The sequence below is a fragment of the Paraclostridium bifermentans genome, assembly GCF_019916025.1.
Classification (GTDB): Bacteria; Bacillota; Clostridia; order Peptostreptococcales; family Peptostreptococcaceae; genus Paraclostridium; species Paraclostridium bifermentans.
Genome location: NZ_CP079737.1, coordinates 749727 through 980412 on the forward strand (window position 1 = coordinate 749727; position 230686 = coordinate 980412).

Consider the following 230686-nt stretch of genomic DNA (forward strand, 5'->3'; position numbering starts at 1 on the left):
GTTTTAATAGCAGTAGTAGTAGTGAAATCATTAACATCTACAGGAACTCCTCTACAAGGAGGAATGCCAAGTGGTCACTCGGCGCTTGCTTTTGCGCTTGCTACACTTGTAACATTTATGACAGAAAGAGTGGTAGCATCGACACTTGCTTATTTAATGGCAGTTTTAGTTGCACAAAGTAGAATAGAAGGTAAAATACATACTTTTTGGGAAACTGTAGCGGGGGCATTACTTGGAGTTTTGGTAGCTATGTTAGTTTTACAAATAGCTCAATATTAAAAGGTGGGAAAAATATTCCCGCTTTTTTTGCTTAAGAAAATATAAATATACTTTTTTCTTTTTTTCTATTTTGGTATAATGTAATGTACTACTTAAAATAAAAAGTATAGGTGGTCTTTGATGGAGGTTAATATAATGGATAATAGAGAATTATTAGAAATAGCAGAAAAAGCAAGAGAGCACTCTTATTCACCATATTCAAATTTTAAAGTTGGTGCAGCACTTTTGACTAAGAGTGGTAAAGTTTTTACAGGTTGTAATGTAGAATGTGCATCTTTTGGAGGGACAAATTGCGCGGAAAGAACTGCGCTATTTAAAGCTATCTCTGAAGGGTATAAAGATATAGAGGCAATAGCTGTAGCTAGTACTAATTCAGAAAAAAATGAACCTACATATCCGTGTGCTATATGTAGACAGGTAATCATTGAGTTTGGGCCACATATAAGAATAATAACTGGATACTCAAAAGGAGATATACAGGAACAAACTATCGCAGAATTAGTTCCACATTATTTCTCAGGTAGTGACTTCAAATAAATTAAAACAACAAAAGACAAATTGAAAAGAGGAATTAATATGTTTAAATCAGGATTTGTTAGTATAGTAGGAAGACCAAATGTTGGAAAATCTACTCTTATGAATAGCGTAGTTGGAGAAAAAATAGCTATAATGAGTGATAAACCACAAACAACAAGAAATACTATACAAGCAGTTTACACAGACAAAGAATGTCAAATGGTATTTTTAGATACACCAGGTATTCATAAGCCTAAAAATAAATTAGGAGAATTTATGGTGAAATCAGCTACAGATGCATTCAAAAATGTCGATGTAGTATTATATGTAGTTGATGAGTCAAAAAAAATTGGACCAGGAGACAGAATGATAATTGAAAATTTAAGAGGAATAAAAACTCCTAAAATTTTGGTTCTAAACAAAATTGACATGTTAAGTGAAGAAGAATTATTTGACTTAATGAAAATGTACGATGCGGAAAATATGTTTGATGAGATTGTTCCAATATCAGCATTAAAAGGTAAGAACACTGATAGATTACTAAAAGTAATAGAAAGATACTTAGAGGAAGGTCCTCAATATTTCCCAGAGTATATGATAACAGATCAACCTGAAAGAGTTTTAGTATCTGAACTTATAAGAGAAAAAGTTCTACACTATGTACATGATGAGATACCTCATGGGGTTGCTGTAGAAATAGAAAGAATGAAAAAAAGACCAGATAAAGATATAATAGATATATCTGCTGTTATATACTGTGAAAGAAGTTCACATAAAGGTATAATAATAGGTAAAAATGGTAGAAAGTTAAAAGGGATAGGAAAATCAGCAAGAGAAGAGATTGAATTATTACTAGGATCTCAAATTAACCTTCAAGTTTGGGTTAAAGTTAAAGAAAATTGGAGAAACCTACAAAGTTTTATAAATAACTTTGGGTATACTGATAAATAATAAAGGTGGGTTTTATGGATAGGAAAGATGAACATTCCAAGCTGTTGTTAAATCAAGTTGAGGATTTAATAGACAACAATAAAATTTTAGAATTAAGAGAATTAATGGAAGAATATCATAACAGGGATATTTTTGACATACTAGAAAACTTAGACGAAGACAAACAAATAAAGCTTTTTGAAATATTACCTATAGATATGGCAGCTTCCATACTTGATGAAACTGATTCAGAATTTTTTAGGCATATACTTTCTAAGTTAAACATAGAGCATAAAGCTAATATTTTAGAAATGATGTCTTTAGATGATATGGCAGATATCTTAGGCGAGTTAGAAGAAAATGAGAGAGAAGAAATTATAAACCTTCTAAATCAAGAAGATGCCCAAGATGTAAAAGAACTTCTTATATATGAAGAAGAATCTGCTGGAGGTATAATGACAACTGGCTACATATCTATAAATAAAGATATGACAGCAAAAGATGCCATAGAATATATGAGAGAAAATGCTATAGATGCAGAAACCATCTATTATATGTATGTGGTTGATAATTTTGATAAGTTAGTTGGAGTATTATCATTAAGAGAGCTTATAATATCAAGAGATGATAGCATAATAGAAGATTTAATGAGTGAAAATATAATTTCTGTATATGTAGATGAAGATCGAGAAGAAGCTGTTAAGCTTGTATCTAAATACGATTTAATAGCTATCCCTGTAATAGATAGAAATCGCATTTTAAAAGGGATTATAACAGTAGATGATGTAATAGATGTAATTGAAGAAGAAGCTAGTGAAGATATGTATAAATTCGCTGGTACATCAGAACAAGAAAGAGATACTATCGAACAAACTAATGTAGATCCAAAAGATAAGGTATTGTCGTCTTTTAAAGCTAGAATACCTTGGCTTATAGTAACTTTAGTTGGTGGTTTTATAGCTACATTGATATTATCGAGTTTTGATTATGTAATTGATTCAAAGTATTTTCCTTTGATATACTTTGTTCCGGTTGTTACAGGTATGGCTGGGAATATAGGAACTCAAGCATCAGCACTTACTGTAATGGCACTGTCTAATAAAAAGTTAGATTTTAAAAATGTATTATTAGAAGGAATGGTAGGTGTATTTACAGGAATTATATGTAGTTTCATTATAGGAATAGCTACGTATATTTTTGTAAAGGACATAAATATAGTTTTAATAGTATCTGTATCATTGCTTATAAATATGATAATAGGGGCAATGATTGGATCATTTATACCTATGATGTTTAAAAAAATGGATGTAGATCCGTCAATTGTTTCTGCTCCATTAATAGCTACATCCCTTGATATAATTGGGATGGTTATCTATTTTTTAATAACAACAATTACATTGTCAAAAATTGTCTAACAACTTAATGCATTTTTTTCCCCTTTCTTACTAAAAATATAGTATAAGCGTAAGAAGGGGGTTTTTAAAAATGAACAATCTGTGTTGGGAAGTTTTTAAAAAAACAGGAAGTATAGAAGCCTATCTATACTTAAAAAATAGCATAAATACAAACAATGGCGAAGTTAATATGAATAGGGAGATAGAAAACGACCATGATAATTGTGAACACCCAGGGGATAGTACTAAGATCAGCAAGATATAAAGAAAATGATTTGATTTTAACAATATTTACACGAAAACTTGGGAAGATATCAGCTATAGCAAAAGGAGCAAAACGAAATAAAAGCTCATTACTATCCTCTTCTCAGGTTTTCTCCTACTCTAACTTTACTTTAAAAAAACAAGGTAACATGTATAGAGTGAGTCAAAGTGAGACCATTAAAAACTTTTATGATATTGCATATGATATAGAAGCCTTTTCCTATGCGACATATATAACAAGTTTAGTAGATGGATCTATATATGAAAATCAAACTAATAACAGGCTTTTTGTTTTATTAGCACAAACTCTTTATCTATATACTCAAAATGAGGTTGATAAAGAATACATAACTAGAGCATTTGAGCTAAAGTTTTTAGACTATACAGGCTTTAAACCAATAGTAAATAGATGTGTCAACTGTAATACTACAAATCTTAAAAGTAGTGTATTTAATGTTGATGAAGGTGGAATACTATGTGAAAAGTGTAAAGTAAACCATGTGTATAATTTTAAAATTGATAGTACTACTATAAAATTAATGGATTATATTTTTAGAAATGATATATTAACTTGTAGTAAAGCTAAGGTATCAAAGTACTTAGTAAATGAACTAACAAAAATTTTAAAAGTATACGTTCAGGTTTACGTTGACAATGCAAACACAAAATCATTACACTTATTACAAGGAATAGAAAATAATAAAGGAGCTGATATTGATGACTGATATAACATTAGAAAAGATAGATCAAGTATTAGAGAGAGTTCCAAGTGCAAGTTATGCAGAAGCTAAAGAAGCATTAGTGATTAGCGATGGAAATGTATTAGATGCAATAATATATTTAGAGCAAAACAAAAAAACTGCAAAAGTAAAAAATAAGGCAAAAGAAAAAATGGAAACTGCTTTAGGAAAAGATGCAGAAGAAATAAAAAATCAATTAAAAGAAATGCTAAAAAGAAGCAACGTTATAAGAGTAATAGTTGAAAAAGACAATAAAATTATAATGAATATTCCTTTAACAGTTGGAGTTGTTGGGTTAGCACTAGGACCTTTAGTTACATTAGTGGGACTTTCAGCAGCTGTAATAGGCAAATTTAATATAAAAGTTCAAAATGAAGAAGACAAAACAGTTGTTGATTTAGGAGAACTAAATGAAGATACATTAAATATGCTAAAAAATATGTTAACAAACACTGCAAAAGAAGTTACTGATGTAGTTAAACATAATAAAAAAGATGATAAAGATATAACTGAAGAATTAATAAAAGAGGATGACAATATAACTAAATACTAAAAAAGTGTTGACAAAACTAATATTTAAGCATATTGACAAATACTCTATACTTTGATATTCTAAAAGTTAGAAAATAACCATTTAATGGCCTTTCGTGTAGACGAAAGGCTTTGTTTTTAATACAGGAGGTATTCGTATGAATTTTCAAAATATGATACTAACATTACAAGATTATTGGGCTAAGCAAGGATGTATAATGATGCAACCTTATGACGTAGAAAAAGGTGCAGGAACAATGAACCCAAATACATTCTTAAGATCTTTAGGACCAGAACCTTGGAAAGTATGTTATGTAGAACCATCTAGAAGACCGGCAGATGGAAGATACGGTGAGAACCCAAATAGATTATATCAACATCACCAATTCCAAGTTATCTTAAAACCATCTCCAGATAATATACAAGAGTTATACTTAGGAAGTTTAGAGGCTATAGGAATAGATACAAAAGCACATGATATAAGATTTGTTGAAGATAACTGGGAAGCAACTGCTGTTGGAGCATGGGGTCTTGGTTGGGAAGTTTGGTTAGACGGTATGGAAATAACACAGTTTACTTACTTCCAACAAGTTGGTGGAATCGAGTGTGAGCTTGAAACAGGAGAAATTACATATGGTTTAGAAAGACTAGCTATGTACCTTCAAGAAGTTGAAAGTGTATACGATTTAAAATGGAATGATGAAATAACATATGGAGAAGTATTCAATAGAGCTGAATATGAAAACTCTGTATACGCATTTGAAGAGTGTGATGCAGATATGTTATTTAACTTATTTGATGTATATGAAAAAGAAGCATTAAGACTTATGGAAAAAGGATTAATAACTCCAGCATATGATTATGTGTTAAAATGTTCGCACACATTTAATACTCTAGATGCAAGAGGAGCTATAGGTGTAAGTCAAAGAGCTTCATTTATAAGTAGAGTTAGAAATATGGCTAGAACAGTAGCTAAGGCTTATGTAGAGTTAAGAAAAGAAATGGGATATCCACTTTTAAAGGAAGGTGACAAATAATGAAAAATTACCTTTTATTTGAAATAGGTGTTGAGGAATTACCTGCAAGATATGTAAATTCAGCAATGGACCAATTAAAAACTAACATAGTTAAATCCTTTAATGAAAATAGAATAACTTTTGATGAAGTTAATGTATATTCTACACCAAGAAGATTAACTGTTATAGTTAATAGTATATGTGAAAAACAATCAGATTTAGAAGAAGAAGTAAAAGGACCAGCTAAGAGAATAGCAGTTGACGCTGAAGGCAACTATACTAAACCTCTTTTAGGATTTATGAAGAGCAAAGGTATAAAAGAAGAAGACTTATACTTTAAACAAGTTGGAAAAGAAGAATATGCTTTCGGTAAAATAAAGCAAGATGGACAATTAACTAGTGAAGTTTTAAAAAGCATACTTCCAGAAGCTATAAAATCTATGACGTTCCCTAAGGCTATGCGTTGGGGTGGAAAGAACATGAGATTTATAAGACCGATAAGATGGATGGTTTGTATATTAAATGATTCTGTACTTGATATAGAGTTAGAAGGAATAGTATCATCTAATACTACTAAAGGACATAGATTCTTAGGAGAAAGTGAATTTGAAGTAAATACTTTAAATGAATACTTAACTAAATTAGAAGAGAACTTTGTAATATTAAATCAAGACAAAAGAAAAGAATTAATAAAGAAACAATGTGACGATGTTGCTAAATCTTTAGGTGGAGAAATAGAATTTGATGAAGAATTACTTGAAGAAGTAACTCATTTAGTAGAGTATCCAACTGCATTCTATGGAGAATTTGATGAAGATTATGCTAAACTTCCAAAAGAAGTTGTAATAACACCAATGAAACAACATCAAAGATATTTCCCTGTTTTAAAGGATGGAAAATTACTTCCAAACTTTATAGCTGTTAGAAATGGAGATAGTCATAGAATTGATAACGTTAAAAAAGGTAATGAAAAAGTATTAGAAGCTAGACTTGCAGATGCATTATTCTTCTATAAAGAAGATACTAAGAAGTCTTTAGAAAGCTACATAGAAAAATTAAAAACTGTTGTGTTCCAAGCTAAACTTGGTACAGTTTATGATAAATCTTTAAGAATAGAAAAATTAGCTAATGATATATTAGAAAAATTAAATGAAACAGATATAAAAGAAGATACACTTCGTGCAGCTAAATTATGCAAGGCAGACTTAGTTACAGGTATGGTATTTGAATTTACTGAACTTCAAGGTGTAATGGGAAGAGAATATGCAAAAGTAAGTGGTGAAAATGAAAATGTAGCAGAAGCTATATTTGAACATTATTTACCTAGATTTGCAGGAGATATACTTCCAGCTACTAAATCTGGAATAGTTTTATCTATAGCAGATAAATTAGATTCTATAGCAGGATTCTTTGCTATAGGAATACAACCAACAGGATCACAAGATCCATATGCTTTAAGAAGACAAGCATTAGGTATAATAAATATATTAATGGATAACAACTTAGATATAAGTTTAAGAGAACTTGTATCATTAACTCTTGATAATTATTCATTTATAGAGTTTGACAAAGATGAAGTTTTAAATCAAATAATGGAATTCTTCAAAGATAGAATAAAGAATTTATTTAGAGATTTAGGCATCAGATATGATGTTATAGATGCTATATTAAGTTCTAATATAGATGATATAGCTGATATGTATGCTAGAGCTAAGGCTTTAAACTCTTGGATAGATAAAGGTGAGTTAGTTGAAATGTTAACAGCATTCAACAGAGTTTCTACTTTAGCAGAAAAAGCTGAAACTAATGAAGTTAATATAAACTTAATGAGAGAAGAAGCAGAATTTAATTTATATCAACAATTCCAAGAAATAAGTTCAAATGTTGAGCACTTATTAGCTAATAAAGAATATACAAAAGCTCTTGATGCATTCGCATCGTTAAGACCAGCAATAGATAATATGTTTGACTCAGTAATGATAATGGACAAGGACGAGGCTATAAAGAACAACAGATTAGCCATATTAAAACAAATATATGACATAATGTTAAATATTTGTGACCTATCAAAGATAGTGTACAAATAGTCTGTTAAAATAACCGAGGGAATTTTTCCTCGGTTATTTAAATCTTTAATAAAAGTAGATTATAGGGTAAATTTTACCTAAAGTGGGATAAAAAAGGACCCTATGGTTAAAACTGTAATTAAATAAATAAGAAATTAAATATATAAATTTAATTTCTGTATTTACAACACAATATAAAATATATATAATATACTATATAAGATAAAAACGGATAAACAGTGTATCACAATAAAGAGGAGTGTGATTATTATTCAACTTAATAATAGACAACTAAAGATAATCGATATCGTTAAAGAAAGTGAACCTATAACAAGTGAATGCATAGCAGCCAAACTTAATGTGACTAGAGCTACATTAAGGTCTGATTTAGCTATACTTACTATGACTGGAGTATTAGATGCTAGACCTAAGGTTGGGTATTTTTATTCAGGAATAGATAAAGTTAACTTACTAGGAGATAAAATAAAAAACAAAACTGTAGCGGACATAATGAGTATGCCTATAATGGTAACACAAGATACAAATGTTTATGATACTATAGTAAATATATTCTTATCAGATGTTGGAAGTGTATTTATAATAGATGATGAAAAAGAATTATGTGGAATAGTATCAAGAAAAGATTTATTAAAAGCAACTATAGGTGGGGGAGACATAAACAAGATACCTGTAGGTATGATAATGACAAGAACACCTAATGTTGTAACTGTTACAAGTGAAGATACTGTTGTACTAGCAGCAAAGAGAATAATAGAACACGAAGTAGATTCAATACCTGTTGTAGAAGAAATAAAAAGGGATAATACAATAATAAATAAGGTTGTTGGTAGAATTTCTAAAACTAACATAACAAAACTATTTTTAGAGATAGCGGATAATTAAAGGAGGAGTATATGGATAATTTAGTCATATATGTAATATCAGACTCAGTAGGGGAAACAGCTCAGCAAGTTACTAAAGCTGCAATATCTCAATTTCAATTAAAGGATGACTATGAAATAAGAAGATTTCCATATGTTGTAGAAGTTAATTTTTTAGAAGAAATATTAAAAAGTGCTAAAGAAGAAAATGCAATAGTTATATATACATTAGTTGAAAATGAACTTTTAACATTTACTGAAAATTACTGTAGCAAGGAAAATTTAAGTTGTGTAGACTTAATGACTCCAATATTAAAGCAAATTGCTAATAAAATAGGAGTTAAGCCAAGAAGAGAACCAGGAATTATAAGAAAATTAGATGAAAGCTACTTTAAAAGAGTAGAAGCTATAGAATTTGCTGTTAAATATGATGATGGAAAAGATCCTAGAGGCATATTACAAGCTGATATAATATTACTTGGAATATCAAGAACATCTAAGACACCATTAAGCATGTATTTAGCGAATAAAAATATAAAGGTGGCTAATGTTCCTTTAGTTCCAGAAATACCAATACCTAAGGAAGTATTCGAAATAAATCAAAAGAAAATAATAGGTCTTACTAATACGCCTGAAAAGTTAAATCAAATAAGACAAGAAAGATTAAAAGCTTTAGGATTATCAAGTAATGCTAATTACGCTAAATTTGATAGAATACTTCAAGAGTTAGATTACTCAGATAAAATAATGAAAAAAGTTGGATGTCCAGTTATAGATGTGTCTAGCAAAGCAATAGAAGAAACAGCTGGAATCATAATGGATGTAATGAAAGAAAATGGATTGAAAGTATTTAGAGATAACGATAAATAGGATTTTAGTGCACATCGGAATCACTTTCGGTGTGTAGTATAAATCTTATTTATTAAGATTTATAAGGAATGGGTTAGGTGACAAAAAAACGTTTAACCGAGTACTTTGAAAATAATAACTAAGAAATTTAGTTATTACTTTAATAATAAATTTTAGGATAACAAATTAATCATGCTTGAATACAATGTACAGTATATCTGTATAAAAAACATACTAGGAGGAGTTTTAGATGAGTAAGTTTGTTTATAGTTTTGCTGAGGGGTCAAAGGAAATGAAGAGTCTTTTAGGTGGTAAGGGTGCTAACTTAGCCGAGATGACTAAGATAGGCTTACCAGTGCCTCCAGGTTTTACAATATCAACAGAGGCTTGTAATGACTATTACGTAAATGATGAAAGTATAAGAGAAGATATAGTTTTACAGATAGAAGAAAAATTAGTAGAGCTAGAGAAATCTTTAAATAAAAAATTAGGATGTAATGAAAATCCATTATTATTATCTGTTCGTTCTGGTGCAGTTTTCTCAATGCCAGGTATGATGGATACTATATTAAACTTAGGTCTTAATGATACTTCAGTTAAGGCAATAGCTAAGAATACTAACAATGAAAGATTTGCATATGACAGTTATAGAAGATTTATACAAATGTTCTCAGATGTTGCAATGGGAGTTCCAAAGTATAAATTTGAAAATGCTTTAGATAAAATAAAAGAAGAAAAAGGATACAAATTTGATACAGATCTTACAAGTGAAGATTTAAAAGTATTAGTTGAAGAATATAAGAAGATATACAAAAAAGAATTAAGACAAATATTCCCAGAAGATCCAAAAGAGCAATTAATGTTAGCTATAAAAGCAGTATTTAAATCATGGAACAATCCAAGAGCAAATATTTACCGTAAGTTAAATGATATTCCTCATAACTTAGGAACTGCAGTTAATATACAATCAATGGTATTTGGAAACATGGGAGAGACTAGTGGAACAGGAGTTGCATTTACAAGAAACCCATCTACTGGAGAAAATAAATTATTTGGAGAATACTTAATAAATGCACAAGGTGAAGATGTTGTTGCAGGAATTAGAACTCCAAAAGATATAGATACATTAAAAGAAGCTATGCCAGCTATATATGATGAATTTGTAAAAATAACTAATATACTTGAAAATCACTATAAAGATATGCAAGATATAGAGTTTACTATAGAAAATGAAAAATTATATATACTTCAAACTAGAAATGGAAAAAGAACTGCAAAAGCAGCTATAAATATTGCAGTTGAATTAGTTGAAGAAAAAATAATAGATGAAAAAGAAGCTATAATGAGAATTGAACCTAATCAATTAGATCAATTACTACATCCAAACTTTGAAGAGAAATCTTTAAAAAATGCTAAGCTTATAGCTAAAGGATTACCAGCTTCTCCAGGAGCTAGTTGCGGTAAAGTATACTTTAATGCAAATGATGTTGTAAAGGCAGCTGAAAAAGGAGAAGAAGTTATACTTGTAAGATTAGAGACATCACCAGAAGATATAGAAGGTATGGTTGTAGCACAAGGAATACTTACAGCTAGAGGTGGTATGACATCACATGCTGCAGTTGTAGCTAGAGGTATGGGTAAATGTTGTGTTGCAGGATGTGGAGAAATAAAAGTAGATGAGTACTATAAAGAAATAACTGTAGATGGATTAGTTATAAAAGAAGGAGATTATATATCTCTAGATGGATCAACAGGATGTGTTTATTTAGGAGAAATAGAAAAGACAGATGTTGCTCTTACAGGAAACTTTGAGGTACTTATGAACTGGGTTGATGAGTACAAAACATTACAAGTAAGAACTAATGCAGATACTCCAAGAGATGCAAGTGTTGCTATAAGTTTTGGAGCAGAAGGAATAGGATTATGTAGAACTGAGCATATGTTCTTTGATGAAGATAGAATACCAGCTGTTAGAGAAATGATTTTATCAAGAACATTAGAGCAAAGACTAGTTGCTCTTGAAAAATTACTACCTATGCAAAGAGAAGACTTTACTGAAATATTCAAAGTTATGGATGGAAGACATGTTAATATAAGATTACTAGATCCACCACTACATGAGTTCTTACCTCATGATGATGAAGCTATAGAAGCTTTAGCAAAAACTATGGGACTTGAAGTTAAAGAAATAAGAAAGAGAATAGTAGATTTACAAGAACTAAATCCAATGCTTGGACACAGAGGTTGTAGATTAGCAATAACTTATCCTGAGATAGCTATGATGCAAGCAAAAGCTATAATACAAGGAGCTATAGAAGCTAAAAATAGTGGAGTAGAAGTTAATCCAGAAATAATGATACCTCTAGTAGGAGAAGTTAAGGAATTAAAAACTATAAAAGAAAATGTAATATCTGTAATAAATGAAGAACTTGATAAGTCAGGAGTTAAAGTAGACTATACAGTTGGAACTATGATAGAGGTTCCAAGAGCATGTTTAACTGCAGATGAAGTAGCAACTGAAGCTGATTTCTTTAGCTTTGGAACAAATGACTTAACTCAAATGACATTTGGATACTCAAGAGACGATGCAAATAAATTCTTAGGTGACTATATAAATAGTGAAATACTTGAAAAAGATCCATTCCAAGTACTAGACCAAAATGGAGTTGGTAAACTAGTTCAAATGGCAGCTAAATTAGGTAGAGGGGTTAAGCCAAACCTTAAATTAGGTATATGTGGAGAGCATGGAGGAGAACCATCTTCTATAGAGTTCTGCTACAAAACAGGATTAAATTATGTATCTTGTTCACCATATAGAGTACCTATTGCTAGACTTGCAGCAGCTCAAGCAGCTATAAAAAATAATAAGTAGTAAATTAAAGGAATTGGGATATCCCAATTCCTTTTTTATTTTACATAAATTATGTTAACCTAAATATTTTTTATTTAAGTAATACTCATTTTTACATTCTCTTAATGTTGTTTACCAATAGTTAACATGTCTCTAATTTGGATTTAACATAGTTACTTTATTATAAAAATGTAAAGAAAATTCAAATAAAGGAATAAACGACAATAAAGTCGGAAAAATAATAAAGTAATTATAAAAATTATAACTTTGTGGAGGTTACCTATGTTTAAAAAGAAAATTGGAGTTTTACTAATGAGTACTATAATGATAGGAACATTAGCTGTAGGATGTGGATCGAAGGATTCTGGTGGTGGAAGTAAAGTATCTGTATCAGGATCAACTTCAGTAGGACCACTTATGGAAAAAGAAGCAGAAGCTTATAAATCAGTAGACTCTAAAGTATCTATAGAAATAAATCAATTAGGATCATCAGCAGGGATAAAAGATGCAATAAATGGGGTAGCAGAAATAGGGATGTCATCTAGAGATTTAAAAGGTGAAGAAAAACAAGCAGGTCTTAAAGAAGACAAGATAGCAGTAGATGGAATTGGTATAATAACTCACAAAAACAATGGAGTTAAGTCAATTACGATGGATCAATTAAAAGGAATATATACTGGAAAAATAACTAACTGGAAAGAACTTGGAGGAAAAGATGCTCCTATAGTTGTTGTTTCAAGAGAAGATGGATCAGGAACTAGAGATGCATTCCAAGAAATAGTTGGATTTGAATCTACTCATTTAACAAAAGAAGCTCAAATAAGTGATGGAAACGGAAATATAAAATCAACAGTAGCTGGAAATGAAAATGCCATAGGATACACTTCATTTAGTTATTTAGATGACAGCATACATACACTTCAATTAGATGGAGTAGATGCTACAGCAGAAAATGCTAAGAGTGGAAAATATAAATTATCAAGACCATTCTTACTAGTATACAAAGAAGATAAACTAAGCGAAAATGGTAAGAAATTTATGGACTATATAACTAGTGAAGATGGACAAAAAGTAGTAGAAGAAGAAGGTTTAATAACACTTAAATAATATAAAAAAACTCTTTCTAAAAAATTTAGAAAGAGTTTTTTATTTGAATCTATAACATAAACAAGCTTATTACCATACTATATATTATTAACTTTTTATTTTTATAGGAGGGATAATAATGATCAAGTGTCCAAGATGTGGTAAGGAAGTATCAAATAGACCAGGTACAGTTTGCCCAAGATGTGGTCTTGATGTAGGTAAAGTAACTGAGAAAGTAAGATGTCCTGAGGCTAGTTGTAGAGCTTTAGTTTCTAAAAAATTAGAATATTGTCCAAAGTGTGGATGTAAGTTGAAAGGGTATAATTTAAATGAAATATTAAAAATAGCAAAAATGAGATTTAGTAATAATTTTCCAGATGAGGAATAAGAGCTTTTTAAAAGCTCTTTTTTTGTTTAAAATAGTATATAGTAAATAATATTTATGGAGGCAGTATATTGCAAATAAACCAACTAAGATATTTTATAGAAGTAGCTAGAACGGGATCTATGAATCAAGCTGCAAGCAACTTATTCATATCTCAACCTAATTTAAGCAAAGCAATAGTAAATTTAGAAGAAGAGTTTAAAATAAAAGTATTTGATAGAACTAATAGAGGTGTAAAACTAACAAAAGAAGGTAAAGATTTTTTGACTTATGCAACTTATATAATAAATCAAATTGACAATTTAGAAAAAATATACTCAGACTTGTCTCAAGAAAATGGATTTAAATTAGAAGTTTCGAGTATGAAGTTGTATACTTTAGGAATTGTATTGAGCGAGGTTTATAAAAAAGTTAATAATAAAAAAGTTAAAATTTCACTAAAAGAAACTCATAAAGAAAAGATAATAGAAGATGTATCAACAATGAAGTCTGAAATAGGTATAATAGCACTTTCTAATATGCAAGAGAGGGTATTTAAAGGAGTTTTAGAAAATAGAGACTTGGAATTCAATCCAATATGTAAAGACAAAATATATATTTACATAGGTAAGAACAATCCTTTATATAATAATGATGTTATAAAACCAGAGGAGCTAAATGAATTTATATGTGTACATTTAGTAGAAGAACCTATAAACGCACTTACATATAGTGTGGAGCTAGATTTATTAGGATTTTCTCATAAGGATAGAGCAATATATTTAAATGACAAAGAAACTATAACACAGTTTGTTTTAGAAACGAATGCCTATGTAATAGCATCAGGGTTTAATAAAATAGAAAACGTTAGAGGAATAAGGGCTATACCACTTGAAGATGATAGTGTTCACTTTACAGTTGGATGGATTAAGAGAAGAAAAGAAGAACTCTCAGATGAAGCAAAGTTATTTTTAGAAATACTTTTAGAAAATATGCGAAATACGTAACTGTTATAAATTTTAGTTATAGCTAGTAATAGTATATATATATTAACGATAAATCTCTAGATTTGATAGTATATTAATATAGCTTTATCAAAGGAGGAGATTTATAAAATGGATACAGTTATAGATAAATCGAATATAATGGAAGATGATAATATAGGTAGAGTCATATGGAAATTTGCTATACCAGGAATTATAGCAAGTTTAATAAGTGCCATATATAATATAGTAGATACAGCATTTATAGGTATGTTAAATGATACACTAGCAATGGCTGCAGTATCAGTAATATTTCCTTTATTTATACTAATTAATGCAGTGGGTCAATTAATAGGCGTAGGAGCTTCATCGTATATAGCAAGACTTCTAGGGGCTAAAAATAAAGATGCGGCAGATGATGTAGCTTCAACTGCGATAATATCATCAGTAATAGTAGGAATTCTATTTACTATTTTAATACTAGTATTTCTAGAACCAATTTTAAGATTATTAGGAGCAACAGACAGTGTAATGCCGTATGCAATGGATTATGCAAAACCTATTGCAATAGGGGCTAGTTTACCAATAATGATGCCAACACTTGCAAACATTATAAGGTCAGAGGGAAATACAAAACTTAGTGCAGTAGCGGTGGCACTAGGTGCTATAATAAATATAATTTTAGACCCAATACTAATGTTTACATTTAATATGGGAGTAGTAGGAGCGTCTTTAGCTACAGTAATAGGGCAACTTGCATCAGTAGTTTTGTTATTATCATATTATATAACAAATAAAAGTTATCTAAAATTAAGTATAAAAAACTTTAAATTATCAAAGAGCATATATGGAGAAATTATTTCTGTTGGAACTGCAACTTTTTTAATTCAAGCTTTAATAAGTATATCTATGGGACTTTTAAACATAGCATCAAAACCATATGGAAATGAGTTAATTGCATCGTTTGGTATAGCTTTAAAACTATCTTCATTAGTTATGTTTGTTGTTATAGGATACAATCAAGGATTTCAACCTATTGCAAGTTATAATTATGGAGCAGGAAATTATGAAAAATTAAGGGAAGCAATAAAGATATCTATTAAGAGAACAACTATATTTTCTACATTAGCAACTATAGTCTTAATGATATTTGCACCAACTGCTATTAATTTATTTAGTAATGACCCAGCAGTTATCGAGGTAGGGGCTAAAACATTAAGATATACTCTTTTACTATATCCTCTATTAGGGTTTACACAATTATATGCAGTGTTATATCAATCATTAGGTATGCCAAAAGAAGCTTTAATCGTAGGTACAGCTAGACAAGGTATATTTTTCTTACCATTAATTATAATATTACCAAAATTAATTGGTGTTGATGGGGTATTACTTACTCAAGCAGTAGCAGATTTGTTTACGGTAATATTAACTGCATTTTATGCTCACAAGACAAACAAAGACTTAAAAAACATGGTAGCAGGGAAAACAAGTAAAAATACATGTTTATCTAATTAAACTTTAAATAAATAAGAAACAAATGACGTAATTTTATATTACCTCATTTGTTTTTTTGCGCTTAAATAGATTACATTTACGAAAAATTTATGAATAACCTTTGAGACTTAGTTATATCAATATTGAATGTTTTGAGCGCAAAAAAAGTTTTTGAGCAACGGACGAAGTCGTTTGAGTAACGGGACACGAGTTTACCGAGTGGACGTTGACGACATGAAATTTGGACGACATGAGCGAAGCGAATTTTTGCGCTTAAGTAAATTATCTTGAATATAAGTTATGTAAAAATATGGTAATATATATATGGGTTAATTGAAAAGATATATAAGATAGGGGAGATTTTATTGTATAGAATAGTTATTTGTGAAGATGATGAGTCACAAAGAAGTAATTTATATAATTCGATATTTAATATATTCGATGAAATTTCGAATAAGGTTGAGATATTTGAATTTAAATCAGGAGAAGCACTTTTAAGCTCTGAAATTGAAGATATAGATATATTTTTTCTAGATATACAAATGGATGAAATAACAGGTATGGATGTTGCAAAAAAAATTAGAGAAAAAAATAGTGTTTCAGAAATAATTTTTATAACTTCACTAATTGAGTATGTACAAGAGGGGTATAAGGTAAGAGCATACAGATACTTATTAAAGCCGATAGAACATGAAGATCTAAAAGAAAATATTTTAAGCTGCATATCAGATATTATAGGCAAAAGAGATAACTTTATGATTGTAGAGGAAAATGGAAGCAAGCATAAAGTATCTATTAAAAATATTACATATATAGAAATTATAAAAAAAGATATAACAATTCATACCTTAGATAGAGACTACAATATTAAAAATAGGATTAAGAATTTAGAAAAAGAGTTATTAGTACATAATTTTTTTAGATGTCATAAGAGTTATTTAATAAATATGGAGCATGTTGATTTTATAGGAAAAGATAATGTGATGATAAAAAATGAAGAGATACCTGTTAGTAAACATAGAATGAGCAATTTAAAAACTAAATTAACAAACATGTTGGGGTCAATAATATGTTAAAGGAAAATTGTGTTTACTTATTAATTATATTAATATCTTCTTCTATAGAATTAACAACTTTAAATGTAGTATTAAATGAATTTGCAGAATTAAAAAATAATAGAAAAAAAATAGTTACTAATTTAATTATTTTCATTTTATTATTTTCTATGTGCAAAATTATTGCAGTTAGTATAATAGCAGAAGCTAATTGGACGATTAAAGAAGCAGAATTATGGACACCGATAATTAAATCTACAAAAGTATTAATATCTATAATTTTAATTATGGTATTTGTAAAAATTAACTATGAAATGAAATCTATTAAAAGTTTAATTATAAGTATAGGTTATATTTTGTTTTTAGGTTTGCTTAATGAGGGCACATATGCTTTTTTAATATTAATATGTAATCGATTAGAAGGTATGGACTATCTAAATTTAAGTGATTATTGGTATTATACATTCAGATATGCAAAACTAGTTTTTTTAGAAGTAAATATACTAACAAATTTATTGTTGATATATATTGTATCAATAACTAAAGCCTTAAAGTTAAAATTTAGCCTAAATAACACGCAATATAAATATATATTTTTTTCAATAATATTAAATTTATTAAGTGCTATATTAATATTTGCAACAATATATAAAACAACACAATCAATAACAAATTTTGCTTTAGATTTTGTAATTGTATTAATTTCAAGTAGTATACTTGTTTTAAATATATTCTTTATGTGGTTAATAATAAGAGTTATAAAAGATAGCAACTTAAGGGCAGAAAATAAATGCATAAAAGAAAATATACAATTACAGCATCAGTATTATTTGAATATGCAAGAATCTCAAATGAAAGTTAAAAAATTATATCATGATATGAAAAATCATATGATATGTATAGAAAATCTATATGGTAAAAATGAATATGTAGAAAGTATAAATAACCAACTTAAAGAGTGTAATTCTATATTTAATACAAATAATATGATTTTAGATATTATATTAAATGATAAAAAACGTATTTGTGAAAGCAAAGGAATAGATTTGATAGCTAATATAAACTTTAAAGAATGTAATTTTATAGACTCGGCAGATGTATGTAGTATATTTTCAAATATGATAGATAATGCCATAGAAGCTTGTGAAAATATAGAAGATAACAGTATTTCGAAGAAAATTAACATAAAAGGAACTATAGTTAAAGATTTATATATTATAAAATGTGAAAATCCAAAAAATAATATAATTAAATTAAAAAGTGGTAAGATTTTAACCAATAAAAAAGATAAGTTTTTACATGGTATAGGTATAAGTAGTATGAAAAATTCTATAGAAAAATACAATGGAAATTTAGAAGTAAATGATTTAAATACCAGATTTTTAATAAATATTTGTATACCCTTAAAACTTAATGAAAATAATTTATACATAAAAAATGCATAGTGATAAAAGTAATGAAAAAAGAACATCTAAACAATTAGATGTTCTTTTTTTGCCCAGTTATATCTAAAAAATACCCAGTTGTGTCTTTTATATTGTTAAAAGATTAAATAAAATATATATTTTTTATGAAAATACTTATGGGGATTTTAGGAGGTAAATATGTCAATTTTAAAAATAAAAAATTTGAGTAAGGTGTATGGAGAAAATGAAACAGAGGTAAAGGCGTTAAGCCATATAAACTTAGAAATAAACAAAGGGGAGTTTGTTGTAATAGTAGGAAAAAGTGGAAGTGGGAAAAGTACACTTCTTCATATAATGGCAGGACTTGAAACTCCTACACATGGAGATGTAATTATAGAAAATACAAACCTTTCTTCTTTAAATGAAAAAGAAAGATCATTGCTTCGTAAAGAAAAAATAGGATTAATATTTCAATCATACAACTTGATACCAGTTTTAACAGTGGAAGAAAATATAAAATTACCAACTATAAATACAATTAATCAAGATGATGGATACGTAAATGAATTGATGGAGTTACTTAATATAAAAGAAAGAAAAAATCATTTGCAAAATCAATTGTCAGGGGGGCAACAACAAAGGGTTGCAATAGGAAGAGCACTTGTAAATAAGCCTGCTATTATATTTGCAGATGAACCTACGGGAAATTTAGATACAAAAACAGAAAATGAGGTTTTAAATCTTTTAAAAGAATCTCAGAAAAAATATAATCAAACGATAATAATGATAACTCACAATATGGATATTGCAAAGTATGCGGATAAAGTTATAAAAATAGAAGATGGAATTATAAGAGAGTAGGTGAAATTATGAGACTTATAGATATAGTTAAAAGTTATATTATGAAAAATAAGAAAAATTCATTATTAATAATTGTAAGTATTATAATTTCAACTGCGCTTTTTTTAGTAATGAATATAATAAGTGAAGATGCAAGAAATATAATGATAAATCAAGCAAAACAAGAACTAGGGTTAAAAAATGTTTCATATTGGAATCCAACTAACAAGCAGGTAAAAGATATAGAAAATAACTCTAGAGTAGATAAAGTAGGCAAATCTATGCTTTTAGGACTTCATGATATTGGGCATGCTCAGACATTACAAATATTATGGGATGATAAGGTAGCACAAGAAATAAACAAATGTTATGAATTAAAAGAAGGAAAGTTGCCAACAAAGGAAAATGAAATTGCAGTAGATTCATGGTATATAGACCAAAAGAAAATTAAAAATCCAATAGGACAAACAATAAAATTAAATTATATGAAACCTAAAGCAAATGGAAGTACTTTATATACAGGTAAAAAAGATTTCAAGATAGTAGGTATTTTAAAATCAGACTCTATTTTAAAAGAACAAGGCATGTCTATAGGAGCTATAAGTGAAGAGTGTGCTATTAAAAACATACCAGTTAAAGATAAATACGACCAAGTTATGTTAACTTTTAAAAAAGAAAAAAATATACCTAAGCAAGTGGAAAAACTTGTAAAAGAAGAAAACTTAAATAAAGATTATATGAATTTAAACAATAAGTTGATAATAGCAATGTCAGATAGTATGAGCTTAAAAATACCATACATAATAATTAATATGGTTCTAGCATTTACTACAATATTGCTTATATATAACATATTTTATATATTAGTATCAAATAGAACAAAGGATTTTGGCATATTAAGGGCCGTAGGGTTTATACCAAAAGATGTATCAAAAATTATGATATTAGAAATATTTATATACTCTATTATAAGTATCCCAATAGGGTTGTTATTAGGAGAAGTTATATCAAATTTATTTAGAGATTATGTAATAGGAGTAATATATAACATTGATTATGCAAATTCAATAAAAAGTTCAAATTATATGAGTACATATATAATATCAGCATTACTTAGCATATTTACTGTAATAATATCTGTATATAAACCACTTAGACTATGTTCTAAAATAGACCCTATGATTTGTATAAGAAGAAATGATGAAAAAATTAAAATAAATCAAAAATCAATAATAAGTAAATTTATGAACAAATTTTACAAAGATTATGGAAATATAGCATCTAAAAATATACAAAGAAACAAAAAGCGTACGAATGTAGCTATAACATCAATGGTAATAATATTCTTTTTAATGTTTACAGTATATACTAAATCAACTAGCAATTTTTTAGATTCTGGTGGAATGAGACTATGGATACCAGGAGAGTATTCGATACAAAATATTGATCCATCATCTACCATACAAAATGAAAAAAGTTATGATTCAAAAGTATTAAAAGAGATAGAAAATATAGATGGAGTTAAAAAAGTAAATGCATTGAGAGACAAACATTTTAATATAAAAACGGATGATAATAATATAAATAAAAAATCAGAATATTGGAAAATGGAGAAACCTAGGCTTGAAAAAAATGCTGAAATAAAAAGTGGTGCAAAAGTATATAAAAATAATTTTGAGGTTTTAGGCATTGAAGATACAGAATTATTAAATGATGTATTAATAGAAGGAAAAGAGAATTTAAGTAAATTAAATAAAGAGTCATATATATATATAGATAATACAACATGTCAGTCAATTAATATAAAAATGGGAGATAAAGTTAATGTAAATTTTGATGTTGTAGATTCTAAAACAGGAAATTATAAAGAAACAATTTCTAAAGAGTTTATTATAGGAGGTATTATAAAATATTTACCAATATTTTCTCAAGGTGGAGGCACAAGCTTTGGAGCTGTCATGTCAATAAATCAAATGAATAAATTTACAGGGGTTGAATCATATGAAAGATTTGATGTGTGGACTAGTAAGCTTGCAAATGAGAAACACGTTGAGAGTGAATTAAATAAAATAATAGAAAAATCAGGAAAGGGCATTTTGATACCATACAAAAGTGAATCAGCTGGCCTTGAAAAAAGTGATAATCAAAAAGCTATGATTATGACTTTAGTTGTTGGAGTTATAGTTTTACTATCATTATTCAACTGTTGTAATACTATAGTTACTAGCATAAATAGTAGAAGTAGAGAATTTGCATTATTTAGAGGTATAGGAATATCTAAAGATGAAGTGAAAAAAATTGTTGTACTAGAAAGTTGTATATACATTGTAGTAGGTTTTATTATTTCTATAATACCTACCTTGATAGTAAGGTACATAATAATAAAATCTTTTGAAACTATTCAATTAATCAACTTGAAGTTTATAATAGCTGTAATTTTAATATTGATAGTTATAAGTGCGATAATTATAATAACTACATTGAAAACATTAAAAAATGTTCAAGGTGAAGATTTTATAGAACAGATAAAAACTTTAGAATAAATAAAAAATAAGGGGTAGCATTATGCTACCCTTACTTATATATTGCTACATTCTTCAAGTTGAACGCCATCATTTAGTAATTCAAACTTTAAAGTAACTTTAAACAAATCACCATCAATATCTAGATCAAGAGATCCATCTTGCATTTCAACTAAATTTCTAGCAATTGAAAGCCCAAGTCCACTTCCATTTGTGTTTCTTGAAACATCTCCACGAACAAATCTTTCAAGTAGCTCATTAGGTGATATGTTTAATTTATGATTAGATATATTTTTCATAGATATAAAAACATATCCGTAATTCGTATAAACATCAATATATACTCTTGTATTTGGCAAAGAGTATTTTGTTATATTAGTAATCAAGTTATCAAATACCCTAAACATTCTTTTTCCATCTATATTACTAAATACAGGGAAGTCAGGGGTATCAATTATAAAATCAAGATTAGAAGCTTCAATCTTATCGTCAAGCTCAACAATACTTTGTATTAAAAGTTCTTTTATATCTGTTTTTTCAAAATGAAGTTCTATATCACCACTACTTATTTTAGACGCTTCGAATATATCTTCGACAAGGGTTTTAAGTTTAGCAGCTTTTTTATCTAGTATATCTATATAAGTTTTAGTTGTTTGTTCATCTAGTTCATTATTTTTCAAAATATCTATATAGCTGATAATTGAAGTTAATGGAGTTTTTAAGTCATGACTAACATTTGTTATAAGTTCTGTTTTTGTTCTTTCTCCTTTTAATTGACTTTCAAGAGCCTTGTTTAACCCATCGCTTATATTATTTACACTTTGTGCAATAGAGGCTAACTCATCATTACCTATTACATCAAGTTCATGTTCTAAATCACCTTTTTCTATATCTTTAATATTTCTATCTATATATTCTATATAATCGACTTTTTCTTCAAATTTTTTATAAATATAAGCATAGCATATTAAGCAAGGCAAAGTTAGATGAGCAGCTTTAATCAAGGCATCTAGTGAACGAAAGCTAAATAAAATTATAGATATATAATTGAATGTAAATTGAATCAATACAGTTGCAATAAATATAAATGAAATTTTTTTATTTAATGTGTTTTTATTACTCTTAGAAAGAAAGCTGACTAATATTTTAATAGTTATAAATCTAGATTTTATATCATTTTTACTATAATAAATACTAAGTAATGTAATGTAAACGCTCCATAAAATTATCACGTCATTTATAACTGCATCAAATGGAAAAGCCCTAAATGAATAAAGTATAATATAACTTCTAGTAGAATTAAAAAAGCATATAACAATTATTAAGGCTTCAACGGGAGCCCACATGTTTATAAGCCTAACTAATGAATATAGAAATTTAATATTAGAGTTTCTATTAGTTAAATAAACTATTAAAGAAATTAAGGTCGCTCCCAACATAAAAGCAACTAAACTTTTTTGACTCAATGCAAATTCCCTCATACGATGAGTATATAAGTATGATTCAAATAATGTTGATAAAGATATAGAAAGTATAAACAACGATAAAAACTTCAAAAGTGGATTATTAATAAGTAATTTTTTCGATTTTGTAACCAATTCCCCACACCACCTTTAAATATTTAGGATCTTTTGAGTTAATTTCTATCTTTTCTCTAATCCTTCTAATATGAACAGCTACAGTTTTTTCACAATTATAAGCTATTTCAGCCCACACATGTTCATAAATATCTTTAGAAGAAAAAACAATTCCTTTATTTTTAAGCAAAAATTCTAAAATTTTAAATTCAATAGGAGTAACCTTAATATTTTCCCCATCTAAAGTAACTACTTTTGTATCTTTATTAAGGTAAAGCCCACCACTACTTAAAATTGCATTAGCACAACTAGAAATATGTGTATTTTCACCCATTGTATTTAAGTTTATAAATCTTCTGAGTTGAGACTTAACACGAGCTATAAGTTCTAATGGATTAAATGGTTTAGTTATATAATCGTCAGCACCCATGTTTAATCCTAAGATTTTATCCATATCTTGATCTTTTGCAGATAAAAGTATTATAGGAATATTGTTATTTTCTCTGATTTTAAGAGTAGCCTTAAGTCCGTCCATATTTGGCATCATAACATCCATAATAACTAAATCTATATTACTATCTATTAAATTCTCAATAGCTTCCAATCCATCATATGCTTTTAAAATATTAAACCCCTCTGGTTTTAGATAAAATTCAATAGCATCAACTATTTCTCTATCATCATCAACTATTAATATATTTTCACCCATAAAATCACTCCTTCAGAAGTTATTATAACATAGAGTTTTATGCATTAAATCTATAAACACAAGATTAAATTATTAAGAATTTATTACGAAAAGTTGTAATTATTACAATTGAATAAAGAAGTTTATACAATGAAACTAAATTGTCCTTTTTATAAAAAATTTAATGTAGAATTCTCTTGTAGCGATAAAGTAGTTTAATAGAAAGGGGAAGAATTATGAAAAAAAATTTAAACTTAGGAGTTCGATATATGAAAGCCTATAAGGCTAGGTCATTTGCAATTATACTAAGTATCATTTTATCAGTAGGTATGATAGTTGGAGTATTAACTTTAACAAAAACAGAAAAAATGAATGAACTACAAACAATGAAATACAATACGGGAATATATCATACAACATTCAAGGACTTAGATTACAATCAGTTAGAAAAAATTGAAAAATCTAATGATGTAGAAAATGTAGGTGCTTTTAATTTTCATGGAATTACAACAGATAAAGAAAAACAATCTGTAATAATGTTAAATTGTAATGATGATTATATAATATCAAATTCAAAGCTTGAAAAAGGAAGGCTCCCAAAAGAAAAAAATGAAATAGTAGCTGAAGAATGGGTTTTAAAAAACTTAGGAATACAGCCTACATTAAATCAAAATATAAAGCTTAATATTGAAGATATAAACAAAAATGTAAAAGATGAGAAATTTAAGTTAGTAGGAATTATAAAAGATAGACCTACTGAAAAGCAAGTAGCTAAAATGCAAATGTACTTACCTCTTCAGAAGGGAAGTGAACATTTAGAAGTTGGAGTAGCTTTTAATGAGAAAATAGATATACAAAATTACTCTTTAGAACTTGCAAAAAAAGCTAATATAAATAAAGACAATATAGGGATTCAAGAAGATTTTATATCAATTTCAAATGATGCAAACAATATTAGTTTAGATAATATATTGAGTGTATTAGTTATAAGTTTAATATGCGGAATAGTTATATACAGTATTTTTAATATATCTATATATAAAAGATTTAGAGAATATGGAGTATTAAGGGCAATAGGAGCTAGAAATTCAAAGGTATTTAAATTGATATTAAATGAATTAATGACTTTAGGTATTATAGGGATGCCTATAGGGCTTTTAGGAGGATTAGGAGCATCTTTGATAGCCTATAAAAAATCAAGTGAATTAAAAACAAGTATAGCTTTAGATGGAAAAATTATAAATTCACATATGGTGTACCCCGTATTTGAAATAATACTAGCTATATTGTTTATGGTTTTAATATTACTTTTAATATCACTTTTTACATATCGAAAGATAAATAAGTTATCTATTATAGACTCTATAAAAGGTAACAGAAAAGAAAATAGCATAAAAAGAAATAGGGTAAGTGTTAAAGATTTAAGTAAATATATGAAAACATATAAAGCTATATCTTTTAAAAACATATTAAGAAATAAAAAACGATTTATAATGATAGTTTTATCTATGAGTATATGCGGAATTTTATTTATAAACTCAAACTATCGTTTACATTTGTCTCAAGAAGATGATTTCACATCAAATAGAGACAATTACAGCAATTCAGATATGAGAGTAGATGTCTATGGAAGTGAAAATCAAAAAGATGGTTTAAGTAAAAAAGATATAAAACAAATTGAAAAGGTAGAAGGTGTGAAAGAAGTAGTAAAATCTCAAATAATGAATGGAAGAATGGTTATAAAAAAAGGGGATATAGCTAATGAAGGTTATTTTGACTCTATAAATAAATCTATCAGAGGAAATAACCTTTTTAAAGGATATCTTGTAAAAGACAAAATAAATGATGAGTTGATATTAAAACAAAATCTTAGAGGATATGATGAACAAGCTTTGAAAGAATTAAATAATTATTTAGTAGAAGGAAACATAGATATTGACAAAATGAAAAAAGAAGATTTGGCAGTAGTTTATGTTCCTATGGTTACTGAAGAAAAATTTGATGGGGGTGTAAGTTATAATAAGGTTGATAACGGTAAGCCTGTTGCAAATTTAAAGGTAGGTGATACTGTTAAAGTTAAATTTAGAGAAGATGGAGAAAAGTCTGTAGAGGCATGTAGATTAGAAGATACTGATGGTAAGTACATAGAAAAAGAATTTAAAGTAGGAGCAGTAGTTAGCTATCCATTTATGGCAGAAGATACATACACAAGTGATGAGTGTATAGATGTAATAGTAAGTGAAGGTGCATTTTCTAAAGCAACAAATAGTAAAGCTTACCAAGCTATAAATGTAAATTTAAAAGAAGGTGCAAATGACAAAAAGGTTTATGATGAAATACTAAAAACTACTATAAAAGTTAAAGGGGCTATGGCTAGAAATATAATTGAAGAAAAGAGAAATTCTGATGCAATGTATGAAAAATCTAGAGTTTTTAATGCCGCTATAGTAGTAGTGCTATTTGTAATTGCGGTTGTGAATGTAGTAAATAATATAAGCCAAAGCATAGTAGATAGAACTAATGAATTTGGAATGTTAAGAGCAGTAGGACTTAATAATAAAGACTTTAGAAAAATGATAATATTTGAAGGGATTATATATACAGCAATATCTAGTTTAATAATTATATTTGTATCTTTAATTTTAAATAAAACAACATATGACTCGTTTGGAGTGTCAAAGTTTGGGATTGAATTTAGTATAAGATATATAGATTATATATCGATAATAGTAATAAATGCATTAATTGGAGTACTTGCAACTTACTTACCTGCTAAAAAATTAGAAAAAGTAAGTGTAGTTGAAATGATAAATATAAATGAATAAGGATATTGGGAGGATTTAATATGTCAATTTTAGAAACTATAAATTTATCAAAAACTTATGGGAATAAAGAAAGTAAAGTAAACGCATTAAATAATGTTAACATAAATATAGAAAAGGGAGAATTTGTTGCAATAATAGGGCCTAGTGGAAGTGGTAAAAGTACACTTCTTCACTTGCTAGGAGGGCTTGAGAAGATAAGTAGTGGAAGCATAAAAGTAAATGGAAAAGATATTAGTAAGCTAAAAGATATTGAACTAGCAGAATATAGAAGAAAAGAAGTTGGGTTTGTATTTCAACAATACAATTTAATTCCAGTACTAAATGTAGAAGAAAATATAGAACTTCCACTAATGTTAGGTAACGATGATATAGATGAAATATATATAAGTGAACTAATAGATGTTTTAGGGCTTAAAGATAGAAAAAATCATCTGCCTAGTCAATTATCAGGAGGACAACAACAAAGGGTTGCAATAGGAAGGGCATTATCAACAAAGCCAAGTATAATTCTTGCAGATGAGCCTACAGGAAACTTAGACAGTAAAACAACAGATGAAGTAATGGATTTATTAAAGAAATCTATAAGAAAGTTTAAACAAACATTAATAGTTATAACTCATGATATAAATATAGCTAAGAAAGCAGATAGAATAATTAATATAGTAGATGGAACTATAAAAATATAAATAAAAAGCTGTCTCAAAATAAATAGTAAATGAAAATATTACTTTATCATAAGCTATATACTTGAGACAGCTTTTTTAATATGTAATTAATATATAAATATTTATGTTCTTACGTAATATTTAAAAATGTACACATTTCCCACCACAATTGGTTTAAATTATAACAAGAAATTTACTCATTTTTAAATTTAATTAATCTTCGTACATATAAGCTCTAGTCATTTTAATATCGTTGTTAACACCTTTGCTTATTAAAATTTGATGTAAGTCTATTACTCCATTATTGAAGCAAGCAGCACAAGAAGTAAGGTATAAATCCCACATTCTCACAAACTCTTCTCCAAACATTCCTTTTACAGTATCTCTTTCTTTATCAAAGTTTTTATACCACTCAATTAGAGTTCTTGTATAATGTCTTCTTAAACTTTCTACATCTAAAGTATAGAAATCGTATTTAGGGAATATGTCTATAATTTCGCGTAAAGAAGGAATAACTCCACCAGGGAATATATATTTTTTTATCCATGCATCACCAGGAGATTCTGTAAGACCGCTTATATAATGTAATAAGAAAAGACCTTTTGGTTTTAAAACGCTATTAACATTTTTTAAGTATAAATCATAATGTTCACGCCCTACATGTTCAAGCATTCCAACACTAACTATTTTATCAAAAGACATTCCAGAATGTTCAAGATCTCTATAGTCCATTAATTTAACTTCTAAATAATCCTCAAGACCTTCTTCTTTTATTCTTTCTTGGAATTTTTTGTATTGTTCTTCGCTTAAAGTAATACCAGTACCTTTTATTTTATATTTTTTTGCGGCTTCTATAAGAAGATAACCCCATCCACATCCTATATCAAGTAGAGTTTCGCCCTCAGATAACTGTAGTTTCTTTAATATATGATGTATTTTATTCATTTGAGCTTCATAAAGTGTATCAGTTTCGTTTTTGAAATAAGCGCAAGAGTAGCTAAGTGTTTTGTCTAACCAAAGACTGTAAAAGTTATTACCTAGATTGTAATGATAGCAAACTTCAGATTTTTGTTTCTTTTCATTACCAGCTTTTGAAAATATTTTACCAAGCTTAGCAAAGTTAGTGTGGAAATGATCTTTTTGACAACCAAATAAAGTATCGAGAGTAAGTAATAGGTCTCCATCAATGGTAATGTCACCACGCATATAAGCTTCACCTAGAGTTAATGATGTGCTAGTAAGTAAATCTTTTTTACTTAGTGGATTATTGAAACAAACTTTAAAAGAAGGGTTTCCTTCTCCGACTAAAAATTCTTCTCCATCCCAAAGCTTAACCTCAAATGGATTAGTATCAAGCTTTGAAAGAAATTCTTTAATAAATATTTTATCTAGATTATTCATATTAATGTCACCTCTTTAATTTCAATACCCCTAAAATTTGAGAATAAACAAAAAATTTCAAATAAAATTTTAAAATACGACTTGACTGTGGAGTAGCTACATACTTTATATTATTATGAGAGAAAGTTTTTAGGAGGTTAATATGGAAAATTCATTAGCAAGAAGTTTTAAATTTTCATCACTTATAAAGTTCACTATACCATCTATTGTTATGTTGGTGTTTATATCTTTATATACGATTGTAGATGGGGTGTTTGTATCTAGATTTGTAAATACAGATGCATTGTCAGCAGTTAACATAGTATATCCGTTTTTAAATATTGTAATAGCTGTTGCGGTAATGTTAGCTACAGGTGGAAGTGCAGTGATAGCTAAAAAATTAGGAGAAAATAAAAGTAGAGAAGCTAAAGAAAACTTTACTTTAATTGTATTGATAGGATTTATTTTAGGAATTTTAATATCTTTAATAGGATTTATATTTTCTAATAAAATTTTGAATTTATTAGGGTCTACAGATGAGTTGTATAAGTATTGTATAGACTATTTTTCTGCGCTTCTTATATTTGCGCCAGCATTTATAGTCAACTTATTATTTCAATATCTAACAATAACAGCAGGAAAGCCAAAAGTAGGGCTTACTTTGACTATAATTGGTGGTCTTACTAATATGATTTTAGATTATATATTTATAGTTCCAATGAATATGGGAATATCTGGAGCAGCTATTGCAACTGGTATGGGAAATTTAATACCAGCAGTACTTGGAACTATATATTTTATGAAAAAGAAATCTATTATTCATTTTGTAAAACCAAGATTTGATTTAAAGGTAATATTAAAAGCGTGTTCTAATGGTTCTTCAGAGATGGTTACAAATCTTTCAACTGGAGTAACTACTATGTTATTTAATTTAGCAATGATGAAATTATTAGGAGCAGATGGAGTAGCAGCTATAACTATAGTTTTATATGGAGAATTTTTAATAAATTCTGCATATATAGGATTTTCTTCTGGAGTTGCGCCAATTATAAGTTATAATTATGGTAATGATAATAAATCAGAACTTAAAAAAATAATTAAGTACAGTATAAGATTTATATTAATGAGTTCAGTTACTTTATTTATAATTGCAATATTATTTGCTCCAAATATAGTAGGAATATTCTCGCCTAAAGGAACTAGTGTGTTTGATATAGGATATAAAGGTTTTTCACTTTTCTCACTAAGTTTTTTATTTACGGGAATAAATATTTTCTCATCAGCTATGTTTACAGCATTTTCAAATGGGAAAATATCAGCAGCTGTATCATTCTTAAGAACATTTGTATTTATAATATCAGGAATATTAATTTTACCTAGATTTTTAGGTGTAAATGGAGTATGGCTTGCAGTACCAATAGCAGAAGTTTTATCTATGATAATTTCTGTGACTTTTATATATAGATATAGAAATGTTTATGGATATGGAAAAGAAACTGAAACTCATAAAGAAAATAAAGAAAAGTCATATAAAGATATAAAGGAGTTTTAGATATGAAAAATAAAATACAAGAGCCAAAAATAAGCAATAATTTGGGGATACCAACGAATGTAATTGATGAAATTTTTGAAGAGGAATACTTAGAAAATAAAATAATTGAAAATACTACAATATCAGGTATTTATGAAGTTAGGCTTAGTTTGAATTCTTGTATATTTAAAAATGTGGAATTTGAAAGTTGCGATTTTAGAAAAATTGATATAACTGATGTGATATTTGAAAATTGTAATTTATCGAATATTAATTTTGATGATAGTGGTATTTATCGAACTAAATTTGTAAATTGCAAGTTGACCGGAACGTTGTTTGAAGATGCGATTTTAAAAGATGTTGAATTTAAAGATTGTTTAGGTAGATATTCTAATTTTTCATTTTCAAAATTTAAGGGAGTTTTAATTACAGATTCAGATTTTCAAAATGCAGTTTTCCAAGAAGTACAAAATAATAAACTAATATTAAATTCTTCAGATTTAAATAGTTCTATATTTAGTGGAACTCAATTGAATGGGGTTGACTTTACGACTTCTAGTATAGACGGTTGTGAAGTTAAACTAAATGATCTAAGTGGAGCTACATTTTCGGTTGCACAAACTTTAGAGTTAGCTAAACTAATGGGGATAATAATAAAATAGAAAAAATAGGCTGGTTATAAATATTTAGTAAACTTAATCAGTCTATTTTTTGTTAATTTGGTAAAGATAGGATTATAAGTAAAAATGAAAGGATATTAAAATGAAGCACGAAATTATATTGATAAATTGGGCATGTATATTCCTTATGTTAGTAGGAATGCTTATGATAATATTTATGAGAAAAAAGATAGATTATGTTCCTAAGAAATTTTATAATTTAAGTTTTTATGCGTTATTAATCTCAGTATCTTTATATATCATTAAAGCTATTTTTATGAACATACATCCAAGTAGGAGTTTTTACATGATAATTATATATTTAGATTGGTTGATTATAACTCCTATGCTAATTAATATATTAGGATCAATTGGAATGTATTATGATCATAAAAACAAGAAGCTTGTATTAGGTATAATTTTTGTATATTTGATTATGGCAATTAGCTTTATAACTTCAAACAATACAACTGGCTTTACAAATGGTATTACACTTTTGATTAGTTGTGTGTTTTTTATTATAAACTTCTGGCTAATTTGGGGACCTTTAGAAAATATAGCTAGTCTTCAAGGGTGTTACGAATATAAATTATATAAACTATTAGCTTTGTTTACTACAATAATTTGGATAGGATATCCTGCATTATGGGGAATAGGGCCTAGGGTTTTAGATATAATAAATCATAAATTATATATATATTTTAGAATAATAATTCCTACTATATATAAGTTAGGATTTATATTTATAGCATTACATGGAGTGAAAAAGGTAAATAAAATTAAACAGCATTAAAAAATTATAATTTAAGTTTAACGTTTCATTTTAATTTGTCATAAAATAAAATTTTTATAAAAAATATTTTTTTTAATATGGAATTTGGTAAAAATCTGTAGTACTATGTATACATAGACAACAAGATTAGACAAAAAACAACTAGAAAACAATAGGAATTGACATAAATATTAAAGCGGGTGTTCATTCTCCCAATGACACCCTTATAACCTTTAGATGAAATACTATCCCCCCATAAATAGTATTTTAAACCTAATACCCACCCATTTAAAAGACTGTATCGGAAACAGTCTTTTTTTTTTCGATTATTTTAGTTTATAATTAAGTGAAGTCAAATGATTAGGAGAATGATATGAAAATTTTAATAGATGCAGATGGATGCCCTGTTGTTGATATAACTATAGAAGTTGCGAAAAAACTTGGAATAGAAGTAATACTAATGTGTGATACTTCTCATATATTTAATAAGCAAGGTATAGAAACTATAATTTTATCTAAAGGGGCAGACTCTGTAGATTTTGCATTAGTAAACAAGGTTAAGAAAGGTGATATAGTAGTAACTCAAGATTATGGACTTGCGGCTATGGTTTTAGCTAAATCAGGTAATCCAATAAATCAAAATGGTAAGCTTTATACAAGTGAAAATATTGATCAATTATTATTTACAAGACACATATCTAAAAAAGCTAGAAATGCAGGTTCCAGAATGAAAGGACCTAAAAAAAGACAAAAAGAAGATGATATAAACTTTAAAGATAACTTAATTAAATTAATCAACAATCTTAACAATTCATCCATGTAAAAGAAAAAGAGAAGTAAATTATTTCTGAATAAGCGAAGTATACAACATATGTATTGACGAAACACTTCCGTACAAAGTACGTCGTGTAAAGGAAATACATATGTTGTATACTAAGCCAATAAACAGAGTTAATTTACTTCTCTTTTTCTTTTTCTTTATCGTTCTCAAATTCCATATCCCAAGAGAAATACCCATTATCTTTTTTAGTATATTTTAAAATAGCATCAAATTTATTTCCACTTTTGCTAGTCAAACCTTTAACTTTAGCAGAGCCACTTTTTAAAATACTTTTTACCATAGTTTTATTAGGTTTTTTCTTTAAAGCTAATAAGAATTTATCACTATTCCAAATTCCAAATTTACATTCTTTATAATTGGTGCAAATATAACCTTTAGAACATTCAACCACGTCATTTTGACAGACTGGACATTTTCCAAAGCTTTCTTGTTTTGCTCCATCATTAGAGAAAGTTCCCTTAGAATATCTTTTGGTTTTAGGATTATAGCTATAAACTTCAGTACTAATATTTTTATTACTATCATTTTTTATAGCCTCAACTCCATTTACTATGAAGTTCATTATATTTGTAAGGTACTCACTTCTAGTGAACTCTCCTCTTTGAATATCACTTAAGCTTTTTTCAAGTTTACCAGTGTAATCAACATCTAGTAAATCCTTTAAAGGGAATATTTCAACTAAGTTTTTACCTAAATCAGTAATATAATAAGATTTACCTTTTTTATTTACATAGCCCACTTCTGAAATTTTCTTTAAAACTTCAGCACGAGTAGCAGAAGTACCTATTGAGTAACCTGATAAAACTGCTGTATCCTCATCAGATACATTTTTACCGCAGTTTTTCATAGCTTTAAGCAGCGTATCTTCTGTATAAGATTTAGGAGGTGTAGTTTGTTTTGTTAATATATCCATTTTAACAACATCTACAACTTCATCTTTGTTAACAAACGGCAGTAAATCATCTTTTTCTTCTTTATTATATACTTCTAAGTATCCTTTAACTTTAAGAACTTTACCTTTTGTTAAAAATTTATGGTCATCCACGAAAGTATGAATTTCAGTGTTTTCATATTCAGCAGGAGGCATGAAGTTAGCTACAAATCTATCTTTTATAGCATTATATACAATTTCTTCATCAGGAGTTAGCTTATTAGGAATTATGTAAGTTGGCATAATGGCACTATGGCTATCAACTTTTGAAGAATCAAAAACTCTTTTACTTTTAGTAAATTTAATTTTATCTGCATAAGGAAGTCCAACTTTAAGTTTTTCTAAAGTTTGAGATGCCTTACCAGCTAAGCTTTCTTCTAAGTATATAGAATCAGTTCTTGGATATGTTATATATCCACCTTTTCCCTTACCTTCATATAAAGACTGACACACTTTCAATACTTTATCAGAAGTAAAGCTAGAGTATTTAGAAGTTATGTAACCTTGAAGAGATGTTAAACTAAATAACTTAGGAGCATACTCTTTAGATGTTGTAACTTTCTTATCTTTAACAATACCAGTAGGGGATGTTATACTATCGATTACTTTGTTAGCATCATCCATACTATCGAATTTTGATTCTTTTCCTTTTATATACTTACCTTTATATTTACCATTAGTACAACTGAAGTTTCCTTCTATTTCATAATATGTTTTAGGAATAAAATTAGCTATTTCCATATCTCTATCGTAAACTAACTTTACAGTTGGAAGTATAACTCTACCAATATTTAATAGCTTTCCATTTCCGTATTTTAAAGTAGTCATTGATGTAAAATTAATTCCAATTAGCCAATCAGTTACTAGTCTTGTATAGCCTGCAGCTTGTAGATTTCTCATCTGTTCATCTGTTTTTAAAGTTGAAAGGCCTCTTTTAATATCTTCAGGAGTCCATTCATTTACTAGTATTCTTTTTATAGGCTTTTTATTTTTAGCTGTTAGAAAAATCAAAAAAGCTATCAGTTCACCTTCACGGTCATTATCTGTAGCATTTATAATTTCTTCAACATCGTCTCTATGAATTAACGATTTTACTATATTAAATTGCTTAGATTTAGACCCGTCAACTTTGAATCTAAATTTATCAGGTATAAAAGGAAAGTTTTCACTTTTCCAAGATCCTGCATAAGACTTATCGTAATCTTTAACATCATACAAAGATACTAAATGACCTACAGCATAAGTAACTATATAGCCATTTCCTTCAAAATATCCATCACGTTTAGTTTTAGCACCTAAAAATGAGGCTATTGTTTTAGCAACAGAGGGTTTTTCTGCTAATATTAGTTTCATATTTAAAACCTCCTTAATAAAACCTATTAAATATATTAGCACATAAAAAGAAGTAACTTCAAGAAAACTATAAAAATTATATGTATAAAGAAAAAAGTAAAAAATCCGTATATAATGAATTGACATATAACTAGGTAATAATTGGGAAGTCGTTACAAATGTAGACAAAATGTTACAATTTTGTAATAATAACTATAGTATAAAAATATATTATTGAAATTATCGAATATTTATAGGGAGAGGAGCAAAGTAAATATATGAATTTGAAGAAAAAAAGCATGATAGCTGGATTAATTTCAGCGGCGATAATAATTCCAGCTTCTACGGGGGTATCGTTTGCTAATACGAATGAACAAACTAAAAGTGTTGATTATAGAACTATAAAAGGGAATTCTGTAAACTTTAGACAAGGGCCAGGGACTAATTACTCATCTATTGGAAAGTTAAACACAGGAGATAAAGTTGAATATATAGAAACTGTAGGTTCTTGGACAAAAATTAAGTACAATGGAACAGAAGGATTTGTACATAGTGATTATGTATCAGGATCTACAGGAAATGAAGAGGATAATACTGTAAAAGGGAATAAGCAAGTTACAGGAAACAGCGTAAACTTTAGACAAGGGCCGGGAACAAGTTATTCAGTTATAAAAAGTTTAAATAAAGGAACACAAGTAGGCTTAATATCAGAAAGCAATGGATGGGCTAAAATAAACTGTAATGGAACAGTTGGATATATATCATCTCAATACCTAGGAGATATAAATTCAGGCGGCGGACAAGAAGATAATACAGTAAAAGAAAATAAACAAGTAACAGGAAGTAGTGTTAACTTTAGAAAAGGACCAGGAACTAATTACTCAGTAATAACAGCTTTAAGCAAAGGAACGAAAGTAGGATTAATATCAGAAAGTAATGGATGGGCAAAAATAAGCTATAATGGAACAATAGGATATATATCATCTCAATATTTAGGGGATATAAATTCAGGTGGCGGACAAGAAGATAATACAGTAAAAGAAAATAAACAAGTTACTGCTAGCAGTGTAAACTTTAGACAAGGTCCAGGAACTAATTATTCAGTTATAAGATCATTAAGTAGAGGAACGCAAGTAGGAGTAATATCAGAAAGTAATGGATGGGCAAAAATAAATCATAATGGAACAGTAGGATATGTATCATCTCAATATTTAGGCGCTATAAACTCAGGTGGTGGAGAAAATCCAGGACAATCGTCTAGTGCAGATAAAGTTATAAATATTGCTAAACAACAATTAGGAAAGACATATGTATGGGGAGCTGAAGGTCCAAATACTTTTGATTGTTCAGGATTTACTATGTATTCATTTAAAAATGGAGCAGGAGTAAATCTTCCTAGAGTTTCTAAAGAACAAAGTAAGTATGGAACATCTGTTAGCAAAAGCAATCTTCAAAAAGGAGATCTAGTTTTCTTTGATACAGATGGAGACGGTGTAGTAAACCATGTTGGTATATATATTGGAAATAATGAATTTATACATGCTTCATCAGGAGCTGGAAAAGTTGTAATATCACAGTTCAATAGTTACTATAATTCTAAATTTACAAATGCAAGAAGAGTTTTATAAAAATAAAAAGCGTAAGCTTTTTATTTTTTTTTACTTTATGTGTATAAATATGATTGTAAATTGAAAATACTAATAAAGTCATCATAATTATAGTATTAAGTGAAGGAGTGTAGTCATGTGCTTAATAACTGATTTTTACCAATTTAAATACAGTAAGAATAATTGCTATATAGAATTTTATATGGATAGAGATGCTGTTTTAAACATAGAGAACGCTCTAGATGAAAGATTAAGTAACTGTGTAACTAATAGAGATTCAGAATGTGCATATATGAGGTTAAAAGAGCTATTTGAAAATGCAAGGTTATCAAGTAACTCACAATATGTAGAAATCAGAATGAATAAGTGTTATATGATTTATATATCTAATTTACAGTTATATTTTAGAAACCAAGGTCAATATGCAGTTTTAGATGTGTTATATAAGTATTTACAGACATCTATGGTTGAAGAATATGAAAGTTTGAAAGTATTTAATATATTAGATGAAGAGACGAAGATAAGAGTTTTATCTAATGTTTAATAAAAATAAAGCAGGTTCTATTAAATAATAGAACCTGCTTTATTTTTATTAAAATGTTTTTTTACTTTCTTGATAATCATATACATCCATTAAAGCCTCTCCAAATCTTTGATAATGAATAATTTCTCTTTCACCTAAGAAACGAAGAACATTTTTAATATCTACATCATCAGTTAAATTAGTAAGTTGATAATAAGTTGCTAAAGCTTTTTGTTCTGCTGCCATATCTTCATGCAAATCTGTTACGGGATTACCCATAACAGCTATTGTAGATGCTGAAAAAGGAACTCCATGAGCATCTGAAGGGAATATTCCAAATCCATTTTGTGCGTAGTTTTCACCAAGACCAGCTTTTCTAAGTTCTTCTGGAGTTGCATCTTGAGTAAGTTGATAAACCATACTAGCAATCATTTCAACATGAGCTAGTTCTTCTGTACCAATATCAGTTAAAAGTCCCTTAGACTTACTTGTAGGCATAGTAAATCTTTGAGATAAATATCTTAAAGCAGCACCTAATTCACCATTAGGTCCTCCAAATTGAGTTATTAAGTATTTAGCCATTTGTAAATCCTTAGATTTAAGATTTACAGGATGTTGTAAAGTTTTTTGATATATCCACATAAAAATTATCCCCCTATTTACATTTCATAAAATTTATTTTCCCAAGGCCATGGACCTTCTACCCATTGAAAGGGACTTTTACTTGGAGAGTATCCAAAGTTATTTAATGGTCCATATTTTTTTTCATAGTTAATTCTAGCTTTAGCAAGCTCTGAACATAGTTTGTTGTAAGTTGCTAATGCTCTTTCGTCTTCATTATGATTGTCTAGGTATAAGTTCATATCTAAACATGCAAAACAAAGTTCTTCTATATCTGTTAACATATCAGCACGTGTAGCCATTATCTTTTACCTCCATTGATTTTTTTCATATATCTATATAAATCTTTATTGTACATAGTAGATTCCCATAAATTTAATTCAGGAAATATAGTCCCATATTGAAGTGCTTTTGACAAATTATACATTTTGCCAAATACTTGGTCATTTACATATGGTCTAGCTAATGCATCGCCACAATTTTTATTAACATTTCTAGTATTCACCAAAATTCCTCCAGTTCAAATGATGTATTTTGAAAATTATATCTAAATAACAGTTAAATTAACTGTATCTAATAGCATAATATTCATATGTAGCTAAAAAGTTACACAAAATTTATAAATCAAAAAAAATATATAATAAGTAGAAATTTGAAGATAATAATAAAAGCAAATGATTTTCTGGGAAATAATTAGATATAAGGTAGGAATATCTTGAACTAATATTGGCCTTTATGATAAAATAAGTTGCATGTTCACAAAAAGATGAGGTGATTGAATGAGCGAATTAGCAGGAAAAGGCTGTGAAATTATAGTTCCTTTTGATGAAAGACAGCCACTTAAAGATATCGAAAGAAGTATTGTAAAAAGATATAGAAAAAACTTATGGTCTAAGTTTATAAAGGCTATAAGAGCATATAATTTAGTTGAAGAAGGCGACAAGATTGCAGTAGCTATATCTGGAGGAAAAGATAGTTTGCTTATGGCAAAGATGTTCCAAGAGTTAAAAAGACATAGTCAAGTGAACTTTGACGTTGAATTTATAGCTATGGATCCTGGATATCATAAAGATATAAGACAATTATTAGTAGATAACTGTGAATACTTAGATATACCGATACATTTATTTGATTCGAAAATATTTGAAATTGCAGATGAAATAGCAAAAGATTATCCTTGTTATATGTGTGCAAGAATGAGAAGAGGAGCATTATATTCTAAAGCAGAAGAGTTAGGATGTAATAAATTAGCTTTAGGACATCACTATGATGATGTAATAGAAACGACAATGCTTAATTTATTATGCGCAGGTAACTTTAAAACAATGCTTCCAAAGTTAAAATCTACAAACTTTGATGGAATTGAAATAATAAGACCTCTATACTATATAAGAGAAGAACATATAGTTAGATTTATACAAAATAGTGGTATATGGCCTTTAAATTGTGCTTGTATGGTAGCGGCTAAAAAGACAGGTAATAAGAGATATGAAATAAAAGATCTTATTAAGAACTTAGGCGATAACTTCAAAGATGTAGAAAAATCTATTTTTAAAGCTGCAGAAAATGTAAATATTGATTCAGTTTTAGGATGGCAACAGGATGGAGAAAAACATTCTTTCCTAGAAAGATTTGAGTAGGGTGTACTTAGTACATCCTTTTTCTTTTAGATTGATATTAATAAAAATGTATTATAAAATTATATTATGATAAATTTAATTAAGTGGTAAAATGTATAGGTTTTATGCTTTAGAGAGGATGAAGGGGATGAAAAAAATATATATAGATTTTGAGATGAATATGTCAAATTCTAAATATGGAAGAGATATAAATAATGCTGATATTATTGCTATTGGAGCTGTAAAATACGATATCGCTACAAAGGATATTTCAAATTTTAAATCGTTGATAAAACCAGTAAGCGAGATTGATATATATCCTCACATAGAAGAACTTACTAAAATAACCAATGAAGAAATTGCTGATGCGCCTACTTATGAAGAGGTAATGAGAGATTTTAAAAGATGGCTAGGTGAGTTTTCGGAAATAGAAGGTATTTATACTTTTGGAAATCTAGATTTAACATGTTTTGCAAATACAGATCGAAGAAGTTCTAAAAAAAATAACCATCCAAGGTTTGTTAATAATATAAAAGATTTATTTATTGACATAAAAAAAGAATACTTAAATAAAGGAATTAGGTGTATAAATTATATATCTTTAAAGAATTTACTTGAATATTCAAATGTTGAGTTTGACGGAGAAGCACACGATCCTTTAGCAGATGCATACAATTTGCTTATATTAGACATGACATTAACTAATAAAAAATGTATAAGAGAATTATTGATTATAAAAGATTTAATAAAAAACCCTTTTGTCGAAATTAATACAAATTTGGAATTTGTTTTTGAAGAATATAAACAGAGAGTGCATGTTGATGAAGAAAATGTAAAATTAGATGATATTTCTATAGAGATTTTAAAAACTTTAAGATTATATCTAAAGTCTATAATTGATTTAGATATATACAATATAGAATATATAAAAGATGTTAGTAAAAAATTACTTACATTTAAGAATCTTATTGATATAAGCGAGGGATACTTTTATCTATTAGAAAATGTATACCTAGATATGATGGAATTAATGGAAGATTTATCGTATTATAAGTTAGGTCAAGACCAATATAAACAAGAATTGACTCAAATATTAGAACTATTTGAACAAGATTTAGAAGAAGAAAAATTAAATTTAGAAGAAGTTTTACAAGCCAGCTACTAAGCGCATTTTAGCAGTAGTTGGTTTGTTTTTATGTGTATAAAAAATATTATATATAATGGAAATATTTTGAAAATTATTGCAAGATGATTAGGTTTTAGATTATAATATAGGAAAAGGTTAACATTTTTTGGACAAAAGAGGGGGCTTTAAAAATGGAAGTTATAAAAGGAACAGTATTATTATTAGCAGTACTGACCGCGTTCTCAGTATTTAGTTACAAGGCGCCGCATGGTATGAAGGCTATGGGTGCACTAGCTAGTGCAGCGTGTGCTACATTTTTAGTGGAAGCTATACAGTTTTCATTACTAGGAAATACTCTTGGAATTCCATTTCTTAGTGAACTAGGATCAATAAATGGAGGACTTGGAGGTTTAGTTGCAGCATCATTAGTTATGTTAGCATTAGGAGTTTCTCCGGTATATTCAATGTTACTAGGAATAACTTGTTCAGGATTAGGAATACTACCAGGATTTATAGCTGGATATTTAATGTCATTTGCAGTTAAGTATTTAGAAGAAAAAGTTCCTCCAGGACTTGATTTATTAGTCATGGTAATTGTAATGGCACCAATAACTAGATTAATAGGTGTGTCATTAGAACCTGTAGTAAATAGTACATTATTAACAATAGGAGAAGTAATAGCAGGATCTACAAATTCAAGTCCAATAGTAATGGGATTAATAATAGGAGGATTCTTCACATTAATATCAACATCTCCATTAAGTTCTATGGCACTTACAGCTATGCTAGGTTTAACAGGAGTACCTATGGCTATAGCATCACTACCTATATCAGCAACATCTTTTGCAAACTTTATATTATTTAAGAAATTAAAATTTGGAGATACAAGAGACACTATATCTGTTGTAATTGAACCATTAACACAAGCAGATATAATATCAGCAAATCCAATACCTATATATGTAACAAACTTTATAAGTGGGGCGCTTGGAGGAGTAGTAGTTTCAGCTATGGGGCTTGTAAATAATGCACCAGGTACAGCTGCACCATCTGCTGGACTTCCAGTTATGTTTGCATTTAACCCAGCTAAAGAAGTTATAATATGTATGGCTATATGTGCTGTAATAAGTTCTATTATAGGATTTGCAGGAAGTTATGTATTTAGAAATCATAAGATAGTTACAGCTGCAGAAATAAGAGGATAATATTTTTTACATAAACTAAATAAGAATATATAGACTGTCTTACAGTAAATTTGTATAAGTTTAATACTTAGTTGCAGATTTTACTTTGGGGCAGTCTTTTTTACGATTCATAAAATTATATTAGACAAGACCTAATGGATTAATATATATACATTAAATTGCATGCCACTTAGAGTAAAAAAGCTTTTTAAGCAACGGACGTAGTCGTTAGCGATATGAACGAAGTGAATTTTTGTTAAAAAATTCATTATCTTCTGTCGTATAAATAAAATCATTTTTTTGGACTTGTATATATAAACTTATATTATAAGAATATAAGGAGGACTATGTATGGAAGGTATAAAAAGTTATTTTGAAATGGTATTTGTTATATTTATTACTTTATCAATGGCATTTATGGGAATTAAGTTATTATTGTTTATTTTAGAATTTAGAAAAAATAAACAAAGAAAAAGTATCAACGGATATAGTGAAAAAACAAATAATTTGAGAGGTGGATATAGAGGTATTAAAAGAAATCAAACTGACGAGATTAATAACTCAGCTAAAAGTACCAAAATAAGTAATAAAGATGATAAATATGAAATTTTAAAATATGATAATGGAGATACATATAAAGGGGAGTTAGTGGACGGAAAAAGAAGCGGATTTGGAATTTGCATTTTTGCAAATAAGGATAGATATGAAGGTTTATGGAAAGAAGATTTGATGCATAGCATAGGAAAGTATATTTATAGTGATGGTTCTATTTATAGTGGGGATTTTAAATTTGGAACTATAGAGGGCATAGGAATGTATACTTTTGTAAATAAGGATATTTACAAAGGTGAGTTTAGAAATGGAAAAAGAGAAGGAAAAGGACTTGTTATATATAATAATGGAGATAAGTTTTCGGGCACTTTTAACGATGGATTAAGAGAAGGAAAAGGCAAGTATGTATGTAATAACGGAGGAGTATTTGAAGGTGAATATAAAGAAGACAAATTAAATGGAAAAGGAAGTTACTCATATGCTGATGGAAGTAAATATGTAGGTGAATTTAAAAATAATGTATATCATGGAAAAGGTGTACATACTAATGAATCTGGAGATATATATGAAGGTGAATTTAAATATGGATATAAAAAAGGTTATGGTATATTAAAGTATAGAAATGGAGAAAGTTATAAAGGTTATTTTAAGGATGATAAATTTGATGAAAAAGGGCTATATGTATATAAAGATAATTCAGTTTACGAAGGAGAATATAAAGATGGAAAAAAATCCGGAGTTGGAACTTATACATGTGAAAGTTATAGATATATAGGGGAATGGAAAGATGATAAAAAGAGTGGAATAGGCACATATTATTTATTAAATGGAACAAAGATTGAGGTTTGTATAAAAGATGAAATAATAACTAAAGGGGAGCTTATCAGAGAAGGAAAAGAAAACAAAGAGATAAAAAATATAGATATAAGCAAAAATGAAAAAGAGGTAATAAAAAACATTTAAGTAGTTACAATAAGGCTACAAAGCATATACTATAATTACAAAGGTAATTAAAATAGGGTATAGTATACTTAAGGAGGGAGATTTAATGTTTTTAATATGGATTATAATAGGGATAGTATTACTTATAATTGAAGCTGTTACAGTAAGTTTTCTATCTATATTTTTCGCCATAGGCTGCCTTATAGCAGGGTTAGCATCATTTATAATACCTTCTTGGGGTGCACAAATCGTAATAATGTGTATTGTTTCAGGGATAGGAATTATATTTGGTAGAAGTGTACTTCAGAGATACTTTGAGGTAAATAAAGAAATAAAACCATCTACCATAGATGCTTTAATAGGAAAAACTGGTGTAGTAGTAAAAAATATTAGCTCAGACGAACCTGGATTAGTAAAATTAAATGGAGAAGTTTGGACTGCAACATCAGTTAATTCAATAGAAATACCTAAAGATGCCAATGTAGTTGTTGAAAAAATAGATGGGGTAAAATTAATTGTAAAAATTGCATAAGGGAGGGTTTTAAATGTTTGCATCAATATTCTTTACAGTTTTAATAGTATTAGTTATAGTTTTAGCTTTTTCTACTATTAAAATAGTAAAACAATCAGAAGTTATTATAGTAGAAAGATTAGGTAAGTATTGGAAAACTTGTGAATCTGGATTAAATATAGTTATTCCTATATTAGATAGAGTTGTTAAAAAAATAGATCTTAGAACTCAAGTTATAGATTCTCCACCACAACCTGTTATAACTAAAGACAACGTTACAATGTCAATTGATACAGTTGTGTATTATCAAATTACAGATTCTTTTAAGGCAACTTATGAAATAGCTAATTTAGTTCAAGCTATAAGATATTTAACAACTACTACATTAAGGGATGTAATAGGAACTATGGAACTAGACAGAACGCTATCTTCGAGAGATGATGTAAATAATAAACTTAGAATAATACTTGATGAAGCTACTGATAAATGGGGAGTAAGAGTAGAAAGAGTTGAAATTAAAAACATAGATCTTCCAGCGGATATAAAAGAAGCAATGGAAAAACAAATGAGAGCAGAGAGAGAGAAACGTGCAGTTATACTTCAAGCAGAAGGTACAAAACAATCAGCTATAACTCAGGCACAAGGACATAAAGAATCTCAAATATTAAAGGCAGAAGGAGAAAAGCAAACTGCTATACTTCATGCAGAAGCTAAGAGGGAATCTCAAATTAGAATTGCAGAAGGGGAAGCAGAAGCAATCAATAAAATTGCAGAAGCAGAAGCAAATAGAGTTAGAATGGTATATGAAGCTCTTAAAAATGCTAATGTTGATGAAGCAATGTTATCTGTTAAATATGTAGAAGCATTAAGCGAAATGGCTAAAGGTGAAAATAAAGTATTCATTCCGTATGAATCACAAGGATTACTTGGAAGCATAGGAGCTATAAAAGAACTAATAGCTGATAAAAAATAAATTTAAAGAATAAAAATGTCTTAAGGATTAAACCTTAGGACATTTTTTGCGTTTTTGCCTTATCACAATATAACTTTAAATTGTATATAATTCAGTATGAATGTTATCAAAGGAGTTGTATTAGATGAGCAAAATGAAATTGCTTCCATATAAAGTAAATGAAGTTAGTAGAGAGACTAAAATAGTTTCCTATGGGGTCAAAATGATTAGAGCTGATAAATTTTGGGCTAAATCAAACCGCGGAAAAGGAATTACGGTAGCTATTATAGACACTGGTTGTGATGTTGATCATAAAGCACTAAAAAATAATATAGCGCACACAAGAAACTTTACAAAAGATGATAACTCAAATAAAGATATAGCTAATGATTATATAGGCCATGGAACTCATGTCGCTGGAATTGTTCTTAGTGTTGCGCCTGAATGTAGTCTTATGATTTTAAAGGCTTTAAATGGAGATGGAGAAGGTGAGTATAAGTGGATAATAAATGCTATTAATTATGCTACAAGTAAGAAGGTAGATGTTATAAGCATGTCATTAGGTGGATATATTGATGATGAAAATCTTCATAAAGCTATAAGAAAAGCTGCAAGCAATAATATATTAGTGGTCTGTGCAGCAGGAAATGATGGAGATAATAACTCATCTACAAATGAATACTCTTATCCAGCTGCATATAGTGAAGTTATTTCAGTTGGAGCTGTAGATGAGAATGCTAAGCCTGCATATTTTTCAAATAGTAATAATTATCTAGACGTAATGGCACCAGGGGTAGGAATTTTGTCTACTTATAAAAATAACTCGTATGCAATTTTAGATGGAACAAGTATGGCGGCCCCTCATGTTAGTGGAGCACTAGCGCTTATAAAGAACTACTCAGATGGAGCGTTTGAAAGAGAACTAAGCGAGTCAGAAATATATGCACAACTTATTAAGTTTACTTTAGACTTAAGTTATGATAAAAAGGTTCAAGGAAATGGATTAGTATTTTTAGAAAGTCCTAAAATTCCTAAAAAAGGATTTAAATAAATTGTAAAATCAGTTTTTGATATTAAAAATATGAAAAAGGACAAGAATTAATTTATAAATATGAAAAGAAAAAGCATTAACATAATTTGTTATTGCTTTTTCTTTTTTAATATATGCTAAAATTTGATATAATTATACATATAACTATATGAAGGTGAGAGGTTTTATATGAAAAAAGAATTTATTGTAGTAGATTTAGAAACTACTGGTTTAGATCCATACAAAGGTTGCGAGATTATAGAGATTGGTGTAACTGAAATTATAGATAATAAAATAGGTAGAAATTATTCAAGATTAATAAAACCTAATGGAATAATTCCTACATTTATAAGTGATATAACTAACATAAGTAATGAAATGGTAGAAAATGAAAAAAGTTTAGAAGAAGTTTTACCTAAGTTTAGAGAATATGTAGGTGAAAAAACAATAATTGCACATAATGCTAAATTTGATTTAAAGTTCTTGAATTTTTATTTAGACAAAATGGGTCTAGAGCCTATTAATAATCATATATGTACTTTAGAGCTTTTAAAGCAGAACAAAGAATATAAAGGGAAAAATAAAAAATTAGAAACTGCGTGTGAGTACTATAATATAGAAAATAAAAATGCACATAGAGCAGATAGTGATACACTAGCTACTGCAAAATTATTTCTTGAACTAAATAAGTAACAAAAAACCCTTATACTTACTAAAATAAGTATAAGGGTTTTTTAAGTATACAAAATTGAATTTGCTTTTTTAGTGTTTATTTATACTTAAAAATCATAGTATATATAAGTCATAAAAATGCAGAGTTAGGAGTGACAGTAATGGGGGTTATGATAGGAGCGTTTTTAGGTGGTGATACTATATTATGGATATAATTACTAATATAGACTTAAAAATAATAAAACCTTTAAAATCTGAAGGGGTTAATTCAAAATTATATTTAGTTGAAGATAGTCAGATGGGGAGACAATTCATATTGAAAAAAATAAAAAAATCATCTTTTAAAAATCCAGAAAAATGTTTTGAAGAGCCAAAAAAAATATGTAAAGCAAATCATCCGAATATAATAAAAATAAATCATGTATCATATGATGATGAAAATATATATATAACGATGCCTTATTATAAAAATGGGTCACTATACCATTTGTTAGAAACAAGAAATTTAACGATAAGAGAAATAAAAAATTATGCACTAGATTTTTTATATGCTGTTGAATATATACACAATATAGGAATTGCACACTGTGATATAAAACCAAATAATATACTTATAAGCAATGAAAATAAAGCTGTACTAACTGATTTTGGGTCAGCTGTATATTTAAATAGAAATGGAGTTGGAAAGTTAAGAAATGTTTATTATAAACATATAGCTCCAGAACAATGCAAGAGTACTGTTATAGATAGAAGAGTTGATATATATCAAATAGGTACAACTTTGTATAGAATGTGTAATGGAAACTTAGAATATAATAATCAATTAAAAAAATATAAGGATATAAACATGGTTAAAGTAGCGTCAGCATGTGGAAAATTCCCTAAACGAAATAAATATTTACCTCATGTACCTAAGGACATGATAAACATAATTGAAAAGTGCATAAATGTAAGTCCAGAAGACCGATATGAAAATGTATCAGATATAATCAATGATATTAAGTGTATAAATGAAAACTTAGATTGGAAATACGAAGGTAGTGATGAAAATCATTATTTTACAAGAAGGAACAATGACAATACTACTATACAAATTATAGTTAGTGAGGATTCAGGTTATTGGAATATAAAAACTATAAGAGTTAATAAGGAAAGTAGAAAATATAATATATATAAAGGTTATTGTTATGAATATATAGAGAAAAAATCTGAGGCTTTTAAGGAAGTAAATAAAATAATAGCCTTACTTTCATACCGATCAAAGTAAGGCTTTTAAAGGGGTAAAATATATTATAAAAAGGGGTTTATTAGGGAATATATTTTATTTGGGGAGTAAAAATTTTAAGGTTATCAGGGGAATAACCTTCTGAAATAATAATAACAAGATTCGACAAATATGTCAACAATTTTCGACAAAAAAGTATAAAATAAATCAAATTGAATTTTGCATTTGAAAATAGACAAAAAAAAGAAAAGCTAAGAGCTTTTCTTTTTTTTGTCTATTTTATTTATGTATTATTCTGGTTGAGGAGCGTCAACAGGACATACGCTGTTACAAGTTCCACACTCTATACATACATCAGGATCTATAACGTATTTGTCATCTCCTGCAGATATACAACTAACTGGACATTCTGGTTCACATGCTCCACAACTTATGCAAGCATCATTTATTTTGTAAGCCATAATAAATACCTCCTAAAATTTTGTTCAGATTTATTATACCCTAAAAAATCAAGTTTACACAAAAATTTCAAAATTTATATAAAATAATTTTAAATAATAAGCACAAAAAAACACAAAACTATATACAATTAAAGTTTTGATTTATTTGGCATAAAAAGGTATAATTACTCATATATTTAAAAAGGAGAGAAAAAAATGAGTTATTATGATGATGGAAATAATAAAATAAGGCGTAAAAAAATTAGCTCTCATAATGGAAACTCAAAAACTCAAGTTATTAAAAAAAATAACATAAATAGAGCTGAGAATAGTATTAATTATGATAATAGAAAAGAATATACAAGTAGTGGTAAAAGAGTTGAAAAAGTAAGAGCTAAAAAGAAATTAAGAAATAAAAAGTTTTTAGGCGTACTAAAAAAATCCTTAATATTTTTACTTATAATATCATTTGTAGGAGCTATAGCTGGAAATGCATTAATGAATGTAATGTTTAAAAATACTCCTGAACTTACATACTCATATATGAAGGATAAATCAATAAGTAGTGAATATGTGAGTATAAGTAAAATTCCTGTGAATTTGCAAAATGCAATAGTTTCTATAGAAGATGAACGATTTTATGATAATAAAGGTGTAGATTATATGGCTTTAGCGAGGTCGATTGTACACAATGCTATAAGTAAATCTACACAAGGTGGAAGTACAATTGAAATGCAACTTTCAAAGAATCTTTTAACTACTACAGACCAAACTATAAAAAGAAAACTTAAAGACATGTATAATGCTAAGCAAATGAATAAACATATGAACAAACGAGAAATATTAGAACTTTATTTAAATAATATATATTTAGGAAAAAGTTCATATGGAGTTGCAAAAGGAGCCAAAATCTATTTTGATAAAAATGTAAGTGAACTTAATTTAGGTGAATGCGCTTTATTGGCTGGGATAACAAATAATCCAGGACTATACTCCACAGATTATGAAGCGGCTAAAAAAAGACGAGATATAATTTTATATAAAATGCAAGAATTAGGATATATAACTAAAGATGAATATGAAACAACTAAAAAGCAAGAAACTCCAATGAATATAAAGTAAAAGAGGTGTATTATGAGTAATTTTAAATTTAAATTTAGAGAAAAAGAGTATGAACTAAATGAAAGCAACTGTAGTGGGCTAATAAATGATGAGGAAAAGCCAGTATCTAATATAGGTTTAGATGAGGTTTTAAGATTATTAAATCAAGATGAAAATATTGATTTTGATTTAGAATACTACCAAGAAGCTTGTCCAGAGTGTTTAGCTGGAGTTAAAGAAAAACAAAAATTCTTTGGATTTTTAGAATATCATTTTTATGTATTTTCAAAAGATGGTAAATATGTAATTAGTGATATAGATAAGGAATATGAGGGCCTATCATTTAATAAGTTAAGCAGAACTGGAACAGTAGATGATAGTTATATAGTAAGCCTAATAATATGTGAGCATTGTGGTGATCATATAGTTCAAATAGAAAATTGTATAGTATAAAAAGCTGCTTTTAGAGCAGCTTTTTTTATGTCTAGATATAAGTATTAAAAACAACTGTTACTTGAGCTGTAACTATTAAATCCCCTGATGAAAGATAAGGAGAGCTTGCATATCCAACGTCTCTTTTACTTACAGAATAAATTGAAGTACTATTTTCAAAAATACTTTCAGGTAAGGGTTTTAATTTTATACCAAGGTTTTTAGCTAATAATGCGCCTTTATCCAATGCATCTTGGGTTGCAGCTAAAAGAGCATCTTTATAGTGAGGAGATGTATCAGATACAGTAAATGAAATATTAATATTACTATTAGCACCATTTTCTATAGCTAAAGAGTAAATATCTCCTAATTTATTTAGATTAGTAATTTCGATTCTTAAAGTAGTGGTAATTTCATAAGCAACAAGTTCATTTGTTACATTGTCATATTTTTTGTTTATAGAAACATCATAAGCATTTATATTTTCTTTTGGAATACCATAGTCAGTTAAACTAATTATAATAGCATTTACAGTATTTGAATTTTCAACCTGAGCTACTTGAACATCAGGATTAGATGTGGTTACACCGACTGTCAATAAAGCTAAGTCAGCTTTAACCCTAACAGTTCCAACTCCATTTATAGAGAGTTGCCCTTTCTCTCTAATTGCATTCATATTCATATATTGCATAAAATATCCCCTTTCAACAATCACATATACTATAAATATACTAATTTAAAATAAAATTTATTCCTAAGATAAGGCTTGATTAGAAAAAATGATATTATAGTAAAAGTACTATAGATGAAATAAAATTTGAAAGGTAGTATAATAATGTAAGTAAAAAAGAACTAGATTTTTATTTATATACAATTTTACATATAAAGTTAGGAGGTAAAAATGCAACCATTAGCTGATAGATTAAGACCTCAACAAATAGATGACATGATAGGACAAACACACATAATAGGAAAAGGAAAAATTATAAATAAACTTATTGAGAATAAAACTATTCCAAATATGATTTTATATGGTCCTCCTGGTACGGGAAAAACGACATTAGCCAATATAATAGCTAATGTAACGGGTAAAAAATATATAAAGTTGAACGCAGTTAACTGTGGAACTAAAGAAATTAAAGATGCTATAGATAGTAGTAAGAGAGATTTATTTTCGTATAACGGAATAATTTTAATGCTAGATGAGATACAAGCTTTAAATAGAAAGCAACAACAATCACTTCTTGAAGTTATAGAGGATGGATCAGTTACATTAATAGCAAGTACAGCTGACAATCCATATTTTGTAGTATATAAAGCTATATTAAGTAGAAGTACTATATTCGAATTTAAACCAATAAATAAAAATGATATATTTGTAGGCTTAAAAAAATCTGTAGAAAAAATTAAAAAACTTAATACATATGAGATTGTAAATGTTGACGAAAATGCATTAGAGTATATTGCTCAAACTTGCAATGGCGATATGAGAAGTGCATTGAATAAGCTAGAGTTAGTTATAAATTTAGGAACAGATATAACAAATAATAGTGTAAATATAACACTAGAAAATGTTATGGATTGTTCAACTGTAAAAATGATGAATTTTGATAGAGGTGGCGATGATGGATACTCTATACTATCTGCATTTCATAAATCGCTTAGAGGTTCAGATGCAGATGCAGCTATACATTACTTAGCAAGGCTTGTAAAAGCAGGAGATATACAAGGAATAACAAGAAGATTATTGTGCGTTGCAAGTGAGGATGTAGGTCTTGCTGTTCCTCAAGCTATAACCATAACTGAAGCTTGTGTTTCAGCAGCTCTTCAACTAGGGTTTCCAGAAGCGAGAATTCCTCTTGCACAAGCTACAATATACTTAGCTCAGTGTCCAAAATCAAATTCAGTAATAAGTGCTATAGATTTAGCATTAGCGGACTTAGATACTGTAGAAACGGGAGATATACCTATGCACTTAAAAGATGCTCATTATTCAGGGGCAGCTAAGCTAGGTAGAGGACTCGAATATAAATATCCTCATGATTATGAAAATAATTACGTAGATCAACAGTATTTGCCTGAGCCTATAAAGGATAGAAAATATTATACTCATGGATTAAATAAAAATGAAAAATCATTTGAACAGTATTGGAAATCTTTAAAGAATAAAAATAGTTAGTTAAAATGAAAAAAGGTATAGTACGGAAACTATACCTTTTTATTATATTCTTTTATATATTATTGGATCAACAAATCCAAAAGTTATCTTATCATTTTTATAAAAAACTTCACTTACATATAATGTAGAGTCTTCTATTCTTTCTTTTAGTTCAAACTTAGTTATAGGTGAAAAATGACTAATACTTTCTCCAGTAAATACTCCATCAGACTCATCATAGACCATAGGTGTAAACTTTTCAGATACAATTAAATCATTATAATCCATTGTTAAGGATTCATTATCATTTCTAAAATCTTCTTTTTTAACACCTTCAGGTAATTCGTATGATGTTAATACAACCTTATTATCTTCATTTAGTGTAAATAAAAATAAATGAGGTAATATGTTGCTGAAATTACCTTGTTTATAATAACTTTCTTCTATAACAAAGTAATTTTTAAAATCTTTCGGTAAATTTTTAATTTTATCATTACATATACCATTTATATGTTTTGCATAAGGATGTTTTACCTCACCTTTTTTTAATTCAGATTCTATTTGCTCATCGTTATTAAATGTTCCACATAAATTTTTAACAAAGACATCTAATACAGTCATAATTAACCCTTCTTTCTGAAATTATTAAAACTAATATATCACTATGAAAATATATTTTCAAGTAATTTGGATATAAAAATAAAATTTTGTTTTAATTTGATATAATTATAAAATAATAACTAATTTAATGAAGGAAAAAAGCCTTATAAAAAAGAATAAATAAATAACTAATAACATATTATTTAGCATTAAACTTATATGTCGGAGGATAAAATGATTCTAAAGTTAGATGAATGTTACCATGATCAAATTATTGAATACTTAATAAGAGAAGAAGATTTTAATTTATTTGTAATAGGAGATATTGAAAGATATGGATATGACAATCAATTCTTTAATATATGGGGAGATTTTAATACAGTGGGGGATATAAATGGACTACTTATACAATATTTTGATTTATTAACGCTGTATTCTTATGATAATAGAGATTTAACTTGCTTTATTGAGCATATAAATAGCTTACCGTTTAGCAACATAAATGGGAAAATAGAAACTTTAAAATACATAGAGCCGTATATTAATTATAATAGAAAAAGAATTGTTAACTTTTGTGTGTTGAAAAATATAAGCTATCTAAAAGAACATAAATTAGATAGTGATGTGAAAAAAATAAGATTTGGGAAAATAGGAAAGATACTTAGTTTATATGAAGATATAAATGAATTTCAAAAGCCTACAATACAAAGTATAAGAGAAAACTTAAGAACTGGAAGAGGTTATTACATTGAAAAAGATAAAAAAATTGTATCTATGGCAAAATCTACATCAGAAAGTACTACACATGCAATGATAGTTGGAGTAGGGACACACCCTATGTATAGGAATAAGGGGTATGCGACAAAATGTATAGTCAAGTTATGTAATAATTTAATAAACGAAAAAAAGAAGCCATGCCTATTTTATGATAATGAAGATGCCGGAAAAATTTATAAAAAATTAGGGTTTAAAGAAGTTGGTCAGTGGGTAATTTATTATATGTAAAGAATAAAAAGAGTTGAAAACACAAGGTTTTAACTCTTTTTTTAATTCCTACGAAAATAGTATGAATTTAATGTTGACAAGATCACTAGGATATAATAAAATAATCTTGAAGATAAAACCTAGTAAGTTAGTCGGGAATACCTATTTGAAAAGAAGGTGTATAAAATGAAGTTATCAACTAAAGGTAGATACGGACTAAAAGCAATGTTTGAGCTTTCGTTGACACAGAAAAATGGACCAGTTCCATTAAGACAAATAGCTCAAAAGCAAAATATATCAGAGCAATATTTAGAGCAAATATTTTCAGCACTTAAAAAAGCTGGATTGATTAAAAGTGTAAGGGGTGCTCAAGGAGGCTATTTATTAGTTAAAGAACCTAAAGATATAACTGTAGGAGATATATTAATAGTACTTGAAGGTCCTGTTTCAATATCAGATTGTGTAGTAGATGAAGATATATGCGAAAACTCAGATATATGCGTTACCAAAATTGTTTGGGAAAGACTTAAAAAAGGCATTGAAGATGTTATAAATTCAATAACACTTCAAAACATGATAGATGATTACAATAAAAATAAAAACATAAATGATATAACAGATTTAATTATAAAATAGATTTAGGAGATGAATGAAATGGAAAAAAGAAAAATATATATGGATTATTCGGCTACAACTCCTGTAAAACAAGAAGTATTAGATGCTATGATGCCTTACTTCACTGAAACTTTCGGAAATGCATCAAGTTTTCATTCTTTCGGGAGAGATGCAAAGAATGTTTTAGATAAATCAAGAGAAACTGTAGCTAATCTTATAAATGCAAAACCAAATGAAATATACTTTACAGCTGGTGGAACAGAAAGTGACAACTGGGCAATAGAAGGGGTTGCTTTTGCAAACAAGGCTAAAGGAAATCATATAATAACTTCTAAAATAGAACATCATGGTATATTACATGTTTGTGAATATTTAGAAAAGCATCACGGATTTGAAGTAACATACTTAGATGTAGATGCTGATGGTAGAGTAAATGCTGAAGATGTTGAAAAAGCAATAACAGATAAAACTATATTAATAAGTATAATGTTTGCTAACAACGAAGTAGGTACTATACAACCTATAAAAGAAATAGGGGAAATAGCTAAAAAACATAATGTTATATTCCACACAGATGCTGTTCAGGCTGCTGGAAATATACCAATAGATGTTAAAGAGTTAAATATAGATTTAATGAGTATGTCATCTCATAAGATTTATGGACCAAAAGGTATAGGTGCTTTATACATAAGAACTGGTGTTAAATTACACACATTCGTTCATGGTGGAGCACAAGAGAGAAGAAGAAGAGCAGGTACAGAAAATATACCAGGTATAGTTGGATATGCAAAAGCATGTGAACTTGCAAAAGCTAACATGGAAGAGCATATAGAAAGACTAACAGCATTAAGAGCTAAACTTATAGATGGTATACTAAAAAGAATACCTCATACAAAAGTTAATGGAAGCTTAGAGTACAGACTTCCAGGAAATGTAAACTTCTCGTTTGAGTTTATAGAAGGAGAAGGAATACTATTAATGCTAGATATGTTAGGTATAGGAGCATCAAGTGGATCAGCTTGTACTTCTGGATCATTAGATCCATCTCACGTTCTTATGGCAATGGGTCTACCTCATGAGATAGCTCATGGGTCATTAAGACTTAGTATAGGAGATTTTACAACAGAAGAAGATATAGATTATATAATAGATAACTTACCAAAAATAATAGAGAGACTAAGAAGTATGTCACCATTATACAACAAGTTAGAAAAGGGAGGTAATTAATATGCAATACAGTGAAAAAGTTATGGATCATTTCATGAACCCAAGAAATGTTGGAGAAATAGAGGATGCTAGTGGAATAGGAGAAGTTGGAAACGTTAAATGTGGAGATATAATGAGAATATATCTTGATATAGATAATGACACTAAAATAATAAACGATGTTAAGTTTATGACTTTCGGATGTGGATCAGCTATAGCAAGTTCTTCTATGGCTACAGAATTAATAAAAGGTAAAACTATAGAAGAAGCTTTAGAAATAACAAATAAAGCTGTTGCAGAAGCATTAGATGGATTACCACCAGTAAAAATGCACTGTTCAGTATTAGCAGAACAAGCTATAAAAGCTGCTTTAATAGATTACTCTAAAAAGAATAATATACACATAGCTGCTTTAGATGGTGTTGTTATAGAAGATGATCACGATCATCACCATGATTTAGAAGAAGATTTAGTTTAAATTTAAAATATAAATAGGAGAGTAATATGTATTTCCTTCACACGACGTACTGCGTACGTAAGTGTTGCGTCAATACATATTACTCTCTATTTGTTATTAAGAAATTTAAATTATGTGGGAATAAGGAAAAGAGGGCATTTATAACGATAAGTTATAAATGCCCTCTTTTTTACGCAATGGACGAAGTAAATTTTTGTTATTTTTGTAAAAAATGAAACTTTTTTGAATAATTTTTCGTCTAATATATGAAGATATTTTTAGAAAGAAATAAAATTGTAAGAAAATCTTAAGATTTATGTTAAGAAATTCTTAAGATTTATAGTTTATTATATAAATATAGAAAAAATAAAGATAGAAAGGTCGGGATATTGTATAATCAAAACTGATGATTAAATGAAGTGAGGTAAGTATATGAGCAATATTTTAGTTGTTGATGATGATAAAGAAATAGTAGACTCGATTGAGATTTACTTAAGAAATGAAGGATTTAATATATTTAAAGCTTATGACGGTATCGAAGCATTAGAAATTTTAGTATCAGAAAATATTCATCTCATAATTATGGATATAATGATGCCTAAATTAGATGGAATAAAAGCTACCATAAAAATTAGAGAAGAAAAAAATATACCAATAATATTAGTATCTGCAAAAAGTGAAGATAGTGATAAAATTATTGGATTAAATATTGGAGCAGATGATTATATAACAAAACCATTCAATCCATTAGAGCTTATAGCAAGAACTAAATCGCAACTCAGAAGATACATAAATTTAGGAAATTACGAATCTGTAGAAAATAAAGACATTTTACAAAGTGGAGATCTTAAATTAAATATTAATAGTAAAGAAGTATTTGTTGATGAAGAATTAGTTAAACTTACGCCTATAGAATTTAAGATTTTAAATCTTTTAATATCCAATAAAGGTAGAGTTTTTTCAATAGATGAAATTTATGAAAGAGTTTGGGAAGAAGAGAGTTTTAACTCAGAAAATACAGTCAGTGTTCATATTAGGAGAATTAGAGAAAAAATCGAAATTAATCCTAAAGAACCAAGATACTTAAAGGTGGTGTGGGGCGTTGGATACAAAATCGAGAAGTTATAATATTTTAAAAATTAAAAGATGGAATATACAGTTAGTAATGCATTTTGCACTTTTACTTATATTTTTCTTCATGACACAAGTTGGAGCTGTTTTAATAGGATTTACATATTTAGAAGGACAGTTAGGTCTACAATTCTTAATTTTAGCAATTTCAAATTTTATTTTTTACAAAATTATGAGAGCTATGAATTTATTATAGGCAAGCGAAGAAATGGGTGAATAAATGAAAAAGACAAATAAAAAAATATTAAAGTTTATAACTTTAATCATATTATTAATTTCAACAGCAATATTTGGAGCATCATTACAAGAATTAAGATTTGGAGATGCTTATCAATATACAAGACCCAGTAATTTAGTTAGCAAATCTAATTCAATTTATGCAAAAAACTTTTTTGAAAGTGATATGTTTGATAATTCTACACTTCAAAATATTTTACATAATTTGACCATGTTTACATCTAATACTCAAATGCGTTCAGAAGAAGAGATTGTGAGTGCTAAAAATGCAATATCTGAATTTAAAGATATAAAGTTTTTTGTTATGAATGATTCAACTGGAGTAAGTTACAGTAATACCAAGTATAGAAATAATGAAGAATTTAGAAAAAACCAAAAAGGATATGTTAATTTAGAAATTGATTTTAGTAACGATATGAGTAGATATACTAAAATTATAGATAGCAAACGAAGTTCGTATAGAGTAAATAGAGATTTATTTTGGGGAGTACCAAAAGATAATTTAACAATAAGCATGTCATTTCCTAAAGAAAGTAGTAATGACGGTTATAATAGTATATTATTTGATGGTAATTATTCTAGTTTTGAATATTATAAAAATCTATCAAATAAATTAAATAAAGTTTTAATAGCATCAGCTATTAGTTCGATAATTTCATTAATTTTACTTATAAAAAATAAAGAAAAACTTATAAATAAAGAAGGATTAATATTAAAATTATATGCAAAAATACCTTTAGAAATATATACTTTTATATTTATAGTATTAGGTATATTTTCAATTTTAGACGTAAGTTCTAGGTGGTCTGTAATTTTAAAGTTTATATTTTTAAGTTTCGTATTTATTTGGATAATCTGCTTTATAAATTTAGATAAAAAGACTGGCATTTTAAAAAATAGTATAACGTACAGGTTTGGGAGATTTTTCACAAATGTAATAACAAATACAATTAATTATAGTAAAAAAGTACCTTTAATAAAAAGATTAATTTTATTAGATTTATTAATACTAATGTGTACAACCTTTATACTTATGTTTTTTAAAATACAATTTTATTCAATTTCATTTAGAATAGTTATGTTTATTTTAACTATACTATCGTTAGTTTTATTTATTGTAACTGGATACACAATAAACAGATTAGCTTATATTGATGAAATAATAGAAGGTACAGAAAAAATAAAAAATGGAGATATAAATCATAAAATAAGATTAAGAGATAACAATAGCTTAACAATTCTTGCAGAAAATATAAATAACTTAAGTGATGGACTTGAAAATGCAATAGAAGAAACATTAAAAAGTGAAAGAATGAAAACAGAGCTTATAACAAATGTAAGTCATGATTTAAAAACGCCTTTAACATCAATAATAAACTATGTTGATTTAATAAAAAAAGAAGAAAATATACAGCCGGAGTACGTAAATGATTATATAAACATATTAGACAATAAGTCAAAACGTTTAAAAAATCTTATAGAAGATTTGTTTGAGGCTAGTAAAGCAAGTAGTGGAAACATTGATCTTAATATTGAGAGGTTGGATTTAAATCAACTATTAAGACAAAGTATAGGCGAAAATGAAGAAAAATTAATAGAATCTAATTTGAGTTTAAAATTAAATATTCCAAAAGAACCTGTTTATATAAATTGTGATGGGAGACGAATGTATAGAGTGTTTGAAAATTTATTAGTAAATATATCTAAATACTCTCATGAAAATACAAGAGTTTATGTAGATATGGTAGTGGAGGGAAATCAAGTGTTCGTTTCCATGAAAAATATATCGGCATACGAATTAAACTTTGAAGCAAGCGAAATACTTGAAAGATTCAAAAGGGGAGACTTAGCTAGAAATACAGAGGGAAGTGGACTTGGATTAGCTATTGCTAGAGACTTAGTACAACTTCAAGGTGGTAAATTAGGAGTTCAAATAGATGGAGACTTATTTAAGGTAGAACTCTCCTTCAACACAATATAAAATAAAAAAGCTATATCAAATAAATCAGCAGAGTATAAATATATAAGTTTTAGCGACCTTTCAAATCATGTTTTTGATTTGGGGAGTAAAACTTATATATTTATACGGGATTGCAGTCTATTTGATATAGCTTTTTATTTTTTATTTCATATCTATTAGTAATTGTTTATCTTTTATCATTTCATCTTGACTTACATAAATAGATTTAACACATCCACTTGTTTTAGCTACTATAACAGTTTCCATTTTCATAGCTTCAATAACAATAAGTGGCTGATTTTCTTTAACTTCTTGATTTTCTTCAACTAATATATTTACAACCTTTCCAGGAATGCTAGCACCTATTTGTAAAGGGTTGTTCATATCAGCTTTTAAGATATCTTTAATATTTGAACTATAGTGAGTATCACTAACTTCTATATCTCTCATCATTCCATTTAGTTCAAATGATAAAGTTCTATTTCCGTCCTCTTTTATGTCCCCGATTTCTATTAACTTTATAGTTAATACTTTTCCTTCTTCAATCTCTACTTCACATTCTTCCCCTATTGATAAACCATAAAAATATACGTGACTTTCAAGTTTTGAAATATCATTATATAACTGTAGATGTTTTAAATAATCTTCATAGACATTAGGATAAAGTGTGTAACTTAATATATTTCTTACATTAGAATCCATACTAAACTTTTCATCCAAATATTTTTTTACAGATTCAAAATCTTCGCTTGGAATTAATTCTCCAGGTCTTACTATTATAGGAGTTTCTCCTTTTAGTACTACCTTTTGAATATCCTTAGGTATTCCTCCTTCAGGTTGACCTATCATACCCCTACAATAGTCAACAACTGAGTCTGGGAATGAAAGATTTTTCCCTTCTGAAACTATATTATTTTTATCTAATTTATTTTTTACCATAAATATTGCTAAATCTCCTACAACTTTAGATGATGGAGTAACTTTAATGATATCACCTAATATTTCATTAGATTCTTTATATTTTTCTTTTACTTGATCAAACTTATCAGATAAACCTAAACTGTCAGCTTGAGGTTTTAAGTTTGTATATTGACCACCTGGAATTTCATATTTATAAATTTCAGCAGATGGATTCTTTAAATCACTTTCAAATTTTGAGTATACATTACGTAAATCTTTATAGTAATTGCCTAATTCTTCAAATCCATATAAATCTATTTTAGTATCTCTTTCTGTATTTTTAAGAGCTTCTACAATTGAATTTAATGAAGGCTGACTAGTAAGTCCTGCCATTGTTTCAAGTGCACCATCAACAATATCAACACCAGCTTCAGAAGCCATTAAGCATGTAGCAACTCCATTACCACTTGTGTCATGAGTGTGTAGGTGAATAGGAGTATTAACATTTTCTTTTAATGCTTTTATAAGAGTATAGGCAGCGTATGGTTTTAAAAGGCCTGCCATATCTTTTATGCATATAATGTCAGAACCTAATTCTTCTAACTGTCTAGCCATATTAATGTAATACTCTAAATTATACTTAGTTTTATTTGGATCTAGAATATCTCCTGTATAACAGATTGTAGATTCAACAATTTTACCAGTTTCAAGAGCTGTATATATAGATGGTTTCATGTTTTCAACCCAGTTAAGAGAGTCAAATATTCTAAAAACATCAATTCCTTTATTTGCTGATTCTTTTAAGAATTCCTTTATAACGTTATCGGGATAGTTTTTATAGCCAACTCCATTAGATGCTCTAAATAGCATTTGAAACATTATGTTAGGAATTTCTTTTCTTAATTTTTCAAGTCTTACCCATGGAGATTCTTTTAAGAATCTGTATGCTACGTCGTAAGTTGCTCCTCCCCACATTTCAAGAGAGAATAAATCTTTCATATGTTCACTTGTTGGCGTTGCAACTTTTAGTAAGTCATAACTTCTAAGTCTTGTTGCTAAAAGAGATTGATGTGCATCTCTCATAGTTGTATCTGTTAGAAGTAGTTTTTTCTCTTTTTTTACAGATTCTAAATAATCTTTTTTACCTAGTTTATCAAATAATATTTTACTTCCTTCGTTTGGAGAAAATGTATTGCTTGATTTAGGGGTATATATAGTTTGAAACTCGGGTTTTTCAGAACACTTATTTTCATTTACTATAGTATTTCCTATAAATTGAAGTAGCTTAGTTCCTCTATCCTTGCTTTCTTTTATTTCAAATAAATCTGGATTTTCATCAATGAATTTTGTACTACAGTTTCCTTGTGAGAAAATTGGGTTATTTAATACATTAACTAAGAAACCTATATTTGTCTTAACACCTCTAATTCTAAGTTCTTTAATTGAACGAACTGTTTTGTTTATAGCTCCTTTGAAAGTTCTATCCCAAGATATTGTCTTAACTAACAAGCTATCGTAGTAAGGGCTTATTGTAGAGCCTGTAAATCCGTTTCCTCCATCTAGCCTTATACCAAAACCTGAACCAGTTCTATAAACTTGTATTTTGCCAGTATCAGGCATAAAGTTGTTTTTAGGATCTTCTGTAGTTATTCTACATTGGATAGAGTATCCTCGTACTTGTATGTCTTCTTGTGATTTTATGTTTATAGGTTCATCTTCTAATTTATATCCTTGAGCTACTAATATTTGACTTTGAACTATGTCTATACCTGTAATCATTTCTGTTACAGTATGTTCAACTTGAACTCTTGGATTCATTTCAATAAAGTAGAAATTTTCATTTTCATCAACTAAAAATTCTAATGTACCGGCATTTACATAGCCAACATGTTTAGCTATTTTTACAGCATTAGTACATATTTGTTCTCTAAGTTTATCAGATAGAGAAAATGCTGGAGCATATTCTATTATTTTTTGATGTCTTCTTTGAACTGAACAATCTCTTTCATATAAATGAACTATATTTCCAAACTTATCTCCAAGTATTTGAACTTCTATATGTTTTGGATTAGGTATATATTTTTCTATAAATATAATATCTTCACCAAAAGCTTTTCTTGATTCACTACATGCAGTTTCGTATTCTATATTTAAGTTATCTTCGCTGTATACAATTCTCATACCTCGTCCGCCACCGCCATTAGAAGCTTTAAGCATTATAGGATAACCAATTTTATTAGCTATTTCTTTAGCTCTTTCTATGCTTTTAATTGACTCATCTATACCTGGAATAGTGGGAACATTAGCTTCTTTAGCTATTTGTTTTGAGTTGATTTTATCTCCCATCATATTCATTATTTCAGCCGATGGGCCTATAAAAATTATTCCGTTTTCTTCACATTTTTTTACAAACTCTGGATTTTCAGACAAGAATCCGTAACCAGGATGAATTGCATCTACATTTTTACTTTTGGCTAATTCAATTATGCCATCTATATCTAAATAAGCATCAATAGGACCTTTATCCTCTCCTATTAAATATGATTCATCAGCTTTAGTTCTAAATAAAGAATATTTATCTTCTTTGCTATATATCCCAACGCTTTTTATACCCAATTCAGAGCAAGCTCTAAATATTCTAATCGCAATTTCACCACGATTGGCTACTAAAATTTTATTAATTTTTTTAAGCATAAGTGAAAAAATCCCCCTTAATTCTTTTGATATTAAAGATTATAGACTAATTTACTTTAATTTTAAATATAGTTATAAAAACTCCTTAATAAATAAGAAATATTTATCGAATCATGCAACTTATATAATTTAAAAGTACATAACTATCTTATTAAACACGTGTAAAAAAGGTGAAATCACTTAAAAAGTATATTTTCCGAATAAATATAAAGTAAGCTTTTTAAAATACCTTATATTAAAAGGAAAAAATTAATTATGCAAACATATATTTAAGAAAAATTAACACAATTTCACACAACTCACATTAATTAATAATATGAATAAATTTAATTAATGTGGGTATATGAACATTATTGAGATAGTTGGGGGTTATAAAAAGAAAAAATTTGTGTTTGTTTTAGCATATAATATTAAATTTATTATATTTTAAAATGAGTATAAGTTAAAAATAGGAACCAAAACTCTTCAATTATCTTAAATTAATAAATAAACAGATTTATGAAGAGGAGTGTTTTTTATGAGTGAGAAATCAAATAAAAATACTACAGCTATTGCTATGATAGTATTTTTACTTGGAATTTTTATGGGAGCTATGGATTCAGGGATAGTATCTCCGGCAAGAAATGTAATAGCAAATGGTCTAGGGGTATCACAATCAGCAAGTGTATGGATGATAACTATATATACATTAGCTTATGCAGTGTCTATGCCGATAACAGGTAAAATGGCTGATATTTATGGGCGTAAGAAAGTATATATAATTTGTGTTTCATTATTTGCAACTGGATCTTTGCTTTGTGGAATATCTGATATAGTTGGAAGTTATGAATTTTTACTAGTATCAAGAGTTATTCAAGCTATAGGCGGTGGAGGTATAATGCCAATAGCTACTGCTTATATAGGAGCATCATTTCCAGAAGAAAAAAGAGGTTCAGCTCTTGGTATGGTAGGTGGAATATATGGGATAGCAACAGTTCTTGGACCTACTTTAGGAAGTTTTGTTCTTTCAATTGCAGGAGATAGCAGATGGGGATACTTATTTTTAATAAACGTGCCTATAAGTATAATAATTTTATTTACATCTTTAAAATTAGAAGAAAACAAACAATCTTCTAAAGTGAAAAAAATGGATGTATGGGGATGTGTAGCATTAAGTATAGTTGTAGCATCTTTAATGTATGGATTAACTAATTTAAAATTCTATGATTTTGCAAACTCAGTTAAATCAATAGAGGTATGGCCTTATTTATTAACAACTATAGTTTTTATACCTATAGTAATATATATAGAAAAAAGAGCAGAAGATCCTGTTTTAAACTTAGGATTTTTTACAAATAAACAGACTGCATTAACTTTATTTTTAAGTTTTATAGTTGGTTGCGGTCTTATGGGAACTGTATTTCTACCTCAATTCTCAGAGAACGTATTAAAATTAAAAAGAGGTAGTGGTGGATATATAGTAACTTTGTTTGCTGTGTTTACAGGAATAGCAGCACCTCTTGGTGGAAAATTTATTGATAAATATGGAGTTAAAAAGCTTTTATTATTGGGATTTAGCTCAAGTATAATAGGGGTTTTATACCAAGCATTTATTACAGCAAATCATCCTAATTTTACAAACTTAACAGTAGGTTTAGTATTTATGGGAATTGGTATGGGATTTACGATGGGAACTCCTATAAATTATTTAATGATGAGCTTAGTTAAGCCAGAAGAAATTTCTATGGGGCAATCTACTGTATCCTTACTTAGATCTATAGGGGTTGCGGTATCACCTAATTTGCTTATAAATTTTGTTTCTGATGCAGGTAGAAATGTACCAGCGGCTATTCAAAAAGTAATGCCTCCAATACCAGGAGCTTCCTTTGGTGGAGGAAATATGTCAGCTGATATGCTAAATAAGTTTCAAAATGCTGATGTAACAAATATATTTGAGGTAGTTAAGTCATTTGTAAACTCTATGTTTAATGGATTACAACATACTATGGCATCTAATCCTAATATGAATTTTGATATGTTAAAAAGTAACTATTTAATTAGTTTAGATAAAGCTAAACCTAGTATAGTTCATGCTTATCAATACACAATGAACCAAGGATATGCGCATTTATTTATAGGAACTGCAGTAATAGCTTTATGTGGATTAATAGCATCTTTATTTTTAAAAAGTCATAAAAAAGAAGCTTAATTAAAATAACTACAATCTAGGTTAAAACTAGATTGTAGTTATTTTAATGTATAAAGAATTTTATTAAGGTCTATGTTATAATGTATCAATATGTATATTTTAAATCACTTATAAACTTGATCAACATATATGGTTTGTAATGTCGTTGGCAAAATTATATAAGTGAATTTTGTATAGAAAGAAGGCTGTATATGGAAATAAAAAAGATGACTGAGGCAGCTATAATGTCTTCACTTTTCATAGTTTGTAGTATATTTGCAATATCTACAGGACTTTTATATGGACTTTACATAGACATAATAGTTCCGATTTTTATAGCAATTATATATTTAAGATGCGATTTTAAATTTACAATACTTGCAATGGTAACTTGTTTAATAATTGTGGGATTAGTAATGGGGAATATAGGATCGGCAATTTGTATGAGTCAAAGTATGATTATTGGAATTATGTGTGGTTATGTTATAACTAAAAAGACTAAAATCTTTGATGATTTATTTTATTTGAGTATAGTATCTTGCTTTATAATGGTTATGATAGATGTGTGGTTTTCTAAATTAATTGGATTTAGTTTTATAAAAGAGTATAAAACTATGTTAGCACCTTGGCCTGTAAGTGATGGGTTTAAAGAAGTTTTATTTTATATGTTTATAGCTACACTTCCTCTTGGAACTATTATAATGACTTATTTTGCAAGTTTATTTATTGGAGATAGAATTAAGTCTTTGAATGAAGAAGGTAAAAGAAAATTATACATTTTGAAAAATATTAGACAGTATGCAAATTACATATATTGTTCTAAATCTACTGTATATTTTGGATTAGCATATTTGTTTGTAATTCAGTTGAAAAATATATTAGGTGTTGATATAAAATTTGTATATTTACTTACTATAACTGAAACTATAAAGTATATTGTTTATTATTTTTTAATAAGAGATGCATATGCATATTTAAGACTTTATACTTATCAAAAAACAAAGTCTATAATGGCATTAAATATAATGGGAATGACATTTTTAGCTTCATTAGTTATAAAGTTTAATATTAGCTTTTGGATAATATCAGCTATTGCATTTTTCTATGCACCGATGAAACTAAAGATGACTTAGAACTATTTAAAATAAAACAAAAAGCACCCTGTAGCATTTGTTGCGGGGCGCTTTTTAAATTTAGTGATTAAGAGGTTTCCCTGACTTTAAGGCTTCTCTTTCTTCAATTAAGTTTTGTATTACAGTATTTAATTCCCAGTCAATGGAAGTTTCAGTAACTACAGCAATTAAAGGTCTTTGTATCCTAAATTTTTTAAGAGCTTCCATAAAAGAGTGAATTTTAACATGGTCTACATTATTAAATATAACAGTGTTATGCTTTAATCCATCTTCGCAACTTTCATCTATATTATTATTTAAAATATCTTTTACTAAAGTTGTAGCATTCTTAGGCACAAGGACTATTTGATCTTTTAAGCCTATTAGATTGCATATATTTTTCAACATACTTAAATCTTTTGTATTAAAGTTATAAAGTAAGACGCAAACTCTATCGTCGCTATAAGTAGGCAAAGTATTTATATTTTTAAAATCCATAGTAATTTAAGCACCTCCTTTTTAATAAGTTTACTATTATTGATACCAAATTTAGAAAATTTTAAACATAAACACGAACTTTATAAAAGTATTATTTAAAAATGTGACTACTATATAAGTGAATTAATATGGGTATATCATTTAAAGACATGTTAAGTATTTTATGTTATACTATTATGTAAAACATAGTAGTATATATTTTAAAAGGAGCAATGAAATGGATAAAACTCAATTTTTAAATTATACAAATAAAAAACTTAAAAATCAGGTTAATATAAGTAAAAACTGGGCATTAAGAAAAGTACTAGAGAAACCCTTGGAAATAATTTCAAAAGTACTTATAGTTCCGCCAATTGCTTTTACGGGTATAATGGTATTTGGGATGTTAATTTTAAGCTCAATGAGTTGGTTTAGTATAAGCTATTTTCCTGACTTTATTCAAATAATGGATACAAAAATAATAATAGGAATGATTGGGGTTATAATTAGCATTATATTTGCAGTGATAAGTATAGTGGCTTGGCCTATATATATAGTAGTTTTAATATTTGGAATTTGGTTTATAAAAACTTATAGAGGGTTTATAAAAAATCATAATTTATACAAAAAAGCAAATGATTTAATGGATAACCTATAAGTTAATACTTTAAAAAATATATCAAAGTATATATAATATAAAGAACGAGGTGATAATATGAAAAAAAGAGTAATGATCGGTATGAGTGGTGGAGTAGATAGTTCTGTTGCAGCGTATCTTTTAAAAGAGCAAGGATATGATGTAATAGGTGTTACTATGAAATTATGGCAAGACGATGATGATGAACTTATAGAAAATGAGGGTGGATGTTGTTCATTAGCAGCAGTTGAAGATGCGAGAAAAGTTGCTGATAGAATAGGGATACCTTTTTATGTATTAAACTTTAGCGAGGTATTTAAAGAGAAGGTAATCGAACCATTTATAGATGAATATTTAAACGGAAGAACTCCAAATCCTTGCATAGCTTGTAATAAGCATATAAAATTTGATGATTTCTTTAATAAAGCTCGTCAGATAGGATGTGATTATGTAGCTACGGGACATTACGCTAAAATAGAAAAAGATGAAGAGACAGGTAGATATTTACTTAAAAAGTCTGTTACGGATAAAAAAGACCAAACTTACGCATTATATAATTTAACTCAAGAGCAACTAGAGCATACTTTACTTCCTATAGGAGAGTATGAAAAAGATAAAGTTAGAGAGATTGCAAAAGAGATAGGTATAGAAGTTCACAATAAACCAGATAGTCAAGAAATATGTTTTGTAAAAGATAATGACTATGCAGGATATGTACAGAAACATTCTAAAAAGAGAATTGATCCAGGATTTTTCGTAGATACTAATGGTAATGTATTAGGAAAGCATAAGGGAATAATAAATTACACTATAGGTCAAAGAAAAGGGCTAGGAATTGCATTTGGAAAGCCTATGTTTGTTGTTGATATAGACCCAGTTAAAAATACAGTTGTATTAGGTGATAATGAAGATATATTCTCAAATGCATTAATAGCTAGGGATGTAAATTTAATCTCAATAGATGATATAAACGAACCTATAAGAGTACAAGCTAAAGTTAGATATTCAGCAAAAGCATCAGATGCTACAGTAACTAAAGTTGGAGAAAATACATTTAAAATAGTATTTGATCAACCACAAAGAGCTATAACTAAAGGTCAATCAGTTGTTATGTATGATGGAGAAAAAGTTGTAGGCGGAGGAGTAATAGAAAAAAGCCTATAATAAAAAACTATTGATTATTTTCATAAAATTTAGTAATATAACTATTAATCATATAGAAATAAAATAATTTTAAATACAGTGAAGAGAAATAGTAAATTAATTGATGCATTACAGAGAGAGGGAATAGGTGAAAGCCCTTATGATAGATTAGTTGAAGCAGTCTTGGAGTATCAACTTTGAAACTAAGTAGGAGTTGACGGTAGTTCCGTTATAACTTAAGGTTTTCCGAAGATACTGTAGATTTTTTACAGTAATTAGGGTGGTACCGCGAGATATATCCTCGCCCCTATAGTATTATAGAGGCGGGGATTTTTTAATTCACAGAAAAGTAGCAAATTTAAGGAGGAAATTTAAAATGCAAAAAATGGGATTAAACGAAATAAGAAGTAAATTTTTAAAATTCTTTGAATCAAAAGGACACTTAGTTCAACCAAGTTATTCATTAGTGCCACATAATGATAAAAGTTTATTATTAATAAATGCAGGTATGGCACCTCTTAAAAATTATTTTTCAGGAACAGAGATTCCACCAAGTAAGAGAATGACTACTTGTCAAAAGTGTGTAAGAACAGGAGATATAGAAAATGTAGGGGTTACAGCTAGACATGCTACATTATTCGAAATGCTTGGAAACTTCTCTTTTGGAGATTACTTTAAAGAAGAAACTTTAAAATGGGGATGGGAGTTTGTTACAGAACATTTAAACATACCTCAAGATAAAGTATGGGTAAGTGTATACTTTGAAGATGACGAAGCTTTTGAAATATGGGAAAAGGAAATAGGTATACCAAAAGAAAGAATAGTAAGACTTGGAAAAGAAGATAACTTCTGGGAAATAGGAACTGGTGCTTGTGGACCTTGTTCAGAAATTCACTTTGATAGAGGTGAAGAATATGGATGTGATAATCCAGATTGTAAACCAGGATGTGATTGTGATAGATACTTAGAATTCTGGAACCATGTTTTCTCTCAATTTAACAAAGATGAAGAAGGAAATTACAATCCATTAGAGAACAAAAACATAGATACTGGTATGGGTCTTGAAAGAATTGCATGTATAATGCAAGGAGTTGACACTATATTTGATGTAGATACTATAAAGCAAATATTAAATGCTGTTGAGAAAATGACAAATTCAACATATGGAAAAGATTACAAAACTGATAAATCTATAAGAATAATAACTGATCATATAAGAAGTGTAAGTTTCTTAGTTGCGGATGGAGTTTTACCATCAAATGAAGGTAGAGGATACGTATTAAGAAGATTATTAAGAAGAGCTGCTCGTAATGGTAAATTACTTGGAATGAAAGATCCATTCTTATACAACTTAGTTGATGAAGTTATATCTGTAAGTGGAGAAGCTTACCCAGAGTTAGTTGAAAAAGCTGACTACATTAAAAAAGTTATAAGAATAGAAGAAGAAAAGTTTAATGAAACTATAGATAAAGGTAATGAAATATTATCTTCATATATAGAAGAGTTAAAAGCTAAAAATGAGAAAACTTTAAGTGGAGAGAATGCATTTAGATTATATGATACTTATGGGTTCCCTGTTGACTTAACAAAAGAGATATTAGAAGAAGAACATTTAGAAATAGATGAAGAAGGCTTCAAAGCTGAAATGGAAAAACAAAGACAAACAGCTAGAGATGCAAGAGGAAATATGGATGCAGAAGCATGGAAAGAAGATGCTATAGCTAAATTAGATAAAGATATAGTTACAAATTTTGAAGGATATGATATTCTATCTATAGAATCAACTGTTAAGGGAATAGCTAAAAATAATGAATTAGTAGACTCAGCAAGTGTTGGTGATGAAGTTATAATAGTTCTTGATAAAACTGCATTTTATGCAGAAGGTGGAGGACAAGTTGGAGACAAAGGTCTTTTAGTTAATAAAAACGAAGATTTAGTAGTAGAAGTTTTAGATACTAAAAAAGGTCCAAATAACACTATAAAGCATGTATGTATAGTTAAATCAGGAATTATAAAACTTGAAGATGTAGTATATACTAAGGTTGATAAAGAAGTTAGATTAGCTTCAGCAAGAAACCACAGTGCTACACATGTTCTTCATAAAGTATTAAAAGAAGTTTTAGGAGATCACGTAAACCAAGCTGGATCGCTTGTTACTCCAGAACGATTAAGATTTGACGTAACTCACTTTGAATCTATATCAAAAGATGAGTTAAAGCTTATTGAAGAAAAAGTAAATAATATTATATTTGAAGCTTTAGATATAACTTGTGAAACTATGAGTATGACAGAAGCTGGTCAAAAAGGTGCAACAGCATTATTCGGAGAAAAATATGGTGATGAAGTAAGAGTTGTTTCAATGGGAGAATTCTCTATGGAATTATGTGGAGGTACTCACTTAACAAACACTTCTCAAATAGGTATGTTTAAGATACTTTCTGAAGGTGGAGTTGCAGCAGGAGTAAGAAGAATAGAAGCTATAACTGGTAAAGAAGTATATTATTTCTTAAACAACAAGCAAGATTTAATAAATGAAGTGTGTACATCTGTTAAAGCTAAAGAAGATAATTTAGTAGCAAGAGTAACTAACTTATTAGATGAAAACAAGACATTAGCTAAAGAATTAAATGAAGTAAAAGCAAAAATGAGCTTACAATCTGCAGATTCTATATTAGACTCTAAGACAGATATAAATGGAGTAAATATAGTAACAGCTAAGTTTGAAGATATGGATATGGATACACTTAGAAACACTGCAGATACTTTAAGAGATAAGTTAGCTTCTGGAGTAGTAGTATTAGGAAATGTAGCAGGAGGAAAAATAAACTTTGTTGCTACAGCTACTAAAGATGTACTTGAAAAAGGTGTTCATGCTGGAAATATAGTTAGAGAAGTAGCTCAAGTAGCAGGAGGAAAAGGTGGAGGAAGACCTAATATGGCACAAGCTGGAGCTCCAGATGTAGCTAAGGTTGACGAAGCTTTAAATCATGCAAAAGAGGTTTTAAAAACTCAAGTGAAATAATAATTTTAAATAAATATTAAAGATAGGGGTGTTGTAGTATGAATGAAAATATGGATTATACAATGAAATTCGAAGGTATAACATCTGAACAAATGAGTGTTAGTGAGGCTATCGATTTAGTTTATGATTCACTTCAAGAGAAAGGATATAACCCAATAAATCAAATTATAGGATATATACTTTCAGGAGATTCTAGTTATATAACAAGTCACAATAATGCTAGAGGGATAATGAAGAAATTTGAAAGAGATGAAATATTAGAAGAGGTTATCACTTATTATTTGAACAATAGAAAGTAGGTCAATCTTATGAAAAAAAAGATTGTATCCTTATTAACAATTTTAATGATACTTATAAGTTCTGTTCCTAGCATTTGTTTTGCTGATGATAAAGGCAAGGCAATAGTAATTGATTTAAATAGGACTGGCCTTGAAGATATGCTAAGTATAGATTCTCTATCTAAAAAGATGGAAAAAGAAGGCTATATAGGGCTTATGAATATCAGAGGTGACAGAGGAACAGATGACAGAAGGTCATATGCAGCTGTAGGTGCTGGAGGAAAAGTTACCTTGCCAAACCAGAACCTAATTAACTTTGAAGAAGTTAATAAAGGTAATGCAAAGGCGTATAAAGCTGAAACAGGACACAATCCCAAGAAAATAAATGATATGACAATAAACCATTCTCTAAGTGAGAACTTAGAGAATGGTTCTTATGGTTCTGTACTTGGATCGTTAGGACAGACTTTATCAAATCATAAATTAAGGGCATCTGTTATAGGTAACGCCGATAGAGTTAATAATGGAGAACTAATAAAAAATAGAAATATAGCATTAATGGCTATGGATAACATAGGTAGAGTTGATGATGGGAATGTAGATAATATAAATATCAAAGACAACACTATGCCCTATGGAATAAGAACAGATTATAACAAACTAAAAAGTGAAACTAAAAAGTTTTATGATAATAGTGATGTTTTATTTGTTGAACTTGGAGATACGTATAGATTAGATGATTACAAAAATTATTTAAATGAAAAAACTTACAATAATATGAAAAAAAATATTTATAAAAATATAGATGATTATTTACAAGAAGTTTTCAAAATGGTTGATGAAAATGATACTATTTATATAATGTCAGCTTTTCCAAGTAAATCAGATTATAAAAATCAAAAAAGGCTATCTCCTGTAATTAAATTTGAAGGTTCTCAAAAGGGAGTTTTAAAATCTGCTACAACAAGAAGAGAAGGTGTAGTTGGAAACTTAGATATAGGAGTAGATATACTTGCTAAGTTTGGCCTAAAAAATGAAAAAATGGTAGGAAGAGCATTTGAGGAAGTTAATAAAGAAGATAATATAAGTTTTATCAATCATGAATTTGATAAAATGGTATCTATGCTAGGAGTGAGAACTCCTATTGTAAACACTACTGTAGGAATAGTTGCAGCAGCATGGATTATATGTACGGTATTATTAATTTTCTTTAGAAAAAAACTACCTAAAAAAGAATTAGTTTTTAGCATATTAAAAGAATTTATAAAACTAGGGGTAGTGATACCTTTAGCATTTATAGTTTCGCCTATTTTTAATTTTGCAACTCCAACTAGTATAACCTTAGGAATATTTGGAACCTTATTGGTATTATATTTAATAGGGAAAATTTTCTTTAAGGACGATATTAAGTATATGGCATTTTTCTCTATAATTACTATTATAGTAATAGTAGTTGATTCTATATTTGGAACACACTTAATGCAAAATAACATAATGAGTTATGATGCTATAATAGGTGCTAGATACTATGGTGTTGGAAATGAATATGAAGGTATAACTATAGGATGTGCAATATTTGCGATGTCAGTATTAGTGAACTACAAAAAAATACCTAAATGGATTGCAGTTGTTGCATCTTTAATTATACTTATAACTAGTGCTTATCCATCGATGGGAGCAAATGTTGGAGGAGCAATATCAGAATCAGTGGCATATACATTATTTTTATTACTTGCATTTGATGTTAAGATGGATCTTAAAAAGAGCATATTACTATCACTTGTGCCAGTAATGATTGTTTGTATATTTGCTGCACTAGATGTAGTTTCTAAAAGCCAGTCTCATTTATCTGGATTTGTAAACCAGATATCTGTAAATGGGCCAATTGCTATAATTCAAACATTTACTAGAAAGATACAAATGAATGTAGATATTGCAACTAGCAATATATTAATTGTTGCAGCTTTAGTAGTTGCTGGATATATGACTAAGTTTATTTTTAAACCTGCTAATCATTTTAAAAAGTTGTCAGAAAAATATCCTTATATATTTAAGGGATTTGTAGCAACAACAGTAGGATGTATAGTTACTTTAATTTTTAATGATTCAGGAATAGTTGCGGCTGGAACAGCATCTATTTATATATTAATACCAATATTGGTTATGAGTGTAAATATGATGATTTTTGATAAAGAGTAGTATAATATTAACCTAGATATTAAAAAAATAATATCTAGGTTAATTTTTTCTGTACATAATGTGTTGAAATTAGAGTACAATAAGAATATAGTATATACATATAGTGAATAATTATTAAATTTGGTTGACCGAGGAGAATTAAATGATATTAGACGGAAGAATAATGGGTCTTGACGTAGGAGATAAAACTATAGGAGTTGCAGTTAGTGACCTTATGGGAATTACGGCACAAGGAGTTAAGACTGTAAGAAGAGTTGGAAAGAAAAAAGATATAGAGGAATTAAAAGCTATTATAAAAGAAAGACAAGTTAATAAGATAGTTTCAGGACTTCCTAAAAATATGAATGGAACATTAGGACCACAAGGTGAAAAAGTTATAAAGTTTTGTGAGTTATTAGAACAAGAAACGGGTATGAAAATAGAATACTGGGATGAGAGATTATCTACAGTTGCAGCAGAAAGATCTTTAATAGAAGCTGACGTTAGAAGAGAAAAAAGAAAAAAAGTAATTGATATGCTTGCGGCAGTAATAATTTTACAAGGTTATTTAGATAGTAAAAGAATTTTCTAAAATCTATGTAAAATAACAATGATATAAGTTATAATATATTTAAATAATTAAATTTGAGGTGATATACATGCAAGAAAACATAGTAAACTTAATAGACCAAGATGGAAATGAAATACAATTTGAAATAATATTAACTTTAGAAGCAGAAGGAAAAGAATATGCAATACTTATGCCTTTAGAAGATAATGATGCTGAAGAAGCTTTAATATTTAGAATTGATACAGATGAAGAGGGAGATATATTAACTCCACTTGAAAATGACGAAGAGTATGAGACAGTTGTAGCTGTATACAATACTTTAATGGAAGAAGAAGGATTAAACTTCGACGAAGAATAGTTAATATTAAAATTGTATAGTTTATAAATGGGAGTATCCTTTAAGGTGCTCCCTTTTTACGCTTTAAATGAAGTGAATTTTACATAGGAGGAGTTAGATGATTAAATATATAGATATATTAGTAGGGATATTAGGGGTATGTTACTTTAGTTATCTAGAATTATTTTATGGAGGAATGGCCTTTGGAAGTTTCTTTTTAGTTATAGGTATTTCGCTTATAATATATCATTTTGTAAAAAACAAAATACATATTAATAAAAAATTAAAGAATGCAATTAAAATATTTTTAACTATAATTCTATCAATATTTTTAATAGTAGAGTCTGTATTAATATTTTTTCCGAAAAATAATGAGAAGGAAAAATGTGATTATTTGATTGTACTAGGTGCATCAGTTAAAAATACTAAGCCAAGTTTAACATTAAGAGGGCGACTTGATAAAGCTATTAAGTATTTAGATGATAGTAAAGATGATTGTTATGTTGTTGTATCTGGAGGAAAAGGAAGTGATGAAAAACTTTCAGAGGCAAAAGCTATGGAAAATTATTTAGTAGAACATGGTGTAAATAAAAATAAAATAATACTAGAAGATAAGTCTACAAATACATATGAAAACTTTAAATACAGTAAAGAAAAAATAGAAAAAAATAGTAATAAAGATATAAAAAATCTTAATGTAAAGGTTGTAACTACTGATTTTCACAGCTTTAGGAGTTTTATATTAGCCAAAGTAAATGGATATGGAAATGTTAATTTCTACACTAGTAAATCTATAAGTAAGTTTGTGCCAGTTTATTACGCAAGAGAGTTTTTTGCAACTATAAAAACTATGATATTTGACGTATTACCTAATTTATAAGATACTCTAAAATTTTATAAATTAAGATTTAAATTTATTTATATGGATAAAATAAAGTTAATGAAAGTATAAGGGGCAATGAAATATGAATAAATTTAAAAAGTATTGTGTAGTATTGAGTGCTATTGTTGTGATTACATCTACTTTAAGTAATATATATGCGTTAAATAATTATAGTAAATCTGTAGAAACAGCTAAAATTAATAATAGTAAAAGTAGTGTGCAACAAGAAAATTTAGATAAAAATACTCAAGAAAAAAATAAAAACGTATCTAATATATTGCTAATAGGAAGTGACTCAAGTGGTTTTGATAAGGTAGGAAGATCAGATTCAATGATAATTCTTACTATAGATAAAGATAATAAAAATTTAAAACTAACTTCATTAGCAAGAGATACGCTAGTAAATATTCCTGGACATGGGTATGAAAAATTAACTCACGCATATGCATATGGAAAATCTAAGTTATTACTAGAGACTATAGAAAAAAATCTGAATATAGATTTAGATGGATATGTGGCTGTAAACTTTAATTCTTTTATAGATCTAGTTGATACTTTAGGTGGTGTTGAAGTAAATATTCATAAAAATGAAATAGAACATTTAAATGATATAATAGTAAACTCTTTTAAGGTAGCAAAAGATAAAGGGGAAGAACCCCAATTTATAAGATTTGAAGGTAACCAATTACTAAATGGATATCAAGCATTAGCTTATGCTAGAATAAGACAAATTGATAGTATATATGAAAGAGATAAAAGACAAAGAGATGTATTAAAAAGTATAGCTAATAAACTAGTAGAACTTCCTGTAACTAGTTATCCAAAGGTTATAAAAGAAATGATGCCTTATGTAGATGTAAATTTACCTATATCAAAGCTTATTACAATAGCTATGACATCTAAAGAATTGTATAATTATGAATTAGACCAAATGGAATTTCCAGTTGCAGAGTATAGAGAATCTGGAAGGCTTAAAAAAGACAATAGCTTTGTAGTTAAGTGGGATAAGACAGAAAATTTAAAAGTTTTAAATAATTTTATTTATAATAAATAAAATTTATTTAAAACTTATAAACTTTGGGTATTATTATAAAAGTAAAGGTTTAAAACCTTTACTTTTATTTAATTAATATAAGCGTAAATTTGCTGTTATATTGACAAAAGGAGAATAATGGAGTACAATAATTAATAAAGATTATCATTTGAAAATGAAGGCGGTAAATGTAAAATGAATCAAATGGATATATTAAAGGAAAAGTTAAAGGAAACGGGATTTAAAATAACTCCTCAAAGAAGAGCTATTGTAGAGACGTTACTAAAGCATAAGGATGAACATTTAAGTAGTGAAGAAATATATGACCTAGTAAGAGTTGATTGTCCAGAAATAGGACTTGCTACAGTTTATAGAACGATGCAATTACTAGATGAAGTTGGTGCAATTTCTAAATTAAACTTAGATGATGGATGCATAAGATATGAAATCGATTTAGATGACTCTGATGCACACAATCATCATCATTTAATATGTAAAAACTGTGGGAAGATAATAGAGGTAAAAGAAGATTTACTAGATTCTATAGAACTGGAAATACAAAAATTATATAATTTTAGCATAATAGACCACGATCTTAAATTTTATGGTTTATGCGAATCCTGTAAGTAAAGATGAGCCCCTTATTGGGGCTTAAAATTTTGATAGAGTTAACAAAATACATAATATTAGTATTAATATAAATAGAATTTCTAATATATTGCTTAAACGCCCTCCAACTCTTAAAAATCCAAGAGAAAATTTCTTTTCACTGATAGGATAAAAAAGTGGTATTCCTGATTTTGTAAATAAATCTCCTAAAAATAAATGAGATGCATATCCGATAGTTCCAAAAAAGCATAAATTTGATATATTAGTTAATAACTCAATTTGTTTAAGTAAAAAACTTATGATTAAGATTGCTAAAATACTATGTGATAATTTCCTGTGTTTTAACCAAGGAAAAGAAGCTAAAACAATGTTAAATAGAATAAAATAGAATTTACCATTAGCTAAATATATGCAAATTGCTAAAAGTAAAAATATTAGAGATAAAAATAGCTTTCTTAAAAAGCCATGATTAATTTTAGCTTCTAATATTATTATTGCTATAAATGTTATTACTGAACTTATGAAAAAATTTTCATTTATTTTTAAAGATATTAAAAAAATTAATATATCTAATGTATAAACAATAATCTTATAAATCTTTTTAGATGTATGATGATTTAAAAGTGTATTAGATATAACGGAGTTTGACGTGTCTAAATCGGGTAATATTGAAAATAATGAACAGATTCCAATATTCATTAGAGAAATTGGCTTATTAAATAGGATAGAAGCTTGCAGTGAAGCCAAAATACCTATAGTGAAATGAGTTTTACCACGCATTATAACCTCCCCAAAATATTATATTTTGAGAATAGCAAAATAATTATAGTTTGTCAAAACAATACGGTAAATGTATTTTAAATATATCTTAAAATATACTTCAACTTGTGATACAATTATAATAACTGGTAAAGAGTGCGTGATTTGATATTATTTGTATGTTCGTTAAGGAACGTTTAAAGAGTGAGATTTAAAAAGTGCGAAAAGTTAGGACAAAAGGAGATGATGCAATTGTTCAAAAAGAGTTTGAATAAAATTAAAGTTATGGCTCTGGGTGGGCTAAACGAAATCGGAAAAAACATGACTGTCATTGAATATAAAGATGAAATTATCGTTATAGATTCAGGGTTAAGTTTTCCAGAAGAAGAGATGCTAGGGGTAGATATAGTTATACCAGATGTAACTTACTTAGTGAAGAATAAGGACAGAGTTAAGGGAATATTTATAACTCATGGTCATGAGGACCATATCGGAGCATTACCATATGTATTAAAAAAGATAAATGTTCCAGTATATGCTTCTAAGTTAACGGTTGGGCTTATACAAGTAAAATTAAAAGAACACAAATTAAATAATGTAAATTTAAATGTTATAACTCCAGGTCAAGCTATAAATCTTAAAAACTTTGAAGTAGAGTTTTTAAAAGTAAATCATAGTATACCAGATGCTTGTGCAATAGCAGTTCATACTGACCAAGGGATAATATTCCATACAGGTGACTTTAAAATAGACCTAACTCCTATAGATGGAGAAGTAATGAATTTTCAAAGAATATGTGAATTAAGCAAAAAAGGTGTATTATTAATGCTTGCTGATAGTACAAACATTGAAAGACCAGGATATAACCCATCAGAAAGAACTGTAGGAACAGGACTTGATGGATTATTTGCAAAGGCTAACAACAGCAGAATAATAGTTGCAACATTTGCTTCTAATATACACAGATTACAACAAATTGTTAATGCTGCTCAAAAATTTGGAAGAAAAGTTGCTGTATCAGGAAGATCTATGGTTAATGTTATGGGTGTAGCAAGAGAATTAGGCTATATAGACATAGATGATGAAATGATAATAGATTTAAATGATATTCATAGATATGAAGATAATGAATTAGTTATAATAACAACTGGATCTCAAGGAGAGCCTATGTCAGCACTTGCTAGAATGGCATCAGCTGAACATAAAAAAGTAGAAATAAGACAAGGTGATTTAGTAATAATATCAGCACATCCAATACCAGGGAATGAAAAACTTATTTCTAAAGTTGTAAACTGTTTATTTGAAAAAGGTGCAGAAGTTGTTTATGATGATGCAGCGGATATACACGTTTCAGGTCATGCTAGACAAGAAGAATTAAAATTAATGCACAGATTAGTAGCTCCTAAGTTCTTTATGCCTGCTCATGGTGAGTTCAGAATGTTAAAGAAACATGCAGAGGTAGCAGAAGATTTAGGTATGCCAAGTCAAAATATATTTGTGATGAAAACAGGTGAAGTTTTAGAATTAGATAAAACTTCAGCAAAAGTTGCATCACATGTTCCAACTGGAAATGTATTAGTTGATGGACTTGGAGTTGGAGATGTAGGAAATATAGTTTTAAGAGATAGAAAGCATCTATCAGAAGATGGATTAATGATAGTTGTAGTTACAATATCTAAAGAAGATGGAAAAGTTTTAGCAGGGCCAGATATAATATCTAGAGGATTTGTATATGTAAGAGAATCTGAAGACTTAATGGATGGAGCTAAAACTGTTATAAAGAATGTTTTAATAGCTTGTGAGCAAAGTCATATAAAAGAATGGGCTTACTTAAAAAATAATATAAAGGATAACTTAAAAGAGTACTTATATCAAAGAACTAAGAGAAATCCTATGATACTTCCTATTATAATGGAGGTATAAAACAGAAAGATTGAATATAATATATTATATTCAATCTTTTTTTTAGGAGGAAAAGCATGGGGGTATATGAAAGTACTACAAAACTTGCAAGTGATATAAAGGACAGTAAAGAGTATAAAGAATTTAGAAAGTATATGAAAGTCGTAAGATCTAATCCAAACTATGAATTAATTTTAAATAATCATAAAAAAATTGAAATGGATATAAGATCGAAAAAATTAAGAGGGGTAAAATTAGATAGTAAAACATTAAAGATGTCACAAGATTTAAAGAAGCAAATATCTGCTAATAAAGATTTAAAAAGTTATTTAGAATGTGAACAAAAATTTACAACAATGATGGATAAAATAAATAAAATTTTAGCATCGGCAGTATATGAAGATTACAAATAAACAGGACTTCTTGTACAAATTGAATGAAATTATTTAGACAATATGACTATATGTGTGAAAACGTTTTTAATATATACTTAAACTATATTAAATATGGTTTGGGGGAGATTAAAAATGGCAGAGGTAATTTTAAAAAATATAGGGAAGTCGTATGATAATGGTTATGAAGCTGTAAAAGATGTAAATATAGATATAGACGATAAAGAATTTGTTGTTTTAGTAGGGCCATCTGGTTGTGGAAAGTCTACAACACTTAGAATGATAGCTGGTCTTGAGGAAATATCATCAGGAGAGTTATATATAGGAAATAAAATAGTAAACGATGTAGCACCAAAAGATAGAGATATAGCTATGGTTTTCCAAAATTATGCATTATATCCGCATCTAAGCGTATATGAGAATATGGCATTTGCGCTTAAACTAAGAAAGATGCCAAAAGCTGAAATAGATTCTAAAGTTAGAGAAGCTGCAAGAATACTAGATTTAGAAAAAGTCTTAGATAGAAAACCAAAAGCATTATCAGGTGGACAAAGACAAAGGGTTGCGCTAGGAAGAGCGATAGTAAGAAATCCTAAGGTATTCTTAATGGATGAACCACTATCAAACTTAGATGCTAAGCTTAGAACTGCAATGAGAACAGAAATTACAAAGTTACACAAAAAGCTTGGAACAACATTTATATATGTAACACATGACCAAGTAGAAGCTATGACTATGGCTGATAGAATAGTTATAATGAAAGACGGAGTTATTCAACAAATAGATACTCCACAACATGTATATGATAATCCAGATAATATGTTCGTTGCAGGATTTATAGGAGCTCCTCAAATGAACTTAATAGATTGTAATATATCTGAAGAAAATAATGTTGTTTTCGCAAATGCTAAAGACTTTAAAATAGCATTAGACAAAATAAAAGCAGATATATTAAAGAAAAATGGTTATATAGGTAAAGAAGTTGTATTAGGAATAAGACCAGAAGACATTCATATAGAAGATATATTTATAGATAACAGCCAAGATACAATATTTAATGCTACAGTAGAGATAAGTGAGCTTATGGGGGCAGAAGTATATGCATACTTAACTGTTGGAGGTAAGAGTATAACTTCAAGATTTGATTCAAGATACAATGTTAAATACGGTCAGAACTTAAAATTAGCTCTAGATAAAAATAAAGTTCATCTATTTGATAAAGAAACTACTGATGCAATAAGATAGTAAACTATTTAAAAGCTGAGAAACTAAGAGTATATTTTGGTTTCTCAGCTTTTGTTTTATAATAGATATAAGTAAACTAAAAAATAAGAGGTGGGATGGTGAAGGATTTAATAGAGTTTTTTGAAAGTCAATTGGGGAAAAAGATTAATTTATACAAATATAATAAAAATGATATTTTAAAAGAAAATCATCAAGTTGTAGTTTGGGACAATCAAAAGTATGTTATTGAACTTATAGAAGAGAATAATATTAATAATTTAAAAGGCAATTTTTATTTGATATATCAAAAGAATGTAAATAAGACTTTACTAAATGAGATTTTAACGACTCTATATGAAGATGTTAATATAGTAAACTATAAAGGAAATTTTATATTAAATACAAATAATATAGACTTAATAAATAAGGATACTCCTCAAATCATAGAGACTGAATCTTATGAAAAGACATACATAATAAATTTAGGGCAAATTAAAAGTAAAGATGAGTTTGATATTAAGCTAGATTTGACTGAAAAATTAAAAAAATACATAGCAATTGAAAATAGTGATAGGAAATATTTTGATATATTTGATTTAGCTTTATATAACATGATTGAGATATGTGGAACTGATATTATATATAAAAATTTATTTGATTATAATTTAATTTATAAGATAGATAATTTAGTTTTAGAAACTGGAATAGCTTTTATAGAAAATGGATTTAACATATCAAAGACATCTAACAATATATATTTGCATAGAAATACGTTAATATATAGACTAGAAAAAATTAAAGATATATTGGGAATGGATATAAAAAACTTTAATGAAGCTTGCATATACTATATAATTGTAAAGAATTATTTGGTAAACAAAACCATATAAAAACCATATAATTGATGTTTATTAAAATACTCGCATAAATTTAGGCAAAATGTGAAAAAATAGTATCAAATAAAACATCAAGAGGTGAAATTAATGAGACGATTTACTAGTGTAGTTTTAGCTATTATGATGGTTTTTATGTCTTTTAGCTTTACAGCTTTTGCAGATGATAAAAAAGCTAATACATCTATGGAATTATCATCTAAATCAGCTATACTAATGGATGTAGGAAGTGGACAAATATTATTTGAAAAAAATTCACATGAGAAACTTCCTCCAGCAAGTGTTACAAAAGTAATGACAATGTTACTTGCAGTTGAAGCTTTAGATAGTGGAAAGATAAAGTTAGATGACCAGGTTCAAATAAGTGAAAGAGCATCGGAAATGGGTGGAAGTCAGATTTTCTTAGAACCAGGAGAAACTCAAAAGGTTGATGATTTACTAAAAGGTATCGCAGTTGCTTCTGCAAACGATGCATGTGTAGCTATGGCTGAGTTCATAGGAGGAAGTGAAGAAGAGTTTGTTGGTATGATGAATGATAAAGCAAAAGAATTGGGAATGAAAGATACTCATTTTGCTAATACAAACGGATTACCTGTAGACAATCACTATACATCAGCACATGATATAGCTTTAATGTCTAAAGAATTATTAAAGCATGAGAAAATAACTAAATATCTAACAACATGGATGGACAAAATAGTAGTTGGTAAAAAGCAAGTATCAATAGGTCTTGCTAATACTAATAAAATGATAAAACACTATCAAGGAGCAACTGGTGTAAAAACAGGATTTACTCAAGAAGCAAAATATTGTCTATCAGCATCAGCGAAAAGAGGAGAGACTCATTTAGTTGCAGCTACTTTAGGTGCTCCTACAACACAAGAAAGATTTAAAGATGCATCATCTCTTTTAAGTTATGGATTTGCAAACTATGAAAGTGTTAAATTATGCTCTAAAGGAGATGCTATAGCTACACTAAAATTAGATAAAGCTGAAGAAAATAAAGTTAACTTAGTTGCAAAAGACGATTTGACAGCTCTTATCAAAAAAGGTGAAAGTAAAGATTTTACTAAGAAAATACAAGTTAGTGAAAATATAAAAATGCCAGTTAAAAAAGGTACTAAATTAGGAACTATAAACATTTATAAAGGAAATAATCAAGTAGGTAAAGTTGATCTTGTAAATGAAAAAGATATAAATAAAGCAAGTTACTTTAGAATGTTTGAAAGAGTAATAGACAACATGTTTTAAAAGGCCTAGATAAACTAGGTCTTTTTTACTTTATTAAATAATATAAGTATTGGATTTAGCTAAATGAATTTTATAAATGATGATTTGATTATAAACATAGATATTGTTATAATAATATTAAAACTTAAAAAATAGGAGAAAATTGAATGAATATGTTAAGTCAGTTTTTGGTAACTGCAGTAGGAATAGCAGTTGCTATATCTGTTCATGAATTTGGACATGCATATGTAGCTCATCTTCTAGGAGATGATACTGCAAAAATGAGCGGAAGAATGACGTTAGATCCATTAAAACATCTGGATCCATTAGGACTTATAATGCTTATAATTGCAAGATTTGGGTGGGCAAAGCCAGTTCCTGTAAATCCAAATAATTTTAAAAATTATAAGGTTGGGAATTTAATAGTTTCTTTAGCAGGACCAGCATTTAATCTGTTGACTGCTATAATATTTGCAAACCTTATGAGATTTGCGAATATTGAAGCAGTACTAATTATATTTAATGCTATAGTTTCGTATTGTATAGGATTTGCAGCATTTAACCTATTACCATTGCCACCACTTGATGGATGGGGAATAATATCTACATTTATACCACTTAAATATTATGATGTTGCGTATAAGTATGAAAGTATGAGTACATTTATATTTATACTTTTAATATTAACTAATTTCCATTTAATAATATTAAATCCTATAGTAAATGTATTATATAGTATAGTGGCTACATTTATAATTTAAATGGTAAATTTATACTAAAAACCGAGGTAATTTATGAAATATAGTGTACAACTTAAGGTGTATGAAGGGCCTCTAGATCTTTTATATGATCTTATAGCAAAGCATAAAATAGATATAAAGGATATATCTATAATAGAGATAACTAAACAATATCTAGCTTATTTAGATATGCTAGAAGAATTTGATTTAGAAATAGCAAGTGAATTTATAATAATGGCATCGAAGCTTTTACAAATAAAATCTAAATACTTACTATACAAGCAAAGAAATGATGAAGAAGAGGAAGACCCTAGACTTGAACTTATGGAAAAGCTTGTAGAGTATAAAAAGTTTAAAAATGCTACAGAAGATTTAAAAACCAATGTTACTTACATAGAAGATGTATTTTATAGAAAGAAAGAAGAGATAGTAGTTGAAGAAAATTTAGACTTAGAAACAATATCTCTAGACTCTATAGTAAAAATACTTCCTCATATATTAAAAGTAAAAAAAGATGAATTAGAAGAAGTAAAAGATGAAAAGTTAAACAAAATTGTTAGAACTCGTATTATATCTGTAGAAGAAAAGATGCACTATGTTAGAGATATCATGAAAGAAAAAGAAAATATAAGGTTTACAAATCTGATAGATACATATGAAAAAGATGAAATAATAGCAACTTTCTTATCGGTTTTAGAACTTATAAAAACAAATGAAATAATGGTTGTTCAAGACTTATTCTTTGAAGATATCTTAATAAAGAGGAATATGGAGAGTTAATATGAGACGTGATGAAATAAAAAATATTATAGAAGCTATAATGTTTGCATATAGTGAACCTATAAGTATAAAAGATTTAAATAATGCTATAAATGAGGAACTTTCTTCTAAAGAAATTGAGATAATGTTAAATAGTTTAATTGAAGAGTATAAAGAAAATAACAGAGGTATTCAAATTATTAAATTACAAGATAAATATCAAATGTGTACAAATAAAGAGTACTCAGAATTTGTAAAAAATATATTAGAGCCAAAAAGAAAGAAAACTTTAAGCCAAGCAACTCTAGAAACTTTAACAATTATTGCATATAAGCAGCCTGTAACAAAGGTTGAGATAGAAGAAATAAGAGGTGTTAAAAGTGATAAAGTTATACAAACGCTTCTTGAAAATGACCTTATATATGAAGCTGGAAGATTAGATAGAATTGGTAAACCTATAATTTATAAAACTACTAATGAGTTTTTAAAATTATTAAATATAGAAAAGCTAGAGGATTTACCGTCTATAGAAAAATATGAAAACGAATAGAATTAAAAATAGTAGATGATATAAAATATTTATTTATCATCTACTATTTTTTTGCATACTTTTGAAAAAATGGAAAATAATATAAATATGAACTATAAAGATTTAATGAGTATTGTATTTATTTCTATTGTAGTAGGAATACCAATTCTATTTTTCATTTTAAATAGTAGGATTCATGTAATTGTAACAGCTAATATAGATAATAAAAATACAGAGATAAGGGTATCACTTAGATACTTTTTTAATTTAATCAATATAACAAAAACAGTCTATCCTATAAGTAAGCCAAAAGAAGAAAAGAAAAATAAAAAAAATAAGGAGAGTAAAAGTAAAAAGGTAAAATTACAAATGATTCAATTAGAAAATTTACTAGCTTTATATCGAACTGTTAAAAAGGTTCAAGTAAGTGAAGTATATTCTAATTTATCATATGGAAGTGAAAATATAAATTTTACTTCTTTTATATATGTCTTAATAAATATTTTATATGGAAATATAAGCAATTACTTTGATTCAGAAAAAATGTATTTAAAAGTAACACCATGCTATACTCAAAACTTCATAAAGTATAAAGGTGTATTACATATAAGACCTACGATGAAGGATATAGTAGTTTTAATTAAGGGAATTTATAAGGTATATATTGATATAAAAGTATATAAAAAAGTAAAATATAATGAGGAGTGTGAAGTGAATGAGATCGGCAAGTTCAATAAAGAGTATAATGGATACAACTCTTGATTCAATTAGGACAACTATTGATGCAAATACTATTATTGGAGATCCAATTAGAACTGAAACAACTGTAGTGGTTCCTATATCCAAAGTAACAATAGGATTTGGTATAGGTGGAGGCGAGTACTCAAGAGGACAATGTGAAAGACAAAATGAAAAAAAAGAAGTACAAAACACAGATGATTCAAACTTTGCAGGAGGAAGTGCAGGTGCTATATCGCTTCAACCAGTAGCATTTGTAGTAGTTGAAAATGGAGAAACAAGACTTATGAGCTTGGACCATAATATAAATATGGTTGATAATATATTAAGCGTTACACCTAAAATACTAGAAAAAATTCAAAAACTAAAAAATAATGATTGTGAAAATAAGGATAATAAAGAGTGTTAAAATAAAGAATAAAAGCTATAGAAAAAGGTTAATTCATTTCTATAGCTTTTATTCTTTTAAAAATATTTTACAATTTAATCATTTGTTACTTAAAAAATTAGAAAAACAATAGTATAATACATATAAGGCAAGTTAATTTTTAGGGTTAAATTAAACTGGCAGGGTTTTAAACTATAGGAGAGGTGAGCATATGGAAAATAAAGAAATATCAAAATTATTGATACATAGTATGAATAATTATCAAAATTTGATTAAAGCAACAAATACTGATAGATACAAAAAAGGTAAAGTATTAACAAAGAAACAATTTTTCACTTTAGTTGAAATTCAAAAGCGTGAAAAAATAGAGTTAAAGAATTTAAGTAAAGAGTTATATGTTTCAACATCTAGCTTATGTATACTTTTAAACAAGCTAGTAGAGTTAGGATATGTTTATAGAGAAGAAGATTCTAAAGATAGAAGAAATACTTTCTATGGTATAACAGCAGAAGGTGAAGTTGTAGTTAATACAGAAATAGAAAAGTTTATGCAGATAGTAAATGATAAAATAGATAAGTTAGATTTACAAAAGAAAAAAGAACTTGAAGAAAGTTTACAAAAAACTATTAATATAATGAAAGAAATAATATAGCCTATGTAGAATAAATTTATAGTGTAGATATTTATAAAGTGGGTAAGTATCTATTATAAATTTATTTGGAGGTATATTATGAGTATAAAGATTGCAAATGAAAAAAAATTGATACAAGAAACTGAGTTAAGTATATTTTTTATAGACAGCAATAAAAAAGTTGAATTTAAAGAAAAGGCTTTAGAAGCTTTAAAAGAAGAGTTTGAGTCTACTTGTTGTAATATAGAATTAAATAAAGTATATACAGAAGATAAATTTTTAAACGTAATGTTTGTTGGATTAGGAAATGATGAAAACTTATCTATGGATGAAATAAGAAATATTGGTGGAGACATATCAAGAAAATTGAAAAAAATGAAATCTAAAAAGGTAAGTTTTTTAAATATAGAAGAGTACTTAAATAAAGATCATGTAAAAGCTTTAGTAGAAGGTCTTGAATTAGGGGCATATGATTTTACTAAGTATATTACAAGTAATGAAACTGATAAAGAAATAGTAATAAATTTAGGCTTAAATGAAAGCTTCAACGATAGTATAAATGAAGGTGAATTACTTGCACAAATGACATTAGTATCAAGAAGCCTAGTGAATGAACCAGCAAATGTTATATACCCAGCGACTCTAGGTTATGAAGTTGTAGAATTAGGTAAAACGTTTGGCTTTGAAACAGAGATATATGGTAAGCAAGAAATTGAAAATTTAGGAATGGATGCATTCTTAGCAGTAGCTAAAGGTTCTGATAAAGAGCCTAAACTTATAGTTATGAGATACTTTGGAGATAAAAATAGTGAAGATGTATTAGGTTTAGTTGGAAAAGGATTAACATACGATTCAGGTGGATACTCTATAAAACCTACAAACTCTATGGTTGATATGAAAACAGACATGGGTGGAGCAGGAGCTGTAATTGGAGCTATGTGTGGTATTGCAAAAGCTAAACTTAATAAAAATGTTATAGCTGTAGTAGCTGCTTGTGAGAATTTAATTTCTGGAAATTCGTACAAGCCAGGAGATATAATAAATTCAATGGGCAAAAAAACAATAGAAATTTTAAACACAGATGCAGAAGGCAGATTAACTTTAATAGATGCTGTTTATTATGCTATAAATAAAGAAAAAGTTAATAAAGTTGTAGATATAGCTACATTGACAGGAGCAGCTGTAGTAGCCCTTGGAGATGTTGCAACACCTGTATTAACTAATAATGAAGAGTTTTATACTTTATTAGATAAAGCAGCAAAAACATCAGGTGAAAAAATCTGGAGAATGCCAGTATTTGATGAATATAAAAAAGTTTTAAAAGGTAAGCAAGCTGATTTAAACAACAGCCCTGGTAGAGATGGTGGTTGTATAACTGCTGGATTATTTATAGGTGAATTTGTAGGAGATACTCCTTGGATTCATATGGATATAGCAGGAACTAGTGTTAGTTCTAAAGAAAGTGGATATAAATCTAAAGGAGCTACAGGAGAAGGAGCAAGAACTTTATATAATTTAACAAAATTAATTTAAAAGATTTCTTAAGTTAGTACAATCTAGGTAAATTGTGGTATAATTAAATTAACCTAAGATTTTAAATTTTCTTCTTACATACTAAAGTATATATTTACTCGCCTAGTGGCGAGTTTTTTTTTGGGGGGAAAATATAACAAGTAAGTTTTTTTGTTTATTAATCTGAAAATTAAGAAAAAAGATAGTTTATATGTGATATAATTAATATATATATAAATATTTTAAATTCAGTGGGGTGAATTTATGGGGGATAAAGAAAAGAGTTTCAAAGATGAAAATTTTATTATTTACACTGGTATGGTAAAGTATATAAGAAATTTAAAGATGCTTGAAATTCATAAAAGAGATATAAGTCAAAAGGTTTATAATTTGTATATAAACTTAAGTAATAAAAATACTAGCTTAGAAAAATATATAGTTAATCCTAGGGAGTTTTGTGATACTATATGCAAAGATTATATAATAAATACACCTGTTTATGCTGTGTACTTAGAGACTATCAAAAAGCTTTCATTAGTAATAGCAATAATGGCATTATTTTGCGACTTGATCTTAGACAAACCATTAGTTAGCAAATATTTTGTATATATATTGATTGGGGCTTTTTTTATTTCAATTATATTAACATATCTAAAGCTTTATAGATCAGAAAAGTATGGTTTAGAAGAAGAGCCACTTAAATATAAAGTTTTATATAATATTAGTGCATTGATTTTAATAATTCCAATTTTTATATGGAAAAACAAAATCTTAGAAAATGGGAAAATTAGTATGATTTTTATAGGATTAATTTTCATAGGAATGTTTTTTATAAGTTCTTATATAGTTAAAAAAAATAAAAATAATATAGATAAAAAAATAAGTTATAAGAGTACTATTTAATACTCTTATAACTTATTTTTTCGTTTAAATTTAAAATCAATACTATTGTTATCTTTAATTAATGTAGGTAAATAAATTAAAGATGTAATAAATGTGAACAATAATATGCTATAAAAATTAGCATTTGAAAAACTATAATCATAATGAGCATTAGTGAATTGATTTAATAAAAAAGTAAATAAGAAAAATAAAGAACATGCTTTTATATTATCTACTATACATCTAGAATTCACATAAAACTTTCTAACTCCAACTAAATAAACTAAAGAATATAAAAGTAATAATCTAGATGCTATATAAAAGAAATAAAGAATATGTGGAAACTCAAAATATAAATCTTTAAAAAATATTAAGTCGCCTATAGAACAAACTATACTCCATGAGAAAAATACATTAAATAGATGATATTTTTTAAAAAGTAAAATAGCGATACACAAATATATTGTTATGCTTGTTATGTTTATCGGAAGTGTGTACAAAACATTATAACTTCCTAAAGAAATTAAACATATTTGTTCTAATATAATTATGAATACAAATGATAGGCATATAATTTTTTCTACTAAATAGCTGTATGGAAGTAAGTTTTTGGTTAGCTTAGGCAATAAGAATAAGAATATAGCTACAAAAAGTAGAATTATTAAATGTTCATTAGAAAAAACAAAATTAGAATTCATAAACTCCCCCCTAACTATTTATAAGCAAGTTTAAATATGTAATCATGTCCTTTTATACATTATATTCCAAAGTAGTAGTTATGATATATAGTTTTTAAAAATTTATATAAATATTTAATTGTAACAAAATAAAAATTAGATAATAAATTAATATTATAGCAGTTAAAAATTAGACATTTAAAAAATCATCCAAAGGAAGTGGTCTTTTGAAAAGAATAAGCATACAACCATGTGCTGATTGCGGAAGCAAATATTGTCCGTGTCATTTAGCATATTCAGGAGATTGTATTCAATGTAGTTTAATACAAGGCAGTAAAACTTGTGATTGTATTTGGCAGGGGGTTTGTGTATACAATGAATTGCAACATAATCGAAATGTAGCTTGCAATGAAAAGCAAGATGTTTTGTGTGATGTTGTAACAAAAAAAGAATTAAAAGAGGATATATACTTACTAGAGATAAGAACGCCTAAAATTTTATTAGAAGAACTATTAAATCCTGGTTCTTATATATTATTAAGATGCAAAGACCAAATTGACTCAAGATACAATGTACCTATATCTGTTATGGATATAGATGTTGAAAATGAAATTTTAAAAGTAATAATTAAAGAGGTTGGACATAAGACTAAATCGTTATTAAGTTTTGATAAAGTATGGGTAAGAGGTCCATACTTAAATGGGGTATTGGGACTTAAGGAGTTTAAACTTACAACAAATAGTAATGTAGCGGTAATATTAAGTGGGTTATCTCAAGTAAATGCACCTAAAATAATTAAGTATATCTTAAAAAATAATAATCATGTAGAAGTATTTGTAGACACTAGAAGAACTATTTTAGATGAGGTTATAGATAAAATAAAAGAGTTAAATGTTAATATCCACTTCATAAATATAAAAGAAGATGAAGAGCTAATTAAAGACTATATAAGAAGAAATAATGTAGAACTTGTGTATAGCGGAGGATTTAATTCTTTTAATAAGGAAATCATGAAACTGGTTGATAGTGTTGACGAAAATATTAGATTCTCAATAGCAAATAATAATTTAATTGTATGTGGGGAAGGAATATGTGGAGGATGTACGGTTGTAATTAATGGTAAGAGAACGAAATCTTGTAAAGCTCAAATTAATGGAAGAGATTATCTAAAAAGTTTAAAATAAATTTGTTTTAGGTTTAAGGGGGAATTTAAAGTGGCAAAAGTAGTAGTTATAGGCGGCGGATGGGCTGGTTGTGCAGCTGCAATATCTGCAAGGAAAGCAGGAGCAGAGGTTACTATATTAGAAAGAACAGATCTTTTACTAGGGCTTGGGAATGTTGGAGGAATAATGAGAAACAATGGAAGATATACTGCAACAGAAGAAGCTATAGCTCTAGGAGCAAGTGAACTATTTGAATTAACAGATAAGTATAGTACACATAAAGACATGGATTTTCCAGGTCACAAACATTCAACTATATATAATGTAACAGAAATAGAAAAACCTGTAAGAGAAAAAATATTAAGTATGGGTATAGAAGTAAAATTTTTCTCTAGAGTCATAGATGTAAAATTAGATGGGAAGAAAATAAAAGCTGTTGTTTTAGAAGATGGGGAGATTATAAATGGAGACTCATTTGTAGAAACAACAGGATCTTCAGGACCTATGGGAAATTGCACTAAGTATGGTAATGGATGTGCTATGTGTGTTTTAAGATGTCCTTCATTTGGAGGAAGAGTTAGTATAACTAGCAAGTGTGGAATAGAAGATATGTATGGAAGAAGAAACACAGGGGAGTTAGGGGCTTTTAGTGGTTCTATGAAACTATTAAAAGAAAGTTTAAGTGAAGAAATTCAAAAAGATTTAAATGAAAAAGGTTGTGCTGTAATACCTTTACCAGAAGAACTTATAAATACAGAAAAACTTGATATAAAAGTTTGCCAACAATACTCATTACCTGAGTTTGCTAAGAATTTAATTCTTATAGATACAGGTCATGCAAAATTAATGGCACCATTTTACCCACTTGAAAAATTAAGAAAAATTCCAGGATTTGAGGGAGCTATAATAGTAGATCCATATTCAGGTGGAAAAGGAAACTCAGTAAGATATTTTTCAGTTGCACCAAGAGACAACTATATGAGAGTAACAGGACTTGAAAACTTATTTGTAGGTGGAGAAAAAAGTGGATTCTTTGTAGGTCATACAGAAGCTATATGCACAGGATCTCTATCTGGGCACAATGCAGCTAGAAATGCTATAGGTATGTATTTACTTCAATTACCAACTAATATTGCAATTGGAGACTTTATATCTTATGCTAATCAAGAATTAAAAGAAGAACATGCGGATAGATTAAAGTTTACTTTTGCAGGAAGTGTCTACTTTAATAGAATGAAGGATTTAGGTTTTTATACAATAGATAAAAAAGAAATAGAAACTAGAGTTAAAAAGGCAGGGTTAGAAGGGGTTTTCAATAAAAAAATAATAAAATAAATAAAAGGAGATAACTTTTGTTATCTCCTTTTATTTATTGTAGCGTTTTAAGCTTAAAGAATAGAAAAAATATCTAATGCAGCAATAGTAAAACTCATCACTGTATTAAATAAAGAAAAAAACTGTATTATACTATAAAGTTTATAGTTATGTATCGTATCATATAAGCTTATACATCCAATAGTCAATAAGCCTACAATACTTAATATAATAATATCAGCAAATATATCAATGCAAATTAAGATTAAAGCAATGATTGCTAACATAGAAGATAATGAAAAACGTTTAGATAAAGTATAAGTATTTGTTGCACTTTTCAATATAAATCACCTCTATATACTTATATGAAGTTATATAAGATTTAAAACTAAATAAAATATATTGAAAAATGGACAAGCATTATAATAATTAGAACATTAGTAGTAAAAAAGAGAAACTAATCCAGCAACTATAAATACTAGAGCAAAAGGAAAAGACTTAAAATCTAACTTTCCAGAATCTTTATAAGCAAAATAAGTTTCATAAGAAAATATAAAATCAAGTAAAAGAGTCACTATACTAGTTAAAGTAATAGAGTAATTGAAACAATTATAGATAATCATACAAGTACAGATAACTTTTAGAGCGTTAAACCTAGACATGCGACTCAATTAAACACCTCCTTAACGTACTCAACATAATTGTAGTTAATGAAATTTAAAATAGCAATATATTAAAAATGATAGAAATTAATTTTAAGAAACAAAAATAAGATGACATAAAAATTATTAGTTTACTAAAATTTATATCACCTTACTTTTAATTACAGACTTTCAAAATCTAAAGAAAGATTTATGAAAAGCAAATTAGCGAGAAACCTATAAGTAAGCCCATAATAGCAAAAACTATAGATAAGAAGTTTAAGGTATTAAAAGTTTTATAGTGGATATATGAATCATATGAATTTATCAATCCAGCAATGAAAATACCTATACCACCTGAAATGGCAGAACTATGTATTATAGAGAAATAAATAAATACAAAAAATAATACATGAAAGAAGCTTCTTAATGGACTTAACTTAGTAATAGTGTTCAAATAAATCACCTCCTTAGATCTTTCAAGTTAATACTAGCTAAGTTTACTTTAAATAGCAATGAAATAAGTATATACAAACAAAGTAATATTCAGATATAAAAAGGCATGGGGTGGTGAAACTTTTCTTACGATTTAGTGAAGTAGTAAATAAATACATAGATGTAATGTTAAGGATCAAGTTCTTTAGAGCTTTGCAGTGAAGAATCAAAAATAATAAATAAGTGGATTATAAACTAAAAAGATATCAGAAATTAGTAGTTATGACAACACATAATGCTTCACAAAAAAAATTCTGATATCAGATTAAATTTATACATTGGTATTTCTTATATTTAATCAATTCAATAGTGATAAAAACATAGTAATAAATAGATTGCATTGAGAGTAAATGGTACAATATAAATAAGGTGTCATTGTTATATTAGGGGATAAAAAAGATAGTGGAGAAAATAAAAATGAAGAATAAAATAGTAAAGATAATGTTTATAGTAATAATTGTAATTCTGAACTTGTGTCCAGCAGTTGAAGCAGAGTTACATAGAATAACTGGATGGAACTAACTTGCATCATTTTAAGAAAGTTCACGATTTTAATATAATATGAGCTAATGAAAGTAGGATCATTGATCCTACTTTTTTAATTAGTGTGACAACTTTACAGTATTGATACCTTATAAAATATAATGGATAGTGAAGCATAGGAAATTATTATTGTCATATACAAAAGGACAAAGACATTTTCAATAGATGATTTGCAACTATGAATAATAAAGATTTAATAGACAAATAATATTAAAAGATACTTTAGGAGGTAAAACAATTATGGAAATGAACACACAAGATTGTTTAAGAAAAGCATTACTAGATACTCAAGAAAAAGTAAGAGATTTTATGCAATACGCTGACAGTGTAGATGATAAAGAGTTAAGTAAATGTTTTAAAGAATTTGCTGAAGAAGAAGGATTACAAGCTCAAAAGCTACAAAAACAAATTGAAAGATTTCAATAATATTTATAAAAAAGACCATCGTTTAGATAGTCTTTTTATATTAAAAACTTATTGTTTTTTTATTACAGAAAATATTGTGAGTTTTTTAAATCGTAAAAATATTAATATACACTTTTATTAATTTTAAAACTTTAAACTTATTTTAGGGTTTATATATAGTGCATTTTAAACTTTTAAATTTTACACATGAGTAAATTTCAATCGAAAGGAAAATATATTTTTATAGAAACTTAAGTGGAGGTACATATCTAATGTTTAAACATGATAAGAAATTACTAAGGGAAGTAAAAGTGGAAAAGCCTAATCCACAATATGCAGTGCTAATGCAAGAACAATTAGGCGGTGGTAATGGGGAACTTAAAGCAGCAATGCAATATATGGCTCAAAGTTTTAGAATCAAAGATCCTGTTATTAAAGATTTATTTATGGATATAGCAGCAGAAGAGCTTAGTCATATGGAAATGGTAGCTCAAACTATAAACTTACTTAACGGTCATGATGTAAATTTTAATGCTGTTGAATCTGGAGAAATAGAAACTCATGTATTAACTGGATTATCACCTGTACTTATAAATTCATCAGGAGCTCCATGGACTGCAGATTATGTAACTGTAACAGGTGATTTAGTTGCAGATTTATTATCTAATATAGCTTCAGAGCAAAGAGCTAAAGTTGTTTATGAGTATCTATATAGACAAATTGAAGATAAATATGTTAGAGAAACTATAGACTTTTTACTTAATAGAGAAGAAGCACATAATGCTTTATTTAGAGATGCTTTAAATAAGGTTAAGGATACAGGTTCAAATAGAGATTTTGGAGTTACAGAAGATTCTAAACTATATTTTGATTTATCAACTCCTGGACCTAATCATGATACTAAAATAAATATTACTCCACCATCATTTGATACACCTATAAAAAATGATAGTGTTCCTGTTGGAAAAGATAATAAAAAATAAGTTAAGTAAAAGATTATATAATTATAAAACCTATATAAGTATTTTTATTAAAGTTAGTGTTTTTGAATCCTAAGTAAATGGATTTTAAGAGCATTAACTTTAATGGTTTTTTGTATTAAATTAAATATCAATGATTAACCTTTAAAATAAAAATTAGTTCCAAGAGTTATAGCAAGATAAATTTAATTTTGCGAATTGAATTGTATTATTTATGCCGAATTTTGTCACAAAATGAGACGGATTTTAATAATATATAAAGAACAGAGTTTTTTAAAAGTGGTTAAGATTTGAATACAAAACTTTAAACTAGCTAAAATTTATAGTCATTACAAAACTCTGTTTAATATATAGAAATATGTAAGGAGAGTGCTCATGGAAAGTTCAAGAGGTGTTAAACAAAATTGTGGTTGCGAATTAGCTAGACCATATGTAAATTTTCAAGTATTTACTAGAGCATATGATGTAAGTAAAGCTTTAAAAAGAGGTACTTTATTTCCTGAGTTATATTTAATAGAGTCAAATAATTATAATTCTTGGTTATACAAAAATCCTGAAAATAGAGTTAAATCAAAAAAGTGGTGGTAGATAGTGATGAGATCAACTAGAAGAGAACTTTTAGATGCAATCTTAGAATATAACTTTGCATGTATAGAATTAAACTTGTATTTAGATAACAATTCTTATGACGAAGATGCCCTAGAATTATATAACAAGTATAGTGAAAAATTTGAAGAAGCTAGAGAGGCTTATGAATCTAAATATGGAGTATTAACAAACTTTGGCTATGAATCTAGTCCATGTTATTGGAAATGGGTAGATGAACCTTGGCCATGGGATAATGAGTTTTATGAATAAAATAAATAATTTCATATTTTTAATGAGGAGGAATAAATTTAGATGTGGATTTATCAAAAAACATTAGAATATCCAGTTAACTTAAAAAATTCAGACCCAAGGATGGCTAAATTCATAATGACTCAATTAGGTGGTCCCAATGGAGAACTAGCTGCTGCACTTAGATACCTTCAACAAAGATATACTATGCCTACTGGAAAGTCTCGTGCGCTTTTGACAGATATAGGGACAGAAGAACTAGCACACGTTGAAATAATTTCTTCGATACTATATCAATTGATGAAAGATGCTAGCCCTAAGGAACTTAAGGCTGCTGGGTTGGGTCCTAATTATGCAACTTTTGGACAAGGTCTTCAACCTGTAGATGCTAACGGAGTAAACTTTACAACAAGTTATATAAATGTGTTCGGAGATTCAGCAACTAATTTACATGAAGATATGGCAGCTGAGCAAAAGGCGCTTGCAACTTATTATCAATTAATAAACTTAACTGATGACCCTGACTTAAAAGATATATTAAGATTTTTAGGAGAGAGGGAAATTGTCCATTATCAAAGATTCGGAGAAGCTTTAATGGATATTTATGAGTTTACAGAATCTAAAAAATGCTTCTAGGCTAAATTTAGTGTTTTATGTATAGTTCTATTTATAGGACAAGTATAAATTATTAATTATTTTAATAATTTATACTTACATATATTGCTATGGAATATAATAGAAGAGCCATTAACGGCTCTCCTATTTTTATGTTTAAAGATTATTTTTAAAATGTGTAATTAGACTACATCATATTAAAGAAATATTCAAATCCAACGTAAATGGCAGCCAATCCTACTAGACCATATATTATTCTACTAAAGCTACTTATATTTCCAAACTCTCCGCTACCTGCAAATAAAGCAGCAACTAAGTCAAATTTAAATAAGCTAACTAGCCCCCAATTTAGAGCTCCAACTAAAACTAAAATTATACAGATATTATAAATAATTTCCATGTAATAAAACCTCCTAAAAAATGTTAATTTATATATAGTTTTAGTCATAAGTTATAAATATATTCAATCAATTAGTATATTTTTACTTTTATTTAATTAATTACTAATTATAAAAATATAATATATGATAATAATATGTATAAACGACATGTATTTATATAGTATTGACATATCAGGTTTAAACTTTTGATTTACTTAGACATTTTCTAACTCTTCATGAATTAAATAAAAAAGTGTATCTAATAAATCTTAATGATTTAATATAGATACACTTTTTATTTATTATTATTAAGTTCATATATATTATTACTTAATGAACTTTTTAATTATAGTTTCAATTAAAAAATAAACTAGATACTAGTTATTGGAATAATTAATTATAAGTATTTAGGCAAAACTAACACAAACTTATAATATTAAAATAATAGGAGAATAAATATGAATAAAAAATCAATATTTTATATTACAGTACTTTTAGTTTGTGTGTTTACAAGTTTAGGATTTAGCAAAAAAAACAGTATTGTTTACAAAGATGATAACATTAAAAAGTACTTAAATGAACAAAAATCAGAAATGAGTACAATGATGGAAAATATGAAAAATATAAAACACACAGGAGATCCAGCAATAGATTTCTTGTATGGTATGATTCCACATCATAAAGCAGCAATTGAAATGTCTGAAAGTTTACTTAAGTATGGTGGGGAAAATGCAGAAATAAAAAAAATAGCTGAAAATATTATAACAAATCAAAGTAAAGAAATAGAAGAAATGGAAGATATCATTAAATGCATGGAATTAAATCCAAATGTAGATGAAAAAAAGGAACAAGATTATCTGAAAGAATACAAGAATTTGTTTAATAAGCATAACAATAATGATATTAATAATGTAAATATTGTAGATAAAGCTTTTGCTATGGAAATGATAAAACACCATGAAATGGCTGTTTCTATGTCTGAAATTGTTTTAAAGTATACAGATAATAAAGATGTAGTTGATTTAGCTCAAAATATCATTGAGTCACAAAAAACTGAAATAAAACAAATGAGAGAAATTATAAATAGTATGGAAAAATAAATCAAAATTACTATAAAAAGTAACTACAAATAAGTTAAATATTATAATTATAATGCTAAAATATTAATTATATATAAAACAAAAAAGTATATCTTACAAATCTTAATGATTTAATATAGATATACTTTTTTATTTCTTATTATTGAGTTCATATATATTATTGATTAATGAATTTATACTAGTACTTAGATTTTCAAGCTTACCTTCTATCCTAATTAATAAATACATAGTAACAATAGCAGGAAAACCTATATTAGATACTAAAGCCATTAAATCTAATTCCATATAAAACATGCCTCCAACCTTACAAATTATTAAAGATATAAGTTTTAGCAACCTTTAAAGCATTTTTAAGCTTCTAGTTTTAACTAGAGTTCTTCCATTTTCACCCAAGCAACAGTCATATTTGATTCTTAATGCTGACATTTGAGCAAGTTCTGAAGTATTTGGATCTAAATTCATATCTGCCATTTTGATTCCTCCTTTTAACATTTAATTTAACTTAAGTATAGTAGGAGGCTATTAAAGCAATCAAAGAAAGAGAATACTGAGATATTGTAAGGTAAATTAATTTGAAAATAATTGTAAATAATTTTATAATCAGTATAATGATGAGGTTAAACGTGTATAAAATTTTAGGTGGAAAAGATTATACGAACAACAAAAAGCACTCAATAATTATGAAATATTAAACAAATTACTTTATTTCAGCGAATATTAAAATTAAGAAATTTATTGTACAAAGTAACGTGGCATACTCTTACACTAATATAAAGTATTTCAAATTAAGAACGCCACAGTTTATGTAACTGATAATAAATGAGTAAAAAACATACTTGTAACAAAGACAAGTACGCAATTGTTATATAATGGGGAAATAGGTGAAGGGAAAGTTATAATTTTTATAGAGGGGTGATATAGTATGTTTGAATATAAATTTATAGAAGTACCATTAAAACAAGGATTTAAAGTGAAAAAAGGCGACCATTTTGAGAAATGCAAAAATATTATTAATGAAGAAGCAAAAAATGGATGGAGATTAAAACAAATAGTTGTTCCACCAGCAGATAATAATGGGATGTACTGTCCATATTGTTATCAAATAGTATTTGAGAAAGAAATAGATTAATACATAATATTGAGACATTGTATTTGCAAATAGAGAGTGTAGTATTGGGCAATTTATTAATTCTCAATCTTAATATAATATCAACAAAAAAGTAGGAGTATCTCAATTAATCGAGATGTTCCTACTTTTTTGTTATTAAAATTATTCCTAATATAAAAACAATAAAATATCTAGAAAACATAGTATATAAATCACGATAAGAGTTAATAATCCTTTGTAAAATAAGCTAAATGTAAGGATAAAGAGTTGTATGATTTATATAAGGTAGACAATGAATCAATACAAAAAAAATATGAATATAGTATTGTTACAGATTGGAATGGTATTGCAAAATGTGTTATAAGAACAAAAGATATTTTTATAGTACCATTTAAAAGTGTAGATGAAAGACTCGCTAACATAGAAGGAGAGAGATGGATATTTAAGTGTACTTTTTTTTAGCCATTACTATATCTAAGTTAACTATTATACCCATTACATTTCTCTTATACAGTTAAATCGTTTTCATTTTTTATTGTTGTTGCTTCATTAATAGTATCCCCTATAACAAAGCATAAAAGAGCTAATATAAAATATATAGCCATTTGTGGGGTAATAAAAATTCCTGGGAATAAATCTATTATTCTCATTCCTGTTACACCATTACATAACATACATACATAATTTAGTACTAAATTTATAAATAGTAAATATCCTAATTTTCTAAATCGTTTTGTATTTTCTGTTATAAAAATGTTTGTTCCAGAACTATCTACTATTTTCAATAATATAATAAACATAGTAAAATAAGATACTCCTACTAAAAATATACTTATTGAAGATACTAACTTATTTGTATTTCTGAAACTTTCTAAAATATATGGAATTCCCCCAAATATACTAAGTACAAGCATTATTCCCCATAGAAAAATTGATATTGTTAATGCATAATATAGCGTATTCTTTGTTTTTCTTGAATTATTTAACATAAAAAATGCCCCCTTTTACTTTATTATAACACTGTTATTATTCCTTAACAATAACATATTATTGTTTATCAATAAAAATATTGAGACGAAATTTTGGAACAAAATATATTATATTATCTATTATTAAAATATAATTTAAAATTGTTAAATCAACTCTATACATAGATATATACTATCTGCTTTAGAAGTAGTTGTTGGTGCAATAGTTGGAATAATAATTTTTAAAGAAACTATGACAGGTCTTCAAGTTTTAGGCGCAATTATAGTTGTATTAGCATCATTAGGCTCAACAGTCTTAGACTATATTCAAAATGCAACATCTGTGTTGGTTGGATATCTACCACCTAAATTAGCAAATCACATTCGTTTTAAGGAAAAAGCAACATCTGAAGAAAAATAATATATTTAAAAGCTTAGGATATTGAATAATAATTCAATATCTTTTTTTATCAATTTTTAGAACTATTTCATTGAAGTATCAATCAGAAAATATATATCTATTATTAAGTTTATTAGATAATAGATTATTTATTAAAAAGGCATAATTTTTATCTAAACCTTTTACTTAGGAGGTTTCTGGAATGAGTAGATATTAAGAGAAGAACTGTGAAGTGTAGATATCGGATTATAAATAGTAACTATGATATAATATGAAATATACTTATTAAGTAATTGTTACACAATAAAAAGTAAATATATTTTATAGATGCAAAATATAAGTCTGGGGGAGTAATTACATATGAACGCATCAACATTTCTAGAAATATTAAAAGTAGCAGAAAAATTAAAATGTACCACTAGGCATTCATGGACATCGAGTGGACGTCATGAGAGTGTAGCTGAACATAGCTGGCGTATCGCATTAATGGCATTATTGATGAGAGATGAATTTCCAAATATTGATATGGATAAGGTAATTCGTATGTGTTTGATTCATGATTTAGGGGAAGCTTTTACAGGAGATATACCTGCATTTGATAAGAGAGAAGAAGATAGTGAAAAAGAGGATGCTATTTTTTTACAATGGATTGAGACATTCCCTGCTCCTCATAGAGAGGAGTTTATAGAACTTTTAGTTGAAATGAATGAACGCAAAACAGGTGAAGCAAAGCTGTATAAAGCATTAGACAACTTAGAAGCAGTGATTCAACATAACGAGGCCGATATTAGCACTTGGATTCCATTAGAATACGATTTACAGTTTACATATGGTTCAGATAAGGTAGAATTTTCATCATATTTAAAAGAATTAAAGAAAGAAATAGATAAAAGAACGAAAGAAAAAATAGTTCAAAATAGTGAAGTTCATATAACTAATTAAAGGATCATTATTAAATAATGATCCTTTAATTAGTTATATGATTAAATTTACTAAAATTTATTAACTAGAGATGAGATAAACTTATTTTAAAAAGTTTACTATGAAATATAGATAGTTAAAATTATAAAATAAATTAAAAATAGGTTTTATGATAAATGTTTTCTAAAAACAGCTTAAAATGGATAAAAACCTAAGAATATAGTTAAAAAATGGTATAAAATGGGAGATGACACAAAAAATTAACTGGAATTTATATAAAAAAAAGAATATAATGACAAAGTGTGACATTTGATTACAATATTGTTATTGAATATATCTAGGCAAAGTACTAATATATTTATAGATTATGAACATTTTAGAGGAGAGTAAGTATGAAAAAATTAATTTATTTCATTATACCATTAGTAGTGGGCGGTATATTTTTATTCGGACTAAATAAATTCCTTGATTCTAAAATTGACTACATGCTTGAAGAAAAAGATTTAAAACCAATAATGAACAATTCTTTAAGTAATATAAAAGATAAAGGCGTTATTGCTAATAACCATTTTTTACAGAAAAAAGATATAATGATGCTAGGATCATCAGAGTTAGGGCATTCAACAAAGCAACACCCTACTTACTATTTTAATACAAACAGAAGTAAAAATGGAGTTATTACGATCGGGAGAGCATATACTCAGAACTTACAAGATACTACTATTTTAGGTAGTTTTGATCCAAGTATAAAGGATAAAAAGGTTGTTTTATTAGTTTCAATGCAGTGGTTTATGGATAAAGAAGGGGTTACTTCTCATCACTATCAGACGAGATTTTCTCCAACTCAATTTTATGCATTTTTAAACAACCCAGATATTTCTAAGGAAAATAAGATTAAATTTGCAAATAGAGCAAGTAAATTATTAATTGGATCAGAAGAATACAAGTCTGAGGCCGTATATGCTAAGTTATATAGTTCTGATACATTTGTATCAAAAGTTGAAAAAGTGCTATTAGCACCTTATTTCGAGTTTAGAGAAGATACAGTAAAACTTAAAGAAAAAGGTATGTTATATGAAAGGTTAGTGAATTTACCTGATAAAAAAGCTTTAGCACCTGGAAAGCCTATTAATTGGAACAAAGAAATGGACCAAGCTATAGTAGATGCTAAAAAGAGAGTAGGTAAAAATAATCTATGTATAGATAAAATATACTATAAAAAGAATTTTGGAAAGAACTTAGATAAAGTAAGAGGTAAATATAAGGATGTGAACCTTGTAGATTCAAAAGAGTTTGATGATTACCAACTTACTCTAGACGTGTGCAACGATTTAGGGATAAAACCTGTAATTGTACTTATACCTGGAATGGATAAGTTTTACAATGTAACGGGTATATCAAAAGATGAAAGATATGAATTCTATAATAAAGCAGGTAATCTTGCAAAACAACATGGTTTTGATGTTATTGATTTAAGATCAAAAGAAAATGAAAAGTATTATTTACGTGATGTAATGCATCTTGGAACGAAAGGTTGGGTAGATGTTTGTGAAAAGTTATTTAAAGAATTTAACCAGCAATAAGTACTTAATGATGAGTATTTGTTTTACGATAATAATAATTGCAGCAATATTAATATTAACATTTACTCCATTTAAAGAATTGCCATTCATATACAATGAGTTTTAATGAGGAGGATTAGACATGAAAATTATTGAAGGTATAAAAAAGTATTCAAATACAGATAGAATAGCATTAAAATGCAATGACGAAAATCTTTCATACAAAGATTTAGATAAGTACTCAGAAGCTATTGCTTTATACTTAAAAGACATTTATGGAGATGAGGATACTCCTATAGTTATATATGGAAATAAAGAAAATAAGATAATGGCATGTATGATAGGGGCTTTAAAATCAGGAAGAGCTTATGTACCGTTAGACATAAGCTTCCCAATAGATAGAGTATTTGAAGTAACAAAAGAAGTTAAACCGAAGGTAGTTTTCAATTTCAGTGAAGAAACTAACTTTGGAGATTTAAATATTGTAAATGAAGAAAAACTTAATGAAATAATAAAAACTTATGAAGGTAAGTCAATATCTAAAGAAAACTGGGTAAAAGATGATGAAAATGCATACATTTTATTTACATCAGGAAGTACAGGAAAGCCAAAAGGGGTACAAATAAGTTCTAATAACTTAGATAGCTTTGTTGATTGGATAAGTCCATACTTAAAAATTGATGGAAGTGAGAAAGTTATAATGAACCAAGCTGCATACTCATTTGATCTTTCAGTAACATCTATATATCCAGGATTAGTTCATGGTGCTACATTATTTTCTTTATCAAAGAAAGTTTTAGCAGATTATAAAGAATTATTTAATCAATTTGGTAAGTCAGATATGGCTGTTTGGGTTTCTACTCCATCATTTGCAGGTGTTTGTGTAACAGAAAATAGTTTTAATAGTGAAATGTTACCAAAATTAGAGTCTATGATATTCATAGGTGAAGCTCTTCCAAAACCTTTAACTAAAGAGTTATTAGAGCGATTCCCAAATACTAGAGTTATAAATGGATATGGACCAACAGAAGCAACAGTAGGTGTCAGTGTAAATGATATGTCAGAAGAACTTATAAATGATGAAAAAAGTTTACCAGTTGGGTATCCTATGGAAAACTGTAAAATAAAGATATTAGATGAAAATGGAAATGAAGTTAAAGAAGGCGAAAAAGGTGAAATTATAATAATTGGACCTTCTGTTTCAAAAGGTTATTTTAATAACAAGGAAAAAACTGATGAAGTATTCTTCTATGGTGAAATAGATGGAGTTAAGTATAGAGCTTACAGAACAGGGGATATGGGATATCTATTAGGTGGGAATATTTACTACTGTGGAAGAAGAGATTTCCAAATAAAATTAAATGGATTTAGAATAGAAATCGAAGATATAGAGAGCAATTTAAGAAAAGTTGAAAATGTTAAAAATGCAATAGTTTTACCAGTTTATAAAAATGAAAAAATTGCTTACTTAAAAGGAATTGTAGAATTAAAAGAAAGTAATTCATTAAGTGATATAAAAAATGGAGTGGTAATAAAAAAAGAATTAGGTAAGTATATCCCTTCATATATGATACCTAGAACTATAAAAATTATAGATGAGTTCCCTACAAATATTAATGGGAAAATAGATAGAAAGAAACTTATGGAGGAAAATTAATGACTTTTTCACAATATGGAGATTATTTTTATCTTTATATATTACTATTAACAGCAATACCAGCAGTGATTTTAGGTTTAAGAGAAAAAAATATAAAGTATTATGGTATGATAGCAACTGCATTCATGATACTTTTAATAGTTGGTGTAAATGTTAGACTTTCATTTTTAATAGCATTTATGGTGTTAGAAATAATAGTAGTAAAAGGATATGAATATGTAAGAAAAAAAACAGATAGCAAATTGGTTTATAGACTATTTTTGCTAGCTTCTATGTCTCCTATTATAATAAATAAAATTTCGCCGCTTACATCATTTGGAGCAATAGGGTTTATAGGTATATCATACCTAAACTTTAGAACTATACAAATGGTAATTGAAATTTATGATGGAGCAATTAAAGAAGTTAAAATTTCAACAATGCTTTATTTTGTATTGTTTTTCCCAACATTAAGTTCTGGGCCGATCGATAGATCAAGAAGATTTGAAAAAGACTTAGAAAAGAAGATACCTAAAGAGGAATATATAGATGATTATTTAATACCAGGTATTAAAAAGATATTCATGGGTGTTGGATATAAATTTGTAATAGCATTTTTAGTAAACACATATTGGATGTCAAAAATACCTTCAGAAATAAACTTTGCAAATGCTATGAGTTATATGTATGCATATAGCTTATATTTATTCTTTGACTTTGGAGGATATAGTTTATTTGCTGTGGGAACAAGTTATATATTTGGTATAAAAGCACCAGATAACTTCGATAAGCCATTCTTAAGTAAGGATATGAAAGAATTCTGGACAAGATGGCATATAAGTCTTTCAAGATGGTTTGGGGATTATATTTTCTCTAGATTTGTAATTGCATCTATGAGAAAGAAAAGATTTAAGAAAAGAGCTACAGCATCTCATGTTGCACAAATGATTACAATGATAACTATGGGATTTTGGCATGGTTTAACATGGTTTTACATTGTGTACGGGATATACCAAGGGGTAGTGCTTGTACTTACAGATATGTATCAAAAGAAATCAAAGTTTTACAAAAAACATAAAAAAGATAAGTGGTTTGAGATTGTACAAATTGTTATAACATTCCATATAGCATGCTTTGGATTGTTAATTTTCTCAGGTTACTTTGCTTAATTTAAGGAGGATATAAAATGCAAGAGACAGTTATAGGAATTTTTGAAGATGTTTTAGGTTGTGACGAAATAAGAGAGGATTTAAATTTAAATTTATTTGAAGCAGAACTTTTAGATTCATTAGCGATAATAGAAGTTTTACTTGAAATTGAAGAAAGACTAGGAATAACACTTCAACCAACAGATTTAGAAAGAAGTGACATGGCAACAGTAAATAACTTAGTTAAGTTCTTAGAAGGTAGAAAATAATAAAATTTAATAATAAATAAAATTAAGGAGGAAATTTTATTTCCTCCTTGGTTTATTTATAAAACATCGATATAATCCATATATTCAACTATATCATTATAAATTTCAAATACAGGACTTATATTTTTCATAGTATTATCAAAGTACAATTTTATAACATCGTCAGTTTTATAAAGAACTAAATCTTTATTATCTTGATTTGTAAAAGATATAGTTTTTTCACTGTTATACTCATCAACATCAATAGTTTTTACAACACAATTATGTTTGCTTATTTTTGTAGCAATGTTGAAAAGTAAATCATCAGTGCAGTTTTCTAGTCTTAAAACTAGACAATGATATGTAGTTTTAAAATTCATGGGAACCTCCTTGAATAAAGTCAAAATTTGGCATATTATAATGCCATATAAAAATTTTAACACATTTATATAAAAAAACAAATTTGCAAAATATAAAAATAAATATATAATATATAAAATAGACTAGTTAAGGAAATAATTAAATTAAACTTAAGATTCAGAGGAGACGAAGTTTTATGTCAAAAGTAGCAAAAGCAGCTGTCGGTTTAATGGCTGCAACATTAATAGCCAAGATACTAGGATTTGGGCGTGAGCTAGCACTAGCATCAGCGTATGGAGCATCAGGTACTAGTGATGCATTCTTAGTAGCTATGAATATACCAGCAGTTATATTCTCGGCAATAGGAACATCTTTAGGAACTGCATTTATACCTCTATATTGTGACCTAGAGGCTAAACAAGGAAAAAAAGCTTCCCTTAGATTTTCGAATAACGTACTTAATATAGTTGTTTTGTTATGTTTAATAACTTCTTTAGTAGGAGTTGTTTTTACAGAACCAATTGTTAAGTTGTTTGCGGTTGGATTTAAAGGAGAAACATTAACTCAAGCTATATATTTTACAAGAGTACTAATTCTTGGAATGGCATTTTTAGGAATGAGTTACATAATGATGGCATTTTTACAAGTTAAAGAAAATTTTGTAATACCAGGGCTTATGTCTGTACCGTATAATATGCTTATTATAATTTCTATATTTTTAAGTGTAACAATTAATCCAAACTTACTACCTTGGGGTACTTTAATTGGATTATCTTTACAATTTATATTCCAATATCCATTTGCTCGTAAAAAGGGATTTAAGTACAGACCATATATAAATTTAAAAGATGAATACTTAAAGAGAATGTTATGGCTAATAGGACCTGTTTTAATAGGTGTAGCGGTAACTCAAGTTAATAGTATAGTAGATAGAACAATAGCTTCTACATTGGTAGAAGGAAGTATTTCTGCGCTTAATTATGCAACAAAATTAAATCAGTTTGTAATGGGTATGTTTATAGTTTCTATATCTTCGGTTATATACCCAATGCTTTCTAAATTATCTACAGAGAATAATAAGAAGAAATTTAAAGAATCAATAGTAACAGCTATAAACGTAGTTACATTAATAATAATACCTATTTCTGTAGGCGCTATAATACTTGCTGAGCCTATAGTTAAATTATTATTCCAAAGAGGAGAGTTTGATGCTAGAGCTACGCAAATGACAGCTATAGCACTTATATTCTATTCAATTGGTATGTTAGGATTTGGACTAAGAGATATTTTAGGAAAAATATTCTATTCATTACAAGATACTAAAACACCAATGATAAATGGTATTATTGCAATGGTATTAAATATTGTATTAAACTTAGCTTTTGTAAAATATACTAATATGGGATTAGGTGGGCTTGCATTTGCTACAAGTATTTCTTCTTTAGTAACTATAGCTTTATTATCTGTAAGTTTAAGAAGAAAAATAGGTGCGTTCGGTGGTAAGAAAATTATCTCAGTTCTTATAAAGTCGATAATAGCTGCACTTTTAATGGCGCTTGTAACTAAATTTACGTATAATGTTATAGATGCATTTTTAAGTGCTGGATTTATACAAGATGCAATTAAATTAGCTATATCTGTAGGCTTAGGTGCTATAGTATATGCAGTTTCAATAATTGTATTAAGAGTAGATGAAGTTAAATTAATATTTAAAATGATAAATAAAAAAGTAAAACGTAAATAAATAAGTAAAATATAGAGAAAAAAAGCTACAGATTAATCTGTAGCTTTTTTGTTTTAAAATTATTAATATATATAATAGTTAGAAAATAAAGTTTATTTAACAATAAAAAGGAAATATATGTTAACTTGTAGAAATATAATATTAAAGTAAGAAAAAATAAAATAAATAGGTGATGTAATGAGTAATAAATTAAATGAAGGTAATTATGAGTTTGTTTTAAAACATACAATAAAAAGCTTTCAACAATCCAATATTGATCAAATATTACAAATGTCAAATTCTACATACAATCATGATGAAAATTACTTCGAAATTAAATTCCTAAACACATTTTTAAAAGTACAATATCCATCTGGAAAAATCTTAACAGAATCTAATGAAATTATAACTGACACAGCTACAAATATATTGATATTAAGGTTTTTAACTAATGCAAAGGGAATAAAAGAAACTAAAAAATACTTAACTTACAAAGAAATTGAAGGTGGATATGTTTATTATCCAAATTTTAAATCGAGAACTATTAAGAAATTAATTGATAGTTATGGTAAGGAAATAGAAAAATTTAAATTACATATGGAAAACATAGGGGCTGAAAAATTAGAAATAGGGGATATTTCATATAAGGTAAGATTTATAAATGATACTTATGTTGTGTTTGTTTTATGGGAAGGCGATGAGGAGTTAGAGCCATCTGGAAATATATTATTTGACGCTAATATAAGCTATTATTTTAATGCTGAGGACTTAGCAGTTGTTCCAGAGATAATATTACTAAATTTAAAATAAATATTGAATTAGAATGTCATAAATTGTTAATTATCATAATATATACTATTAATAGATTAGAGGGGGTACCTAATTATGAATATATCTGGAAGTATAAGAAATGTGAAGAAAAAACAAAGTAAATTATACACATTGCTTGCAATAGCTGATGTATTAGTACTAGCTGCTTCATTTGGAATTATAATGATAAATTATTAGAAGTAAAAGGCTGTTTCATTTGAGACAGCTTTTTTACGCTTAAATAAATTATGATTGCTAAAAATCTTCAAATAACCCATTAAACTTATGTATATCAAAATTATATGTTTTGAGCGTAAAAAAGCCTTTGAGAAACGGACGAAGTCGTTGGCGAAATGAGTGGAGCGAATTTTTTTCATTTATATTATAATGGTATATATAATAAAAACTTGGGAGGATACGATGGAATATATAGAGCAAATAAAAAACTATAAACCTATAAATGAGCAGGAAAAAAATGATAGAGAATTAATATTAGAGTGTATAGAAAAGTACGATAATATATTAACTAGAGATAATAAAATTTGTCATATAACAAGCTCAGGATTTATTGTTAATAAAAATAGAGATAAAGTACTTATGATACATCACAATATATACAACTCATGGGGATGGACAGGTGGTCATGCAGATGGAGATAGTGATTTATTAAATGTAGCTATAAAAGAAGCTAAAGAAGAAACTGGAATTAAAAGTGTTAAACCGATAACTGATGAAATTTGTTCGATAGAAATTTTAACAGTTAATTCTCATATAAAGAGAGGAAATTTTGTATCAGCACATTTGCATTTATCCGTAGCTTATATTTTAGAAGCTGATGAAAATGAAGAGCTTTTTATTAAGGAAGATGAAAATAGTGGAGTGAGATGGATACCAATAGATGAAATTGAGGAGAATGTAAATGAGGAGCATATGATAAGTATTTACAATAAACTTATACAAAAAGCTAAAAATATTTAAAAAATTAAGCTATGCTAGAACTTAGCTATTTGAATATAAGTTCTAGCATAGCTTTTTTATTTTAAGACTTAAGACGTTAGTCTATAGTTATTTTTACATGATTCTAACATTTTTTCTAATTTAATTTTTGGATCTTTATTATTATGACGAGGATTTGAAGCTTGCTTTAAATAATTTTTATATTCTTTAGATTCTCTTTTGAAAAATTTGTATATAGAAAGATTAAATAGATTTTCATTTTCTTTGAAATTAATATAGTTTAGATAAGAGTTTTTGATATCATGATTAGAGCTTAATAAATCATGTATTTTAGATTTTATTATATCTAAATTGTTTATTAGATTTTCTGTATTTATATCGAGTTCAGTGTTAACAAATGAACAGTTTTTAGAGCTATTAGTGAGAATAGATAATACGTCATACTGAGCTAATTTTATTTCTTTTACAAAATAATTATATAAGAAGAATAAATCTCCCAGTTCTTTTTCAGGTTTAAATTCTCCTTGCGAAATTAATTTAATTGACTTTAATTCTTTATCTGATGATACAGTAAGCTGCGTTCCATTATTAAAAACTATGGTGTTAGGAAATGAAATGTCTTTAAAATCAATGGGACCAACTAAAATTTTATCTTTAACTTTAAAAAAACTTTCTCCTTGGTATATTATAAAATCATCACCATAATTATAGTAAATAGTCTTGGTTGGAACTACATCACCAGATTTAAATTCATCTAACTTATCATAAGATTTTATTATATTACCACTATTGCCTAGTATTGGATAATAGAAACATTCAAATAACATATAAATCCTCCTATTTTTATATTATAATTTGTTAAAAAATTATTTATCTTATACTTTAAATATAGCTAAAGCTCCTATATATAGCAACTATAATATTAAAAGAAAATAAGATTAAAAACATCAATCATTGACATTTATATTTATTATAGATATTTAAAGGAACTAAACCTATAATATTAGTATATGAATAAAATAAAATTTGGGGGTATTTTAAGTGAAATTTATAGATTTACATTGTGATACGATAGATTTATTAATGTTAGGAAAAGGTGGAAGTAATTTAAGTCAAAATGAACACTGCATAGATATAAAAAAGCTTAAAGAAGGAAACTGTTTAGCGCAGACATTTGCATTATATGTTGATATTGATGAGCATAAAAATGCATATAAGCATTGTATGAATATGGCAAATAAATTCCATGAAGAGATAAAATTAAATAATGAATTTATAGGCTTAGCTACTAACTATACAGATATAATAAAAAATGAAAAAGAAGGTAAAATGAGTGCACTTTTAGCAATAGAGGAAGGTGCTGTTTTAGAAGGCAATTTAGAAAATTTGAGAAAATTCTATGATCTTGGAGTTAGAATGATTACATTAACATGGAATCATGAAAATGAAATTGGATATCCACATGTAAAGCCGGAGAATATAACTAAAGGACTAAAGCCTTTTGGGATTGAAGTTGTTGAAAATATGAATGATTTAGGCATGATTGTAGATGTATCACACTTATCTGATGCAGGTTTTTATGATGTAGCAAAAATATCTAAAAAACCATTTATTGCAACTCACTCAAATTCAAGAGAAATGACTAAACATAGTAGAAACTTAACTGATGAAATGATTAAGATATTAGCAAATGCAGGAGGAGTAACTGGAATAAACTTCTGTAGTGCATTTATAGGAGAAACTCCTATGACTATGATAAGTGATATGGTAAGACATATAAAACATATCAGAAATGTAGGAGGAATAGATGTAATAGCACTTGGTTCAGACTTTGATGGAATAGAGTCTCCTGTTGAAATTAAAAACTCAAGTGAGATGAATAAGCTTGCAATACAGTTGGAAAAAGAAGGTTTTAAAGTTGATGAAATAGAAAAGATTTTCTATAAAAATGCACTTAGAGTAATTAAAGATGTAATGTAAAAAACAGGCTCATTCTATTTAATAGAATGAGCCTGTTTTTGAGTGTCTATTTTATTAACTCTAAGTATCCACTTGGGTGGAAATAGTAAATATGACTAGTATCTTGATCAACGAAATATCCCATATCAGTTTCAACGTCTGGTAAGAATACGTATCCTTTTAAACCTTTGTCTTGTAAAGCTTTAAAATTATCTGAAGTTCCTTGGAATATGTAATTTACTTTGTCATTATTATTTATTAAAAGCTGTTGTGCATCAGCTTGAGTTAATGTATGTTGTTTTTGAACAGTTGCTTGATTATTATTTTCTTGAGCAAAAGTTATTTCATGAGTAGGATTTACTAAAAATAGTCCTCCAACTAATATTGATAAAACTAAGATTGATTTTTTCATATGTAAAACCCCTTTTCTTTATATAATATTTATTTAAGTATAATTGCTTATGTCTTTCTATATTTAAATATTACCATAGAAAAAATATAGATAACAGTTACACCGTTGTTACTTACGGTTACGAAATTGTAATTAAAAATGTGTTTAAAATACAAGTTAATAAATGTGAATATATACTCTTTTTAATTCCTATTATATAATTAATATGTATGAAATTTTATTGAGAGAGGTTTTTATGGCAGGAGAAGGAATCGTACTTAATTTACTAGAAAAAACTAGTTTTCTAATAGTGATTTTAATTTTAATGAGTAAAATTAAAATCTTAAAGAATATATTAAAAAGTGAGCAAAATAATAAAAGAAATTTAATTATAATTTCAGGTGTATTTAGTTTTCTTGCTATTGTAGGAACGTACCTTGGAATAGATGTGGATGGCTCTATGGCAAATGTACGAAATATTGCGATAGTTTCAGGCGGAATGTTGTTTGGACCTATAGTAGGGGCTACAGCAGGCATTATTGCAGGAGTTCATAGGTTTTTAATTGATATAAATGGAATAACAGCAATACCTTGCTTTTTAACTAGTGTGCTGGCAGGTGTTTTATCAGGATATTTATGCAATAGAGTAGATAGTGATAAAAAATGGGTGGTTGGAATAATATGTGGAATGTTTGTTGAAAGCATGAGCATGGAAATTATTTTAATATTATCAAGACCTTATGATATAGCTGTATCTATTGTAAGACACATATATATACCTATGATGATAGGTCAAGTTGGAATAGGTTTTTTAATATCTATTTTACAGAGTTTAAGAAGAGAAAAAGAAGAAATTGCAGCGCAACAAGCAAAGTTATCACTTGATATAGCAAACAAAACACTTCCATATTTTAGGAATATGAATAAAAACTCATTAAATAAAGTTTGTGAAATAATAAAAAATGATATAGATGCTGATGCTGTGTCGATTACAGATAGGAAGGTTGTATTGTCTTATGTTGGAATAGGAGAAGATTATTTTAAAAATAATAATAAGACTTTAAGCAATATAACTAAAGAATGTATTATTAAAGGTGAAATTATATATATAAAAGAAGAACAAGAAGAATATTTAGTTGATAAAAAAACTCCTTTAAAAACAGCTATGATAATTCCCTTGAAAGAAAATGATGAAACTGTAGGAACATTAAAAATATACTACTCAAAGCAACGTGAAATAACAGAATCTAGACAAGCATTAGCTATTGGATTATCTCAAATGATATCTACATTGATGGAAATATCTAAGGTTGAGCAAATGAAAGAGGCCGCAAATAAAGCTGAAATAAAGGCATTACAAACTCAAATAAACCCACATTTTTTATTTAATGCATTAAACACAATAACTTCATTTATACGAATAAATCCAGATATAGCTAGAAATTTAATTATAAATTTAGCTATTTTTCTAAGATATAATTTAGAGTTTAGTGACACGACTATAGATATAAAAAAAGAATTAGAACAAGTGAAAGCATATGTTGAAATCGAAAAAGCAAGATTTGGAGACAAGTTAAATGTAATTTATGATATAGATGAAGATGTTAATATAAAAATACCGAGTTTAATAATTCAACCATTAGTTGAAAATGCAATTATACATGGAATAAGAGCTAATGGAGGGCATGGAACTGTTAAAATTAGTGTTAAAAATAAAACTAATAAAATATATATAAGTGTAGAAAATGATGGAGTAACTATAGATAAAGATATAATAAAAAAAGTTAAAAATGGAAATATGCCAGAAAATAAAATTGGACTTTATAATGTGCATTTAAGAATGAAACTTATGTATGGTAAAGGCTTAAGTATAAAAAGACTAAATCCAGGTACAAAAATAGAATTTTCAATATAGGAGGATTTACTAATGAAGTGTATTATCGTAGAAGATGAATTTCCAGCAAGAGAAGAACTAAAATATTTTATTAAAAATCATAGTAATATTGAAATTGTAAGTGAATTTGATAATGGAATAGATGTTTTAAAGTTTATACAAGAAAATAGCATAGATGTTATATTTTTAGATATAAACATACCTATGTTAGATGGTATATTACTAGCTAAAACTATAAATAAATTTAAGTACAAGCCTAAAATTGTATTTATAACAGCTTATAAAGAGCATGCAGTGGAGGCATTTGAATTAGAAGCATTTGATTATGTCTTAAAGCCTTATTCGGATCAGAGAATAATAAATACATTAAATAAACTAAAAGACTGTGAAGAAAATGAAAAGGTTTTAAAAAGAGAACAAAATTTAGAAGAAAAAAGCGATATGCAAGATACAATAACGATGTGGAAAAATGATAAAATTATAGTTTTAAAATTTGATGATATATATTACTGCGAAGCAAACGAAAGAGAAACAATAGTTTATACAAAAGAAAATGAATATATAGTTAAAAGCTCTATTTCTGAGTTTTTCAAAAGTTTACCGAGTAATCAATTTTTTAAAACGCATAGATCTTATATTGTTAATATAAATAAAATAAAAGAAATTATACCGTGGTTTAATAGTACATATATACTGAAGTTAAATGATATAAAAAAAGAAATTCCAGTTAGTAGAAGCAATATAAAAGAATTTAGAAATACTATGCATATATAAGAGGTACTAAAGAAATTTAGTACCTTTTTTATGTATAAAATTATATCTGAAATTTATGGAAAATATTCCGAAAAAAGAAATGTACAATTAGAAAAAATTCCAGTAAAATAAGTTTGAAGAAAACGTTAACAAAATTCGACAGGAGGATATAACATGGAAAAAGTAACACAATTTATAGAAGAAAAAATGGTGCCAAAAGTAGCTAAATTTTCAAATTTACGTTATATAAAAGCATTACGTTCAGGATTCTTTGCTATAATGCCTCTTACAATAATAGGATCTATATTTTTATTAATAGCAGATTTTCCTGTAAGTGGATATGCAGAATTTATGGCTAATATATTTGGAGCAAACTGGGGAGCTTATTTAGAGCCAGGTTATAGAGCTACATTTGATTTGATGGGAGTAATGTTAGCTGGAACGTTATCATATAAACTGGCTGAAGATTATAAGTTAGATAGTTTATCTGTAATGATAATATCTTTAGTAGCTTATATGATAGTAACTCCTAAATCTATGACAACAGATGCCGGAGAATTTGTGAATAAAGTTATTCCTATGGTTTGGTTAGGTGCTAGAGGAGTTATAACTGCAATTATAATGAGTATATTATCTACAGAAATTTATAGATTTGCAATTGATAAAAAAATAGTGATTAAGCTTCCAAGTAATGTCCCAGAAATGGTAAGTAAGTCATTTACAGCTTTAGTACCAGGGACTATAGTAGTTTTAATTTCACTAATATTAAATGGAATATTCTTATTTATGGGAACTACAATGCATGACTTTATATACACTGTATTACAAGTTCCATTACAAGGGTTAACTTCATCAGTAGAGGCTATAACTGTAGTCGCAGGATTAAATGGATTATTATGGTGGTTTGGAATACATCCTACTGTAGTTAACTCAATAGTTAATCCTTTATTAAATGCTAATGCTATAGAGAATTTAGAACTATTTAAAGCTGGACATCTTACATTTGAAAATGCAAATGTAGGAACAATACAAATGATAGATCAATTTGCTACAATAGGCGGAGCAGGTATGACTATAGGACTAGTAGTTGCTATGCTTATAGTTGCAAGATCTCAAAGATTAAAGATGATGTCAAAATTAGGGGCAGTTCCATCTTTATTTAATATAAATGAGCCACTTATATTTGGTACTCCGATTATATTAAATCCATTAATGTTAGTACCGGTTACTTTAGCACCTATAGTATCAGTATTGATAGCTTACTTAGCTATGAAATTACAATTCATGCTACCGTTTAATGGAGTTATAGCACCTTGGACGACACCACCTATAATAAGTGGGTTATTAGTCAGTGGATGGCAAGGAGCATTGATTCAATTGATAGCTATAGTTGCATCTACTTTAATATACTTACCATTTGTAAAAGCATTAGATAATCAATATAGAAAAGAAGAACTAGAAGTTGAAGAAAATAATTCAGAATCAGATTCTGAAGATGATGAATGGGCGTTATAACATGAATTTAAATAAAAAGATTTCGCTAAATGCTAGAAATTTAAGTAAATTAGAAAAAGACTTATTACATGATTTATTAGAAAATAAAAGCAAATTTACTTATAAAAAGTTTACTATAGCGAACATTGCAAATGAGTTTTCAGTTAGTAATACAAGTGTCCATAGACTATCAGAAAAATTAGGATATGATAGTTTTATCCAATTTAAAGATGATTATTTTAAAAGAAATGAAAAAAGTTCAAATGAAAATACTGTTTTGAATAATGATTTTGTAAACCTTATGATAGATACATATAGTTTAGTATCAGAATCTATAAGTGATGAGATAATTGACAAAATGAATAGCTGCAAAAAAATTAATATTTACGGTATGGGAATGAGTAATTATCTAGGAAAGATCTTTCAAATAAAGTTACAACTTTTAGGTATTCCAGCTGAGCAGCACGATGACTCAAGATTTATGAGGCTATCAAGCCGTATATTAAAAAAAGAAGAAGATTTAGTTATAATACTTTCAAGAAGTGGAGAAACACCTGAGTTACTTGAAGTTTTGGTAGAAGCTAATTTGAAAGAAATAGATGTTGTATTGATAACGGAAACAAGAGGTTCTACTTTTGAAAGAATGTGTAAATATAAAATTTACACAGGGTGCACTCAAGATTCTGACACGGACATTGATACAAGACTTAACTTTCATATAGCTATGGATATGCTTATAAAAAGGTTTATAGAAAAATACAAGAAGAAGGTATAGCCATGTATGATTTTGAAGATATATTATGTAGAAAAGAAAATGGATCTAAAAAGTGGAATGAGGATTATATAAATAGAAGGTTTCCAGGATTTAAAACTCCATTTTATCCACTATTTATAGCTGATATGGACTATAAATTGCCAATTGAAATAACTAATAATTTTATGGAATTTATACAAAAATGTGATTTTGGATATTTTGATGTTTTAGAAAAATTTAATGAATCTATAGTTAATTGGTATAAAAAAATAAATGATATAGAGATTGATAAAAATATAATATTACCTGGAATAGGGACTTTGGCATCTATGAATTTAGTAGCTAAAACTTTACTAAATAAAAATGATAGTGTTTTGATTTTTACTCCAGTGTATGGACCGTTTCGAGATATAGTGGAAAATAATGAACTAAATCTTATTAAACAATCGTTAAAAAATATAAAAAACAGATACTATATTGATTTTGATGAGCTTGAATCCAATATAATTAAGAACGACATAAAGTGTGTATTGATGTGTAATCCACATAATCCATCTGGACGAGTATGGGATTATGATGAATTAAATAAATTAGTATATATATGCAAAAAATATAATGTTTTTTTATTATCAGATGAAGTTCATAGTGACTTGGTATTAAATGATAAAAAATTTATTTCTCTAATAAACTTTGAGAACGACTATGAAAATATAATAATTAGTTCATCTCCAAACAAGACTTTTAATTTAGCTGGAGTGTGTGGTTCATATTTATTAATAAAAAATAAAATACTTCATGATAAAATAAAAAATACATTTCTTAAAAATAAATTAGAAATAAACAGAGTGGGATATGAATTTTTAGTAGCTTGTTATGAAAATGGACATAATTGGGTAGATTCATTGAGAGAAAATATAAAAGAAAATTTAAAAATTGTAGAGCTTTTATTAGACAATGAAGGAATAGAAGTAATGACTCCAGAGTCTGGATATTTAGTTTGGGTTAGACTGAATAAAGTTAATGATAGTTTAGAGTTTGTTGAAAAGCTTGCTAGAGAAAGTGGAGTATTACTAGAAAGTGGAACAAGGTTTGTTGATAGTGAAAATGGATATATACGTATAAATATAGCCACTAGTAAAACTATAATTGAAAAATCAATGAGAGAACTTAATAAATTTTATGATGAGTTTATAAAAAAAGAAGCTGTAACTTAGTTATGGCTTCTTTTTTATGTGAAACTGCTAAATGAATTTTGAAAAAATTAAAAATTATGCATAAATTTTAAAAATAATATTGACAGTGATAACTATTATCAGTAAAATATAAAACAAGTAATGAAAACTATTATCAATAATTAACTAGTTTCAGAAAGAGAGAGTAAGCTAATGAAAAAAAGATACTTATTAATTGTATTAATATTATTGTCAATAACCTCTTTGTTTATAGGAGTTAACGATATAACTTTAATGGATATTGTAAGTTACAATAAAGAAAAAGTAGATATATTTTTTATAAGCAGAGTTCCTAGACTTGTGAGTATACTGTTGGCAGGATTAGGGATGAGTATATGCGGATTAATAATGCAACAGGTAAGTCGAAATAAATTTGTTTCACCTACAACGGGTGCAACAATTGATTCAGCTCAATTGGGATTGGTATTTGCAATGTTGATTATACCAAGCACAGGCTTAGCTGGAAAAATGATAGCATCATTTGCTTTTGCACTTGCAGGAACTTTTATTTTTATGAAAATTTTAAAAAGTTTAAAGTTTAAAAATGCTGTATTTGTTCCATTGATAGGTATAATGTTTGGAAACATTATAGGTTCTGCAACTACTTTCATAGCGTATAAATACAATCTTATGCAAGATATAACTGCTTGGATGCAAGGTAACTTTTCTATGATAATAAAAGGAAATTATGAGATGCTATACATAACAATACCATGCATAATAATGGCTTACATATATGCAAATAAATTTACAATAGCAGGAATGGGTGAAGACTTTGCTACTAATTTAGGTCTTAATTACAATAAAGTTGTTAACTTAGGGCTTATGATAGTTGCAATTGTAACAGTTTGTGTGGTTATAACAGCAGGAAGTATACCTTTTATAGGATTGATAGTACCAAATATAGTATCTATGTACAAAGGTGATAACTTAAAGGATAGTATATGGCATACTGGGTTATTTGGAGCGATATTTGTTTTAATATGTGATATATTTTCAAGGACTGTCATATATCCATATGAAATTCCGATAGGGCTTACGGTTGGAGCTATTGGAAGTATAATATTCCTTTTTATGATTTTAAGGAGGGGAAATCATGCAACAGCTTAGCACTTTAGAAAAAGAGATAAATATAAAGATAAACTTAAAAAGTAAACTATACATATTAGGGGCTCTAATCGTAATTTTTTCAGCATTATTTTTAACTGTAGGAGTTAATTTTGATCACATAGATTATGCTATGAGCCAAAGGATACCTAAACTTATAGCAATTGTTATAACTGGGGGGTGTATAGCTTTTTCATCAATCATATTTCAAACTATAACAAATAATAATATACTAACGCCAAGTGTACTAGGATTAGACTCATTATATGTTTTAATTCAAACGGTAATAGTATTTTTATTAGGAGTGGAAAGCTCGTTTATAACTAACAAAAGTTCTAACTTTTTACTATCATCATCACTAATGATTTTAGCATCTTTTGTTCTTTACAAAAAACTGTTTGAAAGATCTAACAATAATGTTTTTTTCTTACTACTTGTTGGTATGATATTTGGAACCTTATTTAAAAGTATGTCTACATTTATGCAAGTAGTTATAGATCCAAATGAATATGCTGCACTTCAAAATAGTTTATATGCTAGTTTTAGTAATGTAAATACAGAAATCTTGATGATGTCAGTGATAATGATTATAGCTATTATACCATTTATATATGATGAACTTAAAATGTTAGATGTAATATCTTTGGGAAAAGATCATGCAATAAATTTAGGTGTAAATTATGATAAAGCTGTAAAAAAATTAATAATAGTTGTGGCTATGTTAGTTTCAATATCAACTGCTTTAGTTGGACCTATAACATTTTTAGGACTTTTGGTTGTAAATGTAGCAAAGCAGTTATTTAAAACATACAAGCACACATACTTGATAAGTGCATCAATTTTAATAAGTATATTAACTTTAGTAGTAGGTCAGTTTTTAGTGGAAAGAGTATTCACATTTACAACTACTATAAGTGTAATTATAAACTTTATAGGTGGATTATACTTTATATACTTGTTATTAAAGGAGAGTAAAAATCAATGATACAAGTAGAGAACTTAATAAAAAAATATTCAAATAAAAATGTTGTTGATAAAGTATCTATAAATATAGAAAAAGGCAAGATAACTTCATTTATAGGGCCAAATGGAGCTGGAAAGAGTACAGTTTTATCGATGATAACTAGGCTAATGAAAAAGGATAACGGAGAAGTTCTAATAGATGGCAAGAGATTAGAAGAGTGGGATAACAAAGAGTTGTCTAAAAAAATAGCTATATTAAAACAATCAAATAATATAAATTTAAAACTTACAATTAGAGAGCTAGTTAGCTTTGGAAGATATCCTCACAGCGAAGGCAGATTAACAAAAGAAGATGATAAATATATAGATGAAGCTATAGATTTTATGAAATTAAAAGATATTCAAAACAAATATTTAGATGAATTAAGTGGAGGTCAAAGACAAAGGGCCTACATAGCGATGGTAATAGCGCAAAACACTGAATATGTATTTCTAGATGAACCACTTAATAACTTAGATATGAAACATTCTGTTGAAATGATGAAAGTTCTTAGAAACTTATGTGATGAATTAGGAAAAACTGTTGTATTAGTTATGCATGACATAAATTACACATCCTGTTATTCTGACTATATAGTAGCATTGAAAGATGGTAAAATTGCTAATCACGGGAAAACACAAGATATAATCAATAAAGAAGTTTTAGAAGGTATATATGATATGGAATTTGATATTAGAGAAATAAACGGAGATAAGATTTGTGTTTATTTCTAAAAAAATTTAAATATTAACTGATAAAGATAATCATTATAAAAAAGGAGAAAAGAAAAATGAACAAAAAAGTGGCGTTAATATCAGGAATTGTTATAGTTGGTTTAATAGGAGGAACATTATTGTTTGGATCTAAGAAAAATGATAAAACTAGCGAACAAAACAATCATGTTATAAAAATTGAACATGCACTTGGAACAACAGAGGTAAAAGAAAACCCTAAAAAGGTAGTAGTATTTGACTATGCAGCATTAGATGCTATAAAAACTTTAGGAGTAGAAGGTGTAGTAGGAACGGCTCAAAGTTCATCTATGCCACCTTACTTAAGTCAATATGAATCTAGTGAATATGCAAATGTAGGAGGTCTTAAAGAACCAGATTTAGAAAAAATAAATGAACTTAAGCCAGACTTAATAATAATAAATGGAAGACAACATAGCTTCTATGATAAGCTAAGTGAAATAGCTCCAACGATATCTTTAGCTAAAGAAGATGGAAAATATATGGAATCTTTTACACATAACATGAAAGTATTAGGAGACATATTTAATAAAGAGGACCAAGTAGATTCAGAATTAAAGAAAATAAATGAAAAAATAGAAGATATAAATAAAGAAGTTACTAAAAACGGATACAAAGCAACAACATTAATGGTAAGTGATGGAAATTTAAGTGCTTTTGGATCTGATTCAAGATTTGGAATGATATATAATAATCTTGGATTTAAAAATACGGACAGTAATTTAAAATCTGCAGACCACGGTCAAGATATATCATTTGAGTATGTATCAAGTCAAGATGCTGACTACATGTTTGTTATAGATAAATCAGTTATAGCAAGTGATAAAAATCAAAAGCCAGCTAAAGAGATATTAAATAATGATTTAGTAAATAAAACTGATGCTGCTAAAAATGGAAACATAGTATACTTAGATACTCATTCTTGGTACTTAAGTGATGGTGGATTTATATCTACAAATACTATGTTAGATGAAGTAGATAAAGCGATAGATAATAAATAATATAAAAAAGTTGTATGTAAACTATGCAGTTTTCATACAACTTTTAAATTTCTATTAATATTACTTTTTATAATTACATATACTCAAATTGGGTATATAATAGTATAGACAAGGAGGGATGGTATGTTAAAAGAATTTATAAAATATTACAAGCCATATAAAAAATTATTCATACTTGATTTGATAGCTGCATTTGCTGTAGCTTTATGTGACCTAGTTTATCCGATGATAACTAGAAATATAATGAATGAAGTTGTACCAAATAAGGATTCAAGGATGTTAATTGTATTTGCAGTTACATTACTATTAATATTTATAGTAAAAGCAGGATTAAATTATTTTATGCAGTACTGGGGACACGTTGTAGGTGTTAGAATGCAAGCTGATATGAGAAGTTATGTATTTACTCATTTACAAAAGCTTCCTAATTCATATTTCAATGATAATAAATCTGGGGTTATAATGTCTAGAATTATAAATGACCTTATGGAAGTTTCAGAATTAGCACATCATGGACCGGAAGATTTGTTTGTGTCATTAGTTATGTTAATAGGTTCATTCTTAATATTATTAGGAATAAATGTACCTCTTACATTAATTATTTTTGCGATATTGCCATTTATAATTTTGTATGCTGTAACTCAAAGAAAAAGAATGTCAAAAGCATTTATGGACACGAGAGTTAAAACAGGAGATGTAAATGCGACATTAGAAAATAGTATAGCAGGTATGAGAGTTACTAAATCATTCTGTACAGAAAAAGAAGAGTTAGAAAAGTTTAATGAGTCTAATGATATATTTAGACATGCTAGAGAAGGCGCATACAAAGTTATGGCAGAGTACTTCTCAGGAATGTTCTTATTTATAGATATATTAAACTTAGTTGTTTTAATAGTGGCTGGATACTTTACTTATATGAACTATATAAACTTAGGGGATTTTGCAGCATATCTTCTTTATGTAAATTTATTTATACAACCAATTAGAAAATTAATAAACTTTACAGAGCAATACCAAAATGGTATGACAGGATTTGAAAGATTTTCAGAAATTATAAATGAAGAAACTGAAAAAGAAGCTAAAAATCCTATAGAACTTAAAGATGTTAAAGGAAATATAGAAATAGAAAATGTTTCATTTACTTATGAAGATGACAATGAAGTATTTAAGAACTTAAGCTTATCTGTAGAAGCTGGTAAGACTGTAGCATTAGTTGGCCCATCTGGTGGAGGGAAAACTACTTTATGTAATCTTATACCTAGATTCTTTGATTTTGAAGAAGGAGATATAAAAATTGATGGAATTAGTGTAAAAGATGTTAGCTTAAATTCATTAAGAACAAATATAGGTGTAGTAGCTCAAGATGTATTTTTATTTACAGGTACAATAAAAGAAAATATAATAATCGGAAAGTCAGGTGCAACTGACAAAGAAGTTATAGATGCATGTAAAAAAGCTAGAATACATGATTTTATAATGACACTTCCAAACGGATATGATACTTACGTAGGGGAAAGAGGAATTAAGCTTTCAGGTGGTCAAAAGCAAAGAATATCTATAGCTAGAATATTCCTTAAAAATCCACCTATAATGATATTAGATGAAGCTACATCAGCTCTTGATAATGTAACAGAACAAGAAATACAAAAATCTTTAGAGGAATTAGGAAAAGATAGAACGAATTTAGTTGTAGCTCATAGGTTATCAACTATACAAAGTGCAGATGAAATAATAGTCTTAACTCAAAATGGAATAGAAGAAAGAGGAACTCACAAAGAATTAATTGAAAAAGGTGGAGTATACTCAAAACTTCATAGAAAATAAAAACACTTAAGCATAAGGTAAATATAATTTATCTTATGCTTTTTTGCGTTTAGAGAATGTGAAATTTTATGAATAGATTAACATCTAAAAACATATATGCATATAAAAGAGTATTAATTATTTTAAGGAGGGAAGTATTAATGAAAGATTCTATATATCCTCAAATGAAAATAATAGAAACTGATAAATATATATTAAGACCTATATGTGTAGAAGATGCAATAAGTATGTTTGAGTATTACAGCCAGGATAAAGTAGTTAAATATTTACCTATAAAAACTCATAAATCAATAGTTGAGACAAAAAGATTTATAAGGAATTACTTTATAAATAGTTATAAAAAAGGAAATGTAAATCACTGGGCTATAATAGATAAAAAGAATAATAAATTGATTGGAAATATAGGTCTTAACAATGTGTCTAATAAAGATAAAGAGGCTGAAATTGGTATATGTATAAACCCTATTTACTGGGGAAATGATATAGCAACAGATTTGACTAAGTATTCTTTAATGTATGGATTTAAGGTTTTAAATTTAGAAAAGATAACCGCGACTACATATGAAGAAAATCCTAGAACTAGAAAATCTTTAGAAAGCTTAGGTTTTAAATATGTAAAAACTTATGATAAAAAGATGAAAATTTCAAATTCCATGAAAATGGTAAAATGTGATAAGTACGAATTGTATAGGAAGAATTATATACTATCCAGATATATAGATTAATTAAATTTAAAAATAGACATAAAAAAAGTATGAATTTAATTCATACTTTTTTTAAGGGCATTTTAATAATTAAAATATAAACGGGGATTTATATTAATCATTTAATTACAATAAATATTCTGAATATTATTATAGTTTAAAAAATAAAAAATGTAAATATAATTTTAAAAAAAATTATATTTAATATTGAGAAAACTTGTCTATAATACAATATGAATTGGAAAAGTATGGTCATTCATATGGAATTCACATTTATACTATAAAATATAGTTGAAGATAAATTTTAGGAGGTACATAAAAAAATATGGATAAAGAAAAAAAACATATAAGTAAAAAAGTATGGATAATTACAGGCGTTTTAGCAGTTGGCATAGGGATAGCAGGATTTTATCTTGGAAAAGAAAAAGGAAGAGATTTACCGGCAACTAGTAGGCATTATAGCGAAAATAAAGTTATAGCAACTATTGGAGACACAAAGATAAAGGAAAAAGAATTGAAAAATGTAATGGAACCTTTATTTTATATGAATGGAAAGACTAAAATGACTGATGAAGAAATAGATTATTATGAACAAAATATGATAGACCACATAGTGACGACAGAAACACTGTATAAAGATGCAGTTAAAAATAAATTTAAGTTAGACAAAAAAACAATTGATGCTCAGTACAGTAACTATATGGCTACTATATCTAAAACATTTGGTTTGGATGAAGAAGCTTATTTAAAACAATTCGGAATAACTAAAGATGAAATGAGAAAGTCTATAGAAAAAGAAGCCGTAGCTGCTAAATATATAGAAGAAAAAAGCCAGGTAACAGATAAACAGGTTGAAGATTACTACAACAAAAACAAAAAAGATTTTAACCAGATAAGTGCATCTCATATATTAATAAATAATACTGATGAAAATGGAAAAAAACTAGATGATGCTAAGTTAAAAGAAAATAAAAAGTTAGCTGAAGATATATTAAAACAAGCTTTAGAGGGAGGCGATTTTGCTCAATTAGCTAAGAAGTACTCTGAAGATGGAAGTGCTCAAAGTGGAGGTGACTTAGGTTACTTTGGAAAAGGTGATATGGTAGCTGAATTTGAAAAAGCTGCATTTACTTTAAATAATGGGGAAATATATCCGAAGATTGTTGAAACTCAATATGGATACCACATAATAAAGAAAACTGGAGAAAAAGAAATGTCTTTTGACGATGTTAAAGAAAATCTTAAAGAGCAACTAGTAGTAGAGAAACAAAACTCTTTAATTGATAAGTTAACAAAAGAATATAAAGTAGATGTTAAAAAATAAAATTTATTAAAAATGTATCTTCCTATATGACTATGATTTATAAATGTGATAAAATTATAGTAAGCATATACGGGGGGGCGATTTTAAATGATAAAAAGACCACAGGAACTAACTGAAAAAAAAGTTAAAAACCTAAGGGATGGTAGAGGAACTACTACTATGTATCATTTGATTGAAGGAAAAGAATTAAAAAATAAGGCTAAGTTAATTTCAAGATTAGTTTTAGCACCAGGTTCATCTATAGGAGTTCATGATCATACAGATGATTTTGAAGTATATTATATAATTAAAGGTGAAGGTAGAGTGTTAGATGATGGATTTATGCAGCCAATTGGATCTGGAGATGTTGTTTACACAGCAGATGGAGAGTCACATTATCTAGAAAATACTGGTGATGAAGAATTAGAATTAATAGCAATAGTTATAAATGATTAAAAAAGATGGGATAACCCATCTTTTTTTTATGTTTTAAAAATATATTTATTAAGAATTATTGAGATTATTAGAAATTTAGTTATATAAATTAAATATGTTTTGAACATAAAAATTTTAACATATTTTAAATATTAAATGTTAGAAAACTGATTTTTTGTTGTATATATAATTTGTAAAGAAAAATGTGAAAATAACCAAAAATGGTTTTTTTTCGCATACAATAAAAAATAATAGGAAAAGTTACAGGATTTTAACTATTTATGTTTAATATACAATTAAACTGTCGTATATAAAACGTAAGTATAAAATCAACTTAAAACAGGGGGGATATTTATTGAATAAAAAAATAGCAATAGCTACGCTTGCATTCATGCCATTGACAGCTACAAATGTATTTGCATCTGGGCAGGAAGGTATTGTAACAGCTCCATCATTAAATGTAAGAAGTGAACCTTCAACAGGAAGTTCTTTTCTTTTTTCTATTAAGCAAAATGAAAAAGTAACTATATTAGAAAGCCAAGATGGATGGTATAAAATAAAAGCAGGAAATGGAAATTCTGGCTGGGCTTCTAGTGAGTATATAAAAACAGACCTTAATCAAAATAACCAATCAGAATCCAAAAGAACAGTTACAGCAGATGTGCTTAATATGAGAAGCGGAGCATCTACAAGCTATAGAACAATAGCTAAAATAAAAAAAGGAACAGAAGTCGAATTAATATCAGAGAGTAATGGCTGGTCAAAGATTAAGTATGAGGGAAGAATCGGATATGCATCAAGTGAGTTTCTATCAAATGAGAATAATATAAAACCAAGTGAAAAACCAAGTACTAATCAAAATACAGATGCAAATTCTAATAATAATACAAATGAAACTAAAACAATAGGAAAAACAAAAGTAGTAACAGCAACATCATTAAATGTGAGAAGTGGGCCATCAACAAGTAATGGTGTAATAGGGTCATTAAAACAAAATGATAAAGTAGAAGTAATATCAGAAAGTAATGGCTGGTCGAAAGTTAAGTTCAGCGTAAAAGAAGGATATGTATCAAGTGCATATTTAAAAGACTCTAATGGTGGAAATACTGGAGGAAGTGAAAATCCAAATCCAACACCAGGAAAAACAAAAGTAGTAACAGCAACATCACTAAATGTGAGAAGTGGACCATCAACAAGTAACAGTGTAATAGGATCATTAAAACAAAATGATAAAGTAGAAGTAATATCAGAAAGTAATGGCTGGTCGAAAGTTAAGTTCAGCGGAAAAGAAGGATATGTATCAAGTACATATTTAAAAGATGCTGATGGTGGAAATACTGGTGGAGGAAGTGAAACTCCAAATCCAACACCAGGAAAAACAAAAGTAGTAACAGCAACATCACTAAATGTGAGAAGTGGACCATCAACAAGTAATAGTGTAATAGCATCATTAAAACAAAATGATAAAGTAGAAGTAATATCAGAAAGTAATGGCTGGTCGAAAGTTAAGTTCAGCGTAAAAGAAGGATATGTATCAAGTACATATTTAAAAGACGCTGATGGTGGAAATACTGGTGGAGGAAGTGAAACTCCGAGTACGGCTAACACTAAAACGGTTTTAGCAACATCATTAAATGTGAGAAGTGGACCATCAACAAGTAATAGTGTAATAGGATCATTAAAACAAAATGATAAAGTAGAAGTAATATCAGAAAGTAATGGCTGGTCGAAAGTTAAGTTCAGCGGAAAAGAAGGATATGTATCAAGTATATACTTAAAAGATTCTGATAGTGGAAATACTGGTGGAGGAAGTGAAACTCCAAACCCAAGTAATAATAAAATAGTGACAGCAACATCACTAAATGTAAGAAGTGGACCAGCGACAAGCAACAGTGTAATAGGATCTCTAAGACAAAATGAAGTAGTAGAGGTAATATCAGAAAGTAATGGCTGGTCGAAAATTAAATTCAATGGAAAAGAAGGTTACGTATCAAGTGACTACTTAAAAGACTATAGTGGAGGAAGCACAGGTGGAGGAGGTAGCTCTGAGGTTGTAGATGGAGCGACAGTTAATAATACACCTGTAAGCTATACTTTAACACAACATATTAACCAACAAGTTACGAAAGGTAATGGAAATATGATCGCATCACGTGGGTTTGTACAAGCTAGTAGATCTGATATAGAACACTATATAAACCCAAGTAACTTTACAGGTAGTAAGAGTAGTATGTTACAATTTTTAAGATTAGATAGCTATAAAGGTGGAATAACTGCAAGTGAATTAAATGGATACTTAAATAGTTTAAGTCCTACATCAGGAGGCTCTAATGTTTTCTATAATCAAGGACAAGCATTTATAAATGCTGCGCAAAAACATAATATAGATTTAGTATACTTAGTAGGACATTCTATGCTAGAAACGGGTTATGGAAGATCTACTCTTGCACAAGGACAAGTTTTAACATCTTATCAAGGGAAACCACTACCTCAGCCTGTAAAAGTTTATAACTTCTTTGGAATTGGAGCATTTGATGGAACTGCAAATCTTTCGGGGGCTGAAGCTGCATATAAAAATGGATGGACAACAGTTGAAAAAACTATAGATGGTTCAGCTAAGTGGTTATCTTCAAATTATATACATAGTAGTAAATACGGACAAAATACTTTATATAAAATGAGATGGAGCTATGAAAATTTATGGCATCAATATGCCACAGATGTAAACTGGGCAAATGCTATATCAGGAGTAATGAATAAATTGGTAGGAATGTATGATACAACTAGCAATTTAGTTTATGAAGTTCCAGTTCATAAAAAATAAAAAATGAGGGTGATACCCTCATTTTTTTTATACAACTCTTTTATACTTTAAAAAAACATCTATGTTGTTTTCGCTAATAATATTTTTTATATTGCCAAAATTATAAGTAGCTAATGCATACTCTCTCATACTATCAAAAATAAACTCTTCATTTTTATCCTCAAAGTCTATAAGTCTATGCGCTATAGACCAAGCTATAGACTCTCTATTTATAAGATTTTTCTTTAGATTTATAACACATTCCTCTAAATCAACCGGCAAGCTTTTTTTATGAAGATTTTCTATGTCTATATCTATATCATATTCAACAAGTTTATTTATAAAGATTTTGATTAATTGACTGTATTCAGCCCTGCTAGCATCTATGCTTGAATCCAGTATATGGCCAATCTCATGATATATAACAAATTTAGCTATAGAAAAAATGTTTTTACTAGATATGTTTAAAAAAATATTTTTAGAATGTAAGAATGAAAAAAAGTTATAACAAAAAGATATAAATCCTTGCTTTGAAACTAGTATAAGTCTTAACCTAGGCAGGGTACATATAGGTATGAATCTTTTTTTAAAATAAAGCATATATAATTTTTTATTAACATTTACACTTTTTACAATTTCTTTTATTATTTTTTTTTCGCCTAAATCTTCATAAGAAAGTAAAATTTTATTTATTAAAACGCTATCAACGTTATCCATGAAATCACCACCTTAAATGTGTCATCTAACTTACTTACTAATATATTATTAAAAAATATATATTTTGTAGCTAATCCTAATAAAAAAAGTAGTATATATGATATAATGATTTGATGGAGAGGAGGGAACTTCTTATGGAAAATATTAAAGATTATTTAGAAAAACTTGAAATAGAAAATAATATTTTAAACAAACAATTAGCAGATGTATATGTAACAAAAGTAATATACTTTAAGGAAGAAAAAATAATATATATATATTTATCTTCAAAAAATATAATCAGTTATATATACACAGACATGCTAAGAGAAGAAATTAAGGAAAAGCTTGACTACTTTAGTGATGTGAAAATTAAAGTAAGATATGTTAAATTAGAAAAACAGAAAACAAAAGATATCATAAAAAAATATTGGTCAAATATACTACATATATTAATTAATTTATGTCCATCACTAAGTGGTTGGGTGAAAAAAGTTGAGTATATGTGTATAGATGATACGTTAAAAATAAAGTTACCATCAGATTTATTTTATAGGAGACTTACAAATCAAAATGCTATACAGGTTTTAAAAAATGTATTAGCAGAAGAGGCTGGAATCGAAATAGATATAGTTTTTGAAAAATCTGTTAATCGAGGTCCTGATGTAGAAAAGTTAATTATGAAAAATGATAATTTAGTTGAACAAATGGTAAAAGAAAGAATAGCAGAATCATTAGAATTAGATGATGAAAATGAAGCTGAAATTGAAGGAAATGAAGCTATAGTAGCTTTATCAAAAGAAGAATATATTTATGGAGAAAATGTAAATGCTCCAGTTGAAAAAATAAATAGATTAAACCCTAACTCAGGAACTGTGTGTGTAATAGGTGAAGTTTTTGATGTTGAATTAAAAGAGTTAAGAAATGGTAAAGTTCTTTTAATAGCAGCAGTAACAGATTATACAAGTTCAATAAGTTGTAAACTGTTCTTAAATGATATGAATAAAGATAAAGTTATAGATTCAGTAACTAAAGGTGCTTACCTAAAAATAAAAGGTGACGCACTTTATGATAACTATCAGAGAGAACTAACGATGACAATAAGTGGGATAAAACAAGAAGTTAAAGAAGAACGTATAGATAAGTCAGACGTTAAAAGAGTTGAGCTTCATGCACATACTCAAATGTCATCAATGGATGCTATATGTCCAACAAAAAAATTAGTTGAGAGAGCTGCAAAATGGGGGCATCCTGCAATAGCAATAACAGATCATGGAGTGGTACAAGCATTTCCAGAGGCTATGGACGCGGCTAAAAAACATGGGATAAAGGCTATTTATGGTGTTGAAGGATATTTAGCAGAAGATGAAGTTCCTATAATAAAAGATCCAAATGATAAAGAGCTATCTCAAAGTTTTGTAGTATTTGATATAGAAACCACTGGATTTTCTAATACAAATGATAAGATAACGGAGATTGGTGCTGTTAAAATAGAAAACTTTAAAGTTGTAGATAGATTTAGTGAGTTGGTAAATCCTGAAACGGACATATCGTATAAAATACAGGAATTAACAGGAATTACTAATGATTTAGTAGCAGATAAACCAACGATAGAGGATATACTACCTAAGTTTTTAGAATTTATAGGTGACGATGTTTTAGTTGCGCACAATGCGGATTTTGATATGGGATTTATATCTCAAAAAAGCAGAGAACAAGGTCTAGAGTTTAAAAATAAGAGTGTGGATACGTTGACTTTAGCTAGGGTTTTATTACCACAATTAAAAAGACATAGATTGAACCTTATTGCTAAAGCATTAGGAATACCTCTTTTGAATCACCATAGAGCAGTAGACGATGCAGAGGCTACAGCCCATATATTTATAAAGTTTTTAGAAATGCTTAAAAAAGAAGGTGTTGAAAAGTTAAGTGATGTAAATGAAAAACTTGGAGGCCTTGACTATACAAAGATTGCAACAAATCATATAACTTTACTTGCTAAAAATTACACTGGCTTAAAAAACTTATATAAGATTGTATCGGATGCCCATGTAAATCATTTTTACAGAGCTCCTAGGATATTAAGGAGTGTATTAGAAAAGCATAAAGAAGGTCTAATAATAGGGTCTGCATGTGAAGCAGGACAAGTATTCGCCGCTGTTAAGAAAAATTTACCAGACGAAGAAATAGAAAAGATAATAGATCTATATGACTATATAGAAGTTATGCCAATTGATAATAATAGGTTCATGATTGAAAAAGGTGAAGTTAAAGACGAAGAAGAATTAAAGGAGTTAAACAGAAAATTAATCAATGTAGCTAAGAAGTTTAATAAAATACCAGTAGCTACAGGAGATGTACACTTCTTAGATAAGCATGAAGCTGTTCTTAGAAAAGTTTTGAAAAATTCTCAAGGATTTAAAGTGGATGAGGAAGAAACATATCTTCATTTTAGGACTACAGATGAGATGCTAGAAGAATTCAGCTATTTAGATCCAGTAGAAGCATATGAAGTAGTTGTAGCAAATACTAATAAAATAGCAGATATGATTGAGGATATAAAACCAATCCCGGATGATACATATCCACCTGTAATAGAAGGCTCTGATGTAGAACTTAGGGAAATGTGCTATGAAAAGGCAAAAAGAATTTATGGAGATCCTATGCCAAAAGTAGTTGAAGCAAGATTAGATAGAGAATTAAACTCTATAATTGGAAATGGGTACGCGGTTATGTACATCATTTCTCAAAAACTTGTTACTAAGTCGTTAAGAGATGGATATCTAGTTGGATCTAGGGGATCGGTTGGGTCATCTTTTGCGGCTACTATGAGTGATATAACAGAAGTTAATCCATTACCTGCTCACTATATATGCGAAAATGAAGAATGCAAATATTCTTATTTTTATGAAATAGGAGAGTGGGGATCAGGAGCAGACTTGCCAGATAAAGATTGTCCAAAGTGTGGAAGACCTCTAAAAAAAGATGGTCATGATATACCATTTGAAGTTTTCTTAGGATTTGAAGGAGATAAAGAACCGGATATAGACTTAAACTTCTCTGGTGATTATCAGCCAATAATTCATAAATATACAGAAGAATTATTTGGTGAAGGATATGTTTATAGAGCTGGAACTATAGGTACAGTAGCAGAAAAAACAGCATTTGGATATGCTAAAAAATATATAGAGGAAAATAATATAAATACTACTTCAGCAGAAGCATTAAGGTTAGCAAATGGATGTACAGGAGTAAAAAGAACATCAGGGCAACATCCTGGTGGAGTTATGGTTGTTCCTCATTATAAAGATGTTTATGATTTTACGCCTATACAATATCCTGCAAATGATACTTCATGTGGAGTAATAACTACTCACTTTGACTATCATTCTATAAGTGGTAGAATACTTAAACTAGACATACTAGGGCACGATGTGCCGACCATAATAAGAATGCTTGAAGATATAACCGGGATAGATGCCACAACAATACCATTAGATGATAAAGAAACTATGTCATTATTTACATCAACAGATGCATTAGGAGTAACACCAGAAGAAATAAATTGTCCAATAGGTTCACTAGCAATACCAGAGTTTGGAACTAAGTTCGTTAGACAAATGCTACTTGATACTAAGCCGACTACATTTGCAGAGCTTGTTCGTATATCTGGTCTTTCTCATGGTACTGACGTTTGGCTAAATAATGCTCAAGAGTTAGTTCAAAAGGAAATAGTAGGTCTTAAGGATGTTATATCTACTCGTGACGATATAATGAACTACCTTATATTTAAAGGATTACCTCCCAAAATGGCTTTTACAATAATGGAAAGTGTTAGAAAAGGTAGAGGGTTAAAACCTGAGCATATAGAAGAAATGGAGAAAAATGATGTCCCAGAGTGGTATATATGGTCATGCCAACAAATTAAATACATGTTCCCTAAAGCGCATGCTGTTGCATATGTAATGATGTCATTTAGACTTGCATATTGCAAGGTTCATTATCCAGAAGCTTTTTATGCAACTTATTTTACAACTAAGGCAGAAGATTTTGACGCAGATTTAATTGTAAAAGGATTAGGGGCGATAAAATCAAAGATAAGAGAAATTGAAGAATTAGGAAATGAAGCAACTACTAAAGAAAAAAATATGCTAATAGTTTTAGAAGTTGCTCTTGAAATGTATGCAAGAGGTATAAAGATAATACCAGTTGATATATATAAATCGAATGCTAAAAATTTCCAAGTTGTAGGTGAAAAAACTTTATTGCCACCTATGATAGCTCTACAAGGGGTGGGAGAGAATGCAGCAATAAATATTCAAAATGAAAGGGATAATGGAGAATTTATATCTAAAGAAGATCTTAGAAAGAGAACTAAAATTTCAAAAACTGTAATTGAAACTTTAACAAATCATGGATCTTTAGAAAATATGAGTGATAAGAATCAATTATCATTATTCTAATAAATAGGATTATAACTTATGTAAACTTGTGAGTTATAATCCTATTTGTACATATGATGACTTTGAGTATATAATTAAAATGAATATAAAAAAGGGGGAATTATTATGAATACAAACTTAATTTCGTTGATTATAGGAATTTGTGACGTTTTAATAATTTTTATTTGCTTAAAAATATCGAAAAAAATATTTCCGGGGAAAAATAAGGAATTTAATGAAAGTAAAAGTAGGTTTTTATTAAAAAAAAGTATGGTGAGTTGTATATGCATGATTTTAGGATTTGTTTTAGTTAAAAGTGTTATAATATCAAATTGGATTTTATATTTACATATAGTTCCATCAAAAAATATTTTCAATACATATATGCAAAATGCTACTATCATAAATACGATAGTAATTAGTATTCAAGTTATTATAATAGGTCCTATAATTGAAGAATTAATCTTTAGAAAAATTTTACTTGGAAAGCTATTAGAAAAATTTAGTAATAGACCTATCAAAGCTATAGTATATTCAGCTTTGATATTTGGAATTGTGCACTTAAATGTTATACAAGGTGTAGCTGCATTTGGAGGCGGAATAATATTAGGTTTAATCTATTATTATACTAAGTCAATTAAAGCAACTATGTTTGCTCATATATTAAATAATTTTTTAATTATAATACCAAATCCAATAGGGTTATGGATGAATTTAATATATTTAATAGTAGGATTTTATCTAATTAAAAAAGGAAATAATAAACTGAAATTATGCACATGCTAAGTGTCGAAAAAAATCGAAAGAAAAAGCGAAAAAATTAATAAAAAAGGTTAACAAAATTTAAAAAACATAATATAATAATAATGTAAGAAATGAGGCGACATAGCCAAGTGGTAAGGCAGTGGACTGCAACTCCTTGATCCCCAGTTCGAATCTGGGTGTCGCCTCCAAAATAAAATGGGAATATAGCTCAGTTGGTAGAGCAATTGACTGTTAATCAATGGGTCACAGGTTCGAGTCCTGTTATTCCCGCCATATACGCTAGTGTGGCTCAACGGTAGAGCAGCTGACTTGTAATCAGCAGGTTGTAGGTTCGATTCCTATCACTAGCTCCAATTATAGACAAGCTAATAATAGCTTGTTTTTTTTGTTAAAAAAGTAGAAAAGAATTTGAATTTATTGTATACTAAGTATTAGTACCAAGTGATAAAATGGGAGGAATTAATGAAGAAGTCAATTTTAGTAGTGGTTTTAATCAGTTTAGTTTTATTAATAGGATCTTGTGTAGTAGGGTATTTAGTGTATGATGGATCTGTTGGATCTAGTCAAAAAATAAAAAATGAAGATATAGTAGAAGTTTTTTCACATAGAGAAGGGAAGCCTTTAGATAAGTTAAAAAAATATAAGTATGAAGATGTTTTTATAAACTCACCTGAAAATGGATACAAAATAGAAGGTAAATTTATAAAGTCAAATATACCTACCGATAAAAGCATAATCTTAGTTCATGGAATTGAAAGTAATTATTATGAATATCTAGAAAAAGCATATGAATATTTAGAACATGGTTATAATGTAATGCTATATAACCAAAGACATACAGGCCATACTGGTGGAAATAATTATACATTTGGACTTTATGAAAGATATGATTTAGAAAATGTAGCCAAGTTTGTAAAGAAAAAATATCCAAATGGATTATTAGGAGCTCATGGACATTCGATGGGAGCTGCAACGGTTGTTATGCATTCAGAAATTAATGAAAAAAATAAGTATGTAGATTTTTATATAGCAGATTCTCCTTATCATGAGATGCAAGATGCGATAAGATTAGGAATTGAAGATAAAGATATACCGCTATTACCTGTTGGGTATGCTAAGTTTATGGGGAATATATACACAAAGGTTAAATCTGGATTTAGCTATGAAGATGTAAAGCCATATAAAGCTGTTCAGCATATTACAACTCCTATGTTTTTAATACATGGAAAAGAGGATAAAGTATGTTCTCCAAATAGTAGCAAAATAATTTATGACAATATACCTCATAACAAGAAAGAGTTATGGTTAATTGATGGAGTTCAACATGTTAATGGATATGATATATTAGGAAAAGAATATTTTGATAGGATATATAAATTTATTGATAATAAAGTTCAAAAAAATTAAATTTTAAGGTATTAAAAATAGGATAAAACATTGAATAATACTAGAAAGTTTGCAAATAAAAACAATGTATGGTATTATAGTATATAAAATAGTATAAAATGTAAAAACTAAGAGTGAGACGGAAAGTTCTCACTCTTTTATTTATAGTACTTATAGACTATAAAATAACAACTGAATAGGAGGTAAGTCGAATGAAAAAAAGTACAGAAGCAATGATAGAAGAATTAGTACTTCCAATAACTAATGAAAATAACATCGAAATCGTTGATGTTGAATATGTTAAAGAAGCAGGCGAATATTACTTAAGAATATTTATAGATAAAGATGGGGGTGTATCTTTAAACGACTGTGAAGTTGTAACTAGAGCTATAAACCCTATATTAGATGAAAAAGATCCAATAAAAGAAAACTACTTCTTAGAAGTATCTTCACCAGGACTTGATAGACCACTTAAAAAAGAAAAAGACTTTGTAAGATATGCTGGTAGAGATGTAGAAGTTAAATTATATAAACCTATAAATGGATTAAAACATTTTGAAGCGGAATTAGTTGAACTAGCTGAAAATAAAGTAGTTAAATTAATAGTAGACGGTGAAGAGATGGAATTTGATAAAAAAGATATAGCACTTATAAGACTTGCTGTAAAATTCTAATTAAAACTTAATATCGAAAAATAGGAGGATAAAGAAATGAACCACGAGTTTGTAGACGCATTAGAAGAATTAGAAAAAGATAGAGGAATAGATAAAGAAATACTTATAGATACTATAGAACAAGCATTATTAACTGCTTATAAAAAGAACTTTGGATCGGCTCAAAATGTTAGAGTATATTTTGATAGAGAAAAAGGAGATGTAAAGGTTTACTCTCAAAGAATAGTTGTTGACTCAGAAGATATATATGATACTTTCTTAGAAATTGAAATAGATGAGGCTAGAGAAATAAGCCCTAACTATGAAATTGGTGATATAATAGAAAATGAGATAACTACTACAGAATTCGGAAGAATAGCAGCTCAAACTGCAAAGCAAGTAGTTGTTCAAAGAATAAGAGAAGCTGAAAGAGATATAGTTTATAATGAGTTTATAGACAAACAAGATGAAATAGTTACTGGAGAGGTTGCTAGAGTAAACAAAAACATAGTGCATGTAAATCTTGGAAGAATAGAAGCTATAATGACTCAAGCAGAGCAAATACCAGGAGAGCATTATCAAGCAGGACAAAAAATAAAGGTTTATATATTAGAAGTGAAGAAAACTAATAAAGGACCTCAAATAAGTGTTTCAAGAAGTCATCCAGGTTTAGTTAAAAGACTATTTGAAATGGAAGTTCCAGAAATATTTGAAGGATCTGTTCAAGTTAAAAGCATTGCAAGAGAAGCTGGATCTAGAACTAAAATGGCAGTTAGCTCAGTAGATGAAAATATAGATCCAATAGGAGCATGTGTTGGACCTAAAGGATCAAGAGTTAAAAATATAGTTGATGAACTAGGTGATGAAAAGATAGATATAATCAAGTACAGTGAAAACCCAGTTGAATTTATATCAGCAGCTCTAAGCCCATCAAAAGTTATGTCTGTAGATGTAAATGAAGAAGAAAAGAGTGCTTTAGTTATAGTTCCAGATTATCAATTATCACTTGCTATAGGTAAAGAAGGTCAAAATGCTAGACTTGCAGCTAAGTTAACTAACTGGAAAATCGATATAAAAAGTGAAACTCAAGCAGCTAAAGAAGCAGCAAATCAAGATGAACTAGATGCTTAGATATAAGGAGTGATACATTTGCAAAAGGTAAAAAAAGTTCCTCAGAGAAAGTGTATAGCTTGTCAAGATAGAGACAATAAAAAAGAGTTAATAAGAATTGTTAAAAATAAAGAAGGACATATATTTTTAGATAAAACAGGAAAAGCAAACGGTAGAGGTGCATATATTTGTAACTGTAGCGAATGTTTAAAAAAAGCTATTAAAAGCAATGCCCTAAGTAGAGCTTTCAAAATGGAAATTCCTGAAGAAGTGTATGAATCACTAATTAAGGAGATTGAAGATAATGAATAATAATGAAGCAAAAATTTATTCTTTTCTAGGTCTCGCACAGCGCGCAGGTAAACTAGTATCGGGTGATGATTCAACTATGCTTGAAATTAAAAAAAATAGGGTAAAACTAGTTATAGTAGCAGATGATGCTTCGAATAACACGAAAAAGTTATTTAAAGATAAAACATCTTTTAGAAATATAAACTGTGTTACATATTCAACTAAATTGCAATTAGGGTTAGCTATAGGAAAAGCTCCTAGAGCAGTTGTTGGAATTAAGGACGCAAGTTTTGCAAATAAGGTTTTAGAACTTATTGAAAATACAAAAATATAATAGGGGGTGGTCTTGTGTCAACAAGAGTATACCAATTAGCAGAAAATTTAGGAATTACTAGTGAAGAACTTATAGCTAAACTAGGAGAATTAGATATAAACGTAAATGATAAGAATGATGAGTTAAGTCAAGAAGATGCAGATATGGCTATGGAATTATTAGAAGAAGCTAAAGGAAGTGGACTTCCAACAGTATCTGTGGAAGGTAGTTTAACTGTTCAAGAATTAGCTAACAGTTTAGAAAAACCAGTTACAGAAATAATAATGAAGCTTATGAAAATGGGAACTATGGCAACAATAAACCAAGAGTTAAATTTTGAAATAGCTTCTTTAGTAGCTAAAGACTATGGATTTGAATTAGTAGAAAAAGATACATCAGAACAAGAAGCAGCAGAAATAGACGCATTAATGGAAATAGAAGAAGATAAAGAAGAAGATTTAGTAAAGAGATCTCCTATCGTTACAGTTATGGGACATGTTGACCACGGTAAAACATCTTTATTAGATGCTATAAGATCAACAAGTGTAACAAACAAAGAAGCGGGTGGAATAACTCAACATATAGGGGCATCTGAAGTTACTATAAATGGAGAAAAAATAGTATTCTTAGATACACCAGGACATGAGGCTTTCACATCTATGAGAGCTAGAGGAGCACAAGTAACAGATATGGCTATATTAGTTGTTGCTGCAGATGATGGTATAATGCCTCAAACAATAGAAGCTATAAACCATGCTAAAGCAGCAGAGGTACCAATAATAGTTGCTATAAACAAAATAGATAAGCCAGATGCTAATATAGACAGAGTTAAACAAGAATTAGCAGATCAAGGATTATTAGTTGAAGACTGGGGTGGAGATGTTATATCAGTTCCTGTATCAGCTAGACAACAAACTAATATAGACACATTACTTGAAATGATATTATTAGTTGCAGAGATGGAAGAATTAAAAGCTAATCCAAACAAAAGAGCAGTAGGAACAGTTATAGAAGCTCAACTTGATAAAGGAAGAGGACCTGTTGCAACTGTACTTGTTCAAGGGGGAACTTTAAAAGTTGGAGATCCTATAGTTGCAGGTACTGCTTGTGGAAAAGTTAGAGCAATGATAAACGATAAAGGTAGAAGAGTTAAAGTTGCTGGACCAGCTACTGCAGTTGAAATATTAGGATTATCAGAAGTTCCACAAGGTGGAGATCAATTTGTTGCAGTTGCTACTGAAAAAATAGCAAGAAACGTAGCTGAAAAGAGACAACATATAGCAAGAGAAGAAATGCTAAAATCTAATCAAAGAATAAGCCTTGATGAATTCTTTAGCCAAATGTCAGATGCTGAAGTTAAAGATTTAAACGTAGTTGTTAAAGCTGACGTTCAAGGATCTGTTCAAGCTGTTAAGCAATCATTAGAAAAATTATCTACAGAAGAAGTTGCTGTTAGAGTTATACACTGTGGTGTTGGAGCAATAACTGAGTCTGACGTTATGCTAGCTAGAGCATCTAATGCTATAATAATAGGATTTAGCGTAAGACCAGTAGCTACAGCTGAAGTAATGGCTAAAAAAGAAGAAGTAGATATAAGAACATACACAATAATATACAAGGCTATAGAAGATGTACAAGCTGCTATGACAGGTATGTTAGATCCTGAGTATGTAGATGAAGAAACAGGTAAAGCAGAAGTAAGAAATACATTTAAAATATCTGGAGTTGGTACAGTAGCAGGATCTTATGTATTAAGTGGTAAGATATTTAGAAATGGTAAAGTAAGAATTGTTAGAGATGGAATAATAATCCATGAAGGTGAAATAGCAGCATTAAAGAGATTTAAAGATGATGCAAAAGAAGTAAATCATGGGTATGAGTGTGGTATAACATTTACTAACTTCAATGATATAAAAGAAGGCGACATAGTAGAAGCTTATATAACTAAAGAAGTAGAAAGAAAACTAAAATAGTAAGTAAAAGAGGTCGATATTATGGCATCATATAGCAGAACGCAAAGAATAGGCGAAGAAATAAGAAAAGTTGTAAGTACAATGCTTATAAGTGGAATAAAAGACTATAGAATAAATTCTCTTATAAGTGTTACCGATGTTGAGGTAACTAGTGATTTAAGTTATGCTTATGTTTATGTAAGTATATTAGGTGGAAATAAAGAATCAAGCATGGCAGGTCTAAAGAGTGCTTGTGGATATATAAGAAAAGAAGTAGGAAAAAATGTAAAACTTAGACATACTCCAGAAATTATCTTTAAGATTGATGATTCTATTGAAAAGGGAATGTATATGGAAAGTCTTATAAAGAAAGTAAATGAAGACAACAGCAAAAACAAAAAAGATTTTTCAGATGATTCTCAAGGAGAATAATTAATGAAAAAAAATGTGAAAAATATTATAAATGCTATACAAGAGGGTAACAATTTTATTGTTACCTCTCATTATAGCCCAGATGGGGACAACATAGGATCAACATTATCTATGTACTATGTTTTAAAAAAATTAGGAAAAAATGTATTGTATGTACTTGATGATAGTATACCTGTTAATTTAAGATTTTTAGTTGAAAATGTAAACATACTAAAATCAGAAGAAACAGATGTTAATTTAAGCGATTACACTTTAATATCTCTTGATTGTGGAGATATTAATAGAATTTGTGTAAGTGACAAAATAAAAACATCTGTTAGTAAATTAATATGCATAGATCATCATGCAAGTAATGATAATTTCGGAGATTTAAATTATATAAATCCAAATGAATCATCTACATGTGAATTAGTCTACAATTTACTTAAAGAGTATTCTGATACTATTAATGATCAATTAATAGATGAGAATATAGCTACATATCTGTATACAGGACTTTTAACTGATACAGGTAATTTTTCTTACTCAAATACTAATCCAAGCAGTTATTTAATGGCATATGATCTAGTTACTATAGGAGCTAAAAAGGATCTTATAATTCAAAAAATATTCCAAAGTAATACATATAATTATTATAAATTACTAGGAGAAGCATTGGACACATTAGATATTGTAGATGGTAAAATAGCTAGTATGATGTTAACTACAGATATGCTAAATAGAAATGATATTTCATTTAATGACGCAGATGGAGTTACATCGTATACTAGAGATATAGATGGAGTAGAAGTAGGACTTTTATTCAAAGAAAAAGCAGAAAATGAAATTAAAGTAAGTTTTAGATCTAAAAACTATGTGAATGTTAGTTCTATTGCACAGAAATTTGGAGGAGGAGGCCACGTTAGAGCCTCAGGATGTACTATAAATGATAGTATAGAAAATGCAAAAAAAATGGTGATTGACGAAGTCTTAAAACATATTTAAGGATGATTGATATGAACAAAATAGTAAATATACTAAAACCTACGGGAATGACATCTCATGACGTCGTAGGTAGGGTTAGAAAAATATTAAATATAAAAAAAGTTGGTCACACAGGTACCCTTGATCCAGATGCATCAGGGGTACTACCTATATGTATAGGAAAAGCTACAAAGGTTAGTGAACTTATTCTTAATAAGGATAAGTCATACATCTGTGAACTGACTTTAGGAATAACTACAGATACTTATGACTCATCAGGTGAAATTGTAGAAAGATCTGAAGTTAAAGATATAAATATTGAAAAACTTGAACAAGCATTTGACACTCAAAGGGGAGAAATTAAACAACTTCCTCCTATGTATTCGGCTTTAAAAGTAAATGGAAAAAGAATGTGTGATTTAGTTAGAGCTGGAAGAGCTGAAGAAATTACTCTTAAATATAGAGATGTTAACATAAAGGAGCTTAATATCTTATCATTTAAAGAAAATAAAGTAATGTTTTATGTTAAGTGTTCTAAAGGAACTTATGTAAGAAGTATATGCTACGATATAGGTAAAGAGTTAGGTTGTGGTGGTCATATGTCATTCTTACTTAGAACTTCATCAGGAAAATTTAATATAGACAATGCTATAACTTTAGATCAATTAGAAGAACTTTATAAAGAAAATATGTTAGATGAACATTTATATGATATCGATTATGTTTTATCAAATTTTAATAGTATACATATAAATCCGCTTGCAGTTAAGTCTTATGTAAATGGAGCTATAGTTTACAATAAAGGTTTTTTAAAAGGTGATTTTAAAGAAACTGATGAATTTGTAAGAGTATATAGTGAAGGGAAATTTTTAGGAGTAGGCAAATTCTTAAAAGTTGATGGGACATTATGCTTAAAAAGTGATAAACTATTTGTATAGAATATAAGTAGTGGGGAATTTATTATGACTATTATAAAATCATTAGATGAAGTAATAAATGTTGAAAATACTGTTGTAACTATTGGGAATTTTGATGGTATTCATAAAGGCCATATAAAGCTTATTAAAGAAGCTGTAAAAGAAGCAAAAACAAAGAATTATAAAAGTGTAGTATTTACATTTGAAAATCACCCTATGAGGTATTTTAGAGCTGATTCTATAAAGCATATTATTACAAATGAAGAGAAAGTTAAGATATTTGAAAATCTAGGTGTGGACATAGTTTTTATGATTCCATTTGATGAATATATGACAAAAATATCTGCGACTGATTTTGTAAAAACTATTTTGCATGAAAAACTAAAATGTAGAATGGTTATAGTTGGGCATGATTTCACTTTTGCTAGAAATAAAGAAGGAAATGCTAGCTTGCTTGAAAGTCTTGGGAAAAATTATAACATGAAGGTTAAAGTAATAGAACCGATAAAAATAAAAGGCAGAAGAGTCAGCAGTAGCTATATAAGAAATCTTATAAATGATGGTAATGTAAGTGAAATTAAAGATTTTTTAGGTAGAAATTATTTTTTAGAAGGCGAAGTTATACATGCAAGAAAAATTGGAAGAACAATTGGATTTCCAACTGCCAACCTAAAGGCTGAAGATAAGTTGATTATACCTAAAAATGGAATATATGCAGTTAAAGTATATATTAAAAATAAGGTTTACTATGGAGCAACTAATATAGGATATAATCCTACTGTAAATGGAAAAGTATTATCTATAGAAACAAATATAATTGACTTTGATGAAGAGATATATGGTGAGATAATAAAAGTTGAATTTTTAGATAGGATACGAGATGAAAAAAAGTTTAACTCTTTAGATGAATTGAAATCGCAATTGAGAAAAGACGTAAATTTTGTATACAAAAAGTATGTTTACAAATAGACATGCTTTATGGTAAAATAAAATTCGTGAACCGTTACTCGGCATTCGAATACTCCAATCAATGCTTAGTAATAGGGGATTTAATAAAACAATGGAGGTAATCACAAATGAACAAAACTGAAATAATAAAAGAATTCGGAAGATTTGAAGGGGATACTGGTTCTCCAGAAGTACAAATAGCTTTATTAACAGCTAGAATAAATGAATTAAACGGTCACTTAAAGACTCATAAAAAAGACCACCACTCAAGAAGAGGTCTTTTAAAGATGGTTGGTAAGAGAAGAAACTTATTAGCTTACTTAAAAGAGAAAGACTTAGAAGGATACAGAGCTTTAATAGCTAAATTAGGATTAAGAAAATAATTAGATTATTTAGATAAAGAAAGAAGGTTAAAGCCTTCTTTTTTTGTTTAGATACTTTAATAAAGTTAAGTTTCAAATATAGACAAAAAAATTACAAATTGTCTAAAATTAGTTTAAAATATATAAAGGAATAGTATAATTTATATAGAAATTTTTCTTTTAGGAGGGGATTTGCTATGAAAACAAAATTAATATGCGATAGTTTATGTGATATTCCTATGGAGTTAGCAGAAAAACATGAAATAGAAATAATTCCATTAACTATAATTATAGAAGAAAATGAATTTAAAGATGGTATAGATATGACCAATGAAGAGTTTTATAATACTATGAGGAAAATACATACCGTACCAAAAACATCTCAAGCGACATATATGCAATTTAAAGAGGTATTTGATAAATATAAGGATGAATATTCAATAATTTGTATAAATGGATCATCAAAATCTTCTGGAACGTATCAAAGTGCTATGATGGCTAAAAATGATACAGAAGGAGAAATACACATATTTGACACATTAAATTTATCCCTAGGAAGCGGGCAGTTTGTTATAAAAGCTTGTGAGCTTATGGAGCAAAATATGGATGCTAAGAGCATAATAAATGAGTTAGAGGCATTAAGAGAAAGTGTAAATCTATTCTTTGTGCCAGATAGCTTAGAATACCTAAAAAGAAGCGGAAGGGTTTCTGTAACTACAGCTGCAATAGGTAACATGTTAAGTCTTAAGCCTGTATTTTCAATGAAAGATGGAAATATAGCATTAGTTACAAAGGTAAGAGGTAAAAAACATGTAGTACATACACTAATAGACTTGCTAAAATCTCAATATGATAATTTTGAAGATAAAAATGTAATGATTGGGTGCGGAGCTAATGTGGGAGACTTTGAAGTGCTACAAAAAGAAGTAGAAGAAAGTCTGAAAGTTAAAAAACTTTACTTTACTAGAGGTGGAGCTTGTATCTGCTCACATACAGGACCTGATATAATTGCTATTAGTTGTTCAAATTAAATGTATTAAATTTTACATAATAAGCAAATAATAAATAAAAACAAATATTTGCTAATTACGTTTTGTATCTCTAAATTATATTGATGAAAGCTAGTAATTTACTTTTATGTTGTTAAATTATAGTATTTTTGATAAGATAGTACATAGGATACTAAACGCGGTTTTTAATAAAGAGGAGGTACAAGCATTAATGTTTGAACATAAAGTTTTTAAAATGGATTTTGCAGGAAGAGAGCTTTCTGTTGAAATAGGAAAAATTGCCGAACTAGCTAGTGGAAGTGCCATACTTCAGTATGGTGAGACTATGGTTATGGTTAATACTTCAAAGTCAGCGCAACCAAGAGATGGAATAGATTTCTTCCCTTTAAGTGTTGATTATGAAGAAAAATTATATTCAGTAGGAAAGATACCTGGAGGATTCTTAAAAAGAGAAGGAAAACCTTCAGAAAAAGCTATACTTACATCAAGACTTATAGATAGACCTATAAGACCTTTATTCCCAAAAGGATTTAGAAATGATGTACAAGTAGTAGCAACAGTTTTATCAGTTGATCAAGATTGTACACCTGATATAGTAGCAATGATAGGTTCATCTATAGCATTATCTATATCTGATATACCATTTAATGGACCTACAGGATCTGTATCAGTAGGATTAGTAGATGGTGCATTTGTTATAAATCCAACTGCTGAGCAAAGAGAAAAGAGTTCTCTACATCTTGTAGTATCAGGAACGAAAGATGCTATAATGATGGTTGAAGCAGGTGCAGAAGAAATACCAGATGAATTAATGTTAGAAGCTATATTATTTGCTCATAAAGAAATTAAAAAAGTTGTTGAGTTTATAGAGACTATAGTTGCTGAAGTTGGAAAAGAAAAAATAGAAGTTACTCTTTTTGAAATAAATGCAGACGTAGAAAAAGCTGTTCGTGAATTTGCTACAGATAAAATGAAAGAAGCGGTTAAAACTGTAGAAAAGCTTGAAAGAATGGAAAAAATGGATGCAGTAAAAGAAGCTACTTTTGAAAACTTTGAAGATATAGTAGAAGAATTTGGTCAAGATATAGAAGAAACATTACATGCTATAATAAAAGAGCAAGTAAGAAAGCTTATAGTACATGAAAATGTAAGACCAGATAACAGAAAGCCAGATGAAATAAGACCTATATGGTGTGATAATGGATTCATACCAAGAGCTCATGGATCTGGATTATTTACAAGAGGACAAACTCAAGTAATGTCTATAGCAACTTTAGGAGCTTTAGGTGATGTTCAAATACTTGATGGACTTGATGAAGAAGAAAGTAAAAGATATATGCATCATTACAACTTCCCAGCATACAGTGTTGGAGAAGCTAGACCTTCAAGAGGTCCAGGTAGAAGAGAGATAGGACATGGAGCATTAGCTGAAAGAGCATTACTTCCTGTGATACCTTCTAAAGAAGATTTCCCATATGCAATAAGAGTTGTTTCTGAAGTTTTAAGTTCAAATGGATCAACATCTCAAGGTAGTGTATGTGGATCAACATTATCTCTTTTAGATGCAGGTGTGCCATTAAAAGATATGGTAGCAGGTATAGCTATGGGACTTATAAAACATGACGATAAAGTTGCGGTACTTTCAGATATACAAGGTATGGAAGACCACTTAGGAGACATGGACTTTAAAGTTGCAGGTACTGAGCACGGTATAACTGCTATACAAATGGATATAAAAATAGCTGGTATAGATGAAGAAGTTTTAAGAACTGCTTTAAAGCAAGCTAAAGTAGGTAGAATTCATATATTAAATGAAATGAGAAAAACTATAGCTGCTCCTAAACCAGAGCTTTCTAAATATGCACCTAAGATAGTAACAATGAATATAAATCCAGATAAGATAAGAGACGTTATAGGACCTGGTGGAAAAATAATAACTAAGATTATAGATGAAACTGGAGTTAAAATAGATATAGAACAAACTGGAGAAGTATTTATAAGTGGAATAGACGCTGAAATGATAGCTAAGGCTCAAGAACTTATAAATAATATAGTTGCAGAAGCTGAAGTAGGTGAAACTTACACAGGTAAAGTAACTAGAATAATGAATTTTGGAGCATTCGTTGAAGTACTTCCAGGAAAAGAAGGACTACTTCACATATCTCATATAGCTCATGAAAGAGTAAATAAGGTTGAGGATGTTTTAAATATAGGTGATGAAGTAACAGTTAAGGTAACTGAAATCGATGAAAAAGGTAGAGTTAACTTATCTAGAAAAGCACTTTTACCAAAACCAGAGAAAAAAGAAGTTAAAGAAGTAAAAGAAAATAAAGAAAAATAAATTATAGTCTGTTTAGATTATATATAAATAAAAAAAGGAGACATATCTAAGTATTAGATATGTCTCCTTTTTTTATTTATACCTCACAAAAGAAGCGAAGATTAAAAGCTATATATTGACGAAACACTTACAAGCAAAGCTTGTCGTGTGAAGGAAATATATAGCTTTTAATCGAGCGCCCCACACAATAAGCATTTTTTGCAATGATAAAAGCAATTTAAGTTATAGGGAAGTTTAAATATATAATATATAATAAAAATGCATAAAAGGTAAACTGTCCTAATACAATTTAATGAATAAATAAATTGTACATATTGGGAGGGACTTTTATGATAATGATGGTTCTTAATAAAAAAAAGCTAAAAAAAATTTTCATAATAGTATTAGTTATAATATTAGCAATTATAGGTGTTGCATTTATGACAAAAGATAAAGCTAAGCCTACGTTTAACATGTTTTATAGAGCTGGTGAGCCATATTACAGTGGAACAAAAGAAAAAAGTGGATACGTTGCAATAAGTTGCAACGTAGACCTTGGTTGGGAAACTGAATACTTAGAAAAAATTTTAAAGGTATTAGATGAAAAAAAGGCTAAAATAACTTTTGCTGTAACAGGTAGATGGGCAGAAGAAAATCCTGAACTTTTATTAGAAATTCAAAAAAAGGGACATGAAATTGCAAATCACGGATACAAACATCTAGATTATGGAACTTTAGACTATGATAAAAACTACGAACAAATAAAGACATCAAAAGAAATAATTGAAAATATAACAAAAACAGAAACTAAGTTTTTTCAAGCTCCAGGAGGATCATTTAATAAAGACACAGTAAAAGCGTGTAACGACTTGGGTTATATACCTTATAAATGGGATATAGACACAATAGATTGGAAAAATAGACAAGAACCTGAAGTTATTATACAAAGGGTTAAATCTAAAGATATGAAAGATTCTAGCATAATACTTATGCATCCTACATATGCAAGTGCAGAGGGAATTGATGATATAATAAAAATCATAGAAGAAAAGGAATTAAAGCCAGGTAAACTTAGTGATGTATTTAATTTATAAAATTATTTTGATATTGAATAATTGACTTTACTAACTTATAATTTAAAAGACATTGATTAAGATAAAAAGCTTATATGATTATCATAAATATTTTAATGCACAAAAATTGGAGGATGAGTATGTATAAAACACACACATTGAGTAATGGACTAACAATAATAGGGGAAGAAATACCTTATCTAAAATCTATAACATTAGGTGTTTGGGTAAATGCAGGGTCTAGAATAGAAAATGAAGAGCTAGGTGGGATATCGCATTTTATAGAACATATGCTTTTTAAAGGTAGTAAAAATAGAACTTCTAAAGAAATCGCAAGCACTATAGATAACTTAGGAGGTCAAATAAATGCTTTTACGAGTAAGGAATGTACTTGTTATTATGTAAAGTTATTAGATGAACATATAGACATTGGAATTGATATATTAAGTGATATGTTTTTAAATCCTTTGTTTGATGAAAAGGATATAGATAAGGAAAGACAAGTTATAATAGAAGAATTAAAAATGTATGAAGATTCTCCTGAGGACTTAGTGTACGATCTTCTTATGGAAGGAATATACAAAACTGATGCCTTAGGTATGAATATAATAGGGACGGAAGAATCGTTATATAATATGAATAGAAATACTATAAAAAATTATTTCAATAAGTATTATGTAGCAAGTAACTCTGTAATATCTATAAGTGGAAACTTTAAATTTGAAGAAATGGTAAATTTAATAGAATCCAAGTTTAAAGATTTACCAATGGGAAATGTAGATATCGAAATAACTGAACCTGAGTTTCATCCGTGCTTTATAGCTAGAAACAAAGATACAGAACAAGTTAATTTAGCGATAAGTTTAAAAGCTATTCCTCTAGAGTATAGAGAAGATGCCTATGCATTATCTATAATAAATAATATTTTCGGAGGAAGTATAAGCTCAAGATTATTTCAAAATATAAGGGAAAATAAAGGACTAGTATACTCAATATACTCTGCACCTAGCCTTTATAGGAAAAGCGGAGAACTTGGAATTTATGCTAGTATGAGTAACGAAAATCTAAAAAAAGTATATAATTTAGTATTAGAAGAAATTGACAACCTAAGACAGAATCATCTTACAGATAAAGAGATAAAAGAAAGTAAGGAACAGTTAAAAGGAAGTTATATTCTTGGATTAGAGAGTACTAGCAGCAGAATGATGTCAATTGGTAAAGCAATGGTATTAACAAAAAAGGTGAAAAATCCTAATGATATCATAGAAAGTATAAATAATATTGACAAGGCTAGAATAGACTTAATTATAGACAAGGTATTTAATAGAGAAAATATTGGAGTCTGTATTGTAGGAAGAGATGTAGAGGGTATAACTTTAGACTAACTAGACTAGACATATAATCAAGGTTATCTATATTGGATACATATTAGTTTATATGGGGGGATACTTATGAATTTATCTGAAGTAGCAGGTAAAGAGATTGTAAACTTAGTTACAGGAGAAAGATTAGGAGTTGTTGGAGAGTGCGACCTTATAATTGAAGACACTACAGGAAAAATACTAGCTTTATTAATCCCTAGGGAAAGAGGATTTTTAGGATTTAGAAAAGATAAATCGGTACTAGAAGTACCATGGAGAAATGTAAAAAAAATTGGTAATGACATGATTATAATAGAATACGAAGGAGTTTACTAGGAGGATAATATGACGATAGTAGTTCAAAAATTTGGTGGGACATCTGTGGAATCTTATGAAAAAATGCAACAAGTTTGCAATATAATAAAAAACTATAAAGAAAAAGGATTAGACTTAGTTGTAGTAGTTTCTGCTATGGGAAGAAAAGGAGCTCCATATGCAACTGATACATTGATAAATCTGTGTAAAAATGTAAATGAAAATTCTTCTAAAAGAGAATTGGATTTAATAATGTCTTGTGGAGAGATAATATCAGGAACTATACTTACTAATATGCTAAAAGGAAATGGGATAGATGCAGTATTTTTAACTGGTAGTCAAGCTGGTATATATACAGATGGGAAATTTTCAGATTCAAGAATATTAGATATAAAACCAGAAAGAATATATAAAGAATTAGATGAAGGTAAAGTTGTTATTGTAGCCGGGTTCCAAGGAACTACAGAAAGTGGAGAAGTAACAACTCTTGGTAGAGGTGGAAGCGATACATCTGCTGTTGCTATAGGTAAAGCTTTAGAATGTGAAACTGTTGAAATTTATACAGACGTTGATGGAATAATGACAGCAGATCCTAGAGTAGAACCGGAAGCTAAAGTTTTAGATTATATAAATTATGAAGAAGTTTTTCAAATGGCAGATAAAGGTGCAAAGGTAATTCATCCAAGAGCTGTTGAAATTGCAAAAAGCGGATCTATAGCTTTAAATATAAAAAATACTTTAAACCCATCTCATCCAGGTACTAGAATAAGCGGGATGAGCCCTAAATTTGAAGTAAACAAAGAAGCAAAATCTTTACACACTATGACTGCAGTAGCACATAAAAATGGAATTACTCAAATAAAAGTTAAATCTAAAGAAGATATATTTACAGATATAATGAATGAAATTGAATCAAATGAAATTAGTTTAGATATGATAAACTTTTTCGTTGAAGAAAAAGCTTTTGTAATAGACCATGAAAAGTTAAATATATTAAAAGATATACTTAATAATCATGACCTTGAGTATACTGTTAAAGAAAACTGTGCAAAAGTAACTCTTATAGGTACAAAAATGACAGGTATTCCTGGAGTTATGGCAAAGATTGTAAGAGCTTTATCTAAAGCTAAAATAAACTTATTACAAACATCGGATTCAAACATGACTATATCTTGTTTAGTTGAAGAAAAAGATATGAAATCAGCTGTTCATGCTATACATGATGAATTTAAATTAAATTAATAATATCCTCCTTTTTTGGTTAACTTATATGTAAAGTTAAACAAATAGGAGGATTTTTTTATGTCTAATAAAAAAATAAAAAATAAACAGCCAAATACTAAATTAGAATTTGCAGAAGAACTAAATTTACCAGCTAACTCTAGACCTAGAAAAAGTGGATCAGTAGCTCAAAATACATCAAGACCTATAAGTAAACATCCAAAAGAAAAGTAGATAAAAATAAGTCTTAGAAGGAGGCTACATATGAATCTTTTCAATGATGAAAAAAATAGAAAAATACAGCTAAAGTCAGAAGAAGATGATGAGAGAGAAGAAGAAAGTGAAGATATACAAAATATAAAACAAATGGGTGTTCCTAATATGCCCAACCAAAATATAAAGGACATACAATGTATAACTATAATTGGTGAAATTGAAGGTCACTTTGCAGGAAACCCACAAAAAAAATCTACAAAATATGAACATATAATACCTATGTTGTTTGAAATAGAAGAAAATCAAAATATAAAAGGGGTATTAGTAATTTTAAACACTGTTGGAGGAGATGTTGAAGCTGGACTTGCTATGGCAGAACTTATGAATAGTGTATCTAAAAAAGTAGTAACATTAGTATTAGGAGGTAGTCATAGTATAGGAGTTCCGCTTGCAACTGCAGGTGATTATTCATTTATAGCTCCAACTGCAACTATGATTGTTCACCCTATAAGAACAAATGGACTTGTTATTGGAGTTAATGAGACATTTGAATACTTTAAAAAAATGCAAGAGCGTATAACTAGATTTATAATTAGAACTTCAGATATAGAAAAAGAAGAATTAGAAAAGCTTATGCATTCAAAAGAGGAATTAGTAAGTGATGTGGGTAGTGTTTTAATAGGTAAAGAGGCAGTTGATTGTGGTCTTATTGATGAAGTTGGCGGATTAAAAGAGGCAATGGCTAAATTAAGAGAATTAATTAATGAAGACGATAATGATAGTAACAACAATGTAATTAAATAAAATTTGTTTAAATAACATAAAATATGATATAATTAAAAGATATAAAAGTGTTAGTGTTTAAATACATTAGCACTTTTTGCTATGATTTTGGAATTTATTAATTCTTGTATAAATTTATTTTTAAGAGGTGAGATTGATGGCTAAGAAAAAATCTAAAAAGAAAAAGAAGATAGAATCAAGTTTTTCAGCTGAGTACAATAACCTTATAACTATATTTATTGGTATATTTTTATTATATAGTTTAAACTCTAGTTCAATGGGGTTATTAGGTACGGTTATTCAAAATATATTTAAAGGATTATTTGGAGGATTAGCAGTAGCAATTCCGTTTATAATCATTATTAGTGGTATCTTAGGGTTTTTCGAGAAGAATGAATATATATACAGAATTAAAAATGCTAAAATATACTATTTAGGTGTGTTTTTTATATTCATATTCTACGGACTTTTAAATGCTAAAAATTTACCTATAGATAGTCCGACCAATTCGTATGTAATTAAAGAAGTAAGTAAAGCTGCGGTTCAAGGTGAAGGATGTGGACTTATAGCTACATTTATCACATATTACGTTACAAAGATTTTAGGTGTAACAGGAGCATGGCTAATAAGTATATTTGCATTATTAATAACAGGTCTATTTACTTTTAATATATCTTTAAAAGACTTAATTTATACTATAAAAGCAAAAGCTAAAAACAGTAAAGATAGTAATCTTACTTTTAAAGAAAAAGCTAAAGGTTTAAAAAATGCTATGGTTAACATGGTAACTGAAGAAGTTGACGAAAATACTATGGTAACAAAGAATGACTTAAAAAATAAGTCAAATAAATCTAAGGATAAAGAAAAAAATATTGAAGAATACGACAATGATAAAACAATAAAAATTGTTGGATTTAATAAAGCTGAAGATGATTACTTAGAAATATTAGAGGGCACTCAAAGTATGCCTGAATTAGAAGTTTTAAAAGAATTACAAAAGGCTAAACCTACGCAAAAAACAGAGGTTACAAGTGTAAAAGAAAGCAATATAGAAAGTACACAGCCTATTGGGATTCAAACAAATTCTAAATATGAAAATTATACAAAACCTAGTATTGAGCTATTAAATAAAATAGATTCAAAGACTGATGACAAAAGCAAGAAAAAAGTTTTAAAAAATGCCTCATTATTAGAAAAGACTCTATCTGACTTTGGAGTTGAAGCGAAAGTAAATCAAGTTACTGTTGGACCTACTATAACTAGATATGAAATTCAGCCAAGTCCAGGTGTTAAAGTTAGTAAAATTGTTAACTTAACAGATGATATAGCCCTTAGCTTAGCGGCAAAAAGTATAAGAATAGAAGCTCCTATACCAGGTAAAAGTGCTATTGGTATAGAGGTTCCAAATGAAGAAGCTCAAATGGTAACTTTAAGAGAAGTTCTTGAAAGTGAAGAATTTAATAATTTTAAATCACCATTAGCTATGGGACTTGGAAAAGATATAGCTGGCAAACCTATAATAGCTGATATTGGGAAAATGCCTCATTTACTTATAGCAGGATCTACAGGTTCTGGTAAAAGTGTGTGTGTAAATACTTTAATAAACAGTATTTTATATAAAGCAAACCCAGATGAAGTTAAATTTTTACTAATAGATCCAAAAGTTGTTGAACTTGCAAATTACAATGGAATACCACATTTATTAATACCAGTTGTAACTGATCCTAAAAAAGCTGCTAATGCTTTAAACTGGGCAGTTACTGAAATGAATAGAAGATATAAATTATTTGCAGAATCAAGTGTAAAAGACATAACAAGTTATAATGAAAAAAGTGAAGAAAAACTTCCTAAGATAGTAATAATAATAGACGAGCTTGCAGACCTTATGATGGTTAGTGCTAGTGATGTTGAAGATTATATATGTAGATTAGCTCAGATGGCAAGAGCTGCAGGAATGCATTTAATAGTTGCTACACAAAGACCTTCAGTAGATGTTATAACTGGAGTTATAAAAGCTAATATTCCATCTAGAATTGCGTTTGCAGTTTCATCTCAAACGGACTCTAGAACTATACTTGATATGGGTGGAGCAGAAAAACTTCTAGGAAAAGGCGATATGTTATTCTATCCTTTAGGAGCAGCTAAACCAGTTAGATTACAAGGTGCGTTTATATCAGAATCAGAATCAGAAAGAGTAGTAGATTATGTAAAGAGTCAAGTTAATGAAGAAGTTAAATATGAAGAATGCATAGTAGATAGTATAGCTAAAATATCTAAAGAGCAAGATAACGATGCTGATGAACTTTTAGGAGATGCAATAGAATTTGTAGTTGAAAGTGGACAAGCTTCAGCTTCTATGCTTCAAAGAAAATTTAAAATTGGATTTAATAGAGCGGCAAGACTTATAGATTCTATGGAAGAGAGATCTATAGTTGGTCAAAGTGAAGGAAGTAAACCTAGAAAGGTTTTAGTAAGTAAACAAGACTTAGAAAATTTAGAGGGTGAATAAATTTGAAGACAATAGACATAAAGAGTGCGTTAGATCTACCAAATACTATATTTATAGATGTTAGAACGCAAGCGGAATTTGAAGAAGACCACATACGTGATGCTTTTCATATGCCACTATTTAATGATGATGAGCATAAAGATATAGGAACTATATATAAGATGCAAGGAAAACAAGAAGCTGTACAAAAGGGATTTGACTATGTAAAAGACAAGTTAAAACATATGTACATGGAAGTTTTAAGTTTAGCCAATGAATATGAAAATATAGTTATATACTGTGCAAGAGGCGGCATGAGAAGTGGAAGTTTAGTAAATATGATTTCAACATTAGGTGTAAATGTATATCAATTACAAGGTGGATATAAAGCATACAGAAACTTTGTATTAGATTACTTTAAAACAGTTATGGATACAAAAGAATTTATAGTTCTTCATGGGTTAACTGGTGTTGGAAAAACAGATGCATTACTTATGTTAGAAGAAAATGGGATAGATATTATAGACTTAGAAGGTTTAGCTAAAAATAGTGGATCTACATTTGGATTTATAATGTTTAACGAAAAACCTCCTACACAAAAGAATTTTGAAACTAATATTTTTGAAAAACTATATTTTTCAAAAAGTAACTATATATTTATAGAAAGTGAAAGTAAAAGAGTCGGACATGTTAACGTACCTCATGAAATATATGAAGGTATAGTAAGGGACGGATACCATATATTATTAGAATGTAGTGTAAAGTCTAGAGTAGATAGATTATGTAGAGACTACATATATACAGAGAATAAGAACTTTGAAGCATTAATACAGTGTATTAATAAATTTAGAAAAAGACTAGGAAATCAAAAAGTTGATTATTATATTGAATTATTTAATGAAGGTAAATACGATCAAGTTGTAGAACATTATTTAGTAGATTATTATGATGCGCTGTATGGGCATTCAGTTCAAAAATATGAGTACAATAGAGTTCTTAATTGTGATAACATGAAAGAAGCAGTTTTAGAGTTAATAGATTTTCATAAGGCAGCGAAGGAAGGAGCAAATTAAATGTTAAAAATAGCATTAGAGTCATTAGGATGTTCTAAAAATTTAGTAGATGCAGAAATAATGATGGGGATTTTAAATAGAAAAGGATATAAATTAGTAGGTGAGTTTGAGGAAGCCGATATAATTTTAGTAAATACTTGTGGATTTATAGAATCAGCAAAACAAGAATCTATAGATACTATATTAGACTTAGCTCAATTAAAAGAAAACGGAAATTTAAAGTTACTTATAGTTACAGGATGTTTAGCTCAAAGATATGCTAAGGAATTACAAGCAGAAATTCCAGAAATAGATGCTATAGTTGGAACAGGAAGTTACCAACAAATAGATGAAATAATAGCAAACCTTGAAAAGGAAAATAACATAGTAAGTTTAAATGATATTGAATTTGCTTACAATGAAGATCTTCCAAGATATGTTACAACTCCAGAATATATGGCATATTTAAAAATAGGTGAAGGTTGTGACAATCACTGTACTTATTGTATAATACCAAAATTAAGAGGTAGATATAGAAGTAGAAAAATGGAAGATATAATAAAAGAAGCTAAAGATCTTGCTTCTAAAGGAGTAAAAGAATTAGTAGTTATAGCTCAAGACACTACAAAGTATGGGTTAGATTTATATGGAGAAGTTAAACTTCCACAATTATTAGAAGAACTTGCACAAATAGATGGAATAAAATGGATAAGGATAATGTACTCATATCCTGAATCAATAACTGAAGAGCTTGTAAAAGTAATTAAAAAATATGATAACATATGTAATTATTTTGATATGCCTATACAACATGCAAGTAATAAAGTTTTAAAATTAATGAATAGACACACGACTAAAGAAGACATTAAATCTAAAGTTGAAATGATAAGAAAATATATACCTGATGCTACATTAAGAACAACTATAATAGTTGGATTCCCTGGAGAAACTGACGAAGATTTTAATGAATTAGTTGAATTTGCAAAAGATATGAAGTTTGATAGACTAGGAGCTTTTGCATACTCTAGAGAGGAAGATACTCCAGCGGATAAACTTCCTAATCATTTAGATGAAGATGTAAAACTACAAAGAAGAGATCAACTTATGTTAGTTCAGCAAGAAATATCACAAAATTTAAATGTACAAAAAATTGATAATGAATATGAAGTTTTAATCGAAGAGCAAATTGAAGATAAGGTATATATAGGTAGAACTCAAGGAGATGCAGAGGAAATAGACAGTATAGTTTATGTTAAGTCTGAAAATCAACTTGAAATAGGATCATTTGTAAAAGTAAAAATAAATAATGCCTTAGAGTATGATTTGATGGGAGATGTAGTTAATGAACTTGCCTAATAAATTAACTTTATTTAGGATATTTTTAATACCAGTTTTTATAATAGTAATGATGTTAAATTTACCAAGTAAATTTTTAATAGCTTGTATGATATTTATAGTAGCATCTGTAACTGATGCTATGGATGGTCATATAGCTAGAAAATACAATTTAGTAACTGACTTTGGTAAATTTATGGATCCTCTTGCTGATAAGCTGCTTGTAATATCAGCTCTTACAACAATGATAGAGTATGATTTAGTGGCTGCTTGGATGGTTATTATAATTGTTGCTAGAGAACTTACAGTTAGTATATTAAGAGCAATTGCAGCTGCAGACGGAAAAGTAATAGCTGCAAGTTCTGGAGGAAAATTAAAAACTATTTCACAAATGGTAGCTATAGTAATTCTTTTACTAGGTGCGCATACAGGTAATCCTGTATTTTTAAATATAGGTAAATTTACTATATTAATAGCTACATTACTTACTCTTTACTCAGGATGGGAGTATGTTTATAAAAATAAAAATTTATTTATGGAAAGTAAATAATAATATAAAAAATGGATAACTATAGTTATCCATTTTTTTAGCTTAAATTATAATTATTAAAAAATTATAGTCAGCCTGTAAAATTAATATAATTTAAACTTATGGAAAAATATGTATAAATTGATATAATTAAAGTTAATACTAATAAGGTATTATTTAATTGACTTTGAGTCATAAAAAATATATAATAAATATAGAACAAGTGTTTGATGAATGTTTTACTTTAAGTAAAATTTTAATAAATGATTTTTAGAAGGGAAGGTAACATAAATGGCAGGAATACAAGATGAAAAATTAAAAGCGCTGAACTCAGCGTTATCTCAAATAGAAAAAGATTTTGGTAAAGGATCTGTAATGAAACTTGGAGAAGCTAAGGGTATGGCTATAGATGTTATACCAACAGGTTCTATTGGACTTGATATAGCTATAGGTATAGGAGGTCTTCCAAAGGGTAGAATAGTTGAAATATATGGGCCAGAATCTTCTGGTAAGACAACAGTTACTTTACATGCAGTAGCAGAAGCTCAAAAACAAGGTGGAATAGCAGCGTTTATAGATGCTGAACATGCATTAGATCCAGTATATGCAAAAGCATTAGGTGTAGACGTTGATAACTTAATAGTTTCACAACCAGATACAGGAGAACAAGCATTAGAAATAGCAGAAGCACTTATAAGAAGTGGTGCTATAGATATAATAGTAGTTGACTCAGTAGCAGCATTAGTTCCAAAAGCTGAGATAGAAGGGGACATGGGAGATTCTCATATTGGTCTTCAAGCAAGACTTATGTCACAAGCTTTAAGAAAGCTAACAGGATCTATAAAAAAATCTAATTGTGTAGCAATATTTATAAACCAGTTAAGAGAGAAAGTTGGAGTTATGTTTGGTAGCCCAGAAACTACAACAGGTGGTCGTGCTCTTAAATTCTACTCTTCAGTAAGACTAGATGTTAGAAAAATAGACACTATAAAACAAGGCGATAAAGTTATGGGAAGTAGAACAAGAGTAAAAGTTGTTAAAAACAAGGTTGCACCTCCATTTAAACAATGTGAATTTGACATAATGTATGGAGAAGGTATATCAAAGGTTGGGGACCTATTAGATATAGCTGCAGATTTAGACATAATTAAAAAATCAGGAGCTTGGTATAGTTATAATGAGACTAGATTAGGACAAGGTAGAGAAAATGTTAAAAAGTTCTTAGAAGATAATAAGGATTTAACAGAAGAAGTAGAAGGTTTAGTAAGAAAATATTACAAATTAGATGAAAATAGAGACAGCGCAGATAAAAATGAAGATTCAGTAGAAAATATTGGAGAATAATCGCTTGTATACCTCCTATTAACTTGACACCAGATTGAAAAAATTATAAAATTAAATAAGAATAAAATATTCTTATTTAGTTTATAAAAATAGATGTTATAAATACTGTAGTTGACGGTTTATTTAACAAAGGAGGTGGATGTCATAGAGGCAATAATAGGCGCTTTATTGGGAATATTTGTGGGTATTATAGTTGGTTATTTTGTAAGAAAAAACATATCTGAAGCTAAAATTGGTCAAGCTGAAAAGATGGCCGATGATATAATAGATAAGTCAAAAAAAGATGCAGAAACTTTACAAAAAGAAAAACTATTAGAAGCAAAAGAAGAGATCCATAAGTGGAGAAATGAAGCAGAGAAAGAGAACAAAGAAAGAAGAATTGAAGTTCAAAAGTTTGAAAGAAGAATAATTCAAAAGGAAGAGGTTTTAGATAAAAAACTTCAAGCTCTAGAGAATAAAGAAACAGTTCTTAATGATAAACTTAAAAAAATTGAGAAAAAAGAAGAAAACGTTGAAGCGATTAAAGTTCAACAATTAGAAAAATTAGAAAGCATATCTGGAATAACTTCAGACCAAGCAAAAGAAATTATATTAACTAATGCTGAAAGAGAAGTAAGAAGAGAGATGTCTATAATGATTAAAGAAATAGAATCTCAAGCTAAAGATGAAGCAGATAAGAAGTCTAGAGAAATAATAGGATATGCTATACAAAAATGCGCAGCCGATCATGTGGCAGAAACTACTGTAACAGTGGTTAACCTTCCTAACGATGAAATGAAGGGAAGAATTATAGGTAGAGAAGGTAGAAATATTAGAACATTAGAGACTCTTACTGGAATAGATTTAATAATAGATGACACTCCAGAAGCAGTAATATTATCTGGATTTGATCCTATAAGAAGAGAAGTTGCAAGAATTGCGCTTGAAAAGCTTATCGCAGATGGAAGAATACATCCTGCAAGAATTGAAGAAATGGTTGAGAAAGCTAGAAAAGAAGTTGACAATATAATAAAAGAGTTTGGAGAACAAGCTACTTTTGAAACAGGGGTTCATGGATTACATCCAGAATTAGTAAGACTTCTAGGTAGACTTAACTATAGAACAAGTTATGGACAAAATGTTTTAAGACATTCTATAGAAGTAGCTCATATAGCTGGTATAATGGCTGCCGAAATAGGAGCAGACGTGAAATTAGCTAAGAGAGCTGGATTACTTCATGATATAGGTAAGGCAGTTGACCATGAAATGGAAGGAACTCATGTTGAGATAGGTATGGACTTACTTAGAAGATACAAAGAATCTAAAGATGTTATACATGCTATGAGCACTCACCATGGAGATTATGAGCCACAAACTATAGAAGCTGTATTAGTTACAGCTGCAGATGCTATATCAGCTGCAAGACCTGGAGCTAGACGTGAAACACTAGAAGCATATATCAAACGTTTAGAGAAATTAGAAGAAATAGCTAATTCATATGATGGCGTAGATAAATCGTTTGCAATACAAGCTGGTAGAGAAATCAGAATAATGGTTAAGCCAGAAAATGTAAATGATGAAGACATACATTTATTAGCAAGAGATATGACTAAGAGAATAGAGGATGAATTAGAGTATCCTGGACAAATCAAAGTTAGCATAATAAGAGAAACAAGAGCAATAGAATACGCTAAATAAGAAAATAATTTAAGCGAATATATCAAATGATATATTCGCTTTTTTGATTTTTGAATTAAATAAAAAGAATAATTTATTTTAAATAAGATTAAAATACTAATATTAAAATTTATAAACATAATAGGAGATATAATTATGAGACGTCCAAAGTTATTAATCAGTAAATGTTTAGGATTTGAAAATTGTAGATACAATGGACAAGGATCAAGTAGTAAGTTCATTGACTCTTTAAAAGATTATGTTGAATTTCGTACAGTATGTCCTGAAGTTGAAATAGGACTTTCTACACCTAGAGAAGTTATAAGAATTGTTGACTATAATAATGAAAAAAAACTTATTCAACCGAAAAGTAATAAAGATTATACTAACCAGATGAAAAATTTTTCTCAAAATTACATTTCTAAATTGGAAGATATTGATGGATGTATATTAAAAAGTAAATCACCTTCATGCGGTATAAGAGATGTTAAAGTGTATCATAAAAGTGGGCAATCAACTTTAACTAATGAGAGCAATGGATTTTTCGCAGATGAAATATTAAATTCACATGGTTATTTGCCTATAGAAAATGAAGGCAGACTTAAAAATTATTTAATAAGAGATGAATTTTTGACTAAATTATTTATAATAAATAACTTTAAAAATGGAAAAAGTGATATAAAAAAATTTCATCAAAATAATGAATTGCTATTAAAAAATTATGATGTTAAAATTTTTAGTCATTTAAACAATATGTGTAAAAATGAAGAATATGAAAATTACCAAAAAACATTATTTCAACTTTTAAATAAAAACAGAAATACCAAAAAAAATATTCAAACTATTTTAGATATATATAATAAATATGAAGAATACTTATCTTTAAAAGAAAAAGAAGTGTTTGTTGATAATATAGTTAAGTATAGCAAAGGGAAAATACCACTTAGTACAGCTTTAAATAATGTGAAAATATATGCAGCTAGATTTGAAGACGAAAAAATTTTAAGTCAAAGTATATTTAATCCATATCCAGAGAATTTAATAAATCTAATGGATTCTGGTAAAGGAAGAAGTTTATAAATCTATATAATAAAAAATTATAAAATGATAATAATAATAAAGAAAAAATGAAAGGAGAAATGATATGTTAAATACTCTTGCTAAAAATCAATATGTAAAAATATCAAATTGCAACAAAAATGAAGATGTTGAATATGGAGTTGTTGTAAATAAAAATGAAGATAATTACGATATAATGAGTATTGGATTTGAAAATAAAAATGGAAATTTCTTAGAATATCCTCCTAATGTGGATAAATTAGTTCAAAGTTACAGTATAAGTGATGCTGATTTTGAAGAGGTAAAGAAAAATGAAATAAGAAGAAAAATGAATATATGGTTAGAGAGCCATTATAAATCATAAAAAATAGGTACTTTAAATAGTACCTATTTTTTACGCTTAAGCAAATTTTTATAAAAAAAGAGTAATAAGGATGTTTCATGGAAATAATAAATGGAAATAATATATTAAATATATCAAATATAGCAAAAAACTATTTAAAATGATATAATTATATAAAATGAGGGGGATGAGAAATTGAGCCAGTACATAAATATAAATTCCGAGCTAGATGCATTAAAGATAAAAGCATTTGAAAAGGTTTTTTATCAAAGTATGAAAGAGGAAGCTAATGTAGTGCCAAAGGTGACTCCTTTTAAAGGAATAAACACAGATCTTTTATATATAAAAGATAAGAGAGTTTTGTTTATAAAATTTATGGATACAACAGAAGATTTGTTTATGCTATTAGAAGATGAATTGTTAGAGGTAATGGAAGAAGAATATGATCTTTTAAGAAAGCAAATGAGCAAAATAGGTAATGATATTGAATATAACTACATATTTATAATGCCCCACGTATCTATATATGATAATGGAGATAATGACTTTGTAGAAAATAATATAATAGATAAAGAGAAGTTATACAAAATAATGAACTATGAAATTAGCATAGATGAATATTTAGGAAATCCAAATGATGAAATTTTACTTAACTTATTTATGTTACAAATTTGTCCTGAATATTATGTGATAAATAATAATCTTAATTTAAATAAAAATTTAAAGAAAATATCTTTTTCAAATGAAGATTATAGTTATACGGCTACTATGCTAGAAAGAAATCAAATTGAAAAAGTTGCCTCAGTTAAATATGGAGATACCTTATATAAAGGAGCATCTGGATGTGGAAAGACTACAATATTATTAGCAAGAGCTATAAAATTAGCTAGAATATATCCACACCATAAATTTGTAATATTTACTTATACAAAACAGCTTAGAAATGAGCTGAAAGAAAGATTAGATATTTTATATAAAGATAACAACAATATAGAGATTCATACATTTACTTCTTTCTTATTTAAATTAGCAAAAGCATACAACTTGGTGTTTGATTATAATATGCTAAAAAATACTCCGGATAAGGTATATAAGAATCTTGTTTTACAAGCTAAAAATACTGTAAAAAATAAAAGTATGTTCAAAGGAATCTTTATAGATGAAATTGAATGTTTCGAGCCAGATCAGATTGACTTTATAAGAAGCTTCTTATATAAATCTAAGTATATATTTAATGCATTTGAGTGCAAAGGATTAAATATATTTAGTAATTTAAGTATATTTAAAAACTCTTGGGACAATATAGAGTTCAATGATGTAATAGAATTAAATGATAACTATAGGCAGAGCGATAATTTAGTTGAATTTGTAAATAATTTTGATAAAAATTCAAATGATTATATAAAAAGCATAAGACCTAATGTTGCAAATGATATGTATTATTTATCAAACTACATTAGAAAGAGTAATAAGGCTGTAGATATAATAAAAGTTTCTGATATAGAAGAACAAATAAGTTCTGTAATATGGGAAATTGAATATTTAACTACACAAAAGGGACTTAGTTATTCTGATATAGCAATTGTATATCCATTTAATAAGAAAAAATTAAAGAATGGGAAAACTATATATTTCCAATATATGTTGAAGAAAGACTTGGAAGAGAATGAAATACCATATATATATGGGGATGATGAATTAACTAATGTAGCAAAAAAAGCGGGAGTTACAATAGCGAATATATATACTATAAAAAACTTAGAATATAAAGCTGTTATATTTTGTGAATTAGAAATGCTATATAACCATAGTATTAATGATATAAGTCAAGACTATCAAGTTAATGACTTTGTAGGAGATTTAAATAAAGTATATCTTGCTATAAATAGAGCTACAGATTACTTAAGCATTATAACTACTTTTAATGAAGGTGCAAGTGACATCATAAGGTTATTGGTAGAGTCAAAAAAATAAAAGAAGCACATAGTGCTTCTTTTATTTATATTAAAAATGTAAAGTATGCAAATACTATTATACCAAGTACTATTCTATAGTAACCAAATGCCTTGAAGTCATGTTTCTTGATATAATCCATTAAGAATTTAATAGCAAATACAGAAACTATAAATGCTGTTACAAATCCTGCACCTAATACTAACCACTCAAATCCAGAGAAGGCAGCACCAGTTTTTACAAGTTTAAGTGCACTTGCACCAAACATTGTAGGTATTGCTAAGAAGAATGAAAACTCAGCAGCTACATATCTAGATGTACCTAATAATGCAGCACCTATAATAGTCGATCCAGATCTTGAAGTACCTGGTATTAAAGCTAAACATTGGAATAGTCCTATTCCTAAAGCTAATTTATATGTAAGTTGTGAAAAATCATTAACCTTAGGTTTTTTATTTCTGTTCTCAATTAATATCATTATAACCCCATAAACTATAAGCGTTATTGAAACTGTTGTAGGGTTGAAAAATAATGAGTCTATAGCATCATCAAATAAAACTCCTAGTATTCCAGATGGAATTACTGCTATAATAACTTTAATCCATAAGTTAATTGTATCCTTTTTCTCTTTTTCTGTTTTAGAAGAATCTAAAGGATTTAATTTTTTAAAATACAGTGTTAAAACAGCAAGTATAGAACCTAATTGGATTACAACCATAAATGTGCTTACAAACACCTGCGATAAATCAAATTTAACGAATTGTTCAACTAATATAAGATGACCTGTACTACTTACAGGTAGCCACTCAGTTATACCTTGAACTATACCAAGTATAATGGCTTTAAAAATTTCTAACAATTTTAACTACCTCCTAATTTAAACTAATTTAACCATACGTTAAAGTATACCAATATTAATAAATATATTCAATATTTTAAAAAGGTATTTAAAAATAAGTTAGAAATTTAATAATTATAAAAAGACAGGGGGACTACACATGGAAGAAAATGCAATTTTAAATGAATATGAATATGAAATCTTTAAAGGATTTTCAAAAAAGCATAATCCAGCAACTAAGCATGACTACTTAAGCAAAGTTATATTATTTAAAGAATACGTAAATAATAAAGACTTAGTAAGTGTAACTAAAGAAGATTGTAGTGGATTTATAGAATTTGTAAAAGATAACTATGCAAAATCTACATCAGAAAAAATATATAGTTACTTACATAGTTTTTACAATTATATGAAAAATGAAGAGTACATAGAAATTAACCCTTTTAAGCTAGTTAAAAAACCAAAAGTAAGTAGAATAAAAACTAAGGATGACGTTCTTAGTATCCAAGAAATAAACCAAATTATAGATACGTTGCCCAGATTAAATATGAGAGATAGATTAATAATGGTATTTCTCATAACGACTGGATGCTTACTAAATGAATTAGTAAATTTAAAGTGGAAAGATTTAATGGTTGATGAAAACAACAATGCATACGTAAGGTTAGGAAAAGGTAGAAAGGAAAGGGTTGTAAAATTACACCCACATTGCTTTTCTAAAATAGAAGAATATAGAATATATCAAGGACTGCCGTCGTGTATAATGCCAACAGAAGACTTTGTATTTACTAGCCAACAAAGAAATTCTATAACAGATAGAAATGTAAGAATAATTGTGAAAAAAGCCTTAGATATGGCAGGACTTAGCAATTATTCAGCAAAAGATTTTAGACATTCATTTGCAGCTATAAGTTTAAGGCTTGGTGCTGGAGAGGAAGAAGTGAAAAATCAACTTGGTTGGAGTGATAAATATTATGCAATAAGATATAAATATGTACTTAACTTTGTAGATAGTGAGAGTATTGATTATATTATATCAAGTGATAAAATGAACATAAATAAAAAATAACTTGTTATTGTTCGTTTAATTATATATAATTAAAATTATAATAATAATATAAAGACACAAGGAAGGTGCTAAATAGAATGGAAAATAAATATAGTACATATGCAAATCCATTAATAGATAGATATTGCAGTAAAGATATGAGTTATATATTTTCTCCACAATGCAAATTTTCTACATGGAGAAAACTTTGGGTTGCATTAGCTGAATCAGAAAAAGAGTTAGGGCTTAATATAACAGATGAACAAATAAATGAATTAAAAGCTAATATCAACAATATAAATTTTGATGAAGCTAGAAAAATAGAAAAAGAAGTAAGACATGATGTTATGAGTCATGTAAAAGCTTATGGATTACAATGTGATAGTGCCAAAGGAATAATACATTTAGGAGCAACTAGTGCATATGTTGGAGACAATACGGATGTAATTCAAATGAATGAAGCATTAAAACTTATAAGAATAAAATTAGTAAACTTAATAAATAATTTAAAAGAGTTTGCTTTAGAGAATAAAGATATACCAACTTTAGGATTTACTCATTTCCAAGCAGCTCAACTTACAACAGTAGGAAAAAGAGCATGTCTTTGGGCTCAAGATTTAGTAATAGATTTAGAAGATTTAAACTTTAGAATAGAAAATATGAAGCTTAGAGGTGTAAAAGGAACAACTGGAACACAAGCTAGTTTCTTAAGTCTATTTGAAGGTGATGATGAAAAAGTAAAAGAATTAGATAAACTTGTATGCGAGAAGATGGGTTATAAAGCATCATATGCAGTAAGTGGACAAACATATACTAGAAAGTTAGACTACCAAGTTATATCTATTTTATCAGGTATAGCTCAAAGTATGCATAAGATGACTAACGATATAAGACTTTTACAAAGTTTAAAGGAGTTAGAAGAACCATTTGAGAAGAATCAAATAGGATCATCTGCAATGGCATATAAGAGAAATCCTATGAGAAGTGAAAGAATAGCTTCATTATCTAAATTTGTTATAGGGGAATCTTTAAGTCCTGCATTAGTGCAAGCTACTCAATGGTTAGAAAGAAGCTTAGATGACTCTGCAAATAAAAGATTAGCTATACCTCAAGCTTTTATGGCAGTAGATGCTATACTTGAAATAGGTATAAATGTAACTAACGGTCTTGTTGTTTATGAAAATATAATAAATAAACATATAAATGAAGAATTACCTTTTATGGCTACAGAGACTATTCTTATGGAAGCTGTAAAAAGAGGTGGAGATAGACAGGAGTTACATGAAGTTATAAGAGAATATTCAATGCGAGCTGCAAAGAGAGTTAAACAAGAAGGAAAAGATAATAACTTATTAGAGTTAATTCTTATAGATTGTGATACATTTAAGATGTCAAAAGAAGAAATTCTATCAATAATGGATCCTAAAAACTTTGTAGGAAGAGCTCCAAAACAAGTTGTTGAGTTTGTTGAGGATGTAATAAATCCTGCTATAAGCGAGTATAAAGATTCTATAGGAATGAAAATAGATTTAAATGTATAAAAAATAGAGGTTTTTAACCTCTATTTTTTTGTGATTTAAAATTAAATTTTAAAATTTGAACTTACAAATTATAAAGGAAATATTTGATATATATATATGTAAATATTTAAAAATATAGAGGAAATACTAAATAATATTAAAAATAAAAAATAGCCATTAATATAAGGTAAAATGTAGGTTTTTGTTAAATTAAGTTAATAAAATCTGAAAATTCAATTTAAGTTAAAAAGTATTGGAAAGTTTGTAGAATTATGATATTATATGTAAAGCGGAAAAGGTTAAACATTTAAATAGATAGAAATCTAACAAAATGACCTTTGATGTAAACAGTATTATTATACTTCATGAGGAGGAAAACAAATGGCAGGAAATACTAACAATGCTAAAAAATTAACATTAGTGCCCCTAGTACTTATGATATTCACATCTGTATTCGGGTTCGCTAACATGCCGAGAGCGTTTTTCCTAATGGGATACGCAGCAATACCTTGGTATTTATTAAGTGCAATTTTATTCTTTATACCGTATGCATTTATGATGGCTGAATACGGATCTGCATTCAAAAAAGAATCAGGTGGTATGTATTCATGGATGGAAAAATCTGTAGGACCTAAATATGCATTCGTAGGAACATTTATGTGGTATGCATCTTATATTATTTGGATGGTAAACGTTGCATCAACTTTATGGATCCCATTATCAAACGCAATATTTGGATATGATGCTACAGCTAACTGGTCTTTATTTGGATTAAGTTCAGTTCAAACACTAGGAATACTAGGAGCATTATGGATAATATTAGTTACTTATGTATCAACTAAAGGTATAGAGAAGATAACTAAGGTTACTTCTGTAGGTGGTACAGCAGTTGCATTATTAAATATAGTTTTACTAGTAGGTGGGGTTTTAGTCGTAATAATGAATAAAGGACAATTTGAAGAGCCTGTAACAAACGTAGTTAAAGCGTTTACAACTTCTCCAAACCCAGGTTATCAAACACCATTAACTGTATTATCATTCTTAACATTTGCAATATTTGCATTTGGAGGATTAGAAGTTTTAGGTGGATTAGTTGACCAAACTGAAAATGCTGAAAAAACTTTCCCTAAAGGTCTTACTTTAGCAGCTATAGTAATATCTGTAGGATATACAATAGGTATATTTGCTTGTGGTATGTTCACTAACTGGAGTGAAGTATTATCAGGACAAAATGTAAACATGGCTAACGTTGCTTATGTATTAATGCAAAACTTAGGATACCAATTAGGTATGGCATTTGGAGCTAGCCAATCAGTAGCATTAACTATGGGTGCTTGGGTTGCTAGATTCGTTGGATTATCAATGTTCTTAGCATTATCAGGAGCATTCTTCACATTAACTTATTCTCCATTAAAGACTCTTATAGAAGGAGCACCAAAGCAAGTATGGCCTGGTAAATTAGGAGAAATAAAAGACGGAATGCCTATAAATGCTATGAAAGTTCAAGCTATAATAGTTGTAGTTATGATACTTGTTGTATCATTTGGTGGTAAGAGTGCAGAGAAATTCTTCGCTTTACTAGTACTTATGACTAACGTTGCAATGACAATACCTTACTTATTCTTATCAAGTGCATTCCCTGCATTTAAGAAAAAGCAATTAGAAGGTAAAGTTGATAAAGCATTCGTAGTTTATAAGAGTGTTGGAATGGCAACAACTTTCGCTGTAATAATAGGTATATTAGTTGGATTTGCTAACGTATTCACTATAATACAACCATCATTAACTTCTCCAGAAGGACTAGCAGATACATTAACTATGATAGCTGGACCAGTATTCTTTGGATTAGTTGGATTCTTATTATACTATGTATACGAAAAGAAACATGTAAAGAATAGTGATAATAATAGAAAAGCAAGCTAATATTTTAGCTATATTATAGAAAAATACACCTACTATTAAATTAGTAGGTGTATTTATTTATATATAAAAATATACTTATTTTGACAAATGAGTATATTTTTATATATAAATAAACAAATATTTAGTATACTATAATAGTACTAAAGCTAATTAAAGATACAAAAGACATGGGAGGTACAAGTATTGTTCAAGAAATTATTAAATTTTATAAAAGTTACTAAAGAAGAAAAAACATCTACAGAAGAAGTTGAAATTAAAGATAAAGTAGAAGAAGAAAACACTACTGATTTTGATGTCCAAACTATAGATGAAAACAAAGATGTAGATATAAATTTAAATAGTAAAGAATTAGAAAATAATATAATTAAAGATGTAATTGAAATGAAAAATGAAAAAGTTGAGGATATACAATTAGAGGATCAAGTTGTTGTAAAAAAACAAATAAACTGTGAAGATAATATAAATATAACTAAAGAAGAAAATGGTACAGTAGAAATTTCAGAAGAAGAAAAACAATATGTAAAATCAATAAAAATACAAAGAGAAAAAAGAATAAAAGCTATAGATGTTTACACAAATGATGAGATCATATTTGAAAGCTATAAAGAGTGTAGTAAATCATTAAGTGTTCCAATTCAATATATAAAAGAAAACTTAGAATATGGATATACTGATTTTTTTGGAGAAGCTGTAAACTTTTTAAGTAAAAAACTTAAATTAGATGTAAGTAATAAATCTATGGGAGATAAAAATATAGTTGAAATATTTAATTTTTTACATAATGAATTATGGAATCCTGATATGGATGAAGAAAAAAGAGAAGAAATTCTATGTAGCGAAAAAATAGAGCCAGTGCATATGCACTATAAATTTGAAATCATGGATGATGAATATGATGATTACTATAAGAAGTATGGTAAAATAATTCGTCGTGGTGGTAAGAAAAAAATTGAACTTGTAGATAAAAAAAATGAAGTCATAGACGTGTTTAGATCATTAGATGATTGTGCGGATTTTTTTGGTAAGAACAAAAGTGAAATAACCGAACGATTAAAGTGTGGTGAATGTAAAATTGGTAGATATCAAATAAGGTACAGCCTGAGACGATAGTTAATTAATAAACTATATAAAATGAAAGAAAAAATGGAAACAAATTCATAAGTCTGAATATATTCTATTAAGAAATTAAAAATTTCTAAAAATATAGGAGGGCTTATGGAAAGTATAATAAATTCCATCAATAACATTTTATGGAGTAATGCACTTATTGCATTATGCTTAGGAACAGGATTATATTTCTCGTTAAGAACAAGATTCTTACAGGTTAGACACTTAAATGAGATGGTAGTACTTTTGGCAAAAGGCGAAAAATCGGATAAAGGTATATCATCATTTCAAGCGCTTTGCACATCATTGGCAGGAAGGATAGGTACTGGTAATATAGCAGGAGTTGCTACAGCTATTGCTATGGGAGGGCCAGGAGCTTTATTTTGGATGTGGGCCATTGCATTTCTAGGAGCTGGATCAGCTTTTGTTGAATCTACATTAGCTCAGATTTACAAAGAAGAAGACAATGGTGAGTATAGAGGAGGACCTGCATACTACATCGAAAAAGGTATGGGAGTTAAATGGTATGCTGTATTATTTGCAGTAGCAACGCTAATTGCTATGGGAATTTTTCTTCCAGGAGTACAATCAAATTCAATTTCAGCGGGAATAGAAAATGCATTTGGAATAAGTAAGTCTATATCTGGATTAGGAATTATAATACTGCTTGGATTAATTATATTTGGTGGAATAAAAAGAATTAGCTCTTCAGCAGAACTTATTGTACCATTTATGGGGTTAGCATATATATTAATGGCACTGGTTATTATAGCTGTAAATATTGAAAAATTGCCAGAAGTTATAACTTTAATATTTAAATCAGCATTTGGAGCAGAGCAGGCATTTGCAGGTATTTTAGGTTCTACTATAGCTTGGGGAGTAAAACGTGGGGTGTACTCTAATGAAGCTGGGCAAGGTACAGGGCCACAAGCAGCTGCAGCTGCAGAAGTATCTCATCCTGCTAAACAAGGGTTTGTTCAAGCATTTTCTGTATATGTAGATACATTATTTGTTTGTTCAGCTACTGGATTTATGTTATTAATGACAGGTAAATATAATGTATATAATGCAAGCAATCAATTTATTGTTCAAAATTTACCTGGGGTTGAAGTTGGGCCTGCCTTTACACAAAGTGCAGTAGATACATTGATACCTGGATTTGGATCAGCATTTGTTGCTGTAGCTCTTTTCTTCTTTGCATTTACAACACTTATGGCATATTATTATATTTCAGAAGTTAACTTAGCTTATTTAGCAAAGAGAATATTAAACAATAACGAAAAAACTAAAAAGGTATTAATAAATATATTAAAAGTAGTTATACTAGCATCAACATATTATGGATGTGTTAAAACATCTACATTAGCTTGGACTTTAGGTGATATAGGTGTAGGTGTTATGGCTTGGATAAATATAATAGCTATATTAATAATTGCAAAACCAGCACTTATAGCACTAAAAGATTATGAAGAGCAAAAGAAGCTTGGAATACCTAGAGAAAAAATTGACTTTAATCCAATTAAACTTGGTATAAAAAATGCAACTTTCTGGGAGGAAAGATTAAATAATAAAAAATAAAAATAATAAAAATAATAAAAAATAGCTTCTAAAGTTAGAAGCTATTTTTTGTTGTTATTTATTTTTTTTCCATGTATATACATAAAAGCTTAATACTTCTTTTATTGAATTTCCTATGAATGTATAAGACTCATCATCTAAGTTTGCTAATGAGACCCTAACAGACCACTCAGGACCAAAGAATCCATGACCACTTAGTAAAACTATAGAGTAATTGTTAGCTAGCTTAAATAACATGTCTGCAGGCTTATAATTGTCTTTTATAAAATTAGCAAAATCTTCACCATAGTTATTTGTAGCCCACTTCATTATATCGAATATTACATAATAAGAAGCATCGTTTTTGTTTTCTATTAACTCTACTCCTAAAGCATCATAGAAAAGCTTTTGTCTACGTTTACATATAGATATATTTACGCCTTTATAATTATCCTCTTTATCTATTAAAGCAAATGCTGAGAAAAATGCCATTTGAACTTGTTGAGGAGTTGATAAACCAGCAGTATGGTTAAGTGCAACCATTCTACTATCTGCAACTATTCTGTCCATAAATGATATTTTATCTGGGTTTAAACTCATATCACTATAACGTTTATTTACAGATGCTTTTAAGTCATCAGGTAATTCATTTATAAGTTTTTCAAATACATTATTTTCATGTAAAGCTAAAGTACCTAAACGCCAACCAGTTACACCGAAGTATTTAGAGAATGAATAAGCTCCTATAGTGTTATAAGGTAAGCTAGCCATTAAAGATTTGAAACCAGGTACAAAAGTTCCATAAACATCATCAGATATTATCATCAAGTTAGGATGATGATTTGTAACAACATCAACTAAATTATTACAGCTATTTTCATCTAATGCTATAGATGCTGGATTGTTAGGGTTAACTAAAAATAAAGCTTTTATAGATTTATCATAAAGTTTTTCTAATTCTTTTTTAGAATATTGCCAAGTGTGATTATTATTTTCATCTATTTCATCTGCATTTATAAAAACTACATCAAAGTTATATCTTGGTAAATGTGGTATTTCTAAATAAGGTGTAAATATAGGAGTCATAATAGCTATTTTATCACCTTTTCTTAATAACTCATTAGCCATTAAAGAGTCGAATATATAACACATAGCAGCTGTTGCACCTTCTACCGCAAAGATGCTTAAAGGACCACCTTTTTTAGTATCGTATTTCATTTCTTTTATTAAATACTTAGTAACTATTTGCTCTATATGAACAAGTATTCTATCAGGAGATGGATAGTTATCACCTATTATTGCATCAGCTAATTCAAATACCCAAGAGTCTGGATCAAAGTCAAATTCTTCTATTCCATAATCAACAATATCTTTAGCCAAATTAGCTCCAGGCATATTTAAATTGTCATAAATATATTGATAAAAACGAGTAGCGATTCCTTCTTTTTTTGGCATACCAGCTAAATCGCCTTCGTTCCAAGTTCTACGAGTTTCGTTAACTGCAAATTGCCCAAATGTAAAAAATGCTTCACGAGGTGTTGCTGCTGTCCAGTTTGGATTTCCACGACCAGCATCTAAAACTCTCCTTCCGCTTTCCATAGCTCTGAACTTAGCAAGCTTTATTAACTTGTCTTTAAATTCAAAAGGGCTAATTTTTCCATAAACATCATTGATTTCTTTAAAGTTATATCTGCGCATATATATACACACTCCTTTTTTATCTGCAATTAATATCTATAATGTAACAAAATATTAAAAAGTTTACCCATTTAATATATATATTATTATATATAATTTTTAAGAAAAATAAAGCATAAAATAAAAAGAAAGAAAATTTAATAAAGTTTAAATATATTAAAACTTAAATTAATAATATGAAAGTCGAAAAACACTTTAATTTGTTTGGTTTTAAATAAAATGTCTAAAAAAAAAATGAAAATATGAAAGGAAATCATGAGAAAAAAATAGAAATTTTTAATATAATTATTTTTAATTTGGTTTTTATAAGTGGGGGGTAAAATGAAATATAAATGTATTGAGGAAGATATATTAAAATCCTCGCCTACTCCATATATAGTTGGAGAAATATGCAAAACAACAGATAAAAAAAATGTAATAAAAATCAATTCTATAAGTGAAACACTAAAAAACATTTTAGCTACGGATGAAACTGAAATAGTAGGCGAAGAAGAATTTCATATTTTAGATGAAAATAAAAACATAGATATATTTGAGCATATAATAAGTGAAAAAAAAGTAAGTGTTAATATTAAAAATAGTAACTGGAATTTTGAATTAATATCTACAAACTTATATGATAATAATTATGTAATTTGGTTTGTTGATAAAAATGAACAAATAGAACATGAGATTAACAATAAAATAAGAGGAGATTTTTTTGCTAATCTATCTCATGAACTTAGAACTCCATTAAACATAATTTTTAGTTCGCTTCAGGTTTTAGATTTAAAATTAAATAATATAGAAAAAAAAGAAGATCAATCAATCACAAAATACATAAATATGGCAACTCAAAATACCTACAGATTACTTAAACTAGTAAACAATCTAATTGATTCAAACAAAATAACATCTGGATACTTTGAATATAATCCTCAAAATTATGATATTGTATATTTTGTAGAAAGCATTTGTCAATCTATAGTAGACTTTGCTAAGCAAAAAAATATAGAAGTTATATTTGATACGGATATAGAAGAAAAAATAATTTCTTTCGACTTAGATAAAATGGAGCGAATAATATTAAATATATTATCTAATTCAATTAAGTTTACAAAAGAACAAGGAAAAATAGAAATTTATATAAGAGAATCAAATAAAATGTTAGAAATAGAAATATCTGATGATGGAATAGGAATACCTCAAAATAAACTGAATTCTATATTTGAAAGATTTAAACAAGTAGAAAATAATACAATAAGAAGTGGAGAAGGAAGTGGAATAGGTTTATATCTAGTGAAAAGCTTAGTTGACATGCATGGAGGATCTATAGATGTTGAGAGTGAACTTGGACTTGGAACAACATTTAAGATAAGTATACCTGCCGAATTAGAAGAAGAATATGAATGTAATATAATAGAAAAAAACCTACAAAATTCGTATATAGAAAAAATAAAAGTAGAATTTTCTGATATTTATGCATAAACAAAAGTCTCGATTACAAATTGTAATCGAGATTTTTGTATTTATTTGCTATAATTAAAGTATAAATTCGGTATACAGAATAAGGGGAGATAAATTTGATCGTTCATAGTTATGAAGATGTTTTACAAGTATGCCCTATACCGTATGTATGGGGAAAACGTATAAGTAACAAAAATGGAAGCTTGGACTATATAATTAAGGGTGGAAATGAATTATTACTAAAAAAAATAAAAATTGAAAGCGAGGATGAGATATTAAATAAGGATGTATGTGAGATATTAGGGATATCAAAAGAAGAAATTGAATTATTTGATAAAGTAAGTAATAATAAATTTACAAGATATCAGTATGTTTGTAATTTAAAAGATATATATAAAGTAACTTTAAATATAGATAAAGATGATAATTTTTATATGTGGTTTCAGGTTTATCATGTAAGTAGTAATTACAATTTACTAATTCAAAATAATTTAAAAGCTATAATTTGGACAAAAGATATTAATGGTAGATACATAAAAATCAATAGAAACTTTGAAGAATTAGTAGGCATGCCTAAGGGGGAAATAATAGGTAAGAAAAATAAAGAACTTGAAATTCACAATGGATTTGAACATATGGAAGAATATGAAAAGCTTATATTAGATAAAAAAGAAGATGCTATTGAAAAAATAATATTTGAAGATAATAAATGGGTAAGTATTTTTATACATCCTATGATTGATGAAGAGAAAAATGTAATAGGTACATATGGTTTTAAGATTTATGATTATGTAAATTCAAAAACTCCAATAGGAATAGAAAATAGAAATAAAATGTTAGAAATAATTGTAGATAATTTACCTATACCTATTTTTTATAAAGATGTACAAGGTGTATATCTGTATTGCAATGAAGCTTTTGGAGAATTGTTAGAATTAGATAGAAAAAAAATAATTGGTAAAAAAGATTATGATTTAAATTTAAAAGAAGACAAAATAGTAGAGTATAGAGAAGCTGATAACCAAGTAATCAAACATAAGATTACAAATGTAAATGAAGATTTTATGGAAAGAAGTTCAGGGGATAAATATGTAGAAATAACTAAAGTTCCTTTATGGGACTATAGAAAAAAAGTAATAGGCGTAATTGGGATTATAATAGACTTAACTCAAAAGAAAGCCACCGAAAGAGAACTCGAAAAACTTAGGTTAGACTTTTTCTCGAATTTAACTCATGAATTTAGAACTCCATTAAATCTAATATTTTCATCGGTCCAGTTAATAGACCAAAGTATCCCAAAGATAGAAAAAGGTGACCTTAATATATTAATACGATATCTAAATATAATAGATCAAAATGGTATGCGGCTTTTAAAGTTAGTAAATAATTTAATTGACTCAACCAGAATTGATTCAGGGTGTGTAGATTATAATCCTCAAAACCAAGATATAATAAGTTTTGTAGAAAATATATGTGATTCAGTTGTAGAGTTTAGTAAGTCTCAAAGCATAGAGCTAATATTTGACACTGATCAAGAAGAGAAAATAGTATCTTTTGATAGTGACAAAATGGAGAGAGTAATACTAAACTTATTATCTAATGCAATAAAATATAATAAGGAAAATGGTCAAATAGATGTAGGTATTAGATGTAATCCAGAACATATAGATATAAGTGTTAAAGATACTGGAGTAGGAATACCTAAGGATAAAATTAATGATGTATTTGAGAAATTTAAGCAAGTTGATAATAGATTGACTAAAATAAGTGAGGGCAGTGGAATTGGATTATCAATAGTTAAGTCTTTAGTTGAATTGCATGATGGAACTATAAATGTAAATAGCGAAGTAGGAGTTGGAACAGAGTTTGAAGTAAAAATTCCAAATCAAATAGTTTTACAAGATTCAAGTAAAAATTCTATTCAAAATGAATCTATTGATATAGACAAAAAAATACAAATAGAGTTTTCTGATATATATTAAAAAAAGCCTAAATCAAGTATGTAGTAACAATTACTTGATTTAGGCTTTTCTTGTACTAAATTTTTATATTGAGTAAGTAGTATAAGTTGTAAAAAATTAAATTTATAGAAATAAATTTTAAAACCTTATTAACATACCTTTCACCTTTTGAACTAGTTTTTAATCTGGATAACTTAAAATTAAAACCTAAAGGGAAAAATAAATCAACACCTTCATACGTGAAAATGTCTAATAATATATGAGAGGCATATCCTAAAAACATACCATATGAGGAACAAATCAATATAATATTTTTATCACCTATTAAAACTATTAATTTTAGAAACTCTGATAAAATTAATAAAAATAAAAGACTATGAGTAAATCCTCTATGTTTTGTTCTCTTTGAAATAAACTTTGATAAGTGAGGCCATTTTTTACTCATATAAGATTTTCTAGTATCTAAATCAGGTAATAAAGATCCTAAATTAGCAAACTGAAAATAAATAAAAAAAAGCATTAATTTATATAAAGTATTAAAGTTTTCTAAATATACATTACTAAAAGTAGAAAACGTAAGAGCTGCAATTAAGTATCCTCCAGATGAATGTGTTTCCTTTGTCATTAAAATACCCTTTCTAATAATTGGTTATTTAAACCTTATTATATATCAAAAAAAATGAATATGGAATCGAACAAATATAAAAACTTAATTTATTTGAAAATAATATACTGTATACAATTTAAAAATATAGCAATTAGTAGTATAATAAAAATGATGGTAAAAAAGGAGGATGCTAAATGGAGAAAGAAAAAACATGCAATCTATTAAAGCATACTGAAAATTTAAAGTTTAAACTTATAGCGGAAAGTACTATAATAGGTGCGATTGTTGGAGTTACAATAGTACTTCACAGGATATTATTAGAAAAAGTAACTAATGTATTTATGTGGTTTTACTCTAATAGTAGAGGAAATTTAGTAAATACTATATTGTTATTTGGATTATTAATCATAAGTGGATATGTAGTAGGTCTTATGGTAAAAAAGGTACCATTAATTAGTGGTAGTGGTATACCTCAAGTAGAAGGAATACTAATGAAAAAATTAAAAGGCAGTTGGTTAAGCGTTTTAATAAATAAATTTGTAGGTGGACTTATAGCCTTAGGAGCTGGATTATCTCTAGGAAGAGAGGGTCCTTCTGTTCAAATGGGAGCTAGTATAGGTGAGGGATTTGCAAAAATATTTAAAAGAGTTAGTGTTGAAGAAAAATATTTAATAACTAGTGGAGCAAGTGCAGGATTAGCAGCAGCTTTTAATGCTCCTATATCAGGTGTGATGTTTGCCTTAGAGGAAGTTCATAAAAACTTTTCACCATTAGTACTACTTTCTGTTATGGCATCTGCATTAATGTCTGATTTTATTACAAAAACATTTTTAGGAGTTGGTAAATCTCTTAATTTTGTAGGTGTTAGAGTATTAGATTTAAAGTATTATTGGTTATTAATAATATTAGGTATCATAGTAGGTATAAGTGGTGTTATATTTAATAGCGGAATTTTAAAAACTCAATCTATATTTAAAAAATCAAAATTAAGTACTGAAATAAAAGTAATAATCCCGTTTTTAATAACAGGCGTTGTGGGATTAACTGCACCAATTTTATTAGGTGGAGGACATGAACTTATAATGTCTTTAGATAAAAGCTCTATGACATTAAAAATGCTATTATTATTTTTATTAGTTAAATATTTACTTACATTTGTAGGATTTGGATCAGGAGTTCCAGGAGGGATATTCTTCCCACTATTAGTATTAGGAGCGTTAATAGGCAATATATTTGGGATAGTAGCAGTTAATGTGTTTGATATTCCTAGCATATATATACTGAACTTTATAATACTTGCTATGGCAGGAAACTTTGCATCTATAGTAAAAGCTCCTATAACTGGAATTATACTAATATGTGAAATGACAGGAAGTTTTGACCATTTATTATCTCTTGCAATAGTATGTATAGTAGCATATGTTACATCAGATTTATTTAAATCAGAACCTATATATGAAAGCTTGCTTGAAAGATGCTTACAGAGCGGAAATGATAAATTTGAATCTAACTCATCTAGAAAGAGTTTAATGGAAGTTGCAATTCATTTAGGTTGTGAAATAGAACATAAAAAAATAAAAGATGTAAAATGGCCAGAAAATTGTTTAATAGTATCTATAACAAGAGGCGGTAAAGAAATAATTCCAAGCGGTGACACTACATTACTCGGAGGGGATTATTTAACGATAATGGCAGATGAAGAAAATTCTGCATGTGCTCTAGATTATGTAACAGATTTAACATCTAATATAAAATTATTATAGAATTTTATTGAGTGTAATCACATATATATTAAAAATGTACAAGGTACAAATTTGATATATGATAGGTGATTGCATGAGAAGAAAAAAGCTTATAATAAATGCAATAATAATGACATTCTCAACTATTATATTTGGATTTATATCTATGTTTTTCAGGGTATATTTATCCAAGAAAATAGGACCGGAAGGAATGGGATTGTATCAGCTTATAATGTCTGTATATATTATGGCTGTAACATTTTCGAGTGCTGGAATCAGAATAGCAATTACAAGGCTTGTTGCAGAACAAGTAGGAAAAGGAAATAACAAGGGTATAAGAACTATAGTAAATAAAGGATGCATATACAGTTTGTTTTTCAGTATAGTAACATCTATTGTGCTTTTTTATGGAGCGGAATATATAGGAAATGTATTTTTAAAAGATGCAAGATCTGTGCTATCTTTAAAAATATTAGCTTACAGTTTACCGTTTATAGGAATTTCTTCTTGTTTAAGTGGTTACTTTTATGGAGCAAGAGAAGTTGTTAAATCTGTTTCCGCAGAAATTTTAGAACATTTATTAATGATGGCAATTTCAATAGCAGCTATTACTATATTTGTAGATACTAATATAGAAAACATATGTGCACTTATATGTGTAGGTATGGCTGTAGGTAATATAGTATCTTGCATATATGCATACATATTGTGTGCACTTAAAACAAGACCATTAAGCAGAACTGTATGTTGTAGTAATTACAATGAATGTAGAATTAGTGACATAAGCAAAATAGCATTTCCAATAGCATCAAGTTCATATATCCAAAGTGGACTTAGAACTATAGAAGATATATTAATACCTAATGCTCTTAGAATGTCTGGAACTTCAATTTCAGCATCTTTGTCAATATTTGGAATGATAAAAGGTATGGCACTTCCTATAATAAATTTTCCGGCAGTATTTTTAAGTTCCTTTGCAACTTTGATAATACCAGAAATATCAGAAGCACACTCGTTAAATAGGAATAAAATGGTCAATTTTATAATTTCTAATGTATTTAGAATAACATTTATAATATCAATATTTGCATCAGGTGTTTTTATTGCATTTGCAAATGATATAGGAATGGCAGTTTATAGCAATAAAGATATAGGTCCTATAATTAGAATTTTAGCCCCAGTAATACCTATAATGTATTTAGAAAGAATAATGGATGGGATTTTAAATTCTTTAAACAAGCAAGTTGCATTGTTAAAAATAAATTTGTTTGATATGGTTATTAGAATTCTTATAATATACTTTATAATACCTACAAAGGGCGTAGAAGGGTTTATATTAGTTATATTTGTAAGTAATATTATTAACTTTGGATTGAATATGATAAATGTTTTAAAAACTACCAAGTTACAATTTAAAATGTTTAATTGGGTTATAAAACCAATTTTATGCATAGGTGTATCTGTTATATTAGCTTCATTTATAGGATACAATATTATAAATAAAATATTTATTTCTATGGCTATATATATAGCTATGCTTATAATAACTAGATGTATAAGAATAAAAGATCTTAATTGGGTAATAGATAGCTTTAGGCTAGCAAAAGATATAAATGTACATAGTATAAAATTATATAGTGATAGATACATATAAAGAAAAGAGTTTGTATATTGCAAACTCTTTTCTTTTATATTTAAATAGAAATAAATTTTGAGAAATTATTGAATATTAAGAAATATATGGATATAATTAAGTTGTAGAAAAAAATAGTATATAAATGAAATTAAAACCATGAAGGTTAATCATGTCGTAAGACATGTAACTTTTGTGGTTTTTTTACGTTTAAATAAGGGGGATAATTTATGAAACTAAAAAGGTCGATATCTATAGCATTAACTATGATGCTTACTGTTGGAACGATCACAGGATGTGCAAGTTCAAAAGAAGGAGAAAAATCGAGTGCTAAAGTTAATACAAACTCTAGAATAGAAAATAGTGAACTTGTTGCTGCAGTGGCATATGAACCAGATGAAGGGTTTGATGCTACAACTGGGGGACATGGATCAATGACTAGAGTATTTTTTTCAACGCTATTTAAAAGAGATAAAAATTTAGGAATGGAAAATGATTTAGCAACAGGATATAAGGTTTCAGATGATAGGTTAACATGGAATGTATCTATAAGAGATGGGGTTAAATTTAGCGATGGAGGAAATTTAACAGCTGAAGATGTTGTATATACATATGAAAAATCAAAAGAAAGTGGATCTAATATAGATTTAACTATCTTAGACAGTGTAAAAGCAATTGATGATCACAATATAGAGTTTAAATTAAAAGAGCCACAATCTACATTTATAGAGAAAATGGCATCGATAGGTATAGTTCCTAAACATGCACATGATGAAAAATTTGCACAAAATCCAATTGGATCAGGTCCATATAAATTTGTTCAATGGGATAAAGGGCAACAAGTTATAGCAGAAGCTAATGAAAATTATTATGGAGAAAAGCCTAGTATAAAAAAATTAACTATGGTGTTTTTAGATGATGATGCAGCTTATGCAGCTGTAAAATCGGGAGAAGTAGATATAGCATCTATCCCAGGATCTTTTGGGAAAGATAAAGTAGATGGAAAAAAGGTAATTGAGTTAGATAGTATAGAAACTTATGGTATAGAATTCCCTATGCAAAAAAGTGGAGAAAAAAATAAAGATGGACATCCTGTTGGTAATGATGTAACAAGTGATAAATCAATAAGAGAAGCTTTGAATTATGCTATAAATAGACAAGAGCTAGTAGATGGAGTTTTAGATGGATTTGGAGATGTATCAACAACTGGCCTTGAAAAAATGCCTTGGCTTAATAAGGAAACAATACTAAAAGGTGATGGAGATATAGAAAAAGCTAAGAAGATACTTAAAGAAGGCGGTTGGAAGGACTCAAACTCTGATGGTATTTTAGAAAAAGATGGTACTAAAGCTGAATTTAAATTACTTTATACAGATGGAAAATACAGACAAGAATTGGGGTTATCAGTAGTTGAAACTGCAAAACAATTAGGTATAAAAATCGATTTAGAAGCTAAAACATGGGATACTATAGAGCCTGAGATAAACTCTCAACCTGTACTATTTGGATGGGGATCAGGAGATCCATCAGAGCTTAACTATTTATATAGTAGTAAAGTTATAGGAGTTGGAGTTCCTTGGAATAATGCTGGATACTATAAAAATGAAAAGGTTGATGAATATATAAGTAAAGCTTTACAAAGTGAAAATGAAAATGAAGCTATTGAATATTGGAAAAAAGCACAATGGGATGGAGAAACAGGATTTTCAACTAAAGGAGATTCAACATATGCATGGCTTGTAAATGCAGGGCATTTATACATAGCTGATGAAAATCTAGACATAGGAACTCCAGTTGTTCAACCACATGGAGGTAGAATTCTTGATAATATAACAGAATGGAAATGGAAAAAGTAAATTTTTCAAGGAGATACTCATATGAATAACCCTAATAATATAGGAATATTTTTAATGAAAAAAATTATAAGACTTGCAACTCTTTTAATTGCTGTGTGTATAGTAAGTTTTATTTTAATGGAAAAGTCACCGATAGATCCTATCAAGGCTTATGTAGGTGCAGATTTAAGTGTTACACAAGAACAAAGAGAAGAAATAGCTAATTATTGGGGGCTTAATAAACCTCCTGTTGAAAGATTTATTTCATGGTTTAGCTCAATACTGAAAGGTGATTTTGGAACATCGATGATATATAGACGACCTGTAATAGATGTTATAACAGAAAAATTTATGGCATCTTTAGCGCTTATGGTTGTGGCATGGACAATTTCTGGCATACTAGGATTTGTTATGGGGGTTATATCTGGAATAAAAGAAGGTAGCATAGTTGATAAAATTATAAGGGGGTATTGTCATATTTTAATTTCAACTCCTACCTTCTGGTTAGGCATTTTACTTATCATGATATTTTCTGTTAAGTTAAAATTATTTCCGGTTGCACTAGGGGTACCTATTGGAGTGTTGGCAAGTGAAGTTACATTAAAAAGTCTATTAAAACACTTAATACTTCCAGCATTGACTTTAAGTGTTTTAGGTGTAGCCAATATATGTTTACATACGAGAGAAAATGTTATTGAAATTTCAAATAGTGATTATGTACTTTTTGCAAAAGCAAGAGGAGAAAGTAGTAAAAGTATAATATTTAATCATATTATAAGAAACGTTGCACTGCCAGCTATAACACTTCAGTTTTTATCATTTAGTGAATTATTTGCAGGCACTATATTTGCAGAACAAGTTTTTTCATATCCAGGACTTGGACAAGCTACAGTTGATGCAGGGATTAAAGGAGACTTACCTCTTTTAATGGGTGTGGTTATAATAAGTTTAATATTTGTATTTACTGGAAATTTAATTGCAGATATTTTATATAAGGTTATCGATCCTAGAATGAAGGAGGGAAATACTAACTAATGGAACAACTTCAATGTATAAAAGAAAAAACTCATTCTAACAGTAAGATTAATATAGGAATAAGAGAAAAAACCATTTTATCTATATTAATTTTTAGTTGTTTTTTAATAGGAATAATTGTATTTGGTAGCTTTATAACACAAAAGCAAATAGCTATAGATTTAACTCAAAAAAATATATCCCCAAATTTAAATTACTTGTTTGGTACAGACTGGATGGGAAGAGATATGTTTTATAGAACTATAAAGGGTCTTAGTTTAAGTATGAAGATAGGTGTTATGGCATCTATGATAAGTGGATTAATAGCATTAACTTTAGGATTAATGAGTGCTACTATGGGAAAGACCGTTGATTCTATAATTACATGGATTATAGATTTATTTCTTTCTGTTCCACATGCTTTAGTTATAATACTTATATCTATATCTCTAGGTGGAGGGCTAAAAGGAATTATAATAGGTGTGGCTATTACACACTGGCCATCATTAACAAGGATAATAAGGGCAGAAGTAATGCAAATAAAAAACTCTGAATATGTGAAGCTGTCCAAAAACTTTGGTAAATCCAACGTATATATTGCTACAAAACATATATTGCCACATGTAATCCCTCAACTTCTAGTAGGAGTAGTGTTAATATTTCCACATGCTATATTACATGAGGCTTCTATAACTTTTTTAGGATTTGGACTTCAACCTCATGAACCTGCTATTGGAATAATTTTATCAGAAGCTATGAAATATTTAAGTAGTGGTAGATGGTGGTTAGCTTTTTTCCCAGGGATAAGCTTGGTCTTAGTTTCATTAATGGTTGATAATATAGGTAAACAAATAAGTAAATTTATAAATCCTAAGTTAGCACATAAATAGGAGGTTGTATGAAAGAGCCAGTACTAAGTGTTAAAAGTTTAGAAGTTAGCTTTTCTCAATATACGAAAGGATTAAGAAAAAGAAATTTAAAAGTTATAACAAATTTAGATATAGATTTATATGAAGGTGAAGTACTAGCTGTTGTTGGATCAAGTGGATCGGGGAAAAGTTTGTTAGCGCACGCAATACTTGGAATACTTCCTAGAAATTCTAATGTTGAAGGCAACATAATTTATAAAAATGAAATTTTAGATAAAAAAAGAAAAGAAAAATTAAGAGGAAAAGAAATTGTGTTAATACCACAATCAATAAATTACCTAGATCCTCTTATGAAAGTTTCTGATCAAGTTAAATTATCATTAGAAAATAAAAAAGAAGCAAGTAAAATACAAAGAAATATTTTTTCTAAGTATGGATTAAATGAAAAAGTTGATAAAATGTTTCCTTTTCAATTATCAGGGGGGATGGCAAGAAAAGTTTTGCTATCAACAGCATTGGTAAGTGATACGAAAGTAATAATAGCAGATGAACCTACTCCTGGATTGGATGAAAAATCATTAAATGAAGCATTAGGACATTTTAGAGATATTGCAGATAATGGATGTGCTGTTTTAATGATAACGCATGATATTGATGCAGCATTAAAGGTAGCTGATAAAATTGCTGTATTTTATGCAGGAACTACCTTGGAAGTTGCTAATGTAATAGATTTTAAAAGTGGGAATGAAAAACTTAGACATCCTTATACAAAAGCTCTTTACAATGCTTTACCTCAAAATGAATTTAAACCAATACCTGGATCACAGCCACTTCCAACTGAGATTCCTAAAGGATGTTTATTTTATGAACGATGTGAAATTAGATCCAATGATTGTAAAAACAAAAGACCTAATAGTAAGTATATTAGAGGTGGAATGGTGAGGTGTTTAAATGCAACTTAAAGCCAAGGATATAAGTTTTAAGTATAAAAATAGCAATACATATGTTTTGAAAAATGTAGATTTTGAAATTAACAGTGGTGAAATAGTTGGATTAGTTGCACCAAGCGGATTTGGAAAAACTACTTTGGCAAAAATTTTAGCTGGATATGAAAACTCATATACAGGAGCTGTAAAAATTGAAGGTATAAATAAAAAAAATAAGTATAATCCAGTACAATTAATTTTTCAACATCCAGAAAAAGCCGTTAATCCCAAGTGGAAAATGCATCAAATTTTAACAGAATCATTTAATCCACCTAAAGAACTTTTAGATTATATAGGAATAAAAAATGAGTGGTTAAATAGATATCCCAATGAGCTTTCAGGAGGGGAATTACAGAGATTTTGTGTTATAAGAGCTTTATCTAAAGATACTAAGTTTTTAATTGCTGATGAAATGACAACTATGTTAGATGCTATAACTCAAGCACAAATTTGGAATGTAGTTTTAGATTATATCAAACAAAATAATATAGGGCTTATAGTAATAAGTCATGAGAAAGCTTTAATTCAAAGGATTTGTGATAGGGTCGTTAATTTAGAAAAATTTAAGGTGAAAATTTAATTTTAAAATAAAGAAAAATATATATTGATACTAGATTTCTAATTTGATATATTAAAATTAGGAACAAAAATCAAAATCATATCAAAGGCATTTTAAATACATCATAAATAAAGTTAAACTACTAAAATGGGGGTCTTTATTATGAGTAAAAAATATGTTGCAGAGCCATTTAAAATCAAAATGGTTGAACCTATCAAAATGACTACAAAGGAAGAAAGAGAAGAAAAAATCAAAGGAGCAAATTATAACCTATTTTCATTAAAAGCAGATGACGTATACATAGATTTATTAACAGACAGTGGAACAGGAGCAATGAGTTCTAAGCAATGGGCAGCAGTAATGCTAGGAGATGAATCATATTCTGGAGCAAGTAGCTACTTCAAATTAGTAGAAGCTGCAAAAGATATATTTGGATATAAATATATACAACCAGTTCATCAAGGTAGAGCTGCAGAAAAAGTGTTGGTTCCTTTATTTGTAGAACAAGGGAAATATGCTATATCAAATATGCATTTTGATACAACTCGAGCACATGTTGAGTTAACAGGTGCAAAAGCTATAGATTGTGTAGTTCCTGAAGCTTTAGACACAGTAACTTATGCTCCATTTAAAGGAAATATGGACATAGAGCGAATGGAAAAATTAATAACTGAGTTTGGGGTAGAAAGCGTTGGAGTTATAATAATGACAGTAACTAACAACACTGCAGGTGGGCAACCTGTATCAATGGAAAATATGAGAGAAACTTATAAAGTCGCTCAAAAATATAAAATTCCTGTATTGATAGATGCTGCAAGATATGCAGAAAATGCATACTTCATAAAAACTAGAGAAGAAGGATATCAAGATAAAACTATAAAAGAAATTGTAAAAGAGATGTTTAGTTATGGAGACATGTTAACTATGAGTTCTAAAAAAGATGCGATAGTTAATATGGGAGGGCTTATAGGAGTTAGAGATGATGAAGAATTATACAATAATGTAAAAGCTCGTACAATATCATTTGAAGGATTTGTTTCTTATGGAGGTTTAGCTGGACGTGACCTAGAGGCGTTATCTGTTGGACTTTATGAAGGAATTGATTTTGATTATTTGAAATATCGTATAGGACAAATGGAGTATATTGCAAATAGACTTGATGAGGCAGGAATAGCGTATCAATCCCCAGTTGGAGGGCATGCAGTATTTATAGATGCAAAAAAATTACTTCCACATATACCATACTACCAATTCCCTGCACAAGCACTTGCAATAGAATTATATAAAGAAGCTGGAATTAGAACTTGTGATATAGGTTCATATATGTTAGATAATGATCCTTTAACGGGAGAGCAACGTCAATCAGAATTAGAACTTACAAGACTTGCAATTCCAAGAAGAGTTTATACTCAAGCTCATCTAGATGTTATTGTAGATGCATTAATATCTATAAAGGAAAGAGCTGATAAAATTAAAGGTTACGAAATAACTTGGCAACCTAAAGTTTTGAGACACTTTACATCAAAACTTAAACCTATAGAGTAGGATGAGTTAGCAAGAGGCACTAAAAATAGTTTTACGATAATAGTATAAAGATATAAGCTTTGCTTCCAAAGCGTGAAGATGCTTTAAAGGTCGCTAAAACTTATATCTTTATAATTATCAGGCTATTTTTAGATAGCCTCTTTTTATAATTTTAAGGAGTAGTTCAAATGGGTAGAGAAATAATATATAATAAAGTTATAAATATACAATTGGAGATGAGTTATTTTGAAACCTTATATAGATATATTGGAAAATCAAAGAAGGCATTTAAATGAAGTTGGAATAATTAGTGTTGAAGATAGAATTAAAGCTTTAAAGAATTTAAAACAAACTATAAAAAAATATGAAAATGAAATTATAGATGCACTTTATAAAGATTTAGGAAAATCTGAGTTTGAAAGTTATACAACAGAGGTTGGATTTATATATAGATCTATAAATCATGCACTGAAAAATATAAAAAAATGGAATAAAGTAAAAAGAGTAAGAAATGATATAGCGCAAATTCCAGGAAAGTCATATGTATATAACTCTGCATATGGAAGTGTTCTTATAATAGGGCCTTATAATTATCCTTTCCAATTAACTATAGAACCGCTTATAGGAGCTATAGCTGGTGGAAACACAGCTGTTATTAAACCTTCAGAATACACTACTAATGTTGAATATATATTAGTTAAAATTATTAAAGAGTGTTTTAATTCAAATTATATTGATATAGTAGTGGGGGATTATACTGTAAATAGCAATTTATTAGACTTAAATTTTGATTATATATTTTTTACAGGAAGCGTAAATGTAGGCAAAATAGTTATGGAAAAAGCTAGTAAAAACTTAATACCTACAACTTTAGAATTAGGTGGAAAGTCACCAACTATAGTAGATAAAACTGCAAAACTAGACGTGACAGCAAAACGTATAGTATGGGGAAAATTTGCAAATGCTGGGCAGACTTGTGTAGCTCCTGACTATTTATTAGTTCACGAAGATATATATTATGAGTTTATAAAAAAATTAAAGAGTACGATAGAAACATTTTATGGAGTTAATATAAAAGATAGCAAAGATTTCGGAAGAATTGTTAATGACCGTCACATGAGTAGGTTAAAGGATATACTAGATAAAGATCATGAAAAAATAGTATTTGGAGGAGACATTGATATGAAAGAAAGATATATTTCTCCAACTATTTTAAAAGATGTTAACTATAATGATGCGGTTATGCAAGATGAAATTTTTGGCCCTATAATGCCTATTATAAAGTACAGCGAACTTGATGATATAAAATTTTATTTAAACTTACATCAAACACCACTGGCGTTATATGTTTTTTCAGAAGATAAATATTTTAGTGATTATATAATTAAAAACTTTACTTTTGGAGGTGGATGCATAAATGATACAATAACGCATGTTGCATCTACAAATCTTCCATTTGGAGGAGTTAAAACATCTGGAATTGGAAGATATCATGGATATAATAGTTTTAAAACTTTTACATATGAAAAAGCAATTGTAAAAAGAAGTAGTAAAATAGATATAAATTTAGTATTTCCGCCATATAAAGATAAATTAAAATTAATAAAAAAAGTAATGAAATAAAATTTAAAAATGTAAAAATTTTACTGTATTTGTTAATGAAAATAAGAGAAAACTAAAAGTGATGTATATTTAGTTCAATATATTTTACTTGGAGGTGCTTATTTTGAAAGACAATTCATTTTTAAATAGTGTAAGAGGCATATTCAAAGAAATGCTGTATATGGAAAGTGAAAACACTAATACAGATAGAGAGAAAGTAACTGAGATAGATAAGTATGGAAACAAAACTACTTACTATAGAGCAGGAGCAGGACCTGAACAACCTAATACAATAAATCAAAAATTTGAATAGATATAAAAAAGACTACATTGATATTATCAGTGTAGTCTTTCTTTTTAGCATTAAAATAGCACATATAAACGAATAAAAGAGTAAAATAAATAGACAACAATTTTTAGGGGGGATTAAATTGACTATAGATCTAAAGGGAAGATCATTTTTGACTTTATTAGATTATACAGAAGAAGAAATAAGATACCTATTAGACCTAGCGAAGCTTTATAAAATAGCTAAAAAATTAGATAGATCTCACAAAAAATTAGACACTAAAAATATTGCACTTATATTTGAAAAAGATTCAATTAAGACAAGGTGTGCATTTGACGTTGCAGCTATGGATTTAGGAATTGGAGTAACTAATATAGGTGCAAATGAACTACAAGGTGATAGAAGCGAATCTATAAAAGATTTTGCTAGAGGATTTGGGAAAATATATGATGGGATAGCTTATTATGGAGGAACTCAAGAGAATTTAAATGAATTAAATGAATTTGCTAAAATTCCTATATGGAATGCAATGACAATAGAGTATAATCCTACTCAAGTTTTGGCAGATTTATTAACTATAGAAGAAAAGTTAGGATACTTAAAAGGTTCCAATCTTACATTTGTTGGAGATACGAAAAATAGTGTGGTAAATTCTTTAATGATAGCATGTGCAAAGATGGGAATTAATTTTACTATATGTGCTCCAAGTGATTTGCATCCTGATAAATCATTAGTTAATGAATGTAAAAATATAAGTGAAAAAAATAAATCTAATATAAGTCTAACTGAAAATTTTTATGAAGGGACTAAAGATGCAGATATAATATACACCTCTTCGTGGAATTCTATATTGGAATCAAATAATATTTCAAAAGACAATATAGATAAATTGGCCATTTACAAAGTTAGTATGGAAATTATAAATAATTGCAACAAAAAAGTTATATTTATGCATTGCTTGCCAGCTTTTCATAATTTAGAAACTAAGTTAGGACGAAATATGAATAAAGATTTTGGAATTAAAGAAATGGAAGTATCAGATGATGTTTTTGAATCTGATTTATCTGTTGTATTTGAGCAAAGTGAAAATAGAATGCATACAATAAAAGCTATAATCGCCGCAACTTTAGGAGCAGAATATAAGTAATATTAATTGAATTGATGTATAAAAATAAGGATATATTACTATATTCTTATTTTTATACATCAATTCAATTAACAAAAAATTAACGAAAAAGTTCGTTTTTTAACTAAAGCTTAATCCGAATTTAATAATTAACAGCAACTTAACAAAAAAGAGTGTTTCTTAACATAGCCTTAACTTAAATTGACAAAATATTTGTTAAAATCAAATTAATGAAAAAATACAGAAAACACGTTTGATTTTTTAAGGAGGAAATTATTAGTGGAAATAGCAGTAAATTTGATGGGAGGACTGGGACTATTCTTATATGGAATGAATCTTATGGCAGATGGTCTTCAGAAATCAGCAGGAGAAAAATTAAAAAGAATAATTGGACTTTTAACTAGTAATGTATTAATGGGAGTTTTAGTAGGGGCTCTAGTAACAGCAATTATACAAAGTAGTAGTGCAACTACAGTTATGGTAGTTGGATTTGTTAACGCAGGAATCATGACATTACCTCAGGCTATAGGAGTTATAATGGGGGCTAATATAGGAACAACTATAACAGCACAACTTGTATCTCTTGATTTAGTAGGGATAGCGCCTTTAGCATTAGGTATAGGGATAGTAATGTATTTATTTTCAAAGAATCAAAAAACAAAAACAATAGCTGAAATTTTAATAGGTTTTGGTATATTATTTACTGGAATGGACTTTATGAAAAATGCAGTAAAGCCATTAGCAGAGTTTAAAGGATTTACTGATGCATTAGTTGCTTTTGGAAATAGACCTATTCTTGGAATCTTATTAGGATTTGGAATAACGGCTATAGTCCAAAGTTCGAGTGCTTCTATGGGGATGTTATTAGCACTTGCATCTCAAGGATTAATACCTTTAACCGCAGCACTTCCTATATTATATGGAGAAAATATAGGTACATGTGTTACATCTTTAATATCTAGTATAGGAGCTAGTATAAATGCTAGAAGAGCAGCTTTAATGCACTTAGTGTTTAATATAATAGGAACCATCGTATTTATGTTAATTTTAACAAAACCTATAACTATGATAGTTCAAAATTTAAATCCAGATGATGTAAGTAGACAAATTGCAAATGCTCATACATTATTTAATATAACAAATGTTATATTATTACTTCCTTTCTCTAAATACATAGTAAAGCTTACTATGAAGCTTATGCCAGAAAGAGAAGAAGAAATAAAAAGCAAAAAGACTGTTCATTACATAGATGATAGAATGATGGAAACTCCATCTATAGCTTTATCAAACACTATAAAAGAAACTTTAAGAATGGGTGAAAAAGCTAAAGAAAGTTTAGACAATGCAATGACAGGATTTTTAAATAAATCAAAAGAAAAAGTAGATAAATCTTTTAAAAATGAAAAGCTAATAAATATTTTACAAAAAAGCATACTAAATTATTTATTGAAACTATCTAAAACTTCATTAAATGATAATTCTAGAGAAAGTGTAGATTTATTATTTAATACTGTAAATGATATAGAAAGAGTTGGAGATCATGCAGAAAATATAGCAGAGCTTGCAACTACAGTTATAGATAATGATTTGAGTTTATCTAAAGATGGATCTGTTGAACTTAAAGAATTATACCAAAAGGTCTTAGACACGTACAGTTTAGCGCTTGAAAGTTTAGAGAAGTCAGATGTAGATTTGGCGTGTAGAGTAATAAAGATGGAAGAACAAGTTGATATGATGGAAAAAAGCTGTAGGGCAAATCATATGAGAAGACTAAACGCAAGTTCTTGTAGTGTGGACTCTGGAGTTATATTCTTAGATTTAATTAGTAATCTAGAAAGAGTATCAGATCATTCTGCTAATATAGCTCAACAGGTTATAAAATCGAGTAATAAGAAATTTGCATAATATAAGACTTTAAATAAAAAGCTTTATCAATATAATGTGACATTATGATTGATAAAGCTTTTTATATTTAATTAAACTATAAATGTAATTAAATTTTAAAAATTATAAAAATTGGCAGAAAGTATTGTACTAGTGAATAAAAAATTGTAATATATACATATAATATAGTGTATGCTAAAAGATAAAGAGTGTAGACTAAATAAGATATCAATATATACAAGTACATATATGTTATAAGGAAAAGTATTTCAATTTTAAATTGTATATATAATTATTGATATTAAATAAGATGATAATTAAGTTTAAATAATATTAATGATAGTTAAAGGAGAATGAAATTATGGCAATGGGAGCACCAACACCACACAATAGCGGTAAATTAGGAGATATAGCAGAAACAGTATTATTACCAGGGGATCCTCTAAGAGCTAAATTTATAGCAGAAACTTTCTTAGAAGACGTTGTTCAATACAACACTGTAAGAGGTATGAATGGTTATACTGGATACTATAATGGTAAAAAAATATCAGTGCAAGGTACAGGTATGGGTTGTCCATCAATAGGAATATATACATATGAATTAATCCATTTTTATGGAGTTAAAAATCTTATAAGAATAGGTTCTGCAGGAGCTTTACATGAAGATTTAAAAATGCATGATATAGTTATAGGAATGGGTTCTTGTACAGATTCTAATTATGCAGCTCAATACAACTTACCAGGAACATTTGCACCAGTAGCAAGCTATGAATTACTTAGTAAGGCTGTAGATGTTGCGAAAAGCCAAGGGGTTGAGCCTAAAGTTGGAAACATACTATGTAGTGATGTATTCTATGGAGATGAAGGATTAGATTCTTTAGCAAAATGGACTAAAATGGGTGTTCTAGCTGTCGAAATGGAATCAGCTGCACTTTATATGAATGCTGCAAGAGCTGGAGTTAATGCTCTTTGTATATTAACAATTTCTGATTGTCCTTTCAAAGGAGAAGCAACTACTGCTATGGAAAGACAAACTGCATTTACAAGAATGATGAATATAGCTTTAGAATTAGCTTAATATAAAAACTCGCTTTTGTATAACTATGAAAGCGAGTTTTTTTTATGCTAAAAAACTTAAATATTAATGGGTTTTATACTTAAAGGTCTAATTAAATAATGCAAGGAAAGTAAAAAATTGATACAGATTAAAAAATAAGATGTCTAAATTTTGCAATTTATAGAAAAATGAATCGGATTATGATAACATTATAATGATAAATATAAATACTAGGTTTTTATTAATTAATAGGGAATGATGTGAAAATCATCAACAGCCCCCGCTACTGTAATTACGGACGAGTCTTTTTTAAGCCACTGAAGAATTTCTTTGGGAAGGTAAAGATGAGGATGATGTATAAGTCAGGAGACCTGCCTAGATAAAACAAACTTTCGGAGGGAGAGACAAAATGAAAATATCAAAAAAAATTAAATTAAGTTTGCTTAGCTTAGTTATAGGGCTAAGCTTTGTAGGGTGCAGTAAAACCGAAACTAAAACTGAAGACACTACTGCAAAGAAGGTAGAAAAAACAAATGAAACAAAGGATAATTATTATCCAGTAACTATTACTACGCACAATAGTAACAAAGAAGAAATAAAGGTTACTATAAAAGAAAAACCTAAAAAGGCGCTTGCAGTTTATCAAGACTCTATAGAAACTATGCTAGCATTAGGGTTAGAAGATAATATAGTTGCGGCGGCTGGGTTAGACCATAAGGTTAAAGATGAATATAAAGAAGCTTTTAAAAAGGTTAAGTATTTAGATGAGTTTACGCCGTCTAAAGAAAATACTATGATGTTACAGCCAGATCTTATAGTAGGATGGGATTCTTTGTTTACCGATAAAACATTAGGAACAGTAGATTTTTGGCAAAATAAAGGCACAAATACATACATGGCATTAAATAGTGGAGCAGTAGAGCATAAAACTATTAAAAATGAATGTGAAGATATCTTAAATATAGGGAAAATATTTAACGTTGAAGATAAAGCTAAAAATATAGTTGGTAATATAAATAAGAAAGTAGATGAAGTTGTAGAGTCTGAAAAAGGCAAAAAGCAACAAACTACTTTAATAGTTGAATTTTACGATGATAAAATTAGTGGATATGGAAAAAGCACTCTAGGAGGAGATATGGTAACTAAACTAGGTGCGAAATTATTAAATGAAAATGGGAATCCACTAAGTAAAGAAGATTTAGTAAAATTAAATCCAGACAGTATATTTGTAGTATATATGAATAGAGATGATGATAGTAAAAAGGCTGAAGAAACTAAAAATTTAGTTATGAAAGACAAAGCATTACAAAGTTTAAATGCAGTTAAAAATAATAGAGTTTATCCAATAGAACTAGGACAAATGTATTGTAGTGGAGTAAGAACTATAGATGGAATAGAAACTTTTGCAAATGGACTTTATCCAAGTAAGTAGAAAGAGGGACATAGGCATATGCAATCAACGAAAAGCTTAAGAAAATATGGAAATAATGAAGAAAAGGGCTTTGTTAAAACAAAGCCTTTATATATATTAGTTATTATGGGACTTATTGTTGCTTTAATTCTATCTATTTTATTTGCGGTAACAATAGGTTCAAGTGACATAAGCATAAAGCAAGTATATCAAATAATAGGGTATAAACTATTTAGTATAGGAAATGAAAATAATTTATCTAATGGAGCTATCCATGATGTAGTATGGTTTATTAGGCTACCTAGAATAATTTTAGCTTTATGTGTAGGAATAGGACTATCTGTATGTGGAGTTGTAATGCAAGCTATAGTAAAAAACCCTCTAGCAGATCCTTATATCCTTGGCGTATCATCTGGAGCATCCTTAGGGGCTACAATAGCTATAATGTTAGGATTTACAACTTTATTAGGACAAAACTCAATAGGGATATTTGCATTCTTTGGTGCATTTTTAGTCTCGATGCTAGTTTTAATGATTTCAAACACAGGGTCAAGATCTAACTCTACAAAACTATTATTAGCGGGAATGGCTTTGAGTTCTGTGTGTAGTGCATTTTCAAGTTTTATAGTTTATATAAAAAATGATGCAGAAGGAATGAAAAATATAACATTTTGGCTTATGGGAAGTTTAGCTGGTGCTAAATGGGAAGAAATAGTATTTATACTTCCACTGATTTTAATAGGTACTATATTCTTTTTAAGTCAGTATAGAATATTAAATTTAATGTTGTTAGGAGATGATGTAGCCATAACATTAGGCACTGATTTACATAGGTATAGACAAGTATATCTAATTGTAACATCTCTCCTAGTAGGATTAGTGGTTTATTCATCTGGTATGATTGGATTTGTTGGACTTATAATACCTCACATTGTTAGAGGTTTATTTGGGACTGACCATAAAAAAATAATTCCAATATCTGCACTTTTGGGAGCTATATTTTTAATATGGTCAGATGTATTATCTCGAATAATAATAAGAAATGCAGAACTGCCGATTGGAATACTTATATCTATGATAGGAGCTCCTTGCTTTGTTTATCTAATGATAAGAAGAAGTTATGGGTTTGGAGGTACTAATTAATGAGGATAGAAACTAAAAAATTAGAGTTTTCTATAAATGAAAATAAAATATTAAAAGGCATAGATATTGATGTTAAAAATAAAGAATTTGTAGGGATTATAGGGCCTAATGGAAGTGGAAAATCGACTCTTTTAAAGTGTATATATAGAAACTTAACCCCAAGTAAAGGTGTAATATATCTAGATGATATTAATATTAAAAGTATATCAACTAAAGACAGTGCTAAAAAAATTGGAGTTGTAGCTCAACATAATCATAATAACTTTGATTTCTCGGTATTAGACATGGTACTTATGGGAAGGAGTCCTTATAAAAAAGTTATGGACAGAGATACTAAGGAAGATTATGAAATTGTATATAATGCTATAGATAAAGTAAATATAAGACATTTAATTAATAGAAACTTTAATACTTTATCTGGAGGAGAGCAACAAAGGGTTATACTAGCAAGGGCTTTAGCTCAGGATACAAAGTGTTTAATACTTGATGAACCAACCAATCATTTAGATATTAAATATCAGTTACAATTAATGGGTATCGTTAAAGATTTAGATATAGAAGTTATAGCAGCTATTCATGATTTAAATATTGCAGCTATGTATTGCGATAAAATATATGTTTTAAAAGATGGAGAAATTAGGGCTTATGGAACTCCGAAACAGGTTTTGACTACAGAACTTATAAAGGAAGTTTATGGAGTTAATGCTAAAATTTTAAAAGATGAAACTGATGATAATATAAATATAATTTTTAAAAAATAATTAAATTAAAAAATAAATATAGAAAGCTAAAAAATAATTTAAAAATATTTTTTAGCTTTTTTTTATGTAATAAATTAATTGTTTGTAAATAAAAATCAATTTGGTTAAAAAAAGTGAAAATTTATTATTTTAAAAAAGTTTAGCAGTAATATACATTAATGATTAGTAATATTAAATAAAACCATTGGTAAAACGATAAAATTGAGTTAGTTATACTAAACATAATAAAAATTAATATAAACAAAAGTTTACTTTAACTAAACATAATAAAAATTAATATAAACAGAAAAATAAAAAAATATGTATATACATTGAAATAACTAGAAATAGAAAAAATGATATTTAAAATAAAAAAATAAAAAAAGTGCTTGCAAAATGGGTGAAACTTTATATAATAAATATTGTGAGTTTAATAAAACTAAATTTTATGAATAGAAATAATAATCTTTGAAAAGTTAAATCAATCTTTAAAATAAAGAAGGGAGGAACGATTTGGAAGCTATAGGTAAAAACTTAGAGTTAGAATATGAGAAAAGTTATAAGTTAAATCATAGTCAAACACCACTGCTAAGCTCACTAAAAGAATATTCAAAAAAAGATATAGCATGTTTTGATGTACCTGGTCATGTAAGACATCAAGGGGTAGATATATTAAATAACTATTATGGAGAAGAATTGATGAAAATGGATATAAATTCATCGCCACTAATGGATAATGTGTCTAATCCTAGAGGAATTATAAAAAATGCCCAAAAACTTTTAGCAGATGCTTATGGTTCAGATGATGCTTTTTTTATAACCAATGGAACTACAGGAGCTATACATGCAATGATATTAAGTATCATAGAGGATAATGATAAATTGCTTCTTCCTAGAAATATACATAAATCAGTTATCAACGCATTAATATTAAGTGGAGGAGAACCTGTATTTATTCAACCAGAATTTGATAAAGAATTAGGAATAAGTCTTAATATAAGAGCTAGAGATGTAAAATATGCACTTGAAACTAATAAGGGGATAAAAGCTTTATTTTTACTTAATCCAACCTATTATGGAGCATGCAGTGATTTAAGTGAAATTATAGAAATATGCCATGAACATAATGTATTAGTTTTAGTAGATGAGGCACATGGAGCACACTTTCCATTCCATGAGGATTTACCACCATCGAGCATGAATTTAGGAGCAGATATGGCAGCGGTTAGCATACATAAAACTGGAGGGGCATTAACACAAGCTTCAGCACTGCTTTTAAATAATAAAAGTATAGAATCTAGTAAAGTTCTTCAATGTATAAACATGTTGCAGTCAACATCAGCCTCATATTTATTGATGAGTAGTATCGATGGAGCTAGATCAAATTTAGTTTCAAATGGGCAGGAACAACTATCAAAAGCTTTAAATCTTTCAAGATATGCAAAAGCTAAGCTTAATAAAATAAAAGGCATAAAAGTTGTATCTACAGAGTGCTTAAATGATGATGGAGTAAAGTTTATAGATGAGACAAAATTTTGTATAAATGTTAAAAATTTAAATTTAACAGGACTTGAAGTTTATGATTTATTATATAAAGAGTTTTCAGTTCAAGCGGAACTAGGAGATTTATATAATATACTAGCGTTAATATCTATAGGGACAGAAAAAGAAGATGTAGATAAATTAATAAATGCATTAGAAATAATATCTAAAATATATAAGAAGCCAGATGAAATGAAGGATATAGATATAAAACAAATAACTCCAATATTGAAATTAAAACCGAGAGATGCTTTTTATAAAAAGAAAGAAATGGTTTTACTTGATGAATGTATTGGAAGAATTTCTGGAGAATCTATAATGGCTTATCCGCCAGGTATCCCGATAGTAACACCTGGAGAAATAATTACAAAAGAAATTATAGAATATATAAAATTATTAAAAGATAATAATGCATATTTAAGTGATATGAAAGACAAAGAGTTAAATTATATATTAGTTATAAAAAAATAAATTAAAAACTTAATAAGGAGAGTGACGACTATGAAGTTTGAAACTTTAGGAAGACATATATTAGTTGAGTATTACAATTGTGATGAGGATATACTTAGAGATCCAAAGCTTATTGAAAAATATATGAATGACTCAGCTTTAAATGCAAAAGCAACTATAGTAGATTCAGTGTTTCACCATTTTAATCCATGGGGAGTATCGGGAGCTGTAATAATAGCAGAATCTCATTTAACTATACACACATGGCCAGAATATGGATATGCAGCTGCAGATTTCTTTACTTGTGGAGATATAGATCCTTGGAAAAGCTTTGAAATGCTAGAAGAATTATTGAAAGCTGAAAGAAGTGAATCTACAGAAATACCTAGAGGATTAACATCAAAAATACAAAAATTTGCAAAAAAAGATTTAGGCAATATTACTCATAAGCCACAAGACGAGCAAGAAGCTATATAAATAATAATCACCTAAATAAATATAAATAAAAAATAAAAAATTAAATTCAAATTCAATTATAACATACAAATAAAAAGTGGTCAAAAAACTGACAACTAAAAAATATATAAATATAAAAATAAAAACAGATAAAAATAAAAAATTAAATTCAAAATTCGGAGGTCTAATTTATGGAACTTTGGTATACAGAAGAGTGGACAGATAATGTTCGTTTCTCAATAAAAGTAGATAAACACTTATTTAGCGATCAATCAGATTTTCAAAGAGTTGATGTATTTGAAAGTAAGGAATTTGGAAAGTTTTTAACTTTAGATGGACTTATGATGGTAAGTTACAAAGATGAGTTTATATACCATGATATGATAGTTCACGTTCCTATGGCAACTAATATGAATATAAAAAATGTATTAGTCATAGGTGGAGGAGATGGAGGAACTGTAAGAGAGTTAACTAGATATCCACAAATAGAAAAAATTGATATGGTTGAAATAGATAAAATGGTAGTTGATGTATCAAGAGATTATATAGATATATGTGCTTGTAAATTAGATGATCCTAGAGTTAACTTATATTTTGAAGATGGAGTTGCTTTTGTTAAAAATTCAAAAGAGAAGGCATATGATTTAATAATCGTGGATTCAACAGATCCAATAGGCCCTGGAGAAGGATTATTCTCAGTTGATTTTTACAATGATTGTTACAGAGTATTAAGTGATGAAGGTATACTTGTAAATCAAAACGAAAGCCCATACTTTGACTTTAATGCTAAAGAAATGAAAAGAGCTAATGAAAAAATAACTAACTTATTCCCTATAGCTAAAGTTTACCAAGCTCATATACCTACTTATCCATCAGGACATTGGTTATTTGGTTTTGCATCTAAAAAATATGATCCAATAAAAGATCAAAACAAAGAAGCTTGGGAAGGTTTAAACTTAAAGACTAAATATTATAATAGCAATATACATACTGGGGCATTTATGTTACCTCAATATGTTGAGGATATGTTAAATGAAAAATAAATTTTATAATACACCTACATTTATGAGTATGGATGACTCTTATGAAGAAAGTAAATTAGTTGTATTTGGAGCAGGATTTGATGGAACAACTTCAAATAGACCGGGGACTAGATTTGCAGCATCTTCAATGAGACCTGAGTTTTATGGATTAGAAACTTATAGCCCTATACTTGACTTAGATATGGATGATTATAAGATTTGTGATATTGGAGATTTAGAACTTAGCATAGGAAACACAGATACAGTTTTAAATGAAATATATGAAGGTACAAAAAGTATTATAAACGATAACAAAGTACCTTTTATGATAGGTGGAGAACATCTAGTTACATTACCTGCATTTAAAGCAGTACATGAAAAATACAATGATTTATATGTGCTTCAATTTGATGCACATACAGATTTAAGAGAAGAGTATAATAATAATGAAAATTCACATGCGACAGTTATAAAACGTATATGGGATATTGTTGGAGATAATAAGATATTTCAATTTGGAATAAGATCTGGAACTAAAGAAGAGTTTGAATATGCATTAAAGTATAAGCATACATATATGGAAACTCACACTATAAATACTTTTAAAGAAGCAGTAAATAAACTAGAAAATAAAAATATATATTTAACTATTGATTTAGATGTTTTAGATCCATCTATTTTTCCTGGAACTGGGACTCCAGAACCAGGAGGATTAACTTATAAAGAGTTCGAGGGGATTTTTAAAATACTAAAAAATTCAAATATAAATTTAGTTGGATTAGATATTGTAGAGCTTAGTCCGGATTATGATAATACAAATGTTTCTACAGTTACGGCATGTAAAATATTAAGAGAATTAGCACTTATAGTAAGCGATAAGATAAATAAGTAAACCTAGGAGGATAATTAAATGACAAGACATTTATTTACATCAGAATCAGTTACAGAAGGACATCCAGATAAAATATGTGATCAAATATCAGATGCAATATTAGATGCACTTTTAGCAAATGACCCACAAGCTAGGGTTGCTTGTGAAACAACAGTTACAACAGGATTAGTATTAGTTGCAGGAGAAATAAGTACTAATACTTATGTTGATATACCTAAATTAGTTAGAGAAACAGTTAAGGAAATAGGATACACTAGAGCAAAATTTGGATTTGACGGAGATACTTGTGCAGTTATAACTTCAATAGATGAGCAATCAGGAGATATAGCTATGGGAGTTGATGAAGCTTTAGAAAATAGAAGCGGAGAATTAACTGAAGATGAAATAGAAAAAATAGGAGCTGGAGACCAAGGTATAATGTTTGGTTTCGCATGTAATGAAACAGAGGAATTAATGCCTCTTCCAATATCTCTTGCTCATAAGTTATCAAGAAGATTAACAGAAGTTAGAAAAAGTGGAGAATTAGAATACTTAAGACCAGATGGAAAGACTCAAGTTACTGTTGAATACGCTGGAAATAAAGCAGTTAGAGTTCATACAGTATTAATATCTACTCAACATAGTGAAGATATAGATAATGAAACTATAAGAAGAGATTTAATAGAAAAAGTTATAAAAGTTGTTATACCAGAAGCACTTTTAGATGAAGAAACTAAAATATATATAAACCCAACTGGAAGATTCGTTATAGGAGGACCTCAAGGAGATACAGGTCTTACTGGAAGAAAGATAATAATAGATACTTACGGTGGATACTCAAGACATGGAGGAGGAGCTTTCTCAGGAAAAGATCCTACAAAAGTTGATAGATCAGCTGCATATGCTGCAAGATACGTTGCAAAAAATATAGTAGCAGCAGGACTTGCAGACAAATGTGAAATAGAGTTAGCTTATGCTATAGGTGTTGCTAGACCATTATCTGTATTCATAGATACATTTGGAACTGGAAAAGTAAGTGAAGAAGTGCTAGTTGATTTAGTTAATAAGAACTTTGATTTAAGACCAGGAGCAATAATAAGAGATTTAGACTTAAGAAAGCCTATGTATAAAAATGTTGCAGCTTATGGACACTTTGGGAGAACTGACTTAGATTTACCATGGGAAAGAACTGATAAAGCTGGAATTTTAAAAACACAAGCAAATATATAGTAAAATAGGATAGCTTAGGACTATATATAACATTCATGCACAAAGCCTAAAATGTGCGGCTTTAACGTTTCGTCATGTTATATATAGTCACTTCGCTATTTCTATGTATTATGAAAAGGGTATCGATAAATTTGATATCCTTTTTTATTTATGTTAACTTTAGTTGACAGATCTCCAATTTAGATTGATAGAAATATATTGAAGTTATGTATATACTATAGTTATAAGTTTAATTAGGAGGTAAATGCTAGATGACCTTAGGAGAAAAATTACTTGATTTACGAAAAAAACTAGGATTATCACAAGAGGAAGTTGCTGAAAAACTAAATGTCTCTAGACAGACAATAAGCAAATGGGAAACAGGGCAAACTGTTCCGGAATTATTTAAAGTAAAATTATTAAGCGAGTTATATAATGTAAGTTATGATTACTTAATTAGTTCGAGTAAAATAAGTGGTGATTTAACGAGTATCGAAAACATAGTTGATGAAATTGACTGGACTAGCGCGTGGGCTAAAAAATATCCTATTTTATCAACATATAAAGGTATAAATGGAATAAATAATTATGTAGAAAAAGTATCTAATATGTATGAAGAGTTTAAAGATGAGTTTAGTTTAACTGATCAAGACACGGCACTAATATTAAAAGATATTTTATATAAAAAATATAAAAAAGAGAATAAGAAAAACAAATAAAGAAATGGGATGTAAAAAACTTTTATAAGTTTTTTACATCCCATTTTTTATTGTAAAGTAGTGTGTCTATATTCTTGAGGGCTCATTCCATTATACTTTTTAAATACTGAAGAGTAGTAGGTATGGTTATTATATCCCACAGATAAGGCTATATCTAATATTGATTCATCATTTTCTAGTAAAAATTCTTTGCTTTTTTCAACTCTTAATTTATTTAAAAAATTAGAGAAAGTATAACCTGTTTCCTTTTTAAAAATAGAGCAGAAGTAACTTTTATTTATATTTAGATGATCACAAACTGTACCGAGATTTATATCGTTATAATAATTTCTGTGAATATAATCTATGCCTTCTTTTACATACACACTAAACTTATGTTTTTTATGATATTTATTTTTTATTATAGTCTCTAGAACAGATGAAAAATAATCTGAACATGACAATGGCTTAAATGGAATATCATATTCTTTACACATATGTTCTGATTTGAAAGGACCAACTATAAAATATCCTTTTTGGTTAGAGAGATTGAATTTAGGTATTATTATAAAATGTATATTCTCACTAGAATTAATTTTAACATTAGATGAAGAATTTCTATCTATATTATTTAGTATCCCTAAATCATCACATAGTCTAAATAGCTTATCTGAATACCCCTTACTACTTATAAGTTTTAAATTTTTATCTAAAAACTGAATTGGAATTTCTAATAAATCATAAAAATCACTTAATAAATCTTCTAAACTTTTCATTGATTAACCTCCCTTGAATGCAAATATATTTATAAATTTTAAAAATATAGTTAAAGAAATAAAATCTTATAGATAATATAATGTGATTGTAAATGATAATTGATATCAAATAAAAACAACATATTACTATTATGAAATAAGTTAAGGAGAATGTCAATGAGGAAAATAGCTATATATGGGAAGGGTGGAATAGGAAAATCTACCACTACTTCAAACTTATCTGCAGCTTTATCTAGTTTAGGGTATAAAGTTATGCAAATAGGGTGTGATCCTAAAGCGGATTCTACTAAAAATTTAATGAAAGGTAAATTTATTCCAACGGTTTTAGATGTCATGAATACTAAAGGTGATGGAGTTCAGTTAGAAGATATAGTATTTGAAGGTTATAACGGAGTACTTTGTGTAGAGGCAGGAGGGCCAACTCCTGGCGTTGGATGCGCGGGAAGAGGTATCATAGCTGCATTTGAAAAGCTAGAAGAGCTTAGCGCATTTGAAAAATATAATCCAGACATAGTTATATACGATGTTTTAGGAGACGTTGTATGTGGGGGATTTTCAATGCCTATTCGAAATGGGTACGCAGAAGAAGTATATATAGTAACTTCTGGAGAAATGATGTCTATGTATGCAGCAAGCAATATTTCAACTGCCGTAAATCAATTTAAAAATAGGGGATATGCATCCCTTAAAGGGTTAATATTAAATGCTAAAAATGTTGAAGGCGAAATAGATTTAGTTGAAACTTTAGCAAATGAAATAAATAGTGAAGTTTTCCATTATATACCTAGAGAAAAGATGGTACAAATATCAGAAAACGATGGAAAAACAGTTATAGAAAAAGATAAAAATTGCGATATGGCTAATGTTTATTTGGAATTAGCTAAAAAAGTAGTAGGATAAAAAATTTGAAAATACATACGGAGGAAAATATTATGAAATTTAGAAAATTAGCGTCAGTTTTTATGGTATCAGCATTATTTTTAACGGGTTGCCAAGCTTCAAATACAGGTGAAGCAAAAGAGGAAGAAAAAGAAAAAGTGAGTGTGGTAAGTGCTACTGTATCAGCAACTCAAGTATTAGATAAATTAGATTCAGAAGTTATAGGAGTTCCTACAACAAAGATGGAATTACCTCAAAAATATAAAGATCTACCACAAGTAGGTCAAGCTATGAGCCCCGATTTAGAAATTGTAGCATCTTTAGAGCCAGATTTATTTGTTATGGATAATATGTTTAAGGAAAAAGTTGAAGAAAGTATGAAAGAATATGACTTAAATACATTCTTCTTTGACACAAGTACATATACAAGCTTTTTATCTAGCATAGAAAAACTAGGAGCTAAAATAGGAGAAGAAAAAGAAGCTACGAAACTTATAAATGAATTAAAAGATGTGGAAAAAGAAGCTAAAGCGAACAAAAAAGGAGAGGCTCCGACAGTAGCAATTTTATTTGGTGGAGGAGAAAACTTCATGCTTGCAACAGATACATCTTATCTAGGGGATTTAACTAAAACACTAGGAGCTAAAAATATAGCTAACAATTTAGATACTAATGTTAAATCACCATACATACAATTTAGTTTAGAGCAAATACTTGAGCAAAATCCAGACTACATACTAAGATTTGCTCATGGAGAGTTAGAACAAACTAAAAAGGCATTTGATCAAGCTTTTGATAAAAACTCAGCATATAAGGAATTAGATGCAGTTAAAAATAATAAAGTAATAGATTTAGACCCAAGTATATTTAATGTATCAGCAAACTTACAAGTAAAAGAAGCTATAAAGAATCTTGGAGAGATTTTCTACGGTAATTAATTATGAAAATTAATAAAAAATATTTAACAATAGGTCTATCACTAGCATTACTACTTATACTTTTAGTGCTATTAACTACTATTGGAAGTGTTAATTTAAGATTTACAGAGATTATAAATGCATTAATTAATAATGATAATAAAATGGTTACTACAATAGTTTATAAAATGAGATTACCAAGAAATATATTGGCAGCATTAGTTGGAGCTAACTTAGCTGTAAGTGGAGTACTATTGCAATCAGTTATGAAAAATCCGTTAGCAGACCCTGGAATAACAGGTGTTTCAAGTGGAGCGAGTGTAGCAGCTATTTTTATACTTCTACTGTTACCACAATATACGGGAATACTTCCTATTGCTGCATTTATAGGTGGAGCCATAGCTTGCATATTAGTATTTTTAATGGCTTACAAAAATGGATTAAAGCCAGGAAGAATAGTGCTAGCTGGTGTTGCTATAAACACTATATTAGGAGGTGTAATTTCATATTTATCAACTATGTATAGTGATAGAATACAAAGCGCTATGCTTTGGTTAAACGGTAGTTTAGCTACTAAGACTTGGGCAGATGTTGAAATGCTATTTATATATTCAATAGTAGGATTAGTTGTATCATTATTTCTTACAAGAAGTGCAAATGTACTTCAATTAGGGGATGATGCAGCTACTAACTTAGGATTTAATGTTAACTTAACTAGGTTATTGATATCAGGAGTAGCTGTGTTTTTGGCAGCTACATCTACAGCAGTAGTTGGAATTATAAGCTTTGTAGGTCTTATAGTTCCTCATATAGCAAGGATGATAATGGGAAGTGATCATAAGTTTACCATACCATTTAGTATGATTTTAGGAAGTATAGTTTTATTAGTTGCAGACACGTTAGGTAGAACTATTGGAGGAGCTGTAGAAATACCAGTAGGTGTAATAATGTCTATAGTTGGAGGACCATTCTTCTTATACTTACTAAGAAAGAGAGGGAACTTTTAATGATTAGTTGTAAGAATTTAAAAGTTGGATATGAGGAAAAAGTAATAATTGAAAATTTAAGCTTAAGCATAAATAAAGGTGAGGTAGTTTCTATAATAGGTCCTAATGGTTGTGGAAAATCAACATTATTAAAAACCTTATCTAGAATTATAAAACCTATGAGCGGTGGAATATATATAAAAAATGAAAGTATAAAAAATTTAAAAAGTAAGCATGTATCTCAAAAGGTATGCTTATTATCTCAACATAATGATGCACCGGGAGATTTGACAGTTGAAGAACTAGTTTACTTTGGAAGGATACCACATAAGAAATGGTACGAAAGTAAAACTAAATCTGATGAAGAGATTGTAAATTGGGCTATAGAAAACACAGGATTAAAAAGATATAAAAATACTCCTATAAACTCTTTATCAGGAGGAGAAAGACAAAGGGCTTACATTGCACAGGCCCTTTGTCAAAAACCAGATATACTTTTACTAGATGAGCCAACTACATATCTAGATATATCATATCAATTAGAAGTTATGGAGTTGGTAAGAGAAATTAATGAAAAGTTTAATATAACTATTGTTATGGTACTTCATGAACTAAATCAGGCAAGTAAATATAGTGACAGATTAGTTATTATGAAAGATGGAGAGATAGTTTCAGATGGATGCCCAAGAGAGGTTATAAACAAAGAAACTATAAAACAGGTTTATAAAATAGAATGTGATATAGATAATGATCCAATTTCTAATAAACCGAGAATCCATCCTATACAGACTATAAAGATAGCTTAGGAGATTAAGGATTATGTACAGTTTAGATGTTTTAAATAAATTAGATGAAATAAATGAAGATAAAGATATAAAGTCTTTATCTCATGCAATATTTCCAGGAACACATTGTCCATTATTTGGGGTTATGCTTACGGCAAGTTATATAAAAAATATGCCAGTGTTAGTTGTTGGAACTAGTGAATGTACTTATTATACTAAAAATTTTGCATATCATAGGCAAAAGGGAAAGGACAGTGTATACTCACTTGCACTAAAAGAAAAAGATGTTGTGTTTGGAGCTCAAGTAAAGGTCGAGAAAGCAATAAAGCAAATTGTGGAGATAGAAGAGCCTGATGCAATAATGATAGTTACTACATGTGTTCCGGAACTTATAGGGGAAGACTATTCATCTATAGAGTATAGTTTATCAGATGAAATTAATATACCTATATTTGTAGTAAATACAGAGCATTTTAAATGTAACTCACATATACCAGGAATGACTAGAGCTTTAAGATCATTAGGAAACGCTATGACTAAGCCTAAATACAGTGAAGGGGTAAATATGCTGGGACATAGACAATCTGATGTTGAAAAAACAGAGTTAGTAAACCTTTTAAAAAGCCAAGGTATAAAAATCAATACAGTTATACCTTCAAAATGTGATATAGAAGATATAAAAAACGCTTCTAATGTAAAGTTAAATATTGTCACAGATATGATTGCAATAGATCTTGCAAAATATATGAAAGAAAAGTTTGGTATTGATTATATTTATTTCGATAAGCATATGAGTAAAAATATAATTTTTGAAAACTATCATAAGTTAAGCAAGATATTAGATATAGATTTTAACAAACAATTAAGTGAACAAAGAAAAGAATACGATGAACTATTCTTAAAATTAAGTGAAATATTAAAAGGGAAAAAGCTTATATACGGAAATACTCCAATGATGGCATTTGAGACTGTAGATTTTTTAAGTGACTTAGGAGCTATACCTATATTTGTACAAGTAAGAGAGCTATATGAACAAGATAAAATATTTAAATCGAATTTGATAGAAAAAGGGTTTAATCCATATGTTAGTAGAATAGCAAATATTGCACCACTAAGACACCTATATGACTCTATAGGAGCTGACCTATATATAGGTCACGAAAATCCTATGTTACTTAGAGAAAAAGGACTTATGCAAATAACTATGGATTCGCATGCTCAAAAAATAGGGTATGAATTACCGATAGCTATGATGAAAGACTTAATTAAATTATTTGAGATGAAAAACAATAAAATGGGAGGTATGATGCATGGAAGTTTATAAGTATTTCCCAGTTGCAAGCGATAGAATGGGTATTATATGGACTTTGGCATCTATAAAAGATGCATGTGTTATAGAGTTTGGGCCAGCTGGAACTACTCATTATGCAATAGAAGGAATAGGAAGTTTAAATGGGGAAGATGAAGCAAAGGTATATTCCACACATATGGATCAAAGTGATGTTACATTTGGAAAATATCACAGACTTGAAAAAGCAATATTAGAAATTGATGAAAATACATCTCCGAAGTACATATTTGTAATGGCATCTTCTATATCATCTATTATAGGAGCAGATATAAATAGCGTTTGTGATATGTTAAAAGGTAGTACTAAAGCAAAGCTAATACCTATAACTACTGGTGGGTTAAAAGATGATTATAACGTTGGTGTTGAGTATATGCTAGAGATATTGGCTTCACAAGTTGTAAAAGAAAATACAAAAGATATTAATAAGTACAATATTTTAGGATTTAATATAGACAAATACAACTATTTATCTGACTGTAAAGAGCTTGAACGATTGATGAAAGAATTATTTGATAAAGAGTTAAACACAGTATTTACAGCTAATTCTAGTATAGAAGATATTGAAAATTCAACAAAAGCATCATTAAATATAGTTGTTAGAAAAGAAGCTTTAAAGGCAGCTGAGTATATGAAAGAAAAATATAATATACCATATATTTATAAAAACCTATACGGATTAAAGAATACTATAGATTTTCTAGAAGAAGTAAATCAAATTGAAGGATACGACTTGAATAAAGTAAAATTTGATGAAGAAATTCAAATTATTAAAAAGCATATGTTTGGATTAAAGAGAAAATTTTATTTCTATAATGAAATAAAAGACTGTGCAGTATTTGGAGACTATGATACTGTTTTAGGATTTAATGATATGCTAGCTGAATTAGGTCTAAATGTAATTAGAAAAGAAATTTTATACAAAACTACATGTGAAGGTGATGAAGTTTTAGTTGGAAAAAGTGAACTAGAAAGGATGAAATTTCTAAAAGAAAAACAATTAATGATTCTTTTAGGGGATGGACCTAGCATAGATATGAAACATGATTCTAAACTAGATATACAAGTAAGTAATCCAAACCTTGAGAAAGTAAATATATATCCATACACACCGTTTGTTGGATTTAGAGGATGCTTATATATTATTGAACAAGTATTAAATATAAAATCATAGGAGAATATACATTATGGAAAATTTATTAAAATCACAAAAAAGTTTAATTATAAGTTCATTAAGTAAAAACAGTAATCCAGAGGTAAGTTATGCACCGTTTATAATAAAAAATAATAAATTATACATTTATATAAGTAAAGCTGCTAATCATTATTTTAATTTGTTAGAAAATAATAAGTGTTCAGTTATGATAATTGAAGATGAAAATGAAAGCAAATCTATATTTGCAAGACAGCGAGTGAGTTTTTCTTGTGAAGCAGAAATTAAACAAGATGATTGCAATTACATATTAGATGAGTTTGAAAAAATTCATGGGAGTCAAATAATGATGGTATTAAAAAGTTTAGATTTTGATATTTTTGAACTAAATATAAAAAGCGGGAGATTAGTTAAAGGATTTGGGCAGGCTTTTGATATTGAAATTGTTGATGAAGAGTTTGTATTAAACCAAGTTATTGGAGGAGGACATAAATAAAAATAAGGCATTGCACTATGTGCAATGCTTTATTTTGTTAAAGTTTTCCATTTTTCAACCGTATATAAGTAGATGGTATCAAATTAGCTATATTTTAGAAGTTATTATACTTCTTTTTAAGAAAAGCTATCATAATCAACAGAGGACAGGGAGGAAAATATATGAAATTAAAAAACTTAAAAATAGGACAAAAGTTAGGGTTAGCATTTGTTATTTTATTAGTGCTTACTGCATTATCAAATTTATTTTTAATAAGTAACCTAAAAAAATCTGCAAATCAAAGTCACGACTTATATACAGGTCCTTTTCAAGTAACAAATGAATCTATGAGTATTAGAAGAGATTTAGTATCTATAGATCAAAATGTTATGAACTCTATTGCGGGGAACAAGCCTGAAGAACATGAAGCATCGGCTCAAAAAGACTTTGAAAGTATTGAAAATAGTATGAAAATACTTAGAGAAAAAGCTTTAGGTGATAAAAAGCTGGTTAGCGACCTTGAAGCATCTATAGAAAATCTTAAAAAAGAAAATAACAATATATATTCACTTTTACATCAAGGAAAAGCACAGGAAGCACAACAAATTGCAATAACAGATGGAAGTGGATACTACAATGGATATGTTGCATCTATAAATGCCGCAAAAGCTGTATATGAAGATGAAAAAGCTCGTAGTGTAGATTTTGATAAGCAAATAAAAGAAAGATCATCAAAAGCTATTACATCTTCTGTAGTAATAAGTGCAGTTGTTATATTAACAGGTATTGCTATTTGTATAATTATAACAAAGAAATTACAAAATCCAATCAAAGAATTAGAATCTGCTGCAAATAAAATGGCAGGTGGAGATTTTGATATAGATATTGAATATGATTCAAAAGATGAATTAGGTTCATTATCAGATAGCATGCGTCAAATGAGTAGTAAAACAAAAGAGATTATAATGGATACTACACACGTATTAGAAGAAGTTGCATCTGGAAATTTTGATGTTGAAACTAGTACTGAGTACGTAGGAGTATTTAAAGTAATAGAAAGTTCTGTTTTAAAAATAACTAAAGATCTAAGTGAAATAATGTTACAAATAAACTTAGCATCAGAAGAAGTTGAAGGAGCATCAAATCAAGTATCAAGTGGATCACAACTTTTAGCACAAGGTGCTACAGAACAAGCGAGTGCAGTGGAAGAATTATCTGCAACTATAGCAGAAATATCAGATAAAATTAAAGAAAATGCTGATAATGCAAAGAAAGCAAATTCATTAATGTTAAATTCAAGTAAGCAAGTTAAAGAAGGAAATGACCAAATGACTCATATGATAAAAGCAATGGAAGAAATATCATTTACTTCTAATGAGATAGCTAGAATAATAAAAACAATAGATGACATAGCATTCCAAACTAATATATTAGCATTAAACGCAGCAGTAGAAGCGGCTCGTGCAGGAGAAGCTGGTAAAGGATTTGCTGTTGTTGCAGATGAAGTTAGAAACCTAGCGTCTAAATCAGCTGAGGCTGCAAAAAATACAGCTACACTTATTGAAAATTCAATAGAAGCTGTTGATAAAGGTAATGAAATAGTAGAAAACACAGCTGATTCATTCAAGAGAATAATAAATACAACAAATAGAACGACTGCAGTAGTTAATGATATAGCAAAAACATCTGAAGATGAAGCTAATGCAATAAATCAAGTTACACTAGGTGTAGATCAAATATCTGAAGTAGTTCAGACAAATTCAGCAACTTCAGAAGAAAGTGCAGCTGCTAGTGAAGAATTAAGTGGACAAGCACAAATGTTAAAATCACTTATAGAAAGATTTAAGTTAAAAAGTGAGAAGGGTTCAAGTAAAAATATAAATTTTGAAGAAGAATTAGATGATTATTTTGGAGCTAAAAATATTTAAATTTAGTTAACTTATTGTGATGTTATATCTAGTACCTTCCTGCACTAAAGCCTAAAACCTGGCTTTAACGTTTAGTCAGGTTCTAGATATAACACACTTATAGGAAAAGTTAAACTAAATTTTATTGAAGGTGTCGTGGGGTTGCGACACCTTTTATTTTTGTGCTTTTCAAAATTACACTTGCATTACGAGGTATTTTGATTTACTATATTTATGTAACTACATCGTATAGTGAGGTACTTAATGAACGGAGGTGATTTCATGGAATTAAATAAAGAAGTTTTAAAAGGTCACATAGATACATTAATTTTAGCTATTTTAGATGAAAAAGATTCATATGGATATGAAATAGCTAAAATTGTTAGGGATAAAACTACATTTGAGTTAAAAGATGGAACAATGTATGTTTCTCTTAAAAGATTAGAAACAAAAGGATTGATAAAATCTTACTGGGGAAATGAACAAGGGGCAGGAAGCAGAAGAAAGTATTACAACATAACTGATGAAGGAAGAACCGCTTTAGATATAAAAATACAAGAGTGGGATTTTGTGCAAAACATAATGAATCAATTTTTAAAGGGGAGAAAATAAGTTATGAAAATTATTGATGAATATTTAAAGTCATTATATAAAAATGATAAAAGTAAGGAAGTAAAAGAGCTAAAAGAAGAGTTAAGGGAGCATTTAATAACATCAACTACTGAATTTATTGATAATGGATACTCAGAAGAAGATGCACAAAGAGAAGCTATAAATCAATTTGATGGTGGAACTGAAATGCTAAAAGATTTGCATAAATCGCTTAAGGAAAGTAAAGTTGCTAATGAAAAATTAAATAAAAGAATGATAAATATATTCAAAAATACAGCTATACTAGCTTTAATAGTATGTTTGTCGATGATGGTGTTTAGAGGTCGTATAAATGATAAAATTAATTATATACGAGATATTATAGACCTTAAATTGGATATTATAGTAAGTGAAAAAGACCTATATAATCCAAAAACATATGAAAAAGAATTTAATGATTTACTTAATACTAAAGAATTTAATGATGTAAGATATTTAGAAATATATACAGCTGGAAATGAAAAGGTTCTATATAAACATACAGATAAAAATATAAAAAAAGAAGAGCTTATTAATATAGGTGGAAATACAATTGGACTTACATCAAAAGGAGAAAGAGGCGGATTTAATGTAGGAATAGACTATACTCTACTATCAACAATTCATATTGTTTTTGGATGCTCATTTTATATAGGAATAGCTTCAGCTATTATTTATATAGCTTTACTTATAAAATTTAAGTATGCATTTAGAAAAAAATTAATTTATAGAGAAGTTTAATATATAAAACTAATTGGAGGTGTCGAAGGATTACGACACCTTTTTTGTTGAATTGTTAGAATATTAAGTTAAAAGGTGATTAAGAAAATATGGTGAATGATTAATAATATTGGTAAAAAATGACAAATAAGGGGTGCATTATGAATAAAAAAATATTTGGAGGATTATTAATAACAAGTATGTTATTAATATCGGGGTGTACATCTACTAAAACTACAGATGTAAATTTATTAGCGACTACAGATTTACATGGAGTACTTCCAAATGAATTAAGTGAATATGTAGCAAGTGAAAAAAAGAAAGATAAAAATATAACATTAGTAGATGCTGGTGATTTTTGTGATGGTGAATTCGGTGTATCTGGGGATATGGAAAAATTCTTTGAACATACAGGGCAGGATAGGTTAGCGAATAATATACAATATAGGGATATGCCTTTAGCAAAAGAAATGAAAGATATTGGATATGACACTGTAACTCTTGGAAATCATGAGTTTTTAGGAAGTAAAAAAGAATTAGATAATATGATAACTAGCTTTGAAAAACAAGGTTTAAGTGTCTTGTCAGCAAATACATATAAATCAAATGGAGAAAGTTATACAAAGCCTTATGTAATAAAAGAAGTAGAAACTCCAGAGGGAACTGTAAAATTAGGAATACTTGGACTTACTATAAAAGAAGTTGGAGAAAGTAAATACTGGGATGGAGAAAAGTTAGTAGAAAATAAATCTTTGGAACTTAAAGATCAAGCTGGTTTTAAGGGAGAACTATATATGACAGACTTAGTAGAAGATGCTAAAAAATGGGTCAAAGTCATGAAAGAAAAGGATAAAGCTGATGTTATAGTAGCTGTTGCTCATACTGGAGAAAAGCCTAAAAAACCAAGACACCCAGGAAATAGAATACAAGATTTAGCCACACAAGTTGATGGTATAGATGCAATTGTAGCAGGGCATAACCATGTTCAAATTAAACAAAATGATTATAAAAATAAATCAGGAGAGAATGTTATAGTAACAGAACCTGGGAAACATGGAGAATGTATTTCAAAAATAAATTTAAAGCTAGAAAAAGATGGAGATAAATGGGAAGTTATTGATAAATCAAGTAATATAGTTCAATTTGAGAAAAGCAAAAAAGCTCTAAATGAGATGTGTAACAACATAGGTATATTTGGGGCTTCATTATTTGAGAAAAAAGATAAATTAGGTGAAGAAATAAGCTTTGGGAAAACTATGAAGTTTAAGTGGAATAAACTATATGTGTTTAGTCCAAAAACACCAAGAGAAAAAATTTACAATACAGTTGGATATAAGTTTTTAAATATTGCTGAAAGTAATAAACCACAGTTAGTATTTATGAATGGAAATGAAGTTGTCTTATACATGAGTGGAGAGGAAAGGTGTGCACCGTATAGCTTTGATTTTAAAAAATCAGATTTTAATGATGGAGTTTTAACTATTAGATCTGATAAAAATGACTGCTTTAGAATGGAAGAAGGAGAAGAAAATACATATACGAATAGTCCTACGATTAAGTTTGTTTATACATCTAAGTAGAGTTAAGATGAAGAAAGGGTTTTGAGATTTTATGAATAAAAAATTATTATATATAACTATAGGAATAGTTGCAATTTTTATAGGTGGATGTACATCTACAAAAACGACAAATATAAGTGTATTAGCTACTACTGACTTGCATGGAACATTACCATATGAGTTAAGTGATTATGTTGCAAATGAAAAAAGTAAAGATAAGAATATTACTTTAGTTGATGCAGGAGATTTTTTTGACTTAGGGTTTGGAGCATCTGACGATATGAATAGATATTTTGATAAACGTAGAGAAAATAGAAATATTGAAAAATACATAGAAGCACCTATAGCAAAGGAAATGAAAGCTATAGGGTATGATGCAGTAGTTCTTGGAAATCATGAATTTGTATCTAATAATAAGTTTTACCTAGACAATTTAATATCTGATTTTGAAAAACAAAAAATAGATGTATTATCAGCAAATGCATATAAAAATAACGGAGATAATTATACAAAACCATATGTTATAAAAGAGCTAAATACTCCACAAGGTACTTTGAAATTAGGAATTTTAGGGCTTACAATAAAAGAAGTTGGAGAAGGGGATGTAGAATTAAAAGATTTACCAAATTACAACCAAGAACTGTATATGACAGATTTAGTAGAAGATGCTAAAAAATGGGTTAAGGTCATGAAAGAAAAAGACAAAGCTGATGTTATCGTGGCTGTTGCTCACACTGGAGAAAAGCCTAAAAAACCAAGACATCCAGGAAATAGAATACAAGACTTAGCGACACAAGTTGATGGTATAGATGCAATTGTTGCAGGGCACAACCACGTTCAAATTAAACAGCATGATTATAAAAATAAATCTGGTGAAACTGTTATAGTAACAGAACCTGGGAAACATGGGGAATGTATATCTAAGATAAATTTCAATATAGAAAAAACTAAAGATGGATGGGATGTTGTTGATAAGTCTAGTGAAATAGTCCAGTTTGAAAAAAGTAAGAAAGAATTAGAAGATATGTGTAATAATCCAGGAAATTTACATATTAAAATTATGGATTTAAGTGAAGATACTAAAGAAGTTAATATAGGTGAATTAAAACCTTTTGAATGGGATAAGGCATATGTATTTAAGATAGGAACTCCAAGGGATGAAATTTATAAAACTATTGGATATAAGTTCTTAAATATTGGGGAATCAGAAGTTGGAGAGTTTAATCAAGTTGCTTTTATGAAAGAAAACAAAGTAGTATGTTTCTTATATGGGAAAAAAGAAATGACTGGATTTGGCATAAACTTTAATGATAATGATTTTAAAGGAAATATTTTAGAAATTATCCCTGGGAAGAATGATAAATTTTCAATTGATAGAAGTGAAAAAGAACCTTTATATGGACTTCCTATAGTTAACTTAAATTATATAGGACGATAGGATGGTTATAAGAAAGATATCACATATTACTTAGTGTGATATCTTTTTTTGTATTTTATTTTAAATAAATTATTAATTTAGGTTAATATATTAAGATGAGTACAAAATTTTGCATAAAAAATGTGCGTATATTTTGTCTTTTGTGCAAAAATAAAAAGTTATATAATGAACTTAAGAAAGGAAGAACATATGAAACTTAATAAAAGACTAGAAGATATATTAGATATACTTATGAATCATGAATATGTAAAAATTGAAAAAATAGTTAAGTTATTAAATATTTCTAGAAGAACAGTTTATTACGATATTTCAAAAATTAATAATCATATAAAAAAATATAATTTAGAAATATCGAATGTAAGAAACTTAGGTTATCATATAAGCTCAGAAGATAAAGATAAGATAAGAAAGGCGCTTAAGTACTCTAAAGATGACTATATATTATCTTCAGAAGAAAGATGCATAAGTATAATAATAGATTTGTTTTTATCTTTAGAAAAATCAACAATAGAAAGATATTGTAACAAGCTTTTAGTAAGCAGAAATACTGTTTTAAACGATATCAAAAATGTTAGAGAATATATAAGTAAATATAAATTAGAATTAGAAGCTAAAAATGGATATAAGTTAGTTGGAAGCAATAATTCTAAAAGATATCTATTTATAAATTTATACAATGAATACAATTATTTTTTCGATGAATACGGGTATATGCAAGTATTTGAAGATATAAAAACTTTAATGAAAGAAGAAAATCTAAATATTTTTAAAAATACTAACGCAAATTATATACTTATGTATTTAGCAATTTTTTATAAAAACTATTATGTAAAAAATAAAGATACTATAACTTTTAAAAATGAAGATAAGAATTTCTTAGATAGTTTAGACTCTCACAAAGAGGTTAAAAGATTATTAAATATAATTAGAAAAGTCCTAAACAATGATATTGATGAAGATGAAGTATATTATATACAAACGTTTTTTACAAGAGATGAAGATATAAGAAACTATTTTTATCAAAATGAACTTAATAGTAAATATATTCTTCCTGTTAATATGATGGTAAAAGAGTTTGAAAAGATTTCTTGTATATCGATAGAAGATTATGATGTGTTATCTAAAAATATACTGAATCATCTTATACCTTCTATATTTAAAATAAGGTATGGAATTTACTACTTAAACTTAATAAAAAGTGAAGTAAAGCAAAAGTATAAATCAATATATCAATTTACAAAACAAGTTGTAAAAACTATTGAGAACAACTTAGATATATATTTAAATGATGATGAGATAGCATATATAGCTATGTACTTTGGAGGATATAGTTCCAAAATGGGAGTTGAAATTAAAATTCCTAAAATTGTTATAGTATGTAATTCAGGTATGGCAACTTCACAGCTTCTTAAAAATCAGATAGAGCAGTTATTTGATTTGATAGAAATTCAAGATATATTGCCTTTAAAAAATTTTGAAAATTATGAAAAGTACTATGATTTTGCTATAACTACTGTAGACTTAAACCAAAAACAAGCTATAAAGGTAAATCCTATACTTACAGATTTAGATAAGCAAAATTTACTTTCTCAAATATCAAATACGCAATCTGTATTTAATTTTGAACAAGAATTTATAAATAAAATTATCAATGGAGTAGAAAAATACGCAACTATTTCAAATAAGGAAAAGCTAAGAGAAGAAATTAAAAATATTGTAATTTCTTCTAGAGAAAAAGGAAAAAGTTATAAAGCAACATTAAGAGAACTTCTAAATGAGGATACTATTTATTTAAATCAAGAAGCAACAAGTTGGGAAGACGCAATAAGGGTTAGTGCAAATCCACTAAAGAATTTAGGATATGTTAAAGATTCTTATATAGATGCTATGATAGAAAATGTAAGAAAATTAGGACCATATATAGTTATAGCTCCAAAGGTTGCTATGCCACATGCAAGACCAGAAGATGGGGTAAATAAAGTTAGCATGACCCTTACAACATTTAAAGAAGATATTTATTTTTCTGGCAAAGAGCAACATAAAGTTAAGATTCTTATAAGTTTAGCTCCAAAAGATAATCAAACACATATAAAAGCACTTGCTTGTCTGACTAAAATGCTAAGTAAAAAAGAAAATATAGATAAAATCTTAAATAGTAAAGATAAATATGAAGTTTTAGAAGTTATAAATAAATACTCAAGATAAGCAAGGGGGGGGTAAGAGATGATAGTTAAAGTTTTAGACAATGTAAATGACTATGAAGAAGCTATCAAAATTACTTGTGATATTTTACAAAAAAGGGATTCAATAAATGATTCTTATTATGAAGCAATATTAAACAAAATTGATGAATTTGGATCATACTTTTGCATAGCACCTAAAATTGCAATGCCACATGCAAGACCAGAAGATGGAGCACTAAAAACAGATTTATGTTTGTTGAAGTTAAATAAGCCAGTAGATTTCTTAGGCAAAGAAGTTAGTTTATTTTTCACTTTAAGTGCAGTTGATAGTAGCTCACATCTAGAAATTATGCAAAAGGTTGCTAAAGTATGTATGGATCAAAATAAATTAAATACAATATTAAATTTAAATAATGAAAAAGAGATAATGGAGGTAATGTAATATGAATAGAATAATGGCAGTTTGTGGATCAGGATTAGGATCAAGTTTTATGGTAGAGATGAATGTTAATGAAGTATTAAGTGAATTAGGATTAAGTGGATATGAAGTTTCTCATAGTTCTCTAGCAGATGCAACAGCTGATCAAGCAGATATATTTATAACAGCAAGAGACTTAGAAGATAGTGCATCTCACTTACCAAACTTAATAGTTTTAGATGCGTTATTTGATAAAGATGAATTAAAAGCTAAATTACAAGAAAAATTAGGTTGCTAGAACCTAAATAAAGAGGGGGCATCATAGATGAGTGGTTTTTTAAAAGTAACTATCGACTTTTTATCTGAGCCATCAGTGCTTGTAGGATTTATAGTTTTAGTAGGACTTTTATTACAAAAGAAGCCTATTGAAGATATAATAAAAGGAACTTTAAAGGCTATGGTTGGATTTGTTGTAATAGCAGCTTCAGCAGGTATAATAGCAGGTTCACTAGAACCATTTGGTAAAATGTTTGAGTATGGATTTAATGTAAGTGGAGTTATACCTAACAATGAGGCAGTAGTTGCACTTGCTATGGATCAATTCGGTACAGCTACAGCGCTTATAATGACATTTGGTATGATAGTAAATATTCTTATAGCTAGATTTACGAAATTTAAATATATATTTTTAACAGGACATCATACATTATTCATGGCTTGTATGATAGCTGTTATATTAATATCAGGTGGAATGAGTGGAGCTCACTTAATATTTACGGGTTCACTTGCACTAGGACTTTTAATGGTAATTTCTCCTGCTATATGTCAACCTTTCATGAAAAAGATAACTAAGAATGACTCAGTAGCACTTGGTCACTTTTCATCAGTTGGATATGCTATATCTGCATCAATAGGAAAAGCTGTTGGAAAAAATTCAAAATCAACAGAGGAAATGAAAGTTCCTAAGTCTCTAAGTTTCTTAAGAGATTCAGCAGTTTCTATATCAATAACTATGTTAATTCTATATATAGTAGTTGCACTTGTTGCAGGGCCTAAGTTTATTGAATCAGAGTTATCAGGTGGTAAAAACTTTATAGTATTTTCAATGATACAAGCATTAACTTTCGCAGCAGGATTTATATTAATCCAAAATGGAGTTAGATTAGTCTTAAATGAAATCGTTCCTGCATTTAAAGGAATAGCTAGCAAACTAGTGCCTAATTCAAAACCAGCACTTGATTGTCCTATAGTTTTCCCTTATGCACCAAATGCAGTATTAATAGGATTTTTAAGTTCATTCATCGGAGGTATAGTTTCGATGTTAGCTCTTGCAGCAGCAGGACTTGTAATAATAATACCAGGGGTTGTGCCTCATTTCTTCACAGGAGCTACAGCTGGAGTATTTGGAAACTCAACAGGTGGTAGAAAAGGAGCTGTAATTGGAGCTTTTGTAAATGGAGTAATTATATCATTACTACCAGTAGCATTGCTTCCTGTACTTGGTAGTTTAGGAGTTGCAAACTCTACTTTCTCAGATGGAGATTTTGGAGTTGCTGGAATATTCTTAGGTAAGGTACAAGCTTTAGTTGGAGGATATGGACTTACAGCAGTACTTTTAGGAATACTTGCAATACTAGTTATTTTAACAGTTAGTTCTAATAAAAATAAATCATCAAAAATAGAAAACTAATTTAAAAAGCCGGTTAAAAGAAAGTTTCTTTTAATCGGCTTTTTTAATAAAAACTATATCTAAATTTGAACTTGTTTTCTTTCATTGAAGAAGCTTTTATATGCAATATATGTAGCCATAATACTAGAAATTGATGTTGAAGCTAAAATCATAAATGTAACCATTATTTGAAATTTTATAGCTATAAGTGGGGATGTACCACCTAAAATTAGCCCAGTCATCATTCCCGGAAGAGAAACTATACCTAATGTTTTAGCAGAATCTATAGATGGAAGCATTGAAGTTTTAACACTATCCCTTATTATTTCTTTTGAAGCTGAATAGATGTCACTTCCTAAAGAAAGTTTTACTTCTACCTCATTAAGTCTAGTTTTAAAACTATTGCTAAGATTTCTATAACTAAGCCCTATAGCAACCATAGAGTTACTAATAACCATTCCTGCAACTGGAATTATTTGATTTGGTACAAATTTAATAGCACCTGATAAAACTAGTATCGTTAATGTTATAGAGCTTCCAACAATTAAAGATATGAACGATACAAAGACTACATTCTTTATTTCCTTACCTCTTTTTTTAGTATTTAAAGCAGCTATAAACGTCATTATAAGTAATATGATAATTGTAAATGCAGAGTTTTTTAAATTAAAAACATACTCTAATATGTAACCTACTAATATAAGTTGAATTATAGCCCTTATCATACTTATAATAATTTCTTTTTCAAGCTTCAAATCTTCTTTATATGAAATAAATATAGGAATTGCAATAAGCGCAGATGCTATAATAAGTGATATTGTATTCATTATCTTAAGTCCTCCTCAGCACAAATTTGGCCTTGATCCATTTGAATTCTTTTATTAAATATAGACTCACTTTGCTCTAAACTGTGAGTAACCCAAATAACAGTAATTCCATTATCGTTCATTTCTTTTATTAAAGACTCAACTATTTTAGCGTTCTCTTTATCTAATGCAGATGTAACTTCATCTAACAATAATATATCAGGTGTAAACATTAGGTTTCTTATAAGCGCAACTCTTTGCTTTTCTCCACCAGATAAAGCATTTATATCTTTATGTAGATATTCTGAATCTAAATTTAATTTCTTCATAAATTGAAGGATTCTTTGTTCATCAATTTCTTTTTTTCTTATAATAAATGGATATGAAAGATTATCAAATACTGATTTACCAAATAGATAAGGAATTTGAACGCAATAGCTAATTTTTTTTCTAAGTTCTATGGGATCATAATCTATATAATTTTTTTCTTCGAAAAATATTTCGCCATTTGTAGGGCTTATTAAGTCTGAACAGATTTTAAGAAGTGTACTTTTACCACTTCCTGAAGAGCCTATTATAGATACACAATCGCCTTTTTCTATATTTAAATTTACACAATCTAGTATCTGTGTGTTATCTGAAATATATCTTATGTCTTTTAGTCTGAGTATACTCAACTCAACACCTCCTTAAGTAGTTGCATTTTATATAATTAAAATGATAATATATATTATAATGTCTAAAATCGATATCGAAATACGATATTAACTAGGTATGATTATATAACATATGGAGGAAACAATGCAAGAACAAATACTGAGAAAAATATTTTTAGGATTTATACATATTCACATACTTCATCATGCAAAAAAGGAACCTTTTTATGGATCATGGATGATAGAAGAATTAAAATCACATGGATATGATATAAGTCCGGGAACTCTATACCCTATACTTAAGGCAATGGAACAATCAGATTTGATAAATAAAGAAGAAATAGTAGTAGGTGGCAAAGTAAGAAAATATTATAAAATTACACCTGATGGAGAGCTTGTACTAAAAGAATCTAAGATAAAAGCTAAAGAACTTTTTAAAGAACTTGAGTAATTAGATATAAATTTTATTGTAAATAGAGATTAGATTATATACCATTTAAAACATATATTAAGTTAAGGGGGATGTGGGGGAATGAACAACGAAAATAAATATAGCATAGATAATATATCAAAAAACTTAATTGAAAATTATAGAGCAGTAGAAATTACGCTAGAGGATTTTTTAAATATGGATGAAAACAATGAAGAATACAGTTTTGAAGACATTTCAAAAATTTACAAAATAGATAATTTGGGTGTTATTGAAAAACTATTAAGTGAAGAAGAAAAAACACAAATAGAATTGACTATAGAACATCTAAATAATATAGATAATGAGGATTCTTCATATTTAGATAAAATAAGTACTGGTCAGTTAATTATCATAGTTCTTGAAAGCAAAGATAAAGTTAATTTATCAGGATTTATAATGGAAGGAAATGGTCAAGTTTTATTTGATTATTTAACCAGTTTAATTGGAAATGATGTAAAAAAAGAATTTAATAAATTAGATGAAATTATTGAGGAATTAAAAGAATTTAAGCCGTATGGAAAATATTTTAAATAGTGTTGAAAATAAAAAGAGAGTTGTAGTTATTGAAGAAATACTTAAAGACTGAACTTAAAGTCTTTGTATGAATGAAATAACTACAACTCTTTTTTAAGTCCACACTCTAGTCTATGTACAACCCCATAGCTATAGTATTATAATAAATACTATTTACACATATATCTTTCTTCAATAGTCCTTCTTTTTCAAATCCAAACTTTTCATAAAGTTTTACGCCTCTAATATTATCTTCTCTGACTAGAAGGTTGATTTTCTTTGTTATTTTATTAGATTTAGCCCAGTCAATAAGATAAGCCATAATCTCGCTTCCAAGACCTATACCCCAATATTTTTTTCGAAGGCTTATTCCTAATGTTCCGTTGTGCTTCATTCTTTCTTTTTGAACTGAAGTAATAGAAGCTATTCCAACAATTTCATTTTCTATAATAATTAGTACATTCTTAGAATTATTCATACTATTTACTCTTTCGATATAATCTTGCTCTGCTTCTACACTTATTGAAAATTCATTTTTTCCAAAGGTTATAAAATCACTTTCACCACCTATTATATTTAGGTAGTCTATCATTGATTGGGCATCTTCTTTTATTGGTGATCTTAAAATTGCAGTTTTACCATTTTTCAATTTAATTTCTTTCATATAAAATCTCCTTTTAATTTCAAGATTAATAAATCTTATTTAAATAGATATGATTCTTTGTAAAACTTATGAATCCTTTAAAAAAAATTAGAAATTATATAATAGTTTTGTAACATTAGTGTAAAAAATGGATGATAATATATAATATATTTATAAACTTTAAATACGAATGGATGTGAAAAGATGAATATATTAGTTGCTGATGATGAATTAAGTATGCTAAAAATCATAGAAGCTTATTTAAGAAAAGAAGGATTTAATGTTTTTACTGCTAGCAATGGAGAAGAAGCATTAGATGTATTCTATAAAAATAAAATTGATTTAGCTATACTAGATTGGATGATGCCTAAAATAGATGGGATAGAAGTTTGCAAGGAAATAAAAGAGAGCAGTAATATAAAGGTAATGATGTTAACAGCAAAGAGCCAGAGTGATGATGAGGTAGATGCTCTCAATTTTGGAGCTGATGACTATGTCAGAAAGCCATTTGATCCTAGAATTTTAATAATAAGGGCTAAAAAACTTATGGGATACAGTGATATAGTTACAATTAAAAATTTAAAAATAGATTTTAAATTTACAAAAGCATTTAAGGATAACGAAGATATAGGCCTTACTAAAACAGAATTTGAGTTATTAAAATGCTTTATTAATAATAAAGGTGTAATACTTTCAAGAGAAAAATTACTTGATTTAGTTTGGGGTATGGATTATTTTGGTGATTTTAGAACAGTAGATACACATATAAGAAGATTAAGAACAAAAATAGGTGAAAATTTTATAGTTACACATAGAGGATTAGGTTATAGTTTGGAGGAAAATAATGACTAAACTTAATAAAAAGCTAGCTATTAGTATATCTTTAGTTGTAGTAATTGTATCTATACTATCGCTAACTATAAATAATATTTTTATACATAAGTATTATTTACATGAAAAAAAGAAAATTATAAATACTGTTGGAGATAAAATTGAAAAATTAGACTCAGATACTATTATTAAAGACATAGATAGGATAGAGGATAAATATGGAATAAATATGATTTATACTCATTTAGATATGGCAAATGGTATAAATGAAGATGCTATAACGGAAGGCCTGATAAAAGAGTTTGAAAAGAAAGATATAAAACTTAAGAAATTTTGGATTTCTCATTATTTAGTTGAGGACATGAAGGAAAAAAGTATTAATAAAATATATAATCAGGGAAATCTAAAGTACAGCCTATTAGTCAAATTTATATTGAAAGATAATTATATATTTGCAATATCAATGCCTATAGAACATTCTCAAGAAACTATTTCTATAATAAATAAATTTAATTTAATACTTAATAGTTTTTCAGTGTTAATAATAATATTATTGACGTTTATTTTATCTAAAAAGATAATTGATCCACTTGAAAAAATAAAGCTATTATCTAAAGATATAGCAAAGTTAAATTTTAGAACAGAAAAAATAAAAACTAATGATGAAATAGAAGAATTAGCAGATAGTGTTAATCAAATGAGTGTAAGTTTGCAAAAAGCACAAAATGAATTAAATAAGAGAAATGAAAACTTAAAAATATTTATAGGTGGAGCATCTCATGAATTAAAAACACCTATAGCGCTTATAAAAGCTTATGCTATGGGAATACAAGATGGAATAGATGATGGAACTTATTTAGACACAATAATAGAAGAAAGTGAAAAGATGAATGATATAATCAATAACTTAATTTATCTTTCGAAATACGAAAAAAGAGAAGTGAAAATAAATTCATTTGATTTAAAGGAAATATTGTTGTTAATTATAGATGAATATAAATTGATTATAAATGAAAATCATATAGAGATTAATTTAAATATAGATAAAAAAGAATTTATGATTGATGGAGATATAGAAGGAATAAAAATTGTACTAAGAAACTTAATAAGTAATTCTATAAAATATACCATTGATAACAAGATATATATATCTTTAAATAAAAATGAAAAAGTATATGTGTCTGTATCCAATAGAGCTAGCGGAGTAATAGAATCTGAATTAGATAATATATGGAAGCCATTTTATGTATTAGAAAAATCAAGAAATAGACAATTATCTGGAACGGGATTAGGGCTTAGTTTAGTAAAGGAAATATTAGATGCACAAAATTTAACATATGGAACAAAATTAAAAAATGAATATATAGAATTTTTTATAGAGTTCTAAATAAAAAGAAACATTAAGGAGGCTATATAAATTTTAGCGACTTTTAAAGCATTTTCCAAGCTTTAGACGCAAAATTTATATAGCCTCCTTTTGTATTTTGTAACATTCATGAAACAAACTTTTTTTATAATAACCACATAACAAATAAACAAGGAGTGTGAGATTATGAAAAACAAAGGGTTTTTGGCAATGATAGTTGTTTTAATAGGATTAATTTATATAATGATAAGTTTTTATTCTTTAAAAGATATAAATAAAGAAGATATAGATGTTTCTAAATTTATAAAGGTAGTAGATGAAGTTAGTGATAATAAAGCTCAGATAAATTGGAAGTATGTTGCAGCTATCATTGGAGTTAAGGAAAAGAATAATTTAAATAATGTTAAAGAAGATGAAATTAAAAAAGTATCTAAATTATTTTTAAATGAAAATAATGAATCAAAAATTTTAAATAGTGTTGATGAAGTTACAAGCAAACTTAAATTTAATAAATTTGAAAAAAGCCTGACGCACAGGTATATAAATCAACTTAGTGACTTTGGAGTAATGCCACAAAGGTTAAGTAAAAATAGTGATTACACAAAGTTTATAAATTCAATAAAAGATGATGCAATACAAAATTATGAAAAGTATAAAGTTTTACCATCTATAACTATAGCCCAAGCAATATTAGAATCCGGATGGGGTCAATCAAGATTAGCTAAGGATTATAATAACTTATTTGGAATTAAAGCAGACGCAAATTGGAAAGGAGAGTATGTAACCTTAGAAACTAGAGAATTTAAAAGCAACACTGTAAATGGAAAGTTTAGAAAATATAAAGATGCAGGGCAATCTATTGATGATCATGCAAAGTTTTTATATGAAAATAAGAGATATCAAAACAATGGTGTATTTAATGCTAAGACATATATATACCAGGCAAAAGCTTTACAAAATGCAGGGTACAGCACAGATACAAATGAAAAAGGCGAAAAGGTTTATGCAAATAGATTAATTGAGATAATAAAGCAATATAATTTACAGCTTATAGATAATGAAGTTCAGAGTAAATAAAACTGTAACATACGTGTAACAAAAATAAACTAAAATGACTTTGAGGTGATAAAGATGAATAAAAAAATATCGTTATTGTTAAGCTTTGTACTTATAGGAACAAGCTTAGCGGGGTGTAGTAACGGGCTTACTAAAAGTGATGAAGATATATCAGCTAAGGTAGAAAAAGTTAATAACTTAGATTTTAAATATGACGTTAATCCTAAAAACTTTCAAGTATCTGTAGATGTTGATGGAAAAAAAGAAACTATCTCAGAACCTATGAAAGAAAGATCTGTTACTAATTTAAAAAAGAAAGACAATGAAATTTCATGGACATACCCAGATGAACATATTAATGTAGATATAAAAAAGAAAGATAATTACTTAGATGTAGACATCAAATCAACATCTAAAGAAACTAACACTTTTACTTGGCCAAGTGTTAGTGGGGAAAGTTATGTACTTCCTATAAATGAAGGAAAGTTTATACCAAGTAATGATAAATACTGGAAAGAGTATTTAAATGAGCAAATATTTAATACTATAGAGAGTTTTTCTATGCAATTTTTCTCAGTAAATAAAAGTAACTTTGCAGCCACTTATATAATGAAAAATAAATATAATGATGAGATTAAATTTGATACAAAAAATGATATAAAGTTTGATTTTACTCATGAATATCCAAGCATAAATAAAAATAAAGACTATGGATTTAGGATATATATAACAGAGAAGAATGTAAATGATGTAGCTAAAAATTATAAGAATTTTGTAATTGAAAATGGAGATTTTAAAACATTAGCAGAAAAAGCAAAAGAAAATAAAAATATAGAAAAATTATATGGAGCATCTCAGATTTATTTCTGGGGCAAATCTGTAATTACTGTTGATGATATTAAGTGGAACTTATTAAGACAAAACATGGATGAAGAATTCATAAACTGGATGAAAGAGCTTCTAAATACAAAAGTAGAAGATGGCAAAGAGGTTTCGAATGTTTTAGATGCTATAAAAAGTCAAGATTATGTAGATAAATATCAAAAACAAACAATAGTAAGTGGATTTAATTCAGTTATGATGTTAAAAGAATTTTATAATCCTAATGTATTTAAAGATTTAAATAAAGAAACTCAAGCTGTTGTAAAAAAAGGCATAAATAATTTAAATAGAAATGAATTAATTTCATTAAATAAAGAGTTATTAAAATCAAAACTTAAAGATTCAACAACTCCGACAACTTATTGGGCAAGAAATAATACGGTAGATGTATTAGATGATATGAAAAAATCAGGAATAGATAATGCTTGGATAGGATTTGATGATTTAGAGGCGGGATATGTTTCACCAGAGTTTGTAAAAAAAGCTAATGACTATGGATATTTAGTTGGACCTTATGATTCGTATCATTCAATTCATAAGCCAGGTGAGGAAAAATGGAGTACAGCTAAATTTGATGATAAATCATTATATGATAATGCAACAATAGAAGATAAGAATGGAAAAAAATTAGAAGGATTCCAAGGAACAGGTAGAAAACTAAATCCTACATTATCTATGCCTAGTGTAAAATCAAGAGTAAACAAGATTCTTAATGAAGGATATAAATTTAACTCATGGTTTATAGACTGTGATGCAACTGGAGAAATTTACGATGATTATTCTAAAA

Annotated in this window: 218 protein-coding genes, 3 tRNA genes, 1 riboswitch and 1 other annotated feature (2 of these 223 only partly in view); of the genes, 191 read left to right on the forward strand and 30 right to left on the reverse strand. The window is 28.1% G+C overall.

The window, feature by feature from the left end:
* The 20 genes from KXZ80_RS03650 to KXZ80_RS03745 form a co-directional block, all read left to right on the forward strand.
* On the forward strand, positions 1-279 hold the 3' end of the coding sequence (locus KXZ80_RS03650; RefSeq protein WP_021432125.1) for a diacylglycerol kinase. Its footprint begins 435 nt before the window's first position; the window shows 279 of its 714 coding nt (coding positions 436-714); its start codon lies off the left edge, out of view; it ends in the stop codon at positions 277-279.
* Positions 280-414: 135 nt separating this feature from the next.
* Complete coding sequence (gene cdd, locus KXZ80_RS03655) at positions 415-816, forward strand: cytidine deaminase (RefSeq protein ID WP_021429957.1); 402 nt, start codon at positions 415-417, stop codon at positions 814-816.
* 39 nt (positions 817-855) lie between these two features.
* Positions 856-1746 (forward strand): GTPase Era, encoded by an 891-nt coding sequence (era, locus tag KXZ80_RS03660; protein WP_021432126.1) that lies wholly within the window; start codon positions 856-858, stop codon positions 1744-1746.
* Between the two features lie 14 nt (positions 1747-1760).
* Positions 1761-3140: a magnesium transporter gene (gene mgtE, locus KXZ80_RS03665; RefSeq protein ID WP_021432127.1), complete on the forward strand. Its 1380-nt coding sequence runs from the start codon at positions 1761-1763 to the stop codon at positions 3138-3140.
* Between the two features lie 70 nt (positions 3141-3210).
* Complete coding sequence (locus KXZ80_RS03670; RefSeq protein ID WP_021429941.1) at positions 3211-3384, forward strand: YqzL family protein; 174 nt, start codon at positions 3211-3213, stop codon at positions 3382-3384.
* Positions 3335-4108: a DNA repair protein RecO gene (gene recO / locus KXZ80_RS03675; protein ID WP_021432128.1), complete on the forward strand. Its 774-nt coding sequence runs from the start codon at positions 3335-3337 to the stop codon at positions 4106-4108. Before KXZ80_RS03670 ends, recO begins: the two co-directional genes overlap by 50 nt.
* A complete protein-coding gene (locus KXZ80_RS03680; RefSeq protein WP_021432129.1) occupies positions 4101-4676 on the forward strand; it encodes a DUF4342 domain-containing protein in 576 nt (191 codons plus the stop codon). The genes recO and KXZ80_RS03680 overlap by 8 nt, the downstream gene beginning before the upstream one ends.
* A 136-nt stretch (positions 4677-4812) precedes the next feature.
* On the forward strand, positions 4813-5691 hold the full coding sequence (gene glyQ / locus KXZ80_RS03685; protein WP_021429889.1) for a glycine--tRNA ligase subunit alpha: 879 nt from the start codon (positions 4813-4815) through the stop codon (positions 5689-5691).
* Positions 5691-7757 carry a glycine--tRNA ligase subunit beta gene (glyS, locus tag KXZ80_RS03690; RefSeq protein ID WP_021432130.1) on the forward strand — a complete coding sequence of 689 codons (2067 nt, stop codon included), beginning with the start codon at positions 5691-5693 and terminating at the stop codon, positions 7755-7757. The genes glyQ and glyS overlap by 1 nt, the downstream gene beginning before the upstream one ends.
* A gap of 240 nt (positions 7758-7997) precedes the next feature.
* Positions 7998-8639, forward strand: coding sequence for a helix-turn-helix transcriptional regulator (locus KXZ80_RS03695; protein WP_038285033.1), 642 nt, complete (start codon positions 7998-8000; stop codon positions 8637-8639).
* An 11-nt stretch (positions 8640-8650) separates the two neighbouring features.
* Positions 8651-9487 (forward strand): pyruvate, water dikinase regulatory protein, encoded by an 837-nt coding sequence (locus KXZ80_RS03700; RefSeq protein WP_021432132.1) that lies wholly within the window; start codon positions 8651-8653, stop codon positions 9485-9487.
* 229 nt (positions 9488-9716) lie between these two features.
* Positions 9717-12338, forward strand: coding sequence for a pyruvate, phosphate dikinase (ppdK, locus tag KXZ80_RS03705; RefSeq protein WP_021432133.1), 2622 nt, complete (start codon positions 9717-9719; stop codon positions 12336-12338).
* A 261-nt stretch (positions 12339-12599) separates the two neighbouring features.
* The gene (locus KXZ80_RS03710) at positions 12600-13424 is read left to right on the forward strand and encodes a phosphate ABC transporter substrate-binding protein (RefSeq protein WP_021432134.1); all 825 of its coding nucleotides are present in this window, start codon (positions 12600-12602) and stop codon (positions 13422-13424) included.
* 118 nt (positions 13425-13542) lie between these two features.
* Positions 13543-13791, forward strand: coding sequence for a zinc ribbon domain-containing protein (locus tag KXZ80_RS03715; RefSeq protein WP_021429910.1), 249 nt, complete (start codon positions 13543-13545; stop codon positions 13789-13791).
* A gap of 68 nt (positions 13792-13859) precedes the next feature.
* Positions 13860-14774, forward strand: a complete 915-nt coding sequence (locus tag KXZ80_RS03720; RefSeq protein ID WP_021432135.1) for a LysR family transcriptional regulator — start codon at positions 13860-13862, stop codon at positions 14772-14774.
* A gap of 108 nt (positions 14775-14882) precedes the next feature.
* Positions 14883-16268, forward strand: coding sequence for an MATE family efflux transporter (locus KXZ80_RS03725; RefSeq protein ID WP_021432136.1), 1386 nt, complete (start codon positions 14883-14885; stop codon positions 16266-16268).
* 344 nt (positions 16269-16612) lie between these two features.
* A complete protein-coding gene (locus tag KXZ80_RS03730) occupies positions 16613-17323 on the forward strand; it encodes a LytR/AlgR family response regulator transcription factor (RefSeq protein ID WP_021432137.1) in 711 nt (236 codons plus the stop codon).
* Entirely contained in the window at positions 17317-18747 is a 1431-nt protein-coding gene (locus tag KXZ80_RS03735) for a sensor histidine kinase (RefSeq protein ID WP_021432138.1), read from the forward strand. Before KXZ80_RS03730 ends, KXZ80_RS03735 begins: the two co-directional genes overlap by 7 nt.
* Positions 18748-18906: 159 nt before the next feature.
* Complete coding sequence (locus KXZ80_RS03740; RefSeq protein WP_021432139.1) at positions 18907-19569, forward strand: ABC transporter ATP-binding protein; 663 nt, start codon at positions 18907-18909, stop codon at positions 19567-19569.
* An 8-nt stretch (positions 19570-19577) separates the two neighbouring features.
* Positions 19578-22091 (forward strand): ABC transporter permease, encoded by a 2514-nt coding sequence (locus KXZ80_RS03745; RefSeq protein ID WP_021432140.1) that lies wholly within the window; start codon positions 19578-19580, stop codon positions 22089-22091.
* 35 nt (positions 22092-22126) lie between these two features.
* On the opposite strand, the gene KXZ80_RS03750 is transcribed toward KXZ80_RS03745, so the two are convergent.
* On the reverse strand, positions 22127-23668 hold the full coding sequence (locus tag KXZ80_RS03750; RefSeq protein ID WP_052011300.1) for a HAMP domain-containing sensor histidine kinase: 1542 nt from the start codon (positions 23666-23668) through the stop codon (positions 22127-22129).
* Entirely contained in the window at positions 23637-24356 is a 720-nt protein-coding gene (locus tag KXZ80_RS03755) for a response regulator transcription factor (RefSeq protein WP_021432142.1), read from the reverse strand. Before KXZ80_RS03755 ends, KXZ80_RS03750 begins: the two co-directional genes overlap by 32 nt.
* 215 nt (positions 24357-24571) lie before the next feature.
* Here KXZ80_RS03755 and KXZ80_RS03760 point away from each other — a divergent pair, with 215 nt between their 5' ends.
* The gene (locus tag KXZ80_RS03760) at positions 24572-27160 is read left to right on the forward strand and encodes an ABC transporter permease (RefSeq protein ID WP_021432143.1); all 2589 of its coding nucleotides are present in this window, start codon (positions 24572-24574) and stop codon (positions 27158-27160) included.
* A 20-nt stretch (positions 27161-27180) separates the two neighbouring features.
* Positions 27181-27846 carry an ABC transporter ATP-binding protein gene (locus KXZ80_RS03765; RefSeq protein ID WP_021432144.1) on the forward strand — a complete coding sequence of 222 codons (666 nt, stop codon included), beginning with the start codon at positions 27181-27183 and terminating at the stop codon, positions 27844-27846.
* A 192-nt stretch (positions 27847-28038) separates the two neighbouring features.
* Here the strand turns inward: KXZ80_RS03765 and KXZ80_RS03770 are convergent, their stop codons facing one another.
* Positions 28039-29226, reverse strand: coding sequence for an SAM-dependent methyltransferase (locus KXZ80_RS03770; RefSeq protein ID WP_021432145.1), 1188 nt, complete (start codon positions 29224-29226; stop codon positions 28039-28041).
* Between the two features lie 142 nt (positions 29227-29368).
* Here KXZ80_RS03770 and KXZ80_RS03775 point away from each other — a divergent pair, with 142 nt between their 5' ends.
* From KXZ80_RS03775 to KXZ80_RS03790, 4 genes are all read left to right on the forward strand, one after another.
* Positions 29369-30757: an MATE family efflux transporter gene (locus tag KXZ80_RS03775; RefSeq protein WP_021432146.1), complete on the forward strand. Its 1389-nt coding sequence runs from the start codon at positions 29369-29371 to the stop codon at positions 30755-30757.
* A gap of 2 nt (positions 30758-30759) precedes the next feature.
* On the forward strand, positions 30760-31398 hold the full coding sequence (locus KXZ80_RS03780; RefSeq protein WP_021432147.1) for a pentapeptide repeat-containing protein: 639 nt from the start codon (positions 30760-30762) through the stop codon (positions 31396-31398).
* A gap of 100 nt (positions 31399-31498) precedes the next feature.
* Entirely contained in the window at positions 31499-32188 is a 690-nt protein-coding gene (locus tag KXZ80_RS03785; RefSeq protein WP_021432148.1) for a bacteriorhodopsin, read from the forward strand.
* A gap of 352 nt (positions 32189-32540) precedes the next feature.
* A complete protein-coding gene (locus tag KXZ80_RS03790) occupies positions 32541-32990 on the forward strand; it encodes a YaiI/YqxD family protein (RefSeq protein WP_021432149.1) in 450 nt (149 codons plus the stop codon).
* Between the two features lie 133 nt (positions 32991-33123).
* Here the strand turns inward: KXZ80_RS03790 and KXZ80_RS03795 are convergent, their stop codons facing one another.
* A complete protein-coding gene (locus KXZ80_RS03795) occupies positions 33124-35292 on the reverse strand; it encodes a type IA DNA topoisomerase (protein WP_021432150.1) in 2169 nt (722 codons plus the stop codon).
* A gap of 257 nt (positions 35293-35549) precedes the next feature.
* Here KXZ80_RS03795 and KXZ80_RS03800 point away from each other — a divergent pair, with 257 nt between their 5' ends.
* A complete protein-coding gene (locus KXZ80_RS03800) occupies positions 35550-36899 on the forward strand; it encodes a C40 family peptidase (protein ID WP_021432151.1) in 1350 nt (449 codons plus the stop codon).
* Positions 36900-37014: 115 nt separating this feature from the next.
* Positions 37015-37422 carry a hypothetical protein gene (locus KXZ80_RS03805; protein WP_021432152.1) on the forward strand — a complete coding sequence of 136 codons (408 nt, stop codon included), beginning with the start codon at positions 37015-37017 and terminating at the stop codon, positions 37420-37422.
* 48 nt (positions 37423-37470) lie between these two features.
* Here the strand turns inward: KXZ80_RS03805 and KXZ80_RS03810 are convergent, their stop codons facing one another.
* Genes KXZ80_RS03810 through KXZ80_RS03820 form a run of 3 tightly spaced genes read right to left on the reverse strand, consistent with a single transcriptional unit; the run spans position 37471 to position 38527 of the window.
* Entirely contained in the window at positions 37471-38043 is a 573-nt protein-coding gene (locus KXZ80_RS03810) for a manganese catalase family protein (protein ID WP_021432153.1), read from the reverse strand.
* Positions 38044-38060: 17 nt separating this feature from the next.
* The gene (locus KXZ80_RS03815; protein ID WP_021429956.1) at positions 38061-38324 is read right to left on the reverse strand and encodes a spore coat protein CotJB; all 264 of its coding nucleotides are present in this window, start codon (positions 38322-38324) and stop codon (positions 38061-38063) included.
* Positions 38324-38527, reverse strand: a complete 204-nt coding sequence (locus KXZ80_RS03820; RefSeq protein ID WP_021432154.1) for a spore coat associated protein CotJA — start codon at positions 38525-38527, stop codon at positions 38324-38326. The genes KXZ80_RS03815 and KXZ80_RS03820 overlap by 1 nt, the downstream gene beginning before the upstream one ends.
* A gap of 274 nt (positions 38528-38801) precedes the next feature.
* Here KXZ80_RS03820 and KXZ80_RS03825 point away from each other — a divergent pair, with 274 nt between their 5' ends.
* The 9 genes from KXZ80_RS03825 (at position 38802) to KXZ80_RS03865 (ending at position 47877) form a co-directional block, all read left to right on the forward strand.
* On the forward strand, positions 38802-39662 hold the full coding sequence (locus KXZ80_RS03825; RefSeq protein WP_021429844.1) for a tRNA 2-thiocytidine biosynthesis TtcA family protein: 861 nt from the start codon (positions 38802-38804) through the stop codon (positions 39660-39662).
* Positions 39663-39789: 127 nt separating this feature from the next.
* Positions 39790-40806 carry a 3'-5' exonuclease gene (locus KXZ80_RS03830; protein ID WP_038285042.1) on the forward strand — a complete coding sequence of 339 codons (1017 nt, stop codon included), beginning with the start codon at positions 39790-39792 and terminating at the stop codon, positions 40804-40806.
* 152 nt (positions 40807-40958) lie between these two features.
* Positions 40959-41972, forward strand: coding sequence for a PTS sugar transporter subunit IIC (locus tag KXZ80_RS03835; protein WP_021432156.1), 1014 nt, complete (start codon positions 40959-40961; stop codon positions 41970-41972).
* A gap of 330 nt (positions 41973-42302) precedes the next feature.
* Entirely contained in the window at positions 42303-43466 is a 1164-nt protein-coding gene (locus KXZ80_RS03840) for an MORN repeat family protein (RefSeq protein ID WP_021432157.1), read from the forward strand.
* Positions 43467-43551: 85 nt separating this feature from the next.
* On the forward strand, positions 43552-43977 hold the full coding sequence (locus KXZ80_RS03845; protein ID WP_021432158.1) for an NfeD family protein: 426 nt from the start codon (positions 43552-43554) through the stop codon (positions 43975-43977).
* Between the two features lie 13 nt (positions 43978-43990).
* The gene (locus KXZ80_RS03850; RefSeq protein ID WP_021432159.1) at positions 43991-44929 is read left to right on the forward strand and encodes an SPFH domain-containing protein; all 939 of its coding nucleotides are present in this window, start codon (positions 43991-43993) and stop codon (positions 44927-44929) included.
* Between the two features lie 124 nt (positions 44930-45053).
* A complete protein-coding gene (locus KXZ80_RS03855) occupies positions 45054-45959 on the forward strand; it encodes a S8 family peptidase (RefSeq protein ID WP_021432160.1) in 906 nt (301 codons plus the stop codon).
* A gap of 168 nt (positions 45960-46127) precedes the next feature.
* Complete coding sequence (locus KXZ80_RS03860) at positions 46128-46631, forward strand: 3'-5' exonuclease (protein ID WP_021429918.1); 504 nt, start codon at positions 46128-46130, stop codon at positions 46629-46631.
* A gap of 184 nt (positions 46632-46815) precedes the next feature.
* Positions 46816-47877 (forward strand): serine/threonine-protein kinase, encoded by a 1062-nt coding sequence (locus KXZ80_RS03865; RefSeq protein WP_021432161.1) that lies wholly within the window; start codon positions 46816-46818, stop codon positions 47875-47877.
* Between the two features lie 248 nt (positions 47878-48125).
* Here the strand turns inward: KXZ80_RS03865 and KXZ80_RS03870 are convergent, their stop codons facing one another.
* Positions 48126-48296, reverse strand: a complete 171-nt coding sequence (locus tag KXZ80_RS03870; protein ID WP_021429849.1) for a 4Fe-4S binding protein — start codon at positions 48294-48296, stop codon at positions 48126-48128.
* A 195-nt stretch (positions 48297-48491) separates the two neighbouring features.
* Here KXZ80_RS03870 and KXZ80_RS03875 point away from each other — a divergent pair, with 195 nt between their 5' ends.
* Together KXZ80_RS03875 and KXZ80_RS03880 are read left to right on the forward strand one after the other, a co-directional pair.
* Positions 48492-49397, forward strand: a complete 906-nt coding sequence (locus tag KXZ80_RS03875) for a transglycosylase domain-containing protein (protein ID WP_021432162.1) — start codon at positions 48492-48494, stop codon at positions 49395-49397.
* Between the two features lie 12 nt (positions 49398-49409).
* Positions 49410-49829 carry a DUF3785 family protein gene (locus tag KXZ80_RS03880; RefSeq protein ID WP_021432163.1) on the forward strand — a complete coding sequence of 140 codons (420 nt, stop codon included), beginning with the start codon at positions 49410-49412 and terminating at the stop codon, positions 49827-49829.
* 31 nt (positions 49830-49860) lie between these two features.
* Here KXZ80_RS03880 and KXZ80_RS03885 read toward each other — a convergent pair whose 3' ends face one another.
* Positions 49861-50499: an SIMPL domain-containing protein gene (locus KXZ80_RS03885; RefSeq protein WP_021432164.1), complete on the reverse strand. Its 639-nt coding sequence runs from the start codon at positions 50497-50499 to the stop codon at positions 49861-49863.
* A 210-nt stretch (positions 50500-50709) separates the two neighbouring features.
* Here KXZ80_RS03885 and KXZ80_RS03890 point away from each other — a divergent pair, with 210 nt between their 5' ends.
* Complete coding sequence (locus KXZ80_RS03890) at positions 50710-51987, forward strand: replication-associated recombination protein A (RefSeq protein ID WP_021432165.1); 1278 nt, start codon at positions 50710-50712, stop codon at positions 51985-51987.
* Between the two features lie 42 nt (positions 51988-52029).
* On the opposite strand, the gene KXZ80_RS03895 is transcribed toward KXZ80_RS03890, so the two are convergent.
* Positions 52030-52587: a hypothetical protein gene (locus tag KXZ80_RS03895; RefSeq protein WP_021432166.1), complete on the reverse strand. Its 558-nt coding sequence runs from the start codon at positions 52585-52587 to the stop codon at positions 52030-52032.
* Between the two features lie 213 nt (positions 52588-52800).
* Here KXZ80_RS03895 and KXZ80_RS03900 point away from each other — a divergent pair, with 213 nt between their 5' ends.
* The 7 genes from KXZ80_RS03900 (at position 52801) to KXZ80_RS03930 (ending at position 59177) form a co-directional block, all read left to right on the forward strand.
* A complete protein-coding gene (locus KXZ80_RS03900) occupies positions 52801-53571 on the forward strand; it encodes a GNAT family N-acetyltransferase (RefSeq protein WP_021432167.1) in 771 nt (256 codons plus the stop codon).
* Positions 53572-53736: 165 nt separating this feature from the next.
* Positions 53737-54186, forward strand: coding sequence for an RrF2 family transcriptional regulator (locus KXZ80_RS03905; protein ID WP_021432168.1), 450 nt, complete (start codon positions 53737-53739; stop codon positions 54184-54186).
* Between the two features lie 18 nt (positions 54187-54204).
* Positions 54205-55392 carry a cysteine desulfurase NifS gene (gene nifS, locus KXZ80_RS03910; protein ID WP_021432169.1) on the forward strand — a complete coding sequence of 396 codons (1188 nt, stop codon included), beginning with the start codon at positions 54205-54207 and terminating at the stop codon, positions 55390-55392.
* A 1-nt stretch (position 55393) separates the two neighbouring features.
* Positions 55394-55849, forward strand: coding sequence for a Fe-S cluster assembly scaffold protein NifU (gene nifU / locus KXZ80_RS03915; protein ID WP_021429900.1), 456 nt, complete (start codon positions 55394-55396; stop codon positions 55847-55849).
* Positions 55850-56260: 411 nt separating this feature from the next.
* Positions 56261-56956, forward strand: a complete 696-nt coding sequence (locus KXZ80_RS03920; protein ID WP_021432170.1) for a response regulator transcription factor — start codon at positions 56261-56263, stop codon at positions 56954-56956.
* Positions 56931-57155, forward strand: a complete 225-nt coding sequence (locus KXZ80_RS03925; protein WP_021432171.1) for a hypothetical protein — start codon at positions 56931-56933, stop codon at positions 57153-57155. Before KXZ80_RS03920 ends, KXZ80_RS03925 begins: the two co-directional genes overlap by 26 nt.
* Positions 57156-57179: 24 nt before the next feature.
* Positions 57180-59177, forward strand: coding sequence for a HAMP domain-containing sensor histidine kinase (locus KXZ80_RS03930; protein WP_021432172.1), 1998 nt, complete (start codon positions 57180-57182; stop codon positions 59175-59177).
* Between the two features lie 141 nt (positions 59178-59318).
* Here the strand turns inward: KXZ80_RS03930 and KXZ80_RS03935 are convergent, their stop codons facing one another.
* Positions 59319-62750, reverse strand: a complete 3432-nt coding sequence (locus KXZ80_RS03935; RefSeq protein ID WP_021432173.1) for a pyruvate carboxylase — start codon at positions 62748-62750, stop codon at positions 59319-59321.
* A 517-nt stretch (positions 62751-63267) separates the two neighbouring features.
* On the opposite strand from KXZ80_RS03935, the gene KXZ80_RS03940 reads away from it, so the two are divergent.
* Together KXZ80_RS03940 and KXZ80_RS03945 are read left to right on the forward strand one after the other, a co-directional pair.
* Positions 63268-64938, forward strand: a complete 1671-nt coding sequence (locus KXZ80_RS03940; protein ID WP_021432174.1) for an MFS transporter — start codon at positions 63268-63270, stop codon at positions 64936-64938.
* Between the two features lie 191 nt (positions 64939-65129).
* On the forward strand, positions 65130-66050 hold the full coding sequence (locus KXZ80_RS03945; protein WP_021432175.1) for a DUF2232 domain-containing protein: 921 nt from the start codon (positions 65130-65132) through the stop codon (positions 66048-66050).
* 60 nt (positions 66051-66110) lie between these two features.
* On the opposite strand, the gene KXZ80_RS03950 is transcribed toward KXZ80_RS03945, so the two are convergent.
* A complete protein-coding gene (locus KXZ80_RS03950; protein ID WP_021432176.1) occupies positions 66111-66527 on the reverse strand; it encodes a DUF3783 domain-containing protein in 417 nt (138 codons plus the stop codon).
* Between the two features lie 217 nt (positions 66528-66744).
* Here KXZ80_RS03950 and KXZ80_RS03955 point away from each other — a divergent pair, with 217 nt between their 5' ends.
* The 10 genes from KXZ80_RS03955 (at position 66745) to KXZ80_RS04000 (ending at position 77218) form a co-directional block, all read left to right on the forward strand.
* Positions 66745-67164 carry a hypothetical protein gene (locus tag KXZ80_RS03955; RefSeq protein WP_021432177.1) on the forward strand — a complete coding sequence of 140 codons (420 nt, stop codon included), beginning with the start codon at positions 66745-66747 and terminating at the stop codon, positions 67162-67164.
* A gap of 57 nt (positions 67165-67221) precedes the next feature.
* Positions 67222-68307, forward strand: a complete 1086-nt coding sequence (gene mnmA, locus KXZ80_RS03960) for a tRNA 2-thiouridine(34) synthase MnmA (protein WP_021429864.1) — start codon at positions 67222-67224, stop codon at positions 68305-68307.
* Between the two features lie 69 nt (positions 68308-68376).
* Positions 68377-68598, forward strand: a binding site (T-box leader).
* Between the two features lie 64 nt (positions 68599-68662).
* A complete protein-coding gene (gene alaS / locus KXZ80_RS03965; protein WP_021432178.1) occupies positions 68663-71308 on the forward strand; it encodes an alanine--tRNA ligase in 2646 nt (881 codons plus the stop codon).
* A 38-nt stretch (positions 71309-71346) separates the two neighbouring features.
* A complete protein-coding gene (locus KXZ80_RS03970; protein ID WP_021429857.1) occupies positions 71347-71607 on the forward strand; it encodes an IreB family regulatory phosphoprotein in 261 nt (86 codons plus the stop codon).
* A gap of 9 nt (positions 71608-71616) precedes the next feature.
* A complete protein-coding gene (locus KXZ80_RS03975) occupies positions 71617-73785 on the forward strand; it encodes a hypothetical protein (protein ID WP_021432179.1) in 2169 nt (722 codons plus the stop codon).
* A gap of 145 nt (positions 73786-73930) precedes the next feature.
* On the forward strand, positions 73931-74356 hold the full coding sequence (ruvX, locus tag KXZ80_RS03980; RefSeq protein ID WP_082435329.1) for a Holliday junction resolvase RuvX: 426 nt from the start codon (positions 73931-73933) through the stop codon (positions 74354-74356).
* 67 nt (positions 74357-74423) lie between these two features.
* The gene (locus KXZ80_RS03985) at positions 74424-74693 is read left to right on the forward strand and encodes a DUF1292 domain-containing protein (protein WP_021429862.1); all 270 of its coding nucleotides are present in this window, start codon (positions 74424-74426) and stop codon (positions 74691-74693) included.
* A gap of 97 nt (positions 74694-74790) precedes the next feature.
* A complete protein-coding gene (locus KXZ80_RS03990) occupies positions 74791-75552 on the forward strand; it encodes a YdcF family protein (RefSeq protein ID WP_021432181.1) in 762 nt (253 codons plus the stop codon).
* A gap of 85 nt (positions 75553-75637) precedes the next feature.
* Positions 75638-76609 carry an LCP family protein gene (locus KXZ80_RS03995; protein ID WP_021432182.1) on the forward strand — a complete coding sequence of 324 codons (972 nt, stop codon included), beginning with the start codon at positions 75638-75640 and terminating at the stop codon, positions 76607-76609.
* A gap of 174 nt (positions 76610-76783) precedes the next feature.
* Positions 76784-77218 carry a Fur family transcriptional regulator gene (locus tag KXZ80_RS04000; protein WP_025161654.1) on the forward strand — a complete coding sequence of 145 codons (435 nt, stop codon included), beginning with the start codon at positions 76784-76786 and terminating at the stop codon, positions 77216-77218.
* A gap of 21 nt (positions 77219-77239) precedes the next feature.
* On the opposite strand, the gene KXZ80_RS04005 is transcribed toward KXZ80_RS04000, so the two are convergent.
* Positions 77240-77977 carry a metal-dependent hydrolase gene (locus KXZ80_RS04005; protein ID WP_021432183.1) on the reverse strand — a complete coding sequence of 246 codons (738 nt, stop codon included), beginning with the start codon at positions 77975-77977 and terminating at the stop codon, positions 77240-77242.
* Positions 77978-78202: 225 nt separating this feature from the next.
* Here KXZ80_RS04005 and KXZ80_RS04010 point away from each other — a divergent pair, with 225 nt between their 5' ends.
* The 13 genes from KXZ80_RS04010 to KXZ80_RS04070 all read left to right on the forward strand — a co-directional run bounded on the left by KXZ80_RS04010 (position 78203) and on the right by KXZ80_RS04070 (position 89797).
* On the forward strand, positions 78203-79879 hold the full coding sequence (locus KXZ80_RS04010; protein ID WP_119472422.1) for a ribonuclease J: 1677 nt from the start codon (positions 78203-78205) through the stop codon (positions 79877-79879).
* 56 nt (positions 79880-79935) lie between these two features.
* Positions 79936-80271, forward strand: a complete 336-nt coding sequence (locus KXZ80_RS04015; protein ID WP_021432185.1) for a YlbF family regulator — start codon at positions 79936-79938, stop codon at positions 80269-80271.
* Positions 80272-80385: 114 nt separating this feature from the next.
* Entirely contained in the window at positions 80386-81495 is a 1110-nt protein-coding gene (locus KXZ80_RS04020) for an ABC transporter ATP-binding protein (RefSeq protein ID WP_021432186.1), read from the forward strand.
* Positions 81496-81593: 98 nt separating this feature from the next.
* The gene (locus KXZ80_RS04025) at positions 81594-82364 is read left to right on the forward strand and encodes a helix-turn-helix domain-containing protein (protein WP_021432187.1); all 771 of its coding nucleotides are present in this window, start codon (positions 81594-81596) and stop codon (positions 82362-82364) included.
* A gap of 93 nt (positions 82365-82457) precedes the next feature.
* Positions 82458-83618, forward strand: a complete 1161-nt coding sequence (locus KXZ80_RS04030; RefSeq protein ID WP_021432188.1) for a D-alanyl-D-alanine carboxypeptidase family protein — start codon at positions 82458-82460, stop codon at positions 83616-83618.
* Positions 83619-83764: 146 nt separating this feature from the next.
* Positions 83765-84358, forward strand: a complete 594-nt coding sequence (locus KXZ80_RS04035; protein WP_021432189.1) for a site-2 protease family protein — start codon at positions 83765-83767, stop codon at positions 84356-84358.
* A gap of 33 nt (positions 84359-84391) precedes the next feature.
* Complete coding sequence (locus KXZ80_RS04040) at positions 84392-85117, forward strand: segregation and condensation protein A (protein ID WP_021432190.1); 726 nt, start codon at positions 84392-84394, stop codon at positions 85115-85117.
* 1 nt (position 85118) lies between these two features.
* Positions 85119-85646 carry an SMC-Scp complex subunit ScpB gene (gene scpB, locus KXZ80_RS04045; RefSeq protein WP_021432191.1) on the forward strand — a complete coding sequence of 176 codons (528 nt, stop codon included), beginning with the start codon at positions 85119-85121 and terminating at the stop codon, positions 85644-85646.
* 69 nt (positions 85647-85715) lie between these two features.
* Positions 85716-86387, forward strand: a complete 672-nt coding sequence (locus KXZ80_RS04050; protein ID WP_021432192.1) for a hypothetical protein — start codon at positions 85716-85718, stop codon at positions 86385-86387.
* Entirely contained in the window at positions 86341-86772 is a 432-nt protein-coding gene (locus KXZ80_RS04055; protein ID WP_021432193.1) for a GerW family sporulation protein, read from the forward strand. The genes KXZ80_RS04050 and KXZ80_RS04055 overlap by 47 nt, the downstream gene beginning before the upstream one ends.
* Positions 86773-86962: 190 nt before the next feature.
* Positions 86963-87403, forward strand: coding sequence for a MarR family winged helix-turn-helix transcriptional regulator (locus tag KXZ80_RS04060; protein WP_021429868.1), 441 nt, complete (start codon positions 86963-86965; stop codon positions 87401-87403).
* Between the two features lie 78 nt (positions 87404-87481).
* On the forward strand, positions 87482-88915 hold the full coding sequence (locus KXZ80_RS04065; RefSeq protein WP_021432194.1) for a leucyl aminopeptidase: 1434 nt from the start codon (positions 87482-87484) through the stop codon (positions 88913-88915).
* A gap of 243 nt (positions 88916-89158) precedes the next feature.
* Complete coding sequence (locus tag KXZ80_RS04070) at positions 89159-89797, forward strand: hypothetical protein (RefSeq protein WP_021432195.1); 639 nt, start codon at positions 89159-89161, stop codon at positions 89795-89797.
* Positions 89798-89802: 5 nt separating this feature from the next.
* Here KXZ80_RS04070 and KXZ80_RS04075 read toward each other — a convergent pair whose 3' ends face one another.
* The gene (locus KXZ80_RS04075; protein ID WP_021432196.1) at positions 89803-90474 is read right to left on the reverse strand and encodes a TMEM164 family acyltransferase; all 672 of its coding nucleotides are present in this window, start codon (positions 90472-90474) and stop codon (positions 89803-89805) included.
* A gap of 206 nt (positions 90475-90680) precedes the next feature.
* On the opposite strand from KXZ80_RS04075, the gene KXZ80_RS04080 reads away from it, so the two are divergent.
* Positions 90681-91637 (forward strand): 2Fe-2S iron-sulfur cluster-binding protein, encoded by a 957-nt coding sequence (locus KXZ80_RS04080; RefSeq protein WP_021432197.1) that lies wholly within the window; start codon positions 90681-90683, stop codon positions 91635-91637.
* A 30-nt stretch (positions 91638-91667) separates the two neighbouring features.
* A complete protein-coding gene (locus tag KXZ80_RS04085) occupies positions 91668-92951 on the forward strand; it encodes an FAD-dependent oxidoreductase (RefSeq protein WP_021432198.1) in 1284 nt (427 codons plus the stop codon).
* 416 nt (positions 92952-93367) lie between these two features.
* On the opposite strand, the gene KXZ80_RS04090 is transcribed toward KXZ80_RS04085, so the two are convergent.
* The gene (locus KXZ80_RS04090; RefSeq protein ID WP_223132725.1) at positions 93368-93553 is read right to left on the reverse strand and encodes a hypothetical protein; all 186 of its coding nucleotides are present in this window, start codon (positions 93551-93553) and stop codon (positions 93368-93370) included.
* Between the two features lie 1296 nt (positions 93554-94849).
* Here KXZ80_RS04090 and KXZ80_RS04095 point away from each other — a divergent pair.
* The 5 genes from KXZ80_RS04095 (at position 94850) to KXZ80_RS04115 (ending at position 97467) form a co-directional block, all read left to right on the forward strand.
* Positions 94850-95035, forward strand: a complete 186-nt coding sequence (locus KXZ80_RS04095; RefSeq protein WP_021432200.1) for a hypothetical protein — start codon at positions 94850-94852, stop codon at positions 95033-95035.
* Positions 95036-95286: 251 nt separating this feature from the next.
* Positions 95287-95997, forward strand: coding sequence for a manganese catalase family protein (locus KXZ80_RS04100; RefSeq protein WP_021432201.1), 711 nt, complete (start codon positions 95287-95289; stop codon positions 95995-95997).
* Between the two features lie 372 nt (positions 95998-96369).
* Positions 96370-96582: a spore coat associated protein CotJA gene (locus tag KXZ80_RS04105; RefSeq protein WP_021432202.1), complete on the forward strand. Its 213-nt coding sequence runs from the start codon at positions 96370-96372 to the stop codon at positions 96580-96582.
* Between the two features lie 6 nt (positions 96583-96588).
* On the forward strand, positions 96589-96852 hold the full coding sequence (locus KXZ80_RS04110) for a spore coat protein CotJB (protein ID WP_021432203.1): 264 nt from the start codon (positions 96589-96591) through the stop codon (positions 96850-96852).
* Between the two features lie 42 nt (positions 96853-96894).
* Positions 96895-97467 (forward strand): manganese catalase family protein, encoded by a 573-nt coding sequence (locus KXZ80_RS04115; RefSeq protein ID WP_021432204.1) that lies wholly within the window; start codon positions 96895-96897, stop codon positions 97465-97467.
* Positions 97468-97633: 166 nt separating this feature from the next.
* On the opposite strand, the gene KXZ80_RS04120 is transcribed toward KXZ80_RS04115, so the two are convergent.
* The gene (locus KXZ80_RS04120; RefSeq protein ID WP_021429246.1) at positions 97634-97846 is read right to left on the reverse strand and encodes a DUF378 domain-containing protein; all 213 of its coding nucleotides are present in this window, start codon (positions 97844-97846) and stop codon (positions 97634-97636) included.
* 438 nt (positions 97847-98284) lie between these two features.
* Between KXZ80_RS04120 and KXZ80_RS04125 the strand changes: the two genes are divergently transcribed.
* Positions 98285-98926, forward strand: a complete 642-nt coding sequence (locus tag KXZ80_RS04125; RefSeq protein ID WP_021432205.1) for a DUF305 domain-containing protein — start codon at positions 98285-98287, stop codon at positions 98924-98926.
* 129 nt (positions 98927-99055) lie between these two features.
* Here KXZ80_RS04125 and KXZ80_RS04130 read toward each other — a convergent pair whose 3' ends face one another.
* Together KXZ80_RS04130 and KXZ80_RS17720 are read right to left on the reverse strand one after the other, a co-directional pair.
* Positions 99056-99211: a YvrJ family protein gene (locus tag KXZ80_RS04130; protein WP_021432206.1), complete on the reverse strand. Its 156-nt coding sequence runs from the start codon at positions 99209-99211 to the stop codon at positions 99056-99058.
* Between the two features lie 54 nt (positions 99212-99265).
* Positions 99266-99397: a hypothetical protein gene (locus KXZ80_RS17720; RefSeq protein ID WP_021432207.1), complete on the reverse strand. Its 132-nt coding sequence runs from the start codon at positions 99395-99397 to the stop codon at positions 99266-99268.
* 451 nt (positions 99398-99848) lie between these two features.
* Between KXZ80_RS17720 and KXZ80_RS04135 the strand changes: the two genes are divergently transcribed.
* Together KXZ80_RS04135 and KXZ80_RS04140 are read left to right on the forward strand one after the other, a co-directional pair.
* Complete coding sequence (locus KXZ80_RS04135; protein ID WP_021432208.1) at positions 99849-100055, forward strand: DUF4177 domain-containing protein; 207 nt, start codon at positions 99849-99851, stop codon at positions 100053-100055.
* 246 nt (positions 100056-100301) lie between these two features.
* Positions 100302-100496, forward strand: a complete 195-nt coding sequence (locus tag KXZ80_RS04140; RefSeq protein WP_021432209.1) for an ASCH domain-containing protein — start codon at positions 100302-100304, stop codon at positions 100494-100496.
* Positions 100497-100540: 44 nt separating this feature from the next.
* Here KXZ80_RS04140 and KXZ80_RS04145 read toward each other — a convergent pair whose 3' ends face one another.
* Positions 100541-101023: a DUF2975 domain-containing protein gene (locus KXZ80_RS04145; protein WP_021432210.1), complete on the reverse strand. Its 483-nt coding sequence runs from the start codon at positions 101021-101023 to the stop codon at positions 100541-100543.
* Between the two features lie 232 nt (positions 101024-101255).
* On the opposite strand from KXZ80_RS04145, the gene KXZ80_RS04150 reads away from it, so the two are divergent.
* The 6 genes from KXZ80_RS04150 (at position 101256) to dltC (ending at position 106938) form a co-directional block, all read left to right on the forward strand.
* Positions 101256-101423 (forward strand): hypothetical protein, encoded by a 168-nt coding sequence (locus KXZ80_RS04150; protein WP_021432211.1) that lies wholly within the window; start codon positions 101256-101258, stop codon positions 101421-101423.
* Between the two features lie 339 nt (positions 101424-101762).
* Positions 101763-102344 (forward strand): HD domain-containing protein, encoded by a 582-nt coding sequence (locus KXZ80_RS04155; RefSeq protein ID WP_021432212.1) that lies wholly within the window; start codon positions 101763-101765, stop codon positions 102342-102344.
* Positions 102345-102715: 371 nt separating this feature from the next.
* On the forward strand, positions 102716-103906 hold the full coding sequence (gene dltD / locus KXZ80_RS04160) for a D-alanyl-lipoteichoic acid biosynthesis protein DltD (RefSeq protein WP_021432213.1): 1191 nt from the start codon (positions 102716-102718) through the stop codon (positions 103904-103906).
* Between the two features lie 121 nt (positions 103907-104027).
* Complete coding sequence (locus KXZ80_RS04165; protein ID WP_021432214.1) at positions 104028-105542, forward strand: D-alanine--poly(phosphoribitol) ligase; 1515 nt, start codon at positions 104028-104030, stop codon at positions 105540-105542.
* Entirely contained in the window at positions 105542-106690 is a 1149-nt protein-coding gene (gene dltB, locus KXZ80_RS04170) for a D-alanyl-lipoteichoic acid biosynthesis protein DltB (RefSeq protein ID WP_021432215.1), read from the forward strand. Before KXZ80_RS04165 ends, dltB begins: the two co-directional genes overlap by 1 nt.
* 17 nt (positions 106691-106707) lie before the next feature.
* A complete protein-coding gene (gene dltC, locus KXZ80_RS04175) occupies positions 106708-106938 on the forward strand; it encodes a D-alanine--poly(phosphoribitol) ligase subunit 2 (RefSeq protein WP_021428708.1) in 231 nt (76 codons plus the stop codon).
* 56 nt (positions 106939-106994) lie between these two features.
* Here dltC and KXZ80_RS04180 read toward each other — a convergent pair whose 3' ends face one another.
* Entirely contained in the window at positions 106995-107297 is a 303-nt protein-coding gene (locus tag KXZ80_RS04180) for a hypothetical protein (protein ID WP_021428865.1), read from the reverse strand.
* 176 nt (positions 107298-107473) lie between these two features.
* Here KXZ80_RS04180 and murJ point away from each other — a divergent pair, with 176 nt between their 5' ends.
* From murJ to KXZ80_RS04195, 4 genes are all read left to right on the forward strand, one after another.
* The gene (gene murJ / locus KXZ80_RS04185) at positions 107474-109021 is read left to right on the forward strand and encodes a murein biosynthesis integral membrane protein MurJ (protein ID WP_021432216.1); all 1548 of its coding nucleotides are present in this window, start codon (positions 107474-107476) and stop codon (positions 109019-109021) included.
* Between the two features lie 177 nt (positions 109022-109198).
* Positions 109199-109810 (forward strand): DUF3786 domain-containing protein, encoded by a 612-nt coding sequence (locus KXZ80_RS04190; protein WP_021432217.1) that lies wholly within the window; start codon positions 109199-109201, stop codon positions 109808-109810.
* A 75-nt stretch (positions 109811-109885) separates the two neighbouring features.
* The gene (locus tag KXZ80_RS17725; RefSeq protein WP_021432218.1) at positions 109886-110008 is read left to right on the forward strand and encodes a hypothetical protein; all 123 of its coding nucleotides are present in this window, start codon (positions 109886-109888) and stop codon (positions 110006-110008) included.
* A 222-nt stretch (positions 110009-110230) separates the two neighbouring features.
* Positions 110231-110788, forward strand: a complete 558-nt coding sequence (locus KXZ80_RS04195; RefSeq protein ID WP_021432219.1) for an NUDIX hydrolase — start codon at positions 110231-110233, stop codon at positions 110786-110788.
* A gap of 68 nt (positions 110789-110856) precedes the next feature.
* On the opposite strand, the gene KXZ80_RS04200 is transcribed toward KXZ80_RS04195, so the two are convergent.
* Positions 110857-111594: a hypothetical protein gene (locus KXZ80_RS04200; RefSeq protein WP_021432220.1), complete on the reverse strand. Its 738-nt coding sequence runs from the start codon at positions 111592-111594 to the stop codon at positions 110857-110859.
* Between the two features lie 214 nt (positions 111595-111808).
* Between KXZ80_RS04200 and KXZ80_RS04205 the strand changes: the two genes are divergently transcribed.
* Complete coding sequence (locus KXZ80_RS04205; protein WP_021432221.1) at positions 111809-112747, forward strand: dipeptidase; 939 nt, start codon at positions 111809-111811, stop codon at positions 112745-112747.
* Between the two features lie 46 nt (positions 112748-112793).
* On the opposite strand, the gene KXZ80_RS04210 is transcribed toward KXZ80_RS04205, so the two are convergent.
* A complete protein-coding gene (locus KXZ80_RS04210; RefSeq protein WP_021432222.1) occupies positions 112794-113138 on the reverse strand; it encodes a hypothetical protein in 345 nt (114 codons plus the stop codon).
* 235 nt (positions 113139-113373) lie between these two features.
* On the opposite strand from KXZ80_RS04210, the gene KXZ80_RS04215 reads away from it, so the two are divergent.
* The 14 genes from KXZ80_RS04215 (at position 113374) to KXZ80_RS04280 (ending at position 130197) form a co-directional block, all read left to right on the forward strand.
* Positions 113374-115032 carry a sensor histidine kinase gene (locus tag KXZ80_RS04215; protein WP_021432223.1) on the forward strand — a complete coding sequence of 553 codons (1659 nt, stop codon included), beginning with the start codon at positions 113374-113376 and terminating at the stop codon, positions 115030-115032.
* Positions 115033-115044: 12 nt separating this feature from the next.
* Positions 115045-115785 carry a LytR/AlgR family response regulator transcription factor gene (locus KXZ80_RS04220; protein ID WP_021432224.1) on the forward strand — a complete coding sequence of 247 codons (741 nt, stop codon included), beginning with the start codon at positions 115045-115047 and terminating at the stop codon, positions 115783-115785.
* Between the two features lie 153 nt (positions 115786-115938).
* Positions 115939-117279, forward strand: coding sequence for a PTS sugar transporter subunit IIC (locus KXZ80_RS04225; protein ID WP_021428731.1), 1341 nt, complete (start codon positions 115939-115941; stop codon positions 117277-117279).
* 1 nt (position 117280) lies between these two features.
* The gene (locus tag KXZ80_RS04230) at positions 117281-118033 is read left to right on the forward strand and encodes a MurR/RpiR family transcriptional regulator (protein WP_021432225.1); all 753 of its coding nucleotides are present in this window, start codon (positions 117281-117283) and stop codon (positions 118031-118033) included.
* A gap of 2 nt (positions 118034-118035) precedes the next feature.
* Complete coding sequence (locus tag KXZ80_RS04235; RefSeq protein ID WP_021432226.1) at positions 118036-119226, forward strand: MalY/PatB family protein; 1191 nt, start codon at positions 118036-118038, stop codon at positions 119224-119226.
* Between the two features lie 171 nt (positions 119227-119397).
* Entirely contained in the window at positions 119398-120354 is a 957-nt protein-coding gene (locus KXZ80_RS04240) for an ABC transporter permease (protein ID WP_021432227.1), read from the forward strand.
* Positions 120341-121336, forward strand: coding sequence for an iron chelate uptake ABC transporter family permease subunit (locus KXZ80_RS04245; RefSeq protein ID WP_021432228.1), 996 nt, complete (start codon positions 120341-120343; stop codon positions 121334-121336). Before KXZ80_RS04240 ends, KXZ80_RS04245 begins: the two co-directional genes overlap by 14 nt.
* On the forward strand, positions 121333-122088 hold the full coding sequence (locus tag KXZ80_RS04250) for an iron ABC transporter ATP-binding protein (protein ID WP_021432229.1): 756 nt from the start codon (positions 121333-121335) through the stop codon (positions 122086-122088). The genes KXZ80_RS04245 and KXZ80_RS04250 overlap by 4 nt, the downstream gene beginning before the upstream one ends.
* A 56-nt stretch (positions 122089-122144) precedes the next feature.
* Entirely contained in the window at positions 122145-123107 is a 963-nt protein-coding gene (locus KXZ80_RS04255) for a siderophore ABC transporter substrate-binding protein (RefSeq protein ID WP_021432230.1), read from the forward strand.
* A 123-nt stretch (positions 123108-123230) separates the two neighbouring features.
* Entirely contained in the window at positions 123231-124931 is a 1701-nt protein-coding gene (locus KXZ80_RS04260) for an ABC transporter ATP-binding protein (RefSeq protein WP_021428775.1), read from the forward strand.
* 140 nt (positions 124932-125071) lie between these two features.
* On the forward strand, positions 125072-125656 hold the full coding sequence (locus KXZ80_RS04265; RefSeq protein ID WP_021432231.1) for a GNAT family N-acetyltransferase: 585 nt from the start codon (positions 125072-125074) through the stop codon (positions 125654-125656).
* 304 nt (positions 125657-125960) lie between these two features.
* A complete protein-coding gene (locus KXZ80_RS04270; protein ID WP_021432232.1) occupies positions 125961-126959 on the forward strand; it encodes a peptidylprolyl isomerase in 999 nt (332 codons plus the stop codon).
* An 87-nt stretch (positions 126960-127046) separates the two neighbouring features.
* The gene (locus tag KXZ80_RS04275) at positions 127047-127394 is read left to right on the forward strand and encodes a cupin domain-containing protein (RefSeq protein ID WP_021428853.1); all 348 of its coding nucleotides are present in this window, start codon (positions 127047-127049) and stop codon (positions 127392-127394) included.
* A gap of 334 nt (positions 127395-127728) precedes the next feature.
* Entirely contained in the window at positions 127729-130197 is a 2469-nt protein-coding gene (locus tag KXZ80_RS04280; RefSeq protein ID WP_021432233.1) for a beta- N-acetylglucosaminidase, read from the forward strand.
* A gap of 27 nt (positions 130198-130224) precedes the next feature.
* On the opposite strand, the gene KXZ80_RS04285 is transcribed toward KXZ80_RS04280, so the two are convergent.
* A complete protein-coding gene (locus tag KXZ80_RS04285) occupies positions 130225-130893 on the reverse strand; it encodes a hypothetical protein (RefSeq protein ID WP_021432234.1) in 669 nt (222 codons plus the stop codon).
* A 134-nt stretch (positions 130894-131027) separates the two neighbouring features.
* On the opposite strand from KXZ80_RS04285, the gene KXZ80_RS04290 reads away from it, so the two are divergent.
* The 33 genes from KXZ80_RS04290 to KXZ80_RS04450 all read left to right on the forward strand — a co-directional run bounded on the left by KXZ80_RS04290 (position 131028) and on the right by KXZ80_RS04450 (position 165485).
* Positions 131028-135335: a PolC-type DNA polymerase III gene (locus KXZ80_RS04290; RefSeq protein ID WP_021432235.1), complete on the forward strand. Its 4308-nt coding sequence runs from the start codon at positions 131028-131030 to the stop codon at positions 135333-135335.
* A gap of 105 nt (positions 135336-135440) precedes the next feature.
* The gene (locus KXZ80_RS04295; RefSeq protein WP_021432236.1) at positions 135441-136100 is read left to right on the forward strand and encodes a CPBP family intramembrane glutamic endopeptidase; all 660 of its coding nucleotides are present in this window, start codon (positions 135441-135443) and stop codon (positions 136098-136100) included.
* Positions 136101-136193: 93 nt separating this feature from the next.
* A tRNA-Cys gene (locus tag KXZ80_RS04300) sits at positions 136194-136267 on the forward strand.
* A 9-nt stretch (positions 136268-136276) separates the two neighbouring features.
* Positions 136277-136352: transfer RNA gene (locus tag KXZ80_RS04305), tRNA-Asn, on the forward strand.
* Positions 136353-136357: 5 nt separating this feature from the next.
* Positions 136358-136432, forward strand: a tRNA-Thr gene (locus KXZ80_RS04310).
* Positions 136433-136541: 109 nt separating this feature from the next.
* A complete protein-coding gene (locus tag KXZ80_RS04315; protein WP_021432237.1) occupies positions 136542-137486 on the forward strand; it encodes an alpha/beta hydrolase in 945 nt (314 codons plus the stop codon).
* 191 nt (positions 137487-137677) lie between these two features.
* Positions 137678-138139 (forward strand): ribosome maturation factor RimP, encoded by a 462-nt coding sequence (locus KXZ80_RS04320; RefSeq protein WP_021428857.1) that lies wholly within the window; start codon positions 137678-137680, stop codon positions 138137-138139.
* Positions 138140-138175: 36 nt separating this feature from the next.
* Positions 138176-139249: a transcription termination factor NusA gene (nusA, locus tag KXZ80_RS04325; protein WP_021432238.1), complete on the forward strand. Its 1074-nt coding sequence runs from the start codon at positions 138176-138178 to the stop codon at positions 139247-139249.
* Between the two features lie 18 nt (positions 139250-139267).
* Complete coding sequence (gene rnpM / locus KXZ80_RS04330; RefSeq protein ID WP_021428756.1) at positions 139268-139540, forward strand: RNase P modulator RnpM; 273 nt, start codon at positions 139268-139270, stop codon at positions 139538-139540.
* Positions 139533-139853, forward strand: coding sequence for a L7Ae/L30e/S12e/Gadd45 family ribosomal protein (locus KXZ80_RS04335; protein WP_025162355.1), 321 nt, complete (start codon positions 139533-139535; stop codon positions 139851-139853). Before rnpM ends, KXZ80_RS04335 begins: the two co-directional genes overlap by 8 nt.
* A 14-nt stretch (positions 139854-139867) precedes the next feature.
* The gene (gene infB / locus KXZ80_RS04340) at positions 139868-141805 is read left to right on the forward strand and encodes a translation initiation factor IF-2 (RefSeq protein WP_021432239.1); all 1938 of its coding nucleotides are present in this window, start codon (positions 139868-139870) and stop codon (positions 141803-141805) included.
* 21 nt (positions 141806-141826) lie between these two features.
* Positions 141827-142216, forward strand: coding sequence for a 30S ribosome-binding factor RbfA (rbfA, locus tag KXZ80_RS04345; protein WP_021428779.1), 390 nt, complete (start codon positions 141827-141829; stop codon positions 142214-142216).
* A gap of 3 nt (positions 142217-142219) precedes the next feature.
* Positions 142220-143200 carry a DHH family phosphoesterase gene (locus tag KXZ80_RS04350; RefSeq protein ID WP_021432240.1) on the forward strand — a complete coding sequence of 327 codons (981 nt, stop codon included), beginning with the start codon at positions 142220-142222 and terminating at the stop codon, positions 143198-143200.
* Positions 143201-143211: 11 nt separating this feature from the next.
* Entirely contained in the window at positions 143212-144117 is a 906-nt protein-coding gene (gene truB, locus KXZ80_RS04355) for a tRNA pseudouridine(55) synthase TruB (RefSeq protein WP_021432241.1), read from the forward strand.
* A 24-nt stretch (positions 144118-144141) separates the two neighbouring features.
* A complete protein-coding gene (locus tag KXZ80_RS04360) occupies positions 144142-145065 on the forward strand; it encodes a bifunctional riboflavin kinase/FAD synthetase (RefSeq protein ID WP_021432242.1) in 924 nt (307 codons plus the stop codon).
* Between the two features lie 107 nt (positions 145066-145172).
* Positions 145173-145427 (forward strand): 30S ribosomal protein S15, encoded by a 255-nt coding sequence (gene rpsO, locus KXZ80_RS04365; RefSeq protein WP_021432243.1) that lies wholly within the window; start codon positions 145173-145175, stop codon positions 145425-145427.
* Positions 145428-145603: 176 nt separating this feature from the next.
* Positions 145604-146437, forward strand: a complete 834-nt coding sequence (locus KXZ80_RS04370; RefSeq protein ID WP_021428904.1) for a DegV family protein — start codon at positions 145604-145606, stop codon at positions 146435-146437.
* 190 nt (positions 146438-146627) lie between these two features.
* Positions 146628-148757: a polyribonucleotide nucleotidyltransferase gene (locus tag KXZ80_RS04375; RefSeq protein ID WP_021432244.1), complete on the forward strand. Its 2130-nt coding sequence runs from the start codon at positions 146628-146630 to the stop codon at positions 148755-148757.
* A gap of 329 nt (positions 148758-149086) precedes the next feature.
* On the forward strand, positions 149087-149830 hold the full coding sequence (locus KXZ80_RS04380; protein WP_021432245.1) for a polysaccharide deacetylase family protein: 744 nt from the start codon (positions 149087-149089) through the stop codon (positions 149828-149830).
* 119 nt (positions 149831-149949) lie between these two features.
* Positions 149950-151194: a M16 family metallopeptidase gene (locus KXZ80_RS04385; protein WP_021432246.1), complete on the forward strand. Its 1245-nt coding sequence runs from the start codon at positions 149950-149952 to the stop codon at positions 151192-151194.
* Positions 151195-151260: 66 nt separating this feature from the next.
* A complete protein-coding gene (locus KXZ80_RS04390; RefSeq protein ID WP_021428747.1) occupies positions 151261-151506 on the forward strand; it encodes a YlmC/YmxH family sporulation protein in 246 nt (81 codons plus the stop codon).
* Between the two features lie 9 nt (positions 151507-151515).
* Positions 151516-152727 (forward strand): aspartate kinase, encoded by a 1212-nt coding sequence (gene dapG, locus KXZ80_RS04395; protein WP_021428850.1) that lies wholly within the window; start codon positions 151516-151518, stop codon positions 152725-152727.
* 60 nt (positions 152728-152787) lie between these two features.
* Positions 152788-152940 carry a hypothetical protein gene (locus KXZ80_RS04400; protein ID WP_021432247.1) on the forward strand — a complete coding sequence of 51 codons (153 nt, stop codon included), beginning with the start codon at positions 152788-152790 and terminating at the stop codon, positions 152938-152940.
* Positions 152941-152970: 30 nt separating this feature from the next.
* Complete coding sequence (locus KXZ80_RS04405; protein WP_021432248.1) at positions 152971-153726, forward strand: ClpP family protease; 756 nt, start codon at positions 152971-152973, stop codon at positions 153724-153726.
* Between the two features lie 136 nt (positions 153727-153862).
* Positions 153863-156214: a DNA translocase FtsK gene (locus KXZ80_RS04410; RefSeq protein ID WP_021432249.1), complete on the forward strand. Its 2352-nt coding sequence runs from the start codon at positions 153863-153865 to the stop codon at positions 156212-156214.
* Between the two features lie 2 nt (positions 156215-156216).
* On the forward strand, positions 156217-157266 hold the full coding sequence (gene mnmH / locus KXZ80_RS04415) for a tRNA 2-selenouridine(34) synthase MnmH (protein ID WP_021432250.1): 1050 nt from the start codon (positions 156217-156219) through the stop codon (positions 157264-157266).
* A complete protein-coding gene (gene rimO / locus KXZ80_RS04420) occupies positions 157267-158601 on the forward strand; it encodes a 30S ribosomal protein S12 methylthiotransferase RimO (protein ID WP_021432251.1) in 1335 nt (444 codons plus the stop codon). It abuts the gene before it with no gap.
* The gene (pgsA, locus tag KXZ80_RS04425; protein WP_021428714.1) at positions 158588-159130 is read left to right on the forward strand and encodes a CDP-diacylglycerol--glycerol-3-phosphate 3-phosphatidyltransferase; all 543 of its coding nucleotides are present in this window, start codon (positions 158588-158590) and stop codon (positions 159128-159130) included. Before rimO ends, pgsA begins: the two co-directional genes overlap by 14 nt.
* Before the next feature lie 270 nt (positions 159131-159400).
* Complete coding sequence (gene recA, locus KXZ80_RS04430; protein WP_021432252.1) at positions 159401-160453, forward strand: recombinase RecA; 1053 nt, start codon at positions 159401-159403, stop codon at positions 160451-160453.
* Between the two features lie 135 nt (positions 160454-160588).
* Entirely contained in the window at positions 160589-162130 is a 1542-nt protein-coding gene (gene rny, locus KXZ80_RS04435) for a ribonuclease Y (protein ID WP_035114117.1), read from the forward strand.
* A gap of 135 nt (positions 162131-162265) precedes the next feature.
* A complete protein-coding gene (locus KXZ80_RS04440; RefSeq protein ID WP_021432254.1) occupies positions 162266-163189 on the forward strand; it encodes a DUF523 and DUF1722 domain-containing protein in 924 nt (307 codons plus the stop codon).
* Positions 163190-163253: 64 nt separating this feature from the next.
* Complete coding sequence (locus tag KXZ80_RS04445) at positions 163254-163532, forward strand: hypothetical protein (RefSeq protein WP_021432255.1); 279 nt, start codon at positions 163254-163256, stop codon at positions 163530-163532.
* A gap of 174 nt (positions 163533-163706) precedes the next feature.
* On the forward strand, positions 163707-165485 hold the full coding sequence (locus KXZ80_RS04450; RefSeq protein ID WP_021432256.1) for a UvrD-helicase domain-containing protein: 1779 nt from the start codon (positions 163707-163709) through the stop codon (positions 165483-165485).
* 25 nt (positions 165486-165510) lie between these two features.
* On the opposite strand, the gene KXZ80_RS04455 is transcribed toward KXZ80_RS04450, so the two are convergent.
* Positions 165511-166323, reverse strand: a complete 813-nt coding sequence (locus KXZ80_RS04455; protein ID WP_021428909.1) for an undecaprenyl-diphosphate phosphatase — start codon at positions 166321-166323, stop codon at positions 165511-165513.
* Between the two features lie 139 nt (positions 166324-166462).
* Between KXZ80_RS04455 and KXZ80_RS04460 the strand changes: the two genes are divergently transcribed.
* From KXZ80_RS04460 to KXZ80_RS04480, 5 genes are all read left to right on the forward strand, one after another.
* Positions 166463-167371, forward strand: coding sequence for a tyrosine-type recombinase/integrase (locus tag KXZ80_RS04460; RefSeq protein WP_021428859.1), 909 nt, complete (start codon positions 166463-166465; stop codon positions 167369-167371).
* Positions 167372-167448: 77 nt separating this feature from the next.
* Positions 167449-168891, forward strand: a complete 1443-nt coding sequence (gene purB / locus KXZ80_RS04465) for an adenylosuccinate lyase (RefSeq protein WP_021432257.1) — start codon at positions 167449-167451, stop codon at positions 168889-168891.
* A gap of 360 nt (positions 168892-169251) precedes the next feature.
* Entirely contained in the window at positions 169252-170793 is a 1542-nt protein-coding gene (yjeM, locus tag KXZ80_RS04470; RefSeq protein ID WP_021432258.1) for a glutamate/gamma-aminobutyrate family transporter YjeM, read from the forward strand.
* A 183-nt stretch (positions 170794-170976) separates the two neighbouring features.
* Positions 170977-171903, forward strand: a complete 927-nt coding sequence (locus tag KXZ80_RS04475) for an NUMOD1 domain protein (protein ID WP_021432259.1) — start codon at positions 170977-170979, stop codon at positions 171901-171903.
* A gap of 105 nt (positions 171904-172008) precedes the next feature.
* Positions 172009-173478, forward strand: a complete 1470-nt coding sequence (locus KXZ80_RS04480) for an alanine/glycine:cation symporter family protein (RefSeq protein ID WP_021432260.1) — start codon at positions 172009-172011, stop codon at positions 173476-173478.
* Positions 173479-173532: 54 nt separating this feature from the next.
* Here the strand turns inward: KXZ80_RS04480 and aspD are convergent, their stop codons facing one another.
* Positions 173533-175155 carry an aspartate 4-decarboxylase gene (gene aspD / locus KXZ80_RS04485; RefSeq protein WP_021432261.1) on the reverse strand — a complete coding sequence of 541 codons (1623 nt, stop codon included), beginning with the start codon at positions 175153-175155 and terminating at the stop codon, positions 173533-173535.
* Positions 175156-175476: 321 nt separating this feature from the next.
* Here aspD and KXZ80_RS04490 point away from each other — a divergent pair, with 321 nt between their 5' ends.
* Both KXZ80_RS04490 and KXZ80_RS04495 read left to right on the forward strand, forming a co-directional pair.
* Positions 175477-176622 carry a sensor histidine kinase gene (locus tag KXZ80_RS04490; protein WP_021432262.1) on the forward strand — a complete coding sequence of 382 codons (1146 nt, stop codon included), beginning with the start codon at positions 175477-175479 and terminating at the stop codon, positions 176620-176622.
* A 95-nt stretch (positions 176623-176717) separates the two neighbouring features.
* Complete coding sequence (locus tag KXZ80_RS04495) at positions 176718-178583, forward strand: hybrid sensor histidine kinase/response regulator (RefSeq protein WP_021432263.1); 1866 nt, start codon at positions 176718-176720, stop codon at positions 178581-178583.
* Between the two features lie 55 nt (positions 178584-178638).
* Here KXZ80_RS04495 and KXZ80_RS04500 read toward each other — a convergent pair whose 3' ends face one another.
* A complete protein-coding gene (locus KXZ80_RS04500) occupies positions 178639-179187 on the reverse strand; it encodes a metal-dependent hydrolase (protein WP_021432264.1) in 549 nt (182 codons plus the stop codon).
* Positions 179188-179363: 176 nt separating this feature from the next.
* On the opposite strand from KXZ80_RS04500, the gene KXZ80_RS04505 reads away from it, so the two are divergent.
* From KXZ80_RS04505 to KXZ80_RS04610, 22 genes are all read left to right on the forward strand, one after another.
* Positions 179364-180932 (forward strand): ClC family H(+)/Cl(-) exchange transporter, encoded by a 1569-nt coding sequence (locus KXZ80_RS04505; protein ID WP_021432265.1) that lies wholly within the window; start codon positions 179364-179366, stop codon positions 180930-180932.
* Between the two features lie 73 nt (positions 180933-181005).
* Positions 181006-182565, forward strand: coding sequence for an oligosaccharide flippase family protein (locus KXZ80_RS04510; protein WP_021432266.1), 1560 nt, complete (start codon positions 181006-181008; stop codon positions 182563-182565).
* Between the two features lie 209 nt (positions 182566-182774).
* On the forward strand, positions 182775-184400 hold the full coding sequence (locus KXZ80_RS04515; protein ID WP_021432267.1) for an ABC transporter substrate-binding protein: 1626 nt from the start codon (positions 182775-182777) through the stop codon (positions 184398-184400).
* 21 nt (positions 184401-184421) lie between these two features.
* On the forward strand, positions 184422-185414 hold the full coding sequence (locus KXZ80_RS04520) for an ABC transporter permease (RefSeq protein ID WP_021432268.1): 993 nt from the start codon (positions 184422-184424) through the stop codon (positions 185412-185414).
* Positions 185414-186283 carry an ABC transporter permease gene (locus tag KXZ80_RS04525; protein ID WP_021432269.1) on the forward strand — a complete coding sequence of 290 codons (870 nt, stop codon included), beginning with the start codon at positions 185414-185416 and terminating at the stop codon, positions 186281-186283. Before KXZ80_RS04520 ends, KXZ80_RS04525 begins: the two co-directional genes overlap by 1 nt.
* A gap of 8 nt (positions 186284-186291) precedes the next feature.
* Entirely contained in the window at positions 186292-187224 is a 933-nt protein-coding gene (locus tag KXZ80_RS04530; protein ID WP_021432270.1) for an oligopeptide/dipeptide ABC transporter ATP-binding protein, read from the forward strand.
* Positions 187214-187828, forward strand: a complete 615-nt coding sequence (locus KXZ80_RS04535) for an ABC transporter ATP-binding protein (RefSeq protein ID WP_021432271.1) — start codon at positions 187214-187216, stop codon at positions 187826-187828. The genes KXZ80_RS04530 and KXZ80_RS04535 overlap by 11 nt, the downstream gene beginning before the upstream one ends.
* 141 nt (positions 187829-187969) lie before the next feature.
* Positions 187970-189352 (forward strand): tryptophanase, encoded by a 1383-nt coding sequence (locus KXZ80_RS04540; protein WP_021432272.1) that lies wholly within the window; start codon positions 187970-187972, stop codon positions 189350-189352.
* 225 nt (positions 189353-189577) lie between these two features.
* Complete coding sequence (locus KXZ80_RS04545) at positions 189578-190954, forward strand: aldehyde dehydrogenase (protein WP_021432273.1); 1377 nt, start codon at positions 189578-189580, stop codon at positions 190952-190954.
* Between the two features lie 103 nt (positions 190955-191057).
* Positions 191058-191246, forward strand: coding sequence for a hypothetical protein (locus tag KXZ80_RS04550; protein WP_021432274.1), 189 nt, complete (start codon positions 191058-191060; stop codon positions 191244-191246).
* 118 nt (positions 191247-191364) lie between these two features.
* Entirely contained in the window at positions 191365-192369 is a 1005-nt protein-coding gene (gene argF, locus KXZ80_RS04555) for an ornithine carbamoyltransferase (protein WP_021432275.1), read from the forward strand.
* A 258-nt stretch (positions 192370-192627) separates the two neighbouring features.
* On the forward strand, positions 192628-194253 hold the full coding sequence (locus KXZ80_RS04560) for a Na/Pi cotransporter family protein (RefSeq protein ID WP_021432276.1): 1626 nt from the start codon (positions 192628-192630) through the stop codon (positions 194251-194253).
* 346 nt (positions 194254-194599) lie between these two features.
* Complete coding sequence (gene deoD / locus KXZ80_RS04565) at positions 194600-195310, forward strand: purine-nucleoside phosphorylase (protein WP_021432277.1); 711 nt, start codon at positions 194600-194602, stop codon at positions 195308-195310.
* A gap of 194 nt (positions 195311-195504) precedes the next feature.
* A riboswitch (cobalamin riboswitch) is annotated at positions 195505-195682 on the forward strand.
* A gap of 16 nt (positions 195683-195698) precedes the next feature.
* The gene (locus tag KXZ80_RS04570) at positions 195699-196721 is read left to right on the forward strand and encodes an ABC transporter substrate-binding protein (RefSeq protein WP_021432278.1); all 1023 of its coding nucleotides are present in this window, start codon (positions 195699-195701) and stop codon (positions 196719-196721) included.
* An 18-nt stretch (positions 196722-196739) separates the two neighbouring features.
* Entirely contained in the window at positions 196740-197843 is a 1104-nt protein-coding gene (locus KXZ80_RS04575) for a FecCD family ABC transporter permease (RefSeq protein WP_021432279.1), read from the forward strand.
* Positions 197843-198604: an ABC transporter ATP-binding protein gene (locus KXZ80_RS04580; protein WP_021432280.1), complete on the forward strand. Its 762-nt coding sequence runs from the start codon at positions 197843-197845 to the stop codon at positions 198602-198604. The genes KXZ80_RS04575 and KXZ80_RS04580 overlap by 1 nt, the downstream gene beginning before the upstream one ends.
* Positions 198605-199096: 492 nt before the next feature.
* Positions 199097-200596, forward strand: a complete 1500-nt coding sequence (locus KXZ80_RS04585) for an aminotransferase class I/II-fold pyridoxal phosphate-dependent enzyme (RefSeq protein ID WP_021432281.1) — start codon at positions 199097-199099, stop codon at positions 200594-200596.
* Positions 200597-200626: 30 nt separating this feature from the next.
* On the forward strand, positions 200627-201052 hold the full coding sequence (speD, locus tag KXZ80_RS04590; RefSeq protein WP_021430742.1) for an adenosylmethionine decarboxylase: 426 nt from the start codon (positions 200627-200629) through the stop codon (positions 201050-201052).
* A 170-nt stretch (positions 201053-201222) separates the two neighbouring features.
* The gene (gene speE, locus KXZ80_RS04595) at positions 201223-202074 is read left to right on the forward strand and encodes a polyamine aminopropyltransferase (protein WP_021432282.1); all 852 of its coding nucleotides are present in this window, start codon (positions 201223-201225) and stop codon (positions 202072-202074) included.
* Positions 202064-202945, forward strand: a complete 882-nt coding sequence (gene speB / locus KXZ80_RS04600; protein ID WP_021432283.1) for an agmatinase — start codon at positions 202064-202066, stop codon at positions 202943-202945. Before speE ends, speB begins: the two co-directional genes overlap by 11 nt.
* Positions 202946-202963: 18 nt before the next feature.
* Positions 202964-204154 carry a methionine adenosyltransferase gene (gene metK, locus KXZ80_RS04605; RefSeq protein ID WP_021432284.1) on the forward strand — a complete coding sequence of 397 codons (1191 nt, stop codon included), beginning with the start codon at positions 202964-202966 and terminating at the stop codon, positions 204152-204154.
* A 251-nt stretch (positions 204155-204405) separates the two neighbouring features.
* The gene (locus tag KXZ80_RS04610; protein WP_021432285.1) at positions 204406-204852 is read left to right on the forward strand and encodes a helix-turn-helix domain-containing protein; all 447 of its coding nucleotides are present in this window, start codon (positions 204406-204408) and stop codon (positions 204850-204852) included.
* A gap of 47 nt (positions 204853-204899) precedes the next feature.
* Here KXZ80_RS04610 and KXZ80_RS04615 read toward each other — a convergent pair whose 3' ends face one another.
* Positions 204900-205607 (reverse strand): helix-turn-helix transcriptional regulator, encoded by a 708-nt coding sequence (locus KXZ80_RS04615; protein WP_021432286.1) that lies wholly within the window; start codon positions 205605-205607, stop codon positions 204900-204902.
* Positions 205608-205763: 156 nt separating this feature from the next.
* Between KXZ80_RS04615 and KXZ80_RS04620 the strand changes: the two genes are divergently transcribed.
* The 16 genes from KXZ80_RS04620 to KXZ80_RS04695 all read left to right on the forward strand — a co-directional run bounded on the left by KXZ80_RS04620 (position 205764) and on the right by KXZ80_RS04695 (position 222695).
* Positions 205764-206507 (forward strand): nucleotide-binding protein, encoded by a 744-nt coding sequence (locus KXZ80_RS04620; protein ID WP_021432287.1) that lies wholly within the window; start codon positions 205764-205766, stop codon positions 206505-206507.
* A gap of 32 nt (positions 206508-206539) precedes the next feature.
* Entirely contained in the window at positions 206540-207424 is an 885-nt protein-coding gene (locus tag KXZ80_RS04625) for an ABC transporter substrate-binding protein (protein WP_021432288.1), read from the forward strand.
* 2 nt (positions 207425-207426) lie between these two features.
* Positions 207427-208410, forward strand: a complete 984-nt coding sequence (locus KXZ80_RS04630; protein WP_021432289.1) for a FecCD family ABC transporter permease — start codon at positions 207427-207429, stop codon at positions 208408-208410.
* The gene (locus KXZ80_RS04635) at positions 208410-209195 is read left to right on the forward strand and encodes an ABC transporter ATP-binding protein (protein WP_021432290.1); all 786 of its coding nucleotides are present in this window, start codon (positions 208410-208412) and stop codon (positions 209193-209195) included. The genes KXZ80_RS04630 and KXZ80_RS04635 overlap by 1 nt, the downstream gene beginning before the upstream one ends.
* Positions 209196-209208: 13 nt before the next feature.
* Positions 209209-210498, forward strand: coding sequence for a nitrogenase component 1 (locus tag KXZ80_RS04640; RefSeq protein WP_021432291.1), 1290 nt, complete (start codon positions 209209-209211; stop codon positions 210496-210498).
* Positions 210485-211696: a nitrogenase component 1 gene (locus tag KXZ80_RS04645; protein ID WP_021432292.1), complete on the forward strand. Its 1212-nt coding sequence runs from the start codon at positions 210485-210487 to the stop codon at positions 211694-211696. Before KXZ80_RS04640 ends, KXZ80_RS04645 begins: the two co-directional genes overlap by 14 nt.
* A gap of 13 nt (positions 211697-211709) precedes the next feature.
* A complete protein-coding gene (locus tag KXZ80_RS04650) occupies positions 211710-212171 on the forward strand; it encodes a HugZ family pyridoxamine 5'-phosphate oxidase (RefSeq protein ID WP_021432293.1) in 462 nt (153 codons plus the stop codon).
* 161 nt (positions 212172-212332) lie between these two features.
* Complete coding sequence (locus KXZ80_RS04655; protein ID WP_021432294.1) at positions 212333-214078, forward strand: methyl-accepting chemotaxis protein; 1746 nt, start codon at positions 212333-212335, stop codon at positions 214076-214078.
* A 261-nt stretch (positions 214079-214339) separates the two neighbouring features.
* Complete coding sequence (locus KXZ80_RS04660; RefSeq protein ID WP_021430747.1) at positions 214340-214669, forward strand: PadR family transcriptional regulator; 330 nt, start codon at positions 214340-214342, stop codon at positions 214667-214669.
* A gap of 3 nt (positions 214670-214672) precedes the next feature.
* Complete coding sequence (locus KXZ80_RS04665) at positions 214673-215428, forward strand: permease prefix domain 1-containing protein (protein WP_021432295.1); 756 nt, start codon at positions 214673-214675, stop codon at positions 215426-215428.
* 140 nt (positions 215429-215568) lie between these two features.
* On the forward strand, positions 215569-216987 hold the full coding sequence (locus tag KXZ80_RS04670) for a metallophosphoesterase (protein ID WP_021432296.1): 1419 nt from the start codon (positions 215569-215571) through the stop codon (positions 216985-216987).
* Positions 216988-217018: 31 nt separating this feature from the next.
* Entirely contained in the window at positions 217019-218404 is a 1386-nt protein-coding gene (locus KXZ80_RS04675) for a metallophosphoesterase (protein ID WP_021432297.1), read from the forward strand.
* 165 nt (positions 218405-218569) lie between these two features.
* Complete coding sequence (locus tag KXZ80_RS04680) at positions 218570-220609, forward strand: BglG family transcription antiterminator (protein WP_167699364.1); 2040 nt, start codon at positions 218570-218572, stop codon at positions 220607-220609.
* A gap of 18 nt (positions 220610-220627) precedes the next feature.
* Positions 220628-221029, forward strand: a complete 402-nt coding sequence (locus tag KXZ80_RS04685) for a PTS sugar transporter subunit IIA (RefSeq protein WP_021432299.1) — start codon at positions 220628-220630, stop codon at positions 221027-221029.
* A gap of 1 nt (position 221030) precedes the next feature.
* On the forward strand, positions 221031-221303 hold the full coding sequence (locus KXZ80_RS04690; RefSeq protein WP_021430754.1) for a PTS sugar transporter subunit IIB: 273 nt from the start codon (positions 221031-221033) through the stop codon (positions 221301-221303).
* 27 nt (positions 221304-221330) lie between these two features.
* Positions 221331-222695: a PTS ascorbate transporter subunit IIC gene (locus KXZ80_RS04695; protein WP_021432300.1), complete on the forward strand. Its 1365-nt coding sequence runs from the start codon at positions 221331-221333 to the stop codon at positions 222693-222695.
* Between the two features lie 59 nt (positions 222696-222754).
* On the opposite strand, the gene KXZ80_RS04700 is transcribed toward KXZ80_RS04695, so the two are convergent.
* Positions 222755-223501, reverse strand: a complete 747-nt coding sequence (locus tag KXZ80_RS04700) for an ABC transporter permease (RefSeq protein WP_021432301.1) — start codon at positions 223499-223501, stop codon at positions 222755-222757.
* Complete coding sequence (locus tag KXZ80_RS04705; RefSeq protein ID WP_021432302.1) at positions 223501-224157, reverse strand: ABC transporter ATP-binding protein; 657 nt, start codon at positions 224155-224157, stop codon at positions 223501-223503. The genes KXZ80_RS04700 and KXZ80_RS04705 overlap by 1 nt, the downstream gene beginning before the upstream one ends.
* Before the next feature lie 124 nt (positions 224158-224281).
* Here KXZ80_RS04705 and KXZ80_RS04710 point away from each other — a divergent pair, with 124 nt between their 5' ends.
* Together KXZ80_RS04710 and KXZ80_RS04715 are read left to right on the forward strand one after the other, a co-directional pair.
* On the forward strand, positions 224282-224587 hold the full coding sequence (locus tag KXZ80_RS04710; RefSeq protein ID WP_021432303.1) for a PadR family transcriptional regulator: 306 nt from the start codon (positions 224282-224284) through the stop codon (positions 224585-224587).
* An 81-nt stretch (positions 224588-224668) separates the two neighbouring features.
* Positions 224669-225142 (forward strand): hypothetical protein, encoded by a 474-nt coding sequence (locus tag KXZ80_RS04715; RefSeq protein ID WP_021432304.1) that lies wholly within the window; start codon positions 224669-224671, stop codon positions 225140-225142.
* Positions 225143-225248: 106 nt separating this feature from the next.
* Here KXZ80_RS04715 and KXZ80_RS04720 read toward each other — a convergent pair whose 3' ends face one another.
* A complete protein-coding gene (locus tag KXZ80_RS04720) occupies positions 225249-225785 on the reverse strand; it encodes a GNAT family N-acetyltransferase (RefSeq protein ID WP_021432305.1) in 537 nt (178 codons plus the stop codon).
* 183 nt (positions 225786-225968) lie between these two features.
* Between KXZ80_RS04720 and KXZ80_RS04725 the strand changes: the two genes are divergently transcribed.
* From KXZ80_RS04725 to KXZ80_RS04740, 4 genes are all read left to right on the forward strand, one after another.
* On the forward strand, positions 225969-226616 hold the full coding sequence (locus KXZ80_RS04725) for a response regulator transcription factor (RefSeq protein ID WP_021432306.1): 648 nt from the start codon (positions 225969-225971) through the stop codon (positions 226614-226616).
* Positions 226609-227982: a sensor histidine kinase gene (locus KXZ80_RS04730; RefSeq protein ID WP_021432307.1), complete on the forward strand. Its 1374-nt coding sequence runs from the start codon at positions 226609-226611 to the stop codon at positions 227980-227982. Before KXZ80_RS04725 ends, KXZ80_RS04730 begins: the two co-directional genes overlap by 8 nt.
* Before the next feature lie 165 nt (positions 227983-228147).
* Positions 228148-229038 carry a glycoside hydrolase family 73 protein gene (locus tag KXZ80_RS04735; protein ID WP_021432308.1) on the forward strand — a complete coding sequence of 297 codons (891 nt, stop codon included), beginning with the start codon at positions 228148-228150 and terminating at the stop codon, positions 229036-229038.
* A gap of 54 nt (positions 229039-229092) precedes the next feature.
* Positions 229093-230686: the 5' portion of a glycoside hydrolase gene (locus KXZ80_RS04740; protein ID WP_021432309.1), read on the forward strand. Its footprint extends 719 nt past the window's final position; the window shows 1594 of its 2313 coding nt (coding positions 1-1594); the start codon lies at positions 229093-229095; its stop codon lies beyond the right edge, outside the window.

What these genes read in the sequence shown, in the direction of transcription:
- cdd (WP_021429957.1), top strand. Translation starts at nt 415, where the DNA reads ATGGATAATAGAGAATTATTAGAAATAGCAGAAAAAGCAAGAGAGCAC.
- era (WP_021432126.1), top strand. Translation starts at nt 856, where the DNA reads ATGTTTAAATCAGGATTTGTTAGTATAGTAGGAAGACCAAATGTTGGA.
- mgtE (WP_021432127.1), top strand. Translation starts at nt 1,761, where the DNA reads ATGGATAGGAAAGATGAACATTCCAAGCTGTTGTTAAATCAAGTTGAG.
- KXZ80_RS03670 (WP_021429941.1), top strand. Translation starts at nt 3,211, where the DNA reads ATGAACAATCTGTGTTGGGAAGTTTTTAAAAAAACAGGAAGTATAGAA.
- recO (WP_021432128.1), top strand. Translation starts at nt 3,335, where the DNA reads ATGATAATTGTGAACACCCAGGGGATAGTACTAAGATCAGCAAGATAT.
- KXZ80_RS03680 (WP_021432129.1), top strand. Translation starts at nt 4,101, where the DNA reads ATGACTGATATAACATTAGAAAAGATAGATCAAGTATTAGAGAGAGTT.
- glyQ (WP_021429889.1), top strand. Translation starts at nt 4,813, where the DNA reads ATGAATTTTCAAAATATGATACTAACATTACAAGATTATTGGGCTAAG.
- glyS (WP_021432130.1), top strand. Translation starts at nt 5,691, where the DNA reads ATGAAAAATTACCTTTTATTTGAAATAGGTGTTGAGGAATTACCTGCA.
- KXZ80_RS03700 (WP_021432132.1), top strand. Translation starts at nt 8,651, where the DNA reads ATGGATAATTTAGTCATATATGTAATATCAGACTCAGTAGGGGAAACA.
- ppdK (WP_021432133.1), top strand. Translation starts at nt 9,717, where the DNA reads ATGAGTAAGTTTGTTTATAGTTTTGCTGAGGGGTCAAAGGAAATGAAG.
- KXZ80_RS03710 (WP_021432134.1), top strand. Translation starts at nt 12,600, where the DNA reads ATGTTTAAAAAGAAAATTGGAGTTTTACTAATGAGTACTATAATGATA.
- KXZ80_RS03715 (WP_021429910.1), top strand. Translation starts at nt 13,543, where the DNA reads ATGATCAAGTGTCCAAGATGTGGTAAGGAAGTATCAAATAGACCAGGT.
- KXZ80_RS03725 (WP_021432136.1), top strand. Translation starts at nt 14,883, where the DNA reads ATGGATACAGTTATAGATAAATCGAATATAATGGAAGATGATAATATA.
- KXZ80_RS03735 (WP_021432138.1), top strand. Translation starts at nt 17,317, where the DNA reads ATGTTAAAGGAAAATTGTGTTTACTTATTAATTATATTAATATCTTCT.
- KXZ80_RS03740 (WP_021432139.1), top strand. Translation starts at nt 18,907, where the DNA reads ATGTCAATTTTAAAAATAAAAAATTTGAGTAAGGTGTATGGAGAAAAT.
- KXZ80_RS03745 (WP_021432140.1), top strand. Translation starts at nt 19,578, where the DNA reads ATGAGACTTATAGATATAGTTAAAAGTTATATTATGAAAAATAAGAAA.
- KXZ80_RS03755 (WP_021432142.1), bottom strand. Translation starts at nt 24,356, where the DNA reads ATGGGTGAAAATATATTAATAGTTGATGATGATAGAGAAATAGTTGAT.
- KXZ80_RS03760 (WP_021432143.1), top strand. Translation starts at nt 24,572, where the DNA reads ATGAAAAAAAATTTAAACTTAGGAGTTCGATATATGAAAGCCTATAAG.
- KXZ80_RS03765 (WP_021432144.1), top strand. Translation starts at nt 27,181, where the DNA reads ATGTCAATTTTAGAAACTATAAATTTATCAAAAACTTATGGGAATAAA.
- KXZ80_RS03770 (WP_021432145.1), bottom strand. Translation starts at nt 29,226, where the DNA reads ATGAATAATCTAGATAAAATATTTATTAAAGAATTTCTTTCAAAGCTT.
- KXZ80_RS03775 (WP_021432146.1), top strand. Translation starts at nt 29,369, where the DNA reads ATGGAAAATTCATTAGCAAGAAGTTTTAAATTTTCATCACTTATAAAG.
- KXZ80_RS03780 (WP_021432147.1), top strand. Translation starts at nt 30,760, where the DNA reads ATGAAAAATAAAATACAAGAGCCAAAAATAAGCAATAATTTGGGGATA.
- KXZ80_RS03785 (WP_021432148.1), top strand. Translation starts at nt 31,499, where the DNA reads ATGAAGCACGAAATTATATTGATAAATTGGGCATGTATATTCCTTATG.
- KXZ80_RS03790 (WP_021432149.1), top strand. Translation starts at nt 32,541, where the DNA reads ATGAAAATTTTAATAGATGCAGATGGATGCCCTGTTGTTGATATAACT.
- KXZ80_RS03795 (WP_021432150.1), bottom strand. Translation starts at nt 35,292, where the DNA reads ATGAAACTAATATTAGCAGAAAAACCCTCTGTTGCTAAAACAATAGCC.
- KXZ80_RS03800 (WP_021432151.1), top strand. Translation starts at nt 35,550, where the DNA reads ATGAATTTGAAGAAAAAAAGCATGATAGCTGGATTAATTTCAGCGGCG.
- KXZ80_RS03805 (WP_021432152.1), top strand. Translation starts at nt 37,015, where the DNA reads ATGTGCTTAATAACTGATTTTTACCAATTTAAATACAGTAAGAATAAT.
- KXZ80_RS03810 (WP_021432153.1), bottom strand. Translation starts at nt 38,043, where the DNA reads ATGTGGATATATCAAAAAACTTTACAACATCCTGTAAATCTTAAATCT.
- KXZ80_RS03815 (WP_021429956.1), bottom strand. Translation starts at nt 38,324, where the DNA reads ATGGCTACACGTGCTGATATGTTAACAGATATAGAAGAACTTTGTTTT.
- KXZ80_RS03825 (WP_021429844.1), top strand. Translation starts at nt 38,802, where the DNA reads ATGAGCGAATTAGCAGGAAAAGGCTGTGAAATTATAGTTCCTTTTGAT.
- KXZ80_RS03830 (WP_038285042.1), top strand. Translation starts at nt 39,790, where the DNA reads ATGAAAAAAATATATATAGATTTTGAGATGAATATGTCAAATTCTAAA.
- KXZ80_RS03835 (WP_021432156.1), top strand. Translation starts at nt 40,959, where the DNA reads ATGGAAGTTATAAAAGGAACAGTATTATTATTAGCAGTACTGACCGCG.
- KXZ80_RS03840 (WP_021432157.1), top strand. Translation starts at nt 42,303, where the DNA reads ATGGAAGGTATAAAAAGTTATTTTGAAATGGTATTTGTTATATTTATT.
- KXZ80_RS03845 (WP_021432158.1), top strand. Translation starts at nt 43,552, where the DNA reads ATGTTTTTAATATGGATTATAATAGGGATAGTATTACTTATAATTGAA.
- KXZ80_RS03850 (WP_021432159.1), top strand. Translation starts at nt 43,991, where the DNA reads ATGTTTGCATCAATATTCTTTACAGTTTTAATAGTATTAGTTATAGTT.
- KXZ80_RS03855 (WP_021432160.1), top strand. Translation starts at nt 45,054, where the DNA reads ATGAGCAAAATGAAATTGCTTCCATATAAAGTAAATGAAGTTAGTAGA.
- KXZ80_RS03860 (WP_021429918.1), top strand. Translation starts at nt 46,128, where the DNA reads ATGAAAAAAGAATTTATTGTAGTAGATTTAGAAACTACTGGTTTAGAT.
- KXZ80_RS03865 (WP_021432161.1), top strand. Translation starts at nt 46,816, where the DNA reads ATGGATATAATTACTAATATAGACTTAAAAATAATAAAACCTTTAAAA.
- KXZ80_RS03870 (WP_021429849.1), bottom strand. Translation starts at nt 48,296, where the DNA reads ATGGCTTACAAAATAAATGATGCTTGCATAAGTTGTGGAGCATGTGAA.
- KXZ80_RS03875 (WP_021432162.1), top strand. Translation starts at nt 48,492, where the DNA reads ATGAGTTATTATGATGATGGAAATAATAAAATAAGGCGTAAAAAAATT.
- KXZ80_RS03880 (WP_021432163.1), top strand. Translation starts at nt 49,410, where the DNA reads ATGAGTAATTTTAAATTTAAATTTAGAGAAAAAGAGTATGAACTAAAT.
- KXZ80_RS03885 (WP_021432164.1), bottom strand. Translation starts at nt 50,499, where the DNA reads ATGCAATATATGAATATGAATGCAATTAGAGAGAAAGGGCAACTCTCT.
- KXZ80_RS03890 (WP_021432165.1), top strand. Translation starts at nt 50,710, where the DNA reads ATGCAACCATTAGCTGATAGATTAAGACCTCAACAAATAGATGACATG.
- KXZ80_RS03895 (WP_021432166.1), bottom strand. Translation starts at nt 52,587, where the DNA reads ATGACTGTATTAGATGTCTTTGTTAAAAATTTATGTGGAACATTTAAT.
- KXZ80_RS03900 (WP_021432167.1), top strand. Translation starts at nt 52,801, where the DNA reads ATGATTCTAAAGTTAGATGAATGTTACCATGATCAAATTATTGAATAC.
- KXZ80_RS03905 (WP_021432168.1), top strand. Translation starts at nt 53,737, where the DNA reads ATGAAGTTATCAACTAAAGGTAGATACGGACTAAAAGCAATGTTTGAG.
- nifS (WP_021432169.1), top strand. Translation starts at nt 54,205, where the DNA reads ATGGAAAAAAGAAAAATATATATGGATTATTCGGCTACAACTCCTGTA.
- nifU (WP_021429900.1), top strand. Translation starts at nt 55,394, where the DNA reads ATGCAATACAGTGAAAAAGTTATGGATCATTTCATGAACCCAAGAAAT.
- KXZ80_RS03920 (WP_021432170.1), top strand. Translation starts at nt 56,261, where the DNA reads ATGAGCAATATTTTAGTTGTTGATGATGATAAAGAAATAGTAGACTCG.
- KXZ80_RS03930 (WP_021432172.1), top strand. Translation starts at nt 57,180, where the DNA reads ATGAAAAAGACAAATAAAAAAATATTAAAGTTTATAACTTTAATCATA.
- KXZ80_RS03935 (WP_021432173.1), bottom strand. Translation starts at nt 62,750, where the DNA reads ATGCTTAAAAAAATTAATAAAATTTTAGTAGCCAATCGTGGTGAAATT.
- KXZ80_RS03940 (WP_021432174.1), top strand. Translation starts at nt 63,268, where the DNA reads ATGAGTGAGAAATCAAATAAAAATACTACAGCTATTGCTATGATAGTA.
- KXZ80_RS03945 (WP_021432175.1), top strand. Translation starts at nt 65,130, where the DNA reads ATGGAAATAAAAAAGATGACTGAGGCAGCTATAATGTCTTCACTTTTC.
- KXZ80_RS03950 (WP_021432176.1), bottom strand. Translation starts at nt 66,527, where the DNA reads ATGGATTTTAAAAATATAAATACTTTGCCTACTTATAGCGACGATAGA.
- KXZ80_RS03955 (WP_021432177.1), top strand. Translation starts at nt 66,745, where the DNA reads ATGGATAAAACTCAATTTTTAAATTATACAAATAAAAAACTTAAAAAT.
- mnmA (WP_021429864.1), top strand. Translation starts at nt 67,222, where the DNA reads ATGAAAAAAAGAGTAATGATCGGTATGAGTGGTGGAGTAGATAGTTCT.
- alaS (WP_021432178.1), top strand. Translation starts at nt 68,663, where the DNA reads ATGCAAAAAATGGGATTAAACGAAATAAGAAGTAAATTTTTAAAATTC.
- KXZ80_RS03970 (WP_021429857.1), top strand. Translation starts at nt 71,347, where the DNA reads ATGAATGAAAATATGGATTATACAATGAAATTCGAAGGTATAACATCT.
- KXZ80_RS03975 (WP_021432179.1), top strand. Translation starts at nt 71,617, where the DNA reads ATGAAAAAAAAGATTGTATCCTTATTAACAATTTTAATGATACTTATA.
- KXZ80_RS03985 (WP_021429862.1), top strand. Translation starts at nt 74,424, where the DNA reads ATGCAAGAAAACATAGTAAACTTAATAGACCAAGATGGAAATGAAATA.
- KXZ80_RS03990 (WP_021432181.1), top strand. Translation starts at nt 74,791, where the DNA reads ATGATTAAATATATAGATATATTAGTAGGGATATTAGGGGTATGTTAC.
- KXZ80_RS03995 (WP_021432182.1), top strand. Translation starts at nt 75,638, where the DNA reads ATGAATAAATTTAAAAAGTATTGTGTAGTATTGAGTGCTATTGTTGTG.
- KXZ80_RS04000 (WP_025161654.1), top strand. Translation starts at nt 76,784, where the DNA reads ATGAATCAAATGGATATATTAAAGGAAAAGTTAAAGGAAACGGGATTT.
- KXZ80_RS04005 (WP_021432183.1), bottom strand. Translation starts at nt 77,977, where the DNA reads ATGCGTGGTAAAACTCATTTCACTATAGGTATTTTGGCTTCACTGCAA.
- KXZ80_RS04010 (WP_119472422.1), top strand. Translation starts at nt 78,203, where the DNA reads ATGCAATTGTTCAAAAAGAGTTTGAATAAAATTAAAGTTATGGCTCTG.
- KXZ80_RS04015 (WP_021432185.1), top strand. Translation starts at nt 79,936, where the DNA reads ATGGGGGTATATGAAAGTACTACAAAACTTGCAAGTGATATAAAGGAC.
- KXZ80_RS04020 (WP_021432186.1), top strand. Translation starts at nt 80,386, where the DNA reads ATGGCAGAGGTAATTTTAAAAAATATAGGGAAGTCGTATGATAATGGT.
- KXZ80_RS04030 (WP_021432188.1), top strand. Translation starts at nt 82,458, where the DNA reads ATGAGACGATTTACTAGTGTAGTTTTAGCTATTATGATGGTTTTTATG.
- KXZ80_RS04035 (WP_021432189.1), top strand. Translation starts at nt 83,765, where the DNA reads ATGAATATGTTAAGTCAGTTTTTGGTAACTGCAGTAGGAATAGCAGTT.
- KXZ80_RS04040 (WP_021432190.1), top strand. Translation starts at nt 84,392, where the DNA reads ATGAAATATAGTGTACAACTTAAGGTGTATGAAGGGCCTCTAGATCTT.
- scpB (WP_021432191.1), top strand. Translation starts at nt 85,119, where the DNA reads ATGAGACGTGATGAAATAAAAAATATTATAGAAGCTATAATGTTTGCA.
- KXZ80_RS04050 (WP_021432192.1), top strand. Translation starts at nt 85,716, where the DNA reads ATGGAAAATAATATAAATATGAACTATAAAGATTTAATGAGTATTGTA.
- KXZ80_RS04055 (WP_021432193.1), top strand. Translation starts at nt 86,341, where the DNA reads ATGAGATCGGCAAGTTCAATAAAGAGTATAATGGATACAACTCTTGAT.
- KXZ80_RS04060 (WP_021429868.1), top strand. Translation starts at nt 86,963, where the DNA reads ATGGAAAATAAAGAAATATCAAAATTATTGATACATAGTATGAATAAT.
- KXZ80_RS04065 (WP_021432194.1), top strand. Translation starts at nt 87,482, where the DNA reads ATGAGTATAAAGATTGCAAATGAAAAAAAATTGATACAAGAAACTGAG.
- KXZ80_RS04070 (WP_021432195.1), top strand. Translation starts at nt 89,159, where the DNA reads ATGGGGGATAAAGAAAAGAGTTTCAAAGATGAAAATTTTATTATTTAC.
- KXZ80_RS04075 (WP_021432196.1), bottom strand. Translation starts at nt 90,474, where the DNA reads ATGAATTCTAATTTTGTTTTTTCTAATGAACATTTAATAATTCTACTT.
- KXZ80_RS04090 (WP_223132725.1), bottom strand. Translation starts at nt 93,553, where the DNA reads ATGATTATCTATAATTGTTTCAATTACTCTATTACTTTAACTAGTATA.
- KXZ80_RS04095 (WP_021432200.1), top strand. Translation starts at nt 94,850, where the DNA reads ATGGAAATGAACACACAAGATTGTTTAAGAAAAGCATTACTAGATACT.
- KXZ80_RS04100 (WP_021432201.1), top strand. Translation starts at nt 95,287, where the DNA reads ATGTTTAAACATGATAAGAAATTACTAAGGGAAGTAAAAGTGGAAAAG.
- KXZ80_RS04105 (WP_021432202.1), top strand. Translation starts at nt 96,370, where the DNA reads ATGGAAAGTTCAAGAGGTGTTAAACAAAATTGTGGTTGCGAATTAGCT.
- KXZ80_RS04110 (WP_021432203.1), top strand. Translation starts at nt 96,589, where the DNA reads ATGAGATCAACTAGAAGAGAACTTTTAGATGCAATCTTAGAATATAAC.
- KXZ80_RS04115 (WP_021432204.1), top strand. Translation starts at nt 96,895, where the DNA reads ATGTGGATTTATCAAAAAACATTAGAATATCCAGTTAACTTAAAAAAT.
- KXZ80_RS04120 (WP_021429246.1), bottom strand. Translation starts at nt 97,846, where the DNA reads ATGGAAATTATTTATAATATCTGTATAATTTTAGTTTTAGTTGGAGCT.
- KXZ80_RS04125 (WP_021432205.1), top strand. Translation starts at nt 98,285, where the DNA reads ATGAATAAAAAATCAATATTTTATATTACAGTACTTTTAGTTTGTGTG.
- KXZ80_RS04130 (WP_021432206.1), bottom strand. Translation starts at nt 99,211, where the DNA reads ATGGAATTAGATTTAATGGCTTTAGTATCTAATATAGGTTTTCCTGCT.
- KXZ80_RS17720 (WP_021432207.1), bottom strand. Translation starts at nt 99,397, where the DNA reads ATGGCAGATATGAATTTAGATCCAAATACTTCAGAACTTGCTCAAATG.
- KXZ80_RS04135 (WP_021432208.1), top strand. Translation starts at nt 99,849, where the DNA reads ATGTTTGAATATAAATTTATAGAAGTACCATTAAAACAAGGATTTAAA.
- KXZ80_RS04145 (WP_021432210.1), bottom strand. Translation starts at nt 101,023, where the DNA reads ATGTTAAATAATTCAAGAAAAACAAAGAATACGCTATATTATGCATTA.
- KXZ80_RS04150 (WP_021432211.1), top strand. Translation starts at nt 101,256, where the DNA reads ATGACAGGTCTTCAAGTTTTAGGCGCAATTATAGTTGTATTAGCATCA.
- KXZ80_RS04155 (WP_021432212.1), top strand. Translation starts at nt 101,763, where the DNA reads ATGAACGCATCAACATTTCTAGAAATATTAAAAGTAGCAGAAAAATTA.
- dltD (WP_021432213.1), top strand. Translation starts at nt 102,716, where the DNA reads ATGAAAAAATTAATTTATTTCATTATACCATTAGTAGTGGGCGGTATA.
- KXZ80_RS04165 (WP_021432214.1), top strand. Translation starts at nt 104,028, where the DNA reads ATGAAAATTATTGAAGGTATAAAAAAGTATTCAAATACAGATAGAATA.
- dltB (WP_021432215.1), top strand. Translation starts at nt 105,542, where the DNA reads ATGACTTTTTCACAATATGGAGATTATTTTTATCTTTATATATTACTA.
- dltC (WP_021428708.1), top strand. Translation starts at nt 106,708, where the DNA reads ATGCAAGAGACAGTTATAGGAATTTTTGAAGATGTTTTAGGTTGTGAC.
- KXZ80_RS04180 (WP_021428865.1), bottom strand. Translation starts at nt 107,297, where the DNA reads ATGAATTTTAAAACTACATATCATTGTCTAGTTTTAAGACTAGAAAAC.
- murJ (WP_021432216.1), top strand. Translation starts at nt 107,474, where the DNA reads ATGTCAAAAGTAGCAAAAGCAGCTGTCGGTTTAATGGCTGCAACATTA.
- KXZ80_RS04190 (WP_021432217.1), top strand. Translation starts at nt 109,199, where the DNA reads ATGAGTAATAAATTAAATGAAGGTAATTATGAGTTTGTTTTAAAACAT.
- KXZ80_RS17725 (WP_021432218.1), top strand. Translation starts at nt 109,886, where the DNA reads ATGAATATATCTGGAAGTATAAGAAATGTGAAGAAAAAACAAAGTAAA.
- KXZ80_RS04195 (WP_021432219.1), top strand. Translation starts at nt 110,231, where the DNA reads ATGGAATATATAGAGCAAATAAAAAACTATAAACCTATAAATGAGCAG.
- KXZ80_RS04200 (WP_021432220.1), bottom strand. Translation starts at nt 111,594, where the DNA reads ATGTTATTTGAATGTTTCTATTATCCAATACTAGGCAATAGTGGTAAT.
- KXZ80_RS04210 (WP_021432222.1), bottom strand. Translation starts at nt 113,138, where the DNA reads ATGAAAAAATCAATCTTAGTTTTATCAATATTAGTTGGAGGACTATTT.
- KXZ80_RS04215 (WP_021432223.1), top strand. Translation starts at nt 113,374, where the DNA reads ATGGCAGGAGAAGGAATCGTACTTAATTTACTAGAAAAAACTAGTTTT.
- KXZ80_RS04220 (WP_021432224.1), top strand. Translation starts at nt 115,045, where the DNA reads ATGAAGTGTATTATCGTAGAAGATGAATTTCCAGCAAGAGAAGAACTA.
- KXZ80_RS04225 (WP_021428731.1), top strand. Translation starts at nt 115,939, where the DNA reads ATGGAAAAAGTAACACAATTTATAGAAGAAAAAATGGTGCCAAAAGTA.
- KXZ80_RS04230 (WP_021432225.1), top strand. Translation starts at nt 117,281, where the DNA reads ATGAATTTAAATAAAAAGATTTCGCTAAATGCTAGAAATTTAAGTAAA.
- KXZ80_RS04235 (WP_021432226.1), top strand. Translation starts at nt 118,036, where the DNA reads ATGTATGATTTTGAAGATATATTATGTAGAAAAGAAAATGGATCTAAA.
- KXZ80_RS04240 (WP_021432227.1), top strand. Translation starts at nt 119,398, where the DNA reads ATGAAAAAAAGATACTTATTAATTGTATTAATATTATTGTCAATAACC.
- KXZ80_RS04245 (WP_021432228.1), top strand. Translation starts at nt 120,341, where the DNA reads ATGCAACAGCTTAGCACTTTAGAAAAAGAGATAAATATAAAGATAAAC.
- KXZ80_RS04250 (WP_021432229.1), top strand. Translation starts at nt 121,333, where the DNA reads ATGATACAAGTAGAGAACTTAATAAAAAAATATTCAAATAAAAATGTT.
- KXZ80_RS04255 (WP_021432230.1), top strand. Translation starts at nt 122,145, where the DNA reads ATGAACAAAAAAGTGGCGTTAATATCAGGAATTGTTATAGTTGGTTTA.
- KXZ80_RS04260 (WP_021428775.1), top strand. Translation starts at nt 123,231, where the DNA reads ATGTTAAAAGAATTTATAAAATATTACAAGCCATATAAAAAATTATTC.
- KXZ80_RS04265 (WP_021432231.1), top strand. Translation starts at nt 125,072, where the DNA reads ATGAAAGATTCTATATATCCTCAAATGAAAATAATAGAAACTGATAAA.
- KXZ80_RS04270 (WP_021432232.1), top strand. Translation starts at nt 125,961, where the DNA reads ATGGATAAAGAAAAAAAACATATAAGTAAAAAAGTATGGATAATTACA.
- KXZ80_RS04275 (WP_021428853.1), top strand. Translation starts at nt 127,047, where the DNA reads ATGATAAAAAGACCACAGGAACTAACTGAAAAAAAAGTTAAAAACCTA.
- KXZ80_RS04285 (WP_021432234.1), bottom strand. Translation starts at nt 130,893, where the DNA reads ATGGATAACGTTGATAGCGTTTTAATAAATAAAATTTTACTTTCTTAT.
- KXZ80_RS04290 (WP_021432235.1), top strand. Translation starts at nt 131,028, where the DNA reads ATGGAAAATATTAAAGATTATTTAGAAAAACTTGAAATAGAAAATAAT.
- KXZ80_RS04295 (WP_021432236.1), top strand. Translation starts at nt 135,441, where the DNA reads ATGAATACAAACTTAATTTCGTTGATTATAGGAATTTGTGACGTTTTA.
- KXZ80_RS04315 (WP_021432237.1), top strand. Translation starts at nt 136,542, where the DNA reads ATGAAGAAGTCAATTTTAGTAGTGGTTTTAATCAGTTTAGTTTTATTA.
- KXZ80_RS04320 (WP_021428857.1), top strand. Translation starts at nt 137,678, where the DNA reads ATGAAAAAAAGTACAGAAGCAATGATAGAAGAATTAGTACTTCCAATA.
- nusA (WP_021432238.1), top strand. Translation starts at nt 138,176, where the DNA reads ATGAACCACGAGTTTGTAGACGCATTAGAAGAATTAGAAAAAGATAGA.
- KXZ80_RS04335 (WP_025162355.1), top strand. Translation starts at nt 139,533, where the DNA reads ATGAATAATAATGAAGCAAAAATTTATTCTTTTCTAGGTCTCGCACAG.
- rbfA (WP_021428779.1), top strand. Translation starts at nt 141,827, where the DNA reads ATGGCATCATATAGCAGAACGCAAAGAATAGGCGAAGAAATAAGAAAA.
- KXZ80_RS04350 (WP_021432240.1), top strand. Translation starts at nt 142,220, where the DNA reads ATGAAAAAAAATGTGAAAAATATTATAAATGCTATACAAGAGGGTAAC.
- truB (WP_021432241.1), top strand. Translation starts at nt 143,212, where the DNA reads ATGAACAAAATAGTAAATATACTAAAACCTACGGGAATGACATCTCAT.
- KXZ80_RS04360 (WP_021432242.1), top strand. Translation starts at nt 144,142, where the DNA reads ATGACTATTATAAAATCATTAGATGAAGTAATAAATGTTGAAAATACT.
- rpsO (WP_021432243.1), top strand. Translation starts at nt 145,173, where the DNA reads ATGAACAAAACTGAAATAATAAAAGAATTCGGAAGATTTGAAGGGGAT.
- KXZ80_RS04370 (WP_021428904.1), top strand. Translation starts at nt 145,604, where the DNA reads ATGAAAACAAAATTAATATGCGATAGTTTATGTGATATTCCTATGGAG.
- KXZ80_RS04375 (WP_021432244.1), top strand. Translation starts at nt 146,628, where the DNA reads ATGTTTGAACATAAAGTTTTTAAAATGGATTTTGCAGGAAGAGAGCTT.
- KXZ80_RS04380 (WP_021432245.1), top strand. Translation starts at nt 149,087, where the DNA reads ATGATAATGATGGTTCTTAATAAAAAAAAGCTAAAAAAAATTTTCATA.
- KXZ80_RS04385 (WP_021432246.1), top strand. Translation starts at nt 149,950, where the DNA reads ATGTATAAAACACACACATTGAGTAATGGACTAACAATAATAGGGGAA.
- KXZ80_RS04390 (WP_021428747.1), top strand. Translation starts at nt 151,261, where the DNA reads ATGAATTTATCTGAAGTAGCAGGTAAAGAGATTGTAAACTTAGTTACA.
- dapG (WP_021428850.1), top strand. Translation starts at nt 151,516, where the DNA reads ATGACGATAGTAGTTCAAAAATTTGGTGGGACATCTGTGGAATCTTAT.
- KXZ80_RS04400 (WP_021432247.1), top strand. Translation starts at nt 152,788, where the DNA reads ATGTCTAATAAAAAAATAAAAAATAAACAGCCAAATACTAAATTAGAA.
- KXZ80_RS04405 (WP_021432248.1), top strand. Translation starts at nt 152,971, where the DNA reads ATGAATCTTTTCAATGATGAAAAAAATAGAAAAATACAGCTAAAGTCA.
- KXZ80_RS04410 (WP_021432249.1), top strand. Translation starts at nt 153,863, where the DNA reads ATGGCTAAGAAAAAATCTAAAAAGAAAAAGAAGATAGAATCAAGTTTT.
- rimO (WP_021432251.1), top strand. Translation starts at nt 157,267, where the DNA reads ATGTTAAAAATAGCATTAGAGTCATTAGGATGTTCTAAAAATTTAGTA.
- pgsA (WP_021428714.1), top strand. Translation starts at nt 158,588, where the DNA reads ATGAACTTGCCTAATAAATTAACTTTATTTAGGATATTTTTAATACCA.
- recA (WP_021432252.1), top strand. Translation starts at nt 159,401, where the DNA reads ATGGCAGGAATACAAGATGAAAAATTAAAAGCGCTGAACTCAGCGTTA.
- KXZ80_RS04440 (WP_021432254.1), top strand. Translation starts at nt 162,266, where the DNA reads ATGAGACGTCCAAAGTTATTAATCAGTAAATGTTTAGGATTTGAAAAT.
- KXZ80_RS04445 (WP_021432255.1), top strand. Translation starts at nt 163,254, where the DNA reads ATGTTAAATACTCTTGCTAAAAATCAATATGTAAAAATATCAAATTGC.
- KXZ80_RS04460 (WP_021428859.1), top strand. Translation starts at nt 166,463, where the DNA reads ATGGAAGAAAATGCAATTTTAAATGAATATGAATATGAAATCTTTAAA.
- purB (WP_021432257.1), top strand. Translation starts at nt 167,449, where the DNA reads ATGGAAAATAAATATAGTACATATGCAAATCCATTAATAGATAGATAT.
- yjeM (WP_021432258.1), top strand. Translation starts at nt 169,252, where the DNA reads ATGGCAGGAAATACTAACAATGCTAAAAAATTAACATTAGTGCCCCTA.
- KXZ80_RS04480 (WP_021432260.1), top strand. Translation starts at nt 172,009, where the DNA reads ATGGAAAGTATAATAAATTCCATCAATAACATTTTATGGAGTAATGCA.
- aspD (WP_021432261.1), bottom strand. Translation starts at nt 175,155, where the DNA reads ATGCGCAGATATAACTTTAAAGAAATCAATGATGTTTATGGAAAAATT.
- KXZ80_RS04490 (WP_021432262.1), top strand. Translation starts at nt 175,477, where the DNA reads ATGAAATATAAATGTATTGAGGAAGATATATTAAAATCCTCGCCTACT.
- KXZ80_RS04500 (WP_021432264.1), bottom strand. Translation starts at nt 179,187, where the DNA reads ATGACAAAGGAAACACATTCATCTGGAGGATACTTAATTGCAGCTCTT.
- KXZ80_RS04505 (WP_021432265.1), top strand. Translation starts at nt 179,364, where the DNA reads ATGGAGAAAGAAAAAACATGCAATCTATTAAAGCATACTGAAAATTTA.
- KXZ80_RS04510 (WP_021432266.1), top strand. Translation starts at nt 181,006, where the DNA reads ATGAGAAGAAAAAAGCTTATAATAAATGCAATAATAATGACATTCTCA.
- KXZ80_RS04515 (WP_021432267.1), top strand. Translation starts at nt 182,775, where the DNA reads ATGAAACTAAAAAGGTCGATATCTATAGCATTAACTATGATGCTTACT.
- KXZ80_RS04520 (WP_021432268.1), top strand. Translation starts at nt 184,422, where the DNA reads ATGAATAACCCTAATAATATAGGAATATTTTTAATGAAAAAAATTATA.
- KXZ80_RS04525 (WP_021432269.1), top strand. Translation starts at nt 185,414, where the DNA reads ATGGAACAACTTCAATGTATAAAAGAAAAAACTCATTCTAACAGTAAG.
- KXZ80_RS04530 (WP_021432270.1), top strand. Translation starts at nt 186,292, where the DNA reads ATGAAAGAGCCAGTACTAAGTGTTAAAAGTTTAGAAGTTAGCTTTTCT.
- KXZ80_RS04535 (WP_021432271.1), top strand. Translation starts at nt 187,214, where the DNA reads ATGCAACTTAAAGCCAAGGATATAAGTTTTAAGTATAAAAATAGCAAT.
- KXZ80_RS04540 (WP_021432272.1), top strand. Translation starts at nt 187,970, where the DNA reads ATGAGTAAAAAATATGTTGCAGAGCCATTTAAAATCAAAATGGTTGAA.
- deoD (WP_021432277.1), top strand. Translation starts at nt 194,600, where the DNA reads ATGGGAGCACCAACACCACACAATAGCGGTAAATTAGGAGATATAGCA.
- KXZ80_RS04570 (WP_021432278.1), top strand. Translation starts at nt 195,699, where the DNA reads ATGAAAATATCAAAAAAAATTAAATTAAGTTTGCTTAGCTTAGTTATA.
- KXZ80_RS04575 (WP_021432279.1), top strand. Translation starts at nt 196,740, where the DNA reads ATGCAATCAACGAAAAGCTTAAGAAAATATGGAAATAATGAAGAAAAG.
- KXZ80_RS04580 (WP_021432280.1), top strand. Translation starts at nt 197,843, where the DNA reads ATGAGGATAGAAACTAAAAAATTAGAGTTTTCTATAAATGAAAATAAA.
- speD (WP_021430742.1), top strand. Translation starts at nt 200,627, where the DNA reads ATGAAGTTTGAAACTTTAGGAAGACATATATTAGTTGAGTATTACAAT.
- speE (WP_021432282.1), top strand. Translation starts at nt 201,223, where the DNA reads ATGGAACTTTGGTATACAGAAGAGTGGACAGATAATGTTCGTTTCTCA.
- speB (WP_021432283.1), top strand. Translation starts at nt 202,064, where the DNA reads ATGAAAAATAAATTTTATAATACACCTACATTTATGAGTATGGATGAC.
- metK (WP_021432284.1), top strand. Translation starts at nt 202,964, where the DNA reads ATGACAAGACATTTATTTACATCAGAATCAGTTACAGAAGGACATCCA.
- KXZ80_RS04610 (WP_021432285.1), top strand. Translation starts at nt 204,406, where the DNA reads ATGACCTTAGGAGAAAAATTACTTGATTTACGAAAAAAACTAGGATTA.
- KXZ80_RS04615 (WP_021432286.1), bottom strand. Translation starts at nt 205,607, where the DNA reads ATGAAAAGTTTAGAAGATTTATTAAGTGATTTTTATGATTTATTAGAA.
- KXZ80_RS04620 (WP_021432287.1), top strand. Translation starts at nt 205,764, where the DNA reads ATGAGGAAAATAGCTATATATGGGAAGGGTGGAATAGGAAAATCTACC.
- KXZ80_RS04625 (WP_021432288.1), top strand. Translation starts at nt 206,540, where the DNA reads ATGAAATTTAGAAAATTAGCGTCAGTTTTTATGGTATCAGCATTATTT.
- KXZ80_RS04630 (WP_021432289.1), top strand. Translation starts at nt 207,427, where the DNA reads ATGAAAATTAATAAAAAATATTTAACAATAGGTCTATCACTAGCATTA.
- KXZ80_RS04635 (WP_021432290.1), top strand. Translation starts at nt 208,410, where the DNA reads ATGATTAGTTGTAAGAATTTAAAAGTTGGATATGAGGAAAAAGTAATA.
- KXZ80_RS04640 (WP_021432291.1), top strand. Translation starts at nt 209,209, where the DNA reads ATGTACAGTTTAGATGTTTTAAATAAATTAGATGAAATAAATGAAGAT.
- KXZ80_RS04645 (WP_021432292.1), top strand. Translation starts at nt 210,485, where the DNA reads ATGGAAGTTTATAAGTATTTCCCAGTTGCAAGCGATAGAATGGGTATT.
- KXZ80_RS04650 (WP_021432293.1), top strand. Translation starts at nt 211,710, where the DNA reads ATGGAAAATTTATTAAAATCACAAAAAAGTTTAATTATAAGTTCATTA.
- KXZ80_RS04655 (WP_021432294.1), top strand. Translation starts at nt 212,333, where the DNA reads ATGAAATTAAAAAACTTAAAAATAGGACAAAAGTTAGGGTTAGCATTT.
- KXZ80_RS04660 (WP_021430747.1), top strand. Translation starts at nt 214,340, where the DNA reads ATGGAATTAAATAAAGAAGTTTTAAAAGGTCACATAGATACATTAATT.
- KXZ80_RS04665 (WP_021432295.1), top strand. Translation starts at nt 214,673, where the DNA reads ATGAAAATTATTGATGAATATTTAAAGTCATTATATAAAAATGATAAA.
- KXZ80_RS04670 (WP_021432296.1), top strand. Translation starts at nt 215,569, where the DNA reads ATGAATAAAAAAATATTTGGAGGATTATTAATAACAAGTATGTTATTA.
- KXZ80_RS04675 (WP_021432297.1), top strand. Translation starts at nt 217,019, where the DNA reads ATGAATAAAAAATTATTATATATAACTATAGGAATAGTTGCAATTTTT.
- KXZ80_RS04680 (WP_167699364.1), top strand. Translation starts at nt 218,570, where the DNA reads ATGAACTTAAGAAAGGAAGAACATATGAAACTTAATAAAAGACTAGAA.
- KXZ80_RS04685 (WP_021432299.1), top strand. Translation starts at nt 220,628, where the DNA reads ATGATAGTTAAAGTTTTAGACAATGTAAATGACTATGAAGAAGCTATC.
- KXZ80_RS04690 (WP_021430754.1), top strand. Translation starts at nt 221,031, where the DNA reads ATGAATAGAATAATGGCAGTTTGTGGATCAGGATTAGGATCAAGTTTT.
- KXZ80_RS04695 (WP_021432300.1), top strand. Translation starts at nt 221,331, where the DNA reads ATGAGTGGTTTTTTAAAAGTAACTATCGACTTTTTATCTGAGCCATCA.
- KXZ80_RS04700 (WP_021432301.1), bottom strand. Translation starts at nt 223,501, where the DNA reads ATGAATACAATATCACTTATTATAGCATCTGCGCTTATTGCAATTCCT.
- KXZ80_RS04710 (WP_021432303.1), top strand. Translation starts at nt 224,282, where the DNA reads ATGCAAGAACAAATACTGAGAAAAATATTTTTAGGATTTATACATATT.
- KXZ80_RS04715 (WP_021432304.1), top strand. Translation starts at nt 224,669, where the DNA reads ATGAACAACGAAAATAAATATAGCATAGATAATATATCAAAAAACTTA.
- KXZ80_RS04720 (WP_021432305.1), bottom strand. Translation starts at nt 225,785, where the DNA reads ATGAAAGAAATTAAATTGAAAAATGGTAAAACTGCAATTTTAAGATCA.
- KXZ80_RS04725 (WP_021432306.1), top strand. Translation starts at nt 225,969, where the DNA reads ATGAATATATTAGTTGCTGATGATGAATTAAGTATGCTAAAAATCATA.
- KXZ80_RS04730 (WP_021432307.1), top strand. Translation starts at nt 226,609, where the DNA reads ATGACTAAACTTAATAAAAAGCTAGCTATTAGTATATCTTTAGTTGTA.
- KXZ80_RS04735 (WP_021432308.1), top strand. Translation starts at nt 228,148, where the DNA reads ATGAAAAACAAAGGGTTTTTGGCAATGATAGTTGTTTTAATAGGATTA.